Raw genomic sequence first — 230,686 nt, forward strand, 5'->3', positions numbered from 1 at the left:
GTATTCTGGATAGTGAAACTCGCCCCGAAGCCGCCAGTCCACTGGTTGGTCACTGTGTAAGTCACCTGGCAATACGAGGCTGCGTGCGTGGGCGTCACCCACAGAAAAAGACTGCTCATGGCGATGAGCAGCATACAGGTAAGCAAACCCAGACTGCGAAGTGGTCTTTTGAGCAGGGATCTTCGCAATCCGCTCTCAGAGAAATCGCGCTTAAATTCGCGCATTCTCCCCCTCCTTTGGGTGAAACTAAGGCAAACGCTCCTGGTTACCTCCTTTCTCACATATAGCGTTTGCTTCATTGATACCTTCTCATCCTTGATTGGCACATGCCGCAATTCATCTCTACCAGATGCCAGCTCCGGCGTTGCTGGCATCATTCATGTGAGCGAGTACGGCTATAGACAAATGATAGAAGGCGGTGGGGAAACAAACCAGAACAGATAGAAGACACTTGATCAGCAGTGAGACAGCATGTCCTTTAGGGACCTGCCTCTTATCTGTCGATTGGATGCTTCGTATGTGCCGTGGCTTTCCTGGAGAGAAACCGTATACTTTTCTTCTGTACCACTGTGAGCGGAACGGGATAAGTGGACACCATTAAGAGCAGGAGGAGCATCTTTCGCTTATGATTTTGTTCTGGAAACGGGCTACCCGATACACAACGCTGGCTTTGAGCATCTGGTTCCTGCTAACGGCGCTGGCGGCCTGCGGTGACACTACCACAAGTGATCCGCAGCCAAAGCCAACTCCAGTAGTGACGCTGCGAACGTACCAAGGAGCGGGCTTCACACTCAATTACCCATCGAACTGGGGAGTGCACGCTTCGGGCAACCAGGTGACGTTTGCCGATCCTCAGGGGAGAAATGTGCTGGCCATCTTTGCCGATCCCGATCGAGCAGGTGAGCCAGATGCCAGTGTGGTGGCCGATCAAGCCATGTCCCACTTCAAGGGCACGCTGCTGGCAAACGCACAGGACATATCCGCTCCCCAAACCTTCACCACGGGCAAAGTGACCTGGATTCAGCGGAGCGCAACGGGAAGCCTGGCGATTACCGATCCTGGCGTGCAGGGAAATCTTTTCCTTCTCGTGACAAACTTCCCTCCTCAGTCGAAAAATACCGTGACGTATGAGGTCGAGTACTATGGGCCAACCTCAACATTTGGCCAGGCAAATGTGAGCTTTATGCAAATGTTGCAGTCGTTTACCTTTACAACGCGATGAATAAGACCACCTCTTGTGGATAAAGGGCATGCCAGCCGCACGGCCTCGTCGTGCGGCTGGCATGCCCTTTATCCACAAGAATGCTTAGATTACTGCCTGGCTGCCTTGTAGGGATAATGCAAGGTCTTGTTGCCCTCCCAGTTCTCGCGGAGACCGGGTTTGGCAAGATCCCAGTCGGGGCGTGTCTTCTGCATAATGGCGCGTAAATCTTGGCGAAGATCGTCAGGCGACGGGCGCCCCCAGAACCAGTAGCCATTGTAGATCTTGTAGATCACCAGCTCTGGCTCCAGCACGATGGTATGTGGGATCATAGGATTATGGTGGGGATCGGTGTATTCCTGGATATCCAGGTCTTGCTGGACCTTGCGACCTGAGTCAGAGAGGAAGGTCCATTGCGCCCCCACCGCGCTACGAAACTCGTTTGACTCCAGAATATTGTCCGTCGAGATAGTCACGATCTGGGTATAAGCGACGGCTATTTTGGGATAGAACGCGGCCAGTTCTAGATGCTGCTGGTGGTCTTTGGGACAGTAGTGTCCACGTGAGAGAATCAGGATCATCGGATCGATGCCTTGTAGCTCACTAAGCTTACGCCGGGTTCTGGTATGATCGGTCAGTTCATAGTCGGGAAATTGCGCACCGGGAATAATATCTGCTCGCACGCTAGATCTCCTTTGTGTTATAGGTGGAATACTGGAAGGTCACATCTCTACTATAAGCTTGACTGCTTACTTCTCTATAACACGCAGAGTGAGAGGCTTCTTCCCCTAAATGCAATTGGCATTGAATGCTCTTTGCCACTGCATACCCTTGATCAAAGTGTCACGTATGGAAACTGATTTCGGCTGTGTTGCAAGAGAGTCAGCCGATGTGTTAAAGAGCGTCGCTGAGTACCAGACACCTCACGCCAGCGGCACATAGTCAAACCAGTCGAAATCCGCTGGCGCGCTTGGATCCTGGTTATTGCTGGTAGCGTACATGCCAAGGTAGACTCCGGTAAAGCTGCCGGCTACTTCGCTTCCAAGGTAGCGCGCCAGACCCCTGGCCAGGATACGCGTATCCTGGCCAGGCAGGGCATACGCGAAAGTATACATATCTGCGTCGGCCTGAATAGTTAATTCCAGTTCTTCTGTGTCGACCCGCTCGTAGGCAACGAGCGCGCTGAGATCGCCGATGCGCCGGCGCACAATTACCTGCACCTGGCCCTCCAGGCGGGTGAGCGCAATCTCATAGTGGTGCTGATCATTCATCAATACAGTCAGACCGGCCTCTTCACCGTCGCGGGCGGGAATAAAGCACAGATGGGATCTGGCTAGACAGGCAAAGTGCTCCTGGCGCCGGCCCACGAAGGCCGGAGAGGCCATATCATTGAGGGTGAACGCTGAGCCATACAGGCGCAGCCAACCAGGACGCGCGCTGAGAGACCAGCTCGCGGCATCGGGGTTGCGCAAGAAGTTCCAGCAGAAACGCAGACTAGGTTCGTCAAAGTCATCGCGCGTATCTTCTTTCGGCCAGATATAGGATGGCAGTGTCTCGGCCTGCATGGTGAGAGCGAGCATGTTATCCGAGGAAACCTGGAGCCAGCCGTCTGGAGTCCAGCTGGCCGGTGCGAGAAAAGTTTCACGGCCAAGGTGATACTGACCATTGCGCGGGCGTACTCCGAGCAACACGAGCCACCAGCTGTCATAGTGAGCCTGGATCAAATCCGCGTGGCCAATGCATTGAATGGGATTGGTATCCACATCCCGGTGGGTCAAGATTGGATTATGTGGACAGGCCTCAAACGGCCCCCACGGACTCTTGCTGCGCGCCAACGTCTCCATATGCCCATATGAAGTTCCGCCTTCAGCAATCATCAGATAATAATACTCACCTAGATGATAAAGATGTGGTCCCTCCGGCCAGCGCCCGCCCGTGCCAGCCCAGACCGTGCGCGTCTCAGTCAACTGCTCTCCGGTGGCAAGATCGATCTCACATTGTAAGATCCCATGGGGCTCCCACGCGGCGGCACTGGTTAGGTATACATGCCCTTCATCAAAACAGAGCGAAGGGTCGACGCCCCCTTGCTTGAGGTAGATTGGCTCGGACCACTCGCCAGCCGGGTCGTCTGCATACACAAAAAAATTGCCACCGTATGAAACATTCGTCGTCACCATATAAAAACGCCCCGCGTGATAACGCAGGGTCGGCGCAAAGATGCCTCGCGAAGCGCCAATATTTGCTAGCGGCACCTGGCTGGCGCGTGTCAGACAATGCCCGATCTGGCGCCAGTGGACCAGATCACGACTGTGAAAGATGGGGACACCGGGAAAATATTCAAAGCTGCTCGTCACCAGGTAATACTCCTGGCCAACACGACACACGCTCGGATCAGGGTGAAAGCCTGGTAGCACCGGATTTGTATAGGTCAACTTCTCAGTCATGGCACATACCTTGTATGCAGAATTGTTTTTTTGCAAACGTTTGCAAATCCTACAGAAGATATACTCTATTTCTTCTCTGCTGTCAACCTCTGTGAAAAAAGTGCAGAACTATGTATGTAAGAACTAGCAGCAATTCTAGGAGCAAGTGTCATTTTTCTTCCAGGCACTTTAAAATACGGGTAAGATGATGAAAGAGAGGCTTCTGGGAGGGCCTTTCGTGCGCTGGTAAGAGAGGAGAGATACCCTGCAATGCCCTCTCTTTTCAGTATTTCTATGATTTCTTTGTGCTGCACGGGAAAAGAGCCGCAAAAAGTCTTGACAGTAAACGAGAGTCTATGGTATTACTGGAGCAGAGATTGTAAACGTTTACAAATTCATCCCCTTGCGGAGGGATCGAGCAAACAGCCTGGCTGCTGTTTTTGATGGCTTATCCAGGCAAAGGCAATCCATCCTCCAATGTTGAAGGAGCACAAATTTTGCGGCAGAGAGAGACGGACAAAGGGGGCCAGATGGCGCGCGAAATCACAATTGTTGATGTTGCCGATGAAGCCGGTGTGTCATATGCGACGGTTTCGCGTGTGATCAATAATAAAGCTCATGTGAGTCCTGAAAAGCGTGAGCGTGTTTTGCGGGCCATGGCTCAGCTCGGTTACGTAGTCAATATGCAGGCACGCAGCCTGGCCGGAGGTGAGTCGCGGGTCGTTGGTTTGCTGGTCGATTACCTCAGCAGCAGCTACATTGATGAAATTATTCGCGGCATCGATGAAGCTCTGGACGCCGAAAACTACGATCTGATGCTCTATACAACGCACCGGCGCAAGACGAAGGAATCGGCCTACGTAACCAAGCTTACGCGCGGGCTAGCTGATGGTCTGCTGCTGATTCTGCCGCGCAACGCGGCGGCATATTTAGATACACTGCGCCAGCGCCAGTTTCCGCATGTGATCGTAGACTACCTCAGCAATAAACAGAACGTCCCATCTGTTTCAGCAACCAATTTTCGCGGAGCCTATGACGCGATGTCCTTTTTACTCTCGTTGGGACACCAGCGCATCGGGTTTATTACCGGCACGATGGAATTAGGCAGCGCGCGCGATCGCCTGGATGGCTATCACGCGGCTCTGAAGGACCATGGCATTCCCGCCGATTCGCACCTGATCTGCGAGGGCGATTTTACTCAGCCACAGGGCTATCAATGCGCCCAGGAGTTGCTCAGCTTGCCTGAGCGGCCTACCGCAATCTTTGCGTCCAACGATATGATGGCCTTCGGAGTCATGGAGGCCGCCAGAGAGCGCGGACTGCGCCTCCCTGAGGATCTATCAATCGTGGGCTTCGATGATATCCCCCAGGCCTCTTATGTCCATCCAGCGCTGACAACGATTCGCCAGCCTCTCGAAGAGATGGGACGAAGTGCGACTCATCTCCTCTTGAAATATATTGCACACCCCAACGCGGAAATCGAGCGCATCGAACTACCAACCCGCCTGATTATCCGCGAGTCGTGCCAGGCCCTCTCGTCGTAAATCCTTATTTGACCTGGCATTGTACGCGCTTTTTTACAAAAGAAAAGGAGGTCTTACTTTTCCTGAGGTTCTTGGTTATTCGTCCTGTCGTATGGTCGTGCCATCATGCTTGATGTATTTTCCTGGTAGGGAACAACGACAACGAGAACGATAGTGACGAACCCGGTTGTTGTCTGTCCAGAGTCGGACTACTCTCCATGTGTATTTTTGAAGGGAGCATACAACCTTATGAAACGACGCGATTTTCTTGCATCATCTATAGGCGCGGCAAGCGCGGCCCTGTCGATACCTTCGCTGCTGGCGGCCTGTGGGTCTTCTTCTTCCTCCTCCGGCGGGCCAGTGACTATTAACTGGTGGCATATCACCACCGGTGAGCCGGGCAAATCGTTCATGCAGGGCCTTGCCAATCAGTACACGAAGGCTCATCCGAACGTGAAGTTCAAGATTACCGTCCTCGAAAACGATGCGTTTAAACAGAAGCTTACAACGGTCATGCAGTCAGGTTCACCCCCGGACCTCTTTTCGACCTGGGGCGGCGGCGTGCTTTTGCAATACGCGAAGGCCGGACTGGTACAAGACATATCGTCTTATCTCCAGGGGAGCTGGGGTAGCTCGTTCGATACATCGGCTTTGAACGTCTATGGCGATAATGGCAAGTATTACGCTGTTCCTACCGATAATGGTGCGGTCGGCTTCTGGTATAACAAGACACTGTTCGCCAAAGCAGGCATCACGACACCACCAGCAACCTGGACCGATTTCTTACAGACGATCAAAAAGCTGCAGACCGCAGGCATCACTCCTATCGGGCTGGGTGCGAAAGACAAATGGCCGGCCATGTACTACTGGACCTACCTGGCGGTGCGTCTGGGCGGCAAAGCCGCGTTTGATAAAGCATATAACCGCACAGGAGGAGGGTCGTTCGCCGATCCACCATTTGTGCAAGCAGGTGTGCGTCTACAGGAGCTCGTTGCTTTGAATCCCTTTCAAAAAGGCTATCTGGGAGGATCCTATACTGATCAGCAGACCGTGATGGGCAATGGTAAGGCCGCTATGGAATTGATGGGTCAATGGGCTCCCGGCAATGACAAGGGGGTAGCCACTGATAAAAAAGGCCCGGATTTCGGTCTCTTCCCGTTTCCAATGGTCGAAGGTGGAGCTGGCAACCCAACCGACGTGATGGGCGGTGGCGGCGGCTACGCGATCGGCAAGAACGCCCCACTAGCGGAGACAGCCGATTTCCTGAAATTCATGACCAACGCGACAAATGCAGCCACGATGGTCTCACAAAACATTTCTGTACCACCGATCAAAACAGCAGAGGCTGCCGTTACCGATCCACTGAGAAAGGAAGTCGATGCGATGGCCGCTGCTGCGCCCTACTTCCAGCTCTACTATGATCAGTTCCTTCCCCCAGCGGTCGGCCAGGTACTCCTGGATCAGATACAGGGCCTGTTTGCCAAAACTGTCACCCCACAGGCTGCGGCCAAGGCAATTGATGATGCGGTAGTTTCGTCATTGAATCAATAGGTTTATCTGTATCGCACAACCGAAAGAGTTACAGGGCATAAAAAGCCCGATGGTGCAGGGGCTTGCTCCTACACCGACTCTTACGGAAAAGGGTGCGGATGCTGATCTGTCGCGGACAGAGAGGACAGCGCAAGGGCGCTGTTTCGCTGTCCGCGCCATGGATCGGCACCGCTATCCAGGCTCGCTGAAGAGCGTTGGAAAGGATTCTCGGATGCAACTGATCACTGGCTCCCGCAGCACGACGGACACGCCGATACTGCCGCAACCTGCTAAGTTCCGGCGTAGAAGAACCAAGTATATTAGCACGATTGTGCTCTTCTTGTTGCCCTGTGCCGTGCTCTACTCCATAATTGTGCTGTTTCCAATCGTCCAGGCTGCCTATTATAGCCTCTGGAGTTGGAGTGGCCTGGGGCCCCTGACGAATTTCGTCGGATTGAGTAATTTCGTCACAGCCCTTAAAAGTGCGACATTTCTTCTAGCACTCGAGCATAATCTGATCATCCTGGTGCTCTCGCTAGCCCTGCAATTGCCGCTCGCTCTCATCCTGGCGTTGATCATTGGCAAAACGCTCCCCGGTCGCACTATTTTCCGCATGATTTTCTTTATGCCCTACATTCTTTCCGATGTGGTAGCGGGCGTCATCTGGCTCTTTATCTACCAGCCGAACGGGCTTCTGGCCATAGTCTGGCAGCACCTGTTCCCCGGTTCTCAGAGTCCGCTCTGGATAGCCGATACCCATGTGGTGCTCTACGCCATCTTCATGACGATGACCTGGAAATATCTGGGGCTCTCCCTGGTGCTCTACGCCGCCGCGATTCAGAATATTCCCGACGAGCTTGTCGAGGCCGCGCGGATCGATGGAGCCAGCATGCTGCAGACTGTACGCCATATTACCATTCCGCTGCTGGGCAGCACCATTCGTCTGACCATCCTGCTGTCAGCGCTGGGTTCTCTGCAATATTTTGATCTGATCTGGATCATGACCAACGGCGGCCCAGTGCATGCCACCGAAACCATGGCGACCTATCTGATGAAAAGCGGTTTCGAGAGCTTTGCAATGGGCTACGGCAGTGCGGTAGGCGTGCTAATGTTTCTGATCTGCCTTGTGTTCGCATTGACGTATCAGCGTTTCGTGATGAGCAAAGACCTGGCTGGCAGCGTCACCGGGCCAACCGCATAAAGGAGAAAATTGATGTTGTACGTTAGGCAGCAACAAAACGTTGGTAGTAGGCAGCAACAAAACACGAGCATACAACAACGCGTAAAACTACAACATATAGCTGGATTGTCTATACGTTATTTGATATGTGTCGTGGTCGCCATCTTTATGCTGGTTCCGATTCTGACGGCTTTCCTGGGAGCCTTCAAGACTACAGCTGAGTTGAGCACTACGCCATTCTCGCTGCCGACGGTCTGGCACTGGGAGAACTTAGCCGCTGTTCTGAGCCAGGGCGTCTTCTGGCAATCACTAGCGAATAGCCTGATTGTAACCATCTCGACGGTGGTCTTGCTACTCGTTGTCGCCTGCCCAGCAGCCTTTGTTTTCTCGCGCATGCCTTTCCGGGGGCGCGAAGTAATATTCAATATCCTGCTGATTGGCCTGCTGCTCCCATTCGCTATGGCCATTTTGCCGCTCTACATTACTCTGCGCAATCTCCAACTGCTGAATACATTGTGGGCTGTGATCCTGCCACAAGCGGCCTTTGCCCTGCCAACAACAATCCTGATCCTGCGCAACTTCTTCCAGGCCATTCCAGGTGAGTTGGAAGATGCCACGTATATTGATGGAGGAACGCATATCGATTTCTTCTGGCGCATCTTGTTGCCTCTGGCCCGCCCTTCGTTGGCCGTGATTGTTATGTTGAACGTCGTGGCAAGCTGGAATAACTTTTTACTCCCACTCCTTGTGCTCAACGACTCCAGTCAGTGGACTGTGCCACTGGGAATCATGCAGTTTCAGGGCGAGCATAGCACCGATTGGGCTGCGGTCATGGCCTATATCTCGCTCATGATGATTCCCGCTCTGATCTTCTATCTCTTCGCGGAACGCCATCTGATTGCTGGTTTAACGGCCGGCGCTGTGAAAGGGTAGCCATTTTACGCACGGACTTTCCAGGGAAAAGGCGCGATCAGTGACTAGGCATCTTGCTTGTTGCTGCCTGGCTTCACTGAAGAGCTCTCTTGTGCAAAATGACTATGCTTGTTTCTCTCTCTCACTATATAAAGGAGCATCTCTAGTTCTATGTCCACGCCATCCTATCGCGATCCCCATGCCTCGCTTGAGGAGCGGGTTGAGCATTTACTCTCTCTGATGACGCTTGAGGAGAAGCTAGCGCAGCTCGGCTGTCTCTGGAGCACCTCTTTTGTCCGCGCGGGCACGTTTGACCCGGAAGAGGTTGCCAGGCAAATGCCGCATGGGATCGGGCAGGTGACGCGGATTGGTGCCGCCACCGGCCTGCACCCACGCGAGAGTGCTGCCTTTATGAACGAGATCCAGAAAGTCGCCCTTGAACGGACGCGCCTGGGCATCCCTGTCATTGTGCATGAAGAGGCAACGGGCGGCTTCTCCCATCGCGATGCGACAGTGTTTCCTCAAGCTCTTGGGCTGGCCGCAACCTGGAACCCCGCGCTGATGACGAAGGTGGCCGAGGTGATCCGTGCCCAGATGCTCGCTGTGGGCGCGCGTCACGCCCTGGCGCCAGTCCTCGATGTGGCCCGCGATCCCCGCTGGGGACGCGTTGAGGAAACGTATGGCGAAGACCCTGTGTTAATCGGCACGCTCGGTAGCGCCTATGTGCGAGGGTTGCAGAGCGACGATTTGCGTCAGGGTGTAGCAGCGACAGGCAAGCACTTCCTGGGCTATGCCATGTCAGATGGTGGGCGTAACTGGGGACCAGTACAACTCGGCCCACGCGAACTGCGCGAGGTCTATGCTGAGCCCTTCGCTGCCGTCATCCGCAATGTCGGGCTTGCCACAGTGATGAATTCTTATACCTCGGTCGATGGCCTGCCCTGCGCTAGCAGCCCGGCTATTCTGACCGGCCTGCTGCGCGAGGAACTAGGCTTTGCTGGCGCGGTTGTAGCGGACTACGACTCGGTGAACCAGCTCATGGACTATCATCGTGTGGCCGCAACCCGCGGAGCAGCAGGACGCCTGGCTCTGCTGGCCGGCCTCGATATGGAACTGCCAGTCCTGGACTGCTACGGAGAGCCGCTCAAGGCCGAGATAGAGGCCGGACGACTTGACATAGCAGTGGTCGATACGGCAGTGCGCCGCGTGCTGCGCCTGAAATTCCAGCTTGGGCTCTTTGAGCAGCCGTATGTCGATGATGCCGTAGCCCACACGATCTTCGAAACTCCTGAGCAGCGCACACTGGCGCGCCGGGCGGTTGCTGAATCAACTATTCTTCTCACCAACGATGGCGTGCTCCCGCTAGCTCCGACAATCAAACGCATCGCGGTGATTGGTCCCGGTGCAGATGACGAGCGGCTCTTGCAAGGCGATTATCACTACCCATCGCACCAGGAAACACTCTACCAGGCGGCACAGGACGTTGAGATCGCGGGTCTTGCTATCCCACAGACGGCGGGGAACTATGCGCCCGGCCCCTACTTCACGCCTCATGTTACGCCACTGGCCGGGCTGCGTGCCGCGCTACCCGATGTCGAAGTTTCCTACACCAGAGGCTGCGAGGTGCTGGGCAACGACACATCAGGCTTCGAGGATGCGTTACAGATCGTGCGCGAGGCCGATATAATCGTAGCAGTGGTGGCCGGCAAGAGCGGCCTTTTGCGTCCCGTCACTGTAGGCGAAGGCAACGACTCCACCAGCCTGGACCTCACAGGTATGCAGCCCGAGCTCATCAATCTCCTCGCTGGCACGGGCACACCACTGGTAGTGGTCGTACTCAGTGGGCGCGTGCATACGCTAGCCAGCGTCGCGTCCCAGGCCAACGCACTGCTCCAGCTATTCCCGGCTGGCGAAGAGGGCGGCCATGGTCTGGCCGACGTGCTCACCGGCAAAGTCAATCCTGCGGGCCGCCTGCCCGTCACTCTCCCACGTTCGGTCGGCCAGGTGCCAATCTTCGCGGGCCAGCGCGCCGGCGCGGATCGTATACCACTCTTCGGCGATTATATCGACTCGCCACCCACGCCACTCTTTCCGTTTGGACATGGCCTGAGCTATACCACCTTCACGTACGGCGATTTGAGCGTGCATGCGACGGATATCACCAAACCAATCGTGATCTCCGTTGAGGTTGAGAATACTGGCACATTCGCTGGCGATGAGGTAGTACAGCTTTATGGACGCGATAATGTCGCCTCAGTGGCCCGACCTGATCGCCTGCTGCTCGGCTTCGCGCGCATCTCGCTCGCACCTGGTGAGTGCCGCCAGGTCACCTTCACCGTCCATCCTTCTCGCCTGGCCTTCTACGATCCACACATGCGCTTCGTCACCGAGCCTGGCGCGTTTACCTTTAGCGTTGGCGCCTCCTCTGCCGATATCCGAGCAGAAAGTACGCTTATCCTCGACGGCCCGCTTGTCGAATATAAGCAACGCGAAGTTGTGGAGACGACAGTACATATTCGTTAGACTTTATCTCTATCAGGCTTTGACACTCCCCCGGACCGGATACATTACGGGGATTCTTCCTTTATCCAGGTAGACATATTTACTCCCATCGCTGAAAGCAATACATTTGAGCAAGAGAAAAGAACTATGACACGAGAACGCCTGGAGGTGTGCCGACACACCTCCAGGCGTTCTCGTGTCATACCTGGACACGCCAGCTGATCTCCTCCTTCGCCAAATGACTTCTTTCCCTTACCCTTATTTATCCTTCGCCGCCTCTGAAAACCCCTACATTCACATCTGTCTTTTGCAACACAACCTAAAGAAACGAAGGATATCTCCGATGTATTACCTTGACTCTAGAGAAATGGAGGGGTTTCTCTGGCACTCCAAAAAGTGTAGTCTGCTTATTTCTCGACGCTCTCACATCATTGGAGTATTCATCTTAAGATCAGAGCAGGAATGCGCCTTCATTCTCAGGGATCGGGGTATGTGAAAGGGGTATGAGCGCGATATGTCTCATACAAAGCAGAAAAAACGTGTCACGCCTGCATCGAGTGAGACACTCCTCACTCTTCTTGAGACGCTTCCCGGTGCCTTGTTTCTTCTCGATGACGACGCGACGATTGTGTATGCCAATGCAAATGCACAGACCATGACACGAAAAGATGTCTGTGGCAAGCCATTGTGGCGTGGCGCGCCCCAACTGGTGAGTACATCGCTCTATCAAGCTGTCCAGAAGGCCAAACAGACCCGAGAACCAACCGAAGTGGAGTATATTTCTCCCGTCACTAACAGCCGGCTACACGTCTCGCTCTCACCTACAAACGAAGGCCTCGCAATCTTTTTCCAGGAATATCTGGAACCACAGTCCCCCCAGAATGCCTTTAGCCAGAACGAACACATGTATCGAGATCTCCTGGAAAGCTTCTCTGATGGGGTCACCATCTTGACCCCGGAGGGGCTGGTTCTCGACGTCAATCAGCGTCCCCTGGCCGATGCACACCTCCAGCGAGAGGAGATGATTGGCAAACCGTTCGCCGACTCCCCAGCATGGTCCCATGACCCTGCTGCCCAACAACAATTGCGCGCAGCCATTGCACGAGCCAGCAGGGGAGAAACCGTGCGCTTTGAGGCCAGAATCCATCCACGAAGTGACCTGTCTCTGGACATTTTGATGACGATTACCTCCCATCGTGATGCCAACCAGCAGGTCGAGTATCTCATCTGTGCAGGCCGAGATATCACCGAGCGAAAGTACATCGAAGACGAATTGCGCACTCTGGTCGATGCCATTCCCCACTTTGTGTGGATTGCAAGACCCGATGGGCATATCATCTACAACAACCAACCCTTGATAGATTATCAGGCGATGTCCCGCGAACAGGTCGAAGGCGATGGCTGGATAGCAGCTGTGCATCCTGATGACCGGCAACGTGTATGGGATGTGTGGCAGACCGCCATTCAGAGAGGCGTGCCCTATGAAGTGGAACATCGTATGCAAGACGGTATAAACGGAGCGTATCGCTGGTTTCTTGTGCGAGGAGTGCCGCAGCGAAATGCAGGGGGCACAATCCTGCACTGGATTGGCACCTGTACTGATATCGATAAACAGAAACAGGCTGAACAGAGAATCAAAGCCAACGAGCAGAACTTTCGCGTGCTGGCCGAAACGGTGCCGCAACTCGTGTGGACTACGCGCCCTGACGGATTGTCAGACTATTTTAATCAACGATTCCGTGACTACACCCACGCCACTTTTGAGCAACTGTATGGCTATGGATGGAGCCAGTTCTTACACCCGGATGATTCTGAGCGCACCCTGGCGGCGCGAGCGCATGCGTTCCGCACAGGCACTCCCTATGAGGTTGCCTACCGTTTCAAGGAGGGCCAAACGGGCGTGTATCGCTGGTTTTTAGCCCGCGCCATGCCGGTACGCAATGACACCGGTCAGATCGTCAAGTGGTTTGGGACTATCACTGACATCGACGATCAGAAACGGACCGAGCAGCGGCTCAAAGACAGCGAGGAAAACCTGCGTGTGCTGGCCGAAACGATGCCGCAGTTTGTGTGGACCACTCGACCAGATGGTCGTCTTGACTACTGTAATCAGCGCTATTGTGAGTATACGCATGCCACTTTTGAGCAAATCCAAGGCTATGGATGGCGTCAGTTCTTGCATCCTGAGGATATTGAACGCTCGCTGGCTCTTCGGCATCACACGCTCGAAACAGGTGAGCCCTTTGAGCGCGAACATCGTCTCAGAAATGGTCAGACGGGGAGTATCGCTGGTTCTTAGCCCGCGCCATGCCGGTACGTAATGAAGCAGGCCAGATCGTCAAGTGGTTTGGGACCTGCACCGATATCGAGGAGCAGAAACGGACTGAGCAAGCCTTACGCCAGAGCCAGGAACGCATCCGCGCTCTCATCGACTCCAATATTATCGGGATTACTTCAAACGAGGGAGATGAGGAAGTGCTGGTGGATGCCAATGACGCGTTTCTTCACATGACTGGCTATACCCGAGAAGATCTCAACAACAGAACGTTGAACAGGATGAGGATCACTCCCCCCGAACATGCACCTCTCTTCCAGCGCGTGCTCCAGGAGGTAGCTACACACGGGCAGCATACGCCTATTGAAGCCGAGCTGGTGTGTAAAGATGGCAGTCGCCTTCCTGTCTTAGCAGGTGCCGTCACCTTCCAGGACCATCCGCGCCAGATGATTGGCTTTGTGCTGGATAATTCGGCCCGCAAGGAGTTGGAGCAGCGCAAGGATGACTTTATCAGCATGGCCAGCCATGAACTGAGGAACCCGCTCACAGCCTTGAAAATGCAGACCTCCTTGCTGCGCCGGCAACTGGCAAAGCAAGGCCTCCAGGCTTCTGCTCCAGCTCTTTCCAGCATGGAGACCCAGATCAACAAAGTCACCCGGCTCGTGGAAGAGTTGCTGGATGTCTCCAAAATCCAGGCGGGCAGACTGGAGTATCGGCAGGAAACTGTAGATCTCGACGCATTGCTGCGGGAGACCATCGACACTATGCAGCAAACGCATCCCAGCCATCGCATTCTGGTGCGTGGCGTCGTTCAGGCCAGCCTGATGGCGGATCGAGACCGGCTTGGACAGGTCTTCACCAACTTGATCAGCAATGCCATCAAGTATTCTCCCGGTGCAGAGACCGTCGAGATAGACCTTGAGGCTTCCCTAGAAACCGTCACGATCCGTGTGCACGATCATGGCCTGGGTATCCCGCGAGAGCAGCGCGACAAAATCTTTGAGCGCTTCTATCGGGCCACTGGTCCCAAACAGAAAGCGATCCCAGGACTGGGAATGGGATTGTACATTGTGGCGGAGATCGTCAAGCGTCATGGGGGAACCATCACCGTGGAGAGCGCAGTCGGCAAAGGATCGATCTTTACGGTGACCCTTCCCAAGAAGAGGGATATTCTTGATTGAACAGTTTCCTGGTTTTCCATGGGTGACGTTGACCCGCCTGTATGCAAGCTCAAATGGCTATACTCTCTGCAAAACTATCGTCTAAGGAGCGTCGCCAAACCTATATATGAATGCAGAGGTATCCACAAAGCCGATTAGTTAGATGATAGCCCGTCTCCTCCTGTTATAATCAGGTTGAATTGCAGCGTTTTGAGAGGTGCGCAACAAAAGAGGAGTCACTGCATGACCATTTACAGCATTGGGCCAGAACGAGCCACTCTCCACGGAAGCTTTTCCCGCGAGTTTCCCCCCATACTTACTATTGAATCAGGTGATGCCGTCCATTTTCGTACCCTTGATGCTGGTTGGCATCTTAGTTCCTCTGTAGAGGGGCCACAGAATCGCTTTGAACCACGTGACAATGTGCACGATAGTGGTCATGCGCTCTGTGGCCCCGTCGCCATTCATGATGCCCAACCCGGGATGACGCTCGAAATACAGATAAACGAGGTACGGCCGGGAAACTGGGGGTGGACGAGCGCTGGAGGTCGGCAAAGCGCTGTGAACAGGTATCTGGGACTCGTTGAGAGTCATGAGTTGCTTCACTGGACACTCGATGCTGATGCCATGACTGGGACAGATCAGTACGGCCATACCATTGCACTACGCCCATTTATGGGTGTGATGGGCATGCCTCCCGATGAATCCGGCATCCATTCCACTATTCCCCCGCGCTTCTGTGGCGGCAATATTGATTGTAAGGAATTGCTCGCTGGGAGCACACTCTACCTACCAATCAGCGTTCCTGGAGCACTCTTCTCTGTTGGTGATGGACACGGCGTCCAGGGAGATGGTGAGGTGAGCGGCGTGGCTATCGAATGCCCTATGGAACGCGTTGATTTGACATTTCATGTGCATGGCGACATGCCTTTGAAGACTCCACGTGTGAGAACGGCCAATGCATGGCTAGCCCTGGGTTTTCATGAGAATCTGCATGAAGCATCTTTCATTGCACTCGAGGCCATGCTCGACCTGATGCGTGAGCAATACGACATACCCCGCTCACAAGCACTCGCACTGGCGAGTCTCGTCGTGGATTTGCGGATCACGCAAATTGCCAACGGAGTGCATGGCGTGCATGCGGTACTCCTTGATGGCTCGATAAAATAGTACCACCTGGATGGCGACAAGAGTGCCCTCGGCTTCGGGTATGTCTTTTCTAGACATGGGATTTTGCAACGTGGCAGAGAGTGAGAAGCCGATTCACACCATAGCCTTTCTTTCTACAATCTTGTCTCGCCTTCTTAAAAAAACATTTAATTCATACTGTTCATTATTTTGCTTGTAATATTATAAATCATAACATAGATCATCTCCGTTTATCCTTATAAGTAAAATAAAGACAGAAGCATGATATATGCTATCTTGCAATCAGGTTGCACCATTTGTTCTCAAAAAAAGAGTTCGAAAAGTACAACGTTTTTCAACAGTACATTTTCTGATGGTGAAAGGAACGAACCTATGAAATCTCATACACTCGCCCCCATCACACGTGCTTCCTCGCTTACAGAGCAATTAGGGATCCACGACCTCTCCGAACAGGATTTGGAACAGGTCGTAGGGGCTCAAGGCTACAGCCACGATCATGACTATGGGCGCGGTTATGATTATCACCATGATTGGTATTATGGTCATAAGCGTGGTTGGGATCATGATCATCATCATCGCTGGGATTCTAAACGCGGATGGTGTGATATCAGTGGCTGGCGCCGCTAGCCTCATCACCACTGTTATAAAGAAACAAAAGAAAGCGGGTATCCTTCTCGGATACCCGCTCTTCATACCTCAAGTTCGCTATCCAACTTCTTAGCGTGTACTCGCTTCCTCCACTCTATACTTCCTCACTGCAATCTGGAAGGCTTCCTCATCAATATTGCCACCAGATATCACAGCGGCTATTCTTTGACCCGGGTGGTTCTCCAGGTAACGTAGAGCAGCCGCGACAGCGGAAGCACCCGCCCCCTCCGCGCGTATATGGTTGTGCTTCCAGAGCAGATATAGCATGTGCTGTATCTCTTCCTCAGAAATAAGCTCAACGTCGAAACGCGGATAAGCCCTGGCTCTCTCCAATGGAAGGACACCAGCCTGCCGTACCAACATTCCTTCGGCCATACTCCGCGCCGGAGGCAGCAGCACACGCTCATTGCTCTCAAGGGCGATCTTCATCGAGGGAACGCATTCCAACTCAACACCAATGATATGCATATCTGACCCCTGGTAACATTCCAGGCATCCAGCCAGTAGGCCGCCCCCACCAACCGGCAGCAAAAGCGAGTCGAGACCCTCTTCAGCCTGCTCTCGAATCTCGCGGAAGAGACTCGAATGTCCGTGTACCACCGAGGGGTCATCGAGGCTGGAGATGTATGGAGCACCTGTTTCCCTGGAGAAGCGCAATGCTTCCTGCACACACTCATCATAGCCACCAGCCACCTTCTCAACGTTCGCCCCCAACTGCACTAGCTTCTCTGCTTTTACTGCCGAAATGTGTGCTGGCACAAAGACCTGGACTCGCAAGTTCAGAAGCTGGGCAGCTAATGAGACTCCCATGCCATGATTGCCTGTCGATGCAGTAACAACGGTTGTTTCAGGCGCTTCCTCAAGCAAACGATGATATGTGCCACGAAACTTGAAGGATTTACCAACCTGCTTTGTTTCATCTTTCAGCCATAGCTCACTTCGTGGAGCAAGGGGTCCCTGATAGCGCACCAGGGGAGTACGAATCACATGCTGATAATATTGTTGTGGAAACAAGATATATCCTCTTTAATCTAGCCAACTACTGATATAAGACTTATACAATAGGAATTAATGATTCATGACAAACGGCATTTCGTTAGCTTATTGTGATAATTCATTTACCCTGTGCTCTTTGCCGTATAAATTCGTCTCGCAATATGCTATAGACCCGGACGTTGTGATACGTTCCGAAGCGCAGAATGGCCTCACGCAGAGTACCCTCTAATTGGAAACCCGCTTTCTCGTCCGCGCGCCAGCCACCAATATTCTCCTCCATATCCTGCGTCTGGATACGATTAAGATTCAATTCCATAAATCCATACTGGATCATAAGTTTGGTTGCCTCGGTGCCATACCCTCTTCCCTGGACGGAAGGATCAATCTTGATATAAAACTCAGCGGTTTGATTGAGCGTATTGATGTCTTTCAGACCCACCACACCAATAAGCGTGTTGTCTTGCTTCAAGGCAACGCCTAAGAGAATATGTCGAAAGTCACGATACATTTGATCCAGTCGCTCTTTCGAGCGTGTATCGCTGGTCGGATACACGTTAAAATAGCTGCGCATTTCCTCGCCGTTGTGCCATAACGCCACATGGTGATAATCCTGGATTGGCTCTAATGGGCGCAGGTAAAGGCGAGGGCCAACACTAAAAGGATTCTGCATTGCTGATTCGTTATTACGCATATATATTTACCCTTTCCTACATAAGGATGTGATTAACGATAGGAGCGCAACTGCTGGCGTGTCTCATGCTGCCGCAAAGCCAACTCGATAAGCTGGTCAAGTAATTGGGAATAGGCAAGACCACTGGCGGCCCATAGTTTAGGATAGAGGCTCATTTCGGTAAAACCGGGCAACGTGTTCACCTCATTAATGTAGAACCGACCAGTAACTTTGTCCTGGAAGAAATCAACACGAGACAGCCCTTGGAGATCAAGAGCCTGGTAAGCTCGCAAAGCCATATCACGCAACATCTGCGCTGTTTCTGTAGGGATAGTTGCGGGAATAACAAACTGGATGGTGTGATTGACGTACTTATCTTCGTAGTCGCTAAACTCATCGCCGGGAAGGATTTCTCCGACAACTGAGGCGCTCGGCTCGTCATTGCCCAGGACAGCACACGAGAACTCGCGACAATTGATGCCCTGCTCAACTTCAATCTTGCGATCATAGGTAAACGCCTCGTTCATTGCCTTGATAAGCTGATCCCGGTCATTTGCTCGACTAACGCCAATACTCGATCCAAGATTGGCAGGCTTCACAAAGCAAGGGTATGCCAACTGATGCTCGATCATAGCTATCAGGTGTTCCGGCTCACGCTCCCACTCCAAACGCCTATAGGTAAGGGTCTTGACCACAGGCAACCCGGCAGCCTGGAAGAGTTCCTTCATGATCTCCTTATCCATACCAGCCGCCGAGCCAAGCACACCACAGCCAATATAGGGAATATTGGCCATCTCGAAGAACCCCTGAATAGTGCCATCCTCTCCATATGGGCCGTGGAGCACGGGAAAGAGTACGTCGAGTTCGCCATTAGCCGGAAGAGGCTGAGCTTTATTGATGCTGATAAAGCGTCTACTTTGTGAATCAATAACCAGAGTCACGACAGGAGAGGATGCAATCTCTGTCGCCAACATAGGATCATTGACGGCTCGAAGCAATTGTTGGGGCTCAACGCCCCAGAGCCACGCGCCATCTTTTGTTATAGCTATAGGAACAATGTCGTACTTTTCCGCGTCAAGATTCTGCACGACCGATGCCGCCGAAGCCAGAGAAACTTCATGTTCACAGGATCGGCCACCAAAAATGATGCCAATACGTTTCTTCTGTTTCATCGTTTTGCCTTTCTCCTTCTATTTAAAACATTGAAAGCATGGTTTCCATGCGCATTCCGCGCGATCCTTTGACAAGGACGAGATCTTCAGGGTGCACCCTCTCTTTGAGCAATTGCACAACGGCACGTTTGCCGTCTTCCACTTCAGAGGCATTGGCAGGATCGACGGAAAATACGTAGATATGCTCGGCAGGCATCCCCGCCTGCATTGCCCCTTCCGCGAAGTAGCGCGCGAAGTCCCCAAGCACTACCAGGTAGTCAACCTTACCTGCCAACGCCAGGCCAGACGCAATGTGTTCATCCATGGTATGCTCACCTTGCTCAAGCAATTCGCCTAACACTGCCCAGCGCTTTCCCAGAGGGACCTGCGGAGTCGCCTGCATTGCCTGAGTCATAGCAATGATAGATTGCCGTATAGAGTTATAGGTATCGTCGACTAACGTGCTCCCATTCGGGCCAGCGCTAACCTTGATCTCGCCGCGTCCCTGGACGGATGAAAGATTTTCTAGTGACTCGCGAATGTTCTCAAGCGGAACGTTAGCGGCATAGCCGACAGCCGCCGCCGCAAGAGCAGTGGTTATGCCATGCGTGCCGGGTAGGCGTAACTGTACTGGCACCTCCTCATCCTCGATGCACAGCGTAAAGCGGGACCCGAGGAGTCCCCGTTCTTCAACATGCCGACCGCGCACCATTGCCCCATCACTCTGCCCATAATAGATCACACGCGCCTGCGTCTTCTCCTTCATCGCTCGAACCACTGGATCATCATAATTGAGCAGCGCGATTCCTTCTGGAGAGAGCACCTGAACCAGTTCGCTCTTGGCGATTGCGACATTCTCCAGTGAGCCAAAGTGCTTGAGATGAGCAGCCCCTACAGTAGTAATCACTGACCAGTCTGGACACGCGATCGTCTCGCAGAGGCCCCGCAATTCGCCGACCCATTCAGCACCCATCTCCAGCACCGCGTACCTATGCTCAGCTTCCAGGCGTAGCAGCGTCAGTGGGTAGCCAAGCTCATTATTATAGGAGGCATAGGTTTTTAGCGTCGGTGCGACACTGCCGAGTACAGCGGCAATAGCTTCCTTGGTTGTCGTTTTGCCACTACTGCCTGTAATGCCAATCTTGATAGTCCCTGGTTGACGCTGTACTCGCGCGCGGGCAGTGGCTTGCAATGCCTTGACAACATCTGGTACCACCAGTTGGAGAAAACTGTCGGGAACGTCCTTAGAAGGCGTGGTGCAGAGTGCTCCAGTCACTCCAGCACGCGCAATTGCAGGAATGAAACGATGTCCATCTACACGCGCTCCAGTGATAGCTACAAAAAGATCATTTTGTTCACACTGTCTATTGTCATGTTGTGCGCTCTGAAACACCGGTTTCTTAGGGCCCGCCAGAGAACCATGAATGGACAGGTTCTCCTGGTTGCCGGACATAACATCCTGTAGTTCAAACATCTAAACATACTCCTGACACATAAGAAAAATCACTATCTGACTTCACTATCGTATTCTGTGCGAAGAGACCTAACAGCGCCGTTGCTGCCAGGAGACATAGCCCCACAATATCCCTAAGACGACCAGAGCAGTACCCACTAAGGCTAACAAGCTTTCTAAACCCTCAAATGGAGATACCACCATCAACCCGCTATCAGCGATAATAGTAACACCGAAGAAGCCATTCGCTATAACCATACCAACTGGTGTGAGAATTGTACGACTAATAGTGGGCACACCATAACCTGGACGTAAGAGATTCCCCCAGAACCAATAGCAGATGAACAGGAAACGATATAAATTCGTGCCAAAGAAAGCTGGCCCTGCCAGCGAAAAAGCACTGACAAACAGCATACCGGGTAGCATAATGACTGCAAAGCAAAGTACGCCATAGAAAACAGCCAGAATATCACGCACGAGCCAGCACAAATAGGCAACACCAATTCCATAACAAAGTAAAACAGGCAAAAGGGTTGCACCTAAATTCCCCAGATACTTTCCCAGGATGCGTACGCCTACCGGCACGGATAAGGCCTGGACCAATTCTTCCATCATTGCGTTGCGATCCCGTAGTAGGCGATCCGCCATAAGTATCCCTACCCCCAGTGGCAGGAAAAGATTGGCATTGCTAGCTAGGAGGGCACTGATGTGCAAGAGAGCGCTATCAAACGCAACGCGTTCATCAAATGAGCTTTTATATAGAAAGCTGCCCATAGAATTTGGAAGCCACATCCTGTTCAGGCCGAATTGGAACGCGATAAGCAGCACAGGTACAATCCAGACAGCAATACGCCGGATCTGCATACGAAATTCATAGCGCATTATGCCCACGAAACTCGAAAAACATCTCACTGTCCGTCAGAATCTCCTTACTCTAGAATAAATTGCATATGTCGTTTCCTTGCCTACGACCACCTCGACCACCTGACCACTCTCGGTTGGCGTGGAATAGCGACCAGAGCAACAACCAGGCAAAGCGCGGTAAGCAAGCATATTGACAAATTCGTTTGCCACCAGGAAGAAAGAACAAAATCAATACCCAGAAAAGTATTTAGAGGTGTTGTCTTCATCTGGATAGACTGGCTTGCTTCCAACAATAACGTCACACTGGCCGCACCCCAGGCTCCAATCAGCGACGAGAGCGCCAGGGCCATAGAGGCAAGCAAACACATGGGACCTAACCAGGTGTGCAAGATATCCAGAAAGTTTTCGTGATGGGTTAGAGCCAATAACACGGACATCCCCAGAGCCAACAAGACATTGTAACCAACTACTAACAGAAAGCGGCAGAACACTATCAGCCGCATAGAAGTAGGGGTCGAGCTTATTAATTCGAAGCCCGCGTCGTGCTTCATCCCATAGAGAAAGGGCACATCACAGGCTGCAGCTGCCGTCGTGAACACAGCGAGGACGGAGACAGCCATCTGAAGCTGAGTTTCAGAGTGTACTTTAAAGAAAAGGAAGATGCCTACACTAAATACCACCAGGAGCGGAGCAATCCAGACACCACTATGGATCAGGCGTATCTGCATCAACAAAAGTTGCCAGACCTTTAAGAACGCGCCACGCCATGATCGACGAGTTGGATGTGACATCAACTGAGCAACCGTATCCAGCGCCTGTGCAGCGGCTGTTCGGACCATGCTATCCTGGTCGTGGGCAACGACAGACAATGCTTCAAGTGGAAGAGCAATGCCCTGCTCACTTAACATACCAAATGTCAAAGCAGCAGCCTCGCGCACAACCCAAGAACGATCCTGTAAAGCGAGAGATAATTTGTCTGCGGGAACGTCTTCTCCCAGAGAACCAAGAGCATGCACTGCCGCTGCACGTACCGCTTCATCTTCATCATGAAGAGCGGCGCATAATGGTTCAACACAAGCTGGATCCTGAAAGTTCCCTAGCATCCGCACAACTGCTTCGCGAACACGCCAATCGTCGTCGTGTGTACGTATTTCAACCAGCCGCTCTAGCGAAACACTGCTTCTCGCCATGCTTAACACACGAAGCGTTGCCACACGTATGGATGGGTGAGGATCCTCTAACATAACAAGTAAGCATTCATGATACTTCTGAACAGCCGATGGAGGTATATCACTCAGGGCCTGGAGACGGACATGCCAATCAGAACTCTTTAGTGCCTGATCAATGTTCACGCGAGGATGCTCAAACAGCGAAGCGCTTTGGCCTAATCCCAATTGTCGCAGAACATCACTTGCCAGCGTAGTAGGAACCACATGCTTTTCAGCCCCTTGTCCAGACACTAATGGTTTAGGATCATTCATCTCGACCGCACCTCACATTCCTGAGTGGTTAACGCACGACGCAACAATTGCGTGCCACGATATATACCAGATTTCACGGTCCCCAATGGGATAGCAAGCAGATCTGCAATCTCCTGGTGATTCAGCTCTTCGAAATAATAGAGATTGACGAGTGTACGAAATTGAAGTGGGAGACGGGCTATATACTCTTCAAGAGTACGTATCCATTCCCGCTGTTCGCTCATTATATCTGGCTGGTCATACCAGGCACTTTGCCAGGTTTGATCGAAGTCCTCAAGCAGGTCAAGGGAAATTTCCTGTACCCTTGTCTGACGCAGATACCCATAAAACGTATTCAACGCCACTTTGTAAAGCCAGGCTTGAATCTTCAACGTACGCCTCCGTTCGGCCGGATAATTGCGCAACGTTGAGTATGCGCGTAAAAAAGCTTCTTGGAGAATGTCTTCCGCGAGTTGGGCATGGCCTGTCTGGCGCAAGATAAATACATATAATCCCTGCTGATAGCTCGCGACTAGCTGCGCGAAGTGCGCATCAAGATCCAGCGCGAGTAACTCAGGTAACCCGATTTCCGGATTCTTCATGCGCCTGCTTCATTCCCTTTCGTCAATCTTTTGCTCTGTCTATATAGTAGAGTGCAGAAAGTTATGTTTTGGTTCCCGTTTCAGGAGGCACCAGAGCCTTTTTGATAAAGGTGAGCCGCAATGTGCCCTTGTAGCTCTATTCAGCAGGCATTGAGATATGCCCAGGCAGCACCGCGCTATCACCGTATATGCTCTAACTTCGGGGTATCATTTATCAAGAGGGGATATAGTAGGAGCTAGAGTTTGACGGGCATTACGCATAAACCAGACATAGCTGTCTTCCAGGTTGGGATCGATGGCTACAACGTTGGAATAAGATGGGTATTCACCTACAACACGATACTGTGTGTTCAGACCTATATTGAGCGTTGAGACAACCGTAAAGTTGCCCGCTGGCTTTTGACCAGCGATTGTGATCAGCCAAACCTTGCCACGTGCCTCCTTCAACATATCCGAAACCGTTCCCTGAAAGAGCATATGGCCATTTGCCATTAACGCAAGCTGTTGACAGGTTTGAGCAATGTCTTCGACGATATGCGTGGAGAGAAGCACAGTTCGTTTACCCGCCAGGTCCGAAAGCAAGTTACGGAAGAGGATACGCTCTTCAGGATCAAGACCCGCTGTAGGCTCATCGACGATGAGAAGTTGAGGATCGTTGAGGAGAGCTTGTGCAATGCCGACGCGACGTTTCATGCCACCGGAAAACGTTTTGAGCTTGCGATGAGCGAGATGGCTAAGCGCGACTGTCTCTAGCAACTCATCAACACGTCGCCGTCTCTGTTTACCATCATTGAGGCCTTTGAGAATACCCATATAGTCCAGAAACTCATACGCTGAAAGATCAGTATACACCCCTAATTCTTGAGGCAGATAGCCCAGGATACGCTTGATCTGGGTCCGACCTTGCTCTGTAGCTCCATCATAGCTGCCGACACGAATTGAGCCTTCAGAAGGGGAAAGAACTCCCGCCAGAATGCGCATGAGGGTGGTTTTGCCCGCGCCGTTGGGGCCAAGCAGACCAAACATGCCACCGGGGATGGTCAGGTTCAGGTCCTCAAGAGCATGGATACCTCCCCCATAGACTTTGGTAAGATGCCGAACTTCTATTCGCATGCTGAGTATTCTCCTATCAGAGTAAACGATTGTCACTTATGGCGTTACTAGCGAGCATACGGCCATTGTACCAAACCACGTAAGATGAGTAAAACCAGGATGGCATCAATGAACATTCTCAGGAAACAATCAATCAAGAAGCAGGAGCAAGCAGAAATGTGAATGTGAACGTATCTCATTTGACTTATGGCAATATTCCCATCTAAGACTTAGAGTAATCACTCAGGCCTCTCTTTTTACGAATGCCTCAGCGTCGCAATGGTAATAAGGCTTGGGTAGATGGAGTTCCTTTTTTGCTCGTTAATGCTTGACTTTCCCTGTTTTTTTCTGTACACTACTTAGTGTAAGCCGTACACTAAGTAGTACTCTGTACAATTTCGTTTGAAAGGGATTCATACAGCCTGCGGCGGGAGGGGGAAAGGGACGCAGAGAGGCTGACGCCCCTCTGCACTCCCCACCTTTCCTTTTCAAGAGAGCTGTAACAGAACAGTAGGTATGCAGGTTCATGCTTGCTCGCATGGAAAGGGAAATCAGCATGGCATTCTTCTCATACTTTAAATCAGAGCCAACAGAGTATATTCTTGCATATGCGAATGGACATGTGGTGAGACGGGGCACGGGCCTCTCTTTCTGGTATTGGGCACCCCATACGTCGATCTCTCTGGTGCCAATCTCGACAGTGGATGCTCCTTTCATCTTTAACGAGACGACAAACAATTTCCAGGCCGTAACTGTCCAGGGTCAGGTGACGTTTCGTATTGTTGCGCCTGAGACGATGGCACAGCTCCTCAATTTTACGGTTCAACCACGCACGCGTCGCTACCAGAGTGAGGACCCGGTCAAGTTGCAGCAGCGCATTGTCAACATTGTGCAGATGCATACGCGGAATCAGCTCCAACAGCTCTCGCTTGAGGATGCTCTGCGCAGCTCAGAGTCACTGGCCCGGAATGTCCTGACACGTCTACGTGAGGGAAATGAACTGGCAGCCCTGGGTATTGAATGCATGAGCCTCTTCTATACAGCACTGAAAGCGACGCCGGAGATGACGAAGGCACTGGAGGCAGAACAGCGTGAGGCACTACAGCGTCGCGCGGACCAGGCCATCTATTCGCGCCGAGCAGAGGCAGTCGAGCAGGAACGTAAGATCAAGCAGAATGAGCTGGCAACCTCTGTGGTTTTGGAAGAGCGTCGTAAGGTGCTCGTCAGCCTGCAAGGAGAGAATGCCCGCCAGGAGGCCGAGTACGAGGCTGCGGCTATGCGTATTCGCCTCGCCCCTTATAGTGAGCTTGAGGTTAAACAACTGCTTGCTCTATCCTTCCACGATTTTGCGGATAACGCCCATAAGATCGGCAATTTGACAATCACCTCTGAGATTCTCGAACAATTATTGCATGGGCAGTAAGCCTTGAACACATACGACACCAGGAACAGACATACGCATGTAACGCATCTGTTCCTGGCTACTGCTACATCATGGGAGGATTTATGGCTGCTATTGAACGCATTGTTGTTGTAACCAGAAAAACGGCTCTGGAGGAGTTGGTGCAGCGCATGAATAGTTGGGCACAGGCGCGTTTCTATCTAGAACAGAATCAGGTCGCATTTAGCGAGTATGAGCAGGCCGATGCACAGTACCGCCGTGCCGTTGACTTTGTGCGCCAACATCTCCCTTCTACAGTAAAGCAACATTTCATTGACCGGGACTTCCTGCCGACCTACCAGTTTCGTGAGCGCGATCTGGTCGTGACAATCGGACCAGACGGGCTGGTCATCAATACCGCCAAGTATCTCACGACACAGCCCATCCTGGCTCTCAACCCTGATCCTCAACGCATCGATGGAGTCCTGATTCCTTTTCACTACAAACAGGTGCTGAGCGTTGTCGAGCAGGCCGCGCGGGGACGTAGCGAGATACGACATGTCTCGATGGTGAAGGCGACGTTGAACGATGGTCAGAGATTGTATGCCATCAATGACCTGTTTATCGGTCAACGCAGCCACACCTCAGCCCGCTATCTGCTCCAACTTGGGGAACAGCACGAAGCACAGATATCGAGTGGCATTATTGTCTCTACCGGGGCGGGCAGTACTGGTTGGTTACGCTCGATTGTACAGGGGGCATGGGCAATTGCGTCCCCCCAGGGGCATGAACAGGTATTGCCAGTGGCACCATGGGATGCTGATACGCTCTGGTACACAGTTCGTGAACCATTTGTCTCGAAGGTTTCCCAGGTAAATATCGTCTTTGGACAACTCAAACCAGGCCAGGAGCTTGTGATTACCTCGCAGATGCCCGATAATGGCGTTATTTTTAGCGATGGTATTGAGAGTGACTATCTTGCCTTCCATTCAGGTCTGATCGCGCGTGTGGGACTGGCAGAACGAAAGGCACACTTTGTCGCGGCCCAATGAGCTATGCATATAATGATCTCTTCTACTTTTTGGTTCCCCAAAAAGCATATCTCTTGCCCGTCGGAGATGCCAGGCAAAAAAGTGGTAGAGCACATATCCATCGAGCTCTATTTCTGCTATATTACTGGATAACAGTTGAAATCTCGCATGAAGGATTAAACGAAAGCGTATATGGAAAAACAGGATGTTTTACCGATCACAGAAGTAGCCGCTCTAGGCCGCTATAAGGTCGTACGGCGCATTGGACGCGGCGGAATGGGTGAGGTTTGGCTCTGTGATGATCCTCGCTTAGGTCGCCAGGTAGCGATTAAAACATTGCCCGTTCATGGGCAGCAGGATCAGGACTTTGTAAGACGCTTTGAATATGAGGCCAGATCAGCTGCCGCCCTGACACATCCCCATATTTTAGAAGTCCATGATTATGGTAAAGAAGTGTTGTCAGATGGCTCACTTCTTCCTTTTATCGTCATGCCGTATATTCAGGGCAGATCCCTCGGTAAGTACCTGGCAATCCGGCCATACCTGCTGCCCCCTCAGGGCATCTTTCTCTTTTTGAGACAGGCAGCCGAAGCCGTTGATTACGCGCATAAACAGGGCATCATCCACCGCGATATTAAGCCCGATAATATGCTCCTGCGCGATGAACAGTGGCTTCTCCTGGCCGATTTCGGTATTGCCCGCATACTCACTTCAAGTGTGCAGATGACGAAGGGGAATGTAGGCTTCGGCACCCCTGAATATATGGCACCTGAGCAGGCACAAGGCAAGGCAACAATCACGAGCGACAATTATAGCCTGGCTGTGATCGCCTTTCAATTCTTCACCAGACACCTCCCTTTTCAGGGAGAGACCGCTCTCGCTACGATCATGCAGCATCTCACGCTTCCTCCTCCCTCTCCGCGCCAGTATAACAACGATCTTCCTGCCACGTTTGAGCAAGTACTCTTACAGGGCCTGGCCAAAGACCCGCAGAAACGCCCTGCGCTCGCAAGTGAGTTCGTTCAACAATTGGAGCAGGCATTCTTTGATTCCTCCTTTATATTTCGGCACCTGGGCACGCTAGAAGAACATCCGGAACTCGCATTTCGCGAGACGCCACCAGGAGAGGCTGCAACACAGGAGGCAGGCAAACGTACACTCTCGCGTCGTCAACTCCTCTTTGCGGGTGCCTCTGGCGCCGCGCTCATCGCAGGTGGAGCACTAGGAGCCTGGGGCTACATACATATACAGCCAACACGTCCCCAGGACCTACCACAACCACCCGCCCTCTCGGCTCGTCCACGCTCTACAGACCCTAATAAGCCCTCATTAGTTCTGACCGGGCATACAAGACATATCAATAGCCTCTCCTGGTCGCTCGAGAGTACATCGCTCTTTTCCGCTGGCGTGGATGGCTATGTGCTACGTTGGGATATTGAGGATCTCTTGCGTCAACCTGATCGAGCCCCGGGCGCTGCGCTCTACGCGGCTCAATCTCTACCTTATTACGGCGGACAACTCTATCCCGTCTGGTCGCCCGATGGCAAAACATTGGCGATTGCCAATACCGTCTGGAACGAGCAAAAAGTCCAGGTCCAGCTTTGTGACGCCAAATTTCACGAGAGGGCCACGATTACCCTTGCAGATGGCACAAATCCTCTCGCAGGGCTCACCTGGCTCTCCAATACCCAACTCGCGCTCGTACACATTGAGGGGTACACACAGCAGAATCCTACTGACCCTGGAAACTATACGGTCTATGTTGTGGATACACGTAATCCCAGCCAGCCAACTAAACTATTTAGGCGCGCAAATGATCTCATTGTCTACGACAATGTATTGATCACGCCTTCAGCAACGAATACAACGCTCTACGCATTTCTCCACGGAAGGAACATCGAAGTTGGGGCGTTCTCGCTTTCTGATCACCCCGACTGGCAAGTAAAGGAACATTTCACCTTCCTGCCAGCATCCCACACCGGGTATGAAGGAGACACTATTCATGATGCCCGCTGGGTCGCTGATGGCAAACATATCGTCGTGCTTTCCGAGATTGACCCTAAACTGTTTGTTTATAACTGGCAGGAGCCATCTCCAGCTTTACATGCCTTCACAGTCCCTACGACCAATGAAGGGAAGCCACGAAATATTACCTGTATAGCATGCAATCCAGCCTCGACATCACCCGCTCTGGCTACTGGCACAGATACCGGTGACTTGTATCTCTGGAATATGAATGAAAGCCAGGCCACACCTGTTCGCACGCTCGATACACTTGGCCGCACAACGCCTATACCTACGCTCTCCTGGTCTCCTAATGGTAAATGGCTGGCCGCTGCATTCGATGACCGCGATCTCTCGCTTCTCATCTGGCAGCTAGAAGGATGATAAATAATGCTCGCGCATCAAACACATCAATGGCAGGGCCGCTCACTCGGACGTTATCTCCTGCTCAGTCTGCTTGGGCGTGGGGGAATGGGTGAGGTCTGGCAGGCTGAAGATACACAACTCCATCGCCATGTAGCCATCAAACTCTTGCTTCCGGTTCTCGATAGTGAGAAGGAATACCTGGATGCCTTCCACAACGAGGCTCGTCTAGCCGCCTCACTCAATTATCCCCACATTCTCTCTGTCCATGATTTTGGGGAACTACACCAGGGTGATGATGTTATTACCTACCTGGTCATGCCATTTCTCAATGGGGGCACTTTGCGCAATCGTATGGAGAACCTGGCGGAACTTCTTCCTACCAGGGTGAGTTTGCACTATCTGCGCCAGGCTGCCGAGGCCATTGACTATGCGCACAGTCGACAGGTGCTACATCGTGATGTGACACCCTCCAATATGCTACTCCAGGATGATCAGCTCTATCTCTCCGATTTTGGCATTGCACGCTTACTCTCGACCTCGACCTATCACAGTCGCACCAGTGTGGCGGTCGGCACCCCGGAATATATGGCCCCCGAACGCATCCAAGAGAAGGCTGTTACTGCCAGCGATCTCTACAGCCTCGCAGTCATTGCCTATCAACTGTTCACTGGCAGGCTACCATTTGAGGGCGAAGATGCTCTCGCTGTGCTGCTCAAACATATTCAGGAACCACCTCCCTCTCCTCGTCAGTTTCAGCCGCAACTTCCCGAGGAGGCTGCGCAACTGCTACTTACCGCGCTTTCCAAACATCCTGAGGAGCGCCCTTCGAACTGCGTAGCCTTTGTTGAGGCCCTGGAGCAGAGTTTACAAACACGCCAACCGTCTCATGTCACGAAAGCAGATGATCCCGATGCAACACTTATCGCGCCCTGGAATAAGCGCGCACACAATGCTACACGAGAAAGCGGTCCCTATCAAACCCTTCCCGTTGGGATTGCCTCTACGTTGAACCTCGCCATACCTAACACACAACTACATACGACTTCAACAGGGCAAGCTCTTGAAACGACACAAACACAAGTACCCAGCCAGGCACGCAAACGCGCTCACGTGAACAGACGGGCCTTTATGCTGGGTGTTACCTCGGCAGCCGTCTTCCTGGCTGGCTCAGGCCTGGCGTTAGGGAGCTCACTCTATCGCTCCTACGGGCAGGTGCCTGGTCCCCAACAGTTACACCCCGGCCGTCCTCTCCTGAAACTTAATGGACTAACCGATATTATCTGGAATGTCCGCTGGCATCCGCGCGGCCGCTACCTGGCAACCGCTGGCTACGATAACCTGGTCCAGGTTTGGGACCTTGACGCCTCACTCTCTTCCCAGGGGCATACGCCAAGCAACCTCTCCCACGCTTCGGCAAGTTGGAAAATTGGAGCCACTGTCAACCGGAATAGCCTGACCTGGTCGCCAGATGGACACGCTCTGGCGCTCTTTGCCCCTCTGGAAGGATGGGCAGGCTCAGATGCAGTCCTGGCAACGGTCGATGTCTTTCAGCCTCGCGCCTCCCTTCAGCTCTACACTGATCCCAGCACCAGCGCAGATAGATTGTATCGCGGCTTGAGTTGGTCACCTTCTAATCAGGTGCTGGCAACAGGAACCAGGCAAGGGAATATTGCGCTCTGGCATCCAGGGACAACCCATGGTGTCTTCAAACGCTTTACCAATCCTGAGCAATCCACGCAGGACACAGTGTCGGACCTCTTTGATGCCCCTCCAGCCCTCTGCTGGTCACATGATGAGCAGCAAATTCTGGAATACTTTCAGCCAAACAGCATTACGAGCTGGAATGTCCAGACTGGTCAGCGAGCCACGCTACTGACCCTTCCCCGGCGCCCCTCTACCCTTCCTGAAAAACCAGGGCAAAAGGGTATCGTGTATTTCTTGACATTCCTTAATTCGCCCACTAGCCCGACACAGTTCCTTGCCAGCGATGTTGATATTGCCATCATCTTTGACACCGCTCAGAAAAAGGTGCTTTCTACCCTGGGGTGTGCTGACCCGGACGCGCACCGCAGTGTCATGATACCGTCCTATTCAACTTTCGATAGGTTTTGTCCGCAATTGGGGCAGCTCACATGGTCACCCAACGGTCGTTATATCGCGAGCACCTATTTGAGCAGTAATCAAATCTTCGTCTGGGACTTACACAATACGCAGCCTCACCTCTCCTCGGACGGTCATCACCTTCCTGAACTGGCCTTCGGCAAAAACAATGGGCACAGCCAGGGAGAAGTTATTGTCGACCTGGCCTGGTCCCCTGATGGGCGTTATATAGCATCTTCAGCAACTGATGGCATAGTCCTGATCTGGCAGGTAGATGGAGCATAGATAATGATACATACCTCTACAACACTTCAACGCCTCAACGTGAACTCGTTGGGGCGCTACCAGATACTGCGCCGCATCGGACGCGGCAATACAGGCGATGTCTGGCTCTGCCGAGACCCACGTCTTGAGCGCCATGTAGCAGTGAAAACACTACCTATTCACCCGCAACAGGATCGCGCCTTCGCACAGCGCTTCGAGCGAGTAGCAAGAGCGGTCGCGGCCCTTGCGCATCCCCACATACTTCAAATCCATGACTATGGGAAACACCTCCTCCCTTCAGGAGAAACGCTCCCCTATATAGTGCTCCCGTTTATTGAAGACGGCTCGCTGCAAGATTACCTCACATCTAACCAACCACTTCCAGCGGATAAGGCATTTACGCTCCTCAAGCAAGCCGCTGAGGCCATCGATCATGCCCACCGGCAGCATATCATCCACCGCGCTATTAAGCCTGCGAATATGCTGATACGCGACGGGCGCTGGCTTTTGCTTGCGGATTTCGGCATTGCACGCCTCTTAACGTCTCCTGAACAAGATGCCAGGGGCGAAAGTGACCTGGGAACACCAGAATATATGGCCCCCGAACAGGCTCAGGGCCGGGCCACGACGACGAGCGACATCTATAGCCTCGCGATTATTGCCTATCAACTCTTTACAGGTCATCTTCCCTTTGAGGGCGAGACAGCGCTCGCGACAATAATGCAGCATGCATTAGAGAAGCCGCCCTCGCCCCGTCAATTCAACCCTGCTCTCTCGGCGGCCTTCGAGCGGATCCTGCTTCAAGGCCTGGCAAAAGAGCCCCAACAACGCCCCGCCCTGGCAGGGGAGCTGGTGGAACAGTTAGAGCAATCCTATGGGCATACGGCGCACCAGTATGTCGCTTTGCGTACGCAGCGTGATCTACCGACGCTCGCGTTTGAGGACGAATCCATTCATGACATAACACACCAGAAGGTTACACGACCTGACCGTCGTCAATTCCTGCTCGGTAGCGCGGTCACGGTTGCCTTTGTGACTGGTGGAGCACTGGGAGCCTGGGGCTGGCTACGTCATACCTCTACCTCTTCTCCCATACTCCCACCCCAGCCTCCCCTCTCCGCTCGTCCTGCTCCCTCAGAGTCACGCGATCTGGCGCTTGTGCTGACCGGGCATAATGCTGCGCCTACTCAAATGGCCTGGTCCCCTGATAGTAAAACACTTATTACCGCCGGTGACGATACGCTGGTACTGCGCTGGGATATTGCCAGTCTCCTACAGAAACCAGATCGTTCTGATACGTCCCCATTATATAGTGGGAAACACCTGCAATATGAGTTTGATGGATCTCTCTTGGCGTGGTCACGAGATGGGCAACGAGTGGCCGTGGCGAACTATCTCAACAATAACGAGGCGCAGTTGGGTATCTTCTCACCACAACTGGCGCCTCTCACGTCTCCCATAATGTTAGAACGCTACCTCAGCCTCTGCTGGCTCCCCAACAACTCCCTGGTGATACTTAGATTCATTCCAGAAGATGTCTCAAAGAAAACGCCGAGCCGTACTGAGATGTGTACGCTGGACGCGCAGCTACAAAATCTGCATGTCATTGACCCGAATGCGGGCAAAAATTTAGCCTTCAGATCCGACATGTTGTCTCTCTCCCCCGATGGGACACAGGTGGCATTCCAACGTGATGACAACATTGTTATTGGTTCCTTCCAGATATCATCTGCCACTACAAGCTGGCAGCCACGCAGCACTCTACCCTTACCTTCTTTATCAAATTATGACGCTGTCTGGGCCGCGGATAGTAAAATACTTGTAATGCTCACGAACTCTGATGTTGGCGGCATCAACTACTTCTCTTCTCAGGAGAGGGCACTACAACCCCACTCCCTTCAAATTCCCTCTAGCTTGAGAAAGCCAACCGACGACGCGAATATACCGCTGGATTCTTCCATTAGTGCGCCGCGTATTAATTGTATCGCCTGCAATCCCACATCAAGCGCTCCCGCTGTAGCCGCAGGCACCACTGGCGGGGAAATTTTCTTCTGGAATCTTCAAGATAAAACCCTTCCCATACATGGCCCACTTACCAGTATAACCACTGGCGCGCGAAACGTTGAGGCACTCTCCTGGTCGCCTGATGGCAAATGGTTGGCAGCAAGCTATGGAGATGACAATGCCTCTATTTTGATCTGGAAAGTGCGAGGATAGCCCTATGTTAGCGCAACACACCCAATGGCAAGATCAGATGCTGGGACGCTACCGCTTACAAAGGTTGTTGGGGCGCGGCGGGATGGGTGAAGTCTGGCTGGCAGAAGATACCGATCTCCAACGCCAGGTAGCGGTGAAACTGCTTTCGCCAGTTTTTCGCTCACAACAGACATACTTTCAAGCCTTCAATCGTGAAGCACGCCTGGTTGCCTCGCTCGAACATCCGCATATCCTTTCCGTCCATGATTTCGGCGAGTTCAAGCTTGCCGACGATGTGATAACGTATCTCATCATGCCCCTTATTTCTGGCGGATCACTTGAGAGTCTCTTGCGCAAGCAGAGGCAACCGTTACCACGCTCCATTGCGCTACGCTACTTGCGCCAGGCTGCTGAAGCCATTGATTTCGCGCATAGCAGACGGATATTGCATCGTGATATCAAGCCCGCCAATATGTTGCTGCAAGATCACTGGCTCTTCATCTCTGACTTCGGTATCGCGACGCTACTCACTACCCAGGCATTTCGCAGCCAGACAAAAGCTGGTTCGGGCACGCCTCTCTATATGGCTCCTGAACAGAGCCTCGGCAAAGCACTCCCCGCCAGCGACCGCTATAGCCTGGCAGTCGTAGCCTACGAGCTCCTCACAGGTCATGTCCCTTTCGAGGGCGATAGTCCTTTCGCCGTCGCGCTCAAACACATTCAGGACGTGCCGCCCTCACCGCGCCAGTTCAATCCTGGACTTTCTCAAGACATTGAGCAAATCCTCTTACATGGCCTGGCAAAAGATCCCGATCAGCGCCCAACCTCGTGTGTGGCCTTTGTTGATGAATTAGAGCGCTTGCATCATCCGCCACATCTCGTTCCACGCGTTGAAAACGATCCAGCTTCGACCTTGATCAAACCCATGGACGAGCTACACTCTGCACGTCGCTCTTCTCCTCCTCAGGAGACATCACAGGCGGGTGAAGTTTCCCCCCGTGATCGGTTACGCTCCCAGAACCCAAACAGCATTGGAGATAAGGCGGCACAAGAACAGTTAGCCACAACCACTGGCGCGCATCGGCCTCTCTCACGCCGCTCGCTTCTGCTTGGCGGGGCCGCCGCTACCATATTCCTCGCTGGCGGAGGCTACGCCCTCGCTAACGCCTATCAGCCAGAAGCCACACCGCGCCGTGGGCCACAACGCCTGATTCCAGGTATTCCTCGCCTTAAGTTTACCGGCCATGCCGATAGTGTGAATAATGTGTGCTGGAACCCACAGGGCCGTTTTCTCGCATCTGGCGGTCTCGATACTCGGATCATGGTCTGGGACCCAACCCCTCTCTTACAAACACCGGCAAAAACAACACGATCAGTTACGCAGCCTGCTGCTCAATGGAAACTATTCGCGGAAAACTATCGCCATGACCTGGGCTGGTCTCCTGATGGCCGCTTTCTGGTAACCGTTCCTCGGGAGAGTAGTGCATCTGTGACGTATGCTTTTGCCAGAACGGTTGCGACTATTGATGTCTTCGCACCCCAGGCTCGTATCGCACTCAATAGTGATCGTAGCGGAAACTATGATACGATCAACGAGGTTTCCTCGCCCGCCTGGTCACCTGATGGTAAATCTATCGCTACCGCAACCGACCAGAACCAGATCGCTTTCTGGAACACTCCCGGCCCAAATAAAGGCCAGGGAATTATCAAGCTCTTTAATAATAATGCTACGAGTACCAAAGATTACTATGAAATCTCTGTTATTCGCTGGTCTCTCGACGGATCTCTCCTCCTTGGTTTGGACAACAAGTTTCACCTGCTCGCCTGGGATCCCCAAACGGGGAAACAACAGGTATTCCCTCTTCCAGACCGCTCTGATGCGCTCAAGATATGGGCACAGACTCGCCAGACACTCAATTTGCGCAGCCTGGTAACCTCGCCGGCTCGGCCCAATCAGATCCTCGCCGATGCCTTCGATGTCGCAGCCATCTTTGACCTTCAACAACACAAAATTGTTACGATTTTGACCATCGCCGACCCCATACTCAAAGGGTTACTCCAGGTTAGCAAACTCGCCTGGTCCTCCAATAGCCGCTATGTGGCTGGCTGCTACCTTGGTAGTAACCAGATCTACATCTGGGATCTCGCGAACTCGCGCTCTCACAAGACCAGCAACGGTTTTAAGTTGCCCGACCTATCCTTTGGCAAAAACAATGGACACAGTAGTGATATCTTCGACCTTTCCTGGTCACCTGATGGTCGTTTCCTGGCCTCTGCCTCCGCTGATCACTCAGTGATCATCTGGCAAGTCGATGCGGAATAGGTTTAGCGGAAGATCTGCCCACCACACACATTGAAACGGCCATTGAGCAACAATCAACGGGAACACCTCATCAATACAAGGTTCGTTGGGAGAAAGCATAAAGAGCAATGAGAGAAGCGTTTTCCCCTAACGTCATCAATGAGGCGATAAACGCTTCTCCAGCCTTTGTTTCTTCTATTCCACCTTTACCACACGTATGGCACCAACCGATAGTGTACCTTCTGTGTGTACGCGCTATACCCGTCTAACTCTTGCTTGAGCATCTTTTCTTCGTCGAGGATGCGGAAGGCGAGCCCAATCATGCCAGGGATGAGGATGACAAGCCCCCACCAGGAGTCGAGCGCAAGGGGGATACCTACCATCATGATCAGCGTTCCCACATACATTGGGTGCCGCACGAGCCCATAGAGACCGGTAGAGATGACTTTCTGGCCCGCCTCTACCGTGATGTTGGCGGCTGCATAACTATTCTGTATGACCACAAGCATGGCGATACCAAGTCCAATCGCGACCAGAGCATCCCCAATCACTGAGACAGCCGTTGGCACTGGCGACCAGCCAAAACGATGGTCGAAGGCGCTGAATATCATCACCGCTGGCAGCGACAGGAGTGCAACAGAGATGATAATTTTCTGCACTGTTCTGGTTTCTGCCGTTGGCCCGGCATGCATACGCCGCTCAAGGGCTGCCGGGTTCTTCAGACTCAAGTAGATGCTAGGGACACTCGTCGAGAGGGTAAAGACGGCAATAAAAACCCATGCTTGCCAGTAATTGAACGTCCACGCTGGCAAAAACAACACCAACCCAAACACTACAAGTCCAATAAGTCCAGTACCTACTGCTTGAAGGCCAGTTTTCATGATCGCTTCTCTCTTTTCTCGTCGCGCGTTCTCTTGGCTCTTTCGCTTGCCAATTGGACGTGGAGGACGTGTTGTAACCCCGTTAGGGAGCGTGCCCTGGATCTTCCTGCTGATTGTTCTCTCGTATCGCTTCAACCCAGAGTTGCACCCCTTCGGCATTGGTTCGGTAGAAGGTGTGCGGCGGCACGCCTAATACTCGCTCGATAGCATCCATGTAGACAGCATGGGTAGTAACGATCGCTTCGATGAGGCGTTGATCATTGTCGCGTGTCTGGTCTAAGGCGAACAGTAATTCAGCATGCCTGTCTCCCATCCCTTGTAGCAAGGTCACAATGACTTCCCCTGCGTTGTCAGGATAAGCGACGACAAAGCTACCTTCCTGAATGCCTTGCCGGACGATCTCGTTGAGCAGTTGCGCTCGCTGTCTGGCAATCGCCTCAGTCACTCTGAGTCGCACAACGGCATTGCTATCGGAGTACCAGACACGCCCAATCCTGACCACTTCCGCCTTGTGCTCCATTCTCAAGCGGTCCAGCGTATCAAAGAAGCCCTGGAATTTTTTGCGGGCGCTCAGCTTAGGATCATCAATGAGCTGTCGAAGCGGCTTCCCCGACTCTTCCTTGACCTGCTTGATGAAGGCTTCTAACAAGGCTTCGCGCGAGGCGAAATAATGATGGAAGGCCCCTCTTGAGATTCGCACTTCCTCCAAGATATCCTGGATTGACATGCACTCATACCCCTTGCTCAACATCAGTCGCTGGGCCGTATTGAGGATCTGCGCACGTTTGGCTGCGTATTGTTCTGGTCTAACGATTCGTGCCATTGCCTCTCCTCAATTAATAAAAAGACACTCTGACTATTAATTATAGTCAACAAATTTCTCTTGTCAAGGATCCAATCATCTCCATCTTCGTATTTCGGACTCTACAAAAAAGCGGAGCAACAATAAGAATGGAGTTAAAAAAACGACTGGGAAAGCATATGATAGCTTATGCTTTCCCAGTCGTGCCTCTTCCATGTGCGTCTTACACGTGCTTATCTCTGACCACGATCCATCTCGCCAATCGCCTTGCTGACATCCGTCGGCTTATTGAATGTCTCATTAGGTAAGCGGTTCAGCGTTTGTTGGACTTGCTCATCAGCTCCATGTTGCTTGGCATAGTTGATCACTTCTTGTTTGTCGGCCGGATAGTCCATTCCCTTGAGGCACTTCTCGACCTGAACGGGATTCGCTGGTTGCTGTGACATATCAATGTTCTCCTATTTTCCTGTTTTTTTCCAATACATACTCGTATGTACGGCGTGGAACACACTTCTGTGTTGTGTCCACGCAATTATCTTGAAACAGAGGAGGTTCTGATTGCTTGCCGATTTTCGTTTCCTTCGCCGGTGCGGAAGAAAGGAGAATCGGGGGAAAGCTTTCTGCTCGCTCTGTCGTCCTTCATTAGTATGAAGAGGATGAAAAAATAGCATATGTTGGGGTATCAACCTAACAGAATGAAAAAAAATCATGTGCCCATAAAAATGTCCCTATACCAGCGAGTTGAGCACATTGCTCATCGTTTGCAGTATCTCCAATCAACACAGCCTGTGCCAGATTGATCGTATGCGTTCGCGCCAGATCGAAAACCATTCCAGGTTGTGGCTTACGGCAAGGGCAGCCAGCGAGCGGATGGTGCATACAGATGCGATAGTCAGTAATCACCTGTCCAACCGCAGCATTGATCTGGTCAATAAAGCCTCGTGCTGTCGCTTCAGAGAGGTGCCCCAAAGCCACAGCTGCTTGATTGGTAATAACAAACACAGGTGTTCCGCATAGAGGCAAAAGATGATCTCTCACACCTGGCAATAGCGTGACCTTCCCCGTCTTAGAGCAGGCGATCTCATCCTGCTCAAGGGCAAGTAATGTGCCGCCCAGGTCGAAGAAGTAGGCGCTGTAGTGTGTCTCCATGGTCATTGCTCCTGCTTTCGGGAAAGCGCTGCTGCGTGCCGCACGCTCTCCAATAAGATCCTGAGATCATCCGGAGTTGTAGCATCGTGAAGGATGCAAGCACGTAACGCAAACTGGCCATGGAGGACAGTACTGGTGAGAAAGGCTTCTCCTGCCAATTGAAGCAGGGGAACCAGAGCACGGTTCATCTGCTCAATACCCTCCTCATCTCCTTTCAATTCCAAGGGAAGGTAACGGAAACAGACAATAGACAGCGTCACTGGAGCGAGAAGCTCAAAATCAGGAGCGGCATCAATCAATGATGCCAGATGCTGCGCAAGGGCATTGTGATGCTGGATACGCTGTACCAGACCCTGACGTCCCGTGGTTTGTAAGACCATCCATACCTTCAGTGCGCGAAAACCGCGGGTTTGCTGGAAACCATACTCGGAGAACCAGGGGAGATTCGCAAAACCTTTGCCTTCTTCAAGCTGCAGATAGGGAGGGACAAGGCTAAAGGTTTCACGAAGCAAGTGTTTATCTGAAACCAGGGCACAGCCACATTCGACGGGGACAGAGAGCCATTTGTGTGGATCGATGGCGACCGACTGTGCACGCTCAATTCCATCAAACAGGGGCGCAACCTGCGGGTCCACTTTTCCGACCGCACCGTAGGCTCCATCCACATGCAACCAGAGTGACTCTTCTGCACACATATCTGCCAGGAGAGACAAAGGATCGATTGCCCCGGTATTGACTGTTCCTGCACTTGCCGCCACACAAAAAGGCTGCCGTCCCGCAGCTCGGTCCGCTTGAATGGCTGCCCGGAGTGCGGCCACATCCATCCGAAAGGTTGAATCGGTTGGAATCAAGTGCAAGGCGTTGCTACCGAGGCCAAGCATCTCAGCTGCTTTGCGAATGCATCCGTGCCCTTCTTCCGAGAGATAGAGGACCAAATCTGGATTCTGTGCTTGCAGCCCTCGTTCTCGCACGTTCCATCCCGCTTCTTTCGCCGCCCAGAAGCGCGCTGCTGCCAGGCAGGTCAACGTTGCCATCGAGGCCCCGCTCACGAAAAGCCCCATACTTTTCTCTTGAGGAAAGTCGATCAATTCCATCAACCAGCGGATGACGCTATATTCCAGATAAGTGGCGGCATGATCTCCCCCTGCGCAACTGGGATTGAGGGCCGCCGCCAAGAATTCGGCGATAATGCCAGGCAGGGCAGGAGGCGAATTGACCCAGCCGAAAAAGCGAGGATGCCCATTGCCCATGGGATAGGTAAAAAGACGATCGCGAATAATGGCCAACAGTTCTTCTGGCGGTATTCCCTCTTCAGATAAGTCCAGGGTGAGCAACTCCCGCCGCTCATCAGGAGTCATTGGGGCAAACACGGGGCGTTCGCGAACTGTTTCGAGGTAATCGGCGGCCATATCGACTGCCAGATGGCCGAGTCGGCGAAATGTGACCAGATCATCGACAAGAGGGGATGCGAAGGAATCAGACATACATTGAACTCGCTATCTATGATGAACATGTGGAACGGGAGAGGGTGGAATCTCCATCACAAGGTAATAGGTGCAGGGCTTTTCCCCTGGATTGGCAAAAGCGTGCTGGCAGTCGCCAGCATAATAGATACTATCTCCCGCCTGGAGCAGATGGACAGTGTCGTTCAAGGTCAGTTGCAAGGTTCCTTCTTCGACAGCGATATATTCGCGTGAACCAGTGCCGTGAGGAAGAAAGACTCCCGCATCGACTCCAGGCAAGATGGTGGTACGCATAAACTCAAACTCGATTCCAGGCAAAACGGGAGAGAGAATGCGCCGCTCCCAACCTGACGGGTCTTGTACAACCTCTTGCTCTCTATGACGCAGAACAATCACCTTTGCGTGTTGTTCTTCTTCAAGAAGCCGAGCGAGACTGGTTCCCAAGGCTGTTGCAATAGAATCAAGCACGAGGATGGATGGCACTTTTTTGCCGCGCTCAATATCGGAGAGCATACTACTGCTGACTCCAGATTGTGAAGAAAGGACCTCAAGAGAGAGATGCCGACTGAGTCGTTCCGCACGAATACGCGCTCCTAAGTCAGTCAGATCAAGTCCACTCGCCAAACGTGGCATTGGTACGTCCATAACAAAATCACCTCCATAGAGAAATTATATCCTCTATAGAGGATTTCAACAAGAGCGAAGGCATGCTCACTATTCCCTTTTTCTCAAATAACTCATGGATGTGGCTCTGTATGCCCTCTATGTCATGGGGCGGAGTGATAGCCGCTGACGCCTGTCACCGAATATGAGTTTCGGAGTGCATGAAAAATGCTCCTAGAACCATGTCTACAGAGTGTAGAATAGCTTTACAACTGTCTCTTCTCCGAGTATGCTAAAGTTAGTAACACACGTCAAGAAGTAAAACATGCCGTATTCTCCTCAACACATGGCTCAATATCTGCTCGCGCTCCAGAGAACACCTCGCAACGAACCTTAGATTCAGGTCTTCCCATCGCATGGGTGACTGGGGATGCGGTATATGGAAGCGCACAGCCGCCGTGGGCTAACCTGGAGGCTCTGAAATAGCAAACGTTGAACGTGTCATCACAGAAGACGCAGGGAAAAGACGTTCGGGCAAGGATATGCCCTCAATGCCGATCTTCGTCAAGCTGTCGATCAAGTGCGCGATAGAGCACGCAAAGGCCTTTTATATTCTCTATATTTGCTGGGTAATTTTTGGGTAATATAATATTACCCAGTTAGTTGATAGCTTGACGGAGGTGAGTTTGTATGCCGCGTCGCTTGATGGCACGTGTTATCGATAACCAGCTAACGTTGCCTTCATCATTGACATATATGCATGCAACACTTGAGGTTAACTCTTCTGCCTGGTTTACCTGGCTACAAGCTGAAGAGACGCATGCTTTTGCGTATCAGACCGCTCACGGGTCCTTTACAGCCAGGCGAGAGTTCCGCCAGGGCAATGGTTACTGGTATGCCTACCGCTCCCGCAACGCAAAATTGCATAAAGTGTATCTGGGTAAATCGGAGGAACTTACCCAACAGCGCTTAAGTGATGTCCTTAAAAAACTTTTAGAGCGCTCTGTTGGCATAAAAGATATTCTTCATAAAAATGATACACGGCTAGAGCAATTACATGCTTCTCTTCTTCTGGCGAAAGTAGACATACCTGCGGTTCCCGGTAACCTGGTTACACGTCCGCGTGTCATGCATATATTGCAGCGCGCGCTGGTATATCCAGTGACGATGGTGTGTGCGCCAGCTGGCTTCGGTAAGACAACACTGTTGAGTGAATGGGGTAACCGTAACAGGAGTTCAGTGGCATGGCTCTCTCTCGATAAAGAGGATAATGATCCACTCCGCTTCCTCGTGTATGTTGTCAAGGCGCTACAACAACTCTGTCCTGGAGTTGGCCAACAAGTACTGGCAGCTCTATCCATTTCATCCACATGTTCATTGACACATAGCTTGTATACGGTAATAAACGATCTGGCAGCCAGAACTTCCTCTGCCACCCTTATCTTTGATGACTACCAGGCTATTGATTATGAAGTTATTCACACCACTATTCAGACAGTCGCTGAACATCTCCCTCCACATATCCACTTTATACTTGCCTGTCGTAGCGTGCCCGCCCTACCGCTGGCACGATTGCGAGCAAATAATAAATTGGCAGATATAGATGTTACGACACTTCGTTTTACTCATGAAGAGGTAGACACGCTTTTTAACGTTGGGATGAAGCTACGACTTACTGCGGAGGAACGAGAAATACTATTTCAGCGTACCGAGGGATGGGTTGCAGGTCTGCGCTTGTTTGGCTTGGCAATGCTAAATAGATCAGGCTCCTCTTTTGCTGTTTCTTTGGCGACGGGCAATCGCTACGTTATAGCATACTTGCTTGAGGAGATATTCGATCACCTTCCCGTACAGATACGGACTTTTCTCTTACACACCTCTATTCTTGAGCGTTTAAATGGATCGCTGTGCAGGGCGGTCACAGAACAGGAGAATGCAGCGGCGTTATTAGAGTGGCTGATACAGGCAAATTTCTTTATTTCCCCCTGTGCGGAGGCAGGAAATGACTATCTCTATCATACCCTTTTTGCGGAAGCCCTGCGTCATAGGCTAGAGCTTGCTCATCCAGAACTCATACCTGTCCTCCATGTCCGCGCCAGTCGCTGGTTTGAGACTCATCACGCTCTCGATAAAGCCATCAACCATGCCCTGGAGGCACAAGATCACGAGTGCTCTCTGGCGCTCATCGAGCAAGTGGCACAGGAGTTTCTGGCAAAAGGTGAGATTGCCTGCCTACAGCGCTGGCTTGATGCATTACCAATTAAAGCGCTTTACACGCGACCCCGCCTTTGTATGGCGGCAGCCTGGATACAACTATTGACAACTCAGACAGGTTGCCATTCCTGGCTCGATGCGGCAGAACAGGCCATTAACCAGCAAACAGAGACGCTCCTTCCGACTGTCGCGCAGGCAATGACAAATGAAGTACAAACATTACGAGCTATTATGGTCATTGCCTGCAATGAATTTACGCGTGCTATTGAGATGTGCAGCCACATCCTCTCTCATCTGCCCGGAGAAAGGTTGTTTGAGCGAGGCCTGGCATTGTTCGTATTAGGGACGGCACATTTGCGAGGGGCCGATGTGCATATCGCGGTGCAAGCTCTTTCAGAGGCGAGTAGCCACATTCAGGCCTTAGGACATGATCTGTTGACGCAGTATATCATGGTCATCCAGGTAGAACTATATCGCATGCAAGGTTATCTCCTTCAAGCAACCAGACTTTGCCAGCAAATTATTAAGCATTCCCCACAGCAAGATGGGCAGCCTTTTCCAATGGTAGGTATTGCCCAGATATGGCTAGGTGACATTTTCCTGGAATGGAACGACCTGGAGCAGGCGAAACATCATTTACTGCTGGGATGGCAGATAGGGGAGCAAATCCATAGCAGACATATTACCGTGCACAGTGCTTTGAAGCTGGTTCACGTGGCGCAGGCACAGGGGGATATAGAGGAGGCAGAGCACTGGTTGCGCCAGGCAGAAGCGCTTGCCCAAAGAGCAAATATTATTGAAGAGATCGAAGAGGTAGCTGCTGTACGCGCCTGGCTTGCGCTACGTCATAATCGCTTACGCGAAGCGCTGTTATGGGTACAGGAACGTAACTTCTTCTGCGATGAAATATTTCATCGACAAGAGCAAGAGTATCTTATGCTTATCCGAGTAATGCTGGCAGCCGAGCAAAATACGATGAACGGGCAATACATACAGCAGGCTCATGCGGCGCTCATGTATCTCTATCGTTCGGCAGAGCAGGCAGGGCGGGTTCGCTCTCTTATAGATATTCTGATTTTACAATCTATAGCATTTTATATACAACAACAGATAGAAGATGCTCTGGCAACACTCACGCAAGCAATGCATCTCGCTGAACAGGGAAGACACATCTATCCTTTTGTGAGTGAGGGTGAGGTGGTCGAAAAGCTGTTGCGCCAACTCCTGGAACGACAACGTACACATAAATTCGGCGAGCAGCAGGTGAATCTGGCATATCTACGCACACTTATAGCCGCTTTTGAACAGCCTACCCTGAGGATCCAATTTGTGCCTTCTGTAGATGAACAACCTCTGTTCATCCCGCTGAGCTGGCGCGAACGCGAGGTGTTGTACTTAATGGCTGCCGGGCGCAAGAACCAGGAGATTGCTAGAGAGCTGTTCGTCGTCACCGGGACGGTAAAGGCTCATATCAACAATATTTATCGTAAGTTGAATGTGAACAGCCGAGTGCAGGCTATAGCACGTGCCAAAAAGCTACACCTACTGTAAAAATATACCTTTCACTTTTACCCTTTGGTAGATGTCTCTTACCAGACCGCTTGAGTATACTTCCTCTCATACACATTGGTGCGGCGTCTACTGGATTCGTGAAAGTTGAAAGGAAGAGTGTTATGCGTGACTCGGCTGCAATATCTCCTTCAAATTCTGATCTGCAAGGCTTAGAAGACGTCATAGACCAGACGAGAGATGAGTGGGATATCCCAGGTCTGGCAACAGCCGTGATCAAGGATGGCCAGGTGAGATTATCGCAGGGGTTTGGCAAGCGTTCTGTCTCAGGTAATCTCGACACTCGATTCAGAGTACACATTCCAGCACCTACATTATGATATCTTTCTTGTCTCATCAGAGCGTTTCCAACTTCATATGAAAGGCTCCTTTGCCACTGGCCTGGATGGCAATATCGAAAGTTTCTCCTTGCCTATCGAGCCAGGGTTCAAGCCGCTCGTCTTCACGCGAGTAGCAGATAAAAGCTTGTGAGAGAAAAGTGTTTTAGAGAAAGAGGAAGCGATATAATGACGAATACATCTGCATCTGTTACCGACACAGCATTGCAAGGATTACCCGAAGTTATTGAAGCGATCAGAGATGAGTGGAACGTTCCAGGTCTGGCAACAGCCGTGGTCAAGGATGGTCAAGTGATCCTTTCCCAGGGCTTTGGCAAGCGTTCTATCGTGGGTAATCTCGACGCTACTGATCAGACCCTCTTCGCTATCGGTTCCAGTTCCAAGGCCTTTACAGCGATGGCGATTGCGATGCTCGTTGATGAGGGCCTGGTCAATTGGGATACTCCCATCAAGCATTACTTGCCAACATTCAAACTCTATGACCCTATAGCGACCGAGCAAACCACAGTGATTGACCTGCTCGCCCATCGTACCGGCCTGCCACGCTATGACCTGGGGTGGTACAACGCTTCCCTTTCACGCAAAGACCTGTTCGAGCGCCTCCAATACCTGGAACCCAACAAGAAGTTCCGCGAGGTGTGGCAATACCAGAACCTGATGTACATGACAGCGGGCTACCTGATCGAAGCCCTGACAGGGCAGACCTGGGAGGAGTTTGTTCAGCAACGTATTTTCACGCCTCTGGGGATGACTACTAGCAACTTTACACCTAAAGACTCACAGCAGACCTCCGACTTCGCTCTCCCCTACCGGGAAGTCAAAGAGGAAGTGCAACAGATGGAGTTCTACGACCGTTTTCAGGCGGTAGGACCTGCTGGTTCGATCAACTCCAGTGTGCAGGAGATGTGTAAGTGGCTACAATGTCTCCTCAACAAGGGCAAATATGGCGAGACCTCCCTTGTTTCAGAGGCACAGTTCGCGCAACTTATAGCTCCTCATATGGTCATTCCCCCGAGCAACCGGCGTTTAAGAAACAACTGGAAACCTTTTATTACAATTATGGCCTGGGTTGGGGCCTGACGTCCTATAGAGGGCACACGCTTGTTGAACATGGTGGCAATATCGACGGCTTTAGTACCCTGGTAAGCTTCCTGCCCGATGACAATATCGGCCTTGTTACATTGACAAACCTTGATAGCAACCTCGCGACACAATCTGTGAACTATACGCTATGTGACCATTTACTTGGATTGGAAGAGCGCCCCTGGAGCACACGCAACAAACAATTCTTTCAAGGCCTAAAAAAGCAGGCAGAGAAGGCTAAGGAGAATAGCCTGGATACCCGTGTACCAGATGCGCCACTTTCGCACCCCCTCAAGGACTACACGGGCAGTTTTGAGCACCCCGGTCTTGGAGTATTTACTATCACCCAGGATGACGAGACGCTGAAGGGCACGTATAACGATACCGATTTCACATTCCAGCACTTGCACTACGATATCTTTCTTGTCACGGCAGAGCGTTTCGAGGTCCATATCAAAGGGTCTTTCGTTACGAATCTTGATGGCGATATCGAAAGCTTCTCTTTGCCTATCGAGCCAGACGCTAAGCCTATTGCCTTTATGCGGGTAGCGGGAAAACATCTGCAAGAGAAAAACATCCTGGAGCAATTCTGTGGCGCATATGAGGTCATGGACCAGACCGCTACGGTCGCCTTCAAGGGTGAACATATCCTCTCTCTAACGCTGCCAGGCCAACCCACATACGAACTAGAGCCGTATAAGGAAGATTCCTTCCGTGTACAGGGACTGAGTGGCTACAGCGTTGCATTCCAGCGCGATGAGGCAGGAGTGGTAACGCAGGCCCTACTCAAGCAGCCCTTCGGGACCCTGATAGCCACGAAAAAAGCAGAGTAGCAGTAGCAAATTGTCTATGTATTGCTATATGAAATGCACATAGGTTAAGGAACGACTCAGGTTCCATCTTCCCAAGAAGTTCTCAACATCATTACCAGGCCGCTTCATAGCAGATGGCGACCTGAGTCGTTATTGAAGCGAGTTTTACAGGAGGGCAGAGACGTAATGGCATACACATCACCGGCTTCTGTTACTGGCACAGATCTGCAAGGATACCCTGAGTTTGTTGAGGTAACTATGCAGGAGTGGAAGGTACCGGGAGTGGCAGTAGCAATTGTGAAGGATGACGAAATAGTTTTCGCGCAGGGGTTTGGTAAGCGAGACCTTGCCGAGAACCTGGAGGTCACGCCTCAAACTGTCTTCGCGATTGCCTCATGCTCCAAAGCTTTCACCAGTATGGCGCTGGCTATCCTGGTGGATGAAGGAAAACTTAGCTGGGATGAGCCAGTCAGAAACTATTTCCCAGCCTTGAGACTCTCTGATCCTACGATCTCCAGGCTTGTCACATTGCGTGACCTGCTCTGTCACCGTACGGGCATACCTGGATACGATCTTGTGACTCTTCACTCTTTGATGTCACGCAAAGAGTTGGTGGGGCGCCTTCAATACTTTGAGCCGAATAAGGGCTTTCGAACGACCTGGCAATATAATAATGCAATGTATTCCCTGGCGGGCTATCTTATCGAGGTGGTAACTGGACAAACCTGGGAAGCATTTGTGCAACAACGTATTTTGACCCCCCTTGGCATGACGAACACCTACTTCTCTGTACAGGATGTGCAGCAGGGGGCGGATTTTGCGCATCCCTACAAACTCATCCAGGATGAGCCGCAAAGAACTGATTTTTATACCAGGGAGGATGCTATCGGCCCTGCGGGTTCGATGAGTTCTACTGTACTGGATATGAGCAAGTGGCTACGTTGCCTCCTTAATAAGGGAAAACATAGTGAAGGTACGCTAGTGTCCGAGGAGCAATTCCGAGAGCTGACTTCTCCACAGATGGTCATGTCCGCATTCCCGCATAATCTCCCTAAATATCCCGAGGAGTTTTATTATAGCTACGCGCTTGGATGGTGGACGACATGTTACCGTGGGCATAAGCTTGTGCAGCACAGCGGCGGTATCAATGGCTTTAGTTGTTTAACGACGTTCCTGCCCGATGATAACATTGGTATCGTCGTACTTACAAACAGACAAGCTCACCTGGTACCAGTACATGGTATCTTTACCTATAATGCTGTCGATCGCCTGCTACAACTGGAAAACGTTCCCTGGAATGAGCGTACCAGGCAAAGCTATGACAAGCTGAAGGAACAGGAAGCTAAAAGCCAACAAGAAAGTCTCGCTACTCGTGTTCCAGATGCGCCGCTTTCTCATCCCCTCAGCGCCTATGCCGGGCAGTTCGAGCATCCTGGAGGTGGTACATTTACCATTGTTCAAGATGGCGACATCCTCAAAGGATGGCATAACGACCTGGAATACACCTTCCAGCACCTGCATTATGATGTCTTTCTTGTATTCCTGGAACATTATAACTTCTATCTCAAGGGTTCTTTTGTTACCAATCTTAATGGTGACATTGAAAACTTTGTGCTTCCTCTGGAGCCTGCTGCCAAACCGTTGGTATTTACGCGCGTAGTGGTTGAAGCTCCTGCTGCAAGCCTTTAAGGGTGCACAAGGCCAAACCACTATCATTCTAGACAAACTGGTCTACAACATCTTTATCTTTTCTTTTTTGTGCATAAGTGCAGTTCGAGAACATAAGGGGGCGTGATTATGCCGTATCGCAAATTTTTCCGGTCAGCGCTTCTTCCTTGTATTTTAGGGATACTTGCCATACTTGTTGTTGCCTGTAGCGGCGGTACAGGTTCAAGCAGCAATACAAACACTACGCCAGCACCTGACAGTAAGCAAATTTTCCGTTATCCAATCGGGCCATCGGACTTTGGTTCTCTGGACCCCGCTCTTGCTGTACAGAATACCGATATTTCTGCAATACAGATGATGTTCACCGGCCTGGTAGCGCTATCATCAGATGGGAAGGTTACAGACCAGCTCGCAAGCAACCATACTATTTCTTCGGATGGGCTTACCTATACATTCACCCTCAGGCCTAACCTGACCTTTAGTGATGGTACCCCGCTTACCGCTAACGACGTTGCTTACAGTATCAATCGCGCGTTGTTGCCCAGTACAAAATCACCCGCGGCCTCCTTTCTCAGTCCAATTAAGGACTTTACCAAAATTATTAGCGGGCAGCTTCCTACATTGATCGATGATAGCCTGATTGTGAAGGATGATCACACCATTTCTATCATCCTGGCTCAGCCAACAGCTTACTTTTTACAGTCATTAGCAGCTCTCCCAACTGCCTACACAGTCAATAAGAAGGTAGTGGAGAAATATGGTGCTAAGTGGACCGAACACCTGGGTGAAGGTGGAGGAACAGGTCCCTTTAAGGCTTCTAGCTACAGTCATAATAAAGGGCTTACCCTGATCCCCAATACGAACTATTATGGACCCAAACCACGCTTGCAGCGAGTAGAGTTGCAGCAGTCGGGTAGTACAGATACAACCTACAAATCCTATCAGGCAGGTCAGTTAGATTACGCAACTATTCCACTTGCCGACCTGGCAAATGCCAGGAAACGCCCAGATTACAAGCACACACCAACGTTAGGGTTGAATTATGTGCTCATGAATTACCTGGCAAAGCCATTCAACAACATCAAGATCCGCCAGGCCTTTGCACTTGCCATCAATAAAGATATTCTAGCTCAGAATGTGATGTACGGCTCAGTTCTTCCTACGAATCATCTCATACCTCAGGGTGTTCCAGGCTATAATCAAGCCCTGGCGGGACCCGCTGGTGTAACAAGCACGAAAGGTGATTTGCAGAAGGCGAAACAACTCTTTCAGGAGGGTTTACAGGAAGAAAACTATCAAAACGCCGCTGCGTTGCCGTCTATCACGCTTTCATATCTTGCAAGTAGCAACGATACGAAGAATCTTGTAACCGTCCTTGCGCAGCAGTGGCAAACAGCCTTTGGCGTCAATATGCAGGTGTCTAGCATGGAGGCCAGTGCTCTGGTTCAGGCTCAATTGGGAACGACGGGCAAATCCGGTCCATTACAGATATGGACGATCTCGTATGGCAATTATGCTGATCCTCAAGCCTGGCTTAGTACATGGTTTGCGAAAGGCGCTCCATTCAACAATGCCAACTATGGACAAAACACCTCTGGCAACGCCACCCAGCAACAGGCCATTCAGAGTGAGCTTGCCCTGGCCGACGTAAACCAGAATCAGCAAGAGCGTCTACAGCAGTATAGTTCAGCTGAACAGCATCTGGTTGACGATGTCGCTGCAATTCCTCTCTACCAGGTGGAGGCACATGTACTCATTAATCCTAAACTGCAAAATTATTTCCTGAACCCGCTTGTTACTATTGCACCGAATGACTGGGGCAACATCTACATGAGTCTATAAACACAATCTCTTATTGCTCTCTTGCCTTTCCTGGCCCGGTGCAAGGAGTTGGCAAGGGAGCAACATGTCCACATTTCAGGTAACTCTTCAGAGCACCTCTGCGTCACATGCACTTCGTTTCGCCACCTGCGGTGGCGAGGGGTCCTAAATAGTTACATCGCATACGGAAAAGAAGGGAACCCTAGCAGATATGGCCCGCACAACGATCACAGCAGTAAAAGTCGAACCTCTTAACATTCCATTGCGCGAAACATTTATCATTACCACTGGAAGCGTCTCTGAAGCACGTAATGTCCTGATCACGATTGAACTTGCCGATGGAAGCATCGGCTATGGTGAATGCTCTCCATTCGCTCCTAGTACAGGCGAGACACAGGAGACCGCCCTGGCGGCGGCGCGCACCTGCATTCCATGGTTAGAGGGGCAGGATGCCTCACGCTGGCGCCCGCTCTCTAAGCTCATCAAACATAACTACTACCATCAAAATACTGTCCGCACAGGTATTGAAATGGCTCTGCTTGATGCCCTCACACATTCGTATGGGATGCCTCTCTATGTTTTTCTGGGCAATGCCAGAACAACTGTAGAAACTGACATGAGCATTCCCCTGGCCACGCCTGAGCATAGCTACGAACTGGCACAGCAAATCGCAGCGCGTGGTATCAAATATATCAAAATCAAAGTGGGCGTCGACATGCAGGAAGATATAGCGCGTATCGAAGCCATTCATCGTGCAGCTCCTACACTAGCTCTTACGCTAGATGCCAACCAGGGCTATACCCCTGATGAGGCATTGTCGTGTCTGCGCCAACTTGAAGAGCGCCAGATTTATCCGATCTTGCTGGAGCAACCTGTATACAAAGACGACTTTGAGGGGCTGCGCTTCGTTACACAGCATACGTCTGTTCCTGTTGCGGCAGATGAAAGTGCCGCTAGCCTGGCTGATGTGGAGCGGCTGATTGCCATGAAGGCTGTGAATGTGGTGAATATTAAGTTGATGAAATGTGGCATTGTCGAAGCGTTGGATATTGCAGCCCTTTGTCGCGCAACCTCAACACAACTGATGATCGGTTCTATGATCGAATCGCGCCTGGGCACGAGCGCATCGGCACATTTTGTTGCTGGACTGGGTGGCTTCCGCTTTATTGACCTGGATGTACCTCTACTGCTAGCGGAAGATCCCTTTATGGGAGGCTATGTAGAGCAACAAGGGGGCATCTATGATGTCTCTGACATCGAATCAGGACTGGGCATAGCCAGGAAAGTCTGAAAAAAAGAGGGTCTGGCTCAAATTTGGTGATTGAAGACCTTATTACCAAAAGTGAGCCAGACTCCAAACGGTACCGCCGTGACTTCACGTCGTCCTAATTGTTCTCTCATCCTCAGTGAATGGCTGACTTCCAATCCGCGGTCTCAGGATGCTTCTTGTCATAGAATGGGCGGCGACTGCGGACGATGGGTATGGTAAGAAAGTTATACTTCTTCGGCGGCGATGTCGTGTCCCACTCCAGGGTAAAGCCGTCCCAGGGATCATTACCTACCTTCTGACCTGACTTCATGCTTGTGACAAAGTTGCAGAGGAAGACCATGACCGCGATACCAATCAAGAAGGCTCCAATTGTCGACATCAGGTTCAATTCGCTCCACCCTAAATTCGCTGGATAGGTGTAGACGCGACGCGGCATGCCCAGCAACCCCAGGATATGCATGGGGAAGAATGCAAGGTTCAGACCAATCATCAGCAACCAGAATTGAATATGTGCCAGCCTCTCATTCATCAATTTGCCGGTCATCTTGGGAAACCAGTAGAAGAGGCCCGCGAAGATTGCCATTACGCTACCACCGAAGAGCACGTAGTGAATGTGCGAGACCACAAAGTAGCTGTCCGTGACCTGGTAGTCAAAAGGCACAACAGCCAGCGCGGCCCCATTCAAACCACCGATGAGGAACATAGCAATAAAACCGAGCGCGAAGATCATAGGAGCTTTAAGGCTCAATTTCCCCTTATAGATCGTTCCCAGCCAGTTGAAGATCTTCACAGCGGTTGGTACCGCGATGAGAACCGTGCTGGAAGCGAAGAATGCCTGTGCGACAGGTGGCAGACCAACGGCGAACATGTGATGAGCCCAGACAGTAAAGCTTAAGAAGCCAATCGCCACACCGGACCAAGCAATAAAAGTATAACCGAAGATGGGTTTGCGTGAGAAGACCGGCAAGACCTCCGAGACAATACCGAAGGCCGGCAGGATCAGGATATACACCTCAGGATGACCAAATGACCAGAACAAATGTTGCCACAGAAGCGGGTCACCACCATAGGCAAACTGATAGAAGTGCGTCCCAAGATGGCGATCCAGCAGCAACATCAGACTCGCCGCCGTCAGACTTGGCATCGCGAATAATATCAGAAACGCCATGACCAGGATCATCCACGTGAAGAGCGGTATACGGTTAATGCTCATGCCAGGCGCGCGCATCTTCAGAATCGTCACAACAAAATTAAGCGATCCTGCGATTGAGGAGATGCCAAGCATTGTTATACCCAGAATCCAGAAATCCGCGTTCATCCCAGGTGTACACTGATAGGCATGGATGCCGCAGACCTTTGTCGTCAGACTCAAAGGAGCGTACATGAACCAGCCCCCATTAGGAGCCGCGCTCAACAGAAAGCTGGACTGTAAGAAGAGGCTACCAAAAAGCAAGAGCCAGTACGCAAAGGCATTCATGCGCGGGAATGCCATATCGCGTGCTCCAAGCATCAGAGGTACAACATAGTTGCCCAGCCCCGACAATATCGGCATGACGAATAAGAAGATCATCGTCGTGCCGTGCATCGTGAAAATCTGGTTATATTCTTCAGGACTGAGCACCTTCCCATTGGGGACCGCCAGTTGGGCCCGAATGAAGAGTGCCTCCACACCGCCGATCAGGAAGAAGAAGAAAGCTGTGATAATGTACATGATGCCGATCTCTTTGTGATCGGTTGTCGTGAGCCAACTACCAATATAGGTGTCGCTCCAGTGCCTCTCACGTACGCTCACTGACTCTCTATTACTAGTGCGAGTTGCCATATCTGATTTCTCCCAAACATCTCTTCTATACCAACACTAGTAACACCACATACTTCATTTTATCTTTTAAGTATAGTCAATGCAATCTCAAGATATTCTCTCCTGTGTTTTAAGGATCAGTCACGTAAAAATATCACTCAACGTGATTCTAGATGTTCCTAAAATGTTCTCACAATCTTCCTCACAGAAAAAGCTCAACCTAGTAGTCAAGAAGCGCACAACTCCTGAGAGCGACGATCTGTAGACACTCGAGGGCTTCGTCTTAGAGACGCAAAAGGATGATTGTCAGGATGAGTGGGAACATGTAGTTCTAGAGTGAGGAATAGTACCTTGGCGATCTTCTCCCGAAAGGAGAACTATCATGGCTCAATACTCAACAAGAACATCGGAACATCGTGACTTGGCAGAAGGACGTATTGCAAGCCCTATCCCTCTTGGGCTGAGCGTTCTTGCACTGACTACGGCTATTCTTGGCTCCTGGTACGCTGGTTTTATTCTTCCATTTGGAAATCAAGGCGCCCTCAGAGCTATTGGACCGATCATTCTTGTGGGAGGAATTGTTCAAATTCTGGCTGGCATGTGGGAGTTCCGCAAGGGAAACATGGAAGCGGCTACGCTCTTTACCTCGTATGGCGGCTTCCTCACAGCCCTTGGCGTGATCTTCATGCCAGGGTTTGGCATCTTAGCGAGCATGAGTGCAGGAGTGCAGCATCTCCTCTTAGGGCTTTTCTACCTATGCTGGACCATTCTTCTTGCGGTGACCTTCATTGGATCACTCAGGATGAATATGATCTACCTTGCGGCCGTTGGTTTGTTGTTTCTGGCCTACCTCTGTCTGACTATCGGGCACCTAACAGGATTTAACCGGGTATGGCTTGGCATTGGTGGTTGGCTGGCTATCATCTGCGCGCTCGTTGCCTGGTATGCGACGATTGCCAGTATGCTGCGCACGGCCGCTGGTATCACGCTGCCAACAGGTGGACGTGGACCTGTTGCAACTGAATAAGCACGCATCGATGCTCACAGTGTTTTCTCGTACGTACCTGGAGCAATTGTCAGGTGGTACGAGAAAACACGCTCAAGAGGTAAGGCGCTGGAGATAAGCATTTTGCCTATCTTATCTCGCTCATACTAAAAGTTTTCCTTCTTTTCTTTCGTCTTGCAGAGTATATTCCCCATCATGGTCTGTTTCCCGTTCAGGAAGAGTTCTCGTTTTGCTGTGGAAACCAAATGTGCAAAGCGCGAGGATCACACATATTGAACCAGCAATGCCTAGCGTCAGAGACGCTCCAATGTCCTGAGCTATCCAACCAGCAACAAGGTTGCCAAGTGGCGCGAGGCCGAACGCAGTCAGTATCCAAAGGCTGAGAACGCGCGAACGCATCTCCTGTGGCACCATCATTTGCAGAATGGTATTGGTGAGGGTTGAGGAGAGCACTGAGCATATACCTATGCAGATGAGCAGGGCCAGGGAGAGTGGTAAACTGTTAGAGAGCGCAAAAGCCAGGCAAGCGCCTCCTCCCAGGCAACAGACAATCACCAAGATACGCGACCCATTTTGAATGCGTTGTGTCATCATGACCAGAATGATGGAACCAAGTAGAGCCCCAATACCTGCCGCAGAGTTCAATAGACCCAGCCCGGTGGCCCCGATATGGTAGATATTGTTGGCAAAGATTGGAAGCAGTGTCTGGTAGGGGAAAACCAGAAAGGCAATAAAGAATTGCAGCAAGAGCACGATTTGGGCTATAGGTCTTTTTCGCACATACTGCAGGCCATCGCGTAGGTCGCTCCACATACTTTTGTGCGTACTTTTGCGTTGCTCTCGATTGGCGGTGTGCATCAGGAGGAGTGGAATAATGACCGCAATGTAGCTTAGGGCATTGAGGTAGTATGAGCCTGCGATCCCAAAGATACCTACTGAGAGACCTCCAATAGCTGGACCGATCACACGCGAGAGATTAAATTGAGTTGAGTTAAGCGCGATGCCCTGCCTTAACTGCGATGGCGGTAACAGGTCGCCAACAAATGTTTGCCATGCGGGGAAGCCAACCGAACTGAATACTCCATTCAGCAGTGCAAGAAGAATAATTTGCCAGACAGTGATGATGTGTAAGGTGGTAAGAATGCCCATGAGAAGGGAGATGAGCATATAGAAGCACTGTGTAAAGAGGAGCAGATGGCGCCGATTGAAACGGTCAGCTATGACTCCCCCAATAGGGGAGAGGAGAAGGTTAGGCAATGTCGCTATGAAGGTGACCAGGCCAAGCAGCAGGGCTGAATTGGTGAGTTGAAGCACCTGCCAACCTTGACCAATAGATTGAATCCAAAAACCAGCATTTGAAAGGAATGCTCCTACCCATAGAAGTGCGAAATTTTTTTCCGCTAATGGGCGTAGTGACGATGGGAGAGCAAAAGCTCGTGTTTGAACAAGGTGAGATGATTCCGAAAGCTTTTTAGTATCTTTTATATTCTCAATAGAGGGCGATAACATAAAATATCCTTGCTAGACTAAAAATGAGGATTATGATGAAAAAACTTTATCTTTTATAGTGTAACCGGGTGGGTACATGCAAACAATGTATAAATGCTCTATAAACAGGGCGAATAAGGTATGCAAAACACGAAAGATCGAAATCCACTGTTCCTTTTGCTCGGTCATAGACGACTTTTTGGGACAGCTTTCCGGAAAGCTGTCCCAAAAAGAACGGCTCAACCCTCTTTAGATATGATGATTATGGAAATAGTCACCCTCACCATGCCTCTCCTGAGAGGATGTGCAGAAAAATGGTTGACATTTAGCCAATGGAGATTTCTTTCTCCAGATAAAAGGAGCTTCCTATGAAATTGAACCATATCAATTTGACCGTTACCGATACCTCAGCAGCAACTCACTTTCTCGAAACATACTTTGGGTTACGTACACTAGCCGACAATCAGATGTTGACGGTGCTCACCGACGACGACAACCTGATTTTCACCTTGACAAAAGCTGGTCAGGTGAACTATCCCAACTCGTTTCATATCGGCTTTGTCCAGGAGAATGCAGAACAAGTCAACACGATCTATCACCAACTGAAAGATGGTGGGTTTGAGATGAAACCACCACAGCGGAGTCACGCTATGCCTGGAGGAAAGTATGCCTGGAATTTTTATGTGCAAGCACCAGGCGGCTTTATGCTTGAAGTACTCACCGCAGTTGATTGATCAGCTCGAGGGTAGCTGCATACTCAAATGCAAGATTGATTGGTCCAATCAATCTTGCACCCCTGGTCGAATCATCGCCACCTGGATCAGTATCTCACTGGTCTGTACTTTTCGCTCATAGTCTTTACCCAAAGAGCGTCGAACCCGTTCTTTGGGGCTCTGCCCACTCCTCCTCCCACGTTTCCACTCTTAGGATAGAAATTGTGGCTATAGCGGCTATTTCAGTACACCATCCGTCAACCCCCTGATGAAATACCGTTGCAAGAATAGGAAGAGGAATACCGCTGGCAACATACTTATCAGGCAACCCGCAGCCGCCCAGTTGACATTATTATGGTACTGAGAGAAGAAAGCCGCCAGGGCCACAGGAAAGGTTTGTACCTCTGGTTTCTGAAGGAAAAATACGGAGAACTGGTAATCGTTCCAGATAGCAAGCCCGGCCAGGATAATCACCGTTGCCGTCACAGGCTTTAAGAGGGGGAGCAGCACGTGAAAGAAAACGGTAAAGCTATTGCACCCATCAATAAGCGCGGCCTCATCTAATTCCCTCGGTATTGTGCGCAGGAAACCGGTATAGAGGAATATAGTGAGCGGCAAGAAGAACGTGACCTGAACAAGGATAATTGCCCAGTAGGTATCGATTCCGTTGATATCCACCAGGAGCTTGTACAGGCTCACCAGGATGGTGAGGCCGGGGACAATCATAGACGCAATACAGAGCGTATAGACGAAGTTATTCCAGCGGCTGGGGAAGCGTGCCAGTGGATAGGCAGCCGCGGCGCCAATAAGTACGACCAGGATCACCGATACAACTGTAATGAGAGAGGTATTGAGTAGCGCTTGATCCAGGTGCGCACTTTGCCAGGCATTGACAAAATTGTCAAAGAACCAGTAAGTGGGGGTTATCCACTTCGAACTGGTATCATTCGGCGACTTAAAGGCAATATTGACTAGAATAAAAAAGGGAATACTATGTATCAGGCCAATAAAGACCGTAAGCGCCCCCAGAGAGATCTTTTTCGTCATAGCTGCACTTCCTTTCCTCTGAGAGAGCGTAATGAGAAGATGCTGATAATGCTGATGAGAAGAAACATCACGATCCCCATTGTTGCTGCGTACCCAGCATCCTGGCGCGCAAAGTAGAGATTGTACATCATGGTTGAGAGGGACTGCGAAGCATAGCCTGGTCCACCTTGGGTCAAGGCAACAATGATGTCAAACAGTTTTAAGCCACCTATAATGTTGTAAACAATGCTAATAGTTACCGAAGGCATGAGAAGAGGTAGCGTCACATCTTTGAAACGACCAAATGAGGAAGCTCCATCGAGCGCGGCAGCTTCTAAATACTCCTTGGGGATAGCTTGTAGCCCGGCGAGGTAAATCAGCATGGCAATCCCAACGTATTGATAGGAATTGACAAAAGTGATGATCCAAACAGCGAGCGTGCCATTACTCAACCAGTCGCGTGGAGGATTGCCAAATATTTTCAGAATGTCATTGACAGCACCACCCTCATATTGGAAGAAAAAGTAGCCAATATACCCCATAATCAGTGGGCTAATGATAATTGGAAGGTATATGATGGTGCGGACAATTCCCTGTCCGCGCACTTTGCGGTCTAAAAACAGTGCATAAGCCAGGCCAAAAATATTTTGTAGCAGGGTGCTACCCAGCCCATAAATCAGGGTATTCACAATCGTATGGAGAATGTCTGCATCAGTCAGTATGCGACGAAATTGCAACCAACCTACCCACTGCATCTCATCAGAATAGCCATCCCAGTTGGTAAAGGAGAGACGAATGCCCTGTAAAAAGGGATAGAAAATAAATACCGCTAACAGGATGAGCGCGGGCACATACATAAGGTTAACCAACCAGGTCTTTCTTTTTTTCCCCTTGTGAGCTTGTGTTACTAATCGCGGTTTTGCCAGTCGCAGTTGAGCCTGAAAACGCACTGTTAACTCCTCACTACTAGAAGCCGTGTGATACATGCGTCATCCCAATTGTTGTCCACGAGCTTTCCTATCTGGAAAGCTCTCTGCGAGCCCCTCCCTCCCAGGGGTCAGGATGCCAGTGGTGAAGTTGCAAACCCAACCACCGGCATCCTGATCCCTGGAACGCCAGAGACGCACGAGGAGCACAGCAAGCCAACGTAGATGTGAATATTTAGGGGTGAGCATGTTTGGCTTCAGAATCTCAACTAATGAGACCCTTTAAGCCGGTCATACTCTTGTTTCAAATTCGCGGAATATTGGCTGGGCGTGATTGCCCCCGCCAGCATATTCTGTGCATTCTTACAGAGCGGGTCCCACATCCCATTGGGCAAGTAGACGCGATCAAAGTATGGATACACAGGCGTCGAACTGTACTTTTGATAGTATTGAGTCATTTCACCAAGATCCACCTGAATGCCTTGCAGTCCTGCCGGTGCCTCGCCAGTTTTCGCGAGATACTTGATATTCTCAGGCTGTGCCATGAAGTCCAGTAATTGCTTGGCTTCTTGCAGGTGAGGAGAGTCTTTCCATATCCCTAGAGTTGTTCTTTCACCACCGGCAAAACTTGGTTGATCTCCCGCAACCATGGCGGGAATAGGCATCAGCCCAAGATGGACATTGGGGTTCACCTTCTTTGCCTCATCAACAATGTACGAGCCATAGAAGCCAAAGGCCGCTTTCCCCTGTGCCAGAGCTTGTGCCGAATCACTGTACTTCGCGGTCAGCACATCTTTATTCAAACACCCCTTTTTCTGCAGATCCAGAAAATCCTGTGCGAGCGGCGTATAATGCGACCAATCGAAGGTACCATTGAGTAGATCTGTTGTGTAGTTCTTCTGGGGGCTGATGAGGAGTGACGTTGAAAAATAGTCGAAGTAGTTTCCTAATGGCCATGAATCCGCACCGCCGATATGCATTGGCGTCACCTGCCCGTGACTCTTCTCATTGATCGTCTGACAGGCTGTGACAAGTTCGTCATAGGTCTCAGGGATGTCGATCCCGTATTGCTTCAAAACATCGACGTTGAACATTAGGCCTGATTTATCCTCGTCGATTGGGAGGACATAGACCTTTCCGCTGGAATCAGTAATGTTATCCTTGATGGTTGGGCTCAAATGGCTAGCCCATGGCCTATCGCGCAGATCAGCCAGGAAGTTCCCATAGCGAATCTTTGCCCATCCATGCGTCGAAAATATGTCTGGTAGATGCTTTGAGGCCATCTTCACCTTCATAATATTTTCGTAGTCCGCCCCTGGCGCGGTCACGTCAACTTTAATAGTAGGGTGCAGTTGGGTGAATTTTTGCGTAAGCGTTTCAATTGCCTGCGCTTCAGCATCTGTCACGTTTGTCTCCAGCGTCAGCGTAACAGTGCCTCCATTAGAGCCACCGCCACCTGAACCACAAGCACTCAATAAACAGAGCAGAAGACAAAAACCTGCCATCATGGCTTGTAATGTGCGACGCCGCATAAATGCCTCTCCTGTTCTTTCCCTGGAGAGTGAGCTCAACGAGCCTGGACAGCCCATATAAACCACTGCACCTGGCTCCAGGAAATACTGGATACGCCCGCAGATGTACTCTCCAGAAAAATGTACAATAACGTTGAAGTGCCTTAAGAACTTTGTATAATAGCCACCTCTATTACTGGCCGCTTGCTTCTTGACAACAGATAAACGATCAGCTACCATTCACTTCAGGACCTGATAAAAGATTAATCCGTATTATTGTGTTTGTGTATGCTGTAAAACTACGATATGCGCGCTCATTTCTCTTCATTGGGGTAACTACTTCAGATATATTCTTGCTCACGGCATTCCTACCCACACGTCCATACCTGGAAGAGTCATGTAGTGGCGAGAAGTCCTATGAATTGGCTGAACATCGTTTGCAAGGAAGAGGCGATGAAGTTCACAAAATCATTGCGGATGAAGCTGTCAGTCTTGTATCTGCTGACGACTGTTATACCCCTGGTCGTTATTGTTTTTGCGATGCCCAGCTATACCGAGGGGGTCATCACCCAAGATACGCAAACCTTGACTACCGCTACATTGACAGCAGTATCGCGCAACATTGATACCTACCTCGATGACTTAGACCGCCTGACCCTGACTCCTTATCTCAATAGCGAGGTGATGTATGCGCTTAAACTCAAGGCAAGCAACGAGTATGCACACGCGACACCTTACCAGCAGCTCATCGCGGACCAGGCCTTGTATAGCACCCTTCCTAATTACCTGCGCATTACCAGAAAAGACATCTTAAACACCATTATTTTGCCACTTGATGGTTCTGTTTTTGTGGCGTCCAAATATCCCTCCTCCAGTCCCGTTCCCAGGTATCCATTTACGAAACAGGAGTGGTATCGAAAAGCCATCCAAGCCGACGGAGACATCGTCTTTGTGAATCCACATTCGCAGGATTATCTGCTAACGTCCACCGCGACGCAGGTTTTTTCCGTCGCGCGGCTGATCAAGGACCCCGATTCCGGGCTTCCCCTGGCTGTTATAATGGCGGACGCTGACACAGTGGTATTACATGATATTGTCAACGGCATCAAACTGAATGTTAGTTCGATCATCGCCGTATTTGGTACAAACGGAAAACTTCTTTACTCCAGTCAGCCACTCTCTACGACTGTGGAAAACGCAATAGCCCGCAGAGATTCAGGTACTCAGGGTGCCACTGATAATTACATTCCAGTCATCCAGTCTACGGCCTCAGCGCAGTGGAAAGTCGTGATATTACTCTCACAAGCAGAAATAATCGCGAAATTGCGCTGGTTGTATATCACAGGGATTGGCTTTGCTATCGGCGCGGTCTGCATTACCCTTCTTGTATTTTTCTTTCTCTCGCGCTGGATTATCACGCCTTTCCAACATATGATTGTTGCCATGATGCAGGTGCAAGAAGGGAATCTGCACACGCGCTTTGTCACTGATGGAGAAGATGAAATCGCGCAGCTAGGGAATGCCTTTAATACGATGGTTGCGCGCTTGAATACACTCATTGAACGCGAATACGTCGCGACATTAAATCAACGCAATGCCGAATATCATGCGCTGCAGGCGCAAATACAACCGCACTTTCTTTACAATACCCTCAATGGCTTTATTGGCCTCAACCGTTTAGGTGAGAGAAAAACTCTGGAAAGCGCCATTATCGCGCTCAGTGGTCTGCTGCGCTATGTGCTCAATAGTGATGAGCAAGTCATCCTCAAGGAAGAGCTTCTGTTCGTAAAGCGTTACTGTGAGCTTCAGGCACTTCGCTTTCAGGGTAGATTGACTTATCACCTGCAATGTGAAGATGGGCTAGCAGACTTTATACTCCCCAAGGTTCTTTTACAACCCCTGGTCGAGAATGCCATGATTCATGGTATCGAGCCCTCGGACCTTCCATGTCACCTGAATGTCTGTGCGACAACGTTGTCAGATGAAGAGACCGGGCAACCCATGATACACATCCTGATTGAAGATGATGGAGTAGGTTTCTCTACGACTGCACAGCGTGAACGGCATGGACTTGGCCTGAACAATGTACGCGAGCGCCTGAAAATGGCTTTTGCGGCAGCCTCTCTAACGATCAACAGCCAAGTGGGTCAAGGAACACGCGTAGCTATTAAAATCCCCAGAGGCAAGGCGGTAAGTACATGAACATTCTCATCGCTGACGATGAACACCTGGCACGGATGAGCTTAAAAAGCATGTTACAAGAAGCAGGTCTTCCCCTAGAAGCTATGAAAGAAGCTACCAATGGCGAGGAGCTGATCGATCTGGCTCGTCTCCACAAGCCCCTTCTTGCGTTCGTAGATATTAGAATGCCCAGGCTGAATGGTTTGGAGGCTATCAAACAGGCCAAACTTCTCTCACCGCAGACACGCTGGTTTATCCTCACAGGCTTTTCGGAGTTCCAGCACGCCCATGACGCGTTACGTATAGGGGTCTCCGACTATCTCCTTAAACCAATTGGTCCGACAGAGATACACACGATCATAACAAAGGTCACAAGAGAACACAGACAGCACCTGCTCGATCGCAATAAACAATTCGCTATGGATCTCACTGCTATCTATCATGGTGTTAGTCCTCTATCGCAGAAAGAACAGGATGACCTCCTGCAACATGCATGCTTCATCGGCACCATATTTTGTATTGACACGACCTTATCAGCGATAGAGAAGGCCACGCGCCAGGATTCTCTGCTCCAGACCGTACAGCCTATCATTGACGAAATGATAGTCCTTGATTTCAAAATGACGGTCTTTATGCTCTCTAATGGCGAAATAGCCTTAATTGGCACTTGGGGATCAGAAGATGCCAATCAGGGGATGCAGCATTGCCTGAACTGCCTGTACCAGATTGAGCAAACTGTATGTCGCCCTTCTGATACCAGTTTTGACGTGACGCTGCTGCAAACAAGCGTTTGTCCATCCTACAAAGATTTGTTCTATCAGTTCAACTGGCTACAGCAATTTTCTAGCTTGCGAGTGATTTACGGGATTGGCAAGAAAATCCAGCGACGCGACCTCTTACCCTATGCGGGTACTCCACGTTTTCTCGCTATAAGTAAGCTGGTTAGCACCTTGACTGATTACTACAGGCAAAGCATGTATGTAAACTACATGAGCACGCTCGACCGCTTCATGAAAGCATGTGTAGAAGAGCGTGCCATTGACTACGGCGTAAAGAAAAGTGTCGCGGAGTTCCTCAGCCAGATGCTTCCCTGCCAGATTTCCCCTCAACAAGACCTTGCTGACTGGTATCAGATCTTGAAGGACTGTGGAGAACATCTCTTACATACTCAACCTCACAAGGAAGCTGTTGGCCTGGTTGAGTGGGTCATAGAGTCTATTGAGCAGGAATATCATGCCAACATTAGCATCGCTCAGATCGCTGTAAAGTTAGGAGTATCACCAAACTATTTGAGCACTCTCTTTCATAAGAAAACAGGAATGACCTTTGTAAGGTATGTAACAAAAGTTCGCATGCTCAAAGCAAAAGAACTGCTTAACAATCCTTCTTTGCAAGTCCAACAGGTTGCCGAACAGGTAGGCTACTACAGTGTGCGACACTTCACCAAAGTATTCACCGAGTTCTTTGGCTATTATCCGTCAGCCCAACGTAAAAAGCGAGACAAAAATACCACGCCTGCCCAAGTGGAACAGCAACCTTAGTTTTTTTTCATGAAGGCTTCTTGACGGCTTCTATGCAGAGCTCAATACGCGTGTCGTATCCGACAAGAGAGATGCCCATGTCCAAGACCTGGTTGAAGTGCATACCAAACATGCGCCGGTCGATGGTAGCAACTGAGAGGAGGCCAAGTCGCCAGCCATTGCTAAAAGGATCGCGTGCGTAACCATTGAAATCTGTTTGAAAACTGACAGTACGCGTAATACCATGTAGGGTCAGATTACCAATGATAACGCAGCTTTTGGAGGTAGTGCGCCTGACCCGTGTGCTCTCAAAGGTAATTGTAGGATATTGCTCGACGTTAAAGAAATCAGCAGAGCGCAGATGTATATCTCTCTGCTCAGTACCTGTTGTGAGGCTGGCCGTGTTGACCGATGCTTTGACCCAAGAATTTTCCGGTTCCTGGGTATCCAGATAAATACTTCCCTGTACCTCGCTAAATCGTCCTTTGACAACATTAATCATCAGATGTTTCACGGAAAATTCAACGAGCGTGTGATAAGGATCAATGTCCCAGTACATAGAGATACTCCTACAAAAATGGTCAAACTCCACAAAGTGTAGATACGTGCGTGAGAGAGGAGAGATCGTTCCCTTCTTCTTACTTCGTCTCTTCAGCCTGGGTATATCACATGTTTAGCAATTGTGTCGCTTTAAAAGCGGTGCCATTTGATGATAGCCCACGCCTACCGCCACGAACGCCAGGTAATCGGTCGCAATATTTAAATATCTGCGACCGGAACCCCTTCTTTCTCAGCTTACTCATTTAATTTTTCGTGTTGCAACTCATTGTTGCCACCCATTATAGAATAGAAGCGTGAAGGCATTGTGAATACTCGCAAAGCACTGGTGATAGTTTTGTAATGTTCATAGGATATTCTTGTGATGATAACTCTATCCTGAAGCGAGGAGCGTTATGTCTCATTCAGAACAAGATATGCAGCAAGAAAATCTTTTTCTGACCATGCTTCGTGCTCTACGAGAGGAAAAGGACTTTTCCTGTGATGAGGCGCAGGAAATCAGTGAGAAGCAGACCCATCTCTCAGTGGTGTTGCTCACGCCGCAGTACGTGTACAAGATAAAAAAGCCGCGAGACTTTGGCTTCTGTAACTACACAACGCCTTCACGACGCCGCTACTTCTGCCTGCAAGAGGTCCTGTTAAATGCGTCGCTGGCTCCGAATGTTTATCTTGGAGTGGCCCCTATTCTTCAATGCTCAGGAGAACACTTCCGCATAGGCCCAGTCCTCGCGAGCGATGAGTTGCCTGAAGCTGGGACACACTATCACGAGGGGATCGTCATTGACTACGCGGTCGTGATGCGACGCTTGCCTGAAGATGCGACACTCGCCTCCCTCATTCAGGCGGGTCAGGTCACCCCTGAAATAATGCGCGAGGTCGCGCAGACGATTGCACGTTTTCATATGGCAACCCCTACGAATGCCTCTATCACCACCTTTGGTGACGCGCAGACGATACAGCAGAACTGGGAAGAAAATTTTCGCCAGATCCAACCCTATATCGGTCGTGTGCTAGAACGAGAAGCCTATGGCGCACTGCACCACTACGTCGCTCAGTTCTTGCAGGCGCATGGCCCACTCTTCACGCGACGTCTATTACAAGGGCGCATCCGTGATTGTCACGGGGATCTGCGTTTGCAGCATGTCTATGTATTGCCCACTACCAACCATTCTCCCACTCGACATATCCTCCTGCTTGATCGCATAGAGTTCAACGAGCGATTTCGCTACGGAGATGTCACCAGTGAAGTCGCGTTTTTGGTGATGGAGCTAGAGATGGCACAGCACCATGATCTCGCAATGAACTTCCTCCAGGCCTATATCGCGGAGACCGGGGATACCGATCTCTATACACTTCTCCCTTTTTATATCTGTTACCGAGCTTGCGTACGCGGCAAGGTGACCGCATTCCTCCTCGATGATCCCGAGATCAAAACTGATCAGAGCAGGCAAGCTATTCAGGAGGCCTCTGACCTCTTTGCCTTCGCCATTCGCACCACAAACAGCGACACGCACCATCCGCTGCTACTCTGCATAGGCGGCCTCATGGGTAGCGGGAAGAGCACGCTCGCCCACGCATTGCAACAGCATCTCTCCTTTCCCTTGTTCTCCTCAGACGTCATCCGTAAACAGCTCACACAGCAGTCGCCCGCTATGCATCAGGCGGAACATTATGGCAAAGGAAACTATACCCCCTCCTGGAACAGGAAGACGTATGCTGCTCTCGCACAACGCGCGCTATTATATCTGGAGCAGAGGCAGTCGGTGATCCTTGATGCCAGCTTTTCACGTCGGGAGGAACGACAGGTATTGGCGCATGCAGCGATGGCATTGGGAGCCAGGGTCGTTTTTATCGAGTGTGTCTGCCCGCCAGAGGTCGCACTGGCGCGTCTCCATGGTCGCTGGCAAAGCCATTTCGATAGTATCAGCCATGAAGCGTCCCCTGAAGCTGTTCTGGCCTCAGATGGTCGTCTAGATTTGTACGCCATACAAGCCGCACACTGGGAACCCTTTGAGTCTGCATTGGAGCCAGGGGTTACACATATCCTTCTCACAACAGCCTCTCCTCTTGTGGAAACAGTGCAGCAACTTCTGACAAAGCTACCGCTAGAGTGTACCCCGCGCTACGCTTAGTTGGGGAAGTGCTGGGCGACAATGCTATTTGAACCAATGCAACAACGAAGTTGGATACACATGCATACATATGCATCCAACAATCGAAGCAGGATGTCATTCCCTTTCCTCCCTAGCTCAAAACCGACCATCCTGCGCTGGCGAACGAGGTGACAGCATAGGAGCATACTTTCCCTGGAGCATGTAGTAGAGATGCCAGGAAATCTCATCAATAACGGGCACCTGGGTCATGAAGAGCTGAGGATCAAGCCCATTGACCATACTCTGACCAGTGTTGATACGCTGTAGCATTGTTAAAAGCAATTTAGCAGCATAAGCTGTCTGCTCATTTGTAGGGCCGCCTTGCTTGAGACGGTAGAACTGCCTCAACTGGTTGTTGATGAACATTCCTTGCTGATGCAGTGGATGGTCCGAAGATAAAATGATGAGCCCTTCCTGGCCATTTGCCAGCAAACGCAAAGCATTGATGACCTCCTGCACAAACTCTTCCACCCGTGCTTTGCGTTCAGTCTCGGCCATACTAAAGCGCTGCTCAATAGTCCGTAATTCCTCTGCCCGATCAGCGCGTCGCACTGCTTGATCCATACCACGTACCCAGAGAAAGGCGATAACGGCTGTCATAATCTGAATCGCTACCGGACGCCCAGCGATAACAGCCATGCTGTATTGAGATAGAGCCTGGTGAAGATCGGTGGACCAGGGCTGCAACATCAGATCGCCATAAATAAGGACAACATTCACACCCGCAATGATAAACGCTGCACCACGTGGGAGAATAGAGGCACCAAGAATCACAGAGATAACCAGAACATCGTACGCGGGCAAATAAACCAGGTGGATTTTGCCATCCGTTGAACCTAGAACGACACCGATGACTGCCAAACACGATAGTATCACTAGAATAGTTCCCGCTACAGTGACCAGGCCCGCACGATTACATAGTATCGCGACCAGCACGCCTGCAAGAGCAAAGAGGACGGCAAAAGCTGAGGCTCTGTCCATAAAGGTAGCGGGAATGAAGGCCACCAGAGTGACAAGCATGCCCAGCAAAATCCAGGAAGTCAGGCGACTGCGGCGGACCTTCTCACGTTGCTCAATTGTTTCCTGGGGTAAATCCCAACCAGTACTTGTCATCCGCAACCACCAGTTTGTTCGAGGTAATGGTGGCGTAGGGGTTTCACGCAATGGCACACTTGCCCGAGGCTCGGTATTGGTAGGGTGCGTCATAAGCTAGCCTCCTTTCACTGCCATGACTAAAGGGAATACACAACAAAGCTCTATTTTCACTTGCTAGGAATAGGTGAGCCCTCCAGTAGTGCTTTGAGCTTCGCGAACATCTCTTTATGCGATGCTAAACCTTGTTTATAAACCGTTTTGATAAGCAAGCTCGGTGCCGTAATTTCAACACGCTCTTGTATTCGCGTTCCATTTCCCTCAGGGAGACAGATAGTAACATTGTGCAAATAGATGCCTGGAGATTGGTGCGCATCGTAGACGATTTCGCCCCGAGCATTGATGCTCATCTCTACGCTATAGGTAAAGGTCGTCATAAAGGGACCCTGCTTCATACGATCACGAATCTTATAATGATCAACACGCGAACCATCAGCCGCCTTCGTTGTTTTCTCATATGCGATATTAACAATAAGCGGGTGAATCTGGGTATGGTTACTCAGTGTAGAGAGGAAGCTCTTCACCTTTTCAGGTGGCACCTCAATAAAAGTGTCGAGCTCGAATGAGTCCTGCGCCATAAAACACATCCTTTCGCTGCCAAATAGATAAATTAGGCGTTTTTTGCATTCCTCGCGAGACAGAGGCTTTCCATCTATGAGCGCAATGCCTCTGTATGATTCACATATAAAATATAAACGCTAAACGAACTATAGCAGCACCATAGAAGGCAGTCAATATACATATAAAGGTCCTAATGAAAAGTACTGCTCCAACACGTAACTGTCAATAAAACATTAAGCTATTTGCATTTCGAGCAAATGTTCAATACAGTGTCCTCTATCATCTATAAATTATACGTTCCGGAATTGCTTACTTTTGCTAAAAATATATTTTTATACAGCCTATATCTTTATAAGTGAGACGCTCTAGGAAGTTTTACTGTTTACGTTGTTGTTGCTTGCTGCCGCAAGATACATACAAACTCAGCACGAACAAATGATTCAGGCCGGTATGCAAAGATCATTGATCAAGTTAAAAATTGTTTTAATCGTCCTTGGCGAAATCATCATCTCACGCCAGGTTGACAAAAGCAGAAATTCATATTATCATTTTCATGAAAAACGATAGGTACAACATAATATATGACTACAACAAAACTCATCGATGTAGCGCGCACTGCTGGTGTCTCCCCAACGACAGTCTCGCGCGTATTGAATAATACGGGACCAGTCAACGAAGGCACACGTGCGCGCGTGTTAGCAGTAGTTGCCGAATTAGGCTATAAGCCAATCAGTGGTATACGACCACAACCTAGAAAAGAGCAGCGCACTATCGCCCTGGTTATTAGCGATATCCTTAATCCTTTTTTTCCTGAAATTGTGCGCGGGGTCGAAGATGAGGCAGGCACGAATGGATTGACCATGCTCCTTTGTAACACATCAGAAGACCCGCAAAGAGAGGCCCAGGCACTCACGACACTTATTGAACGCCAGGTAGATGGAATTATTGTCTGTGCTTCGCGTATTGAGAGTAGCGCCCTGGTTACGCTCTATGAGCAGAGCAAGATCCCCCTCGTGATCATTAATAAAAATCTTAATCATCCCGAAATTCCTTGCGTCCTCATCGATTTTGAAAACGCGGCTTATCGCTCGACACAACATCTACTCAGGCTCAATCATACACACATAGCGTATCTAGCAGGCAACAGTCTCGCCAGCCCTTCTTTAGCCAGAAGGCGAGGTATCGAAATGGCACTTCGCGAGAGGAATCGGACATTGCAGCCTGAATGGTGCCCTACCAGTTTTCCTAACGTTGAAGGAGGATTTCAGGCGATGAGCTCACTCCTCTCGCGCCCTCGTGCTGAGCAACCTACCGCTGTGATAGCGTACAACGATATTATGGCATTAGGCGCTCTCCATGCTATTCGCACATACGGACTACGTGTCCCCGACGACATTTCGGTCGTTGGTTGCGATGGTATTGCGATGGCGGCTCACTCTAACCCACCTCTCACCACTATCGACCAGCCAAAGTATCGTATGGGGCAACTAGCCATGCAGATGCTTCGACTGCTCATTGAAGGGCGAAATGCGCCGAGCAGCGGCTACACACTCATGGAAAGCCCCTTGATCGTACGAGAGTCTACCGCCCCTTGTGTGTCTTATAAACCAAACAACTAGCTCCCACTCCATACGCCCTCTCTCTCTGGACTCTTCACCCTCTTTATTTTCATGAAAACATTACATGTATTTTCACTTCTCATTGAGTAAGCCCCGAGAGCGCAAATGTGTTATTTGCGCTAAAGCTGGGCAAGAATCTGCATTTACGAGCTCATATTAGAGAGATTTGTTCTTTTTTCACTGACATTGATATGCGCAGGCTTCACAAGGCCAAAGGTGAAATCACTGAAAGTGCGCCTTGACAGAAGGGGTAATCATATGCTACCTTCTGAAAAGTAGTGAAATATTTTCATCTTTTTTCTGGTAGCTAGCTGGCACTGACAAGGAAGGTGTGTCGCAAGAAAGATCAGTACGTCCCTGGCAGGTATATTTACACACTACCGCATGACAGAGGAATTATATCGGGTAGTTCGATCAAGCGCGCTTATGGCAATTCGCGTCAAACTACGGTGACTTGTCGTCAGAATAGTACTTATCAAGGAAGAGGTACACAGTGCAAATGATGAAGAACCCGCTAAGGTCGCCAGTTCTCCGTATCATATTTCTAGGCATGGCCTTTCTGCTTGCTGGATGCAGCGGAACTGGAGGATCGCCCAATACCAACCACCCCATCATATTACAGGTAGTCGATGCCGGAGGATATACCGCGCAAGTAAAACCCATGCTCGACGCCTACCAGAAGGCTCATCCTGACAAGGTATCAAAGGTCGTCTATCCTGCACGCATTCAGGCTCCCCAACTTCCTGGCAAGCTCAAGGCCGAAGAAAATGCCGGTAACATCCAGGATACACTTATCATTACTGGCTATGATGCTGTCGCGAGCACTATTCAACAGGGGCTAGTCGAACAATTGACACCGGCTCATAACGACAAATTCCCTAATCTCGACGCAAACTATCTGCCCGCGGCAAAGGCTTATAACGACCTGGCCAAGGGTTACGGTCTGGTTTTTACCTACACACCAAGCGGCCCCGTCTTCGAGTATAATCCAGCTAAGGTGTCCAATCCCCCCACAACCATTGAAGAGCTACAAGCCTGGATTAAAGCCCACCCACACCAGTTCCTCTATGCGCGTCCCTCAAACTCTGGACCTGGACGAACAATGTTGATGGGACTGCCCTATCTGTTAGGTGACAAAGACCCCAAGGACCCGATACATGGCTGGGACAAAACATGGTCATTCCTGAAAGATGCAGGCTCCGCTATCGACGCGTATCCAACACGAACCGGGGACACAATGAAAGCCCTTAGCACTGGTGAAGCCTCAATCATCGCCAGTACCCTGGGATGGGATATTAATCCCCGCTTCCTCCAACAGGTCCCCGCGGGAGACAAAACTTTTGTCCTTAAGGACACGACCTTTGTGGCTGATGCGGCCTTCATGATGATGCCCAAAGGGCTGGACCAGGCACGCCAGAATGTCATGCTGGACGTGATGGCCTGGATGCTTCGACCAGATCAGCAGGCATATAACTACGATTCTGGATACTTCTATCCCGGTCCAGCAGTAAAGAACGTGCCAATCTCTCTGGCACCAGCTAGCAGCCAACAAGTCATGCAACAGTACGGTCGCCCAGAATACGACACGCTCATTAAAAACATCAAAATCGAGCTGCCATTGAATACTGACCAGCTCGTAGCGGCTTTCCAAAAGTGGGACAGCGATATTGGTAGTGGCAAATACCAAACTTCTTAAGGCTTTAAGCGAAGATCGTGGTGCAGGAGGAGAATTTTCTCCTGCATCTTGCTAGAATCGAATACACCACCAAATCAGGACACAAGAAGCATGAAGAAAATAGAGAAGCTCGTGATCAAGGGCATGACGCGCCGCTTTGGTGATGCGACAGCCTTACACGACTTTAACCTCGAAATAGCTGGCGGTCAGTTTATTACCCTGCTAGGCCCTAGCGGCTGCGGCAAGTCCACAGCGCTCAATTGCCTCGCTGGACTCCTTGAATTGACTGAGGGCGAGATCCTACTCAATGGTGCACCTGTCCAACACTTACCAGCGGAAAAGCGCGGCTTTGGCATGGTTTTTCAGAACTATGCCCTGTTTCCGCACCTTACCACACAACGAAACATCAGCTATGGACTGGAAATTCGCCGGGTTCCCCGAGCTGAGCGAGAACAACGTGTCCGTAAAGCCCTGAATATGGTCCATTTGCAGGATTTCGGGAAACGCTATCCAGCCCAGATGAGCGGCGGTCAACAGCAACGATTAGCGATTGCGCGTACGATTGTTCTGGAACCTTCTCTCCTCCTTTTAGACGAGCCACTCTCCAACCTGGATGCTAACCTGCGCAACGAGATGCGTATCGAAATTAAGCGCTTACATACTGAGCTTGGTCTGACAACCGTCTACGTGACGCACGATCAATCCGAAGCCATGTCACTCTCAGACAAAGTCGTCGTCATGCGCCAGGGTCGCATCGAACAGATTGGGACGCCACAAGAAATTTACAATCGCCCTCAGAGCCTTTTTGTTGCCAGATTTATGGGGTATCTCAATCAGTTCCCTGGCACAGTTATAGGAAGAGATGGCGAGTACTGGCTCATTCAGACAGCATCTGGTGAGCAATTTACCGCCAGTAGTACAGTCGCAGAGAGTATCAACTGGCAAACGGGGCAGCGTGTACTGGCATGCATACGTCCCGACGAAACACTGGCTGATCCGTTGCCCGCCGAGAACCACGTCCAGGGCCATGTGCGACTGGTGGAATATGTGGGGCGAGCATATGAAATTCTGGTACAACTTGCGGACGAGAGAGGCACACAATTGCTGGTACACAGTGCCCACGCGCCAGAAATTGGCACTCCGCTTACATTTGGCGTGCAACCCGAAAGACTTTTGCTCTTCCCTGACGACGAAATGACAACAGGTCACACCAGCGCGGAGCAGGATCTAGTAGATGTCGCGGCGATGAGAGTCGAGAGATAATGCGATGGCAGATATACCTCATTCCTCCATACGGCGCAAGATAAACAGGCGCGGACTTCCTTTCAAGGCCAATAGCAGCGCGGTGTTGCTCTCGCTACCAGCGATCATGCTGGTACTTGTGCTGTTTTTCTATCCTTTGCTCTTCGGTCTTGATATCAGCTTACGTTCAAGCGAGCAGGCACCGTCCTGGAGCCTGACAAACTATTTCCAGTTTTTTAGCAATTCCGACCTGGTTGCCACCATCTGGACAACCTTTCGTGTCGCCTTGCCTGTGACCCTCTTTAGCGTGCTGGTCAGCATTCCCCTCGCCTATTACATGCGTCGAGGAATTAAGTTTGAACGCCTGCTCACCGCAATTTTGATTCTGCCCATCACGCTCGGAAACGTTATGGTGGCCCAGGCGATGCTGGACTATTTCTCGCCTACCGGTTGGTTCAATCGCGTGCTCCTCTCGCTACACCTCATACAGCAACCCATGCTCCTGCTGCATCACTGGCTTGCGGTCGAGATCGCGCTCTTTATCCAGGGCTTTCCCTTCACCTTTTTGTTGATCCTGGGCTATATGTCAGCAATCAGCCCGGATCTAGAAAGGGCCAGCCGGATGCTAGGAGCGAGGCCGTGGCAAACTTTCTGGCGCGTTGTACTTCCTCTCTCATTACCGGGTATCGCGGTCGCGTTTTGTCTCAATTTTGTTGCCAATTTTAGTGTTTTCCCTTCAGCGAACCTGGTTGGAGAACCATCGCATGAGACGCGTGTGCTGGCTATCGCCGCCTATGAAACGGCCTTTACCAATTACAACATCCCGCTTGGCACGGCAATATCGTTGATCATGGGCGTTATTGAGTTATTGGTAATCGCACTGGTCCTGTGGCTGCAACGCAAAACGGCACGTGGCGCGACCATCAGTGGTGGCAAGGGGGTATAGGCAATGCACATTGAGGTTTCCCAAAATACTGTCACCAGTACCACGAACAATGTGCCAACTCGTTCGTCAGAGGAGCCACGACGTCAGAGACGCAGGGGACGTTTCTGGAGTACGCTCGCCTTTTACACTGCGATCGGCTTCTTTATTCTTAACATCCTGGCCATGGTCTTCACGGTTGTGCTTGACTCGCTGGGCAAGCAGTGGTTCGCGACCTGGCTCCCGGAAGGACTATTTACCACACAATGGTACGCCTTCGCATTTAGTGACCATGATATCGTGCAACTCCTCTCGAACACGCTCATTGTGGCGCTTGGCGCAACCTTTATTTCCATGCTTGTAGGCTTCCCCGCTGCCTACGTGCTGGCGCGCCAACAGTTTCGCTTCAAGGGAGCGCTGATGGGCTTTTATCTACTACCAATGCTTGTACCGCCACTTGCGTATGGTATTCCGCTCGCGACAGTTTTGCTACGCTACATTGGTGGCGAATTACCAGGCGTCATTCTCATCAACGTTGTACCCACTCTGCCCTTCGTTATACTCATTCTCGTTCCTTTCATCGAACAGGTGGATATCTCGCTGGAATCAGCCAGCCATATGCTCGGCGCGAATCGCTTACAAACGTTCTGGCGAATCGTGCTCCCCCTGGTTATGCCAGGTTTGCTCACCGCGGGCATACTGGCGGTTGTGCGCGTTATCGCGATGTTCGAGCTGACCTACCTGGTCGCCAACGCCGATGCCGGAACTCTCGTCGTCACCCTGTACGGAGATGCCTTTGCTTCGGGTATGCGGCCAGAGCAAGCAATCAACGCGATGGCTGTCGTCTATATGCTCACCACCATGGCGCTGCTGATCATAGCGCTCTGTTTCGTCAAACCGACACAATTCGTTGTGCGCCTGAAAGGGAAGTAACACTACATGTCGTCTTGCCAAATTATGCGCAGCGTTTACGCTACAGCACTTTATTCCTCGATATGTTCATTGTTGGCTCATAGATAGGAGGTCCAATGACTCAGTCACTAGAAGACCGCTTCTTTTCGTCGGATCCTGCTCAACGCCAGATTGCTCGCAGTCTGTATAAACGCGTAAAAGATCTTCCTCTTGTCTGCGTCCACGGACATGTTAATCCAGCGATGCTTTGCGCCTCCAACTACGACTGGGGGACACCCGTTGATCTCTTGATTATTCCCGACCACTATATTTTCCGCATGCTCTATTCCCAGGGTATCATGTTAGAGGAACTGGGCATCCCCTCCAAAGAGAAGGGGGGCCATCTCGCGACGCCAGATCATCGCAAGGTATGGCAGATCGTCTGCGACCACTGGTACCTGTTCCGAGGGACACCATCGAGTCTCTGGTTGCGTGATGAATTACGCGATATCTTTGGTATCGAGGAGAAGATAAACTCCGCCAACGCGCAGAAGATTTACGACGCCCTTGAAGCGAAACTACACAACCCTGAGTTTCAGCCACGCCAAATGTTTGAACGCTTTCACATTGAGGTACTCGCCACGACCGATGCTGCTACCGATACACTTCACTATCATGAAAGCATTCGCCAATCGGGCTGGCACGGGCGCGTCATTCCAACCTTTCGCCCTGACATGGTTGTGAATATCGACGCGGAACACTTTGCAGAGAATATTCAACGCCTGAGTCAGGTGTCCAACATCGACGTAACCAGTTATCCCTCGTATATCGCAGCGCTGGAACAGCGGCGTCGCTTCTTTAAAGAGATGGGAGCTACCGCCACCGATCATGCCGCCATGACCGCGTACACCGAGCATCTCAGCGAACGTGAGGCTGAGATTATTTTTCAACGAGCATTGAAGGGTCAGATCAGTACAGAGGATGCGCGCCGCTTTACAGGTCATATGTTGCTTGAAATGGCGCGCATGAGCGTTGAAGATGGCCTCGTCATGCAATTGCATATCGGAAGCTATCGTGACCACAATTCTGCGATTTACGAGCACTTCGGCCGTGACATGGGCGCTGATATCCCTGTCGCCAGCGAATTTACACGCAACTTGAAACCCTTGCTTGACCGCTTTGGGCGGGAAGATGACCTGACCATTGTTGTATTTAACCTCGATGAGACAACCTATAGCCGAGAACTCGCACCACTGGTGGGCCACTATCCCGCCCTGCGCCTTGGTCCCCCCTGGTGGTTCTTTGATAGCTTGAACGGTATACGCCGCTTCTTCGATAATGTCGTGGAGACTGCCGGGCTATACAACACCACTGGCTTCAACGACGATACACGCGCCTATCCCTCCATTCCTGCGCGCCATGATTTATGGCGGCGTGCCAGCGCCGACTGGCTAGCTGGAATGGTGCTACGTGGCATCATTGATGAAGAGGATGCCCATGAGATGGTTGTGGATATGGCCTATCGCCTGGCAAAGCAGGCCTACAAACTGGAGTCATAAGAATGCTTTATAATCTCAATCTACCGATCATTGATACATCAGTCGTTACCCTCGATAACACAACATATGCCCTGGTCACGACAGCCATACCAGGCGAGAAGCTGCTCGCCGTGCTGGGCCATACCAATGGCTTTGTTGGGGAACTGCAACACAGCGACCGGGTTATGCTATGCGCCCGAACCCCTGAAAACGCGCGTGCTCTACGCGCACGTCTTCCATGGCTACAACCAAGCGTGCTAGGCCTGCAAACATCAGCAGGCTTTGGTGATCGCCTGGGCATCGCCACCCCTGGACATGTGCAAAGCGTACGCGACACAGGCGTGGCTCCCATCTTCGCGCAACAATCGGTACGCGAAAATACACGTACGGGTCGTACACCACAACAGGTACTCGATGACGCCATGTGGGGAGCGTTTGAAGCTGGCTGGCGCGAGCCCTGGGGAGCGGATGCGGACCACTTGAAAGCCCTGGCTGATATTGAACCCTTCATCGCCGCCGGTTATACATTCTATACTATTGACCCCGGCGATTACGTTGACGATGATGCCGAAGAAGATGACACTGCAACACTACGTCAGAAAGCCTCTGCTCTTCCCTGGAGCGATCTACGAAGCTCGCTCAATGAAACACAACAGCGGTATCACCGACAATTCGATATTGAAGATCTTCCTCTAGCGTTTGATGAATATACCTTGCTCAAAGCGGTTGTCAAATATGGTGCTGCCGTGGCTCACATGGCGCGCATGACACGGAGGATTCAAGAACTCGCTGGTCAGCGTCCCTTTGAAATGGAGATCTCGGTTGATGAGACCAGGACCACAACCGCATTGCTTGAACATTTCTACATTGTATCCGAGTTGAAGAGGCTCAGTGTTCCTTTCGTCAGTCTGGCACCGCGCTTTGTGGGGCGCTTCGAGAAAGGGGTGGACTACATTGGTGATCTCGCGGAACTGGAACAAAATATCGCTGGACACGCCAGCATTATGCGCTACTTTCACAATGCCTATAAGCTCAGCTTGCATACGGGCTCGGACAAATTCGAGGTCTATCCCATCACGATGCGCCATACCCAGGGCCTTGTCCATCTTAAGACCGCAGGAACAAGCTATCTTGAAGCCCTGCGCCTCATCGCTTCCATCGACAGTTCGTTCTTCAGGGAGATCGTCGAATTCGCTTGTAGCCGCTATGATACCGACCGCAAAACGTATCATGTCTCGGCCACGCTAGCGAAGCTTCCAGTCATCACGTCCTTAACTGATGAGCAACTACCAGATCTCTTAAACCAGTTTGATGCACGCCAGGTCTTACATGTCACCTTCGGGTCGGTCCTAGATACCTTTGGCTCCAGGCTGGACCACCTCCTGAATGAACACCAGGCGGACTACCAGGTGTTTATCAAGAGGCACTTCGATAAACACCTGGTAGCCTTTCGAAGCCGTTGATCTCATAGCGCACACGAATGGTTCTCAGAGGGTTGGGGGTCGTGATCTCTTGATGCAGCAAACGCCTATTAGCACTTACGCTCTTTCTTCCATTGAAGGCTTCTGACCATCAAGAGCATAGCACTGCTCGTTAGTCCAGGTGATACCCACTTTGCTGTTCGTCTCCAAGGAAATGTTTTTTTGAAATAAAGAAGGCACCAGGAAAAGCACTATATCATGAGCTTTTCCTGGTGTCTTTTAAATGGGTCTAATGACCCATGTTTGGCGTGGCAGAGAAGACATATACTCAGGTGATAATGGTTGTTGTTGATATGGTAAAAGCACCATAAGAAAAATATTCTCGTGGCCCATATATCACAGTGACTCAATATATCACATTAGAATAGCAAGGAAGTTTTCATGAGCACTTTCATCAGTAATATGCCTGTTCGGGTTGTAGCCCCCAGGAAACGCCGCCTCTTGAGTCCGCAAAGGATCTTAGTGACCTTGCTCTCGCTAATTCTTCTATGCGCGATCGCGTGCGGAGGCATTGGCTATTACTTCTCCAATGTACTTTTAGTACCTACGCACGATATATCCTATAATTTAGAGGCAACCAATGTAAGCGCGCAAGTGGTGACGCTGCCACACACTCAGGACACAGAGCAGCCAGGTACATTTGGCATCACCTGGGCCAACGGAGCAGCCATCGTGGGCAAGGTTACCAACGAAAACCAGGACACCGTGACGCGCCAGTTACTCCAGACAACCGCCCCACTGGCATCACACACGATGGTCTCCTGGAATAGAGAGATATATCTAAACGGATTGAAGGATACACTGGAGCTACACATCAGCACCGTTCAAGTCTCGACGTCTTTAGGAGAGATGCCCGCCTGGTATGTGCCTGGTAAGCTGGATACCTGGGGCATCCTGGTTCATGGGCGAGGCGATACGCTCGATAGCAGCCTGCGCTTCATGCAACCGCTGGCGAAACTTGGCATACCCATGCTTGCCATCTCGTACAGAAATGATATGAATGCCCCAGCTAGCCCGGATGGCTACTATCACCTGGGTGATACTGAGTGGCAGGATCTGGAGGCTGGCGTCAAGTATGCTCTGGCTCATGGCGCCCACCACCTCGTGCTATATGGCTGGTCGATGGGTGGCGCGATCGTTGAAGCGTTCCAGCACCGCTCACAATATGCGAGCAACGTTCAGGCACTCGTGCTCGATGCCCCATTACTCGATTGGCGCTCCACGCTGAGCTTTCAGGCTGCCAGTCGCTACTTGCCAGATGTGGTTGCCAGCACCGCCGAGTTCTTCGCCGCTCAACGCGCCAAAATCAATTTCGACGCGCTCAACCAGCTCAATCAGCCGCAGGGCAAGACCCCAATTCTGCTCTTCCATGGCACAAATGATACCACCACTCCCGTCTCTGTAAGCGATACCTTCGCGCAAGCACATACCGATATTGTCACCTATAATCGCGTCAATGGCGCAGACCATGTCCAATCATGGAATCTCGATCCTCAGTGGTATAACACACAAGTGGAATCGTATCTGACACGCGTCCTGCACCTGTAATCATTCTTGCTACATGTCATAACAAGCCCGTCTCCTTGAAGGCAGCGGGCACTTGACTGAGCTCAATAAAGCATTTGCGAACTAGGCAGAGGCATCAAAGACGTAATGTCGATGTGCGGAGAAAGAGGCAGGGGAACGATGCAAAAATCAAGAATATCCTCATCCATATGCAGCATCCTGAAAAGGCTATTCTTGAAAAAGAGCGGCACCTTTTCACCATTGAGCCAGATACAAATAACCCCTTCCTGTCTGCGCTGGCTCGAGCCAGAATAAACAATTTTTGCTTCTCCCGCAGCTTCTGCCTTAATCTTATCTTCAACTTCATAGACGAGTTGTCTCAAAACAGAAAGTGAGCATGTACACACAATGTATGATTCAGTTCCTTCTAGCACCTTTCCACCTCTCTTCATATACTCCTTCCTCTCTACCTTTCTGACGACAAGAGCAACTTATCTGCTTTCAGGATAGTGTTATTACTATCTACCCTTGTACTTTGCTTCTTCCGCGATAATGGGTATAATGTGAGAGAAGTGTAGCATATAACCTTATGGTCATGCATCGGTGAGTTCCCCTATATCCAGATCTTTTTATAGAGTAGAGAGCTGTTTGCGCACCACAGGTGAGAGCGTGTTATGGTTGAAAACAAGCGGTCAGATGAGAATCTAGCGACGCTGCTCTGCGCGCTTTCCTTTGCCACGGGTATGGGGTTTGGCGAGGACATGGAGCATGGGTTGAAAAGCGCCCACCTTGGCCTTCAGCTGGCCTGCGCCCTTCGACTCTCGCCCGATATACAGGAAGCCGTCTTCTATGGTGCACTGCTCAAGGATGTCGGCTGCACCGCCTGCTCGGCGGGTATCTCGGCATTCTTTCCGGATGACGAACAGGTGCCGCGTGCTGATTTCATGCTCGTCGATCCATCACAGCTTCATGAAATGCTGGGCTGGCTCTCGCGCAATGTCCCCCTGGATGCACGCTTCCCCAGTCGCGTCACCAAGCTCTTCTCCTTCATTGCCCAATGTGGCCCTGTCATTCGTGAAGCTATGCGCGGGCACTGTGAAGTGGCCGAGCTCTTTGCGCGCAGGCTCGGATTTCCAGAGACTGTGCAACACACGCTCCGCTTCCAGTGGGAACGTTGGGATGGCAAAGGGTTGGCTTATAGCTTAAAGGCCAGCGAGATCCCACTCCCCGCACGCATCTTACACCTGGCACAAGTTATGGAACTTACAGCCAGCGTTGGAGGAACAGCCGCTGCACGCACCCTCGCCAGAGAAAAGCAAGGTACCCGCTTTGATCCAGACATCGTGGAGGCGTTCCTGCACCTGACCCCCTCAGACCAGGGGGGAGACGACCCGGAGCACACAATAACCCGCGAAGCGATCATAAAAATGCGCCCATATACATCCGCTGATGCTGTCACGACAGACCGCAAAGAAGATGTATGCCAGGCCCTGGCGGACTTTGTTGATGGCAAAACGCCTGGAACCTGGCATCACTCACAGCTTGTCGCCCAGGTAGCGGAGGACATAGGTAAGCAACTTGCCTTGACCCCTGGCGAACTCTACACATTGAAATGTTCGGCCCTGGTTCATGACATTGGCAAGGTCGCGACACCCTTTGGTATTCTTGTCAAAGGAGCACGTAGATCCCAAAGCGAGTGGGAAATTTATCGTCTCCACTCTTACTATACCCAGCGTGTCCTGGAACAGGTCGCTCCATTGCGCGATCTTGCCCCCATTGCCGCCTCACATCACGAATGGGTCAATGGGCAAGGCTACCATAGGCAACTCCAGGGTGAGCAGATACCACTTGCAGGGCGTATTCTTGCCGTCGCCAACACCTATGTGCACACAACGCAAGAGGGACAACATCATAAGGAGCAACCTTCGCGTGTACTTGCTTCGATGTCTGCATGCGTGGGAACGCAACTTGATACCGCATGCTATGAGGCTCTGGTCGCTTCCTTGCAAGTTGGCGATACCGGCAAAAAAGTAGCGCCGAAGCGCTCACAGGCGACTGATCTGACCCAGCGCGAAATAGAGGTGGTGCGCCTCCTCACCCAGGGGCAGAACACCCCTCAAATCGCACGCACCCTGAGTATCAGTAAAAAAACAGTTGAACACCACCTGGCCCATATTTATACAAAATTCGGCGTCTCCTGCCGTACCGCCGCGGTTGCCTATGCCGTACAACAAAACCTTGTCTAGCATAATGAGAATCTCATCAGGTTAAGGAGAACGAACTTTGGGGGCTGTGCCTCGCGCCATTGTGAAGCGCCCCCGGTGGCCAGCGTTCGTACCCGGCGAGATAATGCATGCGGGCTAAGGTCTCATTCTAGCACACGCGTGTGGAAGCTAGCTATCCAGGAACAAAGCGACCAGGTAAAACACATCGCGGGTATCTCGATGAGACACCCGCGACCAGGATCACTTAGATTTGTGCCTGCCCTCCATCGACGAAGAGTTCAATCCCATTGACAAAGCTGCTCTCATCCGATGCGAGGAACACGGCGGCTTTCGCAATTTCGTCAGGATCACCCAATCGCCCTAGTGGCACGATGGACGCAAAGTGCGTCAAAAGCTGTTCACGCTCCTCCTCAGTCTGTACTAAGCCATTCAGTCCCGGCGTATTGGTCGGGCCAGGGCTGATCGCGTTGACCCGGATCTGGCGGGATCTCAGGTCCAGAATCCAACTGCGCGCGAACGAGCGTACAGCAGCCTTGGCTGCACTGTAAACACTCAACGCTTCAATACCTGTAATCGAGGTCGTAGAGCCAGTGAGAATGACTGAACCGCCGTCTCGCAAGAGGGGAAGTGCCTTTTGCACGGTAAAGAGCGTCCCTTTGACATTGGCGTCAAACGTTTGATCGAAGTGAGCTTCAGTGACGGCCTCTAATGCAACCAGTTCTCCCCCACCGGCGTTGGCGAAGAGGATGTCAATGTGATCGTGACGCTGCTTGACCGTGGCATACAACTGATCAAGATCCGCTAGATTCGAGATATCCGATTGAACTCCAGTAATGTTTCTCCCGATCTGCTTGACTGCCTCATCGAGGAGGCCCTGGCGGCGACCGGTGATATAGACATACGCCCCCTCTGCGACGAAGCGCTGGGCTGCGGCGAGGCCAATGCCGCTGTTCCCACCCGTGATAACAGCAACTTTCCCTTCGAGTTTGGCCATGATTGTTCCCTCCATTCGTAGTGTAAGTTGTCAGAAAAAAATAAACTGCCTCAAGGTCTCTCAAGCCACTATTCAGGCAGTTTTGCCAGGAGGATATCGACCTTCTCTATAGCAAGCGATCTCTCAACAAACAGTTGGGAAGCTCTTGTTTGCAATTGCGGCCAACGGGCCTGGTAATGTGCTTGCCGACCTGCGTCATCGGCGAACAGGTCCAGGGTACCAAAAGTCGAGGGTCCCAGGCGAAATCCAAACCAGGCGATCGTTCCTGGCAACTGCTGAACAGCTAATGACGTTCCATTCAGGGCTTGCTCAACCGCTGCCTCTTTACCGGGTTGCGCCTCGAATCGCGAGAGAAAGCCTAGCGCCACCTCTGTTGGTGCTCCTTGTACAGGAAGCTTGGCCGCAAGCACATGGTGCTGCTTTGTAGTGCGCGGCTGTACGAGCAGATTACTCACTCGCTCCAGCCTTATCCTGTATTGCTCCTTCGAGAGATGTGCCTGCCGACCTGCTTCATCGGAGAACACATCGAAGACATTGAATGCTGAAGGCTCCTGGCGAAATGCGATCCAGGTGGTTGTGGCATGCTCCTGCTGAACGATGGAGAACGCTTCCTGGAGAGCCTGCACAATGAGTGCCTCATTACCGGACTTTACCTCTACTCGCGTAAGAGTTCCTACAATCGCCATTACCGTAACTCCTTTTCTTCTTGCCTATACCCTTCCTGCAAAATACACCTCTTGCAGAAAAACATCTTAATTTCTCATGTATTGGTTCCAGGAAATAGTATAGAAGGGAGCAGGTGTTGTACCAAGTGTAAAACTACACCTGGATTGGCGGGAAATTATTCAATGGATCGGATCTTGGCCAGTCCTCATAGCAGGAGAGAGGCATGATTGAAAGCAACCCCAAATCTTCTCAGAGATCAAATGTGCTATACAACACCCTTGAGGAGATTGAAATCCTGCGGCTCGCTCGTCAGGAAGAGGTGAGGGATCACCCTCATCCGCTCCTCAAACGCTTTACGCAACAGGAGCTAACTGATGAGGTGTGTCCTACCTATAAAAATTTGCTGGTCGGCCGCTCACAGCGGATTCCCAGCCGCCAGGCATTGATGCAGATTGCCGATTATCTGGAATGTACCATTGCCCAGCGCAATGACTTGCTCTTAGCCGCTCGCTATCTTCCAGAAAGTCTTGAATTAAAGGGCATTGAACTTCGGCAAGCATTAGAGCAGGCCCGGCAACTCATGGGAACCCTCCCCTATCCCGCCATGCTTGTGACCCATACCCTGGAAATAGAGACAATCAACAAGGCCTTCCAGCGCCTCTTTGAGCTTCCCTCACTCACCGCGCTTCCACGTACACAACGACATGTCCTCCCTTTATTTTTTCGGTATGACTTGCCAATCCGAAGGCGCTCAACCTTCAATGAGCAGGCCATCACAGCCTGGCAGGCGGGAGTGTCACGGGGCATTCAACTCTTTAAGCAAAGCAACAGGTTATATCAATTTGAACCGTGGTATCAAGAACTGGTAGACCAGTTCTGCGCAGTAGCCGATTTTCGTCAGCATTGGGAGCGAACGCCTGAGCTACACGATCAGCACCAGGAGCCATCAAAGTTGCTGCTCGGCCAAAATGCCACAACTGGAGAAATGCTCCCCATTCAACTCCAGCATGTTCGCATCTCGGTCTGTAGCCATATGTATCCCTGTATCATGGCACTTCTCCCCCTGGATGACGCGGCTCGCGCTGTCATTGCATCCCTTAGCAATACAGAGGGATCTGTGCTCAATAATCTGGCATGAGCAAAATCAGGCCAGGAAGTTGTCCCAGAAGTGATCGTGTGACCCTCTTACTCTCTAGATGATCACAAAGAGTGGTCATGAGCATAACATATCCATTGCTAGAAAAGGAAAGAGGGAAGATGGCAACAAATATCCCATCAGGCTCTTTAGCAAGCATAGTAGCAAGCACAATTCCAACCGACATTCCATTGCAGGAACAGATTGATACATTCGTGGCTCGGGGAGCAAAATATGTCTCAGAAGAAATGGCGAGGCAAGTGGATAGCCACATTGAGCACCTTGCCGCGTCTGGCGTCGCGGAATTCGCGCTGAAGGAAGATGAGCAGGCACCTGATTTCACGCTACCCGACGCCTTGGGGCAAGCGGTGACGCTCTCGCAGCTACTCACACAAGGGCCGGTCGTCATCATATTCTATCGCGGCGAATGGTGTCCCTACTGCAACCTGGAATTGCGTGCCTATCAGAAGGCGTTGCCGCAGCTCCAGGAACTGGGGGCAACACTTGTCGCGATTTCTCCGCAGACGCCAGACCACAGCCTCTCAACGCAGGAAAAGCACGAGCTGGGCTTTGTCGTACTTTCAGATAGGGGGAATCGTGTGGCACGAGCGTATGGGCTTGCCTTCGAGCTCGACGAGGCAGGAAAAGCCTTGCATGCCCAGCTTGGCGCAGACTTACCTGCCTACAACGGCGATGACTCATGGGAATTGCTGGTGCCAGGAACATTTCTCATCGATCAAGCCAGGGCGGTTCGCCTGGCTTCCGTCGACTCAAACTTTTTCCATCGGCTTGACCCATCGTTTGTGATCGCGCGGCTTAAGGAGCTAAAATGAAAATTGTCATCTTTGGTGCGAATGGCGCGACAGGTAAAATCTTGACCAAACAGGCCCTGGAGGCAGGGCATATCGTGACGGCCGTTACTCGCCACCCGGAAACCTTCCCCCTGCAAGATGTCCACTTGAACGTGATGGGTGGAGACGTGTTCGATCTCGCGGTGGTTGAACAGGCCGTTGCTGGACAGGATGCCGTCCTCTCCACCCTCGGTGTTCCCTTTAGTCGCGAGCCAATTACCATCTATTCGCGGGGCATGGCCCATATCACACAAGCCATGAAGCATTCCGGCGTTCGTCGCGTCATCTGTGTCAGTTCAAGCGCGACTGGTACGAACCATGAGACGGGAGGCGGTTTCATCTTTGATAAAATTCTGCAACCGATCGTAATGTCCACGATTGGGAAGACGACCTACGCAGATATGAAAGAGATGGAAACGATGTTGAGGAAGAGCGACCTTGACTGGACGGTCGTCCGGCCCTCCGGTCTCTTTGAGACGGAAACCATCACTGATTACCGGGTGGCTGAAGATCACATCAGCCGACAATTTACCTCCAGGGCAGACCTGGCCGACTGTATGCTCAAACAGCTCGCCACTGACAAGTATTCGCGCAAGGTGATCGCCGTGGCAACGTTTTCGGCGCAGCCCAGCATGCTGAAGTTTATGCTACAAGAGGCCTTCAAAGAGCCCGCCAAAAGCTGAGAAGAAGGACAAAACACACTAAAAGATTGGTCATAAATATGGCAAAAACAAATAAAGCTCCGTGGTTTGTCAATTTGGGGAATATTATGACAACGACCCTGCTGCACGCGGGCTTCAAGCTCGTAGGACCCGGCAACTACCCTATGTACCTGCTTACGGTGCGGGGTGCAAAAGCGGGCAGCCACGTACGGTCCCGATTGTGACCATTGAGCGTAATGGAAAGCGCTATCTGGCCTCACCGTTTGGAACCGTGGCCTGGGTGCGCAATCTGCAAGCCGCGGGAGAGGCTACCCTCACGCGTGGGCGTCGCGTTGAAAGGGTCAATGCACGAGAACTACCCCTCAAGGAGGCGGCCCTCGTTTTGCAAGAAGATATCAAAGGCGGCAACCCCTTTGCTAGCTACTACCAGGTCAACGCGGAATCTTCCTTTGAGGAATTTGAGCGTGTGGCAAGCAAACACCCTGTGTTTTTGCTACAGGGCGCCATGTGAAGCCTTATATGAGCGCACTGCCCCCTGCTGGATGTAGGGGGCAGTGCGCTCATTATTTCGTGCCAACGACCGAGGCGATTACCAATGGCCGCACCCGTTGTAGGAGTTCATTGAGAAACTGTTCTGACCGGGCAAAAGCTGCCAGGTGACCAGCCTGTTTGATCAGGACAAATTCCTTGTGCGGAGCCTCAAGTGCGTCGAAGTAAGCCTTGGCCGCAGCTGTTGGCGTGATCGCATCGGTATCGCCCTGAAAGACGAAGAATGGGATTTCGAAGCGCGCACCAAGCGCGCGGAGATCGGACACCATAAGTTCGTTCAATAGTTGATCAGTCGAAAAGTTCATGCCCTTGAAGATGTCTATAAGATCTCCCAGCGTGTGATCGGGTGAGGTCAGCATGGCTGGCAGCATGATATCCATAATCATGTTTGGAATCGTTGGGTTGGCCTTGATCGTCCACTGGTGCAGTGCTGTAAACTCTTTAGCAGTAAGCTTCCCTTTCCTGGCTCTAAGTTTCTCCACTGCTTTCACACCTCGGATATTGCCTGAGGCCCGAAGCCACTCCAGTGTCAGTTGATACGAAATCTCGCTGGCATCGGGCGTGCTATTCTGGTCGGTGCCCACATAGGCGGCGAACAAATCAGGCCGATGTTTGACCATCATGGTCCCGGTAATGCTACCAACCGAGCTGCCCACGAGAATGATGGGTTGACCAAGGTATTGGCGCAAAAACTCCGCGATCTCGTTCCCATCCTGGACCAGACGCTCAAATGTGAGGGGGCCGGTGCCAGCCTTCCCATTTTTGTGGAAGGTCTTGCCCGCGCCGCGCTGATCCCACTGAACGAGCGTAAAGTACTTTTCCCAGGAACGTAATAGTGGAGCAAAGATAGAATAGGTTGAGCCTGGGCCACCATGGACAAAAAACAGGACCGGGTTGCGGCGGTCCTCGCCGCGGATCGTGATCCACTGGTCGATACCACCAACCTTGATGAAGCGTTCATTGACAATTCCATTGGGAGTAGTGATCATAAGCGCTTTCGCGAGCTTTTGCTGTGTGCTTTTGCGTGTCATAAGAGCGGTGAACATGTTGATAGCCATGAATATTTTCGCTTTCTTTTCGCGCCATCTCTCTGGAGAGAAGAGCAAGATTTTTGTTTTTTATTGTGTGTCTGTTGTCATTGCTTGCTACTGTTGAGAGTATAACCATTTCAGGAGAGGAGCTCCCCACCCATGCGGGTAGTGCGAAGGGTAGTTAGCAGCGAGGCGAGTAGGTAGTGAAGAGAGGGGAGGCTATCTAGCCTAGCGTGGCTCATAACGCTGAGTATTAGAGGGAGAGGAGAGATGTAACTGGCGCGCCGCCTCACTGGCCTGGAGGCGGTTGCTGACACCTAGCTTCTGATAGAGGTGCTTGATGTGGTACTTCACAGTATTGACTGAGATAATCAATTCGCTCGCGATCTCCTGGTTACTCAAGCCCGCAATCAGCAGGTGCAGCACTCGTTCTTCGTGCGCGGAGAGCGGCTCTACCAGTCCATTGGTCTCCGCTCTCCCTTCCAGTCTATCCAGTTCACGCTGCGCCTCTACGATCACCTTCTCATCAGAGAGTTCGCGAGCGCTTAAGAGCGCCTGGCGAAGATGCGTTTGCGCGAGCACGAAGTCGCCCTGGGCCAGGTAAATCTTGCCCAGGGTCAGAAGGATGTCAACGGCAAGAAAGCGGTTACCAGGCGGAAGGTTATCCTCCTGAGCCTGGAGCAGCATCGCGCGTGCCTCGCTCACCTGGCCAAGATCCAGCTTTTCCTTGCCCACAAAAAAGAGGCATGCCGACCGATACATCTGCACTCGTCGATCCAACGCTCCTTTTCGCGGCAAGAAGACGAGTGCCTGCCGGGCGAAATGCACAACTGAAGAGAAGGGGGCTTCATCCAGCAAGGCGCTCAACGCGCGGTGCGCCCAGATGGCACCAATCCAGGAGACGTCGCCACTGCGCTGCCAGCCCTCTTCGGCCAGTTGCAATAACGTCTCGATGCGCGCGCGTTCTCCATCAGGGATAGCGGCTACCTCAGTGGCTAACGCTGCTTCCTGAGCAAACCAGAGTTTCACCGGAAAGCGGAGTTCGGTGGCAAAGAGAAAGCAGAGCATGGGATGCGTGCGTACAACCACTTCCGGAAGCAGCTCCATCCATCGCAGCATCGTTTGTGGCTCAGAGAAATTTTGGATGTGTACCCGCTCGATCAGCCGCGCGACCCGCTCCATATCCTGCGCCAGCGATGCGGCCTCGATAGCCTCTGTGAGCAACGCCTCCTGCTCATACCATACGCTGGCTCGCAAGGAGAGGTCACGCAGGGCCTCTTCACCCAGCCTCCGTTCGGCCTCATGCCGCATGGCTGCCGCAAAGAGCGCATGATAGCGATACCAACCTCCAGGTCCCTCCAGGGCTTCCAGGAAGAGTCCAGCCTGCTCGGCTGCCTCCAGTTGAGTCGCGCTCTGCACATCCCCGGTGACGGCTACACACAGCGTAGCAGAGAGGCGACCGAGAATGCTGGTTTGAAGGAGAAAGCGCTGTATTGGCTCAGACTGCGTCTCCAGGATCTCATGGACAAAGTAATCAAGTAGCGAGCGATCGGCAGCGGTATCCAGCGCGCCAAGCGAGAGGACGGCCTGGTCAATGGCCTCCTGAGTTCGCCATTTCGAGAGGGTCAGCGAGAGCAAGCGTAATCCGGCAGCCCACCCCTCCAGCTTGTTATCAAGTTGTTGCAGAGCCATTGGCGACAGGTCGTGAGGGAGGGCCTGGCGAAAGAACGCTGCTGTCTCCTGCAGGGAGAAGCGCAGATCGTTTGTCTGTAGCTCGTATACATCACCCCTGGCTCGCCAGCGCAGGAGCGGAAGTGGCGGTTCAGAACGCGAAAGCAGCAGAATATGAATCGTCGCGGGCAAGTAATCGATAAAAAAGGCTAGCATCTCATGAACACGAGCATCTTCGATCACATGATAGTCGTCGATTACCAGCAGACCCTCGAAGGGCGAGCGCGCAAGGGTGTTGAGCAACTGCGCCAGAGCCGAGTCCAAGGCAGGTGGCTCAAAGGGTGAAGGAGTGAGCGGACTAAGCAGGGCCAGCGCAGCCTGTCCCGAGGCCTGCTGCTCCGGTGCCAGAAATTTGAGACAGGCAGTCATGAGGTAGCGCCAGAAGCGCAGGAGATCGTTGTCGCCAACATCAAGCGAAAGCCAGGCAAGAACGGCATCTGCTCCCGATGTGTCCTGTGCCTCAGGAAAATGGAGATGCCACCACTGATTAACCAGCGTCGTTTTGCCGGAGCCTGCTGGCGCCTGGAGCACCATCACTTTGTAGTTCAGGCTCGCGTCAAGCTGTTCAAGCAAGCAAGTTCGTCTGACCAGCTTCCCCGAGAGAAGTGGCGGATGCAGCTTGGTTTCCAGCAACGGTAGCACGGATGGAACAGGAATCAGGTTAGTATCCTTTTCAAAAGGCGTATCGCGAGACACAGAGCCGCCCTTTCCAGTCGTTGATGTCAGAAATATCTTCCATGAGAGTATAGCAGATAGAGAAGCTTTTGGATAAAAACTTGTTGCGCTTCCTGCCTAAAAAGGGACGGGTGATGAGTCAACTGACCCATTACCCGTCCCTTTTTTTAGGCAGCTACCCGACGCATGTGCGGGTTCAGCATGGCTGAGAGCGCAATAAGTGTAAGGCCGGCTGTCATGAGGAGGATGGTGAACGTCGTCCCGGCATTCTGGAGCAGGAACCCGGTCAGCGCCAGGCTCACAGGGTTACTACTAAAGACAATCAGTCGGTACACACTATTGATGCGACCCTGTAAGGCATCAGGGATCAGGGCCATACGCTGACTCCGCTGTAGGACATCAAAGATAGGGAAAAGGAAAAAGAGGAGAGCAAGAATAGCCCCAAGCGTGAGCAGGTTGGGAGCCAGGATCAGCAAAGGCGCAAGCAATGCCTGTGCCCACAAGGTAATAAGGGAGATCACAAAGAAGCTCAGACGGCGGTGGAGCAGCGGCGCCGCCAGCGCACCAAGCACCCCGGCAACGCCTGCGACGGCGAATAGGACCCCGAGGTCTACCGTCGAGGCATGCACATGTTGCCCCAGCACAATACTGACCAATGTGATTCCCCCGGTCATCAGATTGATCCCGCACAGGAGCAGTGCCAGCGAGCGAATGAAACGCTGCTCCCATAGCCACTTCAGACCCTCTTTGACCTCTGTCATCAAAGCACGTGAGGCCCCTGCTGTACGCTCCTGTTGAAATGAGGTTCGAATGAAGAGAAGCGAAAGACAAGAGCAGAAATACGAGACACTATCTGCCAGAAAAGGGAAGAGGCTCCCAACACTATAGAGGAGGCCACCCAGCGGCGAGCCGAGGAGCATCGCAATATTATAGGTCGCGATATTTTGCGCGCTGGCGGCAGACAATTGCTCCTTTGAGACGACCTGGGGCAGGCTGGAGACTTCGGCGAGGTCGAAGAAGACAAAGAAAGTCCCTTCCAGAAGGGAGACGAGATACAGTTGAATAAGGTTCAGATGACCGAAGAACAACGCCAGCGGTATGCTTGCCATACTCAGAAATCGCCCAATATCACAGAAGATCATCACCTTCTTGCGATCCCATCGATCCATCAGGGCACCTGCGGGCAAACTGAGGAAGAGATAAGGAATGGTACGCAGCGCCGCCGCAATCCCGGCCTGAGCAGGTGAATGGGTGAGCGCGAGGATCAGCAGAGGAAAAGCCAACTGTGATACCTGTGAGCCAGTCTGCGAGACCACCTGACCACCCCAGAGGAGCAGATAGTCCCGATTCCGCCACAGCGGAAGAGGCGCACGTACCTCTGATATCTCTTCCTTGATCACAACCCGATTTTGATTCTCTATCACGAATTTGTTCCTTTTTAGTTAGCTTTATAAATTGCACGAAAAGCATGCAGGCATAAAATGCTTGCAAAAATGAATAAGGGAGTGATGGATGCATCCGAAATCAGGCCAGGTATAAAAGCTGATCATCTTCGAGGCTGAAGAGAATGCAAGGGAGGAAACACGTAGGGCTGTCTTAGCGCGTTGTGAATGTGCCCAACCCGGAAAGGATGCACCATCTTTCTGTCGAAGGAATGTGCTGCATAAGAGTGCCCCTTTCTTTCTGCTGGATAAACGACGCTTGCTTGGCTTAGTATAGCATACCGGATCGCCCATCGCAATGAACGAGCCAGGGAAGGCAAAGAGCAGCAATTCGATCTTGAACGCGCCCTCATGGGCCATCTCAGCTTAAAAGACAGGGCTTTCTCGCTCGCGGCTGTAGCTCATGTGGGAATGCCATTGCAAGTCAAGCCATTTTCCTGGCTGGTTGATGGAAAAAAGCCTGAACATTCTGCTCTATCTCAAGAGGGATTTGTACAAAAAAGGTAGTGCCTTCTCCCTCAATGGATTTCACCCAGATTTGCCCGCCGTGGCGCTCGACAATTTCTTTACTCACAGTAAGCCCCAGACCCCAACCTTCTCTGAAAAAAGCCTCGGCGCAAGGAGTACGATAAAATGGGTCAAAAAGGTGTGACTGCTGCTCGAGAGGAAGAGCAGGCCCCTCATTATGTATCTGGAAAAGCACAGAGGCATCCTCCACGTGTGCGTCAATAGAGATCACCGTATCTTTTAATGAGTAGTGAAGAGCATTGCTCACCAGATTAATCACAACCTGGGTAAGTCGTTTGCCATCAGCTTGAATGATTATAGGATCGAGAGGAAGTTGTAGCTCAATCTGGCGACCTGAATACGTACATTGATCCTCGACGACCTCACTACAAAGCTTGCTGAAATCGCAGGGGCCAAACTGCAAGAGCTTCTCTCCAGTATGTAAACTACTGAACTCAATCAGATCTTCAACCAATGCCTGCAACACACGTGTCCGTGCCTCAATTTTGTCAAAATGCCTTCTCCACAAAAGTGCTTCTTTCTCTGTGCTTTTCGCTTTATCCAGACGTCGTAGAGCGAGTTGCACTTCTCCTAGTATGGTGGTAAGAGGGGTTCGTAACTCGTGAGCTGCGCGTACCATAAAATAATCCTTGAGATGATTGGCCCGCTCAAGCTCTTGATTGATTTGTTCAAGTTTCTGGTTCGTTGTTGCCAGTTCCTGAGCATAGGCATGCACCTTTTGCTCGGCCGCACGTATACGCCAGTATTTCACCATATTCTGGCCCGCGAGAACAGCGATTATGCATTGGGCAGATACGAAAGGGCCAAGTGTTGCTATGGCAGTTCCAAAATTTAGGCTCACTATATCGAAATGGGGAAAGACAATGAGGAAAAAAGCAAGAAACCCAACCAGAGTCGTTACCAGAGCAGGACTTACTCCCCACACAAAGCCAACGATAACAGATGCAAGACACAAGGGTACCCACATAACACGTATGCTTGGAATAAGAAGAGCTAAGATCACTGCTATACCCGTGAGGAAGAGTCCGATGAGATACCCAAAAACGGGTAGGCGCCACCTTGGAAGGTATATGGTGGCCTCGTGATTCACCGCTCTCTGGCGATCAAGGTACTGGCTTATTTTTCTCCTTGGCATCATAAGACACTCCTGATCATTTACCAATCCCTTGTTTCGTTGCTACGAGAGGGAGAAGATTATGCAGCGGGGATAGGATATTTCATTTTTATGATACGCCTTGGAGACAAGAGAGATTTCACAGGATACGAATAGATCACCTTTGTTGAGGAAAGGGAGGATACCGTAAATTTCTCGGCAGGCCACGAAAGTCGTAATAGGAGCTGACAGCTTCGCGTGCCTCTGTCTCCAGGTCGAAGGATTGGTCGAAGGGTTTGAGGAGGATGTCAAGCTCATTCTTCTTCAGCGTGCGCTTCCAGGTGCCGACAATCTGGCCCGCGACGACAAGCATGGGCATGAAGACGCCATTGTTGCCCGGCACGACTTTCTGGACATGCTCGGCAGCGAGCACGGCACTACGGTCCTTGTACCCAAGCAGGTATTCATCGAAGCCGGGCAGCAAGTAGAATTCAGAGGATGGATGTGCCTCGCCGCTGAGCACGTCACTGGAGAACCAGTACTCCTGCCCATTGTGCTTCTCGACGCAAAGCTCGCTTCGAATAGCGTGAAATCCGGTCCTGGCCTCGCTGATGGTCAAACCTGTCCACCAGGCGAAGTCATAAACAGTAACCGGTCCATGACTCGCCACATAGCGCTTCACAAGCTCGTTTAGGGCCTCCTCGCGCGAGAATTTACGTGGTTGTGGCACCCATTCATCGAGCAGCACAAAGGTCTGTTGCTTACCCTCGTATGGCCCCAGGCAGATCAGCCCCGTTTGTGCCAGGTACCACAGCAGGTGATAGCCACGCTGGCCCCTGGTGCTGATGCCCGCATCTTCCCATAGCGTCATGACACCAGGGCGCGAGAGACGCTTGCCACCGTGCAGCGCGTCGTGAAGGAGTTGCGCAGCACGCTCGATGATCGCCTCGTCAAGTTCAAGCTGCTCCTGTCTGAGCTTATCCTTCGCGATCATGCGCGTGGCCGTCAGTTCCAGCATCCATTTCGCATCTTCCGCAGGAACAAAGTGCAGTGTGCCACGCATAGGCCAGGTGCGTACGATCTTCCCCTCGGCTATCGCTTGTTCGACCATTGCCAGTGTCGCGGAGCGGGTACGCAGGCCAATGGCCCACAAGGCCTCCTGATACTCCTGTGCCTGCATCGCGCCCAGCCAGCGCACCACTTCTTCCGGCGTCTGGCAACGCTCACCGTTAATCCGCTGGCTCAGCAATCGTTGCTGCGCAATGTCCATATCCGTTTTCTCCCTCATGGCCTACAAGTATTCATGGTTTCACTGATTGGTTCGCGTACAGGAGTCGTTGGAACGCACTCAGACAGATCTGGCGCATCTGTGCAGGGCTAAGTGCGGGATTCTGGAGCGTGGCTTGAATAGCTAATCCATCGATCAACGCCGCCAGTTGCGTGGCGACGATAGCCGCATCAACTGCTGCGAATTCGCCGGAAGCGCTCCCTTCGGCGATGATGCGCGCCAGAAAACGCGTCCAGCGACGATGTTGTTTCTCACTGACTGCGCGCAGCCGTGCATTGCGTGTGACTTCTCCCCAGAAGGTCAGCCACAAGCGCCATTCGTCGCGAACCTCCTCGCTTTCGGGCAGGCTGGCTATCACCAGGCGCTCCAGACGTTCCCAGGCACTCTGGGCACCAGTGAGCGCCGCCCGAAAGGCAATGCCGGTATCCTGCACTTTCTCAAGAAGCGCGGCCTCAAGCATGGTGTCTTTATCACCAAAATAATGGACGATGGTTCCGGTGCTGACTCCGGCCGTTTCTGCCACGTCACGCATCGTCACGCGCTCATAGCCGAGTTCCACAATACAACTGCGTGCGGCGCGCAAAATTTGCGTACGGCGAGCGGCCTCATGGATGCCGGGTTTTGCTGGCATGGGGTGAGTCCTCCTTTGCTCTTATTGCCTCACCTATGATATCATAGAACTGTCCGTGTTTATAAAACGAACATTCGATTTACAAACACGGGGGCGATGATTATCATTTGACAGTGTGAAAGAGAGTTGAAAAATGGTCCAAGCAATGATCCCTGGCTATCCGCGTCTTGGCGCCAGGCGCGAACTGAAGAAGGCGCTTGAACAGTTCTGGTCTGGTCGGCTTACTGAAACAGAACTGCTTGAGCAGGCAAGCGCACTACGCAAGCAGCGCTGGCAGTTGCAGCATCAGGCCGGCCTGACACACATCCCGTCTAACGATTTTTCCCTCTACGACCATGTGCTTGATACAATCGCCCTGGTCGGAGCCGTTCCCAGGCGCTATCAATGGAATGGTGGCCTGGTTGATCTACACACCTATTTCGCTATGGCGCGTGGCATGGAGAAGGACCAGGCCAATGCGGTTCCTGCCATGGAGATGACCAAGTGGTTCGACACCAATTATCACTATATCGTTCCTGAGTTTGAGCCAGGGCAAGCGTTTCACCTTGCCTCACGCAAACCTGTCGATGAGTTTTTGGAGGCGAAGGCGTTGGGCATCCAGTCATGTCCAGTGCTGCTCGGCCCGCTCTCCTTCTTGCTGCTCGGCAAGACAACACAGAGCGGGATGAGCCAGCTTGCACTGCTGGATGCCCTCCTGCCTGTCTATGAGGAGATTCTGCAAGCCCTGGCGCAGGCGGGGGCTGAGTGGGTACAGATCGATGAGCCATGCCTGGTTCTCGATCTAGATGAGGCAACGCGGGCAGCCTACCAATCTGCCTATACGCGCCTGGCTGCGCAGAGAGCGGCCCAGGCTCCATCACTGCACATCTTACTCGCCACCTACTTTGGCGATCTGCGCGAGAATCTGCCGCTGGCGTTACAGTTGCCCATAGATGCGCTGCACCTTGACCTGGTTCGTGCTCCACAACAGCTTGAGCAGGCGCTTGAGCAGGCCCCGTCCTCGCTCTCACTCTCACTCGGCCTTGTCGATGGGCGCAACATCTGGCTCACCGATTTTGAGCGTGTGCTGACTGTGGCTTCGCAAGCTGTGCAGGCGCTTGGCACAGAGCGCGTCTTGCTCGGCGCCTCCTGCTCACTGCTGCATGTGCCTATTGATGTGATGCAAGAGACGCATCTTGACGAAGAGATGCGTTCCTGGCTCGCCTTCGCCAGGCAAAAGGTCGAGGAGATCAGTCTGCTCACCCGCGCGCTCAATGAGGGTCGAGAGACGATTGAGGCTGCGCTCCAGGCCAATAGGCAGGCGCTGGAGAGCAAGCGCAGTTCAGCACGCATTCACACAGTGGAGGTTGCCCGAAACGTCCAGGCCATTACAGAGCAGATGGCACAACGTTCGCAGCCATATCATATGCGCAAAGGGCGTCAGCAAGCTGGACTAAAACTGCCACTTTTACCCACCACGACGCTTGGCTCCTATCCGCAGACAGCAGATGTGCGCGCAGCGCGTGCCGCCTACAAGAGCCACAAACTGGATCAGAACAGCTATGAAGCCTTCCTCAAGCAAGGGATCGAAGAGGTGATTCGCTTTCAGGAGGAGGCCGGGCTAGATATGCTGGTGCATGGCGAGGTAGAGCGGGGTGATATGGTCGAATACTTTGGTGAGTATCTGACCGGGATGCTGCTAACACGGCATGGATGGGTCCAGAGCTATGGATCGCGTGCCGTGCGTCCCCCGATCATTTATGGTGACGTGGCACGCCCTGGGCAGATAACCGTTGAATGGTCACGCTTTGCGCAATCGCTCACCGCTCGCCCGATCAGAGGGATGCTCACAGGTCCGGTGACCATCATGCAGTGGTCCTTTGTGCGCGATGACCAGCCCCGTTCAGAAACGTGCAAGCAGATTGCCCTGGCGATTCGCGAGGAAGTCCTGGACCTGGAAGCGGCCGGCATACGCGCGATTCAGATCGATGAGCCAGCGCTGCGTGAGGGCTTTCCCCTACGCCATGCTGACTGGCAGGAGCATCTCTCCTGGGCAATCTTCTGTTTCCGCCTAGCTGCAAACGGTGTACGTGACGAAACGCAGATCCACACGCACCTGTGCTACTCAAAGTTTGATGACATCGTTCCTGAGATCGCCAGCATGGATGCTGATGTAGTCCTCATCGAAGCCTCGCGCTCTCAGTTCGATCTCCTGGAGGCACTCAGAGCCTATCACTATCCTAACGGCATTGGACTTGGCATCTACGATGTGCACTCGCCGCATGTGCCGACAACACAGGATTTTGATGAGAAATTGCGTCTCGTCCTCCAGATTCTTCCATCCGAACAGTTGTGGGTGAATCCTGATTGTGGTCTCAAGACGCGCAAGTGGGAAGAAGTCAAGCCAGCATTGAAGCATATGGTCTCTGCTACCCAACAAGTGCGATCCTCACTACCACTACAAACCGGTACCTTGTAATGGTTTAGGGATCAGACGAGAAACATTTGCAGTACTGCCCAGGTTTGTGCGATAAAGCAGTGTCTTAGTTCACAAAATTTGGGAAATTTGAGCTGGCTTCTCGTCAAGTACTTCGCGCAAGCGGTGGGCAAAGGCACTCGGATTGCTCACATAGCCCACGTGGCGGCCCGGAAATTCTACCATATCCGTTCCGAGCCGGTCCGCTACGGCGGCGGCGCTTAAGTATGTCGCGGCCTCCTGATAGTCGTGTCCGCCAGCAAGCACGATTCGCGTCTGACTGGTAGCGCTTGCGAGTGCGGCAAAATCCAGTAGGTAGCGGTCGTACATGGCTACCTCATGCTCAAAGAAGAAGATCGTGTTCTTCACAATCTGATCCTTTATAGAGGCAGGTAGCTCGCTCACCATGTCTCGGCGGTCCTCGTTCAGGCCATCCAACTGAAAGAGCATCTGTAAAGCTGCCATAACTCCTGAATGCCGGTACACGTCCTGGATGCCTTTCATCTCCTGAATGGGGTCCGTCTTGGGCAATAGGTGCGTTGGCGGCTCATGCGCGACTAGCGTATAGACCTGCCCAGGGTGGCGAGCAACCAGGTCAAGTCCAATAATGGCACCGCCGCTACTCCCGAATACATATGCCGGTTCATAGTCGCTCCCCAAGGCTTTAAGCAAACGATGGGCATCGTCGCTGTGTACCTCGACGCGCTGTTCTTCACCTGGATTGTCGAGCTGACTGCGCGAAAGCCCCCTGCGATCATAGGTCACAACGGTATATTGATCGGTGAGATAGTCCACAATCCCATGGAAGACAATGCGATCATTGCCTCCACCAGCGATAAGAAGCAGGAGAGGACCGCTTCCACGCACCTCGTAGGAAAGAGTCGCGCCAGGCACACGTAAGGTGTTCGATTTTGTGCTACTCATGAAAAAGTTCTCCTTTTTTATCTCATTGCTTCGATGTGTTTTGACATATAGACTTGATCCTCTCAATGCCAACGTCAGGCGTATGCAACGTTAGGTCTCATGGAGAACAATACATGGGATTTGTAAACACAATTTAAATTGGCACCTGCCAGAAAAAGTCCCCCCGCCCACTCTGAGTGATAGTGGGCGGGGGACTTTTTCTGGCGACCTTATTCTGCTGCTGGCAAGGAGACAAGCATACTCGTTCCAGCATGAGGTTGACTCACCACCTTAATGGTCCCCTGGTGGAGTTCCACTATTTTTCTGACGATGGCGAGTCCTAATCCGCTTCCCTCGCGGGCACGCTCCCGTGAGGCATCGACCTTATAGAAGCGCTCAAAGATACGCGTTTGCGCCTCCAGGGGGATACCTATCCCCGTATCCGTAATCCTGCATTCGATGCAACGATCCTGCCGATGCACTTCAACACACACTTTTCCACCCTGTGGCGTGAATTTGATACTGTTGTGTAGGAGATTACTCCACACCTGTGAGAGCAGGTCTTCATTCGCGAAAAGCAAGACCTCTTCTAGATCCACCTCCATAGTGATGGCTTTACGCGTCCACTGTGGCTCACAGGCCAGGATGAGCATTCTAATCTGTTTATCCAGGCGATAAGAATTCGGCTCAACCGTCAGATGCTTTGATTCCAGGGAGGCAAGCTTGAGCATATTCTCAGTCATTCTGGAGAGCCGCATGCTTTCGGTTTCGATAATGCCAAGATAGTGCTCTCTCTCTAAAACCGGCAGGTGTTCATCATGCAGGGCCTGCGCAAAGCCCTGAATTGAGGTCAATGGTGACTGGATTTCATGCGAGACATTCGATATAAACTCCTGTCGCATATGCTCCATCTGGTTCAGTTCCTCAGCCATTTGATTCACACTCTTCGCCAGTTCGCTTGTAAACCCATTGGCCCCAACCTCTGGGTCGAGCCTGATCTGAAAATCGCCTTTCGCGATCCGCTTCATCGCCTCGATAATAGGTTCAAAGACCTGCATGCGTTGTCGCCTGACTTCTGACCTGGCGCTGCTCCAGGCAATGTAGACAATGAAAAGTAAGACAAATACCAATAGGCCAAAGAGTGAATTCAAGACTTGAATCAGGAAGGGAGGAAGCGTCAAGCCAGTCGCAGCATACAGCGACGCAGTCAGGAAAAAGACGCCAGTCCAGATACCACACAAGAGCAACATCACGACCACACCCACAGCAGTAACCTGAATAACCCACCTTGTCTTCATCAGTCCACCTCCAACCGATATCCCAGACCCCGGATAGTTTTTATGCGGAAGGAATGCTGATCTTCGGGAAAGCGCTCGCGAAGCCGATTAATATGCACATCCAGGGTACGTTCATTGCCAGCAAAGTCATAGCCCCAGATATCCTCAATCAACTGGTCGCGAGAAAAGGTCCTTCCTGGCTCGCTCGCCAGCTTGAACAGCACCTCAAATTCTTTCAGGGGTAACGTGAGACGTTCCCCATGCACACTCATTTCAAAGGTTTTATGATCCATAACCAGCTCACCAACCTGAAGCCGCTGTGAGGTGGCAATGCGATAGCGCTTCAACAGAGCCTTGACCCTGGCAACCAGTTCAGGTGGCTCAAAAGGCTTGACCAGGTAATCATCAGTACCCACCTGGAAACCTTTGAGCTTCTGGCTGGTCTCCCCCCTGGCTGTGAGCATGAGGATGGGGACATCAGAATACCTGCGTAGCTCCTGACACAGCTTCCAGCCGTCCATCTTTGGCATCATGATATCAAGGATAACCAGGTCGATTTTGCTTTGTGAAAAGACGACAAGGGCTTCAACGCCATCAGACGCTTCAGCGAGCGTAAAGCCTTCCTGTTGTAGGAAGATACGCGACAGCTCCCGAAGATGAACATCATCATCTACCAGTAAAATAGTGCTCACAGAAATAGTCCGCCCTGTTTATGGAATAAGAACAACAACCTGACGATCCCATCCAAAACGAATCCAGTCCATTGATGGAAATAACCTTGCCTGGGCTGATATTCTCCGTGGGCTAAAGCTGTATGAGCAGGAAGCGCTCCCGCTCCTTCGCTGTCTGGGCCAGTTGTTGCGTCATCTGGCGTAGTATAGCACTCTGGCTCGCCCAATCCTCAGGAGTCATACGCGAAACGTGCTGATATATTTGCTCGCTGCCGCGTACAAGTAGCAGGTCAAAGTTCAGCAACTGTGTCAAAAGAGCATGCTCTTGCCGAAAGCGCCACCACACACGATCCTGGGTCGGGACCGACATCCCACGGATGCCAGATTCCACACTCGCAAGGGCCTGTTGAGCCGCCTCAATGGCTCGTATTTGCGCCATGGCTTCCTGAGGTGGGTCAGGGTTGGCACGCGTCAGCGGAGGAATGAAGCGTGTATGATACTCGCCACGCAATTGTGCGAGTAGAGATATCGCTTGTGAAAGAGAGTAGGAGGCTCGCTCTCGTACAAGCACATCGTCCGCGCGTGCCTGGTCTGTCTTATTATAGAAGTTATAGCCATAGCCCGTAAGCAGCAATTGCAGTTGTTGCACGAGCGGATTGTTGGATGGTTGTGAACTCATCTCGATCCCTCCCGATGCCGGGCAAGCATGAGCTTGCCCGTATCCCTTTGATTATTCTTTTAGCGAGGTGGCTGACCCGGTGCGCGTGGAGGAGTAGGTGCAGGAGCGTGTGATGAGTTGACCGTATAGTGATCAGCATTTGTGGTTGGCTGTACACCATTGACATTGAAGGGTTGCCCAATCGCCATATTGGGAGCGGAGACAATCCCTCTTTCCGCCATCAACATCGCTGTATAGTAGCGCACCGCCTCTAGCTCGCTCAAACCAAAAGCCTTGAGCGAAATCAGCGCCTTCATGCGCTCATCGCGGGGAAACACCAGGACTTTCACTGTATTGAGCGCTATTCCATACGTCGTCAGGAATTGCTGGAGATGCTGAAATACGATCTGCGAAAGATCGTGAATCTTTTCATTCACCACTTCGAGGGGCGTAATCTGCACAACCTGGTTGACCGCCTGCTCAATGACGGGGCCAGCATAGGCGTTGATCTCTTGCGTTGTCAATGCATGTCCTCGGTAGGGCATGTGTTGGACAAGTTGTACCGCGGCCTCGCGCGTCTCAACATGAATATAGTAATCCACGCTGTAAACCATCTCGGCCATTTCTCGTGAGAGGGCCATGCCGGTTGTTTTCAGCACGAGCTTGGCGCGATTGATGTAGAGTGCCTCATACTGCCAAGGGCTCTGCCCACCATAGAAGGCCTGTTGCATAGAGCCGAAAAGAGGGCGATCAGGGGTTTGAATCGTATACTGCCCTGTTTCGTAGACATTGAGAATAGCTCCCCGCGACTTGAGAACGCAGAAATGGTTGCTCTCCACTGTAAGCAACGAGCCATTCATGATGCCATTGTGAGGATAATGCCAGAGGAGAATTTCTGGCCCCATTATCTCCTCGCCGTTTTCGCTTAACGTCGAAATCACGTTACGGATGCCTGTCATAATACCTCCTATTATCTGAGAAGAGTATGACCAACCTGCTGGCAGACAAAAACTTCTGCCATACAGATAGACGACATCATTTGGATCTCATCAAATTGTAGTAGCGGGTGGTTCCAGGAGGAGCACAGATGGTACCCATCCCGGGTCGGCAAGCCTGAGCAAGGCGTAACCAATGCCTGCTAATCCGATCATCAGCCCTGGTGCTTCAATGTTGCGTGGAGTACCCAGACAGATTGTACCGGCTTCGATACTCCTGAGCAAGTTTGTAGCGACAACGTTCAGTCGAGCGCTATATTCCTCGACCAGTGGACCACGCAGCATCCGTCCAGCCTGCAAGAGCGCCTCCAGATTGCCCGCGTCGCCATGGGCCAGGGAGTGATTAGAGCCAATCTGCTCATGACTATACCCAAAACCCTCCTCGCTGGTGGTAACAAGCGCAGCGGTGATCTCCTGACGTAACGTGTTATCGTCAAGGTAGCGCAAGGATGCGAGCCGCCCCAGCGCAATCCCAGGGGCACCATGCGCCCACGACATCCCATACCTCTGTGCCTGTGCCGAGGAGCCTGGCTGCTTGCGCAGGTCGCGCCAGTTGCACACCTCCGGCACATACAGGCTACGCTCGTATGCAAGTGCCGCCAGGGCAGCCTGCCGAAAACGTTGCTGACCACTCACCTCCGAGAGGCGAAGCAAGCTCCAGACAATACCCGCTGTTCCACGCGCGAAACCCGCCAGCGGGACCTCCTGGCGCAGCGTCTTCCAGCCTGCTCCTTGCGCGCTGTGCTGAGCCTGTGCTAGCAAATGATCGCCGCAGCGCTCAGCCATAGCCAGTGTCTCTGCTGTCGGCGCCATGGCATAAAGGCTCAGCAGACTGGCAATCCCACCGGCGCTCCCATCCACCAGGTCATAGCGCTCATCCTTCTTCAATACGTCCGGAAACAACTGAACCAGGCGCTCCGCCTCCTGTAAGAGGGTGGAGTCACGCCAGAGGATGGCCAGTTGCGTGAAGAGATAGATGCCTGACCCCCAACCATTGAAGCCTCCCACGCAATAGCGGTCGGGATAGGCTGTAAGCCTGGCAAGCTCGTAGCTAAACGTCTTGAGGGCACGACTGGCCAACTCCGTATAGCGCGTGTTCTCGGTGAGCGCTCCCAGGTAGCTCAAGAAGAGGATGATGCCCGGCAGGCCATTGTAGAGATCGGCTCCAGCCAGTGCCACACCCCAGTCACGATCCATCACGAAGGAGAGTCCAATCCAATCCGCCATATCGTCTTTCACAATCGCGCTCGCGCAAAGGCGATCTCCAAGCACCTGCGCCGCCCTGAGTAGCCTCTCACGCTCAGGGAAGGGGCACGCCTGCCCGGTAGTAGGCTGCCCACCAGAGATGGAAAGAGCCGTGAGCGGTACACTGGCAAATGAAGCACGAATCAGCCAGATTTGCCGCTCCAGGTCCTCCTCATCGAGAGCCGCAAGGCGCTGCCTGACCATGTCCAGGCTCGAAGTGGCAAAGAAGTCTGGAATGCGCTCGCCTCGGCTTGTGAAGAGATCACAACTGGCTGGACGCGTTGTAAACATCGGGATATCGCCTTGCCAGAGGTCCGCGCGCTCAGCGGCAATGAGCCTGGCCAGGAGTGGTTGTTGCTCAACTTCTGTCCACAAACCATCAAAGAAGCGTTCGCGCTTCAACGCATCCCGCAGCATATTGGGATGAAAGCTTTCGGTAAGCAATATCCCATAGATCCTGGTAGCGCGCGCCACAAAGCGAATCTCATCCTGCGCGAAAAGCGAGAGGTATTCACGCGCAATACGCTCCTGGTGACGCACGAGGAAGTGGTACATAGCGCGAAAACCGCTCACAATATATTCAAGGTAGTCAACGGCCTGCATAGAACGCCCATTGAGGCGTGGGAGGTTATTTCCGCCTCGCATCTCAATATGCTCACGCACCAGCTTCATCTCATCGCTCGCCACGTCTTCCCAGCGCGCAACCGGGTGAGGACTCAGCCCCTCTCCACTCCCTAACCCGCTTAGATCAACTCCCTCAAAGGCTTCTGTGGACCAGAAACGCTCTGGTAGCAGGGCGATACGCCGTACAGAGTGATCAAGAATGTGGAAGGCTGGGCGCTTCGCCATGCCATCCTCATTGAGGATCCAGCGAGGATGAAAGAGCGCCTCCAGGTCCACCAGGACAGGATGCTCGCCTGCGGCCAGGACATTTTCGCCGTGAAAATCGCTGGCATCCAGGGCATAGAGCAGAGCCAGGTATCGCCCCTGCCGTACAAAAAAGCGTTTTACCTCTTCTTCAGAACTGCACTCAGGGGTTGTCACAAACTCCGACCAACCATAGGTTTGGCGATCAAGAAGTTTCAGGGTACGAAACGCTGGCCCCTCACCCTGCTCATTTAGCCATTGGAGCAGTTGTTGAAAATGCACGTCAATTGCCAGCGATTTTGGCTTGTACACCAGTTGCAAGCCAGAACGGAACTTCAGCAGCATGACGCTGCGCCCACCACGATGGGTATCGCCCGCGCTCCCCCCAATCTCGACGAGTGGTCCAGGCTCGCTATGAGGAGAGAAGAGAGCACGCAGTTCGTCCCAATCCGCATAGAGGCGCGAGACGAGTTCCAGGCTGCATAGCACCCAGCGATCAATGGCTACAAGAAATTGTCGGGCTAGGACGCAATACTCCTGCAGAAAAGCGATCAGGTGCTCACGTTGGCACAGGCTCTGGATGTAGCTATGGAAGCGCTCTTGCGGCGTCTCCCCCTGTAACTGGCCTCGTAGGCGCGCAATATTAAGTTCCAGGACCAGTGTCTTGCTTATTTTAGGCATAATCTGCTGGACAAAGTTCGGCAGAAGAAGCTCCATGATACGCTGCTGATCAAAGGGGAGAGAGCCATGAGCAAGCTTCTCTATTCCCGCACGTAGTCGCGCAATCCCCGGGCGCATCAGTGAGGTAAATGGCAACAGGAAGGCAACCGCCTCCGACTCTGGCATCGCCTCGGCAAACAACCGCGCTATGTCCTCGCCCGGCGTAGGATCAAGAAGCGCGCTGCTCAATTCTACCAACCATTCAGGCGGATAGGGTTGCGAGCGCCGGGCCTGTAGAGACTCAAGCGGTTCGCCAAGCAGAGTCAGCAGGTCTTCTTCCGTAAGGCCATCCATCTCCAGCCGTTGGGTGAAAAATGTCCCTGTATTGAAGGGCGCCTGGTCTCGCCAGCGTTGAAATTTCTTCTGGGCCTGCTCAAGCTTGCTCCGGTCCGGCACAGATGATGGCTCAGCACGTAAACATGACATACTTCGCTCGTTTAATAGCACGGCGTTATACCAGCCAGGAGCCTGCCACAAAGGACTTGTTGCCTGGTCTGTTTGGACTGGGGTAGTTTCCATATGCTAGTTCCTCTTTCCCTTCAAGACAAAAGACAGGATGACTTTACGTGAGTGGACTACTCCCACAGCAACACCGAGGGGAGTTCTCGTGGGGAGGCCAGGCGTAAGAGAGTATAGCCAATACCTGCCGTTCCATGAAAGAAGACCGGGTTGGGCGCCCATTTCGGCAACAGGTCGTTCAGGGCCAGACCACCTCTACGCTGTGCTCGGGTCAATATCTCCTTCGCCTGCCTAAGCGCGGCATCCGCCAGGTCAGAACGTTTCAGGCGTTGAGCTGCTGTCCACAAGATCTCGACGCGACCAAAGTTGCCACAACAGATGTGGTCGTCACCATAGATCCCCGCCTTCTGTGTGGTCTCCAACGCGACCTCAATATCGCGTCGAATCTGTGCATTATCGAGACAACCCAGACCACCCAGGCGCGCGAGGCCAATGCCAGGAGCGCCATGACACCAGGTTGAAAGCACGACTGGCTCACCCGCTCCTTCTTCAACGAGTTCTTCGGCCCAGTTACCCAGGGTGGGAAGAAAGGCTGCATCCTCGTAGGCGAGGGCCTCCCTTCCCGCCTCTAACAAAGCGGGATCATGCGTGACCTCGTAGAGCCTGGTCAGGGCATAGACGATACCAGCCGTTCCATGCGAAAAGCCTGTAGAGTGTCGCTTGTTCAGCGTTGGCCACGCGAGGCATCCAACGGTACTGGCCGTCCGCTGGCGCAGAAGATGCCGAGCACAGAGGATGGCTCGTTCCAGAATCTCCTGGTCATGCGACACCTCATAGAGCGCCAGCAAACCGAGAATAGCCCCGGCTGAACCAGCGATAACATCGAGCGCGAGATCGCGTGCGATGCGTTCACGCGTCACCAGGCTCACGGCCTGGGTCGCTACTACGTAGAGTTCTGGTAGATCTAGAAATTGAGCGATGCGCGTCAGCGTATAGACCAGCGATCCCAGGCCAAGCGTGCCACCAATACCCATTTCATGCGCGAGCGTCTCGCCCTCATGTTGCAACGCTTGACGCAGCGTGAGAGTGGCTCCCTGCGCCAGGCGATAATAGGTCCCATTTCCTGAAAGTTTGGCGGTAGCGGCCAGAAAGAGTGCGATTCCACTCAGGCCATTCAGGAGGCTATAACGGACTGGCTGGAGCTGATAGCGCCTGGAGCGCATCTGGTACTCTGGCGCAAGCCAGGTGATACAGCCATGTGGCAATTCTATGGCCTGCTCCGCAATGCGTTCCGCGATAGCCAGTGCCTGCCTGATAAGCACCTCACGTTCAAGATCAGGGCTTCCCTGGCGCTCCTCGCCGTCGATGTGATATATACGCGCAACACGCTTCTCTCCCAGCGTTCCAAGCAAGAATCCCTCCTGGCGGCGCATATCCTCAATATCAAAGTTCCGCAGTCGCTCAAACGCCAGCGCAAAACCGGAATGATAAAAACAGTTGGCAATGCATTGTGCCTCGTCAATAAAAAGCGTGGTACCATCTGTAGGCACTGTAAAAAAGGGCATATCTGCGCGTAATAGTGCCGCCTGTTCGGCGCGTTGCGCTGGCAGCCAGTGCGCTAGATCCCCCTGTTCCCACAGGTAGTACTCGACAGGGATGGGATGTCGGCGCGGCGACTCCAGGAGTACCTGTCGCTGCGCCTCATCGCACAGGTGCTCCGCGAGCAGTAGTTGTTGAAAGAGCGCGTGGTAAGCCCGATCAGGGCGATAAACGAAACGCGCGAACCGCCCCTTAAAGGCGTAGAGAGGACTTCCAGGGGTAAGCAGGGCTTCACGTTTCCCCATCAACCACTGATACATATCAACAAAACCCGTAGCAAGCACATCGCGATACGCTTCCAGGCACAAAGGGAGACCATTATACCTCGGTACATGCACGCGTTCACGCATCTTCACCACCCCATATTTGAGCGGCAAGGGACAGTGCTCATGTACATCTTTAGGCACGAGAGCAGCCGCCTCCTTGCTCCGACCAAAGCCACTGATATCCATATACATCTCCCCGGCTCGTGAAGATCCATCATGTGGAGTAAGCTGTTCCCAACTGGCCAGCAAGCCCGTATGCAAAACCGAATATGTGCCCTCCTCCCAATTCGCGCCGGGAAGGATTTCTCGTGGCTCTGGGGAGACACACGGCTGGAGAAGAGCGCTCGCGTCAATCAGGACGGGATGTTCACCATGCGCGACGATGTGATCGTAGAAACACTGCTTGCTTCCCAGCATATACGCCAGGCAGAGCAGTATCCCTGCGCGCCGATAGAACTTCTGCCCCGCCTGCTCATTTTCACACTCGACGTACGCGACATACTCCATCCAGCCGTAAGAGCCGCGTGGTACGACCGTCACAATTTTGAAGGGAGGCTCTATGCCCTGCTCATTACACCAGGCAAGCAGGCCAAAGTAGCTCGCCTCCATGCCAACATCCCTGGGTTTATATACCAGCTTGCGACCCGAGGCAAAGGTCAAGGCCATGGACATACGCCGGCCATGATGGGGATTAGAGAAGGCAGGATGGAGAGCAACAACCTGGCCCAGTGCTTGTCCATCTGCAAACTGCTGCTGGAGAAGCTCCTGGTCATCTGCAAATCGCCTGATAAATGCACAGGCGTTGTCGGTCCAGGCCTCAACCGTTGTAGCCAGGAGGCGAGCCAGGACGCTATAAGTACATAGAAAGGTTGCCAATTCACCTCGTGCGGCTTGCTGGAGAAACTGCTGATAGAATCCCTGCTCATCAAGAGGTTGAGCCTGCTGCCTATACTGGCTGGAGAATTCGGTATAGAGCGCCTGCACTGATAGCGAAGTGAGCGCCTGGAGCAGGTGTAGCTTGAGGCTAGTATGAGCCTCCTGAGTGAGCAAATGATACGAGAGGCCAGACTGCTCAGCGTAGCGCTGATGCCCAACGATCACAAAGGGGAGCAAGAGCTCTACGAAGGGAGAAGGCTTATCACCATTCGCTTTATACCACTGGCCCTGCTCTCCGAGGTAATTCTCGGCGGGAACGGTCTCTATATACTGCACAATGTCCTGTAAAAGCTCGGCCCAGGCAGGGAGAGGAAGATCTTCACACAGGTGCGGCAAGCGCGCAGCTTCCTGCACCTCGTCTGGGATAAAGCCACTGCTTTGCCTCTCGGCAAGCGTACTGGCGGCACGCACTATGGCATGCAGATCAGAGTGGGAGAGAGGCATTGGTCATGGCCCATCCTTTCTCTACAAAGAGAGGGTTATACAATACAGGTGATAAGCAGGCACGCCTGGAGAAAGGACCGCCAGCATGGTATGCAACGGCCCCTCCTCCTTAAGCTTAGGAAGCAGGTGTAAAAGTTGGGATCAGTTATTCACTAACGATGAGAGGCGACAGGTGGGGTTACAAACCAATGAAGTTTCTTCACAGGTTACTGTACAGCGCATCCCGCCGACCACTTCCTGCAACTCCTTTTCCGTGAGCTCCTGACCCACCGGATTCGCCGGGATATGAGCCTCTAATGCCATCTCCTCGGACTTCCAGGCTTTGACGATCTCTTCAATACTCATTGCGGTTGTTCCTTTCTGTTTTAATTTTGCGTTGCTAAAGTACGCTACTTACTAGGGCTGGATCCTGGTAGGGCCAGGGCGGCAGTCCAGTGAACTGTCAAGGCAAGTCATCGTACATGGCATTCCTCCGACCACTTCCTGCAATGCCTCTTCCGTAAGTTCCTGGCCCACCGGGTTCGCCGGGGTATCAGCATCCAGCATTTCCTCTTCAGACTTCCAGGCCTTGATGATCTCTTCAATACTCATTGCGGCTGCTCCTTTTCTGTTTTATTTGGCTTTACCAAAGTACGCTACTTACTAGGGCAGAATCCTGGTAGGGCCATAAGGGCGGCAAGACACTATACTATCAAGACAGGTCATTGTACACATCATCCCACCAATCGCCTCCAGAAGCTCCTCTTCCGTGAGTTCCTGGCCCACCGGGTTCGCCGGAACGCTTGCCTCAAGAGCCTGCTCTTCAGACTTCCACGCCTTGATGATCTCTTCAATACTCATTTTTCACCTCCTTTCTCCGCATTTTTTGAGGTTCGCACAGTTTCTGTCACTCTTCTGCAACATATTTCTAGATGCGATACCAATCTATGGCAACGGCAGAATGTCTTACGCACAACCCGTCATCATAGTTGCTTAAAAAGGTGCTTAAGCGAAAGACGGTGTCACAGAACGCGTTTCCATTCACACCGGAATGCCCGGAGTTACTCGTTTCTCAGTGCTCCATGAGCCAGTTGGTGCTCAATTAATTGCGCATAGTAGCCATCTTGCCGGAGCAGCGCCTCATGGGTTCCCTGCTCAATCACGCGCCCCTGTTCAAGAACCAGGATCAGGTCGGCATTGCGAATGGTACTGAGACGATGGGCGATGATAATCTGTGTGCAAGCCAGCTCGCGCAGGTTTTGCTCGATGAGATGCTCGGTCGCGACATCCAGGGCGCTCGTGGCTTCATCAAGCAGAAGTAGCGCTGGTGAATTCAGAAGGGCACGCGCAAGCGCTATCCGCTGGCGCTGGCCGCCCGAGAGGGCATTACCCGCCTCAGCTACATAGGTCTCATAGCCCATGGGCATGCGTACAATATCCTCGTGGATGGCTGCCAGGCGCGCGACCCTGACAACTGCGTCATGATCAATCCCTGGCCTATTCAAGGTAATGTTATCCTGTATCGAACCACTAAAGAGGTTCGACGACTGGATCACGACCCCAAATTGGGAGCGTACCGCTTGGTAGTTCAGCGTATGTAACGGCCTGTTGTCGAAGAGAATCTCCCCTTGCGTCGGCAGATACAGACCCAGGAGCAGGTTTCCCAGCGTGCTCTTGCCCGATCCTGTACGCCCCACGATGGCCACTTTCTGGCCCGCACTAATGGTCACATTGATATGGTGTAACACCTGCGGCGCGTGCATATCATAACGAAAACAGACATCTTCGAGGCGCACACTACCCGTCAAACGCGGGGGAAGCGCCACCGTATGTCCCTCCTGTTCTGGCGCGGTCTCCATTACATCGGCGATGCGCTCCAGGTGCGAGTGAATAAGTTGCAGGCTCTGCCCATTCGTCACCAGGGTGACAAAGGGAATGAGGCAGGCGGTACTAAGAGCATTCAAGGCCAGCATAGTGCCGACCTGCAGCGTACCGGCAAGCACCTGCCAGGTTCCAAACCAGAGCAAGGCAACAGGCGCGAAGACGCGTACCGTGGTCAGGATCGCATTAATGATCGTTGAAAGCATGTTACGCCGCACGGATATATTCATCTGCTCATAGAAGAGATTGGACCAGCGCTCAAGTGCCTGCTGCTCTGCGCCCATAGACTTGAGCGTCTGTATGCCAACCAGCACCTCTGCCATATAGCCCTCCGCCTTCCCCTGAGCCATCAACTCACGATGCGAGAGGCCGCGTACCTGACGGTTTGTCGCCAGTAAGAGCAGAAACTGGAGCGCGCCAATGCCCAACACCAGAAGACCGAAACCTGGAGATTGAGATAACAAGATGATAAAATAGACAATGGCAAAACTGCCATCGAGTACCGTTGAGATAAGCTGGTTACTAATCGTCTCGCGAATAACCAGGTTGCTATTCATGCGCGCGAGAATATCACCGCTGGACCGTTGCTGGAAGAAGCGCTGCGGCAACGCCAGGAGATGCTCAAAGAAGTCAAGCATCATATGCCTGTCAATGCGTGTCTGCAAGTAGAGCAAAACCGAGCCACGCAGGAACGTCGTCGCCAGTTGCGCGAGCAACAGAATGCCCAGGCCACTACCCAGCAACACCAGAAGGTCTCGCAACGTATGAGGGATAACCTGGTCGATCACGACCTTGGTCAGCACGGGAATCGCCAGGCCAAAGAGTTGAAGCAGCAACGAGGCCACGATAATCTGGAGAAGTGCTACAGGTGATTGTTGTACATATTTTCTGGCATAGGCGCGCAACCTTACGCTCACATCAGAGCCCTGACGGGAAAAATCGGACCCTGGTTCTAGCAGGATGGCGATCCCCGTAAAGCTCTGTTGAAACTCCTTCATGGAGACACGGGTTCGCCCGCAAGAGGGATCGACTACGTCCAGAGCGGTAGCTGACCAGCGTTCAACAACCAGGAAATGATTAAAGTTCCAATGAATAATGGCTGGTAAGGGCAGAAAACGAACCTCTTGCTCAGAAACGCTGACTGCACGTACACGCAGGCCATAGGAACGGGCCACGCTTACAATAGCAGAGGCAGAGAGGCCATCTCGGCCCGGACCACAACGCTCCACGACCTCCGCGACAGTGGTTACGCGTCCGTAATAGCTGAGAATCATAGCCAGGCAGGCGGCGCCACACTCTACCATTCCCATCTGCATACGTACCGGTACGCGCCGCCGAAACTTAAACAGAATCGCGGGTGGCGAGGCAACGCGAAGGAGAATATCTTTCTCCCTTCTTCGCGTATAATGCTCCAAGGCTGCCCGGCGAAAGATGCCGCGTTTCTCCTCTGACATGGTACTGCATTCCCTCTTTTTGCTCTTTCGTTCGCTCTCGAGTACCTTCAAAGTCTAACGCAAAAAACGGCAAATTCCGCCTGTAGAATTACTGGTTCATGAAACTGGGGATATAGCCAGCCAGGAGGAGACAAAGCCGGTAGAATTACTGGTTTCTCTAACGTGGCGAGGGGCGATGCCAGGCAAGCTCCTCGCTGCTGTCTCGCTATCAGGACCATTGCACCTTAGTGGCGTCCGAGCACGCACCACCAAACTGCATGTATATCGTTATGTTCAGTGAGCGCTCAAAGTGTGAGAAGACACTCTCATGTCTTCTCACACCTTTCATTAAAAGGGGGCAAGCTCATCTTTTCTGAGCTGGTTTCCTCATCCCTGCCGAAGTTGAGACATGGGGACAGGAATGGTATAGGTCTGACCCCCTACGCCTACTCCTCCTTCGCAGCTATTTGGAGGGGTCGTACAGGCACCCCGCGCTGAAGGACACTCGGCGGCCCAGAACATATAGCCCAGCATCCCACTCGTGGTCCCTGCTCCGTTAGGAGCCACCGAATGCACATAGTTGCCAGTGGTATCTATGAGCGATCCACTAAAATGGTAGCATTCCGGCTGAACGGCCCCGTTGGCACTGGTAATATAGAGACCTCCGGTGAACTTGGCTGGAGCAAGCGGGGGAATCGGGGGGCTATACTGAGGCTTCCCATCAATATGTTCTTGCCAGTTCGCCTCGGCGCTGTTTGCACTGCTTGGTTGTCTGCTCGGCACCATGGCATTGGCATAATCAAGTACAGGAGTCGAAGTTGTAAGCCAGGAAGTGGTCGCCTTCGTCGTCAAGCCTATCAGCCACCGATCGCCAGCAGCCAGATCAATAGTCAAGCGCGCCGCGGGGTTGCTCCCCGTCGCATCGTAGGGCTCTACAGAACGATAGGCATCAATGAACGCTTGCAGCCCCGTCAAATTGGGTGAGCTTGACTCCTCATAGTCAATCTCGATGCCCACTCCCAATTGTTGAGCGACCGCTGCCGCGTTAAGCCCTAACTGGGTGGGATTGGTGGTAAGTGCCTGATTCCAAGCATTGACATAGGTAATCCCGCCGATGGAGAGCATGACACGGATATTATGACTCTTGAAATAGTTCACGATGTCTGCTGTCATGCCAATGGGGAGACCCTGCGTTGTTTGCGTATCTGTGGTCTTATTGAGCAATTTGAGCGGTTGAACGAAACTCAAGACCACCAGATTTACAGAGGGAACACCATCTCCTCGATCAATAAGCCAATGATTTTTGCTATCGAACTCAGTCACACTACGTACCGTTCCCCAGAGACATCCATCGTTACTACACTGCCAGGCACCATAGACCGAGATCGGGGTAGAAGTGGCAGCTCCTACATGGGATGAGGCTTTACTAAGAGGAACGTGGATAAAGAGCAGAAACAGTGCCGTACAGATGCCTAGTACATGAGCTACGAGCTTTTTGTGTGGCATTCTCTCCTCCTCAAAAATAAAGGATTTGCATACATCAAACAAAACGTTCATAAAATGAAGCGAAAAGAGGTCCTGCAACCTCCAGCTGCGTGGCGTACCCATTCGCTATCCGAGGTGGTATCACCCTGGATAGCTACTGTTGAGCCGATGCGAACCAGCTTAGGGGTAGATGACCAGATCAGCGACATTGGTGCTGGAGTTCGATGGACCGCCAGTTGTGTTGACAATGTGAGTAATCGTGCCAGTTCCGCCCAGCGAGACGGTGTCACCGGCGAAAAGGAAGAGAGGAACGGAAACAAAGGGGGATTTTTGGGAAAGGAATAGACATATTTCCTCCTTGAAATATCTAGCAAACGCGGCATTTTCTGTTAGCAAGCTCTTGCCTGGAGGCCTTTCCGCTTCATGCGTACTTGTTCACCTGGCATTTCGCTCACATCATGCAAAATAATCTCTAGGGAAAGCATACCATGCTTCTAAGCATAAGGTCAATATATCTATACCACCATACAAGATCTCATAACGGTAAGTTTTGGCACTTGATCTTTTACGCCTTAGGGAGAAAAAGCATATTTTTCGAATGTTATAATTTCCCATTTTTTGCGATAGAAAGGAGAGATCTCAAAAGGTAGGGAAACAATGAAGAAAGGATTCACTGTAATAGAGCAGGATAGAAGCGCACTACTCTATAAACGGCAGGCGCCTGCCATTCTCGCCTATTTCTATCGGCAGACCGCTGCCTGGGATGACGCTGAAGATCTTCTTGTCGAGGTCTTTTTGTCTGCTCTGGAAAATCAGCGTTTTCGAGTCATCTCTGAGGAAGAGCAAGAACGCTGGCTGTGGAAAGTTGCACACAATAAGGCGGCGGATTACTTCCGCCGCCTCAAACGGCAAGCTAGCCTCCCGCTCCATGTAGAGACAATCGAAGCCGTTCTTGCAGACACGGCTCTGACGCCGGAGAATCGTTTGTAATGAGGGAGCCATCAGAATGCTCCTCTTTCGTACGCTCAAACACCTACGAATCATCTACACAAAAACGGCGAGGTGATCAATGACAGAACATAATCCAGACTTTCACCCAGAAAAAGAAGAGAAAGATATCGAACAATACTTCCACCATCTTTCATCCGAAGACGCACAACTGCTGGATGATTTGCGCAATCACTATAGCTTGATGAGTGCGCGTAGCACACACATCCTCGCACATGCCTGGGAGCGCATTCAACAGGAGCAGCCATCATTGCGAGAAGAGAACATGAACGTGTTCATTTACCCAACCAGTGAGATAAAAAGAGAAGGACATCTGAAAGTCGCCTCAAAGAAGGTAGGTCGGCTGAGACAATTAGTGAACGTACTGGTAGCAGCGATACTCCTGATAGTTATCGTTGGAAGCATGGGACTGGTCTCAAGTTATTTTCGCGCACAAACTAGCACAGGGCATAGGGATAAGATCGCCATCACAGCAGTCACTCCTTCGCCAAGGAAGGGGACAACTCCTGGGACACAAGGAGGTCAATCGTCCTCAACTGGAGAAAAGTCTCTTGACTGGCCCGTTGGACATGATACCTACTGGGCCAATCGTCGCTATCATCAATTAACTGGTTACTGGATAGCCTGGCACGGCGACGCGAACCAATGGGTCTCTGGCGCACAAGCCGCAGGTTGGCAGGTTTCACAAACACCACACTTTCCCTCTATCATCGTACTGATGCCATTTGTACAGGGTGCAGGCGAACATGGACATGTCGGGGTGGTCGAGACTCTTGGCACCACCAGCAGTTCTACAACGATACACACCAGCAACATGGATTGGTACATCAATGGAGGCGGTTTAAATCTTTTATCATACGCCGATTTCACCGTTGGGACGGGTGTCTATTTTATCTGGCACCCTTAATTATTGCGCGTAATGAGCTTTATACCAACCAGCCTGGCGTGTGTGCTATAGTCACGCCAGGCATGCACTCTACGTCCACCGTTCATGCAACAACAAGGATGTGAGCAATAACAATGAAGGATTCACTCTTCAGTTCGGAGCCTCGCAGAGCAAGCCATACCACCGCATTACGCGATCCTGTTGCCATCAAACCAACAAATACTAAGAGTCCCCCACCTCGTCACTCGCAAGGGCAGCGCATCATTATCCAGGTCACAGTTACTTCGCTTTTCATCACGCTTCTCGCCGTGACGCTGCTTGCAGCAACAACGAGTGGACAGGCTGAAACTGGCTCTGGGAATGTTTTCAACAGCGTTAGCCATCTCTTTGACTCCAAGAACGACAATTCAACGCTGTTAGCTCAACAGGCTGCAACAGCGACAGCGGTGACCCAAGATGGCTTTGATGGAGGCAATCAGTCATATGCTGGAGTGAATGGAGGCCCGATCCTAGATGGTACAGGTAATCATTTTTTCCAGGGACAATGCACCTACTGGGCGGCCTTCCGTTTCCACCAAATACACATGGTGTGGGTTCCCTGGCCAGGCAATGCCTGGGAATGGTTGGGGCAAGCACAGCGCTATGGCTGGAAAGTTTCCGCCCAACCCACTGTCGGCGCGATCCTTGTACTGCAACCTAACGTTCAGGGGGCAGGTGCCTATGGCCATGTAGCCATCGTGGAGAAGATTAACACGGACCATACTGTGTATATCAGCCAGTACAACTGGCAGGGAGGCTTTGGTCAGCTTTCTAACTGGAATTTTTCATATCCAAACTATCCCAGGGTAGCCTTCATTAGTTTACCGTAGGTATGTTCTTTTCACGTGATAAAAAGAGATGCCAGGCCTGGCAAGAGGGTAAGCAGCCCTTGACGAGTTTTCTAAATCAACCTTACAATATTTCTGCATATAAAGATAAAAACCAGGCAGGAACGCTTCTGCCTTAAGCAGCGTTGTGGAGGATAGAGAATGCTCACGGCCATTGATTCTCAGATCGGCCCCTATCGCCTCAAACGCCAGATTGGTTCAGGCGGCTTTGGGAAGGTATTTCTCGCGGAACACACCACAAAGCAGACTCAGGTCGCTCTCAAAGTACTCCATACGTTCTCTGATGACGACGAGGAAGAGAAAGAAGCCTATGCAGAGGCGGTCGTAGCCTTTCAGCAGGAATTTCGTATATTGCAACAAATGCAACACACCTATATTGTGCATGTGCTGGATGGACAGTTGGAAGGCGAAACGCCGTATGTGGCGATGGAGTGCTGCTCCTACGGAGCCTTTGCGCGGCGCTATCCTCTGGGAGTGATTTTCCCGCTGGCCTTAATTGTCTCACGCGTACGCCAGATCGCGTCAGCACTGCATTACGCCCACGAGATGGGAGTAATTCATCGTGATGTGAAGCCACAAAATATGCTGTTCGGTGTCAACGAGGAAATCTTGCTCAGTGACTTTGGGCTGGCAGCGCTTACGCACAAAGGTGATGGTGATCCCGATGATCCCTACCGCTTCTCCGGCACTCTATACTATATGGCACCTGAGCAGTTCTTCGGGTCTCCGGTCCCCAACAGCGATCAATACGCCCTCGGCGTGACCGTCTACAACTGGCTAAGCGGCAACTTTCCTTTTTATGGATCGACTCACCAGTTTGCCGCGTATTTCCAGGGAGCAACGCCGCCCATACCGTTGGGCGACCAGGTTCCTGATCTGCCCGCCGGCATCGAAGCGGTAATCATGCGAGCCCTGGCGATAAACCCCGATGAGCGTTATCCCAACGTCATGGCCTTCGCAGATGCCCTGGTAGAAGCCAATCAGGTCAAAGCAGATTTCTATGCGCTGCCCATTGGCTGGGATCAAGAAGCCAATGCCCAGCTCTGGGCCGATCAGGCACTGGTGCTCCATGACGCCAAACGCTACGAGGAGGCCAAAGAGGCCTGTAGTCGTGCACTAGCCCTCAATCCCCGTTTCTACGAGGCCTATGCCCATAGGGGTATGATCAAATATGAGCTCAAAGACTACGCTGCGGCGCTAGAAGATCTGAACCATGTGATTGAGATGGCTCCCGACCTACAAGTCGCGTATAAATATCGCGCCCTGGTCTATCACAAGTTGGAACAATTTGAGCAGGCCATCGCCGACCAAACCCACATCCTTGAGCGTGATGATGCGGACGCCGTTATGTATAATAATCGCGGCTATGCCTATCAAAGGTTGGAGCAGTTCCAGGCTGCGCTCGCGGACTTTCAGCAGGCCATCACGCTTTTCCCACGTTTCGCCCTCGCGTATGCCAATCGGGCCTCAGTTTATCGTGAACTTGGCGAACTTCAGGAGGCGCAGGACAATATCCAGCAAGCCCTGGAACTGGAACCAACCCTGGTTCTCGCACACAACGAACAGGCAATGTTATTGCATAGTCTTGGCAGGCACGAAGAGGCACTGGCTAGCATCAAGCGAGCACAAGAAATAAACCCGCATGATACTCACACCTGGGTCGCACTGGGTGGGATTTCCTATGATCTCGAAGAGTATGAGCAGGCTCGTATCGCTTTTACCCGGGCGTTGGAACTGGAGCCAGCATCTGCTGATGGCTGGTATCTTCTTGGTTGCATTTCTATCAAGCTCGAGGATTACTCACGTGCGTTAGAAGAGCTTTCGCAGGCAGCGAAGGTTCGTCCAACCTACGCACGTGCCTATCATGAGCGCGCTCTGCTGTTGTATACCATAGGGCAATACGAACAGTCGCTGGTGGAATTTGAGAAAGCATTTGAACTCGATCCGACAAATACAAAGTACTGGTCTGAGTTCACCTCACTGCTTCTCAAACTGGGGGGAAACGACCTGGTTCGAGACATGTTGCTACGCGTCATTCAGCACCATCCAACGCTCTCCGAGGCCTGGTTTCAACTGGCATCGTGTTCCGCGTATAACGACCGCTTTGTCTCCGCACACCAGCAATATAGCAGAGCACTTAAATTCAATCCCCATAACGCCTTTGCCTACGCCATGCGGGCCCTGTGCAACCTGGAGATGAAGCACTATAATAGCGCGCTCGTCGATTGTCGCAGAGCCAGCACGCTTGATCCCGGGCACTATCTCCCCTGTCAGACGCGCGGAAACGTTTTTCTGGCAATCGGTCAGAATGACAGGGCCTACCAGGCTTTCAGCCAGTTGATTGAAAGAAACCCAGATGATGCTGCCAACTGGCAGACACGCGCCACATCCTCATATCAAGCGCACAATTATGCGCAGGCCATTGCCGACTGCACCCAGGCGCTCACGTTGGATGAAGAGCTTGCTGAAGCCTATCTGACCCGAGCACAGAGCCAGCGAGAATTCGCGCATTTTACTGAGGCCGTAGCGGATTACCAAACTTACCTGGCTATCAACTCCGAAGATACAGATGCCTGGAAACACTTGGGGCAGGTCTACGATATGCTGGGTAATGTGGAGCACGCGCAGGCAGCGTATCAGCAGGCCGAGCAACTAATGATGTCGTCGCATGTATTGGTCGAACAACAGAGCAGAAGCAAGTAACCAGTAGATGTTACACAAAGCAGTCAGGCAGTGTGGCATAATACTTTCTTAGAAAGCATGCCGCCTGTGATGATATGACGCACTTTCACACATCCACGGCTTAGGAGTATTAAATGACAAATTCCCGCTATACAGTCTATGTTGGCAGCTATGCCACTCCCGATGCACCCGGCATCCATGCCTTTACCTTTGACATGACAACTGGAATATTGACGGCCAAAGGGTCCTCTGCTGGCATTGCACATCCATCCTTTATTCTCGCTCACCCCAACCAGCGCTGGCTCTATGCGGTAAGTGAACAGAGTGAACAGGTAGATGGCAAGGCCGGAGCGGTCTGGGGGCTGGCACTGGACAACATCGGCGCGCAGGCGACTTCGCCCCTCTTAAACAGCCAGGCCAGCGGCGGCAACTGGCCCTGTCACCTGGCGCTGGATGCCAGCGGCAAGTGGCTGGTCGTATCCAACTATGGCAGCGGAACGGTCGCTGTCTTTCCCATTCAGGATGACGGCAGTCTTGGCGCAATGAGCGAGCATATCCAACACCATGGGAGCGGACCAAATCCAGAGCGACAGGAGGGTCCACATGCGCACTCGGCAACTTTTACGCCTGATAACCGCTTTCTGATCGTGGCAGACCTGGGAATTGATCAGCTTGTCATCTATGCCTTTGATCCCGTCAAAGGAACCCTCAAAGCGCACGCACAGGTTCACGCCCGGCCTGGAGCCGGTCCTCGCCATATGGCTTTTCATCCCCAGCGTCCACAACTCGCGGTCGCATGCGAACTAGATAACACCATAGTCATCTATGACTACACCGTGGAAGACTGTCACCTCGAGGCACGCCAGGTACTCGAAACGCTACCGTCAGGCGCCCCTGAGAGTGCGGTCGCCGATATTCACTTTGCTCCTTCAGGCGAACGGCTCTATGTTTCGAATCGAGGCCATAATAGCATCGCAGCCTTTGCCGTTGCCCCAGATGGAGAGTGGCAGCGCCTGGCAACTTCGCCCACTGGTGGCAACTGGCCCCGCAACTTCGCCCTCGCGCCCAACGGGCGATTCTTGCTGGTCGCGAACCAGTATAGCGGCGAGATCACGCTCCTCCCAGTAATAGAGAGCGAACAAGCCCTCGGAGAACCTATGGCCAGAGTTGCCGTTCCAGGGGCATCATGCATACAATTTGTGAGCAGAGAGAGCTAGATTATGCGAGTTTGACCGATTTGTTGCAATAGCTCCTGGTTAAAGTTGTGTCCAGTCCGCAATGGCAAAGGGACTCGCGAGATAGAGCATCTGCAAGAGTTTAAAAGCGGTGCCATAAGTGAGTATTTTCACAAAAATCATACATAATACGGTAAATAAAACTTACTTATCAAAGTATAAATTCAGCATGTGTTAAAATAGGGTGAGGAAACCCAATATCCAGGAGATAGATAAGGAGATACAGGGGATGAATGATACTGAGTTCATTGAGCGCAATCAAAAAGTTGTCGAGGAATTTCGCGCTAATAGGGGAAAGGTCCCAGGTTGGGCGCCTTTGATTCTCATTACAACGAAGGGGGCGAAATCAGGTCGGGAGCGTATTTATCCGTTAATGTCGGTTCCTTATGGGGATACCTATCTTGCGGTCGCCTCCAAGGGAGGCTCACCGAAGCATCCTCTATGGTATCACAATCTCATGGCACATCCCGATATCACGGTTGAGGTTGGAAGCGAGAAGTTTCCTGCCAGAGCCAGGTTGCTCAGTGGCGATGAGCGGGCGCAGGCCTTCACGAAGGCAATCTCGGTCTTTCCCCCTTACGGCGAATATCAGAAGAAGACCGCCCGCGAGATCCCCGTTTTCCTGCTTGAGCGCATCTAAGCGCAGCAAAAGCATGCTGAGAATACTTGCCACCATCCACTCATAAGAGGAGGCATGGGCTTTTGTGCGATCTTTGTACAAAAGCCCATGCCTCTTACGCTCTTAGTCGTTCTGGGGAATGGCGCAATTGTCGCCTTCACAGACGCCCGCATCCTGCGTGCTTCCACTGAAATTGATAAGTGGATGGGACTCGGACCACGCCTTCGTGAGCACCTCCGCAAATACCTGGCTCGGCTGCGCGCCGGAGATCCCATACTTCTCATCAATGGCGAAGAAAGGAACACCCTGAACACCAAACATGCTGCCACGCTGGAAGTCCGCCTTTACCTCGTCGGCATAGGCATCGCTCTCAAGCGCCCCCCGCAGTTCATCGGCATCGAGACCAATCTCGGTCCCCAGGCGCACAAGCTCATTAATGTCGGAGACCGCCGCGCCCTCGGTAAAGTGCGCTTTGAGCAGGCGCTCTTTAGCTTCATCCTGGAGGTTCTTGTGAGCCGCGAAATGGATCAGGCGGTGCGCGTCAAAGGTGTTGTCGTAGATGGCCGTGTCTAGATGATACTCCAGACCAGCTTCGGCAGCGACCTGCGTCACGCGCTCGTTCATAGCCTTTACCTTCTCGGGTCCACCAAACTTCTTCGCGAGGGCCTCGCCCGTTGTCTGCTTCGAGTCGCGGGGGGCGTTGGGGTCAAGCTGATAGCTGCGCCAGATAACATCAACCTGCTCGCGCTGTGGAAACTCTGCCAGCGCGACCTCAAAGTGTCGCTTCCCAATGTAGCACCAGGGGCAGGCAACATCGGACCAGATTTCAACCTTCATGGATGGGTTCTCTCCCTTATTCTTAATGCGCGCCCCCGAATATGAGCGGGACGTCGCGCTTCATAATAACATTGCTCTATAAATAGCGTACTCTGCCATATAAGAACAATCACCAACGAAAAAATCTTCCCCGAAGAACCTTCGTGCCTGCGGCACTCAGGAGTAAAGAAGGTGTATGTGGAAAACGGCTTTGCCGTTTTCCACATACACCTTCTTTACTCCAAGGCTCGCTACGCGAGCCAAGACAAGAGTCAGAAGAAACTTGGCAGACAGCCCTTGAACACATACAGCAGTGTTTGCAAAAAAGCAAATCTGGGTCTATACTAGTAATGCCCCAATAAAGGACGCGTCAATATTGGAAGGCCGTCTTTGCTATGTGGTTTGCGCGAATGAAAGTTGCGCAAGAAACACCGCCAACAAAGATGCATTTCTCTGCAGTGTCTCTTAAACTTTCACGACTGAGAGAAATGAGTTAAAGCCGAGTGCTTACCAGATATCGGGCAGCACCTCGGCTTTAACATTTTTGGCAGAAGTTCCCCATGTAGACATCGCCATAATCACACGTTTCAAATCACCTTCAAGACCTCATCCCACATATAGGCACATGCGCCGAATGAAGTGTTTCTCATTCTCCAAAGTATGCGTCCACCAGCGTTGATCATATAAGATCACTTCTCATCCGCTTTGGCAACGCATTTTACTTCAATAGTACAACAGTCTTTTTTGCGCCGCTTTATCAAGCGCATAGATGCTCATACAATGTAAGGAGAACACTTCCATGGTTCAACAACCAGGTCGTTCCTGCCCCTCGTGTGGATCCCCCCTGGGCGCGGGACAGCGCTTCTGCTCAAACTGTGGCTCAATCGTTGAGGAAGATATCAATAAGCCGACGGAACGTACGCCAGGGGAACTTCAGTATCGCGATCTCCAGCAGGAGGCAACCCAATGGAGTTCGCCCACACCCACGCCTCCTCCTCCTCCTCCTTCTCAAGGACCAGCCATCTCACAACAAGCCTATGAACGGCCTATGAATTACCAGCCTGTCCCGTCCTACGCTCAGGCCCAACCCTCTTCATCAGGGAAAGCACTCCGACAGATTGGATGCGGAACGATACTTATCCTGCTAGTGATACTCTCGCTCTGTGGCGGAGCGGGATACCTTGGTTTCCAATGGATCAAAGGCGCCGCCACCAGTGCTTCTCGCAGCACGCCATCTACCTATAACTCTAATGGCAATAGCTCGGATAACTCAGGCACCAGTAGTGGTTCAGTCATCACGACGGCACTCAATACCAAGGCCGTTACCTATGCCAGCGTCTCCATCAGCATCGTCAATGTTCAGCAGGCGAACAGCCTGCCAGGTGATGAGAATGGGAATCAGACGGGTCTGCTGCGCTTAAACCTGAAAGAGGATAATACCTCTTCAAAAGGATCGTATTATTACTACGGAGACGTCGCGCATCTGATTCTGCCCGGTGGCAATAGTATCGCGCCAGGCACCATGCAAAAATCTTCGGGTCCCGATGCCTCGACCAAGCGCGATAACTGGCTTGATTTCCCGGTAGCCACGAATATTAAGCCAGATCAGTTGACCCTCCGCCTGGGCAAGAGCACTGAAGCCCAGATTGATATTCCTTTGAAATCCGATGCAGACGTGGCGAAATACCAGCCAACGACGATCACACCCAATAAACATGTCCAGTATGCCGATGTGACCTGGACGATTACCAGCGCCACACTGCAAATGAGCTTCCAGGGCAAACAGGCCGATAACGGAAAGCGCTTTGTCGTGCTCAAGCTGCGCATGGATAACACCAGTTCCAAGACGTTTATTGGCTACGATGGCGATTATATGCGTCTCCAATCTGGCGACACCACAAGCCCCCCAGACGGCGACAGTGATGTCCCTACCAGCGTCGACTCTAATCAATCAAACGTGACTGGTACTGCCGCATTTATGATTCCCGATGGCAACCCCAATTGTACGTTTATCCTGTTAAATACGCCCTCTACTGGCTCTGTGCCACAACAAACCATTGACCTGCAATTCAAATAAGCCAGATAGTTTGTAGGTGGTATGGTAAAGCCCTGGCAGCTTGCGACTGCCAGGGCTTTACCATACCACCTACAAACTAGAGGGTTGTCAGGTACTGGACGCTAAAGAGCCGTTGCTCATCGCACCAGGCGCGTTCAACGCTAAAGCCTGCGGCTCGCGCCAAGCGCGCAAACTCCTCCAGCGAGTATTTATAGGAACTCTCGGTCCAGATGCTTTCGCCACGCTTAAAAGGGATCTCGATATCGTCAATGTGTACAACCTGTTCCTCCAGGCTCACAAGATGCATCTCGATACGCCCCTCACCTGGATTATAGCAAGCGTAATGGCGAAATTGCGCGAGCTGGAAATCGGCCTCCAACTCCTGATTGAGTCGCCGCAAGAGATTCAGGTTAAACTGGGCGGTGATCCCCTGCGGATCATTATAGGCATGGTGCAGGACCGTAAAGTCTTTTTTGAGGTCGACGCCGATGAGCAGCCCTCCACCTCTACAGGTGTGCGCGATCTGTTGCAGGAAGCGCCGGGCCGCCTTTGGCTCAAAGTTGCCAATTGTGGCCCCCGGAAAGTAGCCGATGCGCTGGCGTACCGCTCTCGCAGGCATGGGAAGCTCAAACTCACTGGTATAGTCGGCGCAGACAGGCAGTACTTCGAGCGCTGGATAGGCCAGCGCCAGGGCAATAGCCGCCTCCTTCAGATACGCTTTTGAAATGTCTATAGGAATATACCCCGCCAGGTCCTTCAGCGTATCGAGTAACATGCGTGTCTTCAGGCTATTGCCACTCCCATACTCGACAAGCAAGCAGTCCGGCCCGAGCAGTTCAGCAAGTTCTTCCACGCACTGCTGCATGATCCGCCTTTCGGTGCGCGTTGGATAATAGGCCTCCAGTTCACAGATCTGAGCGAAGAGTCTGGACCCCAGTTCGTCATAGAAGTATTTACTGGGCAGGGCCTTGGGCGACTGCTGCAACCCCTGCATGACCTCCTGCCGCAACGTTGTGCAGGTGGGGGCGCAATCAAGCAGTTGGAGTGTCAGATGCTTGCTACGCATGCGCCTCTCCCCCCCTGGCCAGGCGAATGCCTGTAAATTGCCAGCGCGCATCTGGTGGGAAGAAGTTGCGATAGGTTGGGCGGATATGCGAGAGGGAGGTGACACATGAACCACCGCGCAGGACAAACTGGTTACACATAAACTTACCGTTATACTCGCCAACCGCTCCTGATGCAGGTCGAAAGCCTGGATAAGGAGCATAGGCACTCTGTGTCCACTCCCAGACATCGCCATACATCTGCATGGGGCCCTCTTTCTGGAGCGCTATCTGCATAGGCACAGGATGGTAGACGCCACTCTCCACAAAGTTCCCTCTCACGTCCAGGCCACTGGCCGCGACCTCCCACTCCGCCTCGGTCGCAAGCCTGGCATGCTTCCAGTGGGCGTAGGCATCGGCCTCGTAGTAGCTGACATGGCAGACAGGCTCGTCTTTGTTGACTGCACGCAGGCCGCTCAAGGTCATCATGCACCACTGACCATCCCGTTTCTCCCAGTAGAGGGGTGCCTGCCACTGCTGCTCTTGCACGGTGCGCCAGCCATCCGAGAGCCAGAGCGTGGGTGTGCGATACCCGCCATCCTCGATAAACTCAAGGTACTCACCATTGGTGACCAGGCGTGAGCCCAGTTGGAAGGGCTGGACATAGGTTTTATGCCGGGGTCCTTCGTTGTCAAAGGCAAATCCCTCGCCTTTATAGCCTATCCAGTAGACATCCTCCTGATAAGTTATCCAACGCAGGGGTGCAACCGAGAGCGAGGAAGAGACAGGAGCCTCATGATAAGCGGGATTGAGAGGATTACAAGAGAGCACATGCTTGATATCGGTAAGCATCAGTTCCTGGTGCTGCTGCTCATGATGCAGACCCAGCGTGATAATGGGTGTGAGCGCGCCCAGGCGACTCTCTTCGAGATGCTCAAACAGGGCCTGCATGTGCTCATCGACATAGCGGCGATACTGGTAGGTTTCCGTAACGGTTGGACGAGAAATCAGACCGCGCTTGGGGCGACAATGGCGCGCACCGACGCTATTGTAGTAGGAATTGAAAAGATATGTGTACTGGGGATGGAGCGAGGTATAGCCAGGTTGGGCGGCGGAGAGCACGAAGGTCTCCCAGAACCAACTCACATGAGCTAAATGCCATTTCGTCGGGCTGACATCTGGCATAGATTGCACAACATAATCTTCTGTCACCAGCGGCTTACATATCAGTTCAGAGAAGGCGCGCACCTGTTTGTACTGCTCAGTGAGAGCATGGCGGGAGTGGGTCAGGGCCGAGGGTGTTTTGGGCTGCGCATAATCTACCATGAGTATTCTCCTTTAGTGATGGCATAACGCCCAAGGATATGCTGAATTAGATTCTGCCAATGGTGCATTCGCTTTCAGCATACACGGCGCAAAAAACTACACGATGGCAGATTCTCTCACATCACTCTTTCCCCTTTGCTACATGTTTATGATGAGAACAGACCCGTAAGTATCCCATGGGTGCATAGATATTTGCTTGAGAAACAGAAAGGAAATACCAGAATGAACTTTGATATTACCCAGGTAGACCAGATGGTCAATAAGATTCCCTACCCTGTGTCCACATCCAATCTTAAACAGATGGCACAGCAGTTTAGCGGGGGCAATCCGCAGATTACGGCGGTTATTGATCGCCTGCCCGAAAAAACCTATAATTCATCTGATGAACTCAAGAGTGACCTCCAAAAAAACCTGGGAAACCTGGGGAATATGGGAGGCTTCAAGCTCTAAGCCATTTCCCCGTTTAGCTCGCTTCTATAGCGGGTGGGAACATGTTCCATGCAGTAAGGAACATGTTCCCACCTGCTGCTACAATGCTTTACCAGGATCAGGACGTACCAGCAACACGGGCCTCGTCGCCGCAGCCAGGACGCGCTCAGCAGTGCTCCCCAGAACCCAGCGCTCAAAGTCACCACGTCCATGTGTAGCAAGCGCTACCAGGTGACAAAGCTGAGCTGCTTCATCACACTGACTGGTCTCAGCCAGGTGAAGCAGGGTATGAGCCGGGTCGCTCCCCTTCACAATCGCCCATGATAGCCGTACGCCGGTTTCCGCTCCAAGTGTGTCTTTCAACCTGGCAACCAGGTTCTTGAGATACTCATGTGCCAACGATGTCGCCTCTTCTTCAATGTTCTGGACGAGGCACGCGCGACGGTACAGGGCGAGTTCATCGCTAGAGAGTGACTGAATTACGCGTACCAGGTGCAATTCACCTTGCTGGGGTGCTGAGAGCAGAGACACCAGTTGCGCCGCTGGACACAGCACTGACTCTGCCCACCTGGACCCATCCAGGCCAACCAGCGCGCAGAGCGCACCTGGCTTCTCAAGCGTAAGGCATTCCTCTCGCAGGCATGCACTACTCATTATGAGTACCGGCACATGACTATGGCGCGCCACCTTTTGCGCTACGCTTCCCAGCATCCAGTGCTTAAAACCGGTCCTCCCATGCGTGCTCATCACGAACATATCCACATGCTGCTCACGCGCAAAGGCGAGCAGAGACGATGCCGCCTCGCCATATAAGACCACTTGCTGAGTCTCTATACCAGCGACCGCTGGTCTCTGAGTCAGGTGTGTGAGGTAGTTCTTCGCATCCTCCGCCGAGTCGACATCGTCATCGGCATACATATAGCAGGCATAGGGATTGGCAAGCGCCATACACGATGCCATGTTATCAATGACTCGCACCACGCGTGCCAGAAACAATGTTCCCCCCGAACGGCGCACAATGGCAGCGGCAAGCGGGAGCACGCGTTCAGCAAACGCAGACCCATCCAGAGGAACCAGAACATTGTGAAACATCTTATGTCTCCTCCTCAGTCTCCTCTTCCCCTGCATGCTCCCCAACCCAGGCTGGACGCGTAATCAAAAGCGGCAACCGCGTACCATGCAACACGCGCTCCGTCACACTACCCATGGCCCAACGCCGGATGCCACTCAGGCCATGCGTCGCCATCGCGATCCCATCACACCTGGGCATGCTCCCAAGACCATCCTGCGTATCGCCATGTTCGGCCACGCGCACAATGGCATTCGCGACGTCATTGTCCAGGATAACAGACCAGGTAACCATAAAGTTTTTTGGCGAGAGCGAGGGTTCCACCAGGCTCTCCTTGACCTTTTTAGTCATGGACTGCAAGTATTCTCCCGCCTTCTGCACCAGTTCGTGTCTACGCCCCTCATTTTCTAAAAGCTGTACGTTAGCAGGAATGACATGCAGGAGATGCAATTGAGCAGGCGTTTGTGGGGCCAGGTTCGCCAGTAGAGAAGCCGCCGATGTAAGCGCTGTCCTGGCTGGCGCCGAGCCATCCAATGGCACCAGCACGCGAAGAGGTTCAGTTGCGTCTGGATGTGGGCCCGCAGGCACCCCGCCCTCCTCTTTGAGCATCAAGACCGGGACTTTCGCGTGCCGTACGACTTTGGCTGCGACTCCGCCGATACGCCAGTGTGAAGCAGCATTTTGTCCATGGCTACACATTACAATACCATCCGCCTGCGTTTCAGAGGCCGCATTCAGAATGCTGGCGGCTGCGCTTCCACGCAGTAACAACATTTCTGTGGGGATGGGCGGCTCCGTTATCTCGGCCTCCTCCCCCGCTGGTGCAGGACTTAGCAAACTGTTGAGATACATCTCGGCCTCTCGCAGGCGCATCTCCACCAGGGGGGCCTGTTCCACTGCCCAGAGATCACTTACTGGATCCACTACGTAAACCAGGACAATCGAGCCTCGTGTGGCACGCGCTACCCTTTTTGCTAGCGGAAGCGCGCGCTCTGCCCGAGGTGAGCCATCCAGGGGAACTAGAATGCGCTTAAACACTATTGTCTCCTCCTTTTGCTACCCATCTTGCCTGTCTCCTGTGCTCCCCACTGACATCCTCATCACACATTCAGTATAGTTTGCCTCCTGTATCTCAGCCACTAAGCCAACCAGCAGCCCACCCTTGAGAAATTCCACCAGGAATAGTGTGAAGGCTTTTCTTGTTTATATTGATAAAAATAGTTCACGGCTAAGCTGTAAAATAAGAAGGTCAGGTGGTGAGACGGGATCAAGCCATAGAGGAAAATGAAAGGAAGGGTTATATCCGTTTTTCTTACGCCATTTATCGATGCTATGGTGTCTATGCCATAAAGTACTAGGGATTATGTTTCCAACAATGAAGAGGCCGATAGTAGGGTATAGGACAGGGCAGACCATGTAATCGTGTGAGCGAAGCTAGTTGCTGTGAAGCGGCTTTCACTGTTGTTCTTTCATGGTAAAGGGTTGCCTGCTCCACGTCGTTTAATTGCTCTCGCTCGAGAGGGGCGCAACTGGTTCAAGCAACCAGGAAGCGTTGGCATCATGGCTCATGACCTGGTACCGATGTAACCCGCTGGCGAAGTTATACTTAGTTACATATGAAGTGTAAAACCAAGGTCGCGGTTTTAAGCCCGATGCTGGTTCTTGAAATGAAGAAATAAAGAAGTACGCGATGTTGAAAAATGTTTACACTCCTGGTACGAGCAACGCAAGTACAAAACCAACTGCAAATCCAACTGCGAAATACGCTGGTATTCGACTAGAAGATAACACTTTACATATAGCAGCCACTCGTAAAAGCGAACAGGATGCGGAGTTCCATGCTTTTACTCAACCACTCCACGAGGATGGAGTAGAGCAGGTACTCACCTTTTTGCGCCAGGCAGCCCAGGAGCACAATCTACAGTACATTGCCAGTACCTTTACGCACGATCCTCGCTTCCAGGATCTGCACTCTCGTCTCTGGCTCGAAGAGGATATTGTCCCCTTTCATCTGCCAGCAGATACGGGTACAACCCTGGCCTCAGGTATAAAGACGATGATGAAAACATTCGATGAGCAAAATATTGTGGACCCGGTACTGACCAGCGTCAATGAGGTTCTCCCATCGGAGCTGGTGACAAAGGAAGATTACCGTCGAGTCACGCCACCAGCCGACTTTGCGCGCCTGGAAGCCCTGGCCCAGAGCCTACAGGGTCGAAAACTCATTTTCATCAACGCGACCCCGCGTGGTGGTGGTGTCGCCTTAATGCGTCATGCCCTCATCCGGCTTCTCCGCCTCTTTGATGTCGATGCCCACTGGTATATTCTTCAGCCCAGCAAGGAAGTTTTCGACATCACAAAGACTAAAGTACATAATGTCCTGCAAGCCGTCTCAAGTCCCGACACGGTGCTTACGCCTGATGATATACAGGTCTACGAGTCCTGGACGGAAGAGAACGCGGCGATGCTGCACGAGGTTTTCACCCAGGCAAACGTGGTCGTGATTGATGATCCTCAGCCCGCTGGCCTTATTCCACATATTAAGCGCGTCAATCCCGAGGCAAAGATCATTTACCGCTCACACATTCAGATCGTGAGTAGCCTGGCCAACCAGCCAGGTACACCACAACATGTCACCTGGAGCTTCTTGTGGGAAAAGATTCAGCTCGCGGACTACTTTGTGAGCCACCCCATGAGCATGTTTATTCCAGATAATGTGCCCGCTAACAAGGTCTTCTACATGCCCGCGACCACTGACCCGCTCGATGGCCTGAACAAGCCACTGAGCGAGAAGCAGCTCGATACCTATATGCAGCTCTTCAATACCTACCTGGAAGCTGCCGGTCAGGCTCCATTGGATGAAACACGTCCCTTCATTGTGCAGATCGCGCGCTTCGATCCCTCCAAAGGCATACCCGATGTACTGGACGCCTACCGCAAGCTGCGTGAGATGTTAGAGGAGCAGTGCCTACCCGTTCCACAATTGGTCATTGCGGGCAATGGCTCGATTGATGATCCCGATGGCGTTCCCATCTATAATCTCATCTGGAACATCCTGCAAACGGCGCCATACGCCCGTTTCGCGCATGATATCAAGGTGTTACGCCTGCCACATCGCGACCAGGTGCTCAACATGCTGCTGCGCAGAAGCAAAGTGGTGCTTCAGCTCTCAACCAAAGAGGGCTTTGAGGTCAAGGTGACGGAGGCCCTGATGAAGGGGAGGCCCGTTATTGCCTATAATGTGGGGGCATTCCACTCCAGATCGAGGATGGTATTACTGGCCACCTGATCGAGCCAGGCAACACGACCCAGGTAGCGAAGCATCTGTATACCCTGCTTACCGAAACAGAAAAATATCAGCGCATGAGCCAGGATGCCGCCGAGCGCGCTAATAGCGATTACCTGACGCTACCGAACGCCATCAACTGGCTCTTCCTGGCGCAGCAACTCCTACAGGATACCCCTATTGAGGGGAACTACCAATGGGTCAAACGCCTGGCAGAGGAGCAGATTCCCGTAGATCTTGCTCCAGAAATACTCCAGCTCGATATGCAAGAGCTTTCAGCGTAACGCTAGACACCTCTCATTCCTTCACCACGGTTGTCTAATAGCGTTATGATATGAGGACTCGTTCTCAGGGATGGGAACGAGTCCTCTTTTTTGTTGTCCCAGGCATCTCTCCTTATATAACGCTCACTAATCCTGCCGCTTCTTCTCCTGGTCTTTCGTCGAACTATAGGCCTGTTGACGCTCCTGTTCAATATCCTCAGCGATATCCACTCTCCCCTCGACAGGGGGCTGTGAAAGCACCCCTGGCTCTCCTGATCCCACTGGCGAATACCTTTCTAAATCGTTCTCACGTCCAATATCGTCGCGTCCCTCTGCGGGAGGCAGCGAAGCCGGAATAGGAATATCATCGTGACGCTCTTCGGATTGGGGGAAGGTCTCCATGACGCTCGCTCCTTCATTGAGAATGGCGGCATACACATGGCCGCCTGCCAGGAAAAAAGATACTTTTTCTCTTCTCGTTATACAAGCAACAACAAGCACCTTAACGTTGGCTAAGTTTTTCGCTCCCGCAATGTTGAGATCAGTCTCCGTTTTCTTTTTGCCAGATGAAGCGTTCTATATATGAGAGGCAAGCAATGAAGCTTAGCTCAACACTAGAAAAGAGTTTTACAGCATGGTACAGGATCACAAGCAGGTACGCTCACGCAAAGTCCCGTTTGCGAAGATAGCATACGAAACCTTTGGCTACGATCAGTTACGCCCTGGACAACAAGAAGCACTCCAGGCGGTTTTCTCAGGACACGATACCCTGGCCGTCCTTCCGACAGGCTCTGGGAAATCATTTATCTATCAATGTGCCGGACACCTCCTCAAAGGGGCAACGGTCGTAGTCTCGCCCTTGATCGCGCTCCAGCGTGACCAGGTCGAAAATATTGAAGAACTCAACATCGGCAATGCCGCACTTATCAATTCAGTAGAGCGCGATGTAGAGGCAAGCACTATCCTGGAGGACCTGGAAGAGGGAGACTTGGAGTTTCTCTTCCTGGCGCCCGAGCAATTCAACAATGCGGAGACGCTGGAGCGCCTTTGTCAGATCCAACCCTCGCTCTTTGTCATCGACGAGGCGCACTGCATCAGCGAATGGGGCCATGACTTCCGGCCCGAGTACCTACGTCTCGGCTCGATTATTGAGGAACTTGGACATCCTAGAGTCCTGGCTTTGACCGCCACAGCTGCGCCCCCTGTGCGCGAAGAGATCCTTGAGCGCCTGCACATGCAAGATACCAAAGTCATTGTCCAGGGCTTTGATCGCCCCAATATCTGGCTGGGTGTTGAGCGCTTTCAGGATGAACGCACCAAGAAAAAAGCGCTCGTCGAGCGGGTACAGGAGAACGCCAAACCAGGCATTATCTATGCCGCCACGCGCAAGCACACTGAGGAGGTAGCCGAGGCACTTCAAGCAGTCGGTATCAAGGCCGCCTTCTATCACGCGGGCATGAAGGGTGAGAAACGCACCCAGGTTCAGTCGGACTTTATGGAAGACCGGGTCGAGGTCATCGTGGCCACGACCGCCTTTGGCATGGGTGTGGATAAGCCCAATGTACGCTTTGTCTACCACTATGATATCAGCGACTCGGTCGACTCCTACTATCAAGAGATTGGGCGTGCTGGTCGCGATGGCGAAGCGGCCAGGGCCATCCTCTTCTATAGCCCCAAGGATCTCAATATTCGCTATTTCCTCTCGGGACGCTCATCCGTTGACGCAGAAGAGGTGGAGCTAGTCGCGGAAACCATTCAGGAGCAACCAGGTCCCATCACCACTAAAGAGCTAAGCGAGGCCCTCCATCTCTCCCAGACCAAAACCATGCAGATCCTCACTGCACTGGAAGAGCTCAACGTGATCGAAACCCTCTCCACTGGAGAAGTCGTCGCCAATCCCGAGTATATTTCGCATCACCAGGCCATCGAAGAAGCCATTCATATTGATGAAGCGCGCCGCCAGCATGATCGCTCACGCATTGAGATGATACGCGGTTATGCCGAGCTGCATGACTGCCAGCGCGAATATATGCTCAACTACTTTGGCGAGGTCTTTGAAGGGCCATGCCAGAACTGCGCAAACTGCGATGCTGGTATCGTCACCACGAACACCCCTGTTGAGCAGCAGCCCTTCCCCATTAACAGCCGCGTGCGGCATACCTCGTGGGGACCCGGACTAGTGATGCGCTATGAGGAAGATAAAATCATTGTGCTCTTTGATGAGGTTGGCTACAAAGCGCTCTCACTGACTGTTGTTCAGGAAAATAACCTCCTGGAATCACTGGTGAGCGCCTAGCAATACGCAGAAACCCAAAAGAAGCCATGGCGAGTCGGATGATCCTCTCGCCATGGCTTCTGTGCTTCCGCCTGCCAGGCTAGCGCGTCTGTAGGGAACCATGATCGTCGCAGTGGTCACCGTGTGGATGATGCAGGTGCCCCTGATAGAGGTAATCATAGTGATCGCCATGGGGAACTTGCTCATGCTGGGAAGCATCATGGCCGCCACAGGAGCACTCTATTGGCTGACACGAGGCGGGATTCTGCGCATTCACGCCAATCACATGCTCATCATAATGCCCCTCGTGGGGATGGTGCAGGTGACCTTCATGCAGATAGTCGATATGCCCCTCATGGACGACCGCAGTATGACCACACTGCTCCGTATGTTCATGTTCGCCGTGCGTTTCATGCATAGAATGGGTCATGCGTTATCACCTCCTGATCGCTAAACGCTACCAAAGCCAGTATGCTTTCTCAAGAGGACACGCACGCTTAAGCCATTTCGTCACTAGCCCGGCCATAAAGCTGCAAACGCGCTAGCCCCACCAGGCACGCACCCCTCCTGCCCCGCTACTGGCGTACGCGGCTACTTCTGTGTAGCCGCGTACGCCAGTAGCGGGGCACAACTATAAGTATCAATTTTCTACCCTTTTATACTAATCTCAACAAAAATAAAGCAAGCTCGCATGTTGACAGAAGAGATTTAGTGTGGCATAGTGTGAATAAGCAGTCTATTGGTATATACAACATATCAACTGTATAGCAATGGCAAGAAAGGTTGAGTGATAGAAATAGTAGCAAAATCACGTGCAACCTTTTTTCACGCCTACGCACAGCGCGGATTCAAGCGGCGCTTTGCCTGAATCCTGACCAGCTCATAGACGAGTGTGTCCAACGAGGAAGCTTTCGCTCCTGTGACCGATCCTCTTCTTACAGGATCGCTCTTCCTTCTACCCTATTTTCCCTTGTTCAGGTAGAAGTCCATACAAACTCTGGACCATTCCTCACGGCTTATTCGCGATACTGAGCATGTATCCTTTTTGTCTTCATCAAAGGAAACGAGGAGTATTTTAAAACTATGTATTCTACGACACGTCGACAATTTCTTGTGGATGGCGGCAAGATCGTCGTTGGAACCAGTGCATTGGCTGCATTCCTCGCAGCCTGTGGCGATTCCGGTGCCAGTGCAGCTTCAGGCATCCTCAACTACTGGGTCACAAGCTATCAGCCTCATGGCGCTAACGCGACCGGTAAACTTACGGATGCGGCCATGGCAGCTTATAAAAAGGCACACACCGACCTCAAGGACGTCAAGGCCACTGGCTTCACGGGTGACCAGGCTGGCTTAACCAAGGTCACGCAGGCAGTACGCGGCGGCACCTCTATTGACCTCTTCCGCTATCCCTCCGACAACCTGCCCTTGCTGATCAAGCAGGGATTGGTTGCTCCTATCGATGAGTATCTGAGCGCGGAAGATAAGGACGATTTCTATCCCGATATCCTTAAATCCGTCACCTTTGACGGCAAGGTCTATGCCTGGCCGCTCTGGGTACCTCCGGTGGCCATGTACCTCAATGTCGATCTCTTTAAAGAGCGCGGCATCGAGCTACCCAAAGATGATTGGACCTACGAGGAGTTTGTCGATATCGCACAGCACCTGACCTTCAAGCGCTCCAATGGGCAGCAAGTCTATGGCTATACAGGTGCCATCGATCCTGACCTGGTCAATACCTGGTCCTTCCTCCTGGGTGACGGGGCGACACCTCTCTCCGAGGATAACAAGAAATATACGCTCAATACCCCTGAGGGTGTGAGTGGCCTACAGAAGCTAGTTGACCTGGCGCAAAAGTATAAGGTTACTCCTCCCGACTTTGGCACACAGTCGCCCGATGATATCGGTACCGGCTTTAGCCAGAACAAAAATTACGCGATGTACAGCGCTCCCAGCGGTGACTCCAGTGGCTACCGCCAGTCGGGCCTGAACTTTGAAGTGCGCGCCATGCCCGTCGGCAAACGCAACAAACCCTTCACGGTTGGCGGCGTAGGTCTGATCGTGGTTGGCAAGCACAATGATAAGGGTCAGGAGAAACTGGCAATGGACTTCGCCAATTACCTGACAGGCAAGCAGGTCGGCACGGATGTCAACGGTTACTACCTGGCTCCGGGCGCGCGTAAGTCCATTACGGTGCTCGATCCCATCAGTAAGTTCTCGCCCTTTGTGGCCAGCACCTACTTTATGCCCCTCATCGCGCAGTGGTCACAGGTTCGTACCCTGATCCACTCGCAGTTGCAAAACGCGGTGCTGGGCAAGTCTTCCGCGCAAGAGGCACTCAATGCCCCTGCCGACGAGATCAATTCGATCCTTTCCGGCAATGCGTAAGCACGCATAAGAGAGGACGCGAGTGTACAGGCACGTTCTTGTACACTCGTGCTTCCCCTGAGCCATGAAGGGCACAGCCTGCTCCTGATGTACATAGATATAAGGGAGCACCTGACTCACCTCGGGGCATACTAGCGGCGTCACAATCGTCTGTCGCACGGTCCTCTCCTCTCGCAACATACTACCCTGACCCTTTCAACATCATCACAGGAGAATGGTCATGTCAGACATATCACTGTCACGTGCGGAGAAGCGCACGCCGTCTCGCCCATCGGGTGCGTTCGGGCGCACTCTGAAAAAGCACGGCTGGAGTTACTTCTTCATCCTACCCAGCATGCTTACCTTTGCCATCTTCACGCTCTTTCCTATCCTGTGGGCGCTGGTCATCTCCTTCCAGGATAGCGATATCGTGACGACCGGCAAGTGGATTGGCCTCAAAAACTACGTCTCGGCCTTCACCACAGAGGGGGGTATCTTCCTTAAGTCTATCGAGAATACCCTCTACTACACAGTCATTACCGTCATCGCCAATATTCTGATCGCGCTCGTCCTCGCAGGGCTGATTCAAAAGCGCGGCAAGATCGCGAAGACCTTCTTCCTGGCGGCATTCTACCTGCCCGCGGTCTCCAGCTCCGTCATTATAGCAATTACCTGGAAGTGGATCTTCAACTCTGAATATGGCATGCTCAACTATTTACTGAGCCTGGTGCATATCGCCCCCGTCCGCTGGCTCTCCGATCCCAATGTGGTGCTCAATAGTATCACACTCTCTACGGTGCTCACCATTCCTGCGACCGGCGTAGTGCTCTTTAATGCCGCCATGGCCAGCATTCCACCCGAGTTTTACGAGGCGGCTCAGATCGATGGCGCTGGCCCCATTCAACGCTGGTGGTACATCACCCTTCCGCTGATCAAGTCAACCACGCTCTACCTGGTCGTGCTCTATACCATCGCCAGTTTCCAGGTCTTTGAGAAGTTCTTTGTTATGGTCAAGAGCGGGGTAGGAACAAGCACTCAGGTGATGGTAACGCAGATCTACGAAAATGGCTTCCAGCAGTCGCGCTATGGCGTTGCCTCCGCGCAAGCCTTTATCCTCTTCTTGATGATCGCCTCCGTAGCTGTGGTACAGTTCCGTATGCTCCGCAGCGATGTGGAATACTAGGATCTTATTCCGAAGCCCAACGTCACTGGCGTGCCTAGCGCTTCCCCCATTTGGGGACCACCTAACCCCCATTCGGGGGCAAGCGGTGGCACGGCAAGCGCGCTCAGGGTTTTCGGAGAAGTAGTAGGTTGGAGTGTCAGTAATGGCTCAAGCAGAACTCAAACAGCGGAGCGTGACTCCGCGCAGGATCAAATGGGGAAGCGTCGCACCCTGGCTCGTGCTCCTTATCGTTGCTGTCATCGCGCTCTGGCCGATGTACTGGCTCTATGTGACGGCCTTTACGCCGACCACATTTTCGCTCAAGACGCCCCCGGATTTCTTTCCCGTACACGCAGACATATCGAACTTCCAGCGCCTGCTCAGCCAGGCCACCGATTACTGGAGCTGGGGCGCAAACAGCCTGACGATCTCCATCGTTATTACCCTGTTCCATCTTCTCTTCGATACGATGGCTGGCTATGCCTTCGCGAAACGTAAGTTTCCTGGCCGTACCATCCTCTTCTGGGTCGTGATCGGGACGATGATGATTCCAACATACGTGACCCTGGTTCCTATGTACCTGATCACGCAGCAGCTCAACCTGATCGACTCGCTCTGGGCCGTAATTCTACCAGGTTTCGCCAATGTCTTTGGCATCTTCTTGATGCGCCAGTATATCCAGACCCTCCCCACAGAGCTGCTGGATGCCGCTCGTATAGACGGCTGTGGCGAGATGGGTGTCTTCTGGCATGTGATCCTGCCTCTGTGTCGGCCCGCGGTTGGCGCACTAGCCATCTTTACCTTCGTCCAGCACTGGAATGATTTCCTCTGGCCCTTGATCGTATTGCAGTCCAGCAATCACTATACACTCTCCGTTGGGGTGGCAAGCTTGCAGGGCGAGTTCACCACAGATTATGGTATCATTTTTGCAGGCGCTGCCCTGGCCGCGCTTCCGATGATCATCTTCTTCCTGATCTTCCAGCGTAACTTCCTCTCCGGTGTGCGCATGGGCGCGATCAAGGGATAAGACCATGACCTGTTGAGCGAAAGGAGTATCTCATGAAGGGGTCCACCCACACTGTCGTCCAGAATGGACTCGATGTCTTACTGGCGGGAGGAGTGCCAAGCCTACGCGGGAAACGTTTGGGACTGATTACCAATCCAACGGGTATCAACAGGGCGCTTCAGGGCGGCGTTGATCTCCTGCACGCCGACCCGCGCTTCGAGCTTTGTGCACTCTTTGGACCCGAACATGGCATTCGCGGCGATGCCCAGGCCGGTGTGCATGTGCAGGCCTGCACAGACTCACGCACCGGCCTCCCGGTCTACAGCCTCTATGGTGAGACCCGGCGGCCACGTCCCGAGATGCTCCAGGGGCTGGATGCCCTGCTCTTCGACCTCCAGGACATCGGCGTGCGCTACGCGACCTATCTCTCAACCCTGGTCTACGCCATGGAGGCCGCGGCGGAGGCCGGGCTACTCTTTGTGGTGCTGGATCGCCCCAATCCGCTTGGTGGCCAGCTCCTGGCAGGCAATATCCTCCATCCAGATTTTAGCTCCTTTGTCGGCATCGCCAATATCCCCGTCTGCCATGGACTGACGGTCGGCGAGTTCGCACGTCTGTATGCCGCTGAACATGCGCTGCCTGAACCCATGGTGGTGGCGATGCGGGGCTGGCGGCGTGATCTCTGGTTTGATCAGCTCGATCTGCCCTGGGTGCAGCCCTCACCCAACCTGCCGACGCTGGACGCGGTGGCGCTCTACCCAGCGACCTGTCTGCTTGAAGGTCTCAGTTGCTCTGAGGGACGCGGCACGACGCGCCCCTTTGAAATCCTGGGCGCTCCCGATATCGATCCCTTCGTCCTGGCGGAGACTCTCACAGCCCATGCCTTGCCTGGAGTGGCCTTCCGTCCGCTCTATTTCATGCCAACCTTCTCCAAGCACGCTCAGACACGCTGTGGAGGCATACAGATCTACCTGCTGGACCGGACACAAATCCCTCTTATGGAACTAGGGCTACACCTGTTGGCGGACCTGCGCCGCCTCTCGCAGCTCTCACGGACCTGGATTCAGGGTGAGAATGGCACCTATTTTCTCGACCTGCTCTGCGGCAGCGACCAGGTGCGCCTGGCCCTGGAGGCCGGCGCAAGCGTAGCAGAGATCACGGCGAATTGGGAGGATGGCCTGGCTGCTTTCGCGCAGCGACGCGCCCCTTTCTTGCTCTACCAGGACTGATGGCATATGAGAACGAAAGGAGCACACATCCTATGCGCGTACTTGGCCTGAACTCGGGCACCTCCGTTGACGGCATCGACCTGGCCCTATGCGAGTTTCTGCCTGTCTCACCAGGCGAACTCTCGCTGCGCCTTTTGGCATATGAAGAAGCCAGCTTCTCAGCATCCTTGCGCCAACAGGTGCTCAACATACTGCGCACGCCGCAGGCGCACCTGGCGGACCTGACAGAGCTAAACTTTCTCCTGGGGGCGGCATTCGCCGAAGCCGTCGAGACCTTCTGCCTTCATCAGCAGGTCTCACGCGCCGATATCGACCTGGTCGCCTCTCATGGGCAGACGCTCTATCACCTCGTTGAACCTGGGCGCGTCCGCTCAACCTGGCAAACCGGCGAGGCGGCGGTGATCGCGCAACGCCTGGGGATAAGCGTCGTGGCCGACATGCGCGTGGCCGATGTCGCCGCTGGCGGGCAGGGGGCGCCCCTGGCCTCATTCTTTGACGCCCTGCTCTTTAGCGACCCGCAGCAGACACGCGCCCTGCAAAACATAGGCGGCATCGGCAACGTAACCTTTCTCCCGGCGGGTCAGGGTCCATCCGGGGCCTACGCCTTTGATACTGGCCCGGGTAATGTGCTTATTGATGCCGCGGTCCGCCACTACACGCAAGGGGGGCTCCACTTTGACCGCGACGGAGCACTGGCACGCCAGGGCACAGTTGATGAGAGCCTGGTAAGCCTGATCCTGGCCCATCCCTATTTTCACCAGTTGCCCCCCAAAACCACCGGGCGCGAACTGTTTGGTGATGTCTTCGCGGCCCAGCTCATCGCCCAGGCCACAGACGCGGGTCTCTCACCCGAAGATACCATCGCGACGCTTACCACCATCACAATAGAAAGCATCATTCACGCCTACCGCACCTATGGTCCGGCACACCTGGACGAGGTCCTGGTCGGTGGTGGTGGCGGCTATAACCCTGTACTCATGCAGGGCTTACAGGCGGGCCTTCCCACCACACGAGTCCGCCTCTTCGAAGAGACGGGCCTACCCGCCGGGGCCAAGGAGGGTATCCTCTTCGCCCTGCTGGGACATGAGTGCCTCTATGGCCGCGCCAACAATCTACCAGGCAGCACAGGGGCAAGTACACCCGCCATCCTGGGCAAGATCGTGCCAGGGCGCAATTATCGCCAGCTTCTCCGCCAGGTACACGCAGACCTGGCACACGAGGAGGAGACGAGCACAGCAGGCACCTATCCCATGCTGCACCGTCTGCACCTCATACAAAACACCGTGCCCACATCGGGCACACAGCAATAGTAAACACACCACCAGGAGTAACGCATATATGTCGAGTTCATCAGAACAGCCAGAACTCAATCTTCAGGCTATGGAGACCGAGGGGGCCAATCCCGCCAGCGCGCAAATTGACCAAATGAGCGCACTTGAGATTGTTCAGGTTATGAACGCGGAGGATGCCAGGGTCGCCCTGGCTGTACAGCAAGAACTACCTCAGATCGCGCGTGCCGTGGAGGAGAGTGCCAAACGCCTGCGCCAGGGAGGGCGCCTGATCTATCTTGGCGCGGGTACCTCTGGTCGCCTGGGCATTCTGGATGCCTCGGAGTGTCCCCCCACCTTTAGCACACCACCAGAGTTAGTGATAGGCTTGATCGCGGGTGGTCCCCCCGCCATCCTGAAGGCGGTCGAGGGAGCGGAAGATAACCCCGAGGGTGGCAAGGCCGATCTGCAACAGTTGCATCTTGAGGCCAGAGATGTTGTGGTTGGCATCGCCGCCAGTGGGCGCACTCCCTATGTTCTGGGGGCTGTCGCCTACGCTCGCGAGATTGGTGCATTGACCGTGGGACTCGCCTGCAACTCACAGACACCCCTGCACTCCGCCGTCGATATCATGATCGCGCCCGTGGTTGGTCCCGAGGTTGTCAGTGGCTCCACGCGCCTCAAGGCGGGCACCGCGCAGAAGATGGCGCTCAATATGCTCAGTACCGGTGTCATGATCCTGCTGGGCAAGACCTATGGTAACCAGATGGTCGACGTGCATGCCTCAAACTATAAGCTCCAGCACCGGGCCAGCAAGATCGTGCAGACCATCGCTGGCATTGAGCAGGAGCAGGCCGATGCTCTGCTTGCCCAATGCAACGGAGAGACCAAAACCGCAATCGTGGTCGCGCGCACTCATGTCAGCCCGCAAGAGGCACGCCAGCAGCTCGCAGCACACCAGCAGGTATTGCGCACCACCCTTGCGGCCTTGCAGGCAGAGTAACCAGGCACACACAAACGAAAGACCTATTACACGACCTCTATATCGAAGAATGTGATAATATTGTGATAGTCGCGGTCAATGACGAGCGCGATGCATGCCAGCTATAGTTGTTTTGCGCGTTTTGAATCAAATTCTATGGAAGATTGATCATCTACGCGGGAATGGCGGGGAAGCCTCTTCGCTTCACGTAGCCGAAGGCGAGTCGCAGCAGCGGCATTGTGAAATGGAATCCAAACAGGGATGTTGCCCACACCTCTCTTCCTTCTACAGGATTTGGTATGACGCGCCTGTACGTCAAACATATTATTTTCGCTTCACGCGGCTTGCACAGCCTGGTGAAGAAAGGATGGGGACACATGTCTGATTACACCCGAGGCATGGAGCTTGAGCGGCAGATCGGGCAACTGCTCAGTGTTGGCTTCTATGGTACCACCCCAACGCCTGAAATCATTGATTTAATCCAGAATCACCATGTCGGAAACATTATTTTCTTCGCGCGCAATATCGAGAGCGCCCACCAGGTCCACCAGCTTACCAGCGAGCTACAACGTATCGCACGCGATGCTGGCCATCCCTACCCCCTGCTGATCTCGACAGATCAGGAGAACGGCATGGTGCGCCGTTTCGGCAAAAGCTCGACGAGTTTTCCCGGCAATATGGCCCTTGGCGCCATCGATAGCGAACAAGAGACTTACGAGATCACCCTGGCAACGGGCAAAGAACTTAAGGCGCTGGGCGTCAATATGAATCTTGCCCCGGTCGCGGATGTCAACAACAATCCCGCCAACCCGGTGATTGGCGTGCGCTCCTTCGGTGAGCATGCTCCCCGCGTCTCGCGCCATCTCGTGGCCGCGATTAAGGGCTACCAGGAAGCAGGCGTCATTACCAACCTGAAGCACTTCCCCGGCCATGGCGATACCGCTGTTGACTCCCACCAGGCCTTGCCGGTCATCCCGCATACCCTCGAACGCCTTGAGGAGATTGAACTGGTGCCCTTTCGTGCTGGCATCGCCACCGGGGCCGATTCAATCATGATCGCACACGTCTATCTTCCAGCCTTGATGAAAGAGGAGATGCTACCCGCGACAATCTCCCGCGAGATCATTACGGGACTCCTGCGCGAGCGTCTGGGCTTTAATGGCGTTATCACCACCGATTGCCTGGAGATGAACGCGCTGGCGGACACGGTTGGCATTCCACGCGGGACGGTGATGGCCCTGCAAGCCGGTGTCGATATCGCCCTGATCTCCCATCATTACGAGTATCAGAAGGCAGGCCTTGCCGCGGTCCTTGAGGCCGTGCAGAAGGGCGAACTGACAGCAGCTCAGATCACCAGCGCCGCCGAGCGTGTGCTCCAACTCAAGGCCAGTTACCTCTCCTGGGATGATCTGCCACAGGAAGAGAGTGTGCACCAGATCGCGACGCCCGAGCATCTCGACCTGAGCAAGCGAGCCTTCGCACATTCGACCACGCTGGTACGCAACGCCCAGCAGCTTGTACCCATGACAGGCGAACAGGCACAACACCCGCTCTTCCTCTTCCCAGAGACCGATCACGCCACCTTCGCCGCCGACCGCTACCCATCACTGGAGGAGCTTGAGGCCGCTATTACGGAGCATTTCCCCACGGCAGAGGTTCTGGCCGTCCCCAGTCAGCGCAACGAGGCAACGGAGGCCCGGCTGCAAGGCGCCATTGCCAGCAGTTCTACACTCGTTGTCGTCACTGTTAACGCGAACCGCTACCAACCCCAGGCGGACCTGGTACGCTCCCTGCTACAACAGGAGAAGCCAGTCATTGGCCTGGCCGTCTATGACCCCTATGACCTGCTGACCTTCCCTGAACTGGAGACCTACTTGGTCACCTATGAATACACCCTGCCAGCCTTTGAGGCTGCGCTGGATGTCTTACAAGGCAAACAGACCGCTCAGGGCAAACTTCCAGTAAGCGTTCCTGGCTTGCACGAGCGGGGCCACCACGCAGAGTAGAGTTCTCTGGTTGTGGGTGTAGTGCATGTTGGCTGCCTGCGGCAGCCAACATGCACTACACCCACAACCAGAGAACATTTGGACAAGAGGCTACAAAAGAAAGTTCTTTTTGCTATGGCACACCATTTTGCTATCTTTGAGCCGGAACGCGACCTGGCCGACCTGGTCACGCTCTGGCAGAGCACTGTTGGCTCGCAATGGCCGCTTAGTGCCGAGCGCATCCAACTGGTTCTCAACGGGCCAGAGGCACACCATTTTGCTCTCCGCGAGGAGGGCAGGCTGATCGCCTTCGCGGCCACTTTCCAGAGTCCACGGGGACACGACAAGGTTGGGCATCTCGCCGCACTCCTGGTCGCCCCTGATAAACAACGCCAGGGAATCGGCAGTGAGCTACATGATGTGGCCTTCAACTACTTGCAACAGCAGCCGGGTCTGCGCGCCATCCAGCTTGGCAGCATCTATCCACGCTTCTGGTGCGGCGTGCCAACCAACCTGCCTGTCGCGCCATTCTTCGTCCGCAAAGGCTGGCAACTGGATGAGATCGTCTATGACATGGTCCGCGACCTGCACGACTTTAGCATCCCCACACGTATTGTTGAGCGTATGCAGCGCGAGGGCATTCGCTTTGAGGTTGCCACCCCGAGACGATTGACGCACTCAGAGCCTTCGAGGAGCGCGAGTTTTATAACTGGCTGCGCGCGGTGAACTATATGGCGAGCGTGGGCGATTACCAGGACCTGCTCATCGCTTTCGATGGAGAGCGCGTAGTTGGCTCGCTCGTCACATCATGCCCCCAGTCCAACCCTGAGCGTACCGATGTCATCTGGCAGGGTCTGCTGGGCGAGGACGCTGGCTCCCTGGGTTCAGTCGGAGTGGCCGTCTCCGAGCGCGGACGAGGCATTGGCATCGCCCTGGTGGCCTACGCCTCAGAGATCCTCAAACAACGCGGTGTCCGCAACTGCTATATTGACTGGCTCGTCCTGACTGACTTCTATGGTAAGCTCGGTTACGAGAACTGGCGCACCTACCAACCCTCCTGGCGCGAATTATAGTGTTGGTAAAGGGGATGGTGCAGTAGCACGCTACTTGCGTACGCGGCTACTGCACCATCCCCTCTCCTAACATTACTCCTTCCTCTTGAGAAGCCTCTTCTAACACGTATATGTCATCTATACGTGCATATCTTACGTGTATAGAGAGATGAGGTAAAATGACCATTTCCTACTTATCCTTGAAGGAGCTTCTCTATGTTTACAACGCTGTTTCGCGCTGTCTCGCGGCGTCAGAAGCAGGGGGGTATGCTCGTGCTTTCCCTGGCCATGCTTCTCACTTTGCTACTCACCGCCTGCGGTGGCTCAGGGTCTTCAACGCAGAAGGCCGATTCATTGTGGATAGGTCAGGTTGGCGACCAGTATACACAAAATTTTAATCCTTATACCGGCGCTTCGGGTGGCCCTCCCTCTGAATTGATCTACGAAACGCTGCTCTTCACGAACTATGCCAACGGCACCATGAATCCCTGGCTCGCTACAGCATATAAGTTTTCGCCCGATAATAAGCAACTGACGTTTACCCTGCGCGACAACGTCAAATGGAATGATGGCAAGCCTTTTACGGCCTCCGATGTCGCCTTTACCTTCAATTTGATGCATAAATATTCTGGCTTGGATGTCAGTAATATCTGGAAGTATCTCACTAAGGTCACAGCACCCGATACTCATACGATTGTGCTTGACATGAGTACTCCCTACACACCGCTTCTCTGGTATCTCGGACGGTTACAGATCCTGCCAGAACACATCTGGTCATCTGTGGGCGATCCCACCAAGTACACCGCCTCCAATCCCGTTGGCACTGGCCCTTTTAAGTTGGGCTCCTTTAGCTCGCAAGTTGTGACCCTGGATAAGAATCCGTACTACTGGCAGAGCGGCCAGCCTGCATTCGCGCATGTCAAATATCCAATTTACAAGAGCAACGATACGCTTCAGCTTCAACTCATCTCGGGGAAGTTGGACCAGGCCAATGTCTTTGCCCCCAATATTCAGAAGAGCTTTGTCGCACGCGATCCTGAACATAATCACTACTGGCTCGTGCCCAACCAGACCGTGATGTTCTATCCAAATAATGCCAAGGCCCCCTTCAATGATGTCGCGGTGCGCCAGGCCATTAGCGCGGCTCTCGACCGCGAGAAGATGTCTAAGGTGGCTGAGAACGGCTACCAGCAGGTCGCCAGTCCCACAGCACTTATCCTGCCCAACGCTAAGTCTTATCTCGCGCCTGAGTACGCGAACCTGAAGTTCCAGCGCGATGTCCAGAAGGCGCGCCAGCTTCTAGAGAGCGCCGGCTATACCCGCGGCGGTGATGGCATCTATGCCAAAGGTGGGCAGCGCCTCTCGTTCAAGATCAGCGTACCCAATACCTATAGCGATGAAATTCTGCTGGCCCAGATTGCCTCCGATAATCTGAAAGAGGCAGGCATGGACGCCAGCGTCAATACTCTCTCTTATACCGACTGGTACAATAACAAGCAGCTAGGGCAGTACGACATCACCATCGATAATGATGGCGGTGGCCTCAATCCCTACTACTACTTTAATCGCACCCTCTACAGCAAGCGGAGCGCGCCAATCGGGGCGAATTCGCTCTCTAACTTCGGGCGCTGGGAAGATGCCTCTACCGACAAATACCTGGACCAGTTTGCCGCATCCAGCGATCCTAATATCCAGAAGCAGGCCATCTATGGTCTCGAAAAGATCTTCGTCGAAAAGATGCCAACCATTCCGCTGCTGGACGCACCAACCTGGTTCATTTATAACTCGTCCCGCTTCGATGGCTGGCCATCGGCGCAAAATCCTTTTACCACAGCCGCCTCTCCGCTCCAGGTGACGCTACACCTGAAACCCAGATAAGCCTATACAAATTTATACAGTAGGGGGTGTGGTGCAGTAGCCGCGTACGCAAGTAGCGGGGCACGCCCCCTAACCAGGACAAGCGCCGCAGGCGCGAAGAACCGGAAAAACCAAAGGAGGTCTGCGCGTATGCCTCATACCATACGCCGTGTCGGCTTCTATCTCTTAACACTATGGATCTCGCTGACGCTCAATTTTCTTCTGCCTCGCCTGGTCCCGGGCGATCCGGCCCAGGCCATCATGGCCCGCTTCCGCGATAAAAACGTCGATCCTGAGATGCTGCAAGCCATCCAGGTCCAATTTGGCATCTCGCATGATCCGCTCTGGGTGCAGTATGGCCAGTACCTGACCAACCTCTTGCATGGGAACCTGGGCATCTCGACCAGCTACTTCCCCACCCCAGTCAGTGACATCATCGTGCAGCGCTTGCCCTGGACTTTGACCCTGGGACTAATCGCACTGATCCTCAGCTTCATTATCGGCACAGCCCTGGGCATCCTCAACGCCTGGAAACGCGGTACACGCATCAACTCTGTGCTTGCTCCCTTCATGATGCTGATCTCGGGCGTGCCGTACTTCTGGCTGGCACTGATCGTGCTCTATGTCTTCGCCTTTATGCTCCACTGGTTTCCTCTCAATGGTGGCTATGACGAGGACCTGCTTCCTGGCTGGAATATTGATTTCTTGCTCAGCGTGCTCAGCCATGCCTTCCTTCCCGCGCTGACCATTATCGTCTCCTCCATCTCTGGCTGGATGCTAACGATGCGCAATGCTATGATCACGACGCTTTCAGAGGACTATGTCCTGATGGCGCGTGCCAAGGGGCTGCGCAACGCCTACGTCATGTTTGGCTACGCGGCGCGCAACGCCATTCTCCCCAGTGTAACTAGCTTTGCCCTGGCGCTAGGCTTTATCGTCACGGGACAACTGTTGACCGAACTGGTCTTCTCCTATCCCGGCATCGGCTTCGCCCTGGTACAATCTGTGTCTAACAAGGATTATGCCCTCATGCAGGGCCTCTTCCTGATGCTCACCCTGGCAGTGCTGGCCGCAAACTTTATCGCCGATATGCTCTATACCGTGTTGGACCCACGCGTGCGCCAGGAAAGGAGCTAAGCCATGAGTTCAACCCCTCCCTTTACCTCCGCTCCTCAGCCTGATGAGGCCAAACCGAATCACCCCTCCGGGATACCTACGCCGACGACGCCTACTACAGGCATGGAACTACTGAGCGCGAACGCGTCAACGCGCCGACGTTCCCTGCCAGGGGCCATCCTGCGCGCCTGCTGGCAGCTATTCACCATGAATAGCAATATGCTTGTCGGCTCGCTTATTGTTGGCCTCTTTTTCTTGCTCGCAATCTTCGGGCCGCTCCTGGCACGCTATGATCCCAACGCGCTGACCACCGATATCCTCCTGCCTCCGTCCGCCGATCACTGGCTGGGCACGACCCAGGCGGGACAGGATGTCTTTGCCCAACTCATGTATGGGACGCGCTCCTCCATCCTCTGGGGTCTGCTAGCTGGCGTGCTAGTGACCTTCATCTACACTATCGTCGGCCTGGCAGCGGGCTATTTTGGGGGGCTAATTGATGAATTGCTCTCACTGCTCATCAATATCTTCCTGGTGCTCCCCGGGTTTCCCCTGGCCCTCATCCTGGCGGCCTACATCCCCTACAAGGGACCGCTCACGGTCGTCCTGGTGATTGCCTTTACCAGCTGGCCGGGACACGCACGCATCATCCGCGCCCAGACGCTCTCGATGCGTAACCGCGACTTCACCGAGGCGGCACGCTCCTCCGGTGAGGCCACCTGGCGTATTATCTTCTTCGAGGTCCTGCCGAATATGATCGCTATCGTAGCATCGGGCTTTGTAGGAACCATGATCTCGGTTATTCTGGCGATTGCGGGCCTGGAGTTCCTGGGATTGGGGGATATTCGCAGTATAAGCTGGGGAAGCATGTTTTTCTGGGCACAGAATAGTTCAGCACTCATCCAGGGCGCCTGGTGGTGGTTCGTGCCACCCGGCCTGTGTATCGCGCTCCTCTCAGCGGGTCTGACCTTTATCAATATTGGTCTCGATGAGATCGCCGATCCACGCCTACGCAGCGAGATCATTCGCCTGCCACGCCGCAAAAAGCGTTCTGCCGAGGAGGCAACGCCTGTCCTTGTTCCCCCTCTAGAGTCTTAATTGACGGAGATGGAGGGCACCCTCTATCTCCGTCAATACTACCGCTTAGCGCTCGCGGAATGTTCTCCCGCGACCTTCTTCGCGAACCGGACGTCCACGCGTCTCTTCGCGAATTGGATGCCCACCTGTATCCACATGCATATCTGGCTCGCGCACTGCCTCGCCACGCGTTACGGCTGTGCCCGAACGCGTCATGCCACGTTCCGCAAGCACGCGCCCAATAGTATAGTCATAGCCAAAGGCCGCGATCAGCCCGCCCACAATGGGCGCCACAATGGGGACCCAGGTGTAGCTATTCAGCGCGCCCAATCCACCACCAGCCAGGGTCATCCACAGACGCGGACCAAAGTCGCGCGCAGGGTTGACCGCAAAACCGGTAATTATGCCAAGCGAACAACCAATAGCAGCAAGCACCAGGCCAATGATCAAGGGATTGAGGTTCGCCTGCACAGGCTGATTGCGTGCATCCACAATTGCCAGGATCAAACCAACGAGCATGGCTGTGCCCAGCGCTTCAGCACAAAACGCTCCAAACAGACCCACAAAATCTCGTTTCCCCGTGTAGAAGGCTAATCCTACCTTATTAACATTGGCGGCATTCAAGGACGCCCCACCTAGTGTATGCGTGATTGCACCACGATAGACAAAGAAAAGGAAGGCCGCCGCCACAAACGCGCCAAGGAACTGCGCCACGATATAGGGGCCTACTTTGTTCCAGGGGAAACGCCTGGTGGCCGCAAAACTTATGGTCACCGCCGGATTGAGGTGTGCTCCGCTAATCGCGCCCGCGATATAGATGCCCAGCATCAGCGCAAAACCCCACCCGAAAAAGACTACTGGCCAGGTATTGGCAAAAAAGGCGTTCGTCCCTGCGATATTGTTGAATAGAAGGAAGGAAGCGACCGCACCATTTCCTAACAGCACGAGCACAAAGGTCCCGATAAACTCGGCCAGCGCCTCGCCGCCTACCCCAGCAAGGGGCGTAGCTGGATGTACTGCTCGATTTGCCATATGCTTCTCAAACTCTCATCTTGAACTAAGGATAACATCTCGTCATATCACACAAGCGCAGCAATACCTATCTCTCGACCTACGTAGTTTTAGTATAAATAACATACATACTCCTCTCTTCTCAAGACCACGCCGGAGTATATCCATAGCAAGAGAGGCGGGCACAACCGCGGTTGTGCCCGCCTCTCTTGCTATGGATATACTCCATCTAATCGCGGGGGACCTCGCGCTCATTCTGCTCAAACAAATCATGCCAATCGTTTTCACGCAGGTCGACGTCAAATTTCTTGGCTGCTTTCTGGATACGATGCCAGGCCTCTTCACGCTCTTCGTTCGATACCCCTTGCACCTGGTTAAAACGCGCGACGGCCTCCTGCACATGACGTGCGTCAATCAGCGGCTCTTTGCGCTCCTTAGGAAACGCGAAGGCGCTCTCTGGCAGATTCTCTTTATCTTTATCTGAAAGTTTACTCATCACAAAACGCTCCTTTCTCTCTCTATCACGATGCGCAAGAAGGGAGTGTTTCTCTTGAGCTCGCGCCAGAGAAGATGCAAGCTAACCTTGCGTTCAGGCAGGAAAATACTCTATACTTTTAGGACCGGGTTATCTACAAGATGAGAGACTGACGCTTCATACATGCCCATCTATCCGTCGCTTATCAAACAAGCGATCTAGCAAAGGTGCATACTAACATGTCAATTCCCACACTCCCCTTTGGTCGTACTGGCCATTTCAGCACACGTACCCTCTTTGGGGCGGCCTCCCTCGGCTCCCTTTCGCAGGCCGAGGCGGATCAGACCCTTGAGGTACTGCTCCAATATGGTGTCAATCATATCGATGTCGCCGCCAGCTATGGCGAGGCGGAACTACGCCTGGCACCCTGGCTCAAGCAGCATCGCGACCACTTCTTTCTCGCGACCAAGACCGGCGAACGCACGGCAGACAAGGCCCGTGAGGAACTTCACCGCTCGCTTGAACGCATGGGGGTGGAGTATGTTGATCTCTGGCAACTACATAACCTGGCCGATCCCATTGAATGGGATATCGCGCTCAGTCCAGGTGGCGTACTGGAGGCAGCCATTGAGGCCAAAAAAGCGGGGCTGGTACGCGCCATTGGCGTGACGGGGCATGGATTACAGATCGCCGCGACCCATCGCCGCAGCCTTGAACGCTTTGATTTCGATTCGGTGCTTCTGCCCTACAACTATCTCACCCTCCAAAATTCCTACTACGCGGAGAACTTTAACGCGCTAGTAGCAACCTGCCAGCAGCGCAATGTGGCGGTGCAAACCATCAAGTCTATCGCCTATCGCCCCTATATGGGTCGCGATCACACACATAATACCTGGTACGCGCCACTCACGGCGCAGGAAGATATTGATCGCGCGGTCCACTGGGCGCTGAGCCGCCCCGGCATCTTCCTCAACACAGTAGGCGATGTCACACTGCTTCCCAAGGTACTCGACGCGGCCAGCCGCTTCGAAGCCAGCACCACACCTGCTGAACATGAGATGCAGGGCATGGTCGACCGCCTGGGCATGGAACCACTCTTCGTCTAACGAGAGGGCGAGCAAGCGCTATACTGCGTGCGCACCTAAAAAATACGCGGGAGGACGCGCCACACACTTACGCGTCCTCCCGCATTCCTTCATTGCCAGGTGCACACTATCTCATCACTCCTGCATTCCCAGGCGGCCTCATTGCCATTCAGGCTGCTAGAGCTATGACAATTTCCCTGGCTGCACAGGCCTACATGCCTGTTGCGTAACGGCTATTCTCCTTCGCGTTCACGGCCTGGTAGATGTCCTCCTTATGCCGCGAGAGCAAATTGAGCAGGCCCAGCATCTCCTCGGCATCCATGCTGCCATAGAAACCACTGGGGTCCCCTACCTGGTGGTAGTAGAACTTTAACGTGCCGTTCTCCAGGCAAGATTGATAGCGCCCAATGCGAACACACTCTTGTGCCTTGTTGTCCATGACAAACTCCTCATTGATTTTCAAGATGGTACGGCTTCATTGCGTACCCCTCAAATTGAACAGACACATGCATTACTTGTGTTCATAAGCCTACACACACAAAGCCTATGAACTACACACACTACTACTATACCGTATTTTCTTGCTATGTGGAATACTCACGAAACCCGTGTACGCCCAAAATGTTACTTTTAACTGCCTCTGTCACCTGGTACTGTTTGTTCTAGCTATATGTTGTGCTCGTTTTGGCCCTTTCTTTTCCCCGCCGAGTTGTAACCATTTTCGCCATCCTTGTGTTCTAGAGGATAGAAAGCATGGGATGGTTAGTAGTGTAGAGGGTTTGGGCAGCCAAAGGCCACCCGAACCCTCTACACTACTAACCCTGCCTTATTACGTGTCGCAAAGATGCGACACAACAGTAGGAGGCTGGCCATTCATGAAGAAACGCCACACATTTTCACTTTTCTTTACCTTTCTCCTGGTCTTCCTGCTCACAGCCTGCGGCGGGAGCGATACCGGCAGTTCTGGCGGCAATGGAGGCAGCGGAAATACGCACCAAGGACTCACAGGCGGAAATAGTTATATCGCCTGCCCCGGCAATACCAACGATAAGACCGCAGATAAAGAGAGCGGCACCGTGACCCTCACCGTCGCAGGCTGGTCCTCCTCACCCGCTGAGGATGCGCTGGTCCAGCAAAACTTGAAGAGATTCGAGGACGCTCATCCCAATATTAAATTGCAGTGGTCCCCCATCACTGGCGACTATCCGACCAAGATGCGCGCTAATATCGCCAGTGGTAATGTGCCGGATGTCTTTTATCTCTCGACCGACATGGCACCCGAGTACATCACTGCAGGCAAATTGCTCGATCTCTCGCCCTACATGAGCAAGTCGAATGTGAGCACCAAGGACTATTATGATTCTCTGATCACGCCTTTTAGCTGTAAGGGCGGCCAGGTCTACGGCCTGCCAAAGGACTGGGGTACCCTGGGCGTCTTCTACAATAAGAAAATGTTCCAGGATGCGGGTGTGAGCCTGCCAACAGCGAACTGGACCTGGAACGATATGCGCTCCATGGCCAAGAAGCTGACCAAGTCCGGCAATGCCGCGACTTCAACCTATGGCATTACCCTGGGAGCTGCTTCACAGCGCTGGCTCCCCTTCATGCTCGCCGATGGTGGCAAGGTGCTTAATTCCGATGGTTCCGCCTCGGCCTTTAACAGTCAGGCAGGCATCGATTCGCTCAATTTCTACACTGGCTTCCAGAAGGATGGTTCCTCGGTACAGCCTGGGGATGTCGCGGCCGGCTGGGCTGGCGATGCCTTTGGTAAGAAGCGCGCGGCGATGGCCCTGGAAGGTCCATGGCTCATCCCCTATATGCAGCAGAACTTCCCCGATGTGGACTATGATATCGCGCCAGTTCCCCTGGCCCCCAATGGCAAACGTGCGGACCTGATCTTTACCAACTCCTGGTCCGCCTACGCCAGCACGAAGCATCCCGAAGCCTCATGGGAGTTGATCCAGTACATGACAGGCAAAGATGTCCAGGGCAGTCAGTTGCATGCCGGTTTCGCCCTGCCTTCGCTCAAGAGCCTGGCTAACGATTCCTACTTTGAGCAGCATCCTGGCTTTAAGACGCTCTTCGAGGCCGCGACCTACGGCTATGCCGACAACTTTGGCCCGCATACCGACAAGATTCACTCGCTGCTCGACGCTGCCGTTGAGAAGGCCCTGCTCGGGAAAGCCAGCCCCCAGGATGCCTTGAAGGAGGCCGAGAACAAGATCAATAACGAACTGAACTCCTGATCACTGTTCTCTATCGTTTGTAATATGCCTGTCGCCCTGTCTCTCCTTCTTCTCCGGGAGTACAGGGCGGCAAGCCCTATCCCTGATGTGTGTAAGGAGTTTTGCTATGGCAGCATCACCACAACCTGCGGCGACGCCAGGACTGGTTAGCGGTGAGAAAAAACCCGCCTCGCCCCGCTTCAAAGGGGCCTCTGAGGGTCGCCGTCGCGACGCCGTCGCCGCTTATCTCTTCCTACTCCCATATCTATTTGTCCTGATCGTTTTCTACCTGGTGACCATGCTCTACGGCCTGGGACTCAGCTTCTACAAGGTCGATATTGGCTTTACCATCCCTCGCTTCGTTGGCATTCGCAACTACCAGAATCTCTTCAACCAGCTCTCATACGCCGCCGATAGCGACTTCTGGGTCTCGATGGTCAATGTCTTGAAATACACAGTGTTCGTGGTGATCGGGCAGACGATACTTGGCCTGCTGCTGGCATTGCTGCTCCAGGCTATCGCTCCCCGCCTGCGTGGCCTCTTCCGCAGTGTCTTCTATCTTCCCGCTGTGACCTCATCAGTGGCGGTCTCACTGATGTTCCTCTGGTTCTATAATCCCCAAGGACTGATCAATTACATGCTCTCGCTTCTACGCTTGCCAGGCCCCCACTGGCTTGAAGACCCCAACTTCGCGCTCCCGGCCATTATGATGCTCAATATCTGGACGACCTCAGCCACCTTTATGCTCTACTTCCTGGCTGCGATCCAGGATCTCCCCCTGGAACTCTATGAGGCGGCGCGTGTCGACGGCGCCAATCGCTGGCATCTCTTCCTCAATCTGACAATACCTTTGCTACGCCCAACCATCTTCCTGGTCGTGGCCCTTGGGACCATCAGTAGCTTCCAGCTCTTCGACCAGGTCAAGTTTATGACGGAGGGCGGACCACTCAACTCTACCCTGACGCCGGTGCTTGAGATTTATAACGCGGCCTTTAAAGATAATAACTTTGGTCTCGCGGCATCCATGTCCGTGCTGCTCTTCGTTGTCATCTTCATTGTGACCATAGTTCAGCGCCGCCTGATCGACGTCAATAACTAGGCCAAATCACCGGTTGGAAGAAGGAGAATTGCTATGGCCCAGACCCAGACAATCAACAAACCACTCGATACCAGCCAGCAAGAGAGCGAGAAGCCACGCAGGCCATTTCGCTGGTACAATGTCTTTCTCTATGCGATGCTTCTCGTGTTTACGATTACATCGCTCGGTCCCTTCATTTTTACCTTCCTGTCATCCTTCAAGACCTTCTCGCATATTCTGGATTACCCTCCAACGCTGCTGCCTAACCCGGTGACCTACGATAACTTCGCCCGCCTAATCAGCGATCCCGACTTCTTACGCTGGATCCTCAATTCGGGCATTTACGCGGTGAGTGTGGCCGCGCTAGATGTGCTCTTCTCGGCTATGGCTGGTTATGCCCTCTCGCGCCTCAAGTTCCGTGGGCGCGAGGTCATCTTTCTGGCGACGCTGGCCGTGATGATGATTCCCGCCCCAATCACGATTATCCCCAAGTTTTTGATCATGAATAGCGTGCATCTCGTAAATACCTACTTCGCACTGATCCTCCCTGTTATGGCCCAGCCCTTCGCGGTCTTTCTAATGGTTCAGTTTATGAAGAGCCTGCCACGCGAGCTAGAGGAATCGGCCATGCTAGATGGCGCGTCGCGCTGGACCATCTTTACACAGGTCATCCTGCCTCTTGTGAAGCCCGCACTGATCGCGGTCGCTATCATCAGCTTCCAGGGCGCCTGGAACGATTTCCTCTGGCCCCTGCTTGTTCTCAATAGCCGCAATATGTATACCCTACCTCTGGGCATGTTCTTCTATAAGAGTGCCTACTATACCGAGTACAACCTGCTTATCGCAGGTTCGATGTTTAATACCATCCCCATGTTCATCCTCTTCTTTATCTTCCAGCGTTACTTCATCGAAGGCGCCACCAGTGCCGCCGTCAAAGGGTAAGAAAGTATGAAAAGCCTGTTGCGCAAAATGCGCAACAGGCTTTTCATACTTTCACCTGATTTATGGGCTTAAAATCTGATTGACCTGCATTGCCGCCCGGTTCAGAGCCGCTTGAGAACTGGTCTGACTAAAGAGGACGCTTTGAATGGCCAGGTTGAGTCGGTCGTGAATATACTGGTCATACTTACCAAAGTTATCCAGGTAGCCGTAGTTGGCGCCTTCAAACAAGACGTTAATCTTAGGGTGTGCCTGAAGGTATGCATTTATATTCATGTTCCTCAATGTTGGCAGCGCGAAGCCAGCCTGGAGTTGGCTACGCTGTACATCCTGCCCGGTCATGTAGTGAATCAATTCCCAGGAGGCTTCTGGATGCTTGCTCTGGGCGGATGCGGCCCAGGCATTGGTGTAAATCAAGTTGGCCTGCTTACCACCTGGACCTTTGGGAAGAGGCGCGATGCCGTAGTCGGTCTGAGGGTAGTTCTGCTGTATATAGGTCACAAGCCAGCCGCCCTCAATGACCATCGCCGAGTGCCCCATGCCAAAGGCGTCAAACTCTTCCTGGGCGGTCGCCGGCACAAGCGCGGTTGGCAGCGTAGAAGAGGCGTCCTGGCGCATAAAGCTGGTATAGTAATTCATCGCCTCGACCCCGGCCTTACTATTAAAGGTGGCGCGCGTGCCATCAGGGCTAAGCACCGAGCCGCCGTTCGCGAGGAGAAAGGCCAGCCAGCGCGAGGAGTCAAGCTGGAGCGTCAGGCCATACGTCTGCGCTCTCCCCTGGGCGTCTACGCTTGTTAGCTTCTGAGCGGTTGTACGCAGGTCCTGCCACGTCCAATTCGGGCCTGGCTCTGGAAGATGGGCGGCTGCGAAGAGGCGCTTATTATAGAAGACACCAAGCGCGTTCCAATCCTTGGGCAAACCGTAGACCTGCCCACGCTTACAACTAAATGAGCTGATTAATCCTGGATAAAAATCAGTGGCGGCAACCTTGTCACGCGCCATGTAGGGAGAGAGATTGAGCAAGACACCCTGACTGATATAAATATTGGCCATACGCGGTTGCAAATAAAAGACGTCCGGCATCTGACCACGCTTGAGATCAGCTTGAATCGCGCTACTATAGTCCCCGCGAATGAGTTCTTTCTTGATAAGGATATTCGGGTGCAGGCGCTGAAATTGCTGTAGATTGGCTTCCACAAGCGCATCCTCGACTGGCGAAGACGACCAGTAGGCCACGGTCAATGTGACCTTTCCTTGCTCTGGGAGCGCCACTCGAGTGTTTGTCTGTTGTGGGCACTCCATAAAGGGGTCGCCACTCCTCAAGGAGTACTGACCGCTCTCCCTGCCGCCCCCCTGAGAACCTTCATTCCCGCTTCCTCCTGTGCTACTACCAGTACATGCCAGCATCATTACCATCATGCACAGGAGCAAAGGAGTAACCACGCGTCTCATACTGTACCTCCACCGGTGCCACACGGCCAATAGGACTACTCGCTTCGTCGCGATCTGGGCTATTGAGACACATTATATTCGCCGCTACCAATCTACACAGCATCATACGCAACCCACACTCCCCTGTCAATAGGCACTACCATATCACAAAAGACGTTCAAATCGGGGTAAAAAGCAAAAGAGACAGGCGCCTATCGACCCATCTCTCTAGCCTTCTGGGAGAGGATCAAACTCAATTTTTGACTCCCCATACAAACAGCGTGCCATTCTCGTCAACGGAGGCGACCTGCAAGCCATCGGGGGACCAGGCTACGTCTGTGACAATGTGTTTATGCTGCTCAAATGAGCCATCCGCGCACCCCGAGGGATCGCATAGTTGAATACTGCCATCGCTGCTCGCCGTGGCAAAACGGAGGGCATTTGTGCTCTGTAAAGGAGACCAGGCGCTAACAACCGAGGCTTTGCCATTCACCAGCACAATGCCATCGGCAGCAAATTGCTTCAACAACCACCGTTTAGCTCCATCCTGGCCGTTTGTCCCGATAAGATACATACTATCAGGCGACCATGCCAGCGAATCGAGGGCATAGGTAGGATAGGCCGTCCCAACTGGAAGCAATATACCATGCCCCACGATCTCCAGCGTGTTACCGTTGTTTACCATCTCAGGCGTACTACTGGCAATGGCCAGCATAGCGGCATCATCCGAAAATGCAAGGGCGGTCACACGGCGATTGAGCGTGGGATAGGTTGTAAAGGGCGTGCGACTATTCCAGTGCCAGAGCTGTACCCTTCCCCGGGCGCCTGTCACACTATCATTGTTGTTCAGTGCAAGTGCGATAGTATTGCCATCGCGTGAAAGCGTAGCGACGGTATACCGGCTTGCCTCTCCTGGTAATGTATAGTTACTTTGCGCATCGCTGCCCTGGTAATTCACAAAGATGCGCGTCACGACAAGCTGTTGATTCAGGTTAAGGTCAACAATGGTGAGGCCATCCTGGCTCCACTGCATCGCGAGCACAGATCCAAAGACACCAAAGCTCTTATCGCATACCTGGCGCGAGACATCACAGACTTGGATATAGCCTGCCTCGTCTGCGAAGGCCAGCAGGTGCTGCCCATGGCGCGCACCTCGATACGCGGTCGGCGCCCAGGAGACCTTCTCAATACTGCGCGCATTGACATAGCTAAAGTAGGTCTCAGTGCGCCCCACTCCAGCAGCGGGGGGATGCGTCCACGAGCGTAGGGAGAGCCAGCCTCCAATGAGGAAAAGCAAGAGGGCAACCGCGAGCAGGCGTCCTCCCCACCGCTGCCAGGGCGTCGCGCTGCGTGGCGCACGCTCCCGGTATTTCGCGTGGGCTCGCCCACCCCGTCTCTCCGCACCTGTTCCCCACTCTGGGCGTGACACTTGCTCCTGTGGCACATCATCAACCACCTGTTCAGCTTCCACGACACCAGTAGAGAGACCTTCACTATTGTCCGACTGAGCGCCAGGTGTCCCGGTCTGTTCAAGCGATAAGGCAGGATCAGTAAGCGGGAGCAATAGCGAATCGGTATTCGTGGATGAGGCAGAGGGTGTTTGTGCGATATGCCGCCTGAGCGCTCCATCTTCCGACCCGCGCTCATGATCTGCCTGATCCAGTTGCGCACGCACAAAAGGCTCCAGGGAAACCTGTTCGTTTAATTCGCCCAGGGCCTGAATAGCGGCTTCACGTACAAGATTGGACTCATCAGTAAGCCCTTCGACCAGGATATTTACTGGCGCGCGCTCCCCCATTTGCCCCAGGGACCACACCACAGTCGCGCGTACTGTGGGATCGGTATCGTGCCAGGATTTACAGAGGAGATCGAGAGGAGCACGCTGGCCTTGCTTGCCCAGGGCGCGGGCCGCCTCTGCTCGAACCTGCCACTGCTCATCGCGCAAAGCTTCGGCTAGAATAGACACCGATGCCCGCTCTCCTCTACTACCCAACGCTCGCACGGCCGCCGCGCGCACAGCCTCATGCTCATCATGTAAGGCCGCTAGCAGTATCTCTGGCGCTATATCTTCCTGCCTGCGCGCCAGTTCTCGCAAGGCCATTACCTTTTGCTGCCAGTTCTCCTGCTGAAGGGCGGCGCGTAGCTGGTCATGCGAGAGGGCGCGCGCCTGTTGACGCACCTTCCCCAGACCCAGGTGCGCGAGCACTGGTGACTCAGATGGGGCAGAAGCACTATCCAGAGGTGTGGATGGGGCTGATGCAGGCTCCTGCTTGTCACGATTTAGTTGTGATCGGTAGGCATCAAACTCCATTGGCTTGCTTTCTTTGGTTTCCCCTCATTTTTGCTCTTCGTGACTTTTTTCACCGGTTCGGCTGAACCGGTAGGGATACCGGGGCGCGCCTCTTCAAAGGTCTTGCGCAAGAGCTTAACGCCCCTATGCACATACACCTTCACCGTCCCCAGGGGCTGCTCAAGCACATCCGCGATCTCCTGGTACGTCAAGTCCTCAAAAAAATACAGACTCACCACGTCGCGATAATGCGCCGGCAAGAGCGCAACCAGTAGCTCCAGTTCCTGCCGACTCTCAGCCAGTTCAAAGGCTCGCTCCGGCTGTGCATTATGCTCATCCTCGCGCCCAAGGTGTGGGCTCTCATCTGAAGTATCGAGATAAATGGATGGAGGCGCTTTCACACGCCCGGTATAGTTGCAATAGACATTCCAGGTAATCTTATAGAGCCAGGCACGCGCTTTTAGCATCTGTATACGCTCTGGAGAATACGTCTCCAGAGCCATATAGGCACGCAAAAAGGCCTCCTGTACGATGTCTTCTGCGTCTTGCATGCTCCCTACCCGCCGGTACACGAAGGCACAGAGCTGGTGCCAGTAGAGCACAACCAGTTCTTCATAGTACCGTTCGACGTCATCGGCGAATAGAGCCAGCAAATTTTCTCCTGCCGGTTTCATAGCTCTTTTTAACCATGCGCTTTATATTTTTCTCTACCAACTACAACACAAGCATTCAGCCAATGGTTACAATTAGCACCATCAATCCGGCACGTCTCCTCAAAAAGGGCATGTCTTCTTTACGTATGATAGCACAGCAGGAGGGGATGAGAGCGAGTCCAGGTATATGCGCGATAGCAAAACGAATTCACAAATGAATTCAATGCTTCAGTCGGGCTTTCACCTATGCGTCATGCTAGTAGGAGAGGCCCTCCTTTTTGGTTCAGGGCTGTCTCACTCCAAGCACTAAATGCAGTATTATACGTAGTGAGGAGGAACACGCATGCAACGAACAGACGATTTCTACCAGGGCGCATATGGCACGATGGGGTCCACCTGGCTTATGGCCATACGTGGTGTCGTCGCTATCATCTTTGGCATTGCAGCACTCTTATGGCCGGGCCGAACACTGCTTATCCTGGTCTACCTGTTCGGAGCGTTCGCTATCGTTGATGGCATTCTTGCCGCCGTTGCCTCGGTGCAGCTGCGCCATCTGACAAACTACTGGTGGATCATTCTGCTGGAGGGCATCTTTGGCATCATCATTGGTATCGCCTCCTTTGCCTTGCCCGGCGTGACCGCGCTGGCACTCCTGTTCCTTGTCGCGATCTGGGCCATTCTCACAGGCATTCTGGAGCTTGTGAGCGCTTTTTCGGGACGCGCACCAGTCAGGCGTGAATGGGCAATGGGTATCGCGGGCGTGCTCTCTATCGTGCTGGGTATCTTGCTTATTGCCCAGCCACGAGCTGGACTCCTCACGCTCGTCTGGCTCATCGGCATCTACGCCATTGCCTGGGGCTTTACCCTGTTCGTGCGTGCGTTTCAACATCGCGAGCCTCATTCCCGTATGCCTGGCACCATCTAGCCAGGCATACGGGCGCCGTATTTTATCTTTTATTGTACCAGGGATTTTTTACCTACTTCTGATCCGAAAACCCTGAGCGCGCGTGTCCCCAAATGGGGGAAGCGCTCGTCACGCCAGTGACGTCGGGTTTCGGAATAAGATCCTAAAGGAGATTTTTAGCAGTGAGTATGCCACAGCAACCATTTGGCAATCCACAACAGCAGCCCGACTATACCCCTGCCGAGGAACAGGTCGTCCCGCAGGATGTCTCAGACCAGCCAACCATGCGCACAGAAGCAGTCAATAGCCAACAAGTTCAGGCTCAGCAAGCGATGCCTGGCAATGAGGAAGGCGTCGATACGGATGTCGCAACCCTCGAACGCGAGCTCACTGAGGCTCAGCGCCAGGCCGGCGAGTATCTGAGCATGACTCAACGCCTGCAAGCTGACTTTATCAACTATAAGCGGCGCGTGACCCAGGAGCAGTCCGAGAGTCGCCTGCAAGCCCAGGCCCAGGTCATTGAACATATCCTTCCCGTGCTCGATGACCTGGGGCGCGCCCTGATGGCTGTTCCACCTGAACTGACCCAGCATCCCTGGGCGCAGGGCATCCAGCTCACTTCACGCCAATTGGTCTCAGCCCTCCAGCAACTGGGTGTACGCCAGGTCGGCATGCCAGGTGAACTCTTTAATCCTCACTGGCATGAGGCCTTGATGAAAGAGCCACGCCCCGATCTTCCAGAAGGGACGGTCGCCCAGGTCTATCGCCCAGGCTATGTCTTTGGCGAACGCGTCATCCGGCCAGCCCAGGTCACAGTGGCAGGTCCCGCTCCATCAGGAGAACAGAACGTGAACCAGTAGAGAATAAATTTTGCCAGAAATGTGTTATCATTCTCTAGAAGAGACTGCTAGCAGTCCGGGAACAGGAGAGCCAGAAGTTTATGTGCTCTCCTGTCTTCAGGCTATGGACCCACTCTCTTCACCGCTCTAGCGCTTGAAGGTCCTTGTATTTTTCGCACAATAACTAGCAGCGTAGGAGAACCGATCGATGGCAGTTGATTATAAAGATTATTACAAAGTACTTGGTGTTAGCAAAGACGCCGATAAGGATGCAATTCGTAAGGCATTTCGTAAGCTAGCGCGCCAGTATCATCCCGATCTCAATCCTAATAACAAGGAAGCAGAAGAGAAGTTTAAAGAGATCAATGAGGCATATGAGGTGCTGGCCGATCCTGAGAAACGCAAGAAATACGACGAACTCAGCGATTACTATCAGCAGTATGGAACCTGGCCTGGGGCAGGTGGCGGAGCCAGCAATTTTAGCGGTGGCAACTATCGCTATCGCACGGTCAGCGAGGAGGACCTGTCCGATCTCTTTGGTGGCCAATCGCCCTTCTCGGACTTCTTTGAGACCTTCTTCCACTCTGGCTTTGGTGGCCAGGGGGGAGGTAGTCCCTTTGGCAATGTACGTAGCCAGCGTGGTGCTCAGCGTAGTGCTCAGCGTGGACGCGTCGCCCAGACCCAGGGCCAAGATGTCGAGACAGAGGTAGAGGTCACACTCGCCGAAGCGTATCAGGGCACCACGCGCACCCTGCAACTCGCCGCACCTGACGGCAGCACCCGGCGTCTTGAGGTCAAGATACCCGCAGGGGTCAACGAGGGTGGGCGCATTCGCATCGCCAAACAGGGCCTGGACGGTGGCGATCTCTACCTCAACATTCGCCTGCGTCCCGACGCACAGTTTGTGCGCGAGGGCGCCACCCTGCGCACAGTGATCGATGTTCCCCTCAAGAATGCGATCCTGGGCGGCGAGGCCCAGGTCCCCACACCCGACGGAAAACGCCTCCTGCTGCGCATCCCTGAGGGAACGGCCAATGGGCAATCCTTCCGCCTGCGCGGGAAGGGCATGTCACGCGTAGGCAAAGGCGATGAGCGCGGCGACCTCTACGCGGAGGTACGCGTCCAGCTCCCGCCCAAGCTGAATGAGGAGCAGAAGCGCCTCTTCCAGGCCTTCGCGGACTCCCTCCACTAAACTTACAGGCATGATAAGCTGGAGCTGCTAAAGCAGCTCCAGCTTATCATGCCTGTAGACTCTTCTCACGCTCCTGGCCCCTGCACCTCATGCCGCATTAATTCATCGGGATTATAGATTGTAGCATAATGCTCAACACCTGGTTGTAGAAACTCCTTCAGATCCAGGTCAGGGGGCATCAGCAGACCATCTAGTGTATGAATGACCCCATTTGAAGCGAAGAGATCTGCCTCCAGAACGGGTACGCCACCTACCCGCATGGGATTGCGCATATCAATCGTCAGGAGGCGGCCTGTGCGGGTCTGAAGCTGAATCGTAGTAGAGTGACTCTGCTCCACCTCCCGGCGCAAATCCGCAAGCGAGATACGCTCAGGCACGATATGGTAATCAAGCAAATACTTGAGCTTGCTGAGGTGCTTCAACAAATCAAACTCGTTCACATCCTTCAGCTCATTCAAAGCCTGGTCATGCGGCGCGAATAGGGTGATCTGTGTATCCTCCTGCAAGAGATACTCCAGGCCAACCGCGCGCACTAACGCGTCCAGGTCATGAAAAGTATAGGGGTAACTTCGCTCTTCAAGAATGTCGATGATCCGCTCCATAAGTTTTTCTCTCTTCGTGTGAAAAGGGGTGAGGATGCATGTATCGAGATCACGAAGAGCGAAGAAGAAACGTTTCTCGGCAGAAGACTAGCCGGGAGCGCGCCAGACGCGGGCCGTGGCGTCACCATTGGTTGTGGAAAACCCTTCGTCCAGGCCGCTGCCACTGAGCAGCATGCGGCTATCTGGTGACCAGGAAACAGAACAAATGGGTTGTGTATGCCCGCGATAGACTTTGACCACTTTGCCTCGTTGCGCTCCCCCTTGCATCTGCCAGACATAGAGATTGGCATCCTTGTTTTCATAGTCTCGCGCCCCTAACAGGTAGCGCCCATCTGGCGACCAGGCTAACACCTGGGGTCCCTTCAAGGCTGGTGCGCAGGCAAACACAACTCGCTGGCGCGCCACATCCCATACCTGTACATCCGCATTTTGATACGAGACCGCCAGCATCGTACCATCCGGCGACCAGGCCAGGGCCTGCGCATCCACATCTGCGCGGGTGAAGAGGGCCTGCACCTTGCCATACGCCCCCGCTTGAGTGCTCCACAGGTTCACCAACTCGCGAGAATTCTCGCCGCGCGCGTCACTACTCTGTGTTAATGAGGCGATTGCGCGCCCGCCGGGTTCCCATTGCAGCATAGAATCAAGCTGGCCTTGGGGAAACTTGACCGTGTTGTCTATATAGACCTGTTTCTTCTGGCGCACATCCCATATCTCAAGCCCATTGCTGGTGACCAGGACCAGAAAGTCGCCCCCAGGCGACCAGTACATATTCAGAAGATAATGGGGCGTGGCTAATGTCTCATAGATGTCGGCGTTGAGATGGCCCAGGAGCAGGCCCCTATCTGTTGCTAGCGCGTACTGCTTCCCATCGGGGGCCAGGCAGATATTTTTTAAGAGCGTGGTCCCATACAGCCTGGCCCCAGGATACAACCATTGCTCGTTCGCGCCGGTCTGGGCATCCCATAGATAGGCATCGGTATCATCGAGAAATGTCAGCACGCGCTTGCTATCAGGGAGCCAGGCGACATAACCAACCTTCTGGTGTGCTCGGCGATAGACAGCGATTTCATCTTCAGTGACCACTGGCGGCGCTTTCCGCCAGAACCAGAAGCATCCTAGAGCACCAAGACCCGCAACGCCTGCCACACCAACACCCCCAACCAGCAAGGCACGCCGTGACAGGCGAGATGTGGAAGGGGCAGGCTTCTCCGGTGGCACAGGTATCTGTACCTGCTGCTGGCGCCTTTCGGTCGCTTGCAGCGCCACCGCTACCTGCTCGGAGGCAGAAGCCTGTAGCGTCCTCGAAGCTCCAAACAGGGTTCCATAGTCTCTAGAAGCCCGCTCGCGCATCCTTCGATCCCCTCCGTGGACAATATCGGGCGCGCTCACAGCGGCACTAGCCTGGGCAAAGGACTGGGCAAACGCAAGCATAGAAGGAAAACGCTTCTCCGGCTCTTTCGCCAGCGCACGCAGGACAACCTGCTCCAGTTCGTCAGGGAACTCGGGCTGATAGTAACGCAAAGGATAAGGAGGGGTGAGCAGGTGTTGCGCCAGCACCTCAGAGGTAGAGCCTATGAAAGGGGTCTGGCCACAGAGCCACTCGTACGCCACGATACCAAGCGCATACTGGTCGCTGGCGGCACCAGGCTTCCCTTGCAACTGCTCGGGCGCCATATAGAAAATTGTACCTGCAATCGTATCCTGTGCATGCTCTTCACGCACACTATTGGCAATCATGGCAATGCCAAAATCACTGAGCAGCACCTGCCCTTCTCGATCTATCAGCAGATTCTCCGGTTTGATATCACGATGCACAATTTTATGCTCATGCGCGTACTGTAAGGAGGCGGCGACCTGCGCGATATAGGATGTTATCACCTTCAACGGTGGGCGCGTCCCCCGGGGATAGAGGGTGCGCGTGGTGCCCCTGGGGGCATACTGCATCGCCAGGTACGTCGACTCGCTCGCTTCATCTATACCAAATTCCAGGATACGCACAATACCAGGGTAGTTCAACTGCGCCAGTACTCGCGCCTCCTGCAGGAAGAGTTCCCTGTTCTCTTTTGTCAGGGCGGTAGGCATAACCTTGACCGCGGCCTGGCTCCCCAGGTAGCGATGCTCACCCAGATACACTGAGGCAAAGCCACCCTTCCCCAACAGCCTGGTCAGGTGATAGTTCCCAACTTGTCGCCCTCTATAGTCGCTCATAACTTTCTGCTGCTCCAAACCTTTTCACGGCCCTACCTGTGGCTGTCCTTATTCTGCCTGCCAGATATGCACAACGCTTCCATCCGTGGAGGCGATACGCGTGCTATCCGGCGACCAGGCCATAGCACGCACATAGTCTGTATGCTTTGCATAGGAACCCAAGAGCCGCTTCCGTGCGATATCCCAGACTGGCACTGCGGAGACATACCCCTGCGCCTGTAGCGAACCAATAGAGGCGGCCAACCGCGTGCCATCGGGCGACCAGGCCAGGGCTAGTACGCTCTCTCCATGCTGACCCGCCTGAAAAACCTCCTGCTGCGCGCCGCTAAACGCATCCCAGACGCGCACATGCCCCTCGATATACCCTGTCGCCACCAATCGCCCGCCTGGCTGCCACGCGATATGCAACGCATCGTGCTCCCCCGAGGGATTGCTCACCAGATCGCTGCCGTTATCTCGCCTCCAGGTCATAATACCAAGTAGCGCGATATCAACATCGCCTGAACTGCTACCCATACTAAAAGCGGTGGCAATATATTTTCCATCGGCAGACCACGCGGCATCAACGTTCGAGAGCAAGTGCAAACCAGGATGAGTTGTCTGCGTCTCCCCCGTGACCAGGTCCCACACAAGCAGATTTCCCAGGTTGGAGGCATTCTCCTGGTCCGATACGTTCTTCATCCCCAGGACGGACTTGCCATCGGGAGAAACGACTATAGGAATGGCATTTTCTCCACTATGATAGGTGGCTTGCACGACGCCGCTATGTGCCTTCCATACACGCACGCCCAACTTGCTCGAGCCTGGTGCTGCGCCCGCCTGTTGTCCATTGACGCAGACAAGAGTGTCGTTGTCACGCCAGTTGAGGCGGGTGATGCTTCCCAACTGCTCCCGCGGTTGCGCGCTCAACTTCCCCTGTCCGGCGTCCCATACCAGGACACGGTTGAGATCAGCGGAAGCGATCAGCCTTCCATCAGGCGACCAGCCCAAAGTGGTGATGGTGTTATAGCTCCCGGCCTGCTGGGGATCGTTATGAATATCATGTCCATTGAAGGTGAGCAGACGCGTTCCAAAGGGAGGTAGTGGCTTCTGCACTGGACTATGTGTCGCTTCTGGTGACGTACTCTGCGCCGCTTCCGGTCGCCTTAAGGCCCACCAGGAGACACCTCCGCCCACAGCAATAATGCCCGCCCCTAGCGCGATACTCCCCACTACCGCGCGTCGTGAGACACGACGAGTGCTTTCTGGTATGCGCTGTGTCTCCGCTTCGATCTGCCTCGTGGACAAGACCTCGTCCCAAGTTGGTATTTCCACGACGTGCTCGCGCTCCACTATGCCGGGTTGAGCCTGGTAGCCAGCTTCATATGGCCCGGGCTCTCCCAGGCATGCCTGCTCAAAGGCGCGGGAGAAGCTGCTGATGTCGGGGAAACGCTGATGAGGATCCTTCGCCAACGCCCGTTCTATGACGTGAGCAACGCCTGGATGGACATCTGGCAGCAGCGTGGTCAGAGAGGTTGGGGCCTGCGTGAGATGCTGGGAGAGAACCTCGCGGAAGGTTCCTGCGAAGAGCGGCTTCCCGCTCAGCCAGGTATACATAATCGCCGCCAGCGCATACTGATCGCTGGCGGGACGCGGATGGCCTTGAATGACCTCCGGCGCCATATAGTTGATCGAGCCAGCGAAGGCCTCTCTATGCTGCGAGTGCGTATGATGCGCAATAACAGCCAGGCCAAAATCACTCAAGAGCGCCTCATGAGCCACACCCAGCAGGACGTTCTCTGGCTTCATATCGCGATGGACGATACGCCGCTGATGCGCATAGGATAAGGCGTCCGCGATTTGCATGATATGCGGCAAAATAACATGGGGTTCATAGCATTGCCCCAGACGATAGCGCTGCTGCAAGGTTCCATTTGGAGCATAGGCCATCACGAGATAGGGGACATCTCCATCGATGCCACCCTCCAGCACACGAATAATGTTGGGGTGCTCCAGTTGCGCCAGGGTGCGTGCCTCAGCATAGAAAGCCTCCGCTTCGCGCTCCTGGATATGCGTATGCAGTACTTTGATCGCGGCCTGCATCTTCAGGTGGCGATGCTCGGCCAGGTACACCTCGGCAAAACTTCCACGCCCCAGCAATTGTGTCAGGCGATAGTTACCAAGGTGCTTACCCACCAGCCCGGCGTTGCCTGTTCCATATATTTCCATAAATATAAGACTCTCTCATTAACGGGGCTTAACCTGTCTATAGCGTCTACCATAGCATATTTAGAAATAGTTTGTATATGACATCCATCACATCATGAAGGAATTCCTCTTCTTAATGTCCGCCGCCAAAGGGCGGCGTGCTACTGGTGCATAATATGGCCTCCCGCGTGCCGCATGTGCTCTACACTCCCTGGGGGAAACGCCACACACCTTGTTCCTGGTCTAGGCACAAAATAAACCCGCCTTCGGATCTCCTGGGCGGGCGATCAGGCGGGTAAAATGCGTTGATAGTGTTATTTCGCCATCATTATCTACGCATCACTTGGTTTTGTTATGCTGACGCGGATGGGTCGTTCCTCCAGACTTATGTGGCTTTTGATGTGGCTTTTGATGCCCCTTCCCGTGGTGTTTGGGGCCTGGCGTGCCTTTTGGAGGACCGGCATAGGTGTCCTTGTGCAATAATGTGCTCACATGAGAAGTGCCATGCGTTCCCAGATTCATGGCATGGCTCGCTGCCAAGGCAGGAGTCCTGGTTCCCACAAGCAGACACAAGACCAGCATACAGGTGACCAGGAAGAGACCGATGCTCCTCTTCATCGCCGAAGCGCTCATGTTGCCTCCTTCATACCAATAACTGTCTTCGGACCTTCTCTCTACAAACCAATCTACTAGCTGCTCTTGAGAGCAGCTAGTGAGGTCAAAGATATAGCCGTGTTTTCACGTAGTACAGCTTTTCTCTTTTCCCTACGAGTATCAGTATAGATCGTCTCCAATGGTAGCAGTTGATGAACCGATTTCCATACCTACGTCTCACAAACGCGCAAGGGCCTGAAAAAGCCAATTCGCAAGTTTGCGCCCTACATCGGCTCTGGCCTGGTTTCAACACATCCACAAATCCAGGCGATACTTCAAGCGGCGCTCAGGCCGTGGCAATTCATCATGCCCATCTCTGGCCCTGACGCTCCCGCAGACGATTAGGGATCTATCAGGCTCTCATGCTAGAATACTGTGGGCACCGCTGCTCGCATTTTCACTACTACATTGCTGTTTGTTGCTCAAAGAACACGGAGGATTGTACGTATGGCCAAGTATGTATTAGCACTGGATCAGGGCACCACCAGCTCACGCGCGATTGTTTTTGACCATGATGGGGCAATCGTCAGCGTCGCCCAGCAGGAGTTTCCTCAGATCTATCCCGCTCCCGGCCTGGTCGAGCATAATCCCGAGGACATCTGGTCCAGTCAGTTGAGCGTTGCGCAGGAAGCCTTGAAAAAAGCCGGAGCCTCCTCTACCGACGTAGCGGCAATCGGTATCACGAACCAGCGTGAGACCGCCATCGCCTGGGAGAAGGCAACTGGCAAGCCTGTTTTCAACGCCATCGTCTGGCAGAGCCGCCTGACCGCTCCTATTTGTGATGAGCTCAAGACCAAGGGCTTTGACAAAGAGCTCCGCGCCCGTACTGGCCTGGTAACGGATGCCTATTTTTCTGGAACCAAGGTTAAGTGGATTCTCGACAACGTGGAGGGAGTACGTGAGAAGGCGGAGCGCGGCGAGGTCCTCTTCGGCAACGTCGATACCTTCCTAATCTGGCGCCTGACCAGGGGTCGCGTCCACGTTACCGACGCCACTAACGCCTCGCGCACCCTGCTCTACAATATCCACGAGGGAGAGTGGGACGATGTTATTCTCAAAGAGCTGGGCGTGCCACGCGCCATGCTCCCCGATGTGCGCCCCTCCAGCGAGGTCTACGGCGAGACCGATCCCGAGTTCTTCGGTGGCCCCATTAAAATCGCGGGTATCGCAGGTGACCAGCAGGCCGCGACCTTTGGCCAGGCCTGCTTTGAGATCGGTATGGCCAAGAACACCTATGGCACCGGCAGCTTTATGCTGATGAATACCGGTTCCGAGGCTGTTGAATCCAAGAATGGTCTCCTGACCACCATCGCCTGGCGCTTGCAGAATCAGACCACCTACGCCCTTGAGGGCAGCATCTTTATCACTGGCGCGGCTGTGCAGTGGCTACGCGACGGCCTGAAGGCGATCGAGAGCAGCGGCGATGTCGAGGGCCTAGCCAATACTGTTGAGGATAATGGCGGCATCTATCTCGTTCCCGCCTTCGTGGGCCTGGGCGCCCCCTACTGGGACTCCTACGCACGTGGCGCCATCCTCGGCCTGACTCGTGGCACCACGATGGGCCATATTGCCCGCGCCACTCTGGAATCGATGTGCTACCAGACACGCGATGTACTGGAGGCCATGGTCGCTGATAGCGGAGTCGATCTTAAGGCCCTGCGCGTCGATGGAGGCGCCGCGGTCAATAACACGCTGATGCAGTTCCAGGCCGATATCCTCGGCGTACCCGTACAGCGCCCCAAGGTCGCGGAGACCACCGCGCTGGGCTCCGCCTACCTGGCTGGTATCGCCACCAACTTCTGGGGCGGCCCCCAGGAGGTCGCGGCGCAATGGGCGATTGATCAGACCTTTGAGCCACGCATGAGTAAAGACCAGCGCGAAAAGCTCTATAAGGGCTGGAAAAAAGCCGTCGAGCGCTCCCTTCACTGGGAACAGTAGCTTGCTGGAGGTTGCATGAGAGGGGGAGCAGCATCGCGACGCTGCTCCCCCTCTCTGTTCTACGGATACTTAGCTCTCTACAGCCTGCACAGGCTCAATCGCTGGAGCAGCGGACTCCTCCTTCAACTCCTGACGGAAGGTCTGGCTCTTGGCGACCGCAGCCTGGTAGCGCTGCTCTTGCTTAGCACGCTCCTCTTCGGGCCAGCCGCAGAGCGTGCTCATCTCCTTGAGGACCCGTGGCAGGGCCGCCAGCCCCTGGTCCTGAGTATAACCTAGCATTGTCCGTCGTAACAGGAAGTCTTCGGCGTCCACACAGAACTCGCGCGCAACGGCATGATGGATCTGCGCCACAATGTCCAGGTAGGCGGGATGGATACGCTCCCCCAATTCTGGCTGCCTGCGCAACAGGGCGAAGATGCTTAACGCCTCCGTCCCATATAAGCTCAAGAGATGTTCGACCTGCTCATTTAATAGACTCAGGCTCTCGCTCTCTTTGTAAAGCAGGTCGCGCATATAGCGCAGGCTCTCGTCCCGCCCCTGGGTTCGAACACTCAGGCGCGCACCGGGCAGAGGAACCTTCGCGGTCTGCGCTCGCGCCGAGAGCCCCAGTTTCTGGCAGGCCATGTCTACGGCGTCTTCCGCAATACCGCGATACGCCGTAATCTTGCCACCCACCACCGCCATGTAGCCGTGTAGATTATCGGTTTTGGCATAGTTGACCAGGGCATGCTTGCGTGAGACGGCCGACTCGCTTACACCCTCCTTACGCACCAGGGCACGCAGCCCAGCCGTGGTATAGTAAATCTTGCGCCACTGCGCCTCCGGGAGAAACGCCTCGACCGAGTCGCGCAGGTAGTCGACATCCTCACCATTGGCGCGTACCAGGTCGGGCGAGTCATCGTAATCAGTATCGGTTGTACCGACCCAGGCATAGCCCTGCCAGGGAATGACGAAGAAGAGACGGTCATCCTTGCGCGCAAAGAGAACCAGGGCATGGTTGCTCGCGGGAGGGGAGGTAAAGTGAATGCCCTTGGTCATGCGTACGCGGTGACTAGGCTTATGCAGCAGCTTGCCCGTCAGGCTATCGAGCCAGGGTCCAGCCGCGTTGATAACCAGGCGCGCTCGGACCTCACGCTCCTCCCCACCGCGCTCATGCCGCACCTTGACCCCGGTAATCTCCTCTCCTTCTCGCAACAGACCCACAACCCGCGTGTGATTCCAGATATGCGCGCCATGGTCGCGAGCATCGAGAATGTTCTCCATAACCAGACGCTCGGTCGATGGCACCTGCGCATCATAGTAGCACAGCGCCCCTTGCAGGCCATCAGGATTGAGCAGCGGCTCACGCTTCAACACCTCTTCCCGATTCCAGAAGTTATGGTTCGGCAGGCTCTTATCATAGGAGAGTAGGTCGTAGAGGATCATGCCCATTTTGAGCCTGGCACGATAAAATAGACTGCGTGACCACATCGGTACAACAAAGCGGAGCGGATTGACCAGGTGAGGGGCAATACGTAACAAGATCTCACGCTCACCCAGGTCCTGGCGCACCAGGCCAAAATCGAACATTTCCAGGTAGCGCAGCCCCCCATGGATCAGGCGCGTTGAAGTCGAAGAGGTTCCCGCGGCAAAGTCATCCTTCTCAAAGAGAGCCACTCTTAAGCCGCGTAGAGCCGCATCACGTGCAATACCCGCCCCCACGATTCCTCCGCCAATAATAACGACATCGAAAAGCTCTCCTTCGAGTTGCGTGAAAGGAGATATTGTACTCATAGCCTGTTCCACTCCAGTCTTCTTTTAGAACTCTCTATCTCTACTATGCCAGCCCGCCCGAAGAGAAACAAAAAAAGCCCTAAGCCTTCTTTATCTATCTTCGGCTCAGGACTTTTCAAATCAGTGTCCCAGGTTATATTACGTTGCAATCAAGTCAATCGCTCCATGCTTGCATATGAGCACGCTGACTGCCGTATTTTTAGCTGCAATATTTTTTACCGTTCAATTATACCTGAAGCATGGGTGTTTGTCAAGTTATTTTTGGTTCCTGAGCGCCGCAGCGGGCCGAGGCAGAGGAAGCGCCACATGGAGGCCGTTCGCGTTTGACGCGGATGCTACCTGGATGTTACCTTTAGGGAGGACCACACCGCCCCGGACTTTTTCGCCAGCGATCCAGCCTGGCTAGCTATTTCAGAGGAGAGATCTCTTATGACCATCGCCGTTCGCCAACTCGCAACGCCAGAGGAGATGGACCAGCAGTTTATCTGGGCCGACCAGGCCTTCGCACCCACGCCCGATCCCGCCAATGCGCGCGCCTGGGGCCAGACGGTCTTGACGCAGCCTGACTTCCGCCCCCAACAACTACGCGGTGCCTTCCGCGAAGAGGCGCAACTGGGCGGCTATGGGCTCAATGAATGGATACTGCGCATAGGCGAGGCTCGTATCTCCACCGGCTGCATTGGCATGGTCGTCACCAACTCCAGCCAGCGTAAGCAGGGGGTAGCGACGGCTATGATGCGCGACGCGATCCAGTTTGCGCGCGAACAGGGTCATAGCCTGCTCCTGCTGGATGGCATTCCAAATTTCTATTATCGCTACGGCTATACCGATGTCTTTGATTCTTCTACTGAGGAGATCAATCGCGCGGCCATCCTGGCTCATCCCGCAAGCTCCCATACCGTGCGCCAGGCCACGCCAGAGGATGCACAGTCCATACGCGATCTCTACGAGCGCCGTCTGAGCGGTTTTACTGGCAGCTTTGAGCGCTCGCGCGAGAAACAAGAACACCTGTTGCGCCACCGCTTTGGCAAAAATACAATCTTACTCGCCATATCCCCCGAAGGCAAGGTTGAGGGCTATGTGCTTGCTTCACGTGCTCCAAGCCCGGCCGTGGCTCTAGAGCTCTGTGCCGACAACTGGCCTGCCCAGATCGCGCTCATGCAGGCACACGCACATCTCTCTGATGGACCAGAGACGCCGGCGACACATACCTATTATCTCCCGCCTACCTCAGAAGAACTCTATCGCGCCATCGCCCATCTCGAAGTGCCCGATACCTCCCACTGGCACGGCCCTGCTGAAGAATGGGGCATCCGCACAGTGCAGGCGCACCATCGCTACGCGGGCTGGATGGGGCGCATTGTTCATCTACCGACCTTCCTCGATGCCCTGCTGCCCGAGTTGCAAGCTCGCTGGCGCCGCTCCCTGGCCCACTGGTCAGGCAAGCTACATTTCCTGGTGGGCGAGGAAAGCTATACACTTGGCATCTCTGGCTCCGAGCTTCAGAGTACCACGAAGCCAAACGATAATGCGAGCACCTTCCAATGCTCGCCCCAGGACTTCGCGCAACTGGTCCTTGGCTATCGCCCCCTCTCGTGGACCCTCACACAGCAGCCACAAGAGCTTTCATCAACTGAGCAGACCGTGTTGCAACAGCTCTTTCCGCCCAGCCAACCCTGGATCAGTTTTAGCGACTGGTTCTAGACGACTGGTTCTAAAAATATAGAAGATTGCGTTTGTCTGCGACATACGCAATCTTCTATATACTATCCTAATGCTTTATACGCCGCTCTCGTACCAGCAAGATGCCCTCATGGGGAGCCATCTGCCCCTGAATACGTTTCTCCAGCAAGACGAGAGCAATGTAGAGATCCAGGTAGTGCCCCAGCACGCGTTCAACAGACGCTTCCGCTTGCTGTGGCCCCCCACCTGCTACCATCCCGGAATGCTCTTCACTCCCCTGATCAGGTGAACCCGAGGGGCGCGCCCGCCAGTCATAGACATAGAGTGCCAGCGAGAGCAGAATACTTCTCACATACCTGCGCAGATAGTCCTCGCTCTCATTATTCGGTCTCGATGCCTCTTCATAGAGGGGCATGAGGCGCGAACGATCCAGCATAAAAGCCAGCATCCGCTCCAACTCGTGCATTTGCAGACGCACACGCTGAAACTCGCGCGCACTATTGCGCACAAACGCTGCCAGGTGTTCCTGCATAAAGGCAAAGGTAGGCGCCAGGTCGCGACCACGATCCAGGTTGCAGGCGTTCTCACGCGTGCATGCCAGCGTCAAGAGACGATCATAGGAGAGCGGGCGCCCCTGATCTAAATCCATACTGCTGGCAAGCGCGACAACGTGCGCGCGTTGTATGGCTCGCTTAAGCGCCTGGGCCTGCTCGATTCTGAACTGGATCTTGCGCACACGCATAAGGGCGCGCTCGCTCTCCCTGGTCTCCGCAAGCGAGTACGCGCCAGAGAGGGCATGGTAGAAAGAGCTGAGCAACGGCTCCATCTGCGCGAGCAGCTCTCCCAGTGTGGTGGCAACGTCGCCAACCAATTGTAAAGGCAGTTCGTGCTCCCAGATATGGTGCAGTATTTTATACATATTCTGCATAACAGGCTTATCGTAGATCTTGAGTAGCGCCTGCACACACTCGATAACGCGTGTCAGAGTCTGCTCCAGCTCCTGGCTGAGCTTGCTATTATAGGTGAGATCCTGCTTATACACTTCCATGAGGATGCGTCGCAGGGCCTCAGGTGATGAGGCGTCCTCTTCGACCCAGGCAAATCCCTGGCCCAGCTCCACCCAGTAGCCTAGCGAGGCTGACAGCCTGGATCTGACGCTCTTATCCGCGCCTATCAGCCGAGCCTCAGCACGCGTGGGCAAGCGGTAATACCAGGCGCCAGGCTCCCGCTCATTGAGCCAGTCACAGAATGCCACAGCGTCCGTTGGGCGCATTCCCAGTACAGGCATATGCCCCTGCCCATATTCAAATGCCGAAATAGATAAATGGTCCGGCAAGCAGTTATTGCCTTGAGCGCGCTGCTCATCCAGGAAGAGCTGGTACTCAGCACAGGTCACAAAAGAGGGGTTGAGATAGACCTCCCCATGCAGGTGCAGCATCTGCTGTAAGCGACGGGTGAGCAGGACATTGGTAATCAAACGCCGCCGCTCTACGTCGCTATCCTCTACCCCCTGCTTGAGCAAGGTCTCCAAACGCAGGCGAACCTCGGGCTGGACTTTCAAGGCTTCGCGCTGGCATTCAAGCGCCAGGGTCAGCGTGGCGACCGAGGTCTGAGCATCCAGGCAGGCGGCGATAACAGGGGTGGCATCGGCCTGAGCGCAGTAGAGGCGGATCGTTTCATGCCACCAGCTAATAGCAATCTGCTCTACCAGGAAGTTGCCCAGCCCCTCCTCTTTGATATGCACAGCGGCCAGGTACTCTTGAAAGGTGAGGTGCGCGAAACTATATACCCCCTGCTCCCGCTCCAGTAAGAGGCCACTGGTATTCTCCAACTGGCGTAAAAAGGCCGCTGGTTCCAGGCTCGTGCCGAGCTGGGATAGTGGAGCCTGAATGATGCGATAGGCGTCTTCAAAGGGGATATCGCGTATCCCCATACAGAGCATCGAGAAAGCCAGGGAGCGCAACACCTCGCGTTTCTGCGCCACGGTAAAGTCTAGCGCGATGCCTTTCGCCTCCTGGCGCTTGCCCAGGAAGACATCACAGATCTCGTCATAGAGCATCACGCGCTTCACTGGTAGTGTATCGCGATAGCGGTGCACCGTCGCGATCATCGTCAGCAAGAGGGGATTGACCGCCAGGGCTATCAACGCCGGATTTTCATACAGACGTCCCAGCAAATCGTCCGCACCGCTCCGCGCTTTCGCTCGTACCTCCAGGTCGTCGCGCTGGGCGCTCATAATTTCGTTGGCCTGGTACCAGTTATAGATAAAGCGCTCGACCTGGGCACGTGTAAAGACGCTCATCTCCAGCACAGTAACGCCCGTCAGCGGGTTACTCCGGTAGCCAAAGGGGCGAGAGGTAATAATAAAGCGGTTCTGGCCATAGACCAGCATCTGCTGCTGCACCCAGTTCACCACCTGCTTGCGCGCCTGGAGGTCCGCGACCTCGTCAATACCATCCAGAAAGATCAGGCAATTGCCACTCTCCAGGCGCTGCTTCAGCCAACCTGCGGGCATACTCTGCCGCCAATATTTCTTGTGGTGATCAGCAGCGGCTTCCTCTAAGGTATAGCGCTCGCCGCGACGTTTGATGGTCTGAGCATGATCTCGCAGAAAGAGCAGAACCGGCAGTTTTGTAGGAATAGCACTTCCCTGCTCCAATCTGCGCCGGCTCGCCAGCGTTAGCACCATATGCTTTAAGAGCGTTGTCTTACCACTGCCAGGGGAGCCAACAACCACAAAATGTTGCTGCTGTAAGGCTGAAGATGCGAGAAAATCCCAGATCTGGTGCTCGCCTGGCGCAAGGTCCGGGCGCACACGCAATGGGTCAGCCGATACCTGGTGGACGGGCGTTGGCACCATACTCAGCTCGACAAAGACTTGCTCCAGGGCCAGTGTATACATACTCTGCGTTCCTAGACCCTTCACATCCAGGTCGCGGTGCTGGGAGAGCAGATAGTGACAGTAGCGCTTATGCACGCTTGAGAGGTTCCACTGCATACGGACATCTAGCCAGCTTGCAATCTGCTTAACGGCAACCAGGGGCGCCGTCACCAGGTGCACAGGCGCACCCACCTGCTGAGCGGGAACGGGTATCATGCCCGTGGTGGTGGAGAGCCGTGCTTCAGAAGACGCTTCTATTGTGTTGGCCGCCTCCGCGAGCGCCAGCGCAAAGGCCTCAACCGTGGAAAAACGTTGCTGGGGTTCTTTGGCGAGAGCGGTTTGAATGACCTGTTCGACGGCCAGGGGGAGCGAGGGCCGCTTGGCGCGCAAAGAGGGAATATCCGCGAAGAGGTGCTGGCTCCCAATCTCAGCCAGCGTTCCCTGAAAAGGGGGCGCGCCTGTCAGCAGTTCATATGCAATGACCGCCAGGGCATACTGATCGCTGGCGGCACAGGGATTCCCCTGATGCTGCTCAGGGGCCATGTAGGCAACGGTTCCACCGAAGTGAGGGTGGCTACGCAAATACGAACTACGCAAGATAACGGCGATGCCAAAATCACTGAGCTGGTACTGCCCTTGCGCACCAATCAGCACATTCTCTGGTTTGACATCCCGGTGGACGATCCCTCTTTCGTGCGCATACTGCAGCGCTGCCGCAAGTTGCTTAATACAGGCCACAACCTCAGGCAGAGAGAGCGTATTCCCCGTCTCACAACGCTGACGCAGCGTTCCATGGGGAGCATACTCGACGACAAGAAAGGGAATGCGCTCTCTCCCTTCAAGGCCGAAGTCGAGCACATGGACGATGTTCGGATGATTGAGCGCGGCAATCGTACGCGCCTCTTGCAAAAAAGCCTGCACATCTTGATAGAGAAATGCCGTTTGTTGAACTTTGATCGCGGCCTGGCGCTCCAGGTAGAGATGCTGGCCCAGGTACACTTCTGCGTAACTTCCCTCTCCAAGCAGGCGTACCAGTTGATAACTACCAAATTGCGCCCCAACACGGTCAACCATCAGAACATCTCCTACAAATACATACTTGCAAATATCTCGTTCCGAAAACCACTCTTGTATACTAAAGATGCAAGCTAAACCTGTCAAGGTATATAGTTTAAGTAATTTCTCCTTCCCCATCCAAATTTTGATGAGTCAATATACAACTATCTCAAATAACGGTGGGAATGGAGAAAATTGTAACAACGAAAGGAGCCGTAGAGCAACCACCCATGAGCAATGCAGTACTCTTTTTCCCGGCACAAAACTTTCTTGGCGAGGGTCCACTCTGGAACGTGGATGAGCAGGCGCTGTACTGGGTCGATATCATCGGTCAACATTTTCATTGCCTCGACCCGCGCACTATGCTGCATGAGAGCTTCGACGTTGGCACACCTGTCTGTGTGCTTGCCTTCCGCAAGAGCGGCGGATTGGTTATGGCGCTACGCGATGGCTTCGCCTACTGGAATGCCCAGGAGAAACGTCCCGAATATATCGTGCGCCCACTGGAGCATCTGAACAATGTCCGCTTCAACGATGGCGCTGTTGACTGCGCGGGACGCTTCTGGGCTGGCACCATGAGTACCACCGGCGATCTGAACTCAGGAGTGCTCTATCGCCTCGATCCCGATGGCTCACTCCATGTGATGGACACCGGCTTTGGCATTTCAAACGGCCTCGGCTGGAGTCCGGATAACACCATTATGTATCTGACCGATTCGCCTCGACGGATTATTTATGCCTATGACTTCGCGGCCACAACCGGCGCCATTAGCAATAAACGTGTCTTTGTTCAGCTTTCCAATGATCCACCTCAGCCCGATGGCCTGGTCGTGGATAGCCAGGGCTATGTCTGGAGCGCGCACTGGGACGGGGGCTGCGTCACTCGCTACGCCCCAGATGGCTCCGTAGAGCGTGTCATCCAGGTCGCGGCCCCGCACTCCTCCGCCTGCGTCTTTGGTGGGCCAGCGCTCACCGATCTCTATATCACCAGCGCCCAACAGGGTCTCTCGCAGGAGCAGCTCAAGCAGTATCCGCTCTCTGGTGACCTCTTCCGCTACCAGAGCGATGTACCCGGCCTGCCAAAATTTCAATTTGCTGGCTAAGATGCGCTACTGACGTACGCGCCTACGCATAGAGGGATATATACTTTACCGTATTGCAGATTCTTCCTGGCCTGAACGCGTAGGCGCGTACGTCAGTAGCGCATCCTGCCCCGCCGGCTCTGGCTGCTTCTCTACACGCAAGGAGAGAATGATATATCCGGAAATGAGCTGGGTCAGGCCAACAAAGGCCATCAACAGGCTGATGCCGTGCACTCCCTCTTTGATCGTCATAATCCAGCCCATGAACAGGGGTCCCACAATCCCACCGACACTGCTAATCGAGCCAATCATACCCACGCCCGCGCCCAGCGATTCGCTGCTCAACAGCAAGGCGGGCAGGGTCCAGAAGACGCCACCTGCCGCCAGCATGCAGCCCTCCGCAATGACCAGACTCCCAATACTCATGTTCCGGTTGACAACTACCAGGATACCAGCCGCCAGCAAGGCAAAACCAGCGAGAAGATGAGGCACACCTGCGTGCCGCTTACGCTCTTTGCTGCGATCAGAATGCCGGGAATTTATATAGAGTCCAACCATTCCCGCAAGCGAGGGCAACACCGCGATCAGGCCTACTGTACTGGAGCGCTGGTGCGTCACACCCGTAATGACCACTGGCAGCCAGAAGTTCATGCCCCTGGCTCCCAGCGCTCCTAAGAGTGATGCTATCCCTAATGCCCAGACACTCCCTAGCTTTAACACCTCACGCCAGTTCTGTTTTCGTGTTCCTGCCATACGCGCCTTATCGCGGGCAAATTTATGCTCCAGTTCTTCCTGTTCTTCTACACCGATCCAGCGTGCTTTTCCTGGTTCATCCGCGACCAGGAAGAACCAGAGCGGCGCCCACAGCAAGGGTCCAATTCCTTCAATCACAAAGAGCATACGCCAGTTCATGTATAGCAACAACAACCCCACAAGTGGCTTTAATGCTAAAGACGTCAGGGGGATACAAAACATCCAGTACGTGTTTGCACGTGCTCGCTCCTCCAGGGGAAACCAACGCGAGAGGAGCACTAGCAGCGCGGGACCCATCGCGCCATCTATCATACCCAGCAGAAAGCGTACAATCAACAATTGCGTCGCGTTCTGCACACCACTATTGGCCAGGGCCAGTACGCCCCAGGACAACAAGGCCAGGGTGACGAGGCGGCGTGGACCCCACTTCGCCACCCAGTAGCCCGCTGGCACCTGCGCCAGCAGCGCACCACAACTTAAGACACCCGCGGCAATCCCCACCAGCGTGGCGCCAATCGCCAGCGAACGCTCCATCCCTGGCAAAGCAAAGCTCAGGTTAATATGGTCCATGGATATAAGAATATGGGTCAACATAATCAGCGGGACAATACGTCGCCAGCGCTGCCCCAGGCGCGCTGACCGTGTCGAAAAAATATACTGCATACGACAATGTTCTCCCTTCCATCCACCCACACCAGCGGTACCAGTTTTTCTGCGGTGCGTTCTCTTACAAACATCTATCTCAACTGGTATAGCTCAGAATCAGGCATTTTTCCAGCGCCCGGTTTACATACGCCTATGTTCCCACCATAAAACCGCAGAGAGGAGACATTTTCCCTGCCTCCTCTCTAGTACTTTCCGCCCAGCGCTCTTATAACAGCGAGCGCACCAGGCCACCATCTACCTGAATGGTTGTCCCCGTAATATACGCGGCCTGCCGCGAGGCCAGGAATGTCACCATCGCTCCCATTTCCGCTGGATCGCCCAGGCGCTTCATAGGGATGTCGCGCGCGACACTGGCAAGGGCCTCTTCCTCGCTCATGCCAGCGCTTATCCGCTCTTCAATCCTATACACCTGGCGCACCCGGTCCGTCAGGATACGCCCTGGGCAGACGTTATTGACGGTAATATTATCCTCGGCCAGTTCGACGGAGAGCGTCTTTGCCAGGCCTACCACCCCTGAGCGTACGGCGTTGGAGAGCACCAGGCCATCTATCGGCTGCTTGACTGAGGTGCTGACAATATTTATAATGCGTCCCTCGCCCGCCTTGCGTAGATGCGGTACCACCTCGCGCACCAGGCGCACGGTGCTCAACAGATTGAGCTCAAAGGCTGCGATCCACTGCTCCTCGTCAAGCATTTCAAAGGTGCCGGGTTTAGGACCGCCCGCGTTATTGACGACGATATCCAGCCGTCCCAATTCTCGCACCGTAGTGGCGACAATATTCCGAATATCCTCAAGCCGGGTGACATCGGTTGGCACGGGCAGGACCCTGCTCTTGCTCACAGCTTCGATTTCCTGGGCCGTACGCGTCAGTGCCTCCTGGTCACGCGAACCAATGACGACAGACGCACCCTCCCGCGCAAGCTCCAGAGCACTAGCGCGCCCAATCCCCTTGCTCGCCGCCAGGACGATAGCAACCTTTCCCTTCAGACCTAGATCCATATCGCTCTATTTCCCCTTCATATACGAGCGGAGAGCCGGGCTATGTTCCGACTCTCCGCGTCTCTGTCTACACTTCCTAATTATTCCTGCTCTTTGTCGAGGCCTGCATCCTCTGCCACGCCTTTTGCGAGGGCGGTCCAGTCCATTCCTCCTCGTCCCTTTGCCACGCCCGTCAGCAGGCGATCATGCATCAGGCCAGCCAACGGCATCGGCATACGCACCTGGTCGGCTGTATCCAGTACGAGGTTGAGATCCTTGAGGGCCAACTCTAACTGAAAGCCGACTGGCTCATAGCGTTGCTGCGCGATCATTTTCCCGTAATTTTGATAGATGCCACAGGCAAAGAGCGTCTGCGCGAACATATCCATCACCTGCTCGCGTTGCAAGCCGTTCTTCTCGGCCAGGGTCAGCGCCTCTGCCATCGCCTCCTGCGCGGAGGCGATCATGAAGTTACCACACAGCTTGACGACGTTAGCCGCGCCCGGATCCGCGCCATAGTCAAAGCATCCCTGGCCAATGGCCTCTAGAAGCGGGCGTACACGCGACTTCGCCTCTTCGGGACCCGAGAAACAGAGCCAGAGCTTGCGAGCAGCGGCGGCGTCCGGTCGGCCAAACACGGGCGAGGCCACATACTGGCTACCATATTCAGCATGTAGCCGGGCCAGCTCACGCGAGGTTTCAGGCGAGATGGTGCTCAGCGAGATATGTACGCCCTCATGACCCAGGCGGTGCAAGAAACCATGCTCACCCGCGACGACCTCCTTAACAGCAGCATCATTAGAGAGCATGGTAAATACTACGCCACCCGGCTCAACGGCTTCAAAAGGCACTTCAGCGCGCTGTGCGCCCTCGGCAACCAGGGCCTTGGCCTTCTCCGTACTCCGGTTATAGACACGCAACTCATAGCCAGCCTTGAGCAGGTTCCGCGCGATGGGTTCACCCATTTTGCCCAGGCCAATAAAGCTTACCTGTTGAGGCATATGTTCTCTTCCCCCTTCTCACAAGGATTCGCTGCATTGCAATATGGCGACATGCATATTAAGAAACATATACTCACGTCACTGCAACATCAGCAACTACCACGCTTGCTTCAGGGAGAACGAACAACCGCTTAGGAGATCACCTCAACCGGGCAGGTCAACCTACGCTGGTCCTGTGTGACATCCACAGCACCAGCAGCTTCCTTCCATGGGTCTTGCTGGGGAAAGAAGTTTGGCGCGAGCGTGCAGTCCTTGTAGGGGACATGAAACACGGGCGTCACAGAGCCAGACATGGGCGGCACGATCCAACTCCAGTCGGCAGGCAAGACCCGACCAGCCTCCTCTTCGTTGCGCTGGTGATGAATAAACTGGCGCGCGGCAGTATGATGATCAATGATGGTCACACCATGCTGAGTAAACGAGGAGAGGACAGCGACGTTCAATTCGACCAGCGCCCGGTCCTTCCAGAGCTCGCGATCCAGGCGCGTTTTCAGCCCCATCTTCTCCGCGATGATCGGCAGGAGATTATAGCGTTCAACATCGCCCAGGTTCCGCGCCCCTATCTCGGTTCCCATATACCAGCCATTGAAAGGGGCAGCGGTATAGGAGACACCACCCACCTCCAGGCGCATGTTGGAGATGACTGGCAGGGCGTGCCACTTCAGTCCCAGATCCTCAAACCAGGCATACTCTGGATGCGTCAGGGGCACCTCCAGGATCACGTCGTGCGGTAACTCAAAGAGCATCGGTTGCTGGTGCGGCATCTGAATAATCAATGGCAAGACATCAAAGGGAGTTCCCGGGCCTCCCTTCCAACCAAGCTGGCGCGCGACCTCGCTCAGTTCCTCCTGCGTGGGATCACCGATAAGCAGACCATTGGGCTGGCGATATCCAGCATAGCGTATGAGCTGAGGATTCCAGATACGGATGCCTGGCTCTCCCGGTACCTGGGGTGCGAAGATGGAAATAGTGGAACGAATCTTCCCTCCATTGGTAGCGACGCGTATATGCTCGACCAGCGCTTCATAGATCTCCTCGGCTGTCTGCACATGCCGCATATCCCGAACCGCCAGGGAGTTCCAGTGCAAGCGCCCAATACAGCGTGAGTTATTGCGCCAGGCCACACGCGCACCATGGGCCAGTTCCTTCTCTCCCTGCCAGTACGTTCCAGTCTGCATAATCTCGTCGTGGATACGCGCCATTCGCGGTATAAAGCCAGCAAAACCTTCCTGCTCTCGATAGTAGAGCGATAAATAGGCCATAGCTTCCATAAACATCCGCTGTCGCTCGCTATCAATCCCCACGCCATATTTCCTCTTCATGACTTCTCTATACTGCGTCTCCTCTTGGACGTTTTTTTCCTGGTGAACATACCGGAGTGCCATCTTCAACTCTCTCCTTTGGCAATAATGTCTGCTTCTGTTTTTTCTCAGGATCAGGATCGTGACAATATGTTCAGGAGCATTAACAAGCACAAGTATAGCATATATCTATTTATCACTTAACAAGATCTCTTATTTCATGACAATTAATTCATAATATGAGAATAACGCTGTCATCTCGCTCCATTTGTTACACGAGCCTGCCATCATTTTGCCTATAAGACCTTTCGCACTCTTATTTCTCTTCATTCGAAACGTTGTTTTTGGCCTGGATGCCTGGTTCATAGAGTTAACCCTGGCCTCTCTAACGGGGGCTAAAATGGCTATTTTATGACGATTAATTCATTTATTTTTCGCGGAGCTTGTGCAATAAAAATAGTATTAAAAATATAAATAGCCAGCGAGGCTTCATCTTTCACCAGAGAGACCTCCTTAGCCAATCACCTGGCATTCCATTTCATGAATAATCTCTCATAAATAGAGGCAAAAATCACTCTCCCGAGTGATGAGGATCCAGTGCCCAGTGCTCTATACTAGCTGGCATACCTTTCCTGTTATAACCATTATCCCAGCACAAGAGGTTTGCCATGAACAGCATGAATCAACTCAGTTCTTCGCGCCGCCCCATGGGCGTCAGTATCGTTTCGCTCATCGTAGCGCTTAATGCCATCCTGGTCCTGTTTACCGCGGCCACCTGGATCTTTGGCATTGGACTCTTTGGCTTCAATGTCCCTGGCAATGTGCGCGGATTCTCGATCTGGTATGGGCTTTTCGCGGCTCTCTTCGGGATCATACTTGGGTACCTTTCCTGGGGGCTATGGTCGCTACAGCGCTGGTCTCTATACACCATCGTTTTTATCGGAGTACTCAATATCGTTGAGGTTCTTGCCGCCTGGGCTCAGGGCTTTCTCTCCCTGGTGCCATTTATTCTGAGCTTGATTCTGCCCGTCGTCATCCTGACCTACTTTCTGGCTGATCGCCAGGTTCGCCAGGCCTTTAATGTTTAATTAACCCGACTCCTCACTCCACCTACCAGGAATACACGCGCATCGGGTTATTACCACAATTGCTATATGCTCTCGGGCTTCTCCCATCTGCGGCCCTGTTTCCAGAAGCGTTCTATCTCTTCCAGGTTACGCCCCTTTGTCTCGGGAATGATAAACCAGCAGAAGAGGAAGGCAAGCACACAAAAACCGGCATACAGCCAGAACGTTACAGGCAGACCAAGGTGAGCCGCCAGTGAGAGAAAGGTTATGCTTATCAGGAGGTTTGTGCTCCAGTTAAAAAAGGTGGTTATGCTCGCGCCACGCGCGCGAAAGGAGGTGGGGAAGATCTCCGAGCTCATCAGCCAGAAGACAGGACCCATGCCAATCGCAAAGGCAATGATATAGAGGAGTAGCGCCCCTAAGACCAGGTAGCCCGTGTGCGACGTTCCAAGCGCAAAAATGCTTCCCATCAGCACCAGGGCCACAAACATGCCAACCAGGCCGCCCAGCAAGAGTGGTCGCCTTCCCGCACGGTCGATAATCAGGACCGAAACCAATGTGGTCAGGAAATTCACGGCGCCCACGACGCTGGTAGCCAGAATCGCCACAGAGGCAGAGTGAAAGCCCGCAAAGCCAAAGATAGTGGGCGCGTAATAGATGACGGTGTTAATCCCTACCAGTTGCTGGAAGACCGCCAGGCCAATGCCCGCAACCAAAGCCAGAATCATGCCCGAGTGCGCGAACTCACCCAGGGTCACATGGTGAGTATCGCGGACAGCCTCGCGAATAGCCACCATCTCCTCGCGACGCTCCTGCACACTTAAATGTGTCAACGCCTGCTCGGCCTCCTGCCAGCGCCCCTGCTTTGCCAGCCAGCGCGGCGTCTCTGTAAGAAAGAGCATTCCTATCAACAACCCCATCCCAGGGATAGCCGCCACCGCCAGCATGGGTCGCCAGCCCATTCCGGCATTGGCAAAGGCCAGATCTATCCAATAGGAGATGGCGATGCCAGCCGTGATCAATAACTGGTCAAAGGCAACCAGTCCGCCACGCAAGGCGGGCGGGGCCGTCTCCGCGATATACATCGGCGCAAGAAATGAGGAGACGCCAATCGCGAAACCAAGCACAACACGCCAGAGCAGGAACAGGGAGAAATTGGGCGCACTGGCCGTGAGTAAGGCGCCAAGCGCGAAGAGCAGACCCATGCAGATCAGCGCCTTGCGCCTGCCCAACCAATCGCTCAACCTCCCACCAACCAGGGCACCGATAAGACTCCCTACCAGGACTGAGCTTACCGCCAGTTCCTGCTGAAAGTTAGTGAGGGCAAAATCCCGTTTGAGGAAGAGTAGTGCCCCCGAGATTACTCCTGTGTCGTAGCCGAAGAGAAAACCGCCGATGGCCGCGATCAGGGCGATTATATATACGCGTGTCGCATAGCGCTTTCTGGTCCGCGTTGGCGGCATCAAGCTCTCGGGACCAGGCGTTCGCGAGGAATGTGGAAAAGACATAGTGCGTTCCTTTTCTCGGCTTCGGGCAAACAACTCTGTTCGTCTCCTCTTACCGCCGAGGCACCTCTGAGACCACGCGCTCCGACGATGCTTCGCGCTCGCGGTTCATCAGGCGCAGGAAGAGGTAACCACCACCTCCCGACACCAGGGCCGCCAGCAGAATACCCATTTTGGCCTCGGTGAGCAGGAGCGGATTTTGCCCCTCAAAGGCCAGGTCCGCGATAAAAAGCGACATCGTAAAACCAATCCCTCCCAGCCAGCTCACTCCATAGATATGCCGCCAGTTCGCCTGCTCGGGGAGAGCCGCCCAGCCCACCTTTACCATCAGCCATGAGAAGAGCATGATGCCCAACTGCTTGCCGACAACCAGGCCCAGCATCACACCCAGCGTAACTGTGCTCAATAGCTCAGCAGGATGTAGCCCTACACGAAGGTCAAGGCCTGCATTCGCCAGCACAAACAGGGGAACAATCACAAACGAGACCGGGTAATAGAGCGAGTGCTCAAGTCGCTGGGATGGCGTTTGAATCTGCTCACAGGAGACCTCAAGCGCCTGTACCGCCGCCACCTGCTGGTCATTCATGTGCAAGCCTAACCCGGGCCTGCCTCCATGCTCAAACTCATCGAGGAAGGCATGGCCCTCGGCCAGGAATTTCCCCGCATTGATACGCGCTCGCGTGGGGATAAGCAGCGCCAGCAAGATTCCCGCCACCGTGGCATGCACACCTGAAATGAACATCAGCCACCAGAGCACAATCCCCAACAGTGCATAGGCTGGTATCCAGCGCACACCCGCCAGGTTTAAGCCCACCACACAGAGCAGCACACCGGCCGCCGCGATCAGCGCCAGCCAGTTCAAGGCCTCGGTATAAAAGGTCGCGATGATTAACACTGCCAGGATATCATCAAAAATGGCATAGGCGATGACAAAGACCTTCAGGCTCCACGTGATACGCCCCCGAGCAACGTCAGTATCCCCAACGCAAAGGCGGTATCCGTCGCCATAGGAATAGCCCAACCTTTGATACCCGGTGTACCCGCATTCCAGAGCAGATAGATCAACGCGGGGCAGATGGCCCCTCCTATGGCGGCCGCAAGCGAGAATGTTGCTTGCTTCAACTTCGATAGCTCACCCACCAGGGTTTCACGCTTTAACTCCAGGCCGACCAGGAAGAAGAAAAGCACCATCAAGCCATCGTTGATCCATGTATGCAGGGGCTTATCCAGACCATAGCCACCCAGGTGAATGACCAGGTGTATCTCCCAGAGCTGCTCATAGCTCCCCGCCCAGGGAGAGTTGGCCCACACCAGGGCTAGGCAGATACAGAGTATCAAGATCAGGCCACTCGTCGTTTCCGCCTGCGCAAACGCTTGAAATGGTTGTAACAAGCGATCAGCAATGCCCTCTCCGGTCGGTCTACGAATAAATTCTCGCAATCCCTCCATCGTGCGTCCTTTTTGACTCAAACAAAGAGGAGCAGAGGCCGCAAGCGGCGTCCCTGCTCCTCCAAGCAATTGTATCGCACTGGTACCTTCAGCATAGCACGATGACGAAAAAGGGGAATGTATGTGGTAAGGGTTAGCAGCCGCAGGCTACCAACCTTCACCACATACATTCCCCGAACTTGCATTCTCACGCCTCTATGAGGTACAACGCATAGAGAACACTCTTGCTCACATTGCAATGGTTAGGATGGAACACTCGCCTATGACCACAACCCTATCCCAACAGGGAACGCCCCCTTCAGGCTCGCCAGCGCGCTTCAAGACCTTTCGCGCCCTGCGCTATCGCAACTTTCGTCTCTTATGGATCAGCCTGATCGTGTCCTCGGTGGGTACCTGGATGCAGATTGTGGCTCAGAGTCTCCTGGTGCTCGCGATTACCAATCACTCCGCCTTCGCGCTAGGAACTGTCTCGCTGGCCCAGGCCTCCTCCTTCTTTATCTTCGCCTTTATTGGTGGAAGTGTTGCGGACCGTATCGATAAACGTCGACTCCTGCTCTTTACGCAGGCGCTCTCGATGCTGCTGGCAGCCCTCCTGGGCGTGCTTACCCTGACTGGTCAGATTCAGTTCTGGATGGTCGTGGTGATCGCCTTCTGCTCAGGGACAGTCCTCAGCTTTGACCAGCCAACGCGTTCGGCCCTCATCCCCACCCTTGTACCACGCGAGGACCTGATGAACGCCATCTCGCTCCAATCCATCGTCTTCAATGGCTCAGCCTTTATTGGTCCCGCCCTGGCTGGTATCATGATTGGCGTGCTGGCGCAGGCTGGTCATGCCCTTGGCCTGCATGGTCCCCTGATTGGCTACGCGGGCAACTTCCTGCTCAATGCTGTGAGCTTCCTGGGCGTGCTCGTGGTCCTCTTCCTCTTACAAGTGCCTCACGATGCCGAGGCCAACGAGCGACGCGCACCGCTGCTCAGCTCAATCAAGGCCTCGCTGAGCACCGTACGCCGCGATAGCGTCCTCCCCTGGGTGCTCTCAGGCTATGGCATTATGCTCTTCTTCGGCCCCTCGACTTCGCTGATTCTCCCGATCTTCGCGACCCAAATACTCCATCTGACTGACGCTCAACTAGGTCTGCTCTTCTCTGCTAGCGGCCTGGGAACAATCCTGGGAGCCTTGATAGTCGCCTCTCTCGGCGAGGTCAAGAAGAAGGGCTGGCTCATGCTCGGCTCACTTCTCATCTGGGCCGGCGCCTTGCTGCTCTTCGCCTTCAGCACTGTGTTCTGGCTCTCACTTCTGACATTGCTCATCTTTGGTATCGCTCAGAATGGCATCGGCGCGACGACCATTACTCTGATGCAGACCCGCGTGCCGCCCCAGATGCGTGGGCGTGTGATGAGCCTGAATACGCTGCTGATTATGGGTATTCGCCCCCTGGGCGACTTCCCAGCTGGCGCGGCCATCGGGCTAATCGGCGGTCCTTTGACGGTCTGTGTTAGTTCCCTCATCATAGGCGGCTATACGCTCTTCCTGCTGCTGACCCGTCCCACTGTACGCGACGTCGTCTGAGGAACACACTCAGGGGTTATAGGAGGTGATGTGGGCGTAGCGCCTTCTCGCCACGCCCACATCACCTCCTATAAATCATCCCCTAGCTTTCATGCTCCGGCTGCTGTCGCTTAGTGACCTCGCGCTGCACGCGTGGATTCCGTGCTACTCGCGGGGGTACATCCTGCTCCCTGGTCTCAGCGACATAGTTTACCGACCGCTCCTTATCGCGATGTTCGGTTGGCCTGGTATCAACACGGGCCTCCGACTCATCCTCGGGGATATCCTCGTTGACCTTGCCCGCCATGGTGCTATAAAAGGTGGCCAGGTCATTGGGCGTGGGGCGCACCCTCTCGACGAAGTAGGCATTGACCTCCGCGCCCAGGAAGAGCAACACGGCAAAGTAGTAAAAGAATACCAACAAGATGGCCGCAAAACCGACTGCGCCTACCGCTCCTTTGAGGAAGTGAGCCGCGTAAAGTGGGAAAAGCACCAGGTAGAGTTGCAGCGCGACCGCCGAGACAATCGCTCCCTTCCAACCATGGCGCAGGCGGATATGCAAATTGGGCACAATTACATAAATTGCCAGGAAGAGGAGAAACGCTGCCAGGACACCACCTAGAAGACTGGCAGCCGAGGTCAGGAACGCGAAATGCCCCAGCGGTGTCGCCTGGAGAAACGAGGCCAACAGCACCGGGATACTCGCTGCAAGACTCATCACTGGCACCAGAAAGATAGACAGAATAAACACCGCTATCGCGATAACCATCCGGCGCACAATGGGCCGTGGGCGCACATGGTAGACAATCGAGAAGAAGGTTTCCAGCAATGCAAAGAGCCGCGCCCCCACCAGAATGGCACTCACGACCGCGATAATGCCCAATATCCCCGAAGACGCCTTCAGATTACTCTGCACTCCCTGCACTACTCCCTGAGGATTGGTTACCGAGGGCAGCGCGCTTACCATCATATCCGTCACGCTTTTGGTCGCATCCCTACCCATAAATCCAAACACCAAACCCAGCAGCGACAATAGCGCCACCAGGACAGGGAAAGTCGCCAACAGGAGATGATAGGCCAGGGCCGCCGACAAGTTAAAGGCCCAGTCGTTCTGAAACTTTAACGCGAACTCTTTCCACGGCCTTACCTCTCGCTTTTCAGTGAACTGTTGTGCCTGCTCAGCCATCACTGGCCTCCTCGTGCTTATAGCTCTTGTAGAAGAGCCTACCCATACGTCCACGCTCTACGATAGAGAGATACCTATGCGCCAGTTCTTGCATTCTCCAGGGGGTGATCATAGGTAAAAAGCCACTCTCCATATTCCACAACACGCTATAAAGCAAGCAAACGTAGCAGTGGGGCAAGGCACAGAAAAAAGGATGATAATGGCATCTGCCATATACGTGCTTTCCCCTCTTTTCCCGCTTTCCCGCACATCACTCCTGTCAAGAACCCCGGCATAAATGCGCGGGGCTTGTCCCTAACCCGCGAGGGTTGAGGCAAGAGGCTGCTTGACGACAGCCCAAGAGATATTCACAGCCGCGTTGTAGTCGGCAGGTGCAGCGTACCCGCAGGACTTACACACAAATTCAGCCTGGCTCTTGCGGTTAGCTTTCTCGCAATGCCCACACTGATGGCATGTACGTGAGGTATTGCGAGGGTCAACGACGTGTAGGGGAACGCCTGCAAGAGCCGCTTTGTAGGAGAGGAACATGCGGAGTTGTCCAAAGGCCCAGGAGCTATGGCGAGAGCGCTGCGACTTTTTAACCGTGCGTTCGGTGCGAGACCGAATGTGCCTTAAGTCCTCAATCGCTATAGCGTGTTTGTTGGATTTGGCCTTTTGAACAAGACGTTTGGAGATGACATGATTGGTATTCTTGCGGAATCTGGCTTCACGGCCAGAGAGTGTCTTGAGATGGCGTTTGGCGCTCTTGGTCCCACGTTTTTGCAGACGTTGGCGAAGAGAATGCATCCGTTGGCGGGTCTTCTCGACAGTTTCACCGCTAAAGGTCTCGCCTGTGCTATCGGTGGCAAGGTTGACAATGCCCAAATCGACACCGAGCGTCTCAGTTGGGTCATCCGGTGTGGGAGCAGGAACGTCGAGCGTCACAGCCAGATAGAAGACGCTATTGCGATACAGAAGATCAGCTTGCCCTTTGATAGCATCAAGGCGAGATTGCTGATACTCTCCCACACGGAAGGGAACAAACACCCGCCCTTGCAGGGTCAGAAGAGAGACTTCAGAGAGTCCCTTGAAGGACATCAGGCGCTCATCGTAGGTTACGGCGCCTTCACGTCGAAAGGTGGGCTTGATGCTCTTGTCGCGCTTATAGGCTTCAGCGGTTTTACTGATAGCGCGAATAGCCATCTGAGACGAAAGCTTGAAGTCCCTGCGAATAGCAGCATACACCAATTTTTGCAGCTTGAACTTATTGGCAAGTTGCTCAGTATATGCCACTTCGGCGACTGTGTTACATGCATCATTGAATGCGTGCATCGTCTTAAGCAAGGCAGTGTGTTGTTCTGGCGATGGTGCCAGTTTCAAGAGCATCGTTTGTTTCATGCCCGTATTGTAGCACAGTTAGAACAATATTGTCAGTATACTGCTAATGGGAAAGGAGAGCGACAATTCCTCCCCGGTCTAAAGACACGGGGCTTCCTTGTCGCAAACTCTGTGAAGATTAGTTCCTTGACTTCAAGTCAACTTGAATATGTATACTGGCGACTAACTTCTGATAAATAGCAATCGAAAGGAACATAGTATGCATATCCTGGCCATTTCTGGCAGCCTGCGCGCCAGTTCGACGAACACGACCCTGGTGCGCGCAATTATGCGCCTGGCACCTTCGCATATGACGTTTACCCTCTACGAAGGCCTGGCTGGCCTGCCTCATTTTTCGCCCGATCTGGATGGCGACGAGCCGCCAGCGGCAGTCCGTACTCTACGTCAACAACTTCAAAGCGCCGCGGGCGTCCTCATCTGCACACCCGAGTACGCCTTCGGTGTTCCAGGAGTCCTCAAGAACGCGCTCGATTGGACGGTATCTTCGGGAGAGTTCTCAGATAAACCGGTCGCCGCCATCAGCGCCTCTCCATTATGGGGTGGAGGCGAGAATGCCCATGCCTCGCTCCTGCTCACGCTGAAGGCGCTGGGCACCAAAGTTCCTGAGCAAGGTAAGCTCATGATTCCCCATATCAACAAGAAGCTGGACGCCAATGGCGATATCTCAGATATCGAGACCAGGCAGGCACTTCTAACGCTCCTCGAAGCCCTGGCCCAGACCATTACTGTGACACCAAATAAATAGAAAAAGACCACTAAAAAAATGTAGCGGTGAGAATCTCATCGCTACACTCTCGTCACACTACACCTGACCTCCAGTTTCTCTCATTCTGCCAATGGGAATGACACATAAATGATCTCTTGCTCGCTCGAGTCTTGCTCACTCCACAGGTGTCCTCCATGCTCTCGAATCACTTTATAACAGAGTGCCGTACAGATATTCTGGTCTCTTTCATCAAGCGTCTGAGACCATACTTCAAACAATTCAGTCGACTTTGACCTTCGAGCCATCAAAGTGTCATGTATATGAATGGCTACTCTGGCCTCGTGAAGAGCGTAAGCGGCATCCTGACACAGCATGACCTTGACATCTACTGGAACCGTCCTGGCATGGTTAGTAGTTAGATGCATGAGAATATGTTCTAACGCAAAGGTTAGCCACTGCGAGTCACACACAATATAGCAAGGTGTAGCCGACAGCTCTATATGCCAAACGTCTCTCTCGTAGAGCGGTCTCAGCTGGTTTGTGATCTCCTCTACTAACAAGCTCAAATCATTTTTCACAAAACGCGCAGAAAAATGCTCTTTATCCAGATTGGCAGATAAGTCACGAAGCCGGGACAGAAAAGTGTTCAGCCGCGTCTCTGTAGATTGCATCGCTTGCAGGTATAGATCGCAACGCTGCTCCTTTTTTCCCCAACCCCTTTTAGGATCTGTTGAATCCTCCTGCGGCTCACCATGGATGACATGTTCGAGAAGTTGGGTGTATCCTGAGATCGTCGCAAGCCCATTGCCCATAACGTGATGGATGATCTCTAATAATGAGTAGTTGATAAGACTCTCGCTTATCATCTTGCATGCTCTGGGTGATGTCTCCTCTGGCATCGTATCTCTCCCTATTAGTATTTCTCTGTTTCACTGTATAATTTTCAGCAAACAGAGCAGGAAATACGGAGGAGTCAAACCAAGAGTCTGCGCATTGGATTAACTGGCATCAGGAACATGTATGCGGAAGAGGCTGTTTCCATCATCCCAATAGTGAGCATAGAGATAGGCACCGCTGCTCGAACTGCTGGCAATGCTGGCGCTCCAGCAGAGACCACACCCCTCGTTGGCGGTATAGCGTAATGGGCTTGAAAGCACCTGCCAGCTTGCTAAATGTGGATTCCATATCCACAGTCTGAAGCTTGCCACTGGCTGTTGCAAGGCTGGCTTTGTTATTCCAGTCTGGGGATCGGCGCCAAAGGCGAGCAGACGCCCGTCGCTGGTAACCGTCAGCACCTGGAGCAGTCCGGAGCGCTCACTACTTCTTCCAGGCACAGGCAGGGCGGGCAATTGCGCCCACTCACTCTCATTCTCGCTCTGATAGATCTGCGTCTGATACAGATGAGATGGAAGTTGCTCATGGGCCAGGACATAGAGAGGAGTTACCTGGGATGGCTCTTGCGCTGGTGCAGCTAGTAAAAAGGTGCCAACCTGCTCGGGCAAGGCTGCCTGAGGCTGCCAGGAATTGCCCGCACCATGGCTCACCCATAGGATGGAGCGCGAAGACTCGGAGAGAGAAGAGAGATGGGTCACGATAGTCACCAGATTCTTCCCACCATCTATCACCTGGGGTGGCGAGAAGAAAGCTTCCTGCCCCAGGGCGCTATCCGCACGCGTCCAGGTACGATGATCATCGGAACGCTCCAATATACTTACCTGGGGACTGTGCTCGGATAGACTATATGAACACCACCAGTAGAGATGCCCTTCAGTGGCTGCAATCTGGCAAAAGTCTGCCCCTTTTCCCATGGGCGCGATGGAGGTATGGGGAACACGCTCCCAGCTAGCTCCATCGTCACTACTTAGAAAGAGCATATTTTGATCGCAGGCGCGTTGTTTCTCAATAGTATTGGTAATCATGACCGCGATCTGTGCTGACTGAGTCGCCGTACTTGCGAAAGAGCAACCAGTGCCAGTAGCTCCTGAAAGGTTGATACGCCTCCACTGCCCCTCATCGCGACTCTTCTTCCACAGGACAATAGGGCCTGGAGCTGCGGCACTACCAGTGCAGATATAGAGCGTACTGGGGTCACTGGAAGCCACCATGTGAGCAAGCAATGGGCCAGGCAGTGGTATACGTTCCCAGTTGGCTGAGACAATCTGTGCTGGCTGAGAGCTTCCTGTATTCATCGAAGTGGGCGTATTCTCTGGTGCGCAGCCCACTAGAAGGAATACGCAACATAAAAGAGCCAGCAGCGAGTTACTACTCAACAGTTGCCGTAGCGCGTGCATAGGCGGAAATCCTTTTCGATGATATCGCATCGTAGCGATTTACAAGCAATATATCTTTTTTACAAGATTATACAGCTTTTCGAACAGGATTTGCCAAGGCTCACACGCCATCAACTACAGCAAGGGTAATCCCATGACGAGGGGCGGGTCAGTCAGGCGCGGGGGATGCAGGACCAGGTCGGCGCTACCAGACACGAGGCCGCTCTGTACAACAAGCGGGGATATATTACTGCCAAGCAAGATCTTCTCGCCCGGAAGCAAGCAGGCCCGGAGATCCGCAGCCAGAGGAAACGCGGCGGAACGCAGGTAATACACCCCGTCGACAACCCCATGCAGCACATATGTGCCTGCTGCGTGCAGCTTCGCGCAACGCACAGGCGCCCCCTGAGGAATGGGACTGGTAAAGAGACCGACATAGATCGTACCTTGAAAAGATGCCGGAGCACTGATCCATCCCCGGATCGTGTTTTTCATCCGCGTATTAGGGCTTCCTGGGAAACGCTTCGCCGCTGGTTCTACCCGTTCTTCTACAAGGGGCGGCTCAAATTCATGCGCGCGTTGACGCAAGAGGCGAGGAGACAGGCCCACCAGTTGGGTAAAACGCGTTGTGAAAGAACCCATACTACTATAGCCAACTTCGAAACAAATATCGGTCACGCTGAGCGAGGTGGTCAACAGTAAGCGCCTGGCCGCTTGAAAGCGCAGAGCTGAGAGAAATTCCACTGGCGGGATGCCGATCAGGCGGCGAAAAACCCGGTTAAAGTGATAGGGACTCAGGCAGGCAACCGAAGCCAGGTCTTCCAGCGCCAGGTCCTCATGCATGTGGGAATGCATGACCTGGATCACACATTCAATGGCCTGCATGTGAATATCCAGCGTCTCATAGCGCGCAAGGCCTTGACCCGATGCTGGCGATGCGATTTGCATGATAGCCTCCCTTACTATAGAGTTTTTGTTATGAGGTTATTCTTTTCGACCGGGCCAAAGGCGGCAACGATGAAGAACAGCGCAAGAATGGACCACTAGAACGGATTTTCGCCTGCTATACTTGGGGTAGTGATCACGAGGAGGAGGAACGCCATGGACTACCGGATGTGCATCCAGAGGAGTATTGATTATATTGAGGAGCATCTGCGCGCCTGTATTACGGTCGACGAACTGGCCCAGATCGCAGGATTCTCCACCTACCACTACTATCGAATCTTTAATGCCTACGTCGGCGTACCGGTGGTGGAGTATATCAGGCGCAGGCGCCTGGCGTATGCCGCCGCCGAGCTCACCCACGGCAAGCGTATCCTCGATATCGCCACGGACTATGGCTTTGATACCTACAATGGCTTCGCGAAGGCGTTCCGTAAGACATATGGCTGTTCCCCCGAACAGTACCGCAGCCATGTCTCAGGGCAACTTCCCCAAAAAGTAAATTTGCTCCTTTTTCAGGAATACAATATCGCAGGAGGAATCGTTGTGGAACCAAAGATTATCAGCAAGCCTACAGCTAAAGTCGCGGGCTATGAACTCAAAACGACATGTCTTGAGGGCAAAAATTTGCAGGAGATTCCGGCCTTCTGGTCAGCCATGACCCCAGAGAAGTTCGCCACGCTCCATAAAACGTTCCCCGTCGTGCATCACAATGAGCTGGGTATCTGCTATCCGCCCGACAGCGTCACTGGCGAGTTCTCGTATGTCATCGCCGTCGAGGTGGAGAACTATGATGGCATCCCAGCAGACATGTTTCGCGGCGAAGTGCCCGAGGCAAACTATGCCGTCTTTACAGTGCCTCCAGTTGAGAACATAGGGCCGGAATTCTCGGATGCCATTCAGGGGACATGGAAATACATCATGACCACCTGGTTCCCTGAGTCCGGCTACGAGTTCGCCGAGGGCAAAGCCGATTACGAGCTCTACTACGATGCCACCAAAGTAGAGATCTATATCCCCATCAAGAAAAAAGCCTGAGTTTCCTAAGCATCTGCTTGTGCGCCTGCGGCGCGCAGGGGAAAAGGGAGGGGCATGTGGCGTGGGCAATTACCCACGCCACATGCCCCTCCCTCTTTCAGTCAAAGATTCACCCGTCCGAGAGACAAAGTATCCAATTTGCCCCCATCAAAAAAATAAATTGAGGAAATTTACAAACTCTTTTTAATCTTTCTTTAATTTTATGGGCTACTCTTAAAGGAGATCGAAGATAGAGATAGGCAGTTTGCATTGAATTTATTCAATGCAAAAAGGGTGTCGTAGGATGAATAGGAGTTTGTTTCATGGAAGTCTCCACGCCGGGTATCCAGCGTCAAAACATTGCTGCACGCATTGACCGCTTGCCCCTGAGTCGGGAAATCTGGAGTATTCTATTTCTGGCAGGTCTCTCCTGGCTGTTAGAATCATATGATATCGGCATTATTGGCACTGTTCTCCCCACTATAACAAAGCAATTTCACCTTGATACATTTACCGTAGGCTGGTTGGCGACTGCGTCCACGCTGGGAATTGTCGTCGCCATTCTCCCGGCAGGCTGGCTTACTGACCGGATTGGGCGTAAGCATATGCTGGCCCTGGGAACCGCCTGGTACGCTTTCTTCTCTCTGCTATGCGCCTTTGTCCCCAATATTCCTCTCTTGCTACTCCTGAGATTTGTGGCAGGCTTTGGCATGGGCGCGATCTTCCCCATTCCGTATGCGATGGCCGCTGAGTTTACGCCCGGTCATAAGCGCGGCCTGATGACTGGAATTCTGGATTCCTTTCTCTCAGTAGGCTACTTTGCCGCGCCCTTGCTCGGCTTCCTGGCAAACTCATGGTTTACCAGCGGTCAGAGCTGGCGCTTTCTCTTCCTCCTCGGTGGACTTCCACTCCTATATGTCCCCGCCCTGCTAAAATGGATGCCGGAATCTCCACGCTGGCTACAAATTCGGGGCAGAAACAGCGAGGCGGACGGCATTGTGCATCACCTGGAAACCTCCATCGAACAGCGTCTTCAGAAACCTCTGCCAATGCCCCGAAGCAGTGTCCTGGCATCTTCCGAGGAGAGCGCCTCTCCGCTCGCCTTCCTGCGTAGGCCTTATCTTAAACGTACGCTGATGATGTGGATCTCTTTCGCCTGCATTCTATTCATCTTCTATGCCATTCAAACCTACACACCAACTGTCCTGGTGAAGCAAGGATATGGTCTGGATAATGCTTTCCTCTATGCCAGTTTCATTGTCATTGCCTCTATTCCTGGCAAGTACGCTGTGGCTTACGCTCTGGAACGCTGGGGACGCAAGAAGACCCTGATCGTCTTCACGCTTATCGCGGCGGTAAGCGCTATCGGTTTTGGTTTCTCCCATACCGTGCTTCTCTCGCTCGCCTTTGGCGCGCTCATGTCGTTCTTTGGCATCGGCGTCGATCCAGGCATTAAGATCTACGGCGCTGAGCAGTATCCAACCAGCATACGTGCGCTTGGCATCAGCGGCTTTGAATGCGTGGGACGCCTCTTTGGGGGAGCGCTGGCACCCTTTATCATGGCCTTTATCATCGCTGGCGGCGGGATCGCGGGATCGTATATCTTCCTGGCCACGGTGGCTCTGGTAGGGGTCCTGGCTGTCGCCTTCCTTGGACATGAAACGCGTGGGAAAACTCTGGAACAGGCCGTGATCATTGAAGACGAACGGCGCATCGCCTGAACAAACCATTCAACGACAAGGCGTGTCATATCGCGAGGGATGAGGAACATTTATGAGTACCTTCTATACCCGTTTACACTACTGGACACAGCACAGGCCTGAACACCTCTTTCTCACTGAGATTGAGACGGGGCAGAGTTTCACCTATCAGCAGTCCACACAGGCCGTGCAATGCTTATGCCAGCACCTGGGCAGTTCGCCCCAGACCATCTTCTTACAATTTCAGAATAGCATCCTCAACGCGCTTGTCTGGCTAAGCGCCTTCGCGGGCGGACATGTCCTGCTGCCCCTGGCACCAGATCTCTCCGAGCGCGATATTGCGCGTGCGACAGAGATGTTTCATCCTGATATCGTGTTCGTGGAACAAGCAAGCCATGGAGCACAATTTGAGGCCAGTGGCGCCCGCGTCGTAACGAGAGAGGAGTGTGAAGTCTGGCTCACACAGCCTCTCGCCAGGCCCAATCGGCTCCCGACGCCTCCGCAGGAAGGGCGCATATGCATCATGACATCAGGAACCACGGGAGAACCCAAAGGGGTTGTACTGACTGAGCAGCAGGTCGCCTGGACGGCGGACCAGGTACGTCTAGTGCACCGCCTGGGGCCGCAGGATCGAGGCCTGACACCGCTCCCATTTTTCCACATCAATGCTCCCGTAGTTAGCCTGTGCGCCTCCCTGCTGGCGGGGGCCAGCCTGGTCATCGCCAGGCGCTTTAGTCGGCGCCAGTTCTGGACCTGGCTCGAACAGCAGGATATTACCTGGGCTAGCCTGGTCCCGGCCATGATCGCTATCCTCCTGGAGGGTGATCCTCCACCATTGCTGCCCTCGACGCTACGCTTTGTACGCACCGGTTCGGCCCCTCTACCAGCGGCCCACCTCGCACGTTTCGAGGAGTACATCGGAGTGCCAGTCATCGAGACCTATGGCCTCTCCGAGGCGGCAAGCATGATCGTGGCCAATCCCCTGCCACCAGAATTCCACAAACCCGGCTCGGCAGGGCGCCCTGCAGGCGTCTCGCTACGCATCTGTAAACCCGCAACGCAAGAGAGGCGTCTACACGATGTCGCGCCAGGGGAGGTCGGTGAAATCTGCATCCAGGGACCCAACGTCATTCAGGCTTACTATGGGGATGCTGGACAGGAGGCCTTTGTGGAGAACTGGTTCCGCACTGGCGATCTCGGCTACCTGGATAGAGATGGCTATCTCTTCCTGGTTGGCCGTTTGAGGGCGGTCATTAATCGCGGCGGCGAAAACATCGCGCCACGCGAGATTGAGGAGGTATTGCAGGCCCATCCAGCGGTTCGCGAGAGTGTAGCCATAGGGCGTCCGCACCCCATCTATGGTGAAGAGGTCGTGGCCTACCTGGCACTGAATGAGCCCCAAACCAGGCAGCTAGAAGAAGATCTCTGGACCCATGTCAGGCGCCACCTTAGACCACCCAAGACACCGGTTGACCTGATCATTCTCGACGCCTTGCCCAAAAATCGAATGGGGAAGGTTGACCGTCAACAACTCAAGCTACGAGAGGAGACCATGACCTGTGGAGCAAACGTTAACGCCTGCTAGACAGGAACAAAGGGAAGCAACAAGTCAGGCAGGCGTAGCGCAACAACGTACGGCGCGGAAACCTCACATCTATGAGCTAGATCCGTTGCGGGCCATTACCGCACTCATCGTCGTTGCTGTACACGTCGTCTCCTTCACCACGTTTCTCAATACAAGCGCGATGGGAGTACAGCTACAAAATGCCGTGCTCTCTTCCCTGCATTTCACACGGGCACTGTTCATGTTCGTGACGGCGTTCGCAATGACCTATGTCTACTACGAGCGCTTCGCCCAGGGGCAAGGTTTCTCGTTTATCCGTTTCTGGAAGAAGCGCGGCGTAGGTGTGCTGCTGCCATACTGCCTCTGGAGCATCGTCTATATCTGGGCCAATAAGCACCCCCAATCCTTGCTCCAACTACTGCAAGAAAGCCCGAGCGCGATCCTGACCGGGAGCGCCTCATATCAGTTGTATTACATCCTGCTCACGATCCAGTTTTACCTGTTGCTCCCGCTTTTCCTCTGGTTTCTAAAGCAGGTCAGGGCCTATCCCTGGCAGGTACTAGGCATCAGTTTCCTTGTGCAGGTCCTTGTCTTCTCCCTGGACTTCGGGTATATTCAGATGGGAACTCTTAACCAGGTTGAACCCTGGCATACGCTCTGGCTCTATCAAGAGCACATAGCCCTGATGTACCAGTTCTACTTTGTGCTCGGCGGCATCACCGCGTTGCACTTCCAGTCTATTCGCGCCTTCTTGTTACGCCACGGGCGGTGGGTTGTCTGTGGTATGCTACTGGCGCTAGGTATGCTCTGGCTAGGGTTCTATGCACAGCTTCAGTTCTTGCATGAAGAGATGGGGCTGGCTATCTCGGTACTACAACCCATCATGGTACCCTATAGCGCTGCCATCATCATAGGTGCCTTCTGGTTGGCATCCCGCTGGGCTAATCCAGCTCGGCGCCGTCCAGGTGAGCGCCCACGCTGGTATACACTCTGGCATATGCTCTCAGATGCCTCCTTTGGCGTCTACCTGATTCACGCGCTGATTCTGGCCGCAGCCATGAGCTGGCTCGTACCCGCTATGCCAGCCACCTGGCACGTCGTGCTTCGCGTCTTTTTGACCTGGGCCTTTACCGCCGGAAGCTCGGCCCTGATCAGTATTGCCTTTACCCAGACGCCAGTGTTTAGCCGCCTGGTTGGAAGATCCCAGCCATTGCCGTCCTGGTTGGCGAACGTCCCCAGAAGAGCCTGGGAGCGCCTATCAATCACAAAAGATCGTTAACCCAGCGAAATCGAGAAAAAAACCGTGCGCTTCTTTCGTTTTACGGGCAGCTCGCTCAAATACGGATCATATGGACTCATCGCTATCCTACTTTGTATACTGACAGGCTGTGGTACGGCGAAAAAAGCGCAGGCGGTCAGCACCACAGCCCAGGTCGCTGTCCTCTCTGGCTATGGCTGCAGCGCGCCCTTCACACCTCCACCTGCAACCAGCGTCAATGAGACCCTGCTCTCGGGAGGACTCTCCCGCCAATATCGTTTACATATTCCCCATACCTATCGCAGCACGATCAAATATCCACTCGTGTTGAGTTTTCATGGACATAGCGGCAATGCTCTCATGCAAGAGCGCATCAGCGGCCTCTCTACGCTAGCGGAGCAAAAAAACTTTGTCGTGGCCTATCCCCAGGGCACCATTGGCCCCGACCATCTGCGCGGATGGGACACGGGGCCGCGTAACTATCCCCATGTCGATGATGTGCGCTTTGTAAACGACTTGATTGGACACCTGGAGCAAACGCTCTGTATCGATCCCCATCGTATCTATGCCACGGGCTTTTCTAATGGAGGCTCGTTCACCAATATCCTCGCATGCAAGCTCGCTAATCGCATCGCGGCCGTGGCGATTGTTTCGGGAGGCATGCATCCCGTCGCAGGCGGCTGTACCCCACAACGCCCAATCTCTCTACTAGAGTTCCATGGCACGGGAGATCACATCGTCCCTTATAACGGCAACAGCGCCAATGATCAAGAGCCTCCCATCCATACCTGGCTCTCCCAATGGGTCGAGAGAGATGGCTGCCAGCCCACACCCACACCATTTTTTCAGCAGGGCGACGTCCTGGGCGAGCAGTGGATGTCATGCCGCGCCCACGCGGTAGTCATGCATTATCGCATCACTGGCGGTCAGCACACCTGGCCCAAAGGCGGCTTTGTCGACGAACAGGGGCAGAGATATGCCAGAGCAACGGATCTGATCTGGCACTTTCTCCAGGCCCACTCGCTTACACTGCCGACATAAAGCAAGCCAAGCAGACAGGCATACTGATGGTCTGGGTTCCCTCCTGGCCTATGGGTCCAGAGCGAAGGCATTGTCGAGCGCGTTAAACAAGAATAACCTCTACCAGGCAGACGTGGTTGTGCTACAATAAAAAGACCTTTAATGTCGTAAAGCGAGGATAAGAAAACAGTGGCAGACAACTGGTTTGTACGTCTCTGGCAGAAACAACGCTTCAAGGTGCTGACAATAGGAGCATCTCTCTATGTATTGCTCGTCTTGATCTTTCTGATAAGTCATGCCATTGCTCCTCAGCGCGTGGGTCTGCTCGCGCTGGCAGGAATCTTTGCGCCCTATCTCTTTGCACCCCTCGCGCTCCTCGTCCCTTTCCTGTTTCTACGTTTTACCGCGCTGCTACGCATTGCCTTTGCCATCGGTGTCATTCTCTTCGGTCTCTGCTTCTCGCCACGCCTGGGTGCTGGCAACGCTCAAAGCATCGAAGGAGGGCGAACTATTACCGCCATGACCTGGAACTTCCTGGGCGACAACACACGGGGCGGCTATGTGCGCCAACTGATCAACACGCACCATCCCGACCTTATCGCCCTGCAAGAGGCGGACTGGAACGGAATCGATGAAGCTCAGGATATCTTACGGCAGTATCCTTATCACCTCTATGGCTCGGGAGAGACACCGCCTGGCGAGGTCCTGCTCAGTACCCTTCCCATTCTGGATCATGGGCAAGTCACGGCCCCGGATGGCTCACGCGCAGTCTGGGATATTCCTCGTATTCTCTGGGCGCGCCTGGATTTAGGGCATGGACAAACGCTGTTCGTGGTCAACGCACACCCCATCTCATCCATCAACACGGTATATGGCTGTCTCTTCTGTCCCCAGCGGCGCGATAGCCAGATCAAGGCACTCCACCAGTTCTTGCAGCCCTTCATTCAGCATGGCGAGCGGTTGCTCCTGCTGGGTGATATGAATACGACTGATCGCGAACCCGCCTATCAAGATCTCTCTGCTGGGCTACAGGACACGCACCTCCTCGTTGGCAAAGGTAGTGGCCATTCATGGGGCATTCGCGGGCTCAACCAGTACTGGGCCTTCTTGCGTATCGACTACATGTTCGTCACGCCCAAGGTCAAACCTCTCAGCCTCGATACCGATTGCACTTCGCGCGGTAGCGACCACTGCGTCTTAATCGGCAAATTCTCCATTTGATTGCCTCCCCTCCTTCGCGCCTGCGGCGCTCAGGGTAAGGTGCATGTGGAAAATTTGGCAACGCCCAAATTTTCCACATGCACCTTACCCTGATGACTCTATTGATGGTTATAAAACTCAACGCTCCAGCGCCATTCCTGATGATCGGGGGCGTTCCACCAGGCGCGTAAAATTCCAATTTCGCCTCCTGGCAAGATCACTGGTAGGCCATAGTCTGCCTCGATCGGCCAGATCTCCTCGCGCGTGACCTGCCCTCCCTGAAGTTGAAGCCTGGTGATCGGCGTTCTTGCGGCACTACGCTCCAGATTTCTTCCCCGTACCAGCAGGGTCCCCTGGTCATTCCAGACGTCAACTGAGAGGGAGAGTGGCGCCGCGTGTACCAGCATAAACTCGGTCTTATCACAACGCCCACGTGCAAAGGGCAGCCCTTGCGCTCCAGCACCAGGCATCCAGAGATCCCAGATCTGTCTTTCATCTTGTGGCATAGCACGTCCTCCAATGCTTGAGCAAGGGAATAGAGAGCAGGTGATAAGCGCACCTGCTCTCTAAACACGCCTCTCGCTTCCGTAGGGTAACCGCAAAAGACCCGAGATTGCTTAGCCTCCGAGCACAGCGACCTTCCCATCGTCTGAGTATCGGTCTGCAGTCCTCGCGGTCTATGCATACATGGCAAAATCTTGAACAATTCTTGAGATAAAGAGCTCCTTTTCCACAGAAATCATTGAGCGTTCCTGGCCTATACTTTCTCTAACCTGGATACCTTGGACATGCTCTGCCCTCGGCGACCAGTTCATGTTAAACAACTTACGCCTCGCTGACAGCACTTAGCACTCCCTGAAAGGTTAACCTGGCATGTATGGTATAGATCAAATAACACCTCTGGTTGAGGAGCAACAGCGTACCTGGACCGCGTATCTCCTCGATACTCTTTTTGCCGTTGCGGGCGTAATGCTGATTACCACTCTCATTGCCTTATTTCAGCTTTATCCACGCATTCCCAATATCTCCAGTATCTACCTGCTTGCGGTCCTGTCCCTGGCAACCTGGCGTGGACGCTATGCGGCAACGCTGGCCTCGCTTCTGGCCTTTCTCTCCTTTAATTTCTTTGTCATTCCACCAGTCTATACCTTTACGGTTTATCGTACGGAAGAATGGATAGCGCTCTTTGTCTTGCTCATTAGCGGTTTACTTACTGGACATCTCACCACGACGTTGCGCCAGCAGAGCCTGCGGATCGCACGCAAAGAGTATGAAACGCGTATCCTCTACAATCTTGTGCGTCTAATTAACCAGGAGGGGCGCCCCGAGCTACAACTTAAGGTGATTGCACGCGCCATTGTTGATGTCTTCACCTCCTGGGGTGTTCAGGATTGCGAGATTATCCAACCAGATGCTCAGGGAACATTGCAGGTACAGGTATGCGCAGGCCAGGACCAACCCTCACCCTTATTGCCAGGCGAGTTGACACACGCAGCCTGGGTCATCAAGCACGGGCAAAGCCTGGAAACCATCGAACATGCCAGCACACAACACCATCAGCATGCCTTCGAACACTCCATCTACCACGCGTGCTACTGGCTACCACTCATCATTGGGGCTAAAGCAGTCGGCGTCCTGCGCCTGCACATGCACAAAGAGGGAGGGCAGGCAGAACACTTTGATTTCTCTCGGGAGGCACGCATAGACACTCACAAATACCCTCACAATGCGTTCTTCTGGGCCTTCCTGGACCAGGCTACCTTACTTATAGAGCGCTCGCGCCTGCAAAGAGAGAACTTGCGCCTTGAGGTGCTGCAACAGACCGATACTCTGCGCGCGGCCCTCCTCTCCTCCGTCTCACATGACTTGCGCACCCCCCTCACTGTCATCAAAGCCTCTGCCAGCACCCTGTTAGAGCAGGATATTCACTGGGAAGAGGCAGTCCAGCGTAGTATCGCCAGCTCCATAGAGCGCGAAGCCGATCGCTTGAACCGCCTGGTTGGGAATCTGCTTGATATGTCGCGCATCGAGGAGGGCGCGCTCAAACCAGAGAAAGAGTGGTACCAGGTGCGCGCCCTGATCCAGGATGTCCTTGATCGACTCTCCTCTCTCTTCGAAGGGCGTAGCGTTCAGCTCCATGGGCCACACGACCTGCCTCCGGTGGAACTGGATTACCTCCATCTCGATCAGGTCCTCACCAATCTCCTTGAGAACGCCGTTCGCTATACTCCTCCTGGCACCCCTATCGACGTGACCGTCCAGCCACAGGAGCATGAGATGCTCATCAGCGTCGCGGATCGCGGCCCCGGCATTCCACAGGCGGAACAAAAGCTGATCTTTGATAAATTTTACCGGGTGCTACACCACAAACAGCCCGGAACCAGTGATACCTCTACGCCCGGCTCAGGCCTGGGCCTGGCTGTCTGTAAAGGCTTGATTGAAGCACACGAGGGGCGCATCTGGGTGGAATCACGCCCGCAAGGGGGCGCTCAATTCTTTATCGCGCTTCCGCTGCGATCATTTGAACAATAAAGGAGTCAAGCATGCATAAGCAAGGGGCCTATATATTAATCATCGATGATGAAATAGAGATTATCCGTGCCCTATCGCGCGGGCTAACCGCGCACGGCTACCGCGTTCTGACCGCACGCAATGGCGAAGAGGCTCTTAAAACAGTATTTCAGCAGCGACCAGACCTTATTTTGCTCGATCTGATGCTGCCAACCATCAGCGGGCTAGAGGTCTGCCGTCGCATCCGCGAGGAGTCAAATGTCCCCATTATCGTGCTCTCCGTCAAAGACCAGGAGCGCGATAAGGTCCAGGCACTTGACCTGGGAGCCGATGACTATATCGCTAAACCGTTCGGGATGGGTGAAGTTATTGCGCGCATCCAGGTCGCCTTGCGCCACCTGGCCCGCATCCAGGCCGGTACTGCACCCAGACTCGAGATTGGCCTGCTCAGGGTCGATTTTGCCCAGCGCCGGGTCTGGGTGGGAGAACCAGAAATAAAGCTCACGCCAACCGAGTACGATCTGTTGAAGGTCTTTCTTACCCATCGCGGCAAGCTCCTCACGCGCGACATGCTTCAGGAGCAGCTCTGGGGCGCGCAGAGCAAGGGTAAACTCCATAGCCTCCATGTCCATGTCGCACAGCTACGACAAAAGATTGAGCCAGACCCAGATCACCCCCGCTTTATCCTCACTACGCCCGGCGTCGGCTATCGCTTCGACGACGAACAGGGAGCAAGCTAGCCTTGAACCAGATGTGTGCCGTTTCGATGAGAATTTTTTTAGAATACACGACTGGACCCGGAACGCACATTGATATGTTCTTGCCTATACTTACAACGAAAGGGGAGGGAGAGGAGGAGAAGCAAAAGGAGTCCGCTCATGCAAAACTCTCAAACACGTATTCTGCTGGTTGAAGACGACGCCGTCTTAAGCGAGGTCATTGGTCGCAACCTTCAGGCGCGCCACTATCGCGTCGATATGGCCCATGATGGGCTTACAGCACTTGAGTTTCTCCGTGACAACACCTTCGACCTTATCTTTCTCGATATCGATCTACCCGGTCACACCGGATGGGAGGTTTTGCGGATTGCGTCGCGAGAAGGTTTTCTGCCAGCCTGCATCACTGAGGGGCTGCGCCAGGTCATGCCTGTTGTCGTGCTCTCCGCCGTACGCGTTAGTCTAGAACGCCTCACGGAGTTCCAACTTCTCGCCTACTTGCCCAAACCCTTCCCCATGGAGACCCTGCTACGCTTCGCGTCCCAAGCCGCGATCCGCAGCCCCTCTCCACCGCGTAAGACCGTTTAGACTCACCCCCAGGGGAGCGAGCGCTTCGCCAGAAGGGAGGATTTCTATGCTCGATCTCATCATTGTTATCGTGACCATCGCAAGTTTCTTGCTGCTCATAGGCTTTACTATCGCCTGTGATAAGTTGTAAGGAGGCATGTTCTATGAATACCCCTCTTGAATATATCCTCGTGGGGATTGTCTCACTAGCTATCGTTGTCTATCTGGTTGTAGCATTGCTCGCACCAGAGAAATTTTAAGGTGTTGAGGGAACACAGATGCCTGTAACATCAAATAGTGTTTTGCAGGTCCTGGTCTATGTGGTAATTCTTATTCTTATTACCAAGCCGATGGGCCTCTATATGACCAGGATATTTAACGGCGAACGCACCTGGCTCTCGCCCGTCCTCGTCCCGGTAGAGCGCGTTTTCTATAAAATCTATGGCACCAGGGAGGACGAGGAGCAGACCTGGGTCGGCTATACCGTCTCCATGATTGTGTTTACTATCGTCGTCATCCTGCTCCTGTATATCCAGCAACGCGTCCAGCAGTGGTTGCCGCTCAATCCGCAGGGCATGGGCCCCGTGGAACCTGCGCTGGCCTTCAATACAGCGGTCTCATTCTCCAGTAACACCAACTGGCAGGCCTACGCTGGCGAGACGACGATGAGCTACCTGACTCAGATGATGGGTCTGGCCTTCCACAACTTTACCTCGGCCGCGGTCGGTATCTCCCTGGCAGTCGCGTTTATTCGCGGTCTGTCTCGCAGAAGCGCGCGACACCTGGGGAACTTCTGGGTCGATGTCACCCGCTGCACCCTGTACCTGCTGCTGCCAATCTGCACCATTGGCGCGCTGGTCCTGGTTTCCCAGGGCGTGGTGCAGAACTTCAACGCCTATACAACCGTACATACACTCAACGGTGCCATTCAAACCATCGCGCAGGGTCCCGTGGCCTCGCAGGAGTTTATCAAAGAGTTCGGAACGAACGGTGGCGGCTTCTTTAACGCCAACTCGGCCCATCCCTTTGAAAACCCCAATGCTGCCACCGAACTGATGGAGACGCTTGCCATCTTCGCCATCGGCGCGGGCCTGACCTACCAGTTTGGCAAAATGGTCAAAAATACCCGCCAGGGCTGGGCGCTCTTCGCGGCCATGCTCGTGCTCTTCCTGGCTGGTGTTGCTGTGGCCCTGCCCGCCGAGCAGGCTGGCAATCCCGCCTGGAATAACCTGGGCGTCGATCAGAGTGTCTCCGCGACTCAGGCGGGCGGCAATATGGAGGGCAAAGAGGTACGCTTCGGCATCACGCAGTCCTCGCTCTTCGCGGTCATCACGACTGACGCCTCCTGTGGTGCCATCAATGCCTGGCATGATAGCTTTACCCCGCTGGGCGGTATGATCCCCCTGGCCAATATTGCTCTGGGTGAAATCATCTTTGGTGGTGTCGGCTCCGGCCTCTATGGTATGCTGATCTTCGCTATTCTCGCGGTCTTTATCGCGGGCCTGATGGTGGGTCGCACCCCGAATTCCTGGGCAAGAAGATCGAGCAGAAGGAGATGAAGATGGCCTCGCTCGCCATCCTGATCCTACCCGCTGGTATCCTGCTCTTCTCGGCGGTCGCGAGTGTTCTTCCGGTCGGCACAAACTCGATTCTCAATCCTGGTCCACACGGACTCTCGGAGATTCTCTACGCCTATACATCGGCGCACGGCAACAATGGTTCAGCATTTGGTGGCCTTACCGTCAATACGCCCTTCTATAACTGGACCCTTGCTTTCTCCATGATTATTGGCCGTTTCGCTTTCGTCATCCCGGTCATGGCCCTGGCTGGCTCCCTGGTACAGAAGAGGGTCGTACCCGCAGGTGCAGGTACCTTCCCCACGACGGGACCGCTCTTTGTGTCCCTGCTCATTGGGGTTATCCTGATCGTTGGCGCCCTGACCTACTTCCCCGCCTACTCGCTGGGACCGATTGTGGAGCATCTGCTGATGCTGTCGGGAAAGGCATTCTAAGAACATGAGCATTCAGACAAATCAAGATCCATCAGATATGCAAGAGCAGAGCGCGCTAGAGACAAAACCTGTCAAATCGCGCCGCAAGGGGGACCGCTCGATCTTTGATCCCGCGATCATCCGCCGCGCCACGCTCGATTCATTCAAAAAACTCGATCCACGCTGGCAGCTCAAAAATCCGGTCATGTTCGTGGTTGAGGTCGGCAGCGTCATTACGACCCTTGAGTTTGTACGCCTGCTCCTCTTTACCACGCCAACCAGCTCGTTTACAAGCGATCAGCTCACGGCGGAGACCTGGTTTGTCTTCGCGGTGGCGATCTGGCTCTGGTTTACCGTCCTCTTCGCCAACTTCGCTGAAGCCATGGCCGAGGGTCGCGGCAAGGCCCAGGCCGATACGCTTCGCCGTACGCGCAAGACCACTATCGCCAAACGTCTCAAATCGAGCGAGCGCAACTCGACCTATGAAGAGGTCCAGGCCCCCGACCTGCGCAAGGGTGACTATGTACTGGTCGAGGCCGGCGATGTCATCCCTGGTGATGGCGATGTGATCGAGGGCGTGGCCTCTATCGATGAGTCTGCCATCACCGGTGAGTCCGCCCCCGTGGTTCGCGAGAGTGGTGGCGACCGCAGCGCCGTGACCGGCGGCACGCGCGTCCTCTCGGACTGGATCGTCATGCAGATCAGCGCCAACCCCGGTGAGACCTTCCTGGATCGCATGATCGCCCTGGTTGAGGGCGCCAAACGCCAGAAGACGCCGAACGAAATCGCGCTGAACATTCTGCTAGCTAGCCTGACGATTATCTTCGTCCTGGTCTGTGTCTCGCTCGAACCCTTCGCCATCTATTCTGGGGTGGCGGTCTCCGTAACGACCCTGATCGCCCTGCTGGTCTGTCTCATTCCTACCACCATCGGTGGCCTGCTCTCGGCCATCGGTATCGCGGGTATGGACCGCATGGTGCAGCGCAATGTGCTGGCAATGAGCGGTCGCGCCGTTGAAGCGGCTGGCGACGTCGATGTGCTCCTGCTGGATAAAACTGGCACCATCACGCTGGGCAACCGTATGGCGAGCCGCTTTGTTCCCGTCGCTGGTGTCGATGAGCGCGACCTGGCGCATGCGGCCCTCCTCTCCAGCCTTTCTGACGAGACACCGGAAGGTCGCTCGATTGTCAAGCTGGCGCAGGAGCGGTATGGCCTCTCCCCAGAGAATGTTCAAGGCGCAACCTTCATCCCCTTCACCGCGCAGACGCGCATGAGCGGCGTGGATCTGAATGGAAACATGTTCGCCATCCGTAAGGGCGCGGGCGACGCCGTCAAAGCCTATGTTGAAGAGAACGGTGGCGTGAGCAGCGCCGAGCTGGACGAGCTAGTCTCCTCCATCGCGAAGGCTGGTAGCACGCCCCTGGTGGTCGCCGAGACTCGCGGTGGCCGGGCACGCATCCTTGGCGTCATTGAGCTCAAGGACATCGTCAAGAGCGGCATGCGCGAGCGCTTCGACCAACTGCGTTCTATGGGTATCCGCACCATCATGATCACTGGTGACAACCCCCTCACCGCGGCGGCAATCGCCAAAGAAGCGGGCGTCGATGACTTCCTGGCCCAGGCCACGCCTGAGACCAAGATGAAGCTCATCCGCGAGCAGCAGGTCGGTGGTCGTATGGTTGCCATGACTGGTGACGGCACCAATGACGCGCCCGCCCTGGCCCAGGCCGATGTCGGCGTGGCGATGAATACGGGCACGCAGGCCGCGAAAGAGGCCGCGAACATGGTCGACCTGGATTCCAATCCCACCAAGCTGATCGAAGTCGTAGAGGTTGGCAAGCAATTGCTGATCACTCGTGGTGCGCTGACGACTTTCAGCATCGCCAACGACGTGGCCAAGTACTTCGCGATCATTCCCGCCGCCTTCGCCGTGACCTATCCACAATTGAATGCACTCAATATCATGGGGCTAGCCACTCCGCATAGCGCAGTACTCTCGGCAGTCATCTTTAACGCGATCATCATTATCGCGCTCGTTCCCCTGGCTCTGCGTGGTGTGAAGTTCCGCCCGATTGGTGCCGGTCCTCTTCTGCGCCGTAACCTGCTGATCTACGGTGTTGGTGGCATCATCATCCCGTTCATCGGCATCAAATTGATCGACCTGATCCTGGTCGCCTTGCACCTGACGCTTTAGGAGGAGAAAAGGTTACGCTATGAAAACCGTTATTAAAGTGCTCCGGCCCGCCATCGCTATCACGATTGTGCTCACAATCGTGACGGGTCTGATCTACCCTGGTATCGTGACAGGCCTGGCCCAGTTGCTCTTTCCCTACCAGGCCAATGGCAGCATGCACTATGTGAATGGACAGCTTGTAGGCTCCGACCTGATCGGCCAGGAGTGGACACTGCCAAAGTACTTCCACGGTCGCCCCTCGGCAACGCTGTCAGATGATGGCAGTAAGGCCCAACCCTATAACGCCGCGAACTCGGCTGGCTCTAACCTGGGACCAACCAATAAGAACTTGCAAGATGCTATCCAGCAGCGCACACAGGAGCTGCAGAAGGAGAATCCAGGCGTGCCAGTTCCCGTTGACCTGGTCACGACCTCGGCCTCGGGCCTGGACCCTGATATCACGCCCGCTGGAGCCTACTTCCAGGTCCCACGCATCGCGCGCGAGCGCGGCCTGAGCGAGGACGTCGTCAAGAAGCTTGTTGATGATAATATTCAGGGGCGCTTCCTCCTGATCTTCGGCGAGCCCCATGTCAATGTCCTGCAACTCAATCTCGACCTGGACAAGCTAAATTCCTAATTACGTAGGTGGGCGCCTGTATACCATACAGGCACCCACCTGCACTCTCCCGCATCCATGGGCGTGGTTCTCATAAGCGAGAGCTGCGCCTTTTTGTACATGCTTATGCCAAGACACCACAAAGTCTTCCTAATATGTAGCAGGAAAGCAACAGTTACTTGTTGGTGGCAGAGAATCCTTGATAGTCTTCAGCCGCGGGTAAAACCCCTCTATGCTCAGTGCAATTCAGCTTGGAAACACGCCAAGAGTGAGATGTACGTTTCTCGATCTCAACACTATTGAGTGGACAGCGGAAACGATAGTGGATTTCTAGCCACCAAGAGTTCCGTTCCTTCTATGAGAGGAAAGAGGCAAGGCGGAAGCTCTGTCAGAAGAGTCCGCTGTTATTCCACAAAACATGTATTTCATGCAAATACTCTACACCGAAAGCTTCTGAGTGACCTCTTACCTCCGTAGGTCTTTTCTTGACAATCTTTTGATCATCTGTGCGCTATAGTAGGAACTATCACAGTCTGTTCTTCAGAAAGCAGGAGATCTCGGCAAGAAGGATATCACCATGACAGATGTTCAAGAAGAACAACCGGGCCAACAAAGTCAGCAAAGCCATGAAAGATGTGTTGTCCAAAACGAAAAGAAACGGTTCATGGTGATTTGTTTGTCTTTGCTCGCGATAGTCTGCGCTTTTGCTCTCTTCCTCCTCGCAAAAAGCGTCTTTCCCATGTTCTTCACGATCGTCCTAACGTTCCTCTGCTATCAACGTCTTGACTTCTCCCTGAGCAGAAGGGAGAAAAATAGCAAGATGTCGTCTACATCCACAAACGGAGAAGCACCCAGGTCATATACGTCACGAGCAGGAGGGCACCCGCGATCCGACTGATGCGGCCTCTCACTACCCAGAAGAATACACCTATGGTGAGCACCAGGGTAAGCGGAGCATCCAAAGAGAGCACGGAACGGTCCTCCAGGAAACCTGACAAAAATACGAGCGGCAGGACGATGCCCAGCGCGGTATTAATACTTCCACTGTTACAAACCTCTTCAATACATGCTGCAGCTTCACCAGTACGCACGAGGCTAATGGCAACGACCGTGTTGGGCAATGATGTGGCGACAGCGAGCACAAGCAAGCCTGCGAGAACTGAGGGCATATGGACATCGGCAGTCATCGTTTGTCCTGACTGGACCATTACCAGGACCCCACCCAATGCAACGACCAGAGTAAAGATGATTTCACTCCCTAGACGAAGTATCGACCATGACGCTTCCCGTTTGGGATGATCATGAGGATGCAGAGATATTCCTTTACCGCCACGTGGGCGCCTGATGAGGTGAAGCAGGAATGCGCCAAAGATGCCCAGTGTCCCCAGGGCAGCCAATAGAAGGACGATGTGCGTAGTATGGATGGTGCTCAGGCTTGGTTCGTCTGGAAGCCAGGCGATGACCACGAATGAAAGGAGCGTAATCACAAAGGTATAACGGACAATCGTGCGGATATCTCGTTTCTCCTGTGTATTCAATGTCATCCCAGCACGTTCAGGAGTAAAGAAGGTGCAGAGGCCGAGAATAATGGCAAGATTGTAAATATTCGAGCCAACGATGATGCCAATACCAACATCGTCATGACCAGCAAAAATCGCGAGGGCGGAAGCGACATAATTTGGAATATTGGCTCCGAGAGCACTCAACAGGCTCAGCATACCAACTGAAAGATTGAATGCGACACATAACTCCTCTAGTTTGCGTGTAAACCGTGTGGATGCGGCGATCACGATGATAAGTGAAACGAAAAACAGCCCAAGAGCCACAGGCAAAGATGAAGGAATATTAAAAGGAAACATAGTGTTCGTCCTGTTCTAAGCCAAGGTTTCGGCTCGTGCAGAGCAAAGTATTATTTTGCAGAAGCATCATATCAACGGCGACAGGACGTTTCCACGTAGTGTGTTAAGTGATGGACCCTACTTTTCCACAAAGAAAAGCACCGAGAGCGATCAGGTTGCTGCGCCTCTGTGCATCCATCACATGGTGATGAAATGTACAAAGACACCGTAACCGACCAGACTTCCCGGTGCTTTCCAGAAATACATAAATATAGATTGTGGCAATAAGTATAGCATGATGAGACTGTGAAGACAAGGAAGTAGACAGTCTTAAACACAATGCCAGATTGCATTTTCGAGAAGCATGAACTATACTATGAAGCAATAGGCAGAAGCATAGGCATACACGAGCTTTTTGCCTGGAGAAAGGTGTACCGGGAAGGCTGGTCGGTTTTCAGATGTCTTTGTGTCTTGAAAAGGCAGAAAAGAAGGGACTCCGAAAGATGACCGGTTCTGGTACATTTCCCCCATACCGAGAGATGACCACATCGCGAACAATCACAGTGCCCCTTGTTCCCCTTCCGAAGCGTTTCTTCAGCGAGAGAGACTGCTGAAGGGTCTTTTTTGCCTCTTCTTCACTCTTTCAAAGGAGAAAGAGCATGCTTGACGTACTGGTTGTGGCCGTAGTTATTGGAGTGTTTTCTATCTTGATAAGCTTTGCCAAAGCGTTGGATCGTTTGTAGCAAACACCACAGCAGACAACAATGATGTTTCACAAGGAGAAAGGGCATGGCTATGCGTCGATTTTTCGCACCATCTCTCAGTTTGCTTTTCGGCCTCTATTGTATTGGTTGGAGCATTGTTGCTTCATCCTCGCCCACCTCGATGCGCGTTGGCGGAGCCTTCTTTGGCGTCCTTTTGCTCGCGCTGGCTTTCGTTTACTTGCGCATTATTCTTCCCCAAGAGCAAAGGGAAAACCACGCTCCCTAATCGGGTGAGATACGCTTCTTTTCTTCGTGGCTAGTTGTAAAGTCCCAACAAGCACCCAACCAAGTTCTCTGGCCGAGAACGTTGATCCTCAGGCCAGAGAACTTGGTTATTACGCACGCATTATCCATTGATACCAAGCTCTCTTCCACCCAGGAAGCCGCTCTCGTATGGAGCACGGGCAGTGCGGATGAGCCATTTGAGGGTCTTGCTACTTTCGGTGGAGAGGAGTACTCCGTTTTTATCCAATAGGACTGTGCACAGACATTAAGCGTCATAAGGCAGGGTCTCATCAGGGTGCGTAGTGGATCGTCGCCGCTTAACGCACCATCTTTCAGCAGGCACTCGATGTGTCGTACCACGCGGCGTAAAGATGTGGTATTATATGTCTTGAAAAAAATGCTTAAAAAAAATAATTTCGATGGAGTGCCGGGAAGTCTGGTCGGCTATCGGCGCTCCTTGTTTGTTGTGGGTCGTGGGAGTGTCTATCCTTCTCTGGCTGGTAGCCAGCTTTAGCGAGGTCTCCATGTTTGATGAGGTCAAAAAGACGCTTGATGACTCCATGCGTGCGCTACTGAACTCATTCTGGTTCGTTCCCGCGCTTGTCTCGTTGTTTGGTCCGTTTCTGGCAATCTTTCTCCTGATGTTTGACCACACTTTTCAGGTCAAAAACGTGCCTCTGCTCTTCAGTGGTGGGTCAGCCGAAGCCAGCACGATTCTCTCGATTATTGCGGGTTCGCTCATCACGGTCGCGGGCCTCACCTTCTCCATCACCATCGTCGTCCTGCAACTGCTCTCCAGTCAGTATACACCACGCGCGCTGCGTAGCTTCCTTCAGGACCGCGTGACGCAGGTGGTCGCGGGGGGCTTCTTCGCCATTTTCGCCTACTCGCTGATTGTGCTTATGACAGTGCGCGACCCCGCACCGTTTGATCCCGGCTTTCTTCCCGCGGTCAGCATCACCGTCGGGATCAATCTGGGTTTCCTCGGTCTAGCTCTGCTGCTGATCTTTATTCACCATACCGGGCAGATCATCCAGGTATCGGATATCGCCGCGCGCATCGCCACACAGACGGTGGAGGCTATCGATGCATCGTCCCCTAACTGGTCGCATGAGCCGCACGAAGACGAAGTCTTCTCCCTCATCCAGACCTGGCATACAAGCGAGAAACCAGCCCAGTTGCGCGCGCCCCTTGCCGGTTACATTCAGCGCATCTCACTCACGCACCTGCTCCAGGATATCAAGTTCCTTCGGCTCCAGGTCCACCTGCTCGTCAGCCCCGGCGATTTCGTGACAGAGGAGACGGTCATCGCGCATATCTGGCCCGCACACGCCGTCGATGAGGCCTTCCGGAAAACGCTGCTGCACTGTATCTACATCGAGCGCGAGCGCGACATTGCCCAGGATATCCGCTTCGGCGTTCGCCAACTCGCAGATATCGCTCTGCGCGCGCTCTCACCCGCAGTCAACGACCCGACAACCGGTATTCTCTGCATTAAGTATCTACAAGCCGTGCTTGAACGTCTGGTACGCCGTCAATCGCAGCCGGACACCTATTACTTCAACAATCGGGCAGGCATACTAAAAATCCGACAGCCTTCCTTCGAGGAGTACCTGGCAGTCTTCACCGAGATCAAGCACTACACCGGCGGCAACCAGCGCGTCGAGATCGTCCTGGCGAACGCGCTCAATGCTATTCACGATGTCGCAACCCGCCTCCGCAATGGGGAGGATGGCGATCTCCTGGCGGCTTTCATCGCCGATTTTGCCTCCACTGGCAGCGCTCTCGAATCTCAACCGGCAACGAGCGATCTGCCTTGCACTCTCCTCTGAAAAGCAAGAAGGCTACATATAACTCGCCAGCAAAGTTTGCCGGATTGACTGATAGAATCGATTGAGGCAAACCTTGTTGGCAATCAGCACAGTGAGAATAACTGAGTTGGAGTCATAACCTTTGTTCGTACTATTTTCCCCGCTAACGCTTGATAAAGTCGAGAGAAGAGCCATAATCGTAGGGTTGGTAGGCTCTGCTCAACAAGGGAAAGCGGCACGATTGCTGTTAACCTGGACCGCTAGAAGCCTCATTATTACAGGCTTCCGACCCGAATTTCCTTAGCGGGAATGTCAGAACGAAAAATGTTATGGCCCCGTGATGATCGTTGTGGAGGTGAGGTAGAAGGTGGGCCAGTATGGGATTGTTTTCCTCGTGGTGTATGCTGGCCCATCTGTGTGGTTGGCTAGAATTCGTTGAGTCGTGTGTAGATGCCCCAGGCAGCGCAGAGGCCGATGAGGGGGTAGAGTATAGCGCTGAGCGAGGTGTAGATGTTCAGGGTGTTCTGGGTGCTACTGAGCGTGGTATTGTAGTGATCGTAGTTGGCTTTGCTCAGAGCAGTAACGGCGTCTGAGAAGGTGCCGAAGGCAGCGTTGGATGGTCCGGTGCTGATGACCTCAGCGTTATTGATATGCTGCGGATCGCTGCCGTTATTGGCGGCTGCGCGGATCTGTCTGTCGAGGGTAATGTATTTGTTCCAGCCAGAATGGATATCGGAGAGAGGTTGGATCTCTTCATTCCAGGTCTGGTTGTTCTGGGCGTTGGCGATTAGCTGTTGTACCTGCTGGATGTTGGTGCCCCAGTCGGCGGCCCAGCGGTCTGCACCACTCGCTGTGGTTGTATCGTTGAAGGTCAGCGCGATCAGCCAGCGAGACTCATCAGCGTTGGCATCGGTGCCGTAGCGTTTCAGTTTTGCTGCATAGTAGACACTGTCGTAATCGTCTTTGACTAGTTGCCGATAGGCCCCGTCCTGACTGGCAGTATGTGTGCCTGGGAGTCCGGTGAAATTGAGCAGGGTACCAATGATCATAAGACTGAAGATCACTCCGACGAGTAGCGACAGGCTGAGCCCGACATTGATCACGCGGTGAGTGACCGCCGCCATACGCCAGGTAGAGATGAGCAGCCAGCCTACGAAGATAATACTGAGCAGTATGGCACCGATAAGTGCGGTGTTTAAAAATGATATTACATCATTGTAGCCACCACCAGTACTAGTTGTCCCTTGCAGGTGGGTATAGTTGATATCGCTCAAACAGTCGATATTGTCTGCAATGCCGCCGTTGACCCAGGTGTTGGGTTGCGCCAGGTGCTGGTCGATACCAATGTGGCAGGCTGGCAGAGTTGACCTATCTTCAACGATACTCGGTTGGCGTTGAATCCTGGTGTGCAGGACACTGCTGGCTGCCAGGTAGGCCTGGTAAGCATTGCGGAGATGACTATCCTGCGCATTAGCCGTGTTGCTAGCCTGGTCAAACTCGTGCTGCATGACGGTCAGGTGCCCGACATATTCCTCCATGCCAGCAGTAATGCGCTCCACAGCAGTACGCTCGCCAGGGTAGGTAACGTTGTGGGCAGCATTGAACAATTGTTGATTAGCCAGGATAATTTCAGCATCGATATTGAGCTGATCACAGTCATGGACGCGCCTGGGTCCTACATTTTTGCTACCACTGGCAGTAACGACACTGCACGCTTCTATCTGGGTCAGCGGAGCAGTCGCAATGTAGTCAGCCGCTTTTGCGTCGATATCGTCAATATATTGTGCCAGCGATTGCGCAGCATCGACACTGGGGATACTGCCATTCGCGATAGTATTCAGATCTGTGGCGGCACGGTTGAACGAGAGAGAGATAACGAGGGCTAGTAGTATGGCGAGTAGCAGGCAGCCGCTAGCCAGAGCGATGAACTGGCCTTTCAACGTACGACGAGCCTGTTGCCAGACACGACTGACAAACTTTGGACCTGCAGGTGTCGTTGTTGGTGGCACAGCCTGACTTGGCACAGGCGTGGACTGTGCCTGCTTCCCAGCGCCTGTATTCGATGTTGCAGGTGGCGTGTAGTAGGGGGTTGACGTACCTGTCGTACTCACCCGTGGTTTAGCCATTTTAGCGATCTTCTTTCAAATTCTTCTAGTCGTTTTATAGAGAGCGGTATTACTGCAATTTTGAGGTCTTGCTGACATTGATGGCCAGAGTTTTACGGGCCACGGCGTCGGCCTGTTTGTTGAGTTGTATCGTCCCTTTGGCGTCGCGCGAGATTAGCTCACTGAGCAGACGGGTCACGCGTGCATTGCCGGAACGTTCGCTAATCTCCAGCGCTCGACCTAGCAGACGTGTGGCCTTCTCATTGTCTCCCGCAGCGAGAGCTGCCTGGCCATCTTTGATATTGTTGGATAGTTCTTCTTGATTGGTATAGTGGGCGATATGGGCCTCGATCTGAGCGGCCAGGGATACATCCTCGGTCCATTGTACGAAGGCCCAGCCGGAACGTTCGCTTTTCTCCTCCTGCTCCGTTCCCCCACCCGCGAAGTACTTGAGGGTGGGACGGACAAGCATAAACTGTTGACCCGGTGTGTTGACCGGCATAGTAATATCTAGCAGGTAGTCGCGCTGATCACCAGGAGCGAATGAGCCGAGCGCAATCACCTGCTGACGTGGACTGGTCGGATCGGGTTCTGTACCCAGCGGCACAATCGTAGGATAGACCTGCTGCAGGTTGGTAATCTGGACACCCGCAGGTGACCAGAGGTACATGCGCGTATTCGTGATAGCTGTCCTGCGCATCTCACTAAACGAACTGCTGAATGCCGCCTCGACCTGATTGGGGGTCGGGATAATATCCGCCGAACCACGCGTCACCTCCGCCATATGCAGAAGTTCAGCCGCATCCCAGTCTGTTCCAACACCCCACGCACTGATACTGATATTCGCAGCCGAACAACGTGCAACCGCGCGATCAAGGGCAGCACGCGGTTCCCCTTCATTTTTACCATCAGTCAGGAAAAGGATACGCGTAGCACGTGATTGATTGCTGCCAAACTTATCCACAATCGTATTCAGGGCAGTGCTCATACGCGTCCCGCTAGCCGCATAGACCGTCTGGATAGCAGCAATCGCGCGATTTTTATTCTCCTCAATTCCAGCCGCCGGACCAAAGATGATACGGGCGTTATCGTTGAATGTCACAACCATAAATTGCATACTGGCATCGATCGCCTGCACAACCTTCACCGCCCCGTCACGAGCAGCACGCATCTTCGCACCATCCATCGAGCCAGAACGGTCCAGCGCAATCGCCAAAGCCAGCGGAGCCGGAGCCGGAGCAGCGGCCTCATCTATACAGACCGAGAGGACCGCCTGCATCGTTGATTGTCCAACACGCAGGTATGGATTGTTATAAGCAGTAATTTTAAACATAGTTTTTGTAGTTTCCTTTATAGAAGACGCCAGGGAGCAACTTCGAACTTACGACGGACGATAGTCTCACGGTTTGCAGGTTTGCGGGCGCGGCGTAGATACTCATGATAGCTCTCTTCGGCAGCCTGGCCTAATGTTGCTGGTCTGAGATCGGTCACCCCGGCTATCTTGCTCGTGGACGGTAGTTGTTTCGCGCGAGCCAGGCCATACGCAACCCGGTAGACATCGCCACGCGCCAGGTAATAGCGCGGATCTTCAGTGCGGCCATCCAGTCCGTTCACCGCCTGCGACGCACTCTGCACATTCTGAGGTGTGAGCGGAACCATGCGGCTGAGATAGAGGTCACAGAGCATCAACTGAGCCTCAACATACTTTGCGGCCGCCTCATTGATACTACTGAGCACCCGCGCAGCCTCATCCCAACGTTGTAGATTGAGCAGAGAGCCCGTCACCCCCAGTACAGCCTCCGTATTGCCCGGATCAGCCTTGAGCACTTTAGTGAACAGCTCCACAGCAGTCAGATCGTCGCCCATACGCGCACAGACACGTGCCAGCGCCTGCTGAGGTGGTAGTTCACCTGGTAGGTCCGCAATCAACTCACGGTACTGATCAGCCGCCGCAGCATACTTCTCCTGCGCCTCCAGTAAGCGTCCGGTGTACCAGGCAACCTTCCAGTTACCAGGAGCCATACGCTGTACCTTCGTAACCTCAGCCAGAGCCATGCCAAATTCGCTGGTATCGATATACACTTCAGCGAGCCGGAGATGGGCGTCGACACTGTTGGGGTTAATCTTTGCGGCCTGTTTGTAAAAACTTTCCGCGCTAACGTAGTTGCCTCCACGTAGCGCCTGGTCACCAAAACGCAGGTGGTCGATCGCCTTATCGCCCTCATCTAAGACCGCCTCACCACGAAAGCCCAACTTGCCAGTCGTCGTCATAATCCCTGGCACAAAGAGATTCGAGCCCACAGGTACGCCTAGCGTGCCACCCACAATCTGACGCAGAACTCCAGCCAGCTGATCGCTCAATTGTTCCGCACTATGAAAACGTTGCGCAGGTTTGCTGTGCGTCCCCTTGGCCAGCAGACGATAGAGAGCAGGATAATCGCGAAAAGCCTTGTAGTATTCGGAGGATGGCATGCCAAAGATCGGACTTGCCAGGTCCATCTGCGTCACGAGATATGCAAGCGTGCGGCAGATAGTATATAGATCAGTCTCGGGCGACGGATTCTTAACAGCCTCCGGAGCATAGAAGCCGTGCGTGCCATAAACATCGCCTGGACGCGCCGTATGTTTGATCACAGTACCCAGATCGATCAGCTTCACAATCTGAGTCCCGTCTTTCAACGTCTCGACCATCACATTCTGTGGTTTAAAATCACAGTAGACAAGGTCGAGTTTCGCCAGATACGAGAAGGCCGGCAGGATACCCAGTATATAGCGGATCGCTTCAGGCACATCAAAGGGGTGACCGCGTTCCTCTAGCAGGTCGTCGAGCGTCTTGCCCTCGACATACTCCATCACGATATAGCCACGCATCCCAATCGTCAGAAAGTCATAGATCGAGACAATATTGGCATGCTTGATCGCAGCCAGGAACTCGCGCTCTTTCACACTCTGAGCCGCCATATCAGGATCATCATCGCTCAGCAGTGCCTTAATCACCACCTGGCGTTTCAAGACCTGGTCATACGCCAGGTAGACCGCACCCATACCGCCTGCCCCAATGACACGGATAATCTCATATTTATTATTAAGTATATTTCCCACCTGTAAGGTAGATGGTGGGCTTGCAACCGAGGTAGAGTTGCTCAAAGCGGCCGGTCCCGTAACACCTACATAGCTAAAGCCACAACGATTACAAAACTTAACGCCCGGTATGCGTGGACCGTGACATTGGGGACACTGCTGAGCTGTCGGCGTGCTGGTAGGATGAACAACAGCACTATTCGTAGTTGCAGTTACAACCATGCCACACTGCTCGCAGATATCATCGCCTGATTGTAGAGCACTGTGACAGTTAGGGCAGACAGCAGGAGTTGTCGAAGCGATCACGGCAGATGGAATGGCTGCAGGTAGCTGCATTGAAGCGGAGGCAGCAGTAAAAGTCGGAGCAGCCAGTGCACTATCAAGGACAGCGCCACAATTTTCGCAGATATCGTCACTGGCACCGACCGGTTGATGGCAATTAGGACAGTTGCGCATAGAAATCTCCTCATGAGACATTCCGAAAGCAGATACTGCCGCCCAACTCTCCTCGCCGCTCCGCGGCTCACTTTTTCTGGTGTGTGATGGCCGCTCAATCTGCCACCACACAAATGATGTGAAGCGCCGAAGGCGCTGAAAAGTCGAGAGAAAAGGTTTGCCAGCAATATCGAAAGCAGAGAGTCTTCTCTGTACTCCACACCGCCCCACATGGGGCAGGCAGAGCAGGAATGGGAAAGGATTCACCTCCAAAACATTACGCCACCAACTTGAGAAAATGCAAGAGCTACACATAAAGATTCGCTCAAGAACGGATATATTCGTTAAAGAAGGAGCTTTTCTTCTGAATGCTACCATAACAGACCCTTTCCTTGAGCACTTTTTGAAGGCTTCCCCCTCTCCTCTTACCTCCCTTTGATGTTTCCAAAGCTAGACTATATAGAGAACAATAAACGAGCGTGCTTACGCTCGTGTTCGTCTTTAACCAACTATCACCAGCGTTCACGCGTCCTTGCTCTGAACGTTAGCACCATCAAACGAGGGTTTTTATGAAGCAAAAACAAGCTACGCGTCCTGAGGCCGCGAAAGAAGAACCTGAACAATCTTCCAGGATCTTGTCCGAACCATCCCCTAAAGCCAGTGGCATCCTGAGCTATTCCTGGGGCGCCTTCAAGCTTTTCGCTATCCTCCTATTGCTCTGCGGGGTGATTTTTCCCGCCCTCGTCTACGGACTGGGTCAACTCCTCTTCCCTGACCAGGCCAACGGTAGCCTCCTCTACAATCAGCAACACCAGGTAATTGGTTCCCGTCTCATTGGGCAGCAATTTACCCGCCCTGAATATTTTCATGGTCGCCCAAGCGCCGCTGGCTATAACGCTAGCAGTTCTAGCGGCTCTAACCTGGGACCGACAAACCCCCAGCTACTTGAAGGGAACGGCACACTCATCACGCTCAAGCCTGGTGACAAGGTCCCGGACAACGCAACCCCCGTTGCGGGCAAACCTCATACCTACTACGTTCCCGGTACCTATGATGGTATTAAGGCCTACGCCACCCAGTTCCGCAAAGAAAATGACTTGCCCCCCAATACCTTGCTTCCAGCCGATATTATTACCGCCAGCGGCAGTGGCCTCGATCCGCATATCTCTGTCGAAGCCGCCCTGCTCCAGGTAGAACGCATTGTAAAGGCCCGCCATGCCTCAGGTAGCAAGAACGCAACCCTGACAGCTGACCAGGTGCGAGCACTTATCGCCAAACATACCGATGGGCGAGATCTTGGCATCTTTGGAGAGCCACGCGTCAATGTGCTGGAACTCAACTTTGATCTGGATAGCAACTATGGCTCTCCTGCTAGTTCACACTGAATACCTGATGCCCTTTTAGCAGGAAATCTGCAATAAAACGAGAAATAACAAAGGAAGAACGAAGATGAGTTCCTTAGCCCTCCTGCAATATGGGGTCTTTCTCCTGGTAGTGATTCTCCTGGTAAAACCCGTGGGGATATACCTTAAGCGTGTCTTCGCGCGTGAACGAACCTGGCTTGATCCGCTCCTTTGCCCGGTCGAACGCGCTATCTACCGCGTAAGTAAACTTGATGCCACACGTGAGATGAACTTCAGACAGTATAGTGTCGCCTTTATCGTCTTCACGTTGATTGGCACGCTGGCACTCTATGCTCTGCTACGCGTGCAACAGTTCCTCCCCTGGTTCGATGCGGCCCATATGACGACACCGATGACACCAGACCTGGCCTTCAATACCGCCATTAGCTTCACAACCACAACCACCTGGCAGGCCTACGCGGGTGAGACGACTATGAGCTATTTGACACAGATTGTTGGCCTCGCGACACAAAACTTCCTGGCTGGAGCGGCGGGCCTGGCGGTCGGTATGGCTTTTATACGCGGCCTGGCGCGGGAGCGCACGCCCTTCCTGGGCAATTTCTGGTTCGACTTAGTACGCTCTCTTCTCTGGGTACTCCTCCCCATTTCCCTGCTTGGCAGTCTCTTGCTCATCTGGCAGGGCGTGCCCATGAACTTTCATCCTTATACCGAGGTCAAGACGCTTGAAGGAGGCACCCAACTTATCGCCCAGGGACCTGTAGCCGCGCTTGAATGGATCAAGAACCTTGGCACCAATGGCGGGGGCTTCTTTAACGTCAATGGCGCCCACCCCTTTGAAAATCCCACTCCCCTGACAAACGTGATTGAGATGCTGGCGATTGTGGTACTACCAGCCTCTCTCACCTACACCTTTGGCCTGATGGTTGGCAACACGCGCCAGGGCTGGGTCCTTTTCTGGGCCATGACGATCCTCTTTGTCGCAGGCCTGCTTCTCTGCGGCTGGGCCGAACAACGCGGCAATCCCGCGCTCACACCCTATATCACCGGCGGCGCCGGCAACATGGAGGGCAAAGAGGTCCGCTTTGGTATCGGCGGCTCTGTGCTGACGGCTATAACTACGTCAAACGGGGCGACCGGTTCCTATAACTCCATGCATGACAGCTATACCCCCATCGGAGGTACGGTGCCGCTGGTCAATATGCTGCTCGGCGAAATCATTTACGGCGGCCTGGGAACTGGCATCTACAGTATCATCATGGTGGCACTGATTGGCCTCTTCCTGACAGGCTTGATGATCGGACGTACCCCCGAGTACCTGGGCAAGAAAATCGAGCCACCCGAGATGAAGCTCCTAGCGCTTTATACGCTCCTGGGTTCAATCGCGGTCGTGACCTTTACGGCTCTGGCGGTCGTCACCGCGCCCGGACAAGCGGGCCTAACGACAAATACCGGGCCACATGGCCTCACCGAAATTCTGTATGCCTATGCATCCTCAATGACCAACAACGGCCAGAACTTCGCGGGCTGAGCGCGAATAGCCCCTTCTACAACGTCACCACGGCTATTGTCATGCTTATTGGACGCTTTGGCCTGGCCATTCCAGCCCTGGCACTGGCAGGCAAGTTCAGCCTGCAAGATCGACGCCCAATGTCCATCGGAAAGTTTCGTACCGACTCTGTCATGTTTGGCACGGTGATCATTTTTACCGCCATCATCGTTGTCGGCCTGACCTACTTTGCCTCCCTCTCCCTTGGACCCATCGTCGAGCAACTACACCTGGGATAGGGGCTATATCTTGACAATCTTTTGATACCTGGCACTCGCCTCCATACACTTTTTTGATTGTCTATCGGATACAGTAGAAGAGCATATATATCTCCTCTCAGACCAGAGGAGTGAAGTGATCAATCCAGACTTCTAGGCGTTCACGAGGAGTTACGATCTATGATAAACCCATCAGTACCAGCGACCGATCAGCCATGGAACAGGCATGAGTTCATCCCCATGGACCATGCCAGCCCCAGCAAGTGCTCATTTTCCCAGCTCAAAGGAAAGACTTTTGTCGTCAAGTTAGGGGGCAGCACCCTGGAGTATCAGCGGAGCGTGCTCCAGGATTGCATCTGTTTACAAATTCTGGGTGCGAACATCGTCCTGGTACATGGAGGAGGACCCGTCATCAACGAGTGGCTCTCGAAGCTCCACATCCCCGTTCACTTTGAACATGGCCTGAGAGTAACAGACGCCCAGACGCTGAACGTGGTACGCATGGTTCTATGTGGCCAAATCAATAAAGAGATCGCAACCACGATAACACAACTTGGCGGACAAGCCGTTGGTCTCTGTGGCACCGATGGCAACCTGATACAGGGACACATCGCTGACGAAAGCCTGGGCTATGTGGGAGCTATAGACACAATCAACCCCACCTTGATACGCCAGGTGCTCGACGATGGGTATATACCGGTCCTGGCTCCCCTGGGTCTAGGACCAGACGGCAGCAGCCTCAATATGAATGCAGACCTGGTTGCCTCTCACCTTGCCGGCGCGCTAAACGCAACCCGGTTGACATTTCTAAGTAATATTGACGGCATCTACAATGCTGATGGTACAATCATCTCAGAGTTGAATGAGCAACAGGCCCAGGCACTGATTGAAGAACACGTCATTCGAGACGGCATGCTTCCCAAGGTACACGCCTGCATACACGCTCTTGAGGAGGTACCCTGCGTCCAGATCGCGAACGGCTGCACCTCACATGTGCTCTTGCATACTCTGGAAGACCTCCCGATAGGGACAAAATTCGTACGTTGAATTAGCGCTACTAATGTATGCGCCTACGCTCCCGGAGAGCATACAATTCCTCTGCGTAGGTGCGTACATCAGTAGCGCAATGCACGGCAATATACATATGCTTGAGGAGGTTATGAACAGTGGTTGAAAATGTAGCCAAACCTACCTGGATGTGTTTGCATTGGACACTTTTGCTCCTTGATAAATTGCATGCAAACGTATACAATGTATGCATGAATACCAAAGACTACATCACATTGCGTGTTCGTAAGGACACGCATAAAAAACTTCGGGTCGTATCAGCGTTTTCGGAAGAGAGTATGCTTGATACCCTGGATCGTCTTGTGACTCAAGAATATGATCGCTTGCATGGACAGCGGAAAGGGACACAGCATGATGCTACTCAGCAAAAAGATCAGGCTTGAAGTCTCTGAGCAAGACGCCTCAACACTTGAGTTTATGCAGGGGAAATGTCGAGCGCTCTATAATTGGTGGGTAATGCGACTGCGCAATGGCGAGAAGTGGAACATCTACGAAGCAAAGAAGAGCCTGCAAGAGAGCAAGGTATATGACCCTGAATTAGTACAGGTGTATGGCAAGCTTCTCCAAGAGGTCTACTATCGCCTTGATGGAGCCATGAAAGCGTTCTATCGCAGGGTCAAAGCAGGAGAGAAGCCAGGATTCCCACGTGTACGCCCACGTCATTGTTTTTTCACCCTGTGCTATCCGGCGATGTACATCAAGATTGAAGGCGATAAGCTCATTTTGCCTACTGGTGGCGGAGGGAAACATGGTGCAAAGGTTTACCCCAACATCGTCGCACGTCTGACAGAGACACCGCCAGAACCCTTTAAAGAGGTGGCTATCAGTCGAGATGCCAGAGGCAACTACTCTGCCTCCTTTGTCAGAGAGCGCAAAGAGAAAAACTGCGAGACGGGTGGAACGGTCGCCTTTGATCTGGGCATGAAAACGCTGGCAACGGGTGTCAACGAGCAAGGCAGAATCTATACCATTGGCGGCTTCAAAGGGGGGCGTTGGCACAACAAGCAGTTGGATAAGATTCGATCAAAGCGTGACCAATGCAAGAAAAAGTCGCGTCGTTACCTCCATCTGAGCAAGGTGTACAAACGTGTTTCCCAGAAGAAACGCAACAAACAACAGGATAGCCTTCATAAAGCGTCACATTTGATAGCCCACAAATTGGTTGAGAGAACCGTTGTGGTTGGCGATCTTTCTCAGCGGCAAATGGTTATGAAAGAGCATCGAGAGCGCAACAAACATCTCAATCGTGCAGTCTATAACGAATGGGGTTTGTACACTTTCATTCAGATGCTCACCTACAAATGCCAATTGTACGGGAAAGACCTTCACCTTTTAGATGAGCGCAACACCTCCAAACAGTGTAGTGGCTGTGGAAATCTGCAAGCGATGCCACTGTGGAAGAGAACGTATGGTTGCGTCGAATGTGGACTCGTCATGGACCGCGATGAAAATAGTGCGCACAATATCCTGGCGAGGTTCTTTGCTCGGCAAGAGCCACACGCTCAGGCTCGTCCTGAGTGCGGTGTGCTGCATGCGACCCAAAGCGGCGTCGAAGCCAAGGGGGCTTCCTGTGAGGGGCACGTGCAGCAATTGAATCTATTCGAGGGTGCGTAAGCACTTTTGAGTAGATTTAGAAAGGCAGGCTGCGATGCGTACAATACAACAGATTCCCCAGGTCCCCGTACAACTCAAGAGAAACTGGCGAGGCTATCTTACCGACAGCGTGCTGGCCATCGCCGGAGCCTTGCTATGTACCGCGCTCATCTACGTGTTTCACCTCTATCCTACGATCCCCAACATTTCCGTGATCTATCTCCTGCTCATTCTGGCCCTGGCAAGTACGCGAGGCCGCTATGCAGCTCTGCTCGCGGCACTGGTGGCCGTCTTCTCCTTTGACTTCTGGCTTGTTCCTCCTCTCTACACATTGACCATCTCGCGCTGGGAGGAGGTACTGGCGCTCGTTGTCTTTCTGGTGGCGGCCTTGCTGACCGGGCAACTGGCTGGCGTCATGCGCCGCAGCATCCAGGAGGCCTGGCGACGCGAACGCGAGGCGCGTATCCTCTATGAAGTTGGGCGCGTGATTAATAGTACAGAACAGCTTCCCGAACAATTGCAGAGCATTGCTTTGTCCATGGTCAGAGTCTTTGCGCCCTGGGGCGTGCAGGCATGCGCTCTGCTCCTCCCCGATAAACAGGGCAATCTCGTGCGTCAGGCAGAAGCCCCAATAAGCATCGAAGACTTCATCCTCTCGCCCTCAGAGTTTGCCTCCGCCAGTAAGCTCACGGGGCAGACGAGCCTGGAGAAGCCGCTCCCCTCCATCGCGCACCCCGAGGAGGATGGTCAGATCCTGCGTCTCATCCCGCTGCGTACACCTAGCCAGGTCCTGGGCGTGCTCTGCCTGCGCCTCAAACATCCCATCCCCTGGCTGGCCGATGATCAACTCTTTCACGAAGAGGAGCGACGCCATACAGAGCGGGCCACCTTCTTCTGGACCTTTCTCGACCAGGCCATCCTGGTCATCGAACGCGCCCACTTCCGCATGCAAGCCCTCTCAGCTAATGGACAATAGCATTGAGCCGTGATAGCTCGACGCTGCGAAAGCGCGTCTACATATGGCACTAGTGTAGACGCGCTTTCGCAGCGTCGAGCAACAGCCAATAAGCAAACACTCATTTCTCACTCTATCCCCACACTGCCCACCATGTCTTCTGCTGCTTATCCATATATCCCGTGAGGAGCAGGTGAAATAAAACATTCACCGATTTCGATGAATCTCCACCAAATAGCAACCATCTAGACATGTTATAAACACCGAAATTACATAGACAAGCATCTATACTGTTTCTGGTGCCATTTCTGCTCTTCACTCTTTTTTAATACGACTCCTAGAGCTGGAGAACATTATGCCGAAAAATTCCTTTTTTCGTCGCATGCCTAGAGTGTTATTTGCCTCCACTGTTATGCTTGGCCTGCTAGCTAGCGTTACGCTAGGCACCGGTCAGGCAACTCACGCGGCTGGACATGTCAATCCGAATGCGGTCACCATCCACCCCCAGCATGTCTATGCGGGTAATGTACAGGATGGTCCCACGTTCCGGTGTCAGTCTGCAACCGCGGCAGTTCGCTGCTATGGACCACAGCAGATTCGCACGGCATATAACATTCAGTCCGTTCTTGATTCCGGTATCACTGGCAAGGGTCGCAGCATTGTGATCGTCGACGCCTTTAGCGCTCCGTCGATTGCCAGTGACCTGCAACTCTTCGACAAGACCTTTGGTCTTCAGGATGCGCCCCTCAATATCATCGCTCCTGATGGTCTAACACCTTTTGATCCAAACGATGACAACCAGGTCGGCTGGTCCGGTGAGATCTCCCTGGATGTCGAGTGGGCACATGCTGTCGCGCCCGACGCCACGATCAACCTGGTCCTGGCCAAGACCAATAGCGATGAGGACATCCTCAGCGCGACCCGTTATGCAGTTGACCACAACCTGGGTGATGTGATTTCGCAGAGCTTTGGTGAGGGCGAGACCTGCGTCGACCCCAAACTGCTCAAGAAAGAGCATCAGCTCTTCTTTGAGGCAACCCAGAAACACATTACGCTCTTTGCCTCCGCTGGCGACCAGGGTTCTTCGCAGCCCAGCTGCGATGGCTCCGGCAACTACTTCCTGAGTGCTTCTTCTCCCGCTACTGATCCCCTGGTGACCTCCGTTGGTGGCACTCAGCTCATCGCTGATCCCGTTACCGGCGCCTACCAGAGTGAGGTGGTCTGGAATGAGCCTCAGTTTGGCAGCGCAGGCGGCGGTGGCTTCAGCACGAGCTACCACAAGCCGTTCTACCAGTATGGTATCCCCGGGATTAAAAGCTTCCGTGGCGAGCCCGACGTCTCCTACAATGCCGCCATCAATGGTGGTGTACTGACCGTCTGGAGCGAGTCTGGCACACCTGGCGCGATCTACATCTTCGGTGGTACCAGCGCCGGGTCTCCCCAATGGGCTGGCATTACTGCGCTTGGCGCGCAGAAGGCCAACCATCGCCTGGGCTTCCTCAATCCCGCTTTCTATCTGATCGGACATACCTCGCTCGCCAAACAGGTCTTCCACGACACCACGGTTGGCGATAACGGCTATGCCTATGCGGATGCCAACGGGAACACGGTCACCATTCCTGGCTATAGCGCCACGAAGGGCTGGGATGCGGCAACCGGTTGGGGCACCCCCGACGTCTCCAAACTTCTGTCCGTGCTTATACCATTCTCCTGCGGCGAGAACAATGCCGCAAACATTGCTTCACTACACTAATGTAATAGGCTTCTAAAGAAGAGCAAGAGGCCCACATAGAGAAGCGGAGGACTCGCCAATGAGCCCTCCGCTTCTCTATGTTCTTTGCCAGCCTCTTGGCTGGCAAGGTGAGAGGAAACTACCGTTCTGCCTGATTATTATTATGCGCCTACCCAATAAGGAACGCGACTATGCTAACAGCTTACAGAGTAGCTCGTAAAATCTTTGTTTCCCAGGTAGGTATAGCGCCCCTTGTAGCCAATAGAGGGACTCTGACGCGAGAACCAGGAGAAGTTGACCTCGTCCTGGAGAGTATAGCCATCCTTGTGGAAGACGACGCCCACCAGGGGAT

The 230,686-nt window shown here is 53.3% G+C and carries 177 protein-coding genes and 4 pseudogenes (2 of these 181 running past the window's edge); 98 read left to right on the plus strand and 83 right to left on the minus strand.

Annotation, left to right across the window (positions count from 1 at the left end):
* A protein-coding gene (locus tag JMJ04_RS01210; protein WP_201368747.1) for a glycoside hydrolase family 6 protein crosses the window boundary here: on the minus strand, positions 1-224 show its start. 1,687 nt of this gene lie to the left of the window's left edge; only the first 224 of its 1,911 coding nucleotides appear in the window; its start codon is at positions 222-224; its stop codon lies off the left edge, out of view.
* A gap of 401 nt (positions 225-625) precedes the next feature.
* Between JMJ04_RS01210 and JMJ04_RS01215 the strand changes: the two genes are divergently transcribed.
* On the plus strand, positions 626-1,222 hold the full coding sequence (locus tag JMJ04_RS01215; RefSeq protein ID WP_201368748.1) for a hypothetical protein: 597 nt from the start codon (positions 626-628) through the stop codon (positions 1,220-1,222).
* Positions 1,223-1,311: 89 nt separating this feature from the next.
* Here the strand turns inward: JMJ04_RS01215 and JMJ04_RS01220 are convergent, their stop codons facing one another.
* Together JMJ04_RS01220 and JMJ04_RS01225 are read right to left on the minus strand one after the other, a co-directional pair.
* Positions 1,312-1,884 carry a peroxiredoxin family protein gene (locus tag JMJ04_RS01220; RefSeq protein WP_201368749.1) on the minus strand — a complete coding sequence of 191 codons (573 nt, stop codon included), beginning with the start codon at positions 1,882-1,884 and terminating at the stop codon, positions 1,312-1,314.
* Between the two features lie 240 nt (positions 1,885-2,124).
* Positions 2,125-3,645: a glycoside hydrolase family 43 protein gene (locus JMJ04_RS01225; protein WP_201368750.1), complete on the minus strand. Its 1,521-nt coding sequence runs from the start codon at positions 3,643-3,645 to the stop codon at positions 2,125-2,127.
* Between the two features lie 476 nt (positions 3,646-4,121).
* Here JMJ04_RS01225 and JMJ04_RS01230 point away from each other — a divergent pair, with 476 nt between their 5' ends.
* The 8 genes and pseudogenes from JMJ04_RS01230 to JMJ04_RS01265 all read left to right on the plus strand — a co-directional run bounded on the left by JMJ04_RS01230 (position 4,122) and on the right by JMJ04_RS01265 (position 16,482).
* Positions 4,122-5,168 carry a LacI family DNA-binding transcriptional regulator gene (locus JMJ04_RS01230; protein WP_201368751.1) on the plus strand — a complete coding sequence of 349 codons (1,047 nt, stop codon included), beginning with the start codon at positions 4,122-4,124 and terminating at the stop codon, positions 5,166-5,168.
* A 228-nt stretch (positions 5,169-5,396) separates the two neighbouring features.
* Positions 5,397-6,698 carry an extracellular solute-binding protein gene (locus tag JMJ04_RS01235; protein WP_201368752.1) on the plus strand — a complete coding sequence of 434 codons (1,302 nt, stop codon included), beginning with the start codon at positions 5,397-5,399 and terminating at the stop codon, positions 6,696-6,698.
* Positions 6,699-6,909: 211 nt separating this feature from the next.
* Positions 6,910-7,878 (plus strand): carbohydrate ABC transporter permease, encoded by a 969-nt coding sequence (locus JMJ04_RS01240; protein WP_201368753.1) that lies wholly within the window; start codon positions 6,910-6,912, stop codon positions 7,876-7,878.
* Positions 7,879-7,890: 12 nt separating this feature from the next.
* The gene (locus JMJ04_RS01245; RefSeq protein WP_201368754.1) at positions 7,891-8,790 is read left to right on the plus strand and encodes a carbohydrate ABC transporter permease; all 900 of its coding nucleotides are present in this window, start codon (positions 7,891-7,893) and stop codon (positions 8,788-8,790) included.
* Between the two features lie 150 nt (positions 8,791-8,940).
* Positions 8,941-11,292 carry a glycoside hydrolase family 3 N-terminal domain-containing protein gene (locus tag JMJ04_RS01250; RefSeq protein ID WP_201368755.1) on the plus strand — a complete coding sequence of 784 codons (2,352 nt, stop codon included), beginning with the start codon at positions 8,941-8,943 and terminating at the stop codon, positions 11,290-11,292.
* 493 nt (positions 11,293-11,785) lie between these two features.
* A pseudogene (locus JMJ04_RS01255) lies at positions 11,786-14,727 on the plus strand (PAS domain S-box protein).
* A gap of 222 nt (positions 14,728-14,949) precedes the next feature.
* Entirely contained in the window at positions 14,950-15,876 is a 927-nt protein-coding gene (locus JMJ04_RS01260) for an acetamidase/formamidase family protein (RefSeq protein ID WP_201368756.1), read from the plus strand.
* A 351-nt stretch (positions 15,877-16,227) separates the two neighbouring features.
* Positions 16,228-16,482, plus strand: coding sequence for a hypothetical protein (locus JMJ04_RS01265; RefSeq protein ID WP_201368757.1), 255 nt, complete (start codon positions 16,228-16,230; stop codon positions 16,480-16,482).
* 90 nt (positions 16,483-16,572) lie between these two features.
* Here JMJ04_RS01265 and JMJ04_RS01270 read toward each other — a convergent pair whose 3' ends face one another.
* The 8 genes from JMJ04_RS01270 to JMJ04_RS01305 form a co-directional block, all read right to left on the minus strand.
* A complete protein-coding gene (locus JMJ04_RS01270; RefSeq protein WP_201368758.1) occupies positions 16,573-17,517 on the minus strand; it encodes a threonine ammonia-lyase in 945 nt (314 codons plus the stop codon).
* 100 nt (positions 17,518-17,617) lie between these two features.
* Complete coding sequence (locus JMJ04_RS01275) at positions 17,618-18,190, minus strand: GNAT family N-acetyltransferase (RefSeq protein ID WP_201368759.1); 573 nt, start codon at positions 18,188-18,190, stop codon at positions 17,618-17,620.
* Between the two features lie 32 nt (positions 18,191-18,222).
* Positions 18,223-19,341, minus strand: coding sequence for a D-alanine--D-alanine ligase family protein (locus JMJ04_RS01280; protein ID WP_201368760.1), 1,119 nt, complete (start codon positions 19,339-19,341; stop codon positions 18,223-18,225).
* 22 nt (positions 19,342-19,363) lie between these two features.
* Positions 19,364-20,794, minus strand: coding sequence for a UDP-N-acetylmuramoyl-tripeptide--D-alanyl-D-alanine ligase (locus JMJ04_RS01285; RefSeq protein ID WP_201368761.1), 1,431 nt, complete (start codon positions 20,792-20,794; stop codon positions 19,364-19,366).
* Positions 20,795-20,863: 69 nt separating this feature from the next.
* The gene (locus tag JMJ04_RS01290; protein ID WP_201368762.1) at positions 20,864-21,637 is read right to left on the minus strand and encodes a hypothetical protein; all 774 of its coding nucleotides are present in this window, start codon (positions 21,635-21,637) and stop codon (positions 20,864-20,866) included.
* A 101-nt stretch (positions 21,638-21,738) separates the two neighbouring features.
* Complete coding sequence (locus JMJ04_RS01295; RefSeq protein ID WP_201368763.1) at positions 21,739-23,118, minus strand: HEAT repeat domain-containing protein; 1,380 nt, start codon at positions 23,116-23,118, stop codon at positions 21,739-21,741.
* Positions 23,115-23,699, minus strand: a complete 585-nt coding sequence (locus JMJ04_RS01300; RefSeq protein ID WP_201368764.1) for an RNA polymerase sigma factor — start codon at positions 23,697-23,699, stop codon at positions 23,115-23,117. The genes JMJ04_RS01295 and JMJ04_RS01300 overlap by 4 nt, the downstream gene beginning before the upstream one ends.
* A 207-nt stretch (positions 23,700-23,906) precedes the next feature.
* A complete protein-coding gene (locus JMJ04_RS01305; protein WP_201368765.1) occupies positions 23,907-24,812 on the minus strand; it encodes an ABC transporter ATP-binding protein in 906 nt (301 codons plus the stop codon).
* A gap of 535 nt (positions 24,813-25,347) precedes the next feature.
* Here JMJ04_RS01305 and JMJ04_RS01310 point away from each other — a divergent pair.
* The 6 genes from JMJ04_RS01310 (at position 25,348) to JMJ04_RS01335 (ending at position 36,456) form a co-directional block, all read left to right on the plus strand.
* Positions 25,348-26,214, plus strand: a complete 867-nt coding sequence (locus JMJ04_RS01310) for an SPFH domain-containing protein (RefSeq protein ID WP_201368766.1) — start codon at positions 25,348-25,350, stop codon at positions 26,212-26,214.
* An 83-nt stretch (positions 26,215-26,297) separates the two neighbouring features.
* Positions 26,298-27,224, plus strand: a complete 927-nt coding sequence (locus JMJ04_RS01315; RefSeq protein ID WP_201368767.1) for a diacylglycerol kinase catalytic domain-containing protein — start codon at positions 26,298-26,300, stop codon at positions 27,222-27,224.
* Between the two features lie 171 nt (positions 27,225-27,395).
* Positions 27,396-29,591 (plus strand): WD40 repeat domain-containing serine/threonine protein kinase, encoded by a 2,196-nt coding sequence (locus tag JMJ04_RS01320; protein ID WP_201368768.1) that lies wholly within the window; start codon positions 27,396-27,398, stop codon positions 29,589-29,591.
* Between the two features lie 6 nt (positions 29,592-29,597).
* Positions 29,598-31,958: a WD40 repeat domain-containing serine/threonine protein kinase gene (locus JMJ04_RS01325; protein WP_201368769.1), complete on the plus strand. Its 2,361-nt coding sequence runs from the start codon at positions 29,598-29,600 to the stop codon at positions 31,956-31,958.
* Positions 31,959-31,961: 3 nt separating this feature from the next.
* On the plus strand, positions 31,962-34,154 hold the full coding sequence (locus JMJ04_RS01330) for a WD40 repeat domain-containing serine/threonine protein kinase (RefSeq protein WP_201368770.1): 2,193 nt from the start codon (positions 31,962-31,964) through the stop codon (positions 34,152-34,154).
* A gap of 4 nt (positions 34,155-34,158) precedes the next feature.
* The gene (locus JMJ04_RS01335; RefSeq protein WP_201368771.1) at positions 34,159-36,456 is read left to right on the plus strand and encodes a WD40 repeat domain-containing serine/threonine protein kinase; all 2,298 of its coding nucleotides are present in this window, start codon (positions 34,159-34,161) and stop codon (positions 36,454-36,456) included.
* A gap of 185 nt (positions 36,457-36,641) precedes the next feature.
* Here the strand turns inward: JMJ04_RS01335 and JMJ04_RS01340 are convergent, their stop codons facing one another.
* The 6 genes from JMJ04_RS01340 to JMJ04_RS01365 form a co-directional block, all read right to left on the minus strand.
* A complete protein-coding gene (locus JMJ04_RS01340; protein WP_201368772.1) occupies positions 36,642-37,316 on the minus strand; it encodes a methyltransferase family protein in 675 nt (224 codons plus the stop codon).
* Positions 37,317-37,398: 82 nt separating this feature from the next.
* Positions 37,399-38,139 (minus strand): TetR/AcrR family transcriptional regulator, encoded by a 741-nt coding sequence (locus JMJ04_RS01345; RefSeq protein WP_201368773.1) that lies wholly within the window; start codon positions 38,137-38,139, stop codon positions 37,399-37,401.
* Positions 38,140-38,351: 212 nt separating this feature from the next.
* Entirely contained in the window at positions 38,352-38,564 is a 213-nt protein-coding gene (locus JMJ04_RS01350; RefSeq protein ID WP_201368774.1) for a DUF2795 domain-containing protein, read from the minus strand.
* A 241-nt stretch (positions 38,565-38,805) separates the two neighbouring features.
* Complete coding sequence (locus JMJ04_RS01355; protein WP_201368775.1) at positions 38,806-39,267, minus strand: HAD-IIIA family hydrolase; 462 nt, start codon at positions 39,265-39,267, stop codon at positions 38,806-38,808.
* Positions 39,268-39,269: 2 nt separating this feature from the next.
* Positions 39,270-40,751, minus strand: a complete 1,482-nt coding sequence (locus JMJ04_RS01360) for a pyridoxal phosphate-dependent decarboxylase family protein (protein ID WP_201368776.1) — start codon at positions 40,749-40,751, stop codon at positions 39,270-39,272.
* A 12-nt stretch (positions 40,752-40,763) separates the two neighbouring features.
* Complete coding sequence (locus JMJ04_RS01365; RefSeq protein ID WP_201368777.1) at positions 40,764-41,375, minus strand: helix-turn-helix domain-containing protein; 612 nt, start codon at positions 41,373-41,375, stop codon at positions 40,764-40,766.
* Positions 41,376-42,023: 648 nt separating this feature from the next.
* On the opposite strand from JMJ04_RS01365, the gene JMJ04_RS01370 reads away from it, so the two are divergent.
* The 6 genes from JMJ04_RS01370 to JMJ04_RS01390 all read left to right on the plus strand — a co-directional run bounded on the left by JMJ04_RS01370 (position 42,024) and on the right by JMJ04_RS01390 (position 52,129).
* Positions 42,024-45,098: a winged helix-turn-helix domain-containing protein gene (locus JMJ04_RS01370; protein ID WP_201368778.1), complete on the plus strand. Its 3,075-nt coding sequence runs from the start codon at positions 42,024-42,026 to the stop codon at positions 45,096-45,098.
* A 524-nt stretch (positions 45,099-45,622) separates the two neighbouring features.
* Positions 45,623-46,534, plus strand: a complete 912-nt coding sequence (locus tag JMJ04_RS46340) for a serine hydrolase domain-containing protein (RefSeq protein ID WP_268887320.1) — start codon at positions 45,623-45,625, stop codon at positions 46,532-46,534.
* Complete coding sequence (locus tag JMJ04_RS46345; protein WP_268887346.1) at positions 46,531-47,370, plus strand: DUF3471 domain-containing protein; 840 nt, start codon at positions 46,531-46,533, stop codon at positions 47,368-47,370. Before JMJ04_RS46340 ends, JMJ04_RS46345 begins: the two co-directional genes overlap by 4 nt.
* Positions 47,371-47,535: 165 nt before the next feature.
* Positions 47,536-49,038 (plus strand): serine hydrolase, encoded by a 1,503-nt coding sequence (locus JMJ04_RS01380; protein ID WP_201368779.1) that lies wholly within the window; start codon positions 47,536-47,538, stop codon positions 49,036-49,038.
* 108 nt (positions 49,039-49,146) lie between these two features.
* The gene (locus JMJ04_RS01385) at positions 49,147-50,859 is read left to right on the plus strand and encodes a peptide ABC transporter substrate-binding protein (RefSeq protein ID WP_201368780.1); all 1,713 of its coding nucleotides are present in this window, start codon (positions 49,147-49,149) and stop codon (positions 50,857-50,859) included.
* Between the two features lie 190 nt (positions 50,860-51,049).
* Positions 51,050-52,129 carry a dipeptide epimerase gene (locus tag JMJ04_RS01390; protein ID WP_201368781.1) on the plus strand — a complete coding sequence of 360 codons (1,080 nt, stop codon included), beginning with the start codon at positions 51,050-51,052 and terminating at the stop codon, positions 52,127-52,129.
* Between the two features lie 112 nt (positions 52,130-52,241).
* On the opposite strand, the gene ctaD is transcribed toward JMJ04_RS01390, so the two are convergent.
* Complete coding sequence (gene ctaD, locus JMJ04_RS01395) at positions 52,242-53,930, minus strand: cytochrome c oxidase subunit I (protein WP_201368782.1); 1,689 nt, start codon at positions 53,928-53,930, stop codon at positions 52,242-52,244.
* A gap of 361 nt (positions 53,931-54,291) precedes the next feature.
* Here ctaD and JMJ04_RS01400 point away from each other — a divergent pair, with 361 nt between their 5' ends.
* Entirely contained in the window at positions 54,292-54,936 is a 645-nt protein-coding gene (locus JMJ04_RS01400) for an acetate uptake transporter (protein WP_201368783.1), read from the plus strand.
* A 120-nt stretch (positions 54,937-55,056) separates the two neighbouring features.
* Here the strand turns inward: JMJ04_RS01400 and JMJ04_RS01405 are convergent, their stop codons facing one another.
* Complete coding sequence (locus JMJ04_RS01405; RefSeq protein ID WP_201368784.1) at positions 55,057-56,424, minus strand: MFS transporter; 1,368 nt, start codon at positions 56,422-56,424, stop codon at positions 55,057-55,059.
* 347 nt (positions 56,425-56,771) lie between these two features.
* Between JMJ04_RS01405 and JMJ04_RS01410 the strand changes: the two genes are divergently transcribed.
* On the plus strand, positions 56,772-57,137 hold the full coding sequence (locus JMJ04_RS01410) for a VOC family protein (protein WP_201368785.1): 366 nt from the start codon (positions 56,772-56,774) through the stop codon (positions 57,135-57,137).
* A 216-nt stretch (positions 57,138-57,353) separates the two neighbouring features.
* Here the strand turns inward: JMJ04_RS01410 and JMJ04_RS01415 are convergent, their stop codons facing one another.
* The 3 genes from JMJ04_RS01415 to JMJ04_RS01425 all read right to left on the minus strand — a co-directional run bounded on the left by JMJ04_RS01415 (position 57,354) and on the right by JMJ04_RS01425 (position 60,819).
* Complete coding sequence (locus JMJ04_RS01415; RefSeq protein ID WP_201368786.1) at positions 57,354-58,163, minus strand: carbohydrate ABC transporter permease; 810 nt, start codon at positions 58,161-58,163, stop codon at positions 57,354-57,356.
* Positions 58,160-58,999 carry a carbohydrate ABC transporter permease gene (locus tag JMJ04_RS01420; protein WP_420799474.1) on the minus strand — a complete coding sequence of 280 codons (840 nt, stop codon included), beginning with the start codon at positions 58,997-58,999 and terminating at the stop codon, positions 58,160-58,162. Before JMJ04_RS01420 ends, JMJ04_RS01415 begins: the two co-directional genes overlap by 4 nt.
* A gap of 338 nt (positions 59,000-59,337) precedes the next feature.
* Positions 59,338-60,819: an ABC transporter substrate-binding protein gene (locus JMJ04_RS01425; protein WP_201368788.1), complete on the minus strand. Its 1,482-nt coding sequence runs from the start codon at positions 60,817-60,819 to the stop codon at positions 59,338-59,340.
* A gap of 213 nt (positions 60,820-61,032) precedes the next feature.
* Here JMJ04_RS01425 and JMJ04_RS01430 point away from each other — a divergent pair, with 213 nt between their 5' ends.
* A complete protein-coding gene (locus tag JMJ04_RS01430; protein WP_201368789.1) occupies positions 61,033-62,781 on the plus strand; it encodes a sensor histidine kinase in 1,749 nt (582 codons plus the stop codon).
* The gene (locus JMJ04_RS01435) at positions 62,778-64,301 is read left to right on the plus strand and encodes a response regulator transcription factor (RefSeq protein WP_201368790.1); all 1,524 of its coding nucleotides are present in this window, start codon (positions 62,778-62,780) and stop codon (positions 64,299-64,301) included. Before JMJ04_RS01430 ends, JMJ04_RS01435 begins: the two co-directional genes overlap by 4 nt.
* A 7-nt stretch (positions 64,302-64,308) precedes the next feature.
* On the opposite strand, the gene JMJ04_RS01440 is transcribed toward JMJ04_RS01435, so the two are convergent.
* Positions 64,309-64,839: a YceI family protein gene (locus JMJ04_RS01440; RefSeq protein ID WP_201368791.1), complete on the minus strand. Its 531-nt coding sequence runs from the start codon at positions 64,837-64,839 to the stop codon at positions 64,309-64,311.
* 394 nt (positions 64,840-65,233) lie between these two features.
* Here JMJ04_RS01440 and JMJ04_RS01445 point away from each other — a divergent pair, with 394 nt between their 5' ends.
* Positions 65,234-66,970 (plus strand): bifunctional aminoglycoside phosphotransferase/ATP-binding protein, encoded by a 1,737-nt coding sequence (locus tag JMJ04_RS01445; RefSeq protein ID WP_201368792.1) that lies wholly within the window; start codon positions 65,234-65,236, stop codon positions 66,968-66,970.
* A 117-nt stretch (positions 66,971-67,087) separates the two neighbouring features.
* On the opposite strand, the gene JMJ04_RS01450 is transcribed toward JMJ04_RS01445, so the two are convergent.
* On the minus strand, positions 67,088-68,197 hold the full coding sequence (locus tag JMJ04_RS01450) for a hypothetical protein (RefSeq protein WP_201368793.1): 1,110 nt from the start codon (positions 68,195-68,197) through the stop codon (positions 67,088-67,090).
* Positions 68,198-68,253: 56 nt separating this feature from the next.
* Positions 68,254-68,721, minus strand: coding sequence for an SRPBCC family protein (locus JMJ04_RS01455; RefSeq protein ID WP_201368794.1), 468 nt, complete (start codon positions 68,719-68,721; stop codon positions 68,254-68,256).
* Between the two features lie 564 nt (positions 68,722-69,285).
* Between JMJ04_RS01455 and JMJ04_RS01460 the strand changes: the two genes are divergently transcribed.
* The 8 genes from JMJ04_RS01460 to JMJ04_RS01495 all read left to right on the plus strand — a co-directional run bounded on the left by JMJ04_RS01460 (position 69,286) and on the right by JMJ04_RS01495 (position 79,620).
* Positions 69,286-70,323: a LacI family DNA-binding transcriptional regulator gene (locus JMJ04_RS01460; RefSeq protein ID WP_201368795.1), complete on the plus strand. Its 1,038-nt coding sequence runs from the start codon at positions 69,286-69,288 to the stop codon at positions 70,321-70,323.
* 499 nt (positions 70,324-70,822) lie between these two features.
* Positions 70,823-72,019, plus strand: coding sequence for an ABC transporter substrate-binding protein (locus tag JMJ04_RS01465; RefSeq protein ID WP_236037869.1), 1,197 nt, complete (start codon positions 70,823-70,825; stop codon positions 72,017-72,019).
* Between the two features lie 90 nt (positions 72,020-72,109).
* Positions 72,110-73,261 (plus strand): ABC transporter ATP-binding protein, encoded by a 1,152-nt coding sequence (locus JMJ04_RS01470; protein ID WP_201368797.1) that lies wholly within the window; start codon positions 72,110-72,112, stop codon positions 73,259-73,261.
* Between the two features lie 4 nt (positions 73,262-73,265).
* Positions 73,266-74,186, plus strand: a complete 921-nt coding sequence (locus JMJ04_RS01475; protein ID WP_201368798.1) for an ABC transporter permease — start codon at positions 73,266-73,268, stop codon at positions 74,184-74,186.
* 3 nt (positions 74,187-74,189) lie between these two features.
* A complete protein-coding gene (locus JMJ04_RS01480; RefSeq protein ID WP_201368799.1) occupies positions 74,190-75,095 on the plus strand; it encodes an ABC transporter permease in 906 nt (301 codons plus the stop codon).
* A 95-nt stretch (positions 75,096-75,190) separates the two neighbouring features.
* Positions 75,191-76,612 (plus strand): glucuronate isomerase, encoded by a 1,422-nt coding sequence (uxaC, locus tag JMJ04_RS01485; RefSeq protein ID WP_201368800.1) that lies wholly within the window; start codon positions 75,191-75,193, stop codon positions 76,610-76,612.
* A gap of 2 nt (positions 76,613-76,614) precedes the next feature.
* A complete protein-coding gene (locus tag JMJ04_RS01490) occupies positions 76,615-78,054 on the plus strand; it encodes a tagaturonate epimerase family protein (RefSeq protein ID WP_201368801.1) in 1,440 nt (479 codons plus the stop codon).
* 399 nt (positions 78,055-78,453) lie between these two features.
* Positions 78,454-79,620 (plus strand): alpha/beta hydrolase family protein, encoded by a 1,167-nt coding sequence (locus tag JMJ04_RS01495; RefSeq protein WP_201368802.1) that lies wholly within the window; start codon positions 78,454-78,456, stop codon positions 79,618-79,620.
* 62 nt (positions 79,621-79,682) lie between these two features.
* Here JMJ04_RS01495 and JMJ04_RS01500 read toward each other — a convergent pair whose 3' ends face one another.
* A complete protein-coding gene (locus tag JMJ04_RS01500; protein ID WP_201368803.1) occupies positions 79,683-80,030 on the minus strand; it encodes a hypothetical protein in 348 nt (115 codons plus the stop codon).
* Positions 80,031-80,252: 222 nt separating this feature from the next.
* On the opposite strand from JMJ04_RS01500, the gene JMJ04_RS01505 reads away from it, so the two are divergent.
* Positions 80,253-81,824, plus strand: a complete 1,572-nt coding sequence (locus tag JMJ04_RS01505; protein ID WP_201368804.1) for an HD domain-containing phosphohydrolase — start codon at positions 80,253-80,255, stop codon at positions 81,822-81,824.
* Between the two features lie 223 nt (positions 81,825-82,047).
* Here the strand turns inward: JMJ04_RS01505 and JMJ04_RS01510 are convergent, their stop codons facing one another.
* On the minus strand, positions 82,048-82,797 hold the full coding sequence (locus JMJ04_RS01510) for an SDR family NAD(P)-dependent oxidoreductase (protein ID WP_201368805.1): 750 nt from the start codon (positions 82,795-82,797) through the stop codon (positions 82,048-82,050).
* 68 nt (positions 82,798-82,865) lie between these two features.
* A complete protein-coding gene (locus tag JMJ04_RS46350; protein WP_236037871.1) occupies positions 82,866-83,483 on the minus strand; it encodes a putative quinol monooxygenase in 618 nt (205 codons plus the stop codon).
* Positions 83,484-83,686: 203 nt separating this feature from the next.
* Between JMJ04_RS46350 and JMJ04_RS01520 the strand changes: the two genes are divergently transcribed.
* The 4 genes from JMJ04_RS01520 (at position 83,687) to JMJ04_RS01535 (ending at position 86,622) form a co-directional block, all read left to right on the plus strand.
* The gene (locus JMJ04_RS01520) at positions 83,687-84,601 is read left to right on the plus strand and encodes an MmyB family transcriptional regulator (protein WP_201368806.1); all 915 of its coding nucleotides are present in this window, start codon (positions 83,687-83,689) and stop codon (positions 84,599-84,601) included.
* Positions 84,602-84,720: 119 nt separating this feature from the next.
* Complete coding sequence (locus JMJ04_RS01525) at positions 84,721-85,431, plus strand: peroxiredoxin-like family protein (RefSeq protein ID WP_201368807.1); 711 nt, start codon at positions 84,721-84,723, stop codon at positions 85,429-85,431.
* A complete protein-coding gene (locus JMJ04_RS01530) occupies positions 85,428-86,132 on the plus strand; it encodes an NAD(P)-dependent oxidoreductase (protein WP_201368808.1) in 705 nt (234 codons plus the stop codon). The genes JMJ04_RS01525 and JMJ04_RS01530 overlap by 4 nt, the downstream gene beginning before the upstream one ends.
* Positions 86,133-86,193: 61 nt before the next feature.
* A complete protein-coding gene (locus tag JMJ04_RS01535) occupies positions 86,194-86,622 on the plus strand; it encodes a nitroreductase/quinone reductase family protein (RefSeq protein ID WP_236037873.1) in 429 nt (142 codons plus the stop codon).
* A gap of 52 nt (positions 86,623-86,674) precedes the next feature.
* On the opposite strand, the gene JMJ04_RS01540 is transcribed toward JMJ04_RS01535, so the two are convergent.
* From JMJ04_RS01540 to JMJ04_RS01565, 6 genes are all read right to left on the minus strand, one after another.
* Complete coding sequence (locus JMJ04_RS01540; protein ID WP_201368809.1) at positions 86,675-87,718, minus strand: alpha/beta fold hydrolase; 1,044 nt, start codon at positions 87,716-87,718, stop codon at positions 86,675-86,677.
* A 201-nt stretch (positions 87,719-87,919) separates the two neighbouring features.
* The gene (locus JMJ04_RS46355; protein ID WP_236037875.1) at positions 87,920-90,118 is read right to left on the minus strand and encodes a winged helix-turn-helix domain-containing protein; all 2,199 of its coding nucleotides are present in this window, start codon (positions 90,116-90,118) and stop codon (positions 87,920-87,922) included.
* A gap of 146 nt (positions 90,119-90,264) precedes the next feature.
* Positions 90,265-91,521: an MFS transporter gene (locus tag JMJ04_RS01550; RefSeq protein WP_201368810.1), complete on the minus strand. Its 1,257-nt coding sequence runs from the start codon at positions 91,519-91,521 to the stop codon at positions 90,265-90,267.
* A 442-nt stretch (positions 91,522-91,963) separates the two neighbouring features.
* Positions 91,964-92,821, minus strand: coding sequence for a sensor histidine kinase (locus JMJ04_RS01555; RefSeq protein WP_201368811.1), 858 nt, complete (start codon positions 92,819-92,821; stop codon positions 91,964-91,966).
* A 517-nt stretch (positions 92,822-93,338) separates the two neighbouring features.
* The gene (locus JMJ04_RS01560; RefSeq protein ID WP_201368812.1) at positions 93,339-94,430 is read right to left on the minus strand and encodes a winged helix DNA-binding domain-containing protein; all 1,092 of its coding nucleotides are present in this window, start codon (positions 94,428-94,430) and stop codon (positions 93,339-93,341) included.
* A gap of 31 nt (positions 94,431-94,461) precedes the next feature.
* A complete protein-coding gene (locus JMJ04_RS01565; protein ID WP_201368813.1) occupies positions 94,462-95,079 on the minus strand; it encodes a TetR/AcrR family transcriptional regulator in 618 nt (205 codons plus the stop codon).
* A gap of 133 nt (positions 95,080-95,212) precedes the next feature.
* On the opposite strand from JMJ04_RS01565, the gene metE reads away from it, so the two are divergent.
* Positions 95,213-97,537, plus strand: coding sequence for a 5-methyltetrahydropteroyltriglutamate--homocysteine S-methyltransferase (gene metE / locus JMJ04_RS01570; protein WP_201368814.1), 2,325 nt, complete (start codon positions 95,213-95,215; stop codon positions 97,535-97,537).
* Positions 97,538-97,606: 69 nt separating this feature from the next.
* Here metE and JMJ04_RS01575 read toward each other — a convergent pair whose 3' ends face one another.
* The 12 genes from JMJ04_RS01575 to JMJ04_RS01630 all read right to left on the minus strand — a co-directional run bounded on the left by JMJ04_RS01575 (position 97,607) and on the right by JMJ04_RS01630 (position 113,373).
* Positions 97,607-98,458, minus strand: a complete 852-nt coding sequence (locus JMJ04_RS01575; protein WP_201368815.1) for an alpha/beta fold hydrolase — start codon at positions 98,456-98,458, stop codon at positions 97,607-97,609.
* Between the two features lie 209 nt (positions 98,459-98,667).
* Complete coding sequence (locus JMJ04_RS01580) at positions 98,668-99,735, minus strand: sensor histidine kinase (RefSeq protein ID WP_201368816.1); 1,068 nt, start codon at positions 99,733-99,735, stop codon at positions 98,668-98,670.
* Entirely contained in the window at positions 99,735-100,406 is a 672-nt protein-coding gene (locus JMJ04_RS01585) for a response regulator transcription factor (RefSeq protein WP_201368817.1), read from the minus strand. The genes JMJ04_RS01580 and JMJ04_RS01585 overlap by 1 nt, the downstream gene beginning before the upstream one ends.
* A gap of 112 nt (positions 100,407-100,518) precedes the next feature.
* Positions 100,519-101,064, minus strand: coding sequence for a hypothetical protein (locus JMJ04_RS01590; protein ID WP_201368818.1), 546 nt, complete (start codon positions 101,062-101,064; stop codon positions 100,519-100,521).
* A 59-nt stretch (positions 101,065-101,123) separates the two neighbouring features.
* On the minus strand, positions 101,124-102,002 hold the full coding sequence (locus JMJ04_RS01595) for an SPFH domain-containing protein (RefSeq protein WP_201368819.1): 879 nt from the start codon (positions 102,000-102,002) through the stop codon (positions 101,124-101,126).
* Positions 102,003-102,092: 90 nt separating this feature from the next.
* Positions 102,093-105,389, minus strand: coding sequence for a type 2 lanthipeptide synthetase LanM family protein (locus JMJ04_RS01600; RefSeq protein ID WP_201368820.1), 3,297 nt, complete (start codon positions 105,387-105,389; stop codon positions 102,093-102,095).
* 56 nt (positions 105,390-105,445) lie between these two features.
* Positions 105,446-108,574 carry a type 2 lanthipeptide synthetase LanM family protein gene (locus tag JMJ04_RS01605; protein ID WP_201368821.1) on the minus strand — a complete coding sequence of 1,043 codons (3,129 nt, stop codon included), beginning with the start codon at positions 108,572-108,574 and terminating at the stop codon, positions 105,446-105,448.
* 141 nt (positions 108,575-108,715) lie between these two features.
* Positions 108,716-108,919 (minus strand): mersacidin/lichenicidin family type 2 lantibiotic, encoded by a 204-nt coding sequence (locus JMJ04_RS01610; RefSeq protein ID WP_201368822.1) that lies wholly within the window; start codon positions 108,917-108,919, stop codon positions 108,716-108,718.
* Positions 108,920-108,970: 51 nt separating this feature from the next.
* Positions 108,971-109,165, minus strand: a complete 195-nt coding sequence (locus tag JMJ04_RS01615) for a hypothetical protein (protein ID WP_201368823.1) — start codon at positions 109,163-109,165, stop codon at positions 108,971-108,973.
* 51 nt (positions 109,166-109,216) lie between these two features.
* Positions 109,217-109,414, minus strand: coding sequence for a hypothetical protein (locus JMJ04_RS01620; protein WP_201368824.1), 198 nt, complete (start codon positions 109,412-109,414; stop codon positions 109,217-109,219).
* Positions 109,415-109,614: 200 nt separating this feature from the next.
* The gene (locus JMJ04_RS01625) at positions 109,615-111,888 is read right to left on the minus strand and encodes a peptidase domain-containing ABC transporter (RefSeq protein ID WP_201368825.1); all 2,274 of its coding nucleotides are present in this window, start codon (positions 111,886-111,888) and stop codon (positions 109,615-109,617) included.
* A gap of 366 nt (positions 111,889-112,254) precedes the next feature.
* On the minus strand, positions 112,255-113,373 hold the full coding sequence (locus JMJ04_RS01630) for a glycoside hydrolase family 18 protein (RefSeq protein WP_201368826.1): 1,119 nt from the start codon (positions 113,371-113,373) through the stop codon (positions 112,255-112,257).
* A gap of 636 nt (positions 113,374-114,009) precedes the next feature.
* Between JMJ04_RS01630 and JMJ04_RS01635 the strand changes: the two genes are divergently transcribed.
* From JMJ04_RS01635 to JMJ04_RS01660, 6 genes are all read left to right on the plus strand, one after another.
* A complete protein-coding gene (locus JMJ04_RS01635) occupies positions 114,010-114,342 on the plus strand; it encodes an RNA polymerase sigma factor (protein WP_201368827.1) in 333 nt (110 codons plus the stop codon).
* Between the two features lie 79 nt (positions 114,343-114,421).
* Positions 114,422-115,267 carry a CHAP domain-containing protein gene (locus JMJ04_RS01640; RefSeq protein WP_201368828.1) on the plus strand — a complete coding sequence of 282 codons (846 nt, stop codon included), beginning with the start codon at positions 114,422-114,424 and terminating at the stop codon, positions 115,265-115,267.
* A 113-nt stretch (positions 115,268-115,380) separates the two neighbouring features.
* On the plus strand, positions 115,381-116,115 hold the full coding sequence (locus JMJ04_RS01645) for a CHAP domain-containing protein (RefSeq protein WP_201368829.1): 735 nt from the start codon (positions 115,381-115,383) through the stop codon (positions 116,113-116,115).
* Between the two features lie 159 nt (positions 116,116-116,274).
* Positions 116,275-118,836 (plus strand): serine/threonine-protein kinase, encoded by a 2,562-nt coding sequence (locus JMJ04_RS01650; protein ID WP_201368830.1) that lies wholly within the window; start codon positions 116,275-116,277, stop codon positions 118,834-118,836.
* 113 nt (positions 118,837-118,949) lie between these two features.
* Positions 118,950-120,032 carry a lactonase family protein gene (locus JMJ04_RS01655; RefSeq protein ID WP_201368831.1) on the plus strand — a complete coding sequence of 361 codons (1,083 nt, stop codon included), beginning with the start codon at positions 118,950-118,952 and terminating at the stop codon, positions 120,030-120,032.
* A gap of 247 nt (positions 120,033-120,279) precedes the next feature.
* Positions 120,280-120,690 (plus strand): nitroreductase family deazaflavin-dependent oxidoreductase, encoded by a 411-nt coding sequence (locus JMJ04_RS01660; protein ID WP_201368832.1) that lies wholly within the window; start codon positions 120,280-120,282, stop codon positions 120,688-120,690.
* 102 nt (positions 120,691-120,792) lie between these two features.
* Here the strand turns inward: JMJ04_RS01660 and JMJ04_RS01665 are convergent, their stop codons facing one another.
* Positions 120,793-121,506 carry a DsbA family oxidoreductase gene (locus JMJ04_RS01665; protein WP_201368833.1) on the minus strand — a complete coding sequence of 238 codons (714 nt, stop codon included), beginning with the start codon at positions 121,504-121,506 and terminating at the stop codon, positions 120,793-120,795.
* A 778-nt stretch (positions 121,507-122,284) separates the two neighbouring features.
* Here JMJ04_RS01665 and JMJ04_RS01670 point away from each other — a divergent pair.
* Positions 122,285-123,562, plus strand: coding sequence for a zinc ribbon domain-containing protein (locus tag JMJ04_RS01670; protein WP_201368834.1), 1,278 nt, complete (start codon positions 122,285-122,287; stop codon positions 123,560-123,562).
* 76 nt (positions 123,563-123,638) lie between these two features.
* Here the strand turns inward: JMJ04_RS01670 and egtD are convergent, their stop codons facing one another.
* Positions 123,639-124,607: an L-histidine N(alpha)-methyltransferase gene (gene egtD / locus JMJ04_RS01675; RefSeq protein ID WP_201368835.1), complete on the minus strand. Its 969-nt coding sequence runs from the start codon at positions 124,605-124,607 to the stop codon at positions 123,639-123,641.
* Positions 124,600-125,910 carry an ergothioneine biosynthesis protein EgtB gene (gene egtB, locus JMJ04_RS01680; RefSeq protein ID WP_201368836.1) on the minus strand — a complete coding sequence of 437 codons (1,311 nt, stop codon included), beginning with the start codon at positions 125,908-125,910 and terminating at the stop codon, positions 124,600-124,602. The genes egtD and egtB overlap by 8 nt, the downstream gene beginning before the upstream one ends.
* A gap of 222 nt (positions 125,911-126,132) precedes the next feature.
* Here egtB and JMJ04_RS01685 point away from each other — a divergent pair, with 222 nt between their 5' ends.
* Entirely contained in the window at positions 126,133-126,360 is a 228-nt protein-coding gene (locus tag JMJ04_RS01685) for a DUF2795 domain-containing protein (RefSeq protein WP_201368837.1), read from the plus strand.
* Positions 126,361-126,438: 78 nt separating this feature from the next.
* On the opposite strand, the gene JMJ04_RS01690 is transcribed toward JMJ04_RS01685, so the two are convergent.
* Positions 126,439-127,431 carry a universal stress protein gene (locus JMJ04_RS01690; protein ID WP_201368838.1) on the minus strand — a complete coding sequence of 331 codons (993 nt, stop codon included), beginning with the start codon at positions 127,429-127,431 and terminating at the stop codon, positions 126,439-126,441.
* A gap of 1 nt (position 127,432) precedes the next feature.
* Entirely contained in the window at positions 127,433-128,446 is a 1,014-nt protein-coding gene (locus JMJ04_RS01695) for a universal stress protein (protein ID WP_201368839.1), read from the minus strand.
* 652 nt (positions 128,447-129,098) lie between these two features.
* Between JMJ04_RS01695 and JMJ04_RS01700 the strand changes: the two genes are divergently transcribed.
* Positions 129,099-130,697 (plus strand): glycosyltransferase, encoded by a 1,599-nt coding sequence (locus JMJ04_RS01700; RefSeq protein ID WP_201368840.1) that lies wholly within the window; start codon positions 129,099-129,101, stop codon positions 130,695-130,697.
* A 74-nt stretch (positions 130,698-130,771) separates the two neighbouring features.
* Positions 130,772-130,978, plus strand: a complete 207-nt coding sequence (locus JMJ04_RS01705; protein ID WP_201368841.1) for a hypothetical protein — start codon at positions 130,772-130,774, stop codon at positions 130,976-130,978.
* 126 nt (positions 130,979-131,104) lie between these two features.
* On the opposite strand, the gene JMJ04_RS01710 is transcribed toward JMJ04_RS01705, so the two are convergent.
* Positions 131,105-131,359, minus strand: a complete 255-nt coding sequence (locus JMJ04_RS01710) for a hypothetical protein (RefSeq protein ID WP_201368842.1) — start codon at positions 131,357-131,359, stop codon at positions 131,105-131,107.
* Between the two features lie 232 nt (positions 131,360-131,591).
* Between JMJ04_RS01710 and JMJ04_RS01715 the strand changes: the two genes are divergently transcribed.
* Entirely contained in the window at positions 131,592-133,253 is a 1,662-nt protein-coding gene (locus JMJ04_RS01715) for a RecQ family ATP-dependent DNA helicase (RefSeq protein WP_201368843.1), read from the plus strand.
* 79 nt (positions 133,254-133,332) lie between these two features.
* On the opposite strand, the gene JMJ04_RS01720 is transcribed toward JMJ04_RS01715, so the two are convergent.
* Entirely contained in the window at positions 133,333-133,662 is a 330-nt protein-coding gene (locus tag JMJ04_RS01720) for a hypothetical protein (RefSeq protein WP_201368844.1), read from the minus strand.
* A 653-nt stretch (positions 133,663-134,315) separates the two neighbouring features.
* Between JMJ04_RS01720 and JMJ04_RS01725 the strand changes: the two genes are divergently transcribed.
* The 12 genes from JMJ04_RS01725 to JMJ04_RS01780 all read left to right on the plus strand — a co-directional run bounded on the left by JMJ04_RS01725 (position 134,316) and on the right by JMJ04_RS01780 (position 148,348).
* Positions 134,316-135,617: an extracellular solute-binding protein gene (locus JMJ04_RS01725; protein ID WP_201368845.1), complete on the plus strand. Its 1,302-nt coding sequence runs from the start codon at positions 134,316-134,318 to the stop codon at positions 135,615-135,617.
* Positions 135,618-135,837: 220 nt separating this feature from the next.
* Complete coding sequence (locus tag JMJ04_RS01730) at positions 135,838-136,779, plus strand: carbohydrate ABC transporter permease (protein ID WP_201368846.1); 942 nt, start codon at positions 135,838-135,840, stop codon at positions 136,777-136,779.
* Between the two features lie 142 nt (positions 136,780-136,921).
* Positions 136,922-137,785: a carbohydrate ABC transporter permease gene (locus JMJ04_RS01735; protein WP_201368847.1), complete on the plus strand. Its 864-nt coding sequence runs from the start codon at positions 136,922-136,924 to the stop codon at positions 137,783-137,785.
* A gap of 32 nt (positions 137,786-137,817) precedes the next feature.
* Positions 137,818-138,993, plus strand: a complete 1,176-nt coding sequence (locus JMJ04_RS01740; protein ID WP_201368848.1) for an exo-beta-N-acetylmuramidase NamZ family protein — start codon at positions 137,818-137,820, stop codon at positions 138,991-138,993.
* Positions 138,994-139,025: 32 nt separating this feature from the next.
* On the plus strand, positions 139,026-140,303 hold the full coding sequence (locus tag JMJ04_RS01745) for an anhydro-N-acetylmuramic acid kinase (protein WP_201368849.1): 1,278 nt from the start codon (positions 139,026-139,028) through the stop codon (positions 140,301-140,303).
* Between the two features lie 28 nt (positions 140,304-140,331).
* The gene (gene murQ, locus JMJ04_RS01750) at positions 140,332-141,264 is read left to right on the plus strand and encodes an N-acetylmuramic acid 6-phosphate etherase (RefSeq protein WP_201368850.1); all 933 of its coding nucleotides are present in this window, start codon (positions 140,332-140,334) and stop codon (positions 141,262-141,264) included.
* 356 nt (positions 141,265-141,620) lie between these two features.
* The gene (locus JMJ04_RS01755) at positions 141,621-143,249 is read left to right on the plus strand and encodes a glycoside hydrolase family 3 protein (protein ID WP_201368851.1); all 1,629 of its coding nucleotides are present in this window, start codon (positions 141,621-141,623) and stop codon (positions 143,247-143,249) included.
* A gap of 114 nt (positions 143,250-143,363) precedes the next feature.
* Positions 143,364-143,954, plus strand: coding sequence for a GNAT family N-acetyltransferase (locus JMJ04_RS01760; RefSeq protein ID WP_201368852.1), 591 nt, complete (start codon positions 143,364-143,366; stop codon positions 143,952-143,954).
* 5 nt (positions 143,955-143,959) lie between these two features.
* Positions 143,960-144,301: a GNAT family N-acetyltransferase gene (locus JMJ04_RS01765; RefSeq protein ID WP_201368853.1), complete on the plus strand. Its 342-nt coding sequence runs from the start codon at positions 143,960-143,962 to the stop codon at positions 144,299-144,301.
* A gap of 195 nt (positions 144,302-144,496) precedes the next feature.
* On the plus strand, positions 144,497-146,158 hold the full coding sequence (locus JMJ04_RS01770) for an ABC transporter substrate-binding protein (RefSeq protein WP_201368854.1): 1,662 nt from the start codon (positions 144,497-144,499) through the stop codon (positions 146,156-146,158).
* A gap of 129 nt (positions 146,159-146,287) precedes the next feature.
* The gene (locus JMJ04_RS01775; protein ID WP_201368855.1) at positions 146,288-147,274 is read left to right on the plus strand and encodes an ABC transporter permease; all 987 of its coding nucleotides are present in this window, start codon (positions 146,288-146,290) and stop codon (positions 147,272-147,274) included.
* A 3-nt stretch (positions 147,275-147,277) separates the two neighbouring features.
* Positions 147,278-148,348 (plus strand): ABC transporter permease, encoded by a 1,071-nt coding sequence (locus tag JMJ04_RS01780; RefSeq protein WP_201368856.1) that lies wholly within the window; start codon positions 147,278-147,280, stop codon positions 148,346-148,348.
* 45 nt (positions 148,349-148,393) lie between these two features.
* On the opposite strand, the gene JMJ04_RS01785 is transcribed toward JMJ04_RS01780, so the two are convergent.
* On the minus strand, positions 148,394-149,359 hold the full coding sequence (locus tag JMJ04_RS01785) for an MIP/aquaporin family protein (protein WP_201368857.1): 966 nt from the start codon (positions 149,357-149,359) through the stop codon (positions 148,394-148,396).
* A 208-nt stretch (positions 149,360-149,567) separates the two neighbouring features.
* Positions 149,568-149,834, minus strand: a complete 267-nt coding sequence (locus tag JMJ04_RS01790; protein ID WP_007909897.1) for a DUF6582 domain-containing protein — start codon at positions 149,832-149,834, stop codon at positions 149,568-149,570.
* 218 nt (positions 149,835-150,052) lie between these two features.
* On the opposite strand from JMJ04_RS01790, the gene JMJ04_RS01795 reads away from it, so the two are divergent.
* Positions 150,053-150,919: an aldo/keto reductase gene (locus JMJ04_RS01795; protein ID WP_201368858.1), complete on the plus strand. Its 867-nt coding sequence runs from the start codon at positions 150,053-150,055 to the stop codon at positions 150,917-150,919.
* Positions 150,920-151,109: 190 nt separating this feature from the next.
* Here JMJ04_RS01795 and JMJ04_RS01800 read toward each other — a convergent pair whose 3' ends face one another.
* Positions 151,110-151,337, minus strand: a complete 228-nt coding sequence (locus JMJ04_RS01800; RefSeq protein ID WP_201368859.1) for a hypothetical protein — start codon at positions 151,335-151,337, stop codon at positions 151,110-151,112.
* Positions 151,338-151,773: 436 nt separating this feature from the next.
* On the opposite strand from JMJ04_RS01800, the gene JMJ04_RS01805 reads away from it, so the two are divergent.
* The 3 genes from JMJ04_RS01805 (at position 151,774) to JMJ04_RS01815 (ending at position 155,143) form a co-directional block, all read left to right on the plus strand.
* Positions 151,774-153,144, plus strand: coding sequence for an ABC transporter substrate-binding protein (locus tag JMJ04_RS01805; protein ID WP_201368860.1), 1,371 nt, complete (start codon positions 151,774-151,776; stop codon positions 153,142-153,144).
* Between the two features lie 106 nt (positions 153,145-153,250).
* Positions 153,251-154,222 carry a carbohydrate ABC transporter permease gene (locus JMJ04_RS01810; protein ID WP_201368861.1) on the plus strand — a complete coding sequence of 324 codons (972 nt, stop codon included), beginning with the start codon at positions 153,251-153,253 and terminating at the stop codon, positions 154,220-154,222.
* A 33-nt stretch (positions 154,223-154,255) separates the two neighbouring features.
* The gene (locus JMJ04_RS01815; protein WP_201368862.1) at positions 154,256-155,143 is read left to right on the plus strand and encodes a carbohydrate ABC transporter permease; all 888 of its coding nucleotides are present in this window, start codon (positions 154,256-154,258) and stop codon (positions 155,141-155,143) included.
* Between the two features lie 60 nt (positions 155,144-155,203).
* Here the strand turns inward: JMJ04_RS01815 and JMJ04_RS01820 are convergent, their stop codons facing one another.
* From JMJ04_RS01820 to JMJ04_RS01835, 4 genes are all read right to left on the minus strand, one after another.
* The gene (locus tag JMJ04_RS01820) at positions 155,204-156,442 is read right to left on the minus strand and encodes an ABC transporter substrate-binding protein (protein ID WP_201368863.1); all 1,239 of its coding nucleotides are present in this window, start codon (positions 156,440-156,442) and stop codon (positions 155,204-155,206) included.
* Positions 156,443-156,527: 85 nt separating this feature from the next.
* Entirely contained in the window at positions 156,528-156,698 is a 171-nt protein-coding gene (locus JMJ04_RS01825) for a hypothetical protein (protein WP_201368864.1), read from the minus strand.
* A 126-nt stretch (positions 156,699-156,824) separates the two neighbouring features.
* Positions 156,825-158,882, minus strand: coding sequence for a HEAT repeat domain-containing protein (locus tag JMJ04_RS01830; protein ID WP_201368865.1), 2,058 nt, complete (start codon positions 158,880-158,882; stop codon positions 156,825-156,827).
* Positions 158,852-159,535, minus strand: coding sequence for an RNA polymerase sigma factor (locus JMJ04_RS01835; RefSeq protein WP_201368866.1), 684 nt, complete (start codon positions 159,533-159,535; stop codon positions 158,852-158,854). The genes JMJ04_RS01830 and JMJ04_RS01835 overlap by 31 nt, the downstream gene beginning before the upstream one ends.
* A gap of 322 nt (positions 159,536-159,857) precedes the next feature.
* Between JMJ04_RS01835 and JMJ04_RS01840 the strand changes: the two genes are divergently transcribed.
* The 3 genes from JMJ04_RS01840 (at position 159,858) to JMJ04_RS01850 (ending at position 162,449) form a co-directional block, all read left to right on the plus strand.
* Positions 159,858-160,439: an HdeD family acid-resistance protein gene (locus JMJ04_RS01840; protein ID WP_201368867.1), complete on the plus strand. Its 582-nt coding sequence runs from the start codon at positions 159,858-159,860 to the stop codon at positions 160,437-160,439.
* A 167-nt stretch (positions 160,440-160,606) separates the two neighbouring features.
* The gene (locus tag JMJ04_RS01845) at positions 160,607-161,278 is read left to right on the plus strand and encodes a nucleotide exchange factor GrpE (RefSeq protein ID WP_236038109.1); all 672 of its coding nucleotides are present in this window, start codon (positions 160,607-160,609) and stop codon (positions 161,276-161,278) included.
* 187 nt (positions 161,279-161,465) lie between these two features.
* Positions 161,466-162,449, plus strand: coding sequence for a DnaJ C-terminal domain-containing protein (locus JMJ04_RS01850; protein WP_201368869.1), 984 nt, complete (start codon positions 161,466-161,468; stop codon positions 162,447-162,449).
* 65 nt (positions 162,450-162,514) lie between these two features.
* Here JMJ04_RS01850 and JMJ04_RS01855 read toward each other — a convergent pair whose 3' ends face one another.
* The 4 genes from JMJ04_RS01855 to JMJ04_RS01870 form a co-directional block, all read right to left on the minus strand.
* Positions 162,515-163,051, minus strand: coding sequence for a fasciclin domain-containing protein (locus JMJ04_RS01855; RefSeq protein WP_201368870.1), 537 nt, complete (start codon positions 163,049-163,051; stop codon positions 162,515-162,517).
* Positions 163,052-163,138: 87 nt separating this feature from the next.
* A complete protein-coding gene (locus JMJ04_RS01860; RefSeq protein WP_201368871.1) occupies positions 163,139-165,262 on the minus strand; it encodes a WD40 repeat domain-containing serine/threonine protein kinase in 2,124 nt (707 codons plus the stop codon).
* 48 nt (positions 165,263-165,310) lie between these two features.
* Positions 165,311-167,470: a WD40 repeat domain-containing serine/threonine protein kinase gene (locus JMJ04_RS01865; RefSeq protein ID WP_201368872.1), complete on the minus strand. Its 2,160-nt coding sequence runs from the start codon at positions 167,468-167,470 to the stop codon at positions 165,311-165,313.
* A 318-nt stretch (positions 167,471-167,788) separates the two neighbouring features.
* The gene (locus JMJ04_RS01870; RefSeq protein ID WP_201368873.1) at positions 167,789-168,082 is read right to left on the minus strand and encodes a hypothetical protein; all 294 of its coding nucleotides are present in this window, start codon (positions 168,080-168,082) and stop codon (positions 167,789-167,791) included.
* A 468-nt stretch (positions 168,083-168,550) separates the two neighbouring features.
* Between JMJ04_RS01870 and glpK the strand changes: the two genes are divergently transcribed.
* Positions 168,551-170,041, plus strand: a complete 1,491-nt coding sequence (gene glpK, locus JMJ04_RS01875) for a glycerol kinase GlpK (protein WP_201368874.1) — start codon at positions 168,551-168,553, stop codon at positions 170,039-170,041.
* A 69-nt stretch (positions 170,042-170,110) separates the two neighbouring features.
* On the opposite strand, the gene glpD is transcribed toward glpK, so the two are convergent.
* Positions 170,111-171,814, minus strand: coding sequence for a glycerol-3-phosphate dehydrogenase (glpD, locus tag JMJ04_RS01880; protein WP_201368875.1), 1,704 nt, complete (start codon positions 171,812-171,814; stop codon positions 170,111-170,113).
* A gap of 429 nt (positions 171,815-172,243) precedes the next feature.
* On the opposite strand from glpD, the gene JMJ04_RS01885 reads away from it, so the two are divergent.
* Entirely contained in the window at positions 172,244-173,518 is a 1,275-nt protein-coding gene (locus JMJ04_RS01885) for a GNAT family N-acetyltransferase (protein ID WP_201368876.1), read from the plus strand.
* Between the two features lie 67 nt (positions 173,519-173,585).
* Here the strand turns inward: JMJ04_RS01885 and JMJ04_RS01890 are convergent, their stop codons facing one another.
* Positions 173,586-177,452, minus strand: a complete 3,867-nt coding sequence (locus tag JMJ04_RS01890; RefSeq protein ID WP_201368877.1) for a protein kinase domain-containing protein — start codon at positions 177,450-177,452, stop codon at positions 173,586-173,588.
* A gap of 212 nt (positions 177,453-177,664) precedes the next feature.
* On the opposite strand from JMJ04_RS01890, the gene JMJ04_RS01895 reads away from it, so the two are divergent.
* Entirely contained in the window at positions 177,665-178,537 is an 873-nt protein-coding gene (locus JMJ04_RS01895; RefSeq protein WP_201368878.1) for an SMP-30/gluconolactonase/LRE family protein, read from the plus strand.
* 45 nt (positions 178,538-178,582) lie between these two features.
* Here JMJ04_RS01895 and JMJ04_RS01900 read toward each other — a convergent pair whose 3' ends face one another.
* From JMJ04_RS01900 to JMJ04_RS01915, 4 genes are all read right to left on the minus strand, one after another.
* Positions 178,583-179,932 (minus strand): MFS transporter, encoded by a 1,350-nt coding sequence (locus tag JMJ04_RS01900; RefSeq protein WP_201368879.1) that lies wholly within the window; start codon positions 179,930-179,932, stop codon positions 178,583-178,585.
* 208 nt (positions 179,933-180,140) lie between these two features.
* Positions 180,141-180,935, minus strand: a complete 795-nt coding sequence (locus tag JMJ04_RS01905) for an SDR family oxidoreductase (RefSeq protein ID WP_201368880.1) — start codon at positions 180,933-180,935, stop codon at positions 180,141-180,143.
* Between the two features lie 80 nt (positions 180,936-181,015).
* Positions 181,016-181,915 carry an NAD(P)-dependent oxidoreductase gene (locus JMJ04_RS01910; RefSeq protein WP_201368881.1) on the minus strand — a complete coding sequence of 300 codons (900 nt, stop codon included), beginning with the start codon at positions 181,913-181,915 and terminating at the stop codon, positions 181,016-181,018.
* A 131-nt stretch (positions 181,916-182,046) separates the two neighbouring features.
* On the minus strand, positions 182,047-183,300 hold the full coding sequence (locus tag JMJ04_RS01915) for a nitric oxide synthase oxygenase (protein ID WP_201368882.1): 1,254 nt from the start codon (positions 183,298-183,300) through the stop codon (positions 182,047-182,049).
* Between the two features lie 584 nt (positions 183,301-183,884).
* Here JMJ04_RS01915 and JMJ04_RS01920 point away from each other — a divergent pair.
* A complete protein-coding gene (locus tag JMJ04_RS01920) occupies positions 183,885-184,304 on the plus strand; it encodes a hypothetical protein (protein ID WP_201368883.1) in 420 nt (139 codons plus the stop codon).
* 62 nt (positions 184,305-184,366) lie between these two features.
* On the opposite strand, the gene JMJ04_RS01925 is transcribed toward JMJ04_RS01920, so the two are convergent.
* Together JMJ04_RS01925 and nhaA are read right to left on the minus strand one after the other, a co-directional pair.
* Positions 184,367-185,791: a sugar porter family MFS transporter gene (locus tag JMJ04_RS01925; protein WP_201368884.1), complete on the minus strand. Its 1,425-nt coding sequence runs from the start codon at positions 185,789-185,791 to the stop codon at positions 184,367-184,369.
* 49 nt (positions 185,792-185,840) lie between these two features.
* Positions 185,841-187,237 (minus strand): annotated as a pseudogene (gene nhaA / locus JMJ04_RS01930) (Na+/H+ antiporter NhaA).
* A gap of 262 nt (positions 187,238-187,499) precedes the next feature.
* On the opposite strand from nhaA, the gene JMJ04_RS01935 reads away from it, so the two are divergent.
* A complete protein-coding gene (locus tag JMJ04_RS01935; RefSeq protein ID WP_201368885.1) occupies positions 187,500-188,807 on the plus strand; it encodes an MFS transporter in 1,308 nt (435 codons plus the stop codon).
* An 82-nt stretch (positions 188,808-188,889) separates the two neighbouring features.
* Here the strand turns inward: JMJ04_RS01935 and JMJ04_RS01940 are convergent, their stop codons facing one another.
* Together JMJ04_RS01940 and JMJ04_RS01945 are read right to left on the minus strand one after the other, a co-directional pair.
* Positions 188,890-189,972, minus strand: coding sequence for a YihY/virulence factor BrkB family protein (locus tag JMJ04_RS01940; protein ID WP_201368886.1), 1,083 nt, complete (start codon positions 189,970-189,972; stop codon positions 188,890-188,892).
* Positions 189,973-190,266: 294 nt separating this feature from the next.
* Positions 190,267-191,337 carry an RNA-guided endonuclease InsQ/TnpB family protein gene (locus tag JMJ04_RS01945; protein ID WP_236037882.1) on the minus strand — a complete coding sequence of 357 codons (1,071 nt, stop codon included), beginning with the start codon at positions 191,335-191,337 and terminating at the stop codon, positions 190,267-190,269.
* Positions 191,338-191,548: 211 nt separating this feature from the next.
* Here JMJ04_RS01945 and JMJ04_RS01950 point away from each other — a divergent pair, with 211 nt between their 5' ends.
* On the plus strand, positions 191,549-192,094 hold the full coding sequence (locus tag JMJ04_RS01950) for an NADPH-dependent FMN reductase (protein ID WP_201368888.1): 546 nt from the start codon (positions 191,549-191,551) through the stop codon (positions 192,092-192,094).
* A gap of 80 nt (positions 192,095-192,174) precedes the next feature.
* Here JMJ04_RS01950 and JMJ04_RS01955 read toward each other — a convergent pair whose 3' ends face one another.
* From JMJ04_RS01955 to JMJ04_RS01965, 3 genes are all read right to left on the minus strand, one after another.
* Positions 192,175-192,954 (minus strand): HAMP domain-containing histidine kinase, encoded by a 780-nt coding sequence (locus JMJ04_RS01955; RefSeq protein ID WP_201368889.1) that lies wholly within the window; start codon positions 192,952-192,954, stop codon positions 192,175-192,177.
* Positions 192,955-193,053: 99 nt separating this feature from the next.
* Positions 193,054-194,346, minus strand: coding sequence for a beta propeller repeat protein (locus JMJ04_RS01960; RefSeq protein WP_201368890.1), 1,293 nt, complete (start codon positions 194,344-194,346; stop codon positions 193,054-193,056).
* A 114-nt stretch (positions 194,347-194,460) separates the two neighbouring features.
* Positions 194,461-195,273, minus strand: coding sequence for a helix-turn-helix domain-containing protein (locus tag JMJ04_RS01965; protein ID WP_201368891.1), 813 nt, complete (start codon positions 195,271-195,273; stop codon positions 194,461-194,463).
* Positions 195,274-195,426: 153 nt separating this feature from the next.
* On the opposite strand from JMJ04_RS01965, the gene JMJ04_RS01970 reads away from it, so the two are divergent.
* From JMJ04_RS01970 to JMJ04_RS01995, 6 genes are all read left to right on the plus strand, one after another.
* Positions 195,427-196,305: an AraC family transcriptional regulator gene (locus JMJ04_RS01970; RefSeq protein WP_201368892.1), complete on the plus strand. Its 879-nt coding sequence runs from the start codon at positions 195,427-195,429 to the stop codon at positions 196,303-196,305.
* A gap of 302 nt (positions 196,306-196,607) precedes the next feature.
* Positions 196,608-198,005 carry an MFS transporter gene (locus JMJ04_RS01975; RefSeq protein WP_201368893.1) on the plus strand — a complete coding sequence of 466 codons (1,398 nt, stop codon included), beginning with the start codon at positions 196,608-196,610 and terminating at the stop codon, positions 198,003-198,005.
* Between the two features lie 52 nt (positions 198,006-198,057).
* A complete protein-coding gene (locus JMJ04_RS01980; protein WP_201368894.1) occupies positions 198,058-199,569 on the plus strand; it encodes an AMP-binding protein in 1,512 nt (503 codons plus the stop codon).
* Positions 199,544-200,827, plus strand: a complete 1,284-nt coding sequence (locus JMJ04_RS01985; RefSeq protein WP_201368895.1) for an acyltransferase — start codon at positions 199,544-199,546, stop codon at positions 200,825-200,827. The genes JMJ04_RS01980 and JMJ04_RS01985 overlap by 26 nt, the downstream gene beginning before the upstream one ends.
* Before the next feature lie 24 nt (positions 200,828-200,851).
* Positions 200,852-201,847, plus strand: a complete 996-nt coding sequence (locus tag JMJ04_RS01990) for an extracellular catalytic domain type 1 short-chain-length polyhydroxyalkanoate depolymerase (RefSeq protein WP_201368896.1) — start codon at positions 200,852-200,854, stop codon at positions 201,845-201,847.
* Positions 201,848-202,015: 168 nt separating this feature from the next.
* Positions 202,016-203,047 carry an endonuclease/exonuclease/phosphatase family protein gene (locus JMJ04_RS01995; RefSeq protein ID WP_201368897.1) on the plus strand — a complete coding sequence of 344 codons (1,032 nt, stop codon included), beginning with the start codon at positions 202,016-202,018 and terminating at the stop codon, positions 203,045-203,047.
* A gap of 98 nt (positions 203,048-203,145) precedes the next feature.
* Here the strand turns inward: JMJ04_RS01995 and JMJ04_RS02000 are convergent, their stop codons facing one another.
* Positions 203,146-203,532 (minus strand): DUF7712 family protein, encoded by a 387-nt coding sequence (locus JMJ04_RS02000; RefSeq protein WP_201368898.1) that lies wholly within the window; start codon positions 203,530-203,532, stop codon positions 203,146-203,148.
* A 367-nt stretch (positions 203,533-203,899) separates the two neighbouring features.
* Between JMJ04_RS02000 and JMJ04_RS02005 the strand changes: the two genes are divergently transcribed.
* From JMJ04_RS02005 to kdpC, 7 genes and pseudogenes are all read left to right on the plus strand, one after another.
* Positions 203,900-205,558, plus strand: coding sequence for an ATP-binding protein (locus JMJ04_RS02005; protein ID WP_201368899.1), 1,659 nt, complete (start codon positions 203,900-203,902; stop codon positions 205,556-205,558).
* An 11-nt stretch (positions 205,559-205,569) separates the two neighbouring features.
* A complete protein-coding gene (locus JMJ04_RS02010) occupies positions 205,570-206,277 on the plus strand; it encodes a response regulator transcription factor (RefSeq protein WP_201368900.1) in 708 nt (235 codons plus the stop codon).
* A gap of 138 nt (positions 206,278-206,415) precedes the next feature.
* A complete protein-coding gene (locus tag JMJ04_RS02015) occupies positions 206,416-206,841 on the plus strand; it encodes a response regulator (protein WP_201368901.1) in 426 nt (141 codons plus the stop codon).
* Positions 206,842-206,984: 143 nt separating this feature from the next.
* Positions 206,985-207,080: a potassium-transporting ATPase subunit F gene (locus JMJ04_RS02020; protein ID WP_201368902.1), complete on the plus strand. Its 96-nt coding sequence runs from the start codon at positions 206,985-206,987 to the stop codon at positions 207,078-207,080.
* Positions 207,081-207,098: 18 nt separating this feature from the next.
* Positions 207,099-208,831, plus strand: a pseudogene (gene kdpA, locus JMJ04_RS02025) (potassium-transporting ATPase subunit KdpA).
* A gap of 37 nt (positions 208,832-208,868) precedes the next feature.
* Positions 208,869-211,004 carry a potassium-transporting ATPase subunit KdpB gene (gene kdpB / locus JMJ04_RS02030; RefSeq protein WP_374226820.1) on the plus strand — a complete coding sequence of 712 codons (2,136 nt, stop codon included), beginning with the start codon at positions 208,869-208,871 and terminating at the stop codon, positions 211,002-211,004.
* A 19-nt stretch (positions 211,005-211,023) separates the two neighbouring features.
* Positions 211,024-211,620: a potassium-transporting ATPase subunit KdpC gene (gene kdpC, locus JMJ04_RS02035; RefSeq protein WP_201368903.1), complete on the plus strand. Its 597-nt coding sequence runs from the start codon at positions 211,024-211,026 to the stop codon at positions 211,618-211,620.
* 806 nt (positions 211,621-212,426) lie between these two features.
* On the opposite strand, the gene JMJ04_RS02040 is transcribed toward kdpC, so the two are convergent.
* Positions 212,427-213,458, minus strand: coding sequence for a sodium:calcium antiporter (locus JMJ04_RS02040; RefSeq protein ID WP_201368904.1), 1,032 nt, complete (start codon positions 213,456-213,458; stop codon positions 212,427-212,429).
* A gap of 768 nt (positions 213,459-214,226) precedes the next feature.
* On the opposite strand from JMJ04_RS02040, the gene JMJ04_RS02045 reads away from it, so the two are divergent.
* Together JMJ04_RS02045 and JMJ04_RS02050 are read left to right on the plus strand one after the other, a co-directional pair.
* The gene (locus JMJ04_RS02045; RefSeq protein WP_201368905.1) at positions 214,227-214,427 is read left to right on the plus strand and encodes a hypothetical protein; all 201 of its coding nucleotides are present in this window, start codon (positions 214,227-214,229) and stop codon (positions 214,425-214,427) included.
* Between the two features lie 418 nt (positions 214,428-214,845).
* A complete protein-coding gene (locus JMJ04_RS02050) occupies positions 214,846-216,258 on the plus strand; it encodes a DUF2254 domain-containing protein (protein ID WP_201368906.1) in 1,413 nt (470 codons plus the stop codon).
* 404 nt (positions 216,259-216,662) lie between these two features.
* Here JMJ04_RS02050 and JMJ04_RS02055 read toward each other — a convergent pair whose 3' ends face one another.
* The 3 genes from JMJ04_RS02055 to JMJ04_RS02065 are packed head-to-tail and all read right to left on the minus strand — an operon-like array spanning position 216,663 to position 221,879.
* Positions 216,663-218,363 carry a tetratricopeptide repeat protein gene (locus JMJ04_RS02055; protein WP_201368907.1) on the minus strand — a complete coding sequence of 567 codons (1,701 nt, stop codon included), beginning with the start codon at positions 218,361-218,363 and terminating at the stop codon, positions 216,663-216,665.
* A 49-nt stretch (positions 218,364-218,412) separates the two neighbouring features.
* Complete coding sequence (locus JMJ04_RS02060) at positions 218,413-219,675, minus strand: vWA domain-containing protein (protein ID WP_201368908.1); 1,263 nt, start codon at positions 219,673-219,675, stop codon at positions 218,413-218,415.
* A gap of 17 nt (positions 219,676-219,692) precedes the next feature.
* Positions 219,693-221,879 carry a protein kinase domain-containing protein gene (locus JMJ04_RS02065; protein WP_201368909.1) on the minus strand — a complete coding sequence of 729 codons (2,187 nt, stop codon included), beginning with the start codon at positions 221,877-221,879 and terminating at the stop codon, positions 219,693-219,695.
* 548 nt (positions 221,880-222,427) lie between these two features.
* On the opposite strand from JMJ04_RS02065, the gene JMJ04_RS02070 reads away from it, so the two are divergent.
* The 7 genes and pseudogenes from JMJ04_RS02070 to JMJ04_RS02100 all read left to right on the plus strand — a co-directional run bounded on the left by JMJ04_RS02070 (position 222,428) and on the right by JMJ04_RS02100 (position 230,355).
* Positions 222,428-223,243, plus strand: a complete 816-nt coding sequence (locus tag JMJ04_RS02070; RefSeq protein ID WP_201368910.1) for a potassium-transporting ATPase subunit C — start codon at positions 222,428-222,430, stop codon at positions 223,241-223,243.
* A gap of 64 nt (positions 223,244-223,307) precedes the next feature.
* Positions 223,308-225,007, plus strand: a pseudogene (gene kdpA, locus JMJ04_RS02075) (potassium-transporting ATPase subunit KdpA).
* Between the two features lie 159 nt (positions 225,008-225,166).
* Entirely contained in the window at positions 225,167-226,033 is an 867-nt protein-coding gene (gene argB / locus JMJ04_RS02080; protein ID WP_201368911.1) for an acetylglutamate kinase, read from the plus strand.
* Positions 226,034-226,152: 119 nt separating this feature from the next.
* Positions 226,153-226,437, plus strand: a complete 285-nt coding sequence (locus JMJ04_RS02085) for a hypothetical protein (RefSeq protein ID WP_201368912.1) — start codon at positions 226,153-226,155, stop codon at positions 226,435-226,437.
* Positions 226,409-227,668 (plus strand): RNA-guided endonuclease InsQ/TnpB family protein, encoded by a 1,260-nt coding sequence (locus tag JMJ04_RS02090; RefSeq protein ID WP_201372307.1) that lies wholly within the window; start codon positions 226,409-226,411, stop codon positions 227,666-227,668. The genes JMJ04_RS02085 and JMJ04_RS02090 overlap by 29 nt, the downstream gene beginning before the upstream one ends.
* Before the next feature lie 34 nt (positions 227,669-227,702).
* Positions 227,703-228,623 carry a DUF4118 domain-containing protein gene (locus JMJ04_RS02095; RefSeq protein ID WP_201368913.1) on the plus strand — a complete coding sequence of 307 codons (921 nt, stop codon included), beginning with the start codon at positions 227,703-227,705 and terminating at the stop codon, positions 228,621-228,623.
* 334 nt (positions 228,624-228,957) lie between these two features.
* Positions 228,958-230,355, plus strand: a complete 1,398-nt coding sequence (locus JMJ04_RS02100; RefSeq protein WP_201368914.1) for a S53 family peptidase — start codon at positions 228,958-228,960, stop codon at positions 230,353-230,355.
* A 173-nt stretch (positions 230,356-230,528) separates the two neighbouring features.
* Here JMJ04_RS02100 and JMJ04_RS02105 read toward each other — a convergent pair whose 3' ends face one another.
* Positions 230,529-230,686, minus strand: the 3' end of a protein-coding gene (locus JMJ04_RS02105) for a hypothetical protein (RefSeq protein WP_201368915.1). It continues 937 nt past the right edge of the window; only the last 158 of its 1,095 coding nucleotides appear in the window; its start codon lies off the right edge, out of view; its stop codon occupies positions 230,529-230,531.

The sequence above is a fragment of the Ktedonobacter robiniae genome (assembly GCF_016587375.1).
Taxonomy (GTDB): Bacteria; Chloroflexota; Ktedonobacteria; order Ktedonobacterales; family Ktedonobacteraceae; genus Ktedonobacter; species Ktedonobacter robiniae.

What these genes read in the sequence shown, in the direction of transcription:
- JMJ04_RS01215 (WP_201368748.1), top strand. Translation starts at nt 626, where the DNA reads ATGATTTTGTTCTGGAAACGGGCTACCCGATACACAACGCTGGCTTTG.
- JMJ04_RS01225 (WP_201368750.1), bottom strand. Translation starts at nt 3,645, where the DNA reads ATGACTGAGAAGTTGACCTATACAAATCCGGTGCTACCAGGCTTTCAC.
- JMJ04_RS01235 (WP_201368752.1), top strand. Translation starts at nt 5,397, where the DNA reads ATGAAACGACGCGATTTTCTTGCATCATCTATAGGCGCGGCAAGCGCG.
- JMJ04_RS01240 (WP_201368753.1), top strand. Translation starts at nt 6,910, where the DNA reads ATGCAACTGATCACTGGCTCCCGCAGCACGACGGACACGCCGATACTG.
- JMJ04_RS01245 (WP_201368754.1), top strand. Translation starts at nt 7,891, where the DNA reads ATGTTGTACGTTAGGCAGCAACAAAACGTTGGTAGTAGGCAGCAACAA.
- JMJ04_RS01250 (WP_201368755.1), top strand. Translation starts at nt 8,941, where the DNA reads ATGTCCACGCCATCCTATCGCGATCCCCATGCCTCGCTTGAGGAGCGG.
- JMJ04_RS01260 (WP_201368756.1), top strand. Translation starts at nt 14,950, where the DNA reads ATGACCATTTACAGCATTGGGCCAGAACGAGCCACTCTCCACGGAAGC.
- JMJ04_RS01265 (WP_201368757.1), top strand. Translation starts at nt 16,228, where the DNA reads ATGAAATCTCATACACTCGCCCCCATCACACGTGCTTCCTCGCTTACA.
- JMJ04_RS01275 (WP_201368759.1), bottom strand. Translation starts at nt 18,190, where the DNA reads ATGCGTAATAACGAATCAGCAATGCAGAATCCTTTTAGTGTTGGCCCT.
- JMJ04_RS01280 (WP_201368760.1), bottom strand. Translation starts at nt 19,341, where the DNA reads ATGAAACAGAAGAAACGTATTGGCATCATTTTTGGTGGCCGATCCTGT.
- JMJ04_RS01285 (WP_201368761.1), bottom strand. Translation starts at nt 20,794, where the DNA reads ATGTTTGAACTACAGGATGTTATGTCCGGCAACCAGGAGAACCTGTCC.
- JMJ04_RS01290 (WP_201368762.1), bottom strand. Translation starts at nt 21,637, where the DNA reads ATGCAGATCCGGCGTATTGCTGTCTGGATTGTACCTGTGCTGCTTATC.
- JMJ04_RS01295 (WP_201368763.1), bottom strand. Translation starts at nt 23,118, where the DNA reads ATGAATGATCCTAAACCATTAGTGTCTGGACAAGGGGCTGAAAAGCAT.
- JMJ04_RS01300 (WP_201368764.1), bottom strand. Translation starts at nt 23,699, where the DNA reads ATGAAGAATCCGGAAATCGGGTTACCTGAGTTACTCGCGCTGGATCTT.
- JMJ04_RS01305 (WP_201368765.1), bottom strand. Translation starts at nt 24,812, where the DNA reads ATGCGAATAGAAGTTCGGCATCTTACCAAAGTCTATGGGGGAGGTATC.
- JMJ04_RS01310 (WP_201368766.1), top strand. Translation starts at nt 25,348, where the DNA reads ATGGCATTCTTCTCATACTTTAAATCAGAGCCAACAGAGTATATTCTT.
- JMJ04_RS01315 (WP_201368767.1), top strand. Translation starts at nt 26,298, where the DNA reads ATGGCTGCTATTGAACGCATTGTTGTTGTAACCAGAAAAACGGCTCTG.
- JMJ04_RS01320 (WP_201368768.1), top strand. Translation starts at nt 27,396, where the DNA reads ATGGAAAAACAGGATGTTTTACCGATCACAGAAGTAGCCGCTCTAGGC.
- JMJ04_RS01325 (WP_201368769.1), top strand. Translation starts at nt 29,598, where the DNA reads ATGCTCGCGCATCAAACACATCAATGGCAGGGCCGCTCACTCGGACGT.
- JMJ04_RS01330 (WP_201368770.1), top strand. Translation starts at nt 31,962, where the DNA reads ATGATACATACCTCTACAACACTTCAACGCCTCAACGTGAACTCGTTG.
- JMJ04_RS01335 (WP_201368771.1), top strand. Translation starts at nt 34,159, where the DNA reads ATGTTAGCGCAACACACCCAATGGCAAGATCAGATGCTGGGACGCTAC.
- JMJ04_RS01340 (WP_201368772.1), bottom strand. Translation starts at nt 37,316, where the DNA reads ATGAAAACTGGCCTTCAAGCAGTAGGTACTGGACTTATTGGACTTGTA.
- JMJ04_RS01345 (WP_201368773.1), bottom strand. Translation starts at nt 38,139, where the DNA reads ATGGCACGAATCGTTAGACCAGAACAATACGCAGCCAAACGTGCGCAG.
- JMJ04_RS01350 (WP_201368774.1), bottom strand. Translation starts at nt 38,564, where the DNA reads ATGTCACAGCAACCAGCGAATCCCGTTCAGGTCGAGAAGTGCCTCAAG.
- JMJ04_RS01355 (WP_201368775.1), bottom strand. Translation starts at nt 39,267, where the DNA reads ATGGAGACACACTACAGCGCCTACTTCTTCGACCTGGGCGGCACATTA.
- JMJ04_RS01360 (WP_201368776.1), bottom strand. Translation starts at nt 40,751, where the DNA reads ATGTCTGATTCCTTCGCATCCCCTCTTGTCGATGATCTGGTCACATTT.
- JMJ04_RS01365 (WP_201368777.1), bottom strand. Translation starts at nt 41,375, where the DNA reads ATGGACGTACCAATGCCACGTTTGGCGAGTGGACTTGATCTGACTGAC.
- JMJ04_RS01370 (WP_201368778.1), top strand. Translation starts at nt 42,024, where the DNA reads ATGCCGCGTCGCTTGATGGCACGTGTTATCGATAACCAGCTAACGTTG.
- JMJ04_RS46340 (WP_268887320.1), top strand. Translation starts at nt 45,623, where the DNA reads ATGACGAATACATCTGCATCTGTTACCGACACAGCATTGCAAGGATTA.
- JMJ04_RS01380 (WP_201368779.1), top strand. Translation starts at nt 47,536, where the DNA reads ATGGCATACACATCACCGGCTTCTGTTACTGGCACAGATCTGCAAGGA.
- JMJ04_RS01385 (WP_201368780.1), top strand. Translation starts at nt 49,147, where the DNA reads ATGCCGTATCGCAAATTTTTCCGGTCAGCGCTTCTTCCTTGTATTTTA.
- JMJ04_RS01390 (WP_201368781.1), top strand. Translation starts at nt 51,050, where the DNA reads ATGGCCCGCACAACGATCACAGCAGTAAAAGTCGAACCTCTTAACATT.
- ctaD (WP_201368782.1), bottom strand. Translation starts at nt 53,930, where the DNA reads ATGGCAACTCGCACTAGTAATAGAGAGTCAGTGAGCGTACGTGAGAGG.
- JMJ04_RS01400 (WP_201368783.1), top strand. Translation starts at nt 54,292, where the DNA reads ATGGCTCAATACTCAACAAGAACATCGGAACATCGTGACTTGGCAGAA.
- JMJ04_RS01405 (WP_201368784.1), bottom strand. Translation starts at nt 56,424, where the DNA reads ATGTTATCGCCCTCTATTGAGAATATAAAAGATACTAAAAAGCTTTCG.
- JMJ04_RS01410 (WP_201368785.1), top strand. Translation starts at nt 56,772, where the DNA reads ATGAAATTGAACCATATCAATTTGACCGTTACCGATACCTCAGCAGCA.
- JMJ04_RS01415 (WP_201368786.1), bottom strand. Translation starts at nt 58,163, where the DNA reads ATGACGAAAAAGATCTCTCTGGGGGCGCTTACGGTCTTTATTGGCCTG.
- JMJ04_RS01420 (WP_420799474.1), bottom strand. Translation starts at nt 58,999, where the DNA reads ATGTATGTGCCCGCGCTCATCCTGTTAGCGGTATTTATTTTCTATCCC.
- JMJ04_RS01425 (WP_201368788.1), bottom strand. Translation starts at nt 60,819, where the DNA reads ATGGTAGCTGATCGTTTATCTGTTGTCAAGAAGCAAGCGGCCAGTAAT.
- JMJ04_RS01430 (WP_201368789.1), top strand. Translation starts at nt 61,033, where the DNA reads ATGAAGTTCACAAAATCATTGCGGATGAAGCTGTCAGTCTTGTATCTG.
- JMJ04_RS01435 (WP_201368790.1), top strand. Translation starts at nt 62,778, where the DNA reads ATGAACATTCTCATCGCTGACGATGAACACCTGGCACGGATGAGCTTA.
- JMJ04_RS01440 (WP_201368791.1), bottom strand. Translation starts at nt 64,839, where the DNA reads ATGTACTGGGACATTGATCCTTATCACACGCTCGTTGAATTTTCCGTG.
- JMJ04_RS01445 (WP_201368792.1), top strand. Translation starts at nt 65,234, where the DNA reads ATGTCTCATTCAGAACAAGATATGCAGCAAGAAAATCTTTTTCTGACC.
- JMJ04_RS01450 (WP_201368793.1), bottom strand. Translation starts at nt 68,197, where the DNA reads ATGACGCACCCTACCAATACCGAGCCTCGGGCAAGTGTGCCATTGCGT.
- JMJ04_RS01455 (WP_201368794.1), bottom strand. Translation starts at nt 68,721, where the DNA reads ATGGCGCAGGACTCATTCGAGCTCGACACTTTTATTGAGGTGCCACCT.
- JMJ04_RS01460 (WP_201368795.1), top strand. Translation starts at nt 69,286, where the DNA reads ATGACTACAACAAAACTCATCGATGTAGCGCGCACTGCTGGTGTCTCC.
- JMJ04_RS01465 (WP_236037869.1), top strand. Translation starts at nt 70,823, where the DNA reads ATGATGAAGAACCCGCTAAGGTCGCCAGTTCTCCGTATCATATTTCTA.
- JMJ04_RS01470 (WP_201368797.1), top strand. Translation starts at nt 72,110, where the DNA reads ATGAAGAAAATAGAGAAGCTCGTGATCAAGGGCATGACGCGCCGCTTT.
- JMJ04_RS01475 (WP_201368798.1), top strand. Translation starts at nt 73,266, where the DNA reads ATGGCAGATATACCTCATTCCTCCATACGGCGCAAGATAAACAGGCGC.
- JMJ04_RS01480 (WP_201368799.1), top strand. Translation starts at nt 74,190, where the DNA reads ATGCACATTGAGGTTTCCCAAAATACTGTCACCAGTACCACGAACAAT.
- uxaC (WP_201368800.1), top strand. Translation starts at nt 75,191, where the DNA reads ATGACTCAGTCACTAGAAGACCGCTTCTTTTCGTCGGATCCTGCTCAA.
- JMJ04_RS01490 (WP_201368801.1), top strand. Translation starts at nt 76,615, where the DNA reads ATGCTTTATAATCTCAATCTACCGATCATTGATACATCAGTCGTTACC.
- JMJ04_RS01495 (WP_201368802.1), top strand. Translation starts at nt 78,454, where the DNA reads ATGAGCACTTTCATCAGTAATATGCCTGTTCGGGTTGTAGCCCCCAGG.
- JMJ04_RS01500 (WP_201368803.1), bottom strand. Translation starts at nt 80,030, where the DNA reads ATGAAGAGAGGTGGAAAGGTGCTAGAAGGAACTGAATCATACATTGTG.
- JMJ04_RS01505 (WP_201368804.1), top strand. Translation starts at nt 80,253, where the DNA reads ATGGTTGAAAACAAGCGGTCAGATGAGAATCTAGCGACGCTGCTCTGC.
- JMJ04_RS01510 (WP_201368805.1), bottom strand. Translation starts at nt 82,797, where the DNA reads ATGGCCAAACTCGAAGGGAAAGTTGCTGTTATCACGGGTGGGAACAGC.
- JMJ04_RS46350 (WP_236037871.1), bottom strand. Translation starts at nt 83,483, where the DNA reads ATGGCGATTGTAGGAACTCTTACGCGAGTAGAGGTAAAGTCCGGTAAT.
- JMJ04_RS01520 (WP_201368806.1), top strand. Translation starts at nt 83,687, where the DNA reads ATGATTGAAAGCAACCCCAAATCTTCTCAGAGATCAAATGTGCTATAC.
- JMJ04_RS01525 (WP_201368807.1), top strand. Translation starts at nt 84,721, where the DNA reads ATGGCAACAAATATCCCATCAGGCTCTTTAGCAAGCATAGTAGCAAGC.
- JMJ04_RS01530 (WP_201368808.1), top strand. Translation starts at nt 85,428, where the DNA reads ATGAAAATTGTCATCTTTGGTGCGAATGGCGCGACAGGTAAAATCTTG.
- JMJ04_RS01540 (WP_201368809.1), bottom strand. Translation starts at nt 87,718, where the DNA reads ATGGCTATCAACATGTTCACCGCTCTTATGACACGCAAAAGCACACAG.
- JMJ04_RS01555 (WP_201368811.1), bottom strand. Translation starts at nt 92,821, where the DNA reads ATGGTGAAATACTGGCGTATACGTGCGGCCGAGCAAAAGGTGCATGCC.
- JMJ04_RS01560 (WP_201368812.1), bottom strand. Translation starts at nt 94,430, where the DNA reads ATGGACATTGCGCAGCAACGATTGCTGAGCCAGCGGATTAACGGTGAG.
- JMJ04_RS01565 (WP_201368813.1), bottom strand. Translation starts at nt 95,079, where the DNA reads ATGCCAGCAAAACCCGGCATCCATGAGGCCGCTCGCCGTACGCAAATT.
- metE (WP_201368814.1), top strand. Translation starts at nt 95,213, where the DNA reads ATGGTCCAAGCAATGATCCCTGGCTATCCGCGTCTTGGCGCCAGGCGC.
- JMJ04_RS01575 (WP_201368815.1), bottom strand. Translation starts at nt 98,458, where the DNA reads ATGAGTAGCACAAAATCGAACACCTTACGTGTGCCTGGCGCGACTCTT.
- JMJ04_RS01580 (WP_201368816.1), bottom strand. Translation starts at nt 99,735, where the DNA reads ATGAAGACAAGGTGGGTTATTCAGGTTACTGCTGTGGGTGTGGTCGTG.
- JMJ04_RS01590 (WP_201368818.1), bottom strand. Translation starts at nt 101,064, where the DNA reads ATGAGTTCACAACCATCCAACAATCCGCTCGTGCAACAACTGCAATTG.
- JMJ04_RS01595 (WP_201368819.1), bottom strand. Translation starts at nt 102,002, where the DNA reads ATGACAGGCATCCGTAACGTGATTTCGACGTTAAGCGAAAACGGCGAG.
- JMJ04_RS01600 (WP_201368820.1), bottom strand. Translation starts at nt 105,389, where the DNA reads ATGGAAACTACCCCAGTCCAAACAGACCAGGCAACAAGTCCTTTGTGG.
- JMJ04_RS01605 (WP_201368821.1), bottom strand. Translation starts at nt 108,574, where the DNA reads ATGCCTCTCTCCCACTCTGATCTGCATGCCATAGTGCGTGCCGCCAGT.
- JMJ04_RS01610 (WP_201368822.1), bottom strand. Translation starts at nt 108,919, where the DNA reads ATGAGTATTGAAGAGATCGTCAAAGCCTGGAAGTCCGAGGAGATGGCA.
- JMJ04_RS01615 (WP_201368823.1), bottom strand. Translation starts at nt 109,165, where the DNA reads ATGAGTATTGAAGAGATCATCAAGGCCTGGAAGTCTGAAGAGGAAATG.
- JMJ04_RS01620 (WP_201368824.1), bottom strand. Translation starts at nt 109,414, where the DNA reads ATGAGTATTGAAGAGATCATCAAGGCGTGGAAGTCTGAAGAGCAGGCT.
- JMJ04_RS01625 (WP_201368825.1), bottom strand. Translation starts at nt 111,888, where the DNA reads ATGTCAGAGGAGAAACGCGGCATCTTTCGCCGGGCAGCCTTGGAGCAT.
- JMJ04_RS01630 (WP_201368826.1), bottom strand. Translation starts at nt 113,373, where the DNA reads ATGCCACACAAAAAGCTCGTAGCTCATGTACTAGGCATCTGTACGGCA.
- JMJ04_RS01635 (WP_201368827.1), top strand. Translation starts at nt 114,010, where the DNA reads ATGAAGAAAGGATTCACTGTAATAGAGCAGGATAGAAGCGCACTACTC.
- JMJ04_RS01640 (WP_201368828.1), top strand. Translation starts at nt 114,422, where the DNA reads ATGACAGAACATAATCCAGACTTTCACCCAGAAAAAGAAGAGAAAGAT.
- JMJ04_RS01645 (WP_201368829.1), top strand. Translation starts at nt 115,381, where the DNA reads ATGAAGGATTCACTCTTCAGTTCGGAGCCTCGCAGAGCAAGCCATACC.
- JMJ04_RS01650 (WP_201368830.1), top strand. Translation starts at nt 116,275, where the DNA reads ATGCTCACGGCCATTGATTCTCAGATCGGCCCCTATCGCCTCAAACGC.
- JMJ04_RS01655 (WP_201368831.1), top strand. Translation starts at nt 118,950, where the DNA reads ATGACAAATTCCCGCTATACAGTCTATGTTGGCAGCTATGCCACTCCC.
- JMJ04_RS01660 (WP_201368832.1), top strand. Translation starts at nt 120,280, where the DNA reads ATGAATGATACTGAGTTCATTGAGCGCAATCAAAAAGTTGTCGAGGAA.
- JMJ04_RS01665 (WP_201368833.1), bottom strand. Translation starts at nt 121,506, where the DNA reads ATGAAGGTTGAAATCTGGTCCGATGTTGCCTGCCCCTGGTGCTACATT.
- JMJ04_RS01670 (WP_201368834.1), top strand. Translation starts at nt 122,285, where the DNA reads ATGGTTCAACAACCAGGTCGTTCCTGCCCCTCGTGTGGATCCCCCCTG.
- egtD (WP_201368835.1), bottom strand. Translation starts at nt 124,607, where the DNA reads ATGCGTAGCAAGCATCTGACACTCCAACTGCTTGATTGCGCCCCCACC.
- egtB (WP_201368836.1), bottom strand. Translation starts at nt 125,910, where the DNA reads ATGGTAGATTATGCGCAGCCCAAAACACCCTCGGCCCTGACCCACTCC.
- JMJ04_RS01685 (WP_201368837.1), top strand. Translation starts at nt 126,133, where the DNA reads ATGAACTTTGATATTACCCAGGTAGACCAGATGGTCAATAAGATTCCC.
- JMJ04_RS01690 (WP_201368838.1), bottom strand. Translation starts at nt 127,431, where the DNA reads ATGTTTCACAATGTTCTGGTTCCTCTGGATGGGTCTGCGTTTGCTGAA.
- JMJ04_RS01700 (WP_201368840.1), top strand. Translation starts at nt 129,099, where the DNA reads ATGTTGAAAAATGTTTACACTCCTGGTACGAGCAACGCAAGTACAAAA.
- JMJ04_RS01705 (WP_201368841.1), top strand. Translation starts at nt 130,772, where the DNA reads ATGAGCCAGGATGCCGCCGAGCGCGCTAATAGCGATTACCTGACGCTA.
- JMJ04_RS01710 (WP_201368842.1), bottom strand. Translation starts at nt 131,359, where the DNA reads ATGGAGACCTTCCCCCAATCCGAAGAGCGTCACGATGATATTCCTATT.
- JMJ04_RS01715 (WP_201368843.1), top strand. Translation starts at nt 131,592, where the DNA reads ATGGTACAGGATCACAAGCAGGTACGCTCACGCAAAGTCCCGTTTGCG.
- JMJ04_RS01720 (WP_201368844.1), bottom strand. Translation starts at nt 133,662, where the DNA reads ATGACCCATTCTATGCATGAAACGCACGGCGAACATGAACATACGGAG.
- JMJ04_RS01725 (WP_201368845.1), top strand. Translation starts at nt 134,316, where the DNA reads ATGTATTCTACGACACGTCGACAATTTCTTGTGGATGGCGGCAAGATC.
- JMJ04_RS01730 (WP_201368846.1), top strand. Translation starts at nt 135,838, where the DNA reads ATGTCAGACATATCACTGTCACGTGCGGAGAAGCGCACGCCGTCTCGC.
- JMJ04_RS01735 (WP_201368847.1), top strand. Translation starts at nt 136,922, where the DNA reads ATGGCTCAAGCAGAACTCAAACAGCGGAGCGTGACTCCGCGCAGGATC.
- JMJ04_RS01740 (WP_201368848.1), top strand. Translation starts at nt 137,818, where the DNA reads ATGAAGGGGTCCACCCACACTGTCGTCCAGAATGGACTCGATGTCTTA.
- JMJ04_RS01745 (WP_201368849.1), top strand. Translation starts at nt 139,026, where the DNA reads ATGCGCGTACTTGGCCTGAACTCGGGCACCTCCGTTGACGGCATCGAC.
- murQ (WP_201368850.1), top strand. Translation starts at nt 140,332, where the DNA reads ATGTCGAGTTCATCAGAACAGCCAGAACTCAATCTTCAGGCTATGGAG.
- JMJ04_RS01755 (WP_201368851.1), top strand. Translation starts at nt 141,621, where the DNA reads ATGTCTGATTACACCCGAGGCATGGAGCTTGAGCGGCAGATCGGGCAA.
- JMJ04_RS01760 (WP_201368852.1), top strand. Translation starts at nt 143,364, where the DNA reads ATGGCACACCATTTTGCTATCTTTGAGCCGGAACGCGACCTGGCCGAC.
- JMJ04_RS01765 (WP_201368853.1), top strand. Translation starts at nt 143,960, where the DNA reads ATGGCGAGCGTGGGCGATTACCAGGACCTGCTCATCGCTTTCGATGGA.
- JMJ04_RS01770 (WP_201368854.1), top strand. Translation starts at nt 144,497, where the DNA reads ATGTTTACAACGCTGTTTCGCGCTGTCTCGCGGCGTCAGAAGCAGGGG.
- JMJ04_RS01775 (WP_201368855.1), top strand. Translation starts at nt 146,288, where the DNA reads ATGCCTCATACCATACGCCGTGTCGGCTTCTATCTCTTAACACTATGG.
- JMJ04_RS01780 (WP_201368856.1), top strand. Translation starts at nt 147,278, where the DNA reads ATGAGTTCAACCCCTCCCTTTACCTCCGCTCCTCAGCCTGATGAGGCC.
- JMJ04_RS01785 (WP_201368857.1), bottom strand. Translation starts at nt 149,359, where the DNA reads ATGGCAAATCGAGCAGTACATCCAGCTACGCCCCTTGCTGGGGTAGGC.
- JMJ04_RS01790 (WP_007909897.1), bottom strand. Translation starts at nt 149,834, where the DNA reads ATGAGTAAACTTTCAGATAAAGATAAAGAGAATCTGCCAGAGAGCGCC.
- JMJ04_RS01795 (WP_201368858.1), top strand. Translation starts at nt 150,053, where the DNA reads ATGTCAATTCCCACACTCCCCTTTGGTCGTACTGGCCATTTCAGCACA.
- JMJ04_RS01800 (WP_201368859.1), bottom strand. Translation starts at nt 151,337, where the DNA reads ATGGACAACAAGGCACAAGAGTGTGTTCGCATTGGGCGCTATCAATCT.
- JMJ04_RS01805 (WP_201368860.1), top strand. Translation starts at nt 151,774, where the DNA reads ATGAAGAAACGCCACACATTTTCACTTTTCTTTACCTTTCTCCTGGTC.
- JMJ04_RS01810 (WP_201368861.1), top strand. Translation starts at nt 153,251, where the DNA reads ATGGCAGCATCACCACAACCTGCGGCGACGCCAGGACTGGTTAGCGGT.
- JMJ04_RS01815 (WP_201368862.1), top strand. Translation starts at nt 154,256, where the DNA reads ATGGCCCAGACCCAGACAATCAACAAACCACTCGATACCAGCCAGCAA.
- JMJ04_RS01820 (WP_201368863.1), bottom strand. Translation starts at nt 156,442, where the DNA reads ATGGAGTGCCCACAACAGACAAACACTCGAGTGGCGCTCCCAGAGCAA.
- JMJ04_RS01825 (WP_201368864.1), bottom strand. Translation starts at nt 156,698, where the DNA reads ATGATGCTGTGTAGATTGGTAGCGGCGAATATAATGTGTCTCAATAGC.
- JMJ04_RS01830 (WP_201368865.1), bottom strand. Translation starts at nt 158,882, where the DNA reads ATGGAGTTTGATGCCTACCGATCACAACTAAATCGTGACAAGCAGGAG.
- JMJ04_RS01835 (WP_201368866.1), bottom strand. Translation starts at nt 159,535, where the DNA reads ATGAAACCGGCAGGAGAAAATTTGCTGGCTCTATTCGCCGATGACGTC.
- JMJ04_RS01840 (WP_201368867.1), top strand. Translation starts at nt 159,858, where the DNA reads ATGCAACGAACAGACGATTTCTACCAGGGCGCATATGGCACGATGGGG.
- JMJ04_RS01845 (WP_236038109.1), top strand. Translation starts at nt 160,607, where the DNA reads ATGCCACAGCAACCATTTGGCAATCCACAACAGCAGCCCGACTATACC.
- JMJ04_RS01850 (WP_201368869.1), top strand. Translation starts at nt 161,466, where the DNA reads ATGGCAGTTGATTATAAAGATTATTACAAAGTACTTGGTGTTAGCAAA.
- JMJ04_RS01855 (WP_201368870.1), bottom strand. Translation starts at nt 163,051, where the DNA reads ATGGAGCGGATCATCGACATTCTTGAAGAGCGAAGTTACCCCTATACT.
- JMJ04_RS01860 (WP_201368871.1), bottom strand. Translation starts at nt 165,262, where the DNA reads ATGAGCGACTATAGAGGGCGACAAGTTGGGAACTATCACCTGACCAGG.
- JMJ04_RS01865 (WP_201368872.1), bottom strand. Translation starts at nt 167,470, where the DNA reads ATGGAAATATATGGAACAGGCAACGCCGGGCTGGTGGGTAAGCACCTT.
- JMJ04_RS01870 (WP_201368873.1), bottom strand. Translation starts at nt 168,082, where the DNA reads ATGAGCGCTTCGGCGATGAAGAGGAGCATCGGTCTCTTCCTGGTCACC.
- glpK (WP_201368874.1), top strand. Translation starts at nt 168,551, where the DNA reads ATGGCCAAGTATGTATTAGCACTGGATCAGGGCACCACCAGCTCACGC.
- glpD (WP_201368875.1), bottom strand. Translation starts at nt 171,814, where the DNA reads ATGAGTACAATATCTCCTTTCACGCAACTCGAAGGAGAGCTTTTCGAT.
- JMJ04_RS01885 (WP_201368876.1), top strand. Translation starts at nt 172,244, where the DNA reads ATGACCATCGCCGTTCGCCAACTCGCAACGCCAGAGGAGATGGACCAG.
- JMJ04_RS01890 (WP_201368877.1), bottom strand. Translation starts at nt 177,452, where the DNA reads ATGGTTGACCGTGTTGGGGCGCAATTTGGTAGTTATCAACTGGTACGC.
- JMJ04_RS01895 (WP_201368878.1), top strand. Translation starts at nt 177,665, where the DNA reads ATGAGCAATGCAGTACTCTTTTTCCCGGCACAAAACTTTCTTGGCGAG.
- JMJ04_RS01900 (WP_201368879.1), bottom strand. Translation starts at nt 179,932, where the DNA reads ATGCAGTATATTTTTTCGACACGGTCAGCGCGCCTGGGGCAGCGCTGG.
- JMJ04_RS01905 (WP_201368880.1), bottom strand. Translation starts at nt 180,935, where the DNA reads ATGGATCTAGGTCTGAAGGGAAAGGTTGCTATCGTCCTGGCGGCGAGC.
- JMJ04_RS01910 (WP_201368881.1), bottom strand. Translation starts at nt 181,915, where the DNA reads ATGCCTCAACAGGTAAGCTTTATTGGCCTGGGCAAAATGGGTGAACCC.
- JMJ04_RS01915 (WP_201368882.1), bottom strand. Translation starts at nt 183,300, where the DNA reads ATGGCACTCCGGTATGTTCACCAGGAAAAAAACGTCCAAGAGGAGACG.
- JMJ04_RS01920 (WP_201368883.1), top strand. Translation starts at nt 183,885, where the DNA reads ATGAACAGCATGAATCAACTCAGTTCTTCGCGCCGCCCCATGGGCGTC.
- JMJ04_RS01925 (WP_201368884.1), bottom strand. Translation starts at nt 185,791, where the DNA reads ATGTCTTTTCCACATTCCTCGCGAACGCCTGGTCCCGAGAGCTTGATG.
- JMJ04_RS01935 (WP_201368885.1), top strand. Translation starts at nt 187,500, where the DNA reads ATGACCACAACCCTATCCCAACAGGGAACGCCCCCTTCAGGCTCGCCA.
- JMJ04_RS01940 (WP_201368886.1), bottom strand. Translation starts at nt 189,972, where the DNA reads ATGGCTGAGCAGGCACAACAGTTCACTGAAAAGCGAGAGGTAAGGCCG.
- JMJ04_RS01945 (WP_236037882.1), bottom strand. Translation starts at nt 191,337, where the DNA reads ATGCTCTTGAAACTGGCACCATCGCCAGAACAACACACTGCCTTGCTT.
- JMJ04_RS01950 (WP_201368888.1), top strand. Translation starts at nt 191,549, where the DNA reads ATGCATATCCTGGCCATTTCTGGCAGCCTGCGCGCCAGTTCGACGAAC.
- JMJ04_RS01955 (WP_201368889.1), bottom strand. Translation starts at nt 192,954, where the DNA reads ATGCCAGAGGAGACATCACCCAGAGCATGCAAGATGATAAGCGAGAGT.
- JMJ04_RS01960 (WP_201368890.1), bottom strand. Translation starts at nt 194,346, where the DNA reads ATGCACGCGCTACGGCAACTGTTGAGTAGTAACTCGCTGCTGGCTCTT.
- JMJ04_RS01965 (WP_201368891.1), bottom strand. Translation starts at nt 195,273, where the DNA reads ATGCAAATCGCATCGCCAGCATCGGGTCAAGGCCTTGCGCGCTATGAG.
- JMJ04_RS01970 (WP_201368892.1), top strand. Translation starts at nt 195,427, where the DNA reads ATGGACTACCGGATGTGCATCCAGAGGAGTATTGATTATATTGAGGAG.
- JMJ04_RS01975 (WP_201368893.1), top strand. Translation starts at nt 196,608, where the DNA reads ATGGAAGTCTCCACGCCGGGTATCCAGCGTCAAAACATTGCTGCACGC.
- JMJ04_RS01980 (WP_201368894.1), top strand. Translation starts at nt 198,058, where the DNA reads ATGAGTACCTTCTATACCCGTTTACACTACTGGACACAGCACAGGCCT.
- JMJ04_RS02000 (WP_201368898.1), bottom strand. Translation starts at nt 203,532, where the DNA reads ATGCCACAAGATGAAAGACAGATCTGGGATCTCTGGATGCCTGGTGCT.
- JMJ04_RS02005 (WP_201368899.1), top strand. Translation starts at nt 203,900, where the DNA reads ATGTATGGTATAGATCAAATAACACCTCTGGTTGAGGAGCAACAGCGT.
- JMJ04_RS02010 (WP_201368900.1), top strand. Translation starts at nt 205,570, where the DNA reads ATGCATAAGCAAGGGGCCTATATATTAATCATCGATGATGAAATAGAG.
- JMJ04_RS02015 (WP_201368901.1), top strand. Translation starts at nt 206,416, where the DNA reads ATGCAAAACTCTCAAACACGTATTCTGCTGGTTGAAGACGACGCCGTC.
- JMJ04_RS02020 (WP_201368902.1), top strand. Translation starts at nt 206,985, where the DNA reads ATGAATACCCCTCTTGAATATATCCTCGTGGGGATTGTCTCACTAGCT.
- kdpB (WP_374226820.1), top strand. Translation starts at nt 208,869, where the DNA reads ATGCAAGAGCAGAGCGCGCTAGAGACAAAACCTGTCAAATCGCGCCGC.
- kdpC (WP_201368903.1), top strand. Translation starts at nt 211,024, where the DNA reads ATGAAAACCGTTATTAAAGTGCTCCGGCCCGCCATCGCTATCACGATT.
- JMJ04_RS02040 (WP_201368904.1), bottom strand. Translation starts at nt 213,458, where the DNA reads ATGTTTCCTTTTAATATTCCTTCATCTTTGCCTGTGGCTCTTGGGCTG.
- JMJ04_RS02045 (WP_201368905.1), top strand. Translation starts at nt 214,227, where the DNA reads ATGGCTATGCGTCGATTTTTCGCACCATCTCTCAGTTTGCTTTTCGGC.
- JMJ04_RS02050 (WP_201368906.1), top strand. Translation starts at nt 214,846, where the DNA reads ATGGAGTGCCGGGAAGTCTGGTCGGCTATCGGCGCTCCTTGTTTGTTG.
- JMJ04_RS02055 (WP_201368907.1), bottom strand. Translation starts at nt 218,363, where the DNA reads ATGGCTAAACCACGGGTGAGTACGACAGGTACGTCAACCCCCTACTAC.
- JMJ04_RS02060 (WP_201368908.1), bottom strand. Translation starts at nt 219,675, where the DNA reads ATGTTTAAAATTACTGCTTATAACAATCCATACCTGCGTGTTGGACAA.
- JMJ04_RS02065 (WP_201368909.1), bottom strand. Translation starts at nt 221,879, where the DNA reads ATGCGCAACTGTCCTAATTGCCATCAACCGGTCGGTGCCAGTGACGAT.
- JMJ04_RS02070 (WP_201368910.1), top strand. Translation starts at nt 222,428, where the DNA reads ATGAAGCAAAAACAAGCTACGCGTCCTGAGGCCGCGAAAGAAGAACCT.
- argB (WP_201368911.1), top strand. Translation starts at nt 225,167, where the DNA reads ATGATAAACCCATCAGTACCAGCGACCGATCAGCCATGGAACAGGCAT.
- JMJ04_RS02090 (WP_201372307.1), top strand. Translation starts at nt 226,409, where the DNA reads ATGCTACTCAGCAAAAAGATCAGGCTTGAAGTCTCTGAGCAAGACGCC.
- JMJ04_RS02095 (WP_201368913.1), top strand. Translation starts at nt 227,703, where the DNA reads ATGCGTACAATACAACAGATTCCCCAGGTCCCCGTACAACTCAAGAGA.
- JMJ04_RS02100 (WP_201368914.1), top strand. Translation starts at nt 228,958, where the DNA reads ATGCCGAAAAATTCCTTTTTTCGTCGCATGCCTAGAGTGTTATTTGCC.